The 230,686-nt window shown below is 66.6% G+C and carries 190 protein-coding genes, 2 tRNA genes and 2 pseudogenes (2 of these 194 cut by a window edge); 92 read left to right on the forward strand and 102 right to left on the reverse strand.

Annotated elements, in window-relative coordinates:
- The 3 genes from ACCQ12_RS10740 to ACCQ12_RS10750 form a co-directional block, all read left to right on the forward strand.
- Positions 1–384, forward strand: partial view of a response regulator gene (locus ACCQ12_RS10740; RefSeq protein ID WP_104579669.1) — the 3' portion only. The gene continues 258 nt to the left of window position 1, outside the view; 384 of the gene's 642 nt are visible here — the last part of the coding sequence; its start codon lies beyond the left edge, outside the window; it ends in the stop codon at positions 382–384.
- Between the two features lie 393 nt (positions 385–777).
- Positions 778–1,905: a Cache 3/Cache 2 fusion domain-containing protein gene (locus ACCQ12_RS10745; protein WP_372360657.1), complete on the forward strand. Its 1,128-nt coding sequence runs from the start codon at positions 778–780 to the stop codon at positions 1,903–1,905.
- A 43-nt stretch (positions 1,906–1,948) separates the two neighbouring features.
- On the forward strand, positions 1,949–2,590 hold the full coding sequence (locus ACCQ12_RS10750; RefSeq protein WP_372381690.1) for a DUF8082 domain-containing protein: 642 nt from the start codon (positions 1,949–1,951) through the stop codon (positions 2,588–2,590).
- 371 nt (positions 2,591–2,961) lie between these two features.
- Here ACCQ12_RS10750 and ACCQ12_RS10755 read toward each other — a convergent pair whose 3' ends face one another.
- Positions 2,962–3,720, reverse strand: coding sequence for an SDR family NAD(P)-dependent oxidoreductase (locus tag ACCQ12_RS10755; RefSeq protein ID WP_166744387.1), 759 nt, complete (start codon positions 3,718–3,720; stop codon positions 2,962–2,964).
- A gap of 155 nt (positions 3,721–3,875) precedes the next feature.
- On the opposite strand from ACCQ12_RS10755, the gene ACCQ12_RS10760 reads away from it, so the two are divergent.
- The gene (locus tag ACCQ12_RS10760) at positions 3,876–4,787 is read left to right on the forward strand and encodes an AraC family transcriptional regulator (RefSeq protein ID WP_372381691.1); all 912 of its coding nucleotides are present in this window, start codon (positions 3,876–3,878) and stop codon (positions 4,785–4,787) included.
- 147 nt (positions 4,788–4,934) lie between these two features.
- Here ACCQ12_RS10760 and guaA read toward each other — a convergent pair whose 3' ends face one another.
- The 3 genes from guaA to folD form a co-directional block, all read right to left on the reverse strand.
- A complete protein-coding gene (guaA, locus tag ACCQ12_RS10765) occupies positions 4,935–6,500 on the reverse strand; it encodes a glutamine-hydrolyzing GMP synthase (RefSeq protein WP_372381692.1) in 1,566 nt (521 codons plus the stop codon).
- 121 nt (positions 6,501–6,621) lie between these two features.
- The gene (gene guaB / locus ACCQ12_RS10770; RefSeq protein WP_039409741.1) at positions 6,622–8,079 is read right to left on the reverse strand and encodes an IMP dehydrogenase; all 1,458 of its coding nucleotides are present in this window, start codon (positions 8,077–8,079) and stop codon (positions 6,622–6,624) included.
- A gap of 181 nt (positions 8,080–8,260) precedes the next feature.
- A complete protein-coding gene (folD, locus tag ACCQ12_RS10775; RefSeq protein ID WP_104579685.1) occupies positions 8,261–9,172 on the reverse strand; it encodes a bifunctional methylenetetrahydrofolate dehydrogenase/methenyltetrahydrofolate cyclohydrolase FolD in 912 nt (303 codons plus the stop codon).
- A 49-nt stretch (positions 9,173–9,221) separates the two neighbouring features.
- Between folD and ACCQ12_RS10780 the strand changes: the two genes are divergently transcribed.
- Positions 9,222–9,557, forward strand: a complete 336-nt coding sequence (locus ACCQ12_RS10780; RefSeq protein WP_372381693.1) for a DUF1244 domain-containing protein — start codon at positions 9,222–9,224, stop codon at positions 9,555–9,557.
- A 269-nt stretch (positions 9,558–9,826) separates the two neighbouring features.
- Here ACCQ12_RS10780 and galU read toward each other — a convergent pair whose 3' ends face one another.
- The 8 genes from galU to cmk form a co-directional block, all read right to left on the reverse strand.
- Positions 9,827–10,720, reverse strand: a complete 894-nt coding sequence (galU, locus tag ACCQ12_RS10785; protein WP_047694937.1) for a UTP--glucose-1-phosphate uridylyltransferase GalU — start codon at positions 10,718–10,720, stop codon at positions 9,827–9,829.
- On the reverse strand, positions 10,720–12,627 hold the full coding sequence (locus ACCQ12_RS10790; protein ID WP_039564076.1) for a polysaccharide biosynthesis protein: 1,908 nt from the start codon (positions 12,625–12,627) through the stop codon (positions 10,720–10,722). The genes galU and ACCQ12_RS10790 overlap by 1 nt, the downstream gene beginning before the upstream one ends.
- Positions 12,628–12,640: 13 nt before the next feature.
- Complete coding sequence (locus ACCQ12_RS10795; RefSeq protein ID WP_372381694.1) at positions 12,641–13,615, reverse strand: MraY family glycosyltransferase; 975 nt, start codon at positions 13,613–13,615, stop codon at positions 12,641–12,643.
- Positions 13,616–13,884: 269 nt separating this feature from the next.
- Entirely contained in the window at positions 13,885–15,063 is a 1,179-nt protein-coding gene (lapB, locus tag ACCQ12_RS10800) for a lipopolysaccharide assembly protein LapB (RefSeq protein WP_039409755.1), read from the reverse strand.
- 6 nt (positions 15,064–15,069) lie between these two features.
- Entirely contained in the window at positions 15,070–15,375 is a 306-nt protein-coding gene (locus ACCQ12_RS10805) for a lipopolysaccharide assembly protein LapA domain-containing protein (RefSeq protein WP_039409757.1), read from the reverse strand.
- A gap of 67 nt (positions 15,376–15,442) precedes the next feature.
- Complete coding sequence (locus tag ACCQ12_RS10810) at positions 15,443–15,754, reverse strand: integration host factor subunit beta (RefSeq protein WP_002805779.1); 312 nt, start codon at positions 15,752–15,754, stop codon at positions 15,443–15,445.
- An 88-nt stretch (positions 15,755–15,842) separates the two neighbouring features.
- A complete protein-coding gene (gene rpsA / locus ACCQ12_RS10815) occupies positions 15,843–17,528 on the reverse strand; it encodes a 30S ribosomal protein S1 (protein WP_016903550.1) in 1,686 nt (561 codons plus the stop codon).
- 182 nt (positions 17,529–17,710) lie between these two features.
- Positions 17,711–18,394 (reverse strand): (d)CMP kinase, encoded by a 684-nt coding sequence (cmk, locus tag ACCQ12_RS10820; RefSeq protein WP_372381695.1) that lies wholly within the window; start codon positions 18,392–18,394, stop codon positions 17,711–17,713.
- Positions 18,395–18,568: 174 nt separating this feature from the next.
- On the opposite strand from cmk, the gene ykgO reads away from it, so the two are divergent.
- The 6 genes from ykgO (at position 18,569) to ACCQ12_RS10850 (ending at position 23,306) form a co-directional block, all read left to right on the forward strand.
- A complete protein-coding gene (gene ykgO / locus ACCQ12_RS10825; protein WP_005913193.1) occupies positions 18,569–18,694 on the forward strand; it encodes a type B 50S ribosomal protein L36 in 126 nt (41 codons plus the stop codon).
- Between the two features lie 251 nt (positions 18,695–18,945).
- Positions 18,946–19,287 (forward strand): hypothetical protein, encoded by a 342-nt coding sequence (locus tag ACCQ12_RS10830; RefSeq protein ID WP_349777324.1) that lies wholly within the window; start codon positions 18,946–18,948, stop codon positions 19,285–19,287.
- A gap of 227 nt (positions 19,288–19,514) precedes the next feature.
- Complete coding sequence (locus tag ACCQ12_RS10835) at positions 19,515–20,549, forward strand: agmatine deiminase family protein (protein WP_372381696.1); 1,035 nt, start codon at positions 19,515–19,517, stop codon at positions 20,547–20,549.
- A 115-nt stretch (positions 20,550–20,664) separates the two neighbouring features.
- Positions 20,665–21,549, forward strand: coding sequence for a carbon-nitrogen hydrolase (locus tag ACCQ12_RS10840; RefSeq protein WP_166748695.1), 885 nt, complete (start codon positions 20,665–20,667; stop codon positions 21,547–21,549).
- Between the two features lie 4 nt (positions 21,550–21,553).
- Complete coding sequence (locus ACCQ12_RS10845) at positions 21,554–22,093, forward strand: GNAT family N-acetyltransferase (protein WP_047694941.1); 540 nt, start codon at positions 21,554–21,556, stop codon at positions 22,091–22,093.
- The gene (locus ACCQ12_RS10850) at positions 22,074–23,306 is read left to right on the forward strand and encodes a TraB/GumN family protein (protein ID WP_068838546.1); all 1,233 of its coding nucleotides are present in this window, start codon (positions 22,074–22,076) and stop codon (positions 23,304–23,306) included. Before ACCQ12_RS10845 ends, ACCQ12_RS10850 begins: the two co-directional genes overlap by 20 nt.
- Before the next feature lie 92 nt (positions 23,307–23,398).
- Here the strand turns inward: ACCQ12_RS10850 and ACCQ12_RS10855 are convergent, their stop codons facing one another.
- The 10 genes from ACCQ12_RS10855 to ACCQ12_RS10900 form a co-directional block, all read right to left on the reverse strand.
- Positions 23,399–24,334 carry an endonuclease/exonuclease/phosphatase family protein gene (locus ACCQ12_RS10855; RefSeq protein ID WP_372383599.1) on the reverse strand — a complete coding sequence of 312 codons (936 nt, stop codon included), beginning with the start codon at positions 24,332–24,334 and terminating at the stop codon, positions 23,399–23,401.
- 50 nt (positions 24,335–24,384) lie between these two features.
- Positions 24,385–27,522 (reverse strand): discoidin domain-containing protein, encoded by a 3,138-nt coding sequence (locus tag ACCQ12_RS10860; RefSeq protein WP_372383600.1) that lies wholly within the window; start codon positions 27,520–27,522, stop codon positions 24,385–24,387.
- A gap of 26 nt (positions 27,523–27,548) precedes the next feature.
- Complete coding sequence (locus ACCQ12_RS10865) at positions 27,549–28,385, reverse strand: carbohydrate ABC transporter permease (protein ID WP_039412596.1); 837 nt, start codon at positions 28,383–28,385, stop codon at positions 27,549–27,551.
- The gene (locus tag ACCQ12_RS10870) at positions 28,382–29,266 is read right to left on the reverse strand and encodes a carbohydrate ABC transporter permease (protein ID WP_074052444.1); all 885 of its coding nucleotides are present in this window, start codon (positions 29,264–29,266) and stop codon (positions 28,382–28,384) included. Before ACCQ12_RS10870 ends, ACCQ12_RS10865 begins: the two co-directional genes overlap by 4 nt.
- A complete protein-coding gene (locus tag ACCQ12_RS10875) occupies positions 29,263–30,630 on the reverse strand; it encodes a sugar ABC transporter substrate-binding protein (RefSeq protein ID WP_372381697.1) in 1,368 nt (455 codons plus the stop codon). The genes ACCQ12_RS10870 and ACCQ12_RS10875 overlap by 4 nt, the downstream gene beginning before the upstream one ends.
- 3 nt (positions 30,631–30,633) lie before the next feature.
- Entirely contained in the window at positions 30,634–32,253 is a 1,620-nt protein-coding gene (locus ACCQ12_RS10880) for a glucoamylase family protein (protein WP_047694946.1), read from the reverse strand.
- A 103-nt stretch (positions 32,254–32,356) separates the two neighbouring features.
- Positions 32,357–35,335, reverse strand: a complete 2,979-nt coding sequence (locus ACCQ12_RS10885) for a TonB-dependent receptor (RefSeq protein ID WP_349777319.1) — start codon at positions 35,333–35,335, stop codon at positions 32,357–32,359.
- 103 nt (positions 35,336–35,438) lie between these two features.
- Positions 35,439–36,461: a LacI family DNA-binding transcriptional regulator gene (locus ACCQ12_RS10890; protein WP_372381698.1), complete on the reverse strand. Its 1,023-nt coding sequence runs from the start codon at positions 36,459–36,461 to the stop codon at positions 35,439–35,441.
- Positions 36,462–37,035: 574 nt separating this feature from the next.
- The gene (locus ACCQ12_RS10895) at positions 37,036–37,305 is read right to left on the reverse strand and encodes a BolA family protein (RefSeq protein WP_047694949.1); all 270 of its coding nucleotides are present in this window, start codon (positions 37,303–37,305) and stop codon (positions 37,036–37,038) included.
- The gene (locus tag ACCQ12_RS10900; protein ID WP_039412619.1) at positions 37,302–37,601 is read right to left on the reverse strand and encodes a YciI family protein; all 300 of its coding nucleotides are present in this window, start codon (positions 37,599–37,601) and stop codon (positions 37,302–37,304) included. The genes ACCQ12_RS10895 and ACCQ12_RS10900 overlap by 4 nt, the downstream gene beginning before the upstream one ends.
- A gap of 350 nt (positions 37,602–37,951) precedes the next feature.
- Between ACCQ12_RS10900 and ACCQ12_RS10905 the strand changes: the two genes are divergently transcribed.
- The 3 genes from ACCQ12_RS10905 to ACCQ12_RS10915 are packed head-to-tail and all read left to right on the forward strand — an operon-like array spanning position 37,952 to position 41,760.
- Complete coding sequence (locus tag ACCQ12_RS10905) at positions 37,952–38,857, forward strand: segregation and condensation protein A (protein WP_039412622.1); 906 nt, start codon at positions 37,952–37,954, stop codon at positions 38,855–38,857.
- A gap of 13 nt (positions 38,858–38,870) precedes the next feature.
- Complete coding sequence (scpB, locus tag ACCQ12_RS10910) at positions 38,871–40,115, forward strand: SMC-Scp complex subunit ScpB (RefSeq protein WP_372381699.1); 1,245 nt, start codon at positions 38,871–38,873, stop codon at positions 40,113–40,115.
- The gene (locus ACCQ12_RS10915) at positions 40,108–41,760 is read left to right on the forward strand and encodes a pseudouridine synthase (RefSeq protein ID WP_372381700.1); all 1,653 of its coding nucleotides are present in this window, start codon (positions 40,108–40,110) and stop codon (positions 41,758–41,760) included. Before scpB ends, ACCQ12_RS10915 begins: the two co-directional genes overlap by 8 nt.
- Before the next feature lie 202 nt (positions 41,761–41,962).
- Here ACCQ12_RS10915 and ACCQ12_RS10920 read toward each other — a convergent pair whose 3' ends face one another.
- Positions 41,963–42,400: a hypothetical protein gene (locus ACCQ12_RS10920; RefSeq protein WP_047696531.1), complete on the reverse strand. Its 438-nt coding sequence runs from the start codon at positions 42,398–42,400 to the stop codon at positions 41,963–41,965.
- 163 nt (positions 42,401–42,563) lie between these two features.
- Between ACCQ12_RS10920 and ACCQ12_RS10925 the strand changes: the two genes are divergently transcribed.
- On the forward strand, positions 42,564–43,334 hold the full coding sequence (locus tag ACCQ12_RS10925) for a glutaminyl-peptide cyclotransferase (RefSeq protein WP_047696532.1): 771 nt from the start codon (positions 42,564–42,566) through the stop codon (positions 43,332–43,334).
- 83 nt (positions 43,335–43,417) lie between these two features.
- On the opposite strand, the gene ACCQ12_RS10930 is transcribed toward ACCQ12_RS10925, so the two are convergent.
- A complete protein-coding gene (locus tag ACCQ12_RS10930) occupies positions 43,418–44,221 on the reverse strand; it encodes an amidohydrolase (protein ID WP_184374993.1) in 804 nt (267 codons plus the stop codon).
- A 148-nt stretch (positions 44,222–44,369) separates the two neighbouring features.
- The gene (locus ACCQ12_RS10935; protein WP_372381701.1) at positions 44,370–45,518 is read right to left on the reverse strand and encodes a pyridoxal phosphate-dependent aminotransferase; all 1,149 of its coding nucleotides are present in this window, start codon (positions 45,516–45,518) and stop codon (positions 44,370–44,372) included.
- Positions 45,519–45,744: 226 nt separating this feature from the next.
- On the opposite strand from ACCQ12_RS10935, the gene ccmA reads away from it, so the two are divergent.
- From ccmA to ACCQ12_RS10990, 11 genes are all read left to right on the forward strand, one after another.
- The gene (gene ccmA / locus ACCQ12_RS10940) at positions 45,745–46,389 is read left to right on the forward strand and encodes a heme ABC exporter ATP-binding protein CcmA (RefSeq protein ID WP_372381702.1); all 645 of its coding nucleotides are present in this window, start codon (positions 45,745–45,747) and stop codon (positions 46,387–46,389) included.
- A complete protein-coding gene (ccmB, locus tag ACCQ12_RS10945) occupies positions 46,386–47,081 on the forward strand; it encodes a heme exporter protein CcmB (RefSeq protein ID WP_039414310.1) in 696 nt (231 codons plus the stop codon). Before ccmA ends, ccmB begins: the two co-directional genes overlap by 4 nt.
- Before the next feature lie 112 nt (positions 47,082–47,193).
- Entirely contained in the window at positions 47,194–47,943 is a 750-nt protein-coding gene (locus ACCQ12_RS10950; protein ID WP_047696538.1) for a heme ABC transporter permease, read from the forward strand.
- Entirely contained in the window at positions 47,940–48,110 is a 171-nt protein-coding gene (locus tag ACCQ12_RS10955) for a heme exporter protein CcmD (protein ID WP_166751088.1), read from the forward strand. Before ACCQ12_RS10950 ends, ACCQ12_RS10955 begins: the two co-directional genes overlap by 4 nt.
- A complete protein-coding gene (gene ccmE, locus ACCQ12_RS10960; protein ID WP_039565925.1) occupies positions 48,107–48,556 on the forward strand; it encodes a cytochrome c maturation protein CcmE in 450 nt (149 codons plus the stop codon). Before ACCQ12_RS10955 ends, ccmE begins: the two co-directional genes overlap by 4 nt.
- A gap of 369 nt (positions 48,557–48,925) precedes the next feature.
- Positions 48,926–50,863, forward strand: coding sequence for a heme lyase CcmF/NrfE family subunit (locus ACCQ12_RS10965; RefSeq protein WP_372381703.1), 1,938 nt, complete (start codon positions 48,926–48,928; stop codon positions 50,861–50,863).
- Entirely contained in the window at positions 50,856–51,458 is a 603-nt protein-coding gene (locus ACCQ12_RS10970; protein WP_039565919.1) for a DsbE family thiol:disulfide interchange protein, read from the forward strand. The genes ACCQ12_RS10965 and ACCQ12_RS10970 overlap by 8 nt, the downstream gene beginning before the upstream one ends.
- A complete protein-coding gene (locus ACCQ12_RS10975) occupies positions 51,455–51,892 on the forward strand; it encodes a cytochrome c-type biogenesis protein (RefSeq protein ID WP_372381704.1) in 438 nt (145 codons plus the stop codon). Before ACCQ12_RS10970 ends, ACCQ12_RS10975 begins: the two co-directional genes overlap by 4 nt.
- Positions 51,892–52,905: a tetratricopeptide repeat protein gene (locus tag ACCQ12_RS10980; RefSeq protein WP_372381705.1), complete on the forward strand. Its 1,014-nt coding sequence runs from the start codon at positions 51,892–51,894 to the stop codon at positions 52,903–52,905. Before ACCQ12_RS10975 ends, ACCQ12_RS10980 begins: the two co-directional genes overlap by 1 nt.
- 1,132 nt (positions 52,906–54,037) lie before the next feature.
- Positions 54,038–55,222 carry a homoserine O-acetyltransferase MetX gene (metX, locus tag ACCQ12_RS10985; RefSeq protein ID WP_166751090.1) on the forward strand — a complete coding sequence of 395 codons (1,185 nt, stop codon included), beginning with the start codon at positions 54,038–54,040 and terminating at the stop codon, positions 55,220–55,222.
- A 101-nt stretch (positions 55,223–55,323) separates the two neighbouring features.
- Positions 55,324–55,623: a DUF1294 domain-containing protein gene (locus ACCQ12_RS10990; protein WP_372381706.1), complete on the forward strand. Its 300-nt coding sequence runs from the start codon at positions 55,324–55,326 to the stop codon at positions 55,621–55,623.
- A 54-nt stretch (positions 55,624–55,677) separates the two neighbouring features.
- On the opposite strand, the gene cydC is transcribed toward ACCQ12_RS10990, so the two are convergent.
- Positions 55,678–57,354, reverse strand: a complete 1,677-nt coding sequence (gene cydC / locus ACCQ12_RS10995) for a thiol reductant ABC exporter subunit CydC (RefSeq protein ID WP_372381707.1) — start codon at positions 57,352–57,354, stop codon at positions 55,678–55,680.
- Complete coding sequence (gene cydD / locus ACCQ12_RS11000; RefSeq protein WP_372381708.1) at positions 57,351–59,060, reverse strand: thiol reductant ABC exporter subunit CydD; 1,710 nt, start codon at positions 59,058–59,060, stop codon at positions 57,351–57,353. Before cydD ends, cydC begins: the two co-directional genes overlap by 4 nt.
- 177 nt (positions 59,061–59,237) lie before the next feature.
- On the opposite strand from cydD, the gene ACCQ12_RS11005 reads away from it, so the two are divergent.
- From ACCQ12_RS11005 to ACCQ12_RS11025, 5 genes are all read left to right on the forward strand, one after another.
- Positions 59,238–60,860, forward strand: coding sequence for a cytochrome ubiquinol oxidase subunit I (locus ACCQ12_RS11005; RefSeq protein ID WP_166744406.1), 1,623 nt, complete (start codon positions 59,238–59,240; stop codon positions 60,858–60,860).
- A gap of 15 nt (positions 60,861–60,875) precedes the next feature.
- Positions 60,876–62,027, forward strand: coding sequence for a cytochrome d ubiquinol oxidase subunit II (gene cydB, locus ACCQ12_RS11010; RefSeq protein WP_372381709.1), 1,152 nt, complete (start codon positions 60,876–60,878; stop codon positions 62,025–62,027).
- A 218-nt stretch (positions 62,028–62,245) separates the two neighbouring features.
- Positions 62,246–62,356: a cytochrome bd-I oxidase subunit CydX gene (gene cydX / locus ACCQ12_RS11015; protein WP_047696850.1), complete on the forward strand. Its 111-nt coding sequence runs from the start codon at positions 62,246–62,248 to the stop codon at positions 62,354–62,356.
- A 60-nt stretch (positions 62,357–62,416) separates the two neighbouring features.
- A tRNA-Pro gene (locus ACCQ12_RS11020) sits at positions 62,417–62,493 on the forward strand.
- Positions 62,494–62,616: 123 nt separating this feature from the next.
- A complete protein-coding gene (locus ACCQ12_RS11025) occupies positions 62,617–63,843 on the forward strand; it encodes a CynX/NimT family MFS transporter (protein WP_372383601.1) in 1,227 nt (408 codons plus the stop codon).
- Here the strand turns inward: ACCQ12_RS11025 and ACCQ12_RS11030 are convergent.
- The 14 genes from ACCQ12_RS11030 to ACCQ12_RS11095 all read right to left on the reverse strand — a co-directional run bounded on the left by ACCQ12_RS11030 (position 63,824) and on the right by ACCQ12_RS11095 (position 78,542).
- Positions 63,824–65,737 carry a CocE/NonD family hydrolase gene (locus ACCQ12_RS11030; protein ID WP_166748712.1) on the reverse strand — a complete coding sequence of 638 codons (1,914 nt, stop codon included), beginning with the start codon at positions 65,735–65,737 and terminating at the stop codon, positions 63,824–63,826. The two genes, ACCQ12_RS11025 and ACCQ12_RS11030, sit on opposite strands and share 20 nt — an antisense overlap.
- A 414-nt stretch (positions 65,738–66,151) precedes the next feature.
- Complete coding sequence (locus tag ACCQ12_RS11035) at positions 66,152–67,396, reverse strand: glutamate-5-semialdehyde dehydrogenase (protein WP_372381710.1); 1,245 nt, start codon at positions 67,394–67,396, stop codon at positions 66,152–66,154.
- A 130-nt stretch (positions 67,397–67,526) separates the two neighbouring features.
- Complete coding sequence (gene proB, locus ACCQ12_RS11040) at positions 67,527–68,678, reverse strand: glutamate 5-kinase (RefSeq protein WP_372381711.1); 1,152 nt, start codon at positions 68,676–68,678, stop codon at positions 67,527–67,529.
- A gap of 12 nt (positions 68,679–68,690) precedes the next feature.
- Entirely contained in the window at positions 68,691–68,951 is a 261-nt protein-coding gene (locus tag ACCQ12_RS11045; protein ID WP_184375006.1) for a YciI family protein, read from the reverse strand.
- Positions 68,951–69,310 (reverse strand): cupin domain-containing protein, encoded by a 360-nt coding sequence (locus ACCQ12_RS11050; RefSeq protein WP_372381712.1) that lies wholly within the window; start codon positions 69,308–69,310, stop codon positions 68,951–68,953. The genes ACCQ12_RS11045 and ACCQ12_RS11050 overlap by 1 nt, the downstream gene beginning before the upstream one ends.
- On the reverse strand, positions 69,310–70,605 hold the full coding sequence (locus ACCQ12_RS11055; RefSeq protein WP_372381713.1) for an argininosuccinate lyase: 1,296 nt from the start codon (positions 70,603–70,605) through the stop codon (positions 69,310–69,312). The genes ACCQ12_RS11050 and ACCQ12_RS11055 overlap by 1 nt, the downstream gene beginning before the upstream one ends.
- 108 nt (positions 70,606–70,713) lie before the next feature.
- The gene (gene argC / locus ACCQ12_RS11060) at positions 70,714–71,670 is read right to left on the reverse strand and encodes an N-acetyl-gamma-glutamyl-phosphate reductase (RefSeq protein ID WP_372381714.1); all 957 of its coding nucleotides are present in this window, start codon (positions 71,668–71,670) and stop codon (positions 70,714–70,716) included.
- Positions 71,667–72,278 carry a GNAT family N-acetyltransferase gene (locus tag ACCQ12_RS11065; protein ID WP_184440325.1) on the reverse strand — a complete coding sequence of 204 codons (612 nt, stop codon included), beginning with the start codon at positions 72,276–72,278 and terminating at the stop codon, positions 71,667–71,669. Before ACCQ12_RS11065 ends, argC begins: the two co-directional genes overlap by 4 nt.
- Positions 72,279–72,283: 5 nt before the next feature.
- A complete protein-coding gene (locus tag ACCQ12_RS11070; RefSeq protein ID WP_039414245.1) occupies positions 72,284–73,627 on the reverse strand; it encodes an acetylglutamate kinase in 1,344 nt (447 codons plus the stop codon).
- A gap of 45 nt (positions 73,628–73,672) precedes the next feature.
- A complete protein-coding gene (locus ACCQ12_RS11075; RefSeq protein WP_372381715.1) occupies positions 73,673–74,800 on the reverse strand; it encodes an acetylornithine deacetylase in 1,128 nt (375 codons plus the stop codon).
- Between the two features lie 223 nt (positions 74,801–75,023).
- Positions 75,024–76,217: an argininosuccinate synthase gene (locus ACCQ12_RS11080; protein WP_166751099.1), complete on the reverse strand. Its 1,194-nt coding sequence runs from the start codon at positions 76,215–76,217 to the stop codon at positions 75,024–75,026.
- A 33-nt stretch (positions 76,218–76,250) separates the two neighbouring features.
- A complete protein-coding gene (locus ACCQ12_RS11085) occupies positions 76,251–76,721 on the reverse strand; it encodes an OsmC family protein (RefSeq protein WP_372381716.1) in 471 nt (156 codons plus the stop codon).
- Entirely contained in the window at positions 76,718–77,737 is a 1,020-nt protein-coding gene (locus tag ACCQ12_RS11090) for an N-acetylornithine carbamoyltransferase (protein ID WP_372381717.1), read from the reverse strand. The genes ACCQ12_RS11085 and ACCQ12_RS11090 overlap by 4 nt, the downstream gene beginning before the upstream one ends.
- Positions 77,738–78,047: 310 nt before the next feature.
- On the reverse strand, positions 78,048–78,542 hold the full coding sequence (locus tag ACCQ12_RS11095) for a hypothetical protein (RefSeq protein WP_047694959.1): 495 nt from the start codon (positions 78,540–78,542) through the stop codon (positions 78,048–78,050).
- A gap of 177 nt (positions 78,543–78,719) precedes the next feature.
- On the opposite strand from ACCQ12_RS11095, the gene cysS reads away from it, so the two are divergent.
- The 3 genes from cysS (at position 78,720) to ACCQ12_RS11110 (ending at position 82,277) form a co-directional block, all read left to right on the forward strand.
- Positions 78,720–80,135 carry a cysteine--tRNA ligase gene (cysS, locus tag ACCQ12_RS11100; protein WP_372381718.1) on the forward strand — a complete coding sequence of 472 codons (1,416 nt, stop codon included), beginning with the start codon at positions 78,720–78,722 and terminating at the stop codon, positions 80,133–80,135.
- Between the two features lie 457 nt (positions 80,136–80,592).
- Complete coding sequence (locus tag ACCQ12_RS11105) at positions 80,593–81,030, forward strand: SufE family protein (RefSeq protein ID WP_039407583.1); 438 nt, start codon at positions 80,593–80,595, stop codon at positions 81,028–81,030.
- Positions 81,027–82,277, forward strand: a complete 1,251-nt coding sequence (locus ACCQ12_RS11110) for an MFS transporter (RefSeq protein ID WP_372381719.1) — start codon at positions 81,027–81,029, stop codon at positions 82,275–82,277. Before ACCQ12_RS11105 ends, ACCQ12_RS11110 begins: the two co-directional genes overlap by 4 nt.
- Before the next feature lie 221 nt (positions 82,278–82,498).
- On the opposite strand, the gene ACCQ12_RS11115 is transcribed toward ACCQ12_RS11110, so the two are convergent.
- Positions 82,499–82,627, reverse strand: a complete 129-nt coding sequence (locus ACCQ12_RS11115; protein ID WP_372381720.1) for a hypothetical protein — start codon at positions 82,625–82,627, stop codon at positions 82,499–82,501.
- A 234-nt stretch (positions 82,628–82,861) separates the two neighbouring features.
- On the reverse strand, positions 82,862–83,887 hold the full coding sequence (gene dksA / locus ACCQ12_RS11120; RefSeq protein ID WP_104579702.1) for an RNA polymerase-binding protein DksA: 1,026 nt from the start codon (positions 83,885–83,887) through the stop codon (positions 82,862–82,864).
- Positions 83,888–83,971: 84 nt separating this feature from the next.
- Between dksA and yidD the strand changes: the two genes are divergently transcribed.
- The 6 genes from yidD (at position 83,972) to eutC (ending at position 90,613) form a co-directional block, all read left to right on the forward strand.
- A complete protein-coding gene (gene yidD, locus ACCQ12_RS11125; RefSeq protein ID WP_068838601.1) occupies positions 83,972–84,268 on the forward strand; it encodes a membrane protein insertion efficiency factor YidD in 297 nt (98 codons plus the stop codon).
- Complete coding sequence (locus ACCQ12_RS11130; RefSeq protein WP_166748722.1) at positions 84,265–85,614, forward strand: dihydroorotase; 1,350 nt, start codon at positions 84,265–84,267, stop codon at positions 85,612–85,614. The genes yidD and ACCQ12_RS11130 overlap by 4 nt, the downstream gene beginning before the upstream one ends.
- A complete protein-coding gene (locus ACCQ12_RS11135) occupies positions 85,614–86,456 on the forward strand; it encodes a peptidoglycan DD-metalloendopeptidase family protein (protein ID WP_372381721.1) in 843 nt (280 codons plus the stop codon). Before ACCQ12_RS11130 ends, ACCQ12_RS11135 begins: the two co-directional genes overlap by 1 nt.
- Positions 86,457–87,024: 568 nt before the next feature.
- Positions 87,025–88,389 carry an ethanolamine permease gene (gene eat, locus ACCQ12_RS11140; protein ID WP_372381722.1) on the forward strand — a complete coding sequence of 455 codons (1,365 nt, stop codon included), beginning with the start codon at positions 87,025–87,027 and terminating at the stop codon, positions 88,387–88,389.
- The gene (locus ACCQ12_RS11145) at positions 88,386–89,798 is read left to right on the forward strand and encodes an ethanolamine ammonia-lyase subunit EutB (RefSeq protein ID WP_372381723.1); all 1,413 of its coding nucleotides are present in this window, start codon (positions 88,386–88,388) and stop codon (positions 89,796–89,798) included. Before eat ends, ACCQ12_RS11145 begins: the two co-directional genes overlap by 4 nt.
- Entirely contained in the window at positions 89,795–90,613 is an 819-nt protein-coding gene (gene eutC / locus ACCQ12_RS11150) for an ethanolamine ammonia-lyase subunit EutC (RefSeq protein ID WP_372381724.1), read from the forward strand. Before ACCQ12_RS11145 ends, eutC begins: the two co-directional genes overlap by 4 nt.
- Positions 90,614–90,662: 49 nt before the next feature.
- Here eutC and ACCQ12_RS11155 read toward each other — a convergent pair whose 3' ends face one another.
- The 3 genes from ACCQ12_RS11155 to ACCQ12_RS11165 form a co-directional block, all read right to left on the reverse strand.
- The gene (locus ACCQ12_RS11155; protein ID WP_039407608.1) at positions 90,663–90,953 is read right to left on the reverse strand and encodes a hypothetical protein; all 291 of its coding nucleotides are present in this window, start codon (positions 90,951–90,953) and stop codon (positions 90,663–90,665) included.
- 94 nt (positions 90,954–91,047) lie between these two features.
- On the reverse strand, positions 91,048–91,929 hold the full coding sequence (locus tag ACCQ12_RS11160; RefSeq protein ID WP_372381725.1) for an MBL fold metallo-hydrolase: 882 nt from the start codon (positions 91,927–91,929) through the stop codon (positions 91,048–91,050).
- 116 nt (positions 91,930–92,045) lie between these two features.
- Positions 92,046–92,534 carry a pyridoxamine 5'-phosphate oxidase family protein gene (locus ACCQ12_RS11165; RefSeq protein WP_039407610.1) on the reverse strand — a complete coding sequence of 163 codons (489 nt, stop codon included), beginning with the start codon at positions 92,532–92,534 and terminating at the stop codon, positions 92,046–92,048.
- 409 nt (positions 92,535–92,943) lie between these two features.
- Here ACCQ12_RS11165 and ACCQ12_RS11170 point away from each other — a divergent pair, with 409 nt between their 5' ends.
- The gene (locus ACCQ12_RS11170; RefSeq protein ID WP_372383602.1) at positions 92,944–94,083 is read left to right on the forward strand and encodes a putative acyl-CoA thioester hydrolase; all 1,140 of its coding nucleotides are present in this window, start codon (positions 92,944–92,946) and stop codon (positions 94,081–94,083) included.
- A 384-nt stretch (positions 94,084–94,467) separates the two neighbouring features.
- Positions 94,468–96,135 carry a glycoside hydrolase family 28 protein gene (locus ACCQ12_RS11175; RefSeq protein ID WP_372381726.1) on the forward strand — a complete coding sequence of 556 codons (1,668 nt, stop codon included), beginning with the start codon at positions 94,468–94,470 and terminating at the stop codon, positions 96,133–96,135.
- Between the two features lie 66 nt (positions 96,136–96,201).
- Here the strand turns inward: ACCQ12_RS11175 and ACCQ12_RS11180 are convergent, their stop codons facing one another.
- The 6 genes from ACCQ12_RS11180 to efp form a co-directional block, all read right to left on the reverse strand.
- On the reverse strand, positions 96,202–96,891 hold the full coding sequence (locus ACCQ12_RS11180) for an isoprenoid biosynthesis enzyme family protein (protein WP_372381727.1): 690 nt from the start codon (positions 96,889–96,891) through the stop codon (positions 96,202–96,204).
- Positions 96,892–96,919: 28 nt separating this feature from the next.
- Positions 96,920–97,585: a phosphoglycolate phosphatase gene (locus ACCQ12_RS11185; protein ID WP_372381728.1), complete on the reverse strand. Its 666-nt coding sequence runs from the start codon at positions 97,583–97,585 to the stop codon at positions 96,920–96,922.
- 112 nt (positions 97,586–97,697) lie between these two features.
- Positions 97,698–98,417 carry a bifunctional 2-polyprenyl-6-hydroxyphenol methylase/3-demethylubiquinol 3-O-methyltransferase UbiG gene (gene ubiG / locus ACCQ12_RS11190; protein WP_039407691.1) on the reverse strand — a complete coding sequence of 240 codons (720 nt, stop codon included), beginning with the start codon at positions 98,415–98,417 and terminating at the stop codon, positions 97,698–97,700.
- A gap of 29 nt (positions 98,418–98,446) precedes the next feature.
- Positions 98,447–99,784, reverse strand: coding sequence for a TRZ/ATZ family hydrolase (locus ACCQ12_RS11195; protein WP_047697848.1), 1,338 nt, complete (start codon positions 99,782–99,784; stop codon positions 98,447–98,449).
- An 18-nt stretch (positions 99,785–99,802) separates the two neighbouring features.
- The gene (locus ACCQ12_RS11200; protein ID WP_372381729.1) at positions 99,803–100,651 is read right to left on the reverse strand and encodes a PA3715 family protein; all 849 of its coding nucleotides are present in this window, start codon (positions 100,649–100,651) and stop codon (positions 99,803–99,805) included.
- Positions 100,652–100,655: 4 nt separating this feature from the next.
- Positions 100,656–101,222, reverse strand: a complete 567-nt coding sequence (efp, locus tag ACCQ12_RS11205; RefSeq protein ID WP_039407624.1) for an elongation factor P — start codon at positions 101,220–101,222, stop codon at positions 100,656–100,658.
- 101 nt (positions 101,223–101,323) lie between these two features.
- Between efp and epmB the strand changes: the two genes are divergently transcribed.
- Entirely contained in the window at positions 101,324–102,352 is a 1,029-nt protein-coding gene (gene epmB, locus ACCQ12_RS11210) for an EF-P beta-lysylation protein EpmB (RefSeq protein WP_372381730.1), read from the forward strand.
- Positions 102,353–102,470: 118 nt separating this feature from the next.
- On the opposite strand, the gene ACCQ12_RS11215 is transcribed toward epmB, so the two are convergent.
- From ACCQ12_RS11215 to ACCQ12_RS11225, 3 genes are read right to left on the reverse strand one after another with little or no spacing between them, the layout of a single operon-like run.
- Positions 102,471–104,588 (reverse strand): putative bifunctional diguanylate cyclase/phosphodiesterase, encoded by a 2,118-nt coding sequence (locus tag ACCQ12_RS11215; protein WP_228334251.1) that lies wholly within the window; start codon positions 104,586–104,588, stop codon positions 102,471–102,473.
- Positions 104,585–105,514, reverse strand: a complete 930-nt coding sequence (locus ACCQ12_RS11220; RefSeq protein ID WP_047697830.1) for a phosphate/phosphite/phosphonate ABC transporter substrate-binding protein — start codon at positions 105,512–105,514, stop codon at positions 104,585–104,587. The genes ACCQ12_RS11215 and ACCQ12_RS11220 overlap by 4 nt, the downstream gene beginning before the upstream one ends.
- Before the next feature lie 51 nt (positions 105,515–105,565).
- On the reverse strand, positions 105,566–106,330 hold the full coding sequence (locus tag ACCQ12_RS11225; RefSeq protein ID WP_179455994.1) for an RNA methyltransferase: 765 nt from the start codon (positions 106,328–106,330) through the stop codon (positions 105,566–105,568).
- Between the two features lie 116 nt (positions 106,331–106,446).
- On the opposite strand from ACCQ12_RS11225, the gene ACCQ12_RS11230 reads away from it, so the two are divergent.
- The gene (locus ACCQ12_RS11230; RefSeq protein WP_005913068.1) at positions 106,447–107,280 is read left to right on the forward strand and encodes an inositol monophosphatase family protein; all 834 of its coding nucleotides are present in this window, start codon (positions 106,447–106,449) and stop codon (positions 107,278–107,280) included.
- Between the two features lie 159 nt (positions 107,281–107,439).
- Here ACCQ12_RS11230 and ACCQ12_RS11235 read toward each other — a convergent pair whose 3' ends face one another.
- The gene (locus tag ACCQ12_RS11235) at positions 107,440–108,051 is read right to left on the reverse strand and encodes a superoxide dismutase (protein WP_039407641.1); all 612 of its coding nucleotides are present in this window, start codon (positions 108,049–108,051) and stop codon (positions 107,440–107,442) included.
- A 260-nt stretch (positions 108,052–108,311) separates the two neighbouring features.
- Here ACCQ12_RS11235 and ACCQ12_RS11240 point away from each other — a divergent pair, with 260 nt between their 5' ends.
- Together ACCQ12_RS11240 and ACCQ12_RS11245 are read left to right on the forward strand one after the other, a co-directional pair.
- Positions 108,312–108,752, forward strand: a complete 441-nt coding sequence (locus tag ACCQ12_RS11240) for a ribonuclease (protein ID WP_104579640.1) — start codon at positions 108,312–108,314, stop codon at positions 108,750–108,752.
- Positions 108,749–109,174: a barstar family protein gene (locus ACCQ12_RS11245; RefSeq protein ID WP_039407647.1), complete on the forward strand. Its 426-nt coding sequence runs from the start codon at positions 108,749–108,751 to the stop codon at positions 109,172–109,174. The genes ACCQ12_RS11240 and ACCQ12_RS11245 overlap by 4 nt, the downstream gene beginning before the upstream one ends.
- Before the next feature lie 164 nt (positions 109,175–109,338).
- Here the strand turns inward: ACCQ12_RS11245 and ACCQ12_RS11250 are convergent, their stop codons facing one another.
- A complete protein-coding gene (locus tag ACCQ12_RS11250; RefSeq protein ID WP_372381731.1) occupies positions 109,339–111,228 on the reverse strand; it encodes an ATP-binding cassette domain-containing protein in 1,890 nt (629 codons plus the stop codon).
- A gap of 109 nt (positions 111,229–111,337) precedes the next feature.
- Between ACCQ12_RS11250 and dbpA the strand changes: the two genes are divergently transcribed.
- Positions 111,338–112,714, forward strand: a complete 1,377-nt coding sequence (gene dbpA / locus ACCQ12_RS11255; RefSeq protein ID WP_372381732.1) for an ATP-dependent RNA helicase DbpA — start codon at positions 111,338–111,340, stop codon at positions 112,712–112,714.
- Positions 112,715–113,013: 299 nt separating this feature from the next.
- Here the strand turns inward: dbpA and ACCQ12_RS11260 are convergent, their stop codons facing one another.
- Both ACCQ12_RS11260 and ACCQ12_RS11265 read right to left on the reverse strand, forming a co-directional pair.
- The gene (locus ACCQ12_RS11260; RefSeq protein WP_047697819.1) at positions 113,014–113,574 is read right to left on the reverse strand and encodes an adenine phosphoribosyltransferase; all 561 of its coding nucleotides are present in this window, start codon (positions 113,572–113,574) and stop codon (positions 113,014–113,016) included.
- 94 nt (positions 113,575–113,668) lie between these two features.
- Positions 113,669–115,225 (reverse strand): protein adenylyltransferase SelO, encoded by a 1,557-nt coding sequence (locus ACCQ12_RS11265; protein WP_372381733.1) that lies wholly within the window; start codon positions 115,223–115,225, stop codon positions 113,669–113,671.
- 263 nt (positions 115,226–115,488) lie between these two features.
- Here ACCQ12_RS11265 and ACCQ12_RS11270 point away from each other — a divergent pair, with 263 nt between their 5' ends.
- Positions 115,489–116,364 carry an alpha/beta hydrolase gene (locus ACCQ12_RS11270; protein WP_372381734.1) on the forward strand — a complete coding sequence of 292 codons (876 nt, stop codon included), beginning with the start codon at positions 115,489–115,491 and terminating at the stop codon, positions 116,362–116,364.
- Positions 116,365–116,464: 100 nt separating this feature from the next.
- Here ACCQ12_RS11270 and ACCQ12_RS11275 read toward each other — a convergent pair whose 3' ends face one another.
- Together ACCQ12_RS11275 and ACCQ12_RS11280 are read right to left on the reverse strand one after the other, a co-directional pair.
- Positions 116,465–117,163, reverse strand: a complete 699-nt coding sequence (locus tag ACCQ12_RS11275; protein ID WP_047697813.1) for a glutathione S-transferase — start codon at positions 117,161–117,163, stop codon at positions 116,465–116,467.
- A gap of 372 nt (positions 117,164–117,535) precedes the next feature.
- Positions 117,536–117,745 carry a cold-shock protein gene (locus ACCQ12_RS11280; protein ID WP_006451993.1) on the reverse strand — a complete coding sequence of 70 codons (210 nt, stop codon included), beginning with the start codon at positions 117,743–117,745 and terminating at the stop codon, positions 117,536–117,538.
- Positions 117,746–118,012: 267 nt separating this feature from the next.
- On the opposite strand from ACCQ12_RS11280, the gene ACCQ12_RS11285 reads away from it, so the two are divergent.
- The 4 genes from ACCQ12_RS11285 to ACCQ12_RS11300 all read left to right on the forward strand — a co-directional run bounded on the left by ACCQ12_RS11285 (position 118,013) and on the right by ACCQ12_RS11300 (position 122,578).
- Positions 118,013–118,498 carry a YaiI/YqxD family protein gene (locus ACCQ12_RS11285; RefSeq protein WP_047697810.1) on the forward strand — a complete coding sequence of 162 codons (486 nt, stop codon included), beginning with the start codon at positions 118,013–118,015 and terminating at the stop codon, positions 118,496–118,498.
- Between the two features lie 56 nt (positions 118,499–118,554).
- Positions 118,555–119,103 carry a YaeQ family protein gene (locus ACCQ12_RS11290; RefSeq protein ID WP_039407675.1) on the forward strand — a complete coding sequence of 183 codons (549 nt, stop codon included), beginning with the start codon at positions 118,555–118,557 and terminating at the stop codon, positions 119,101–119,103.
- Positions 119,100–120,281: a BaiN/RdsA family NAD(P)/FAD-dependent oxidoreductase gene (locus tag ACCQ12_RS11295; protein ID WP_372381735.1), complete on the forward strand. Its 1,182-nt coding sequence runs from the start codon at positions 119,100–119,102 to the stop codon at positions 120,279–120,281. Before ACCQ12_RS11290 ends, ACCQ12_RS11295 begins: the two co-directional genes overlap by 4 nt.
- Positions 120,282–120,508: 227 nt before the next feature.
- A complete protein-coding gene (locus ACCQ12_RS11300) occupies positions 120,509–122,578 on the forward strand; it encodes a GGDEF/EAL domain-containing response regulator (RefSeq protein WP_372381736.1) in 2,070 nt (689 codons plus the stop codon).
- A 219-nt stretch (positions 122,579–122,797) separates the two neighbouring features.
- Here ACCQ12_RS11300 and htpX read toward each other — a convergent pair whose 3' ends face one another.
- Positions 122,798–123,676 carry a protease HtpX gene (htpX, locus tag ACCQ12_RS11305; RefSeq protein ID WP_179456010.1) on the reverse strand — a complete coding sequence of 293 codons (879 nt, stop codon included), beginning with the start codon at positions 123,674–123,676 and terminating at the stop codon, positions 122,798–122,800.
- A 97-nt stretch (positions 123,677–123,773) separates the two neighbouring features.
- Here htpX and gluQRS point away from each other — a divergent pair, with 97 nt between their 5' ends.
- From gluQRS to phaR, 3 genes are all read left to right on the forward strand, one after another.
- Positions 123,774–124,673, forward strand: a complete 900-nt coding sequence (gluQRS, locus tag ACCQ12_RS11310; protein ID WP_372381737.1) for a tRNA glutamyl-Q(34) synthetase GluQRS — start codon at positions 123,774–123,776, stop codon at positions 124,671–124,673.
- Positions 124,674–124,746: 73 nt separating this feature from the next.
- Complete coding sequence (locus tag ACCQ12_RS11315) at positions 124,747–125,487, forward strand: beta-ketoacyl-ACP reductase (protein WP_372381738.1); 741 nt, start codon at positions 124,747–124,749, stop codon at positions 125,485–125,487.
- A gap of 159 nt (positions 125,488–125,646) precedes the next feature.
- Entirely contained in the window at positions 125,647–126,222 is a 576-nt protein-coding gene (gene phaR / locus ACCQ12_RS11320) for a polyhydroxyalkanoate synthesis repressor PhaR (RefSeq protein WP_039410688.1), read from the forward strand.
- A gap of 184 nt (positions 126,223–126,406) precedes the next feature.
- On the opposite strand, the gene ACCQ12_RS11325 is transcribed toward phaR, so the two are convergent.
- The 6 genes from ACCQ12_RS11325 to ACCQ12_RS11350 all read right to left on the reverse strand — a co-directional run bounded on the left by ACCQ12_RS11325 (position 126,407) and on the right by ACCQ12_RS11350 (position 134,049).
- Positions 126,407–127,369, reverse strand: a complete 963-nt coding sequence (locus ACCQ12_RS11325) for a TraB/GumN family protein (RefSeq protein ID WP_372383603.1) — start codon at positions 127,367–127,369, stop codon at positions 126,407–126,409.
- A gap of 21 nt (positions 127,370–127,390) precedes the next feature.
- A complete protein-coding gene (locus ACCQ12_RS11330) occupies positions 127,391–128,326 on the reverse strand; it encodes a DUF1684 domain-containing protein (RefSeq protein WP_372381739.1) in 936 nt (311 codons plus the stop codon).
- The gene (mutL, locus tag ACCQ12_RS11335) at positions 128,326–130,194 is read right to left on the reverse strand and encodes a DNA mismatch repair endonuclease MutL (RefSeq protein WP_372381740.1); all 1,869 of its coding nucleotides are present in this window, start codon (positions 130,192–130,194) and stop codon (positions 128,326–128,328) included. The genes ACCQ12_RS11330 and mutL overlap by 1 nt, the downstream gene beginning before the upstream one ends.
- 138 nt (positions 130,195–130,332) lie before the next feature.
- The gene (locus ACCQ12_RS11340; protein WP_166748741.1) at positions 130,333–131,994 is read right to left on the reverse strand and encodes an N-acetylmuramoyl-L-alanine amidase; all 1,662 of its coding nucleotides are present in this window, start codon (positions 131,992–131,994) and stop codon (positions 130,333–130,335) included.
- Between the two features lie 70 nt (positions 131,995–132,064).
- Positions 132,065–132,565 carry a tRNA (adenosine(37)-N6)-threonylcarbamoyltransferase complex ATPase subunit type 1 TsaE gene (tsaE, locus tag ACCQ12_RS11345; protein ID WP_047697789.1) on the reverse strand — a complete coding sequence of 167 codons (501 nt, stop codon included), beginning with the start codon at positions 132,563–132,565 and terminating at the stop codon, positions 132,065–132,067.
- On the reverse strand, positions 132,562–134,049 hold the full coding sequence (locus tag ACCQ12_RS11350; protein ID WP_372381741.1) for an NAD(P)H-hydrate dehydratase: 1,488 nt from the start codon (positions 134,047–134,049) through the stop codon (positions 132,562–132,564). Before ACCQ12_RS11350 ends, tsaE begins: the two co-directional genes overlap by 4 nt.
- Before the next feature lie 24 nt (positions 134,050–134,073).
- On the opposite strand from ACCQ12_RS11350, the gene queG reads away from it, so the two are divergent.
- Both queG and xseA read left to right on the forward strand, forming a co-directional pair.
- Positions 134,074–135,141, forward strand: coding sequence for a tRNA epoxyqueuosine(34) reductase QueG (gene queG / locus ACCQ12_RS11355; protein WP_047697785.1), 1,068 nt, complete (start codon positions 134,074–134,076; stop codon positions 135,139–135,141).
- A 137-nt stretch (positions 135,142–135,278) separates the two neighbouring features.
- Entirely contained in the window at positions 135,279–136,616 is a 1,338-nt protein-coding gene (gene xseA / locus ACCQ12_RS11360; protein ID WP_372381742.1) for an exodeoxyribonuclease VII large subunit, read from the forward strand.
- Positions 136,617–136,907: 291 nt separating this feature from the next.
- On the opposite strand, the gene ACCQ12_RS11365 is transcribed toward xseA, so the two are convergent.
- Both ACCQ12_RS11365 and ACCQ12_RS11370 read right to left on the reverse strand, forming a co-directional pair.
- A complete protein-coding gene (locus ACCQ12_RS11365) occupies positions 136,908–138,155 on the reverse strand; it encodes a virulence factor family protein (RefSeq protein WP_372381743.1) in 1,248 nt (415 codons plus the stop codon).
- A 305-nt stretch (positions 138,156–138,460) separates the two neighbouring features.
- Positions 138,461–140,305, reverse strand: a complete 1,845-nt coding sequence (locus tag ACCQ12_RS11370) for a formylglycine-generating enzyme family protein (RefSeq protein WP_184387409.1) — start codon at positions 140,303–140,305, stop codon at positions 138,461–138,463.
- Positions 140,306–140,423: 118 nt separating this feature from the next.
- Between ACCQ12_RS11370 and rnd the strand changes: the two genes are divergently transcribed.
- Entirely contained in the window at positions 140,424–141,518 is a 1,095-nt protein-coding gene (gene rnd / locus ACCQ12_RS11375) for a ribonuclease D (RefSeq protein WP_372381744.1), read from the forward strand.
- An 81-nt stretch (positions 141,519–141,599) separates the two neighbouring features.
- Here the strand turns inward: rnd and ligD are convergent, their stop codons facing one another.
- On the reverse strand, positions 141,600–144,182 hold the full coding sequence (gene ligD, locus ACCQ12_RS11380) for a DNA ligase D (RefSeq protein WP_372381745.1): 2,583 nt from the start codon (positions 144,180–144,182) through the stop codon (positions 141,600–141,602).
- A gap of 14 nt (positions 144,183–144,196) precedes the next feature.
- On the reverse strand, positions 144,197–144,373 hold the full coding sequence (locus tag ACCQ12_RS11385) for a DUF3606 domain-containing protein (RefSeq protein ID WP_068835655.1): 177 nt from the start codon (positions 144,371–144,373) through the stop codon (positions 144,197–144,199).
- Between the two features lie 220 nt (positions 144,374–144,593).
- On the opposite strand from ACCQ12_RS11385, the gene ACCQ12_RS11390 reads away from it, so the two are divergent.
- The 4 genes from ACCQ12_RS11390 (at position 144,594) to ACCQ12_RS11405 (ending at position 146,766) form a co-directional block, all read left to right on the forward strand.
- On the forward strand, positions 144,594–144,995 hold the full coding sequence (locus ACCQ12_RS11390; RefSeq protein ID WP_003485983.1) for an H-NS histone family protein: 402 nt from the start codon (positions 144,594–144,596) through the stop codon (positions 144,993–144,995).
- A gap of 86 nt (positions 144,996–145,081) precedes the next feature.
- A tRNA-Ala gene (locus ACCQ12_RS11395) sits at positions 145,082–145,157 on the forward strand.
- 148 nt (positions 145,158–145,305) lie between these two features.
- Entirely contained in the window at positions 145,306–145,482 is a 177-nt protein-coding gene (locus ACCQ12_RS11400) for a hypothetical protein (protein WP_355603607.1), read from the forward strand.
- A 195-nt stretch (positions 145,483–145,677) separates the two neighbouring features.
- On the forward strand, positions 145,678–146,766 hold the full coding sequence (locus ACCQ12_RS11405) for a diguanylate cyclase domain-containing protein (RefSeq protein ID WP_372381746.1): 1,089 nt from the start codon (positions 145,678–145,680) through the stop codon (positions 146,764–146,766).
- A gap of 36 nt (positions 146,767–146,802) precedes the next feature.
- Here the strand turns inward: ACCQ12_RS11405 and ACCQ12_RS11410 are convergent, their stop codons facing one another.
- Both ACCQ12_RS11410 and ACCQ12_RS11415 read right to left on the reverse strand, forming a co-directional pair.
- On the reverse strand, positions 146,803–147,312 hold the full coding sequence (locus tag ACCQ12_RS11410; protein WP_047697768.1) for a chemotaxis protein CheW: 510 nt from the start codon (positions 147,310–147,312) through the stop codon (positions 146,803–146,805).
- An 11-nt stretch (positions 147,313–147,323) separates the two neighbouring features.
- A complete protein-coding gene (locus ACCQ12_RS11415) occupies positions 147,324–148,982 on the reverse strand; it encodes a methyl-accepting chemotaxis protein (protein WP_047697767.1) in 1,659 nt (552 codons plus the stop codon).
- A gap of 298 nt (positions 148,983–149,280) precedes the next feature.
- Between ACCQ12_RS11415 and ACCQ12_RS11420 the strand changes: the two genes are divergently transcribed.
- Positions 149,281–149,904 (forward strand): DNA-3-methyladenine glycosylase, encoded by a 624-nt coding sequence (locus tag ACCQ12_RS11420; RefSeq protein WP_372381747.1) that lies wholly within the window; start codon positions 149,281–149,283, stop codon positions 149,902–149,904.
- Here the strand turns inward: ACCQ12_RS11420 and ACCQ12_RS11425 are convergent.
- Positions 149,844–154,238 carry a DEAD/DEAH box helicase gene (locus tag ACCQ12_RS11425; protein ID WP_372381748.1) on the reverse strand — a complete coding sequence of 1,465 codons (4,395 nt, stop codon included), beginning with the start codon at positions 154,236–154,238 and terminating at the stop codon, positions 149,844–149,846. The genes ACCQ12_RS11420 and ACCQ12_RS11425 overlap by 61 nt on opposite strands.
- Positions 154,239–154,496: 258 nt before the next feature.
- Here ACCQ12_RS11425 and ACCQ12_RS11430 point away from each other — a divergent pair.
- Positions 154,497–154,878, forward strand: a pseudogene (locus ACCQ12_RS11430) (DUF3301 domain-containing protein).
- A 488-nt stretch (positions 154,879–155,366) separates the two neighbouring features.
- Here ACCQ12_RS11430 and ACCQ12_RS11435 read toward each other — a convergent pair.
- The 7 genes from ACCQ12_RS11435 to ACCQ12_RS11465 all read right to left on the reverse strand — a co-directional run bounded on the left by ACCQ12_RS11435 (position 155,367) and on the right by ACCQ12_RS11465 (position 162,248).
- Positions 155,367–155,807 carry a ClpXP protease specificity-enhancing factor gene (locus ACCQ12_RS11435; RefSeq protein WP_039407814.1) on the reverse strand — a complete coding sequence of 147 codons (441 nt, stop codon included), beginning with the start codon at positions 155,805–155,807 and terminating at the stop codon, positions 155,367–155,369.
- Positions 155,808–155,885: 78 nt separating this feature from the next.
- The gene (locus ACCQ12_RS11440; protein WP_039407816.1) at positions 155,886–156,521 is read right to left on the reverse strand and encodes a glutathione S-transferase N-terminal domain-containing protein; all 636 of its coding nucleotides are present in this window, start codon (positions 156,519–156,521) and stop codon (positions 155,886–155,888) included.
- Positions 156,522–157,223: 702 nt separating this feature from the next.
- Positions 157,224–157,982: a cytochrome c1 gene (locus tag ACCQ12_RS11445; protein ID WP_372381749.1), complete on the reverse strand. Its 759-nt coding sequence runs from the start codon at positions 157,980–157,982 to the stop codon at positions 157,224–157,226.
- Positions 157,975–159,234: a cytochrome b gene (locus ACCQ12_RS11450; protein ID WP_104579611.1), complete on the reverse strand. Its 1,260-nt coding sequence runs from the start codon at positions 159,232–159,234 to the stop codon at positions 157,975–157,977. Before ACCQ12_RS11450 ends, ACCQ12_RS11445 begins: the two co-directional genes overlap by 8 nt.
- The gene (petA, locus tag ACCQ12_RS11455; protein WP_039407822.1) at positions 159,234–159,878 is read right to left on the reverse strand and encodes a ubiquinol-cytochrome c reductase iron-sulfur subunit; all 645 of its coding nucleotides are present in this window, start codon (positions 159,876–159,878) and stop codon (positions 159,234–159,236) included. The genes ACCQ12_RS11450 and petA overlap by 1 nt, the downstream gene beginning before the upstream one ends.
- 366 nt (positions 159,879–160,244) lie before the next feature.
- A complete protein-coding gene (locus tag ACCQ12_RS11460; protein ID WP_372381750.1) occupies positions 160,245–161,234 on the reverse strand; it encodes a lytic transglycosylase domain-containing protein in 990 nt (329 codons plus the stop codon).
- A 48-nt stretch (positions 161,235–161,282) separates the two neighbouring features.
- On the reverse strand, positions 161,283–162,248 hold the full coding sequence (locus tag ACCQ12_RS11465; RefSeq protein ID WP_372381751.1) for a helix-turn-helix transcriptional regulator: 966 nt from the start codon (positions 162,246–162,248) through the stop codon (positions 161,283–161,285).
- A 94-nt stretch (positions 162,249–162,342) separates the two neighbouring features.
- Here ACCQ12_RS11465 and ACCQ12_RS11470 point away from each other — a divergent pair, with 94 nt between their 5' ends.
- From ACCQ12_RS11470 to ACCQ12_RS11510, 9 genes are all read left to right on the forward strand, one after another.
- Complete coding sequence (locus ACCQ12_RS11470; protein WP_372381752.1) at positions 162,343–162,984, forward strand: glutathione S-transferase family protein; 642 nt, start codon at positions 162,343–162,345, stop codon at positions 162,982–162,984.
- 37 nt (positions 162,985–163,021) lie between these two features.
- Complete coding sequence (gene miaB, locus ACCQ12_RS11475) at positions 163,022–164,491, forward strand: tRNA (N6-isopentenyl adenosine(37)-C2)-methylthiotransferase MiaB (protein ID WP_047697749.1); 1,470 nt, start codon at positions 163,022–163,024, stop codon at positions 164,489–164,491.
- 645 nt (positions 164,492–165,136) lie between these two features.
- Positions 165,137–166,126, forward strand: coding sequence for a PhoH family protein (locus ACCQ12_RS11480; RefSeq protein ID WP_123137337.1), 990 nt, complete (start codon positions 165,137–165,139; stop codon positions 166,124–166,126).
- Entirely contained in the window at positions 166,123–166,614 is a 492-nt protein-coding gene (locus ACCQ12_RS11485) for a hypothetical protein (protein ID WP_166751139.1), read from the forward strand. Before ACCQ12_RS11480 ends, ACCQ12_RS11485 begins: the two co-directional genes overlap by 4 nt.
- Positions 166,615–166,639: 25 nt before the next feature.
- The gene (gene ybeY / locus ACCQ12_RS11490) at positions 166,640–167,125 is read left to right on the forward strand and encodes an rRNA maturation RNase YbeY (protein WP_047697745.1); all 486 of its coding nucleotides are present in this window, start codon (positions 166,640–166,642) and stop codon (positions 167,123–167,125) included.
- On the forward strand, positions 167,125–167,643 hold the full coding sequence (locus ACCQ12_RS11495) for a hypothetical protein (protein ID WP_179453895.1): 519 nt from the start codon (positions 167,125–167,127) through the stop codon (positions 167,641–167,643). The genes ybeY and ACCQ12_RS11495 overlap by 1 nt, the downstream gene beginning before the upstream one ends.
- 95 nt (positions 167,644–167,738) lie before the next feature.
- Positions 167,739–168,617: a CorC family transporter gene (locus ACCQ12_RS11500; protein ID WP_005989773.1), complete on the forward strand. Its 879-nt coding sequence runs from the start codon at positions 167,739–167,741 to the stop codon at positions 168,615–168,617.
- Positions 168,614–169,864, forward strand: coding sequence for a lipoprotein N-acyltransferase Lnb domain-containing protein (locus tag ACCQ12_RS11505; RefSeq protein WP_179453897.1), 1,251 nt, complete (start codon positions 168,614–168,616; stop codon positions 169,862–169,864). Before ACCQ12_RS11500 ends, ACCQ12_RS11505 begins: the two co-directional genes overlap by 4 nt.
- A gap of 14 nt (positions 169,865–169,878) precedes the next feature.
- Positions 169,879–170,880 (forward strand): magnesium and cobalt transport protein CorA, encoded by a 1,002-nt coding sequence (locus ACCQ12_RS11510; protein ID WP_039407843.1) that lies wholly within the window; start codon positions 169,879–169,881, stop codon positions 170,878–170,880.
- A gap of 235 nt (positions 170,881–171,115) precedes the next feature.
- On the opposite strand, the gene ACCQ12_RS11515 is transcribed toward ACCQ12_RS11510, so the two are convergent.
- The 11 genes and pseudogenes from ACCQ12_RS11515 to ACCQ12_RS11565 form a co-directional block, all read right to left on the reverse strand.
- Positions 171,116–172,480, reverse strand: coding sequence for an NAD-dependent succinate-semialdehyde dehydrogenase (locus tag ACCQ12_RS11515; protein ID WP_372381753.1), 1,365 nt, complete (start codon positions 172,478–172,480; stop codon positions 171,116–171,118).
- Between the two features lie 145 nt (positions 172,481–172,625).
- On the reverse strand, positions 172,626–173,474 hold the full coding sequence (locus ACCQ12_RS11520) for an ABC transporter permease subunit (RefSeq protein ID WP_166751142.1): 849 nt from the start codon (positions 173,472–173,474) through the stop codon (positions 172,626–172,628).
- Positions 173,471–174,385, reverse strand: a complete 915-nt coding sequence (locus ACCQ12_RS11525) for an ABC transporter permease subunit (RefSeq protein ID WP_372381754.1) — start codon at positions 174,383–174,385, stop codon at positions 173,471–173,473. The genes ACCQ12_RS11520 and ACCQ12_RS11525 overlap by 4 nt, the downstream gene beginning before the upstream one ends.
- Positions 174,382–175,511 (reverse strand): annotated as a pseudogene (locus ACCQ12_RS11530) (ABC transporter ATP-binding protein). Before ACCQ12_RS11530 ends, ACCQ12_RS11525 begins: the two are co-directional and overlap by 4 nt.
- 334 nt (positions 175,512–175,845) lie before the next feature.
- Positions 175,846–177,333: an efflux transporter outer membrane subunit gene (locus ACCQ12_RS11535; protein WP_372383604.1), complete on the reverse strand. Its 1,488-nt coding sequence runs from the start codon at positions 177,331–177,333 to the stop codon at positions 175,846–175,848.
- Positions 177,334–177,337: 4 nt separating this feature from the next.
- Complete coding sequence (locus tag ACCQ12_RS11540; RefSeq protein WP_039407852.1) at positions 177,338–178,924, reverse strand: MDR family MFS transporter; 1,587 nt, start codon at positions 178,922–178,924, stop codon at positions 177,338–177,340.
- Positions 178,921–180,123: an HlyD family secretion protein gene (locus ACCQ12_RS11545; RefSeq protein WP_372381755.1), complete on the reverse strand. Its 1,203-nt coding sequence runs from the start codon at positions 180,121–180,123 to the stop codon at positions 178,921–178,923. Before ACCQ12_RS11545 ends, ACCQ12_RS11540 begins: the two co-directional genes overlap by 4 nt.
- Before the next feature lie 318 nt (positions 180,124–180,441).
- Positions 180,442–181,557, reverse strand: coding sequence for a polyamine ABC transporter substrate-binding protein (locus tag ACCQ12_RS11550; protein WP_039407856.1), 1,116 nt, complete (start codon positions 181,555–181,557; stop codon positions 180,442–180,444).
- A 256-nt stretch (positions 181,558–181,813) separates the two neighbouring features.
- Positions 181,814–183,178 carry an aspartate aminotransferase family protein gene (locus tag ACCQ12_RS11555; protein ID WP_372381756.1) on the reverse strand — a complete coding sequence of 455 codons (1,365 nt, stop codon included), beginning with the start codon at positions 183,176–183,178 and terminating at the stop codon, positions 181,814–181,816.
- A 240-nt stretch (positions 183,179–183,418) separates the two neighbouring features.
- Positions 183,419–184,804, reverse strand: coding sequence for a glutamine synthetase family protein (locus tag ACCQ12_RS11560; RefSeq protein ID WP_047693463.1), 1,386 nt, complete (start codon positions 184,802–184,804; stop codon positions 183,419–183,421).
- A 6-nt stretch (positions 184,805–184,810) separates the two neighbouring features.
- Positions 184,811–185,566 carry a gamma-glutamyl-gamma-aminobutyrate hydrolase family protein gene (locus ACCQ12_RS11565; protein ID WP_372381757.1) on the reverse strand — a complete coding sequence of 252 codons (756 nt, stop codon included), beginning with the start codon at positions 185,564–185,566 and terminating at the stop codon, positions 184,811–184,813.
- Between the two features lie 147 nt (positions 185,567–185,713).
- On the opposite strand from ACCQ12_RS11565, the gene ACCQ12_RS11570 reads away from it, so the two are divergent.
- From ACCQ12_RS11570 to ACCQ12_RS11585, 4 genes are all read left to right on the forward strand, one after another.
- Positions 185,714–187,093, forward strand: coding sequence for a glutamine synthetase family protein (locus tag ACCQ12_RS11570; protein ID WP_372381758.1), 1,380 nt, complete (start codon positions 185,714–185,716; stop codon positions 187,091–187,093).
- Positions 187,090–188,406 carry an NAD(P)/FAD-dependent oxidoreductase gene (locus tag ACCQ12_RS11575; protein WP_372381759.1) on the forward strand — a complete coding sequence of 439 codons (1,317 nt, stop codon included), beginning with the start codon at positions 187,090–187,092 and terminating at the stop codon, positions 188,404–188,406. The genes ACCQ12_RS11570 and ACCQ12_RS11575 overlap by 4 nt, the downstream gene beginning before the upstream one ends.
- A gap of 100 nt (positions 188,407–188,506) precedes the next feature.
- Positions 188,507–189,805 (forward strand): diguanylate cyclase, encoded by a 1,299-nt coding sequence (locus ACCQ12_RS11580; RefSeq protein WP_039407869.1) that lies wholly within the window; start codon positions 188,507–188,509, stop codon positions 189,803–189,805.
- A gap of 128 nt (positions 189,806–189,933) precedes the next feature.
- Positions 189,934–190,395, forward strand: coding sequence for a bacteriohemerythrin (locus ACCQ12_RS11585; RefSeq protein ID WP_104579590.1), 462 nt, complete (start codon positions 189,934–189,936; stop codon positions 190,393–190,395).
- Positions 190,396–190,467: 72 nt separating this feature from the next.
- On the opposite strand, the gene ACCQ12_RS11590 is transcribed toward ACCQ12_RS11585, so the two are convergent.
- The 5 genes from ACCQ12_RS11590 to ACCQ12_RS11610 all read right to left on the reverse strand — a co-directional run bounded on the left by ACCQ12_RS11590 (position 190,468) and on the right by ACCQ12_RS11610 (position 197,298).
- Entirely contained in the window at positions 190,468–191,775 is a 1,308-nt protein-coding gene (locus ACCQ12_RS11590; protein ID WP_372381760.1) for an MFS transporter, read from the reverse strand.
- A 378-nt stretch (positions 191,776–192,153) separates the two neighbouring features.
- A complete protein-coding gene (locus ACCQ12_RS11595) occupies positions 192,154–192,432 on the reverse strand; it encodes a hypothetical protein (protein ID WP_047693457.1) in 279 nt (92 codons plus the stop codon).
- The gene (locus ACCQ12_RS11600; protein WP_166744465.1) at positions 192,422–194,770 is read right to left on the reverse strand and encodes an FdhF/YdeP family oxidoreductase; all 2,349 of its coding nucleotides are present in this window, start codon (positions 194,768–194,770) and stop codon (positions 192,422–192,424) included. The genes ACCQ12_RS11595 and ACCQ12_RS11600 overlap by 11 nt, the downstream gene beginning before the upstream one ends.
- Positions 194,767–195,612 carry a formate dehydrogenase accessory sulfurtransferase FdhD gene (gene fdhD / locus ACCQ12_RS11605; protein ID WP_104579587.1) on the reverse strand — a complete coding sequence of 282 codons (846 nt, stop codon included), beginning with the start codon at positions 195,610–195,612 and terminating at the stop codon, positions 194,767–194,769. The genes ACCQ12_RS11600 and fdhD overlap by 4 nt, the downstream gene beginning before the upstream one ends.
- A 6-nt stretch (positions 195,613–195,618) precedes the next feature.
- Positions 195,619–197,298 carry an OFA family MFS transporter gene (locus ACCQ12_RS11610; protein WP_039407881.1) on the reverse strand — a complete coding sequence of 560 codons (1,680 nt, stop codon included), beginning with the start codon at positions 197,296–197,298 and terminating at the stop codon, positions 195,619–195,621.
- Positions 197,299–197,678: 380 nt separating this feature from the next.
- Between ACCQ12_RS11610 and aptA the strand changes: the two genes are divergently transcribed.
- From aptA to ACCQ12_RS11640, 6 genes are all read left to right on the forward strand, one after another.
- Positions 197,679–199,031 carry an omega-aminotransferase AptA gene (aptA, locus tag ACCQ12_RS11615; protein ID WP_372381761.1) on the forward strand — a complete coding sequence of 451 codons (1,353 nt, stop codon included), beginning with the start codon at positions 197,679–197,681 and terminating at the stop codon, positions 199,029–199,031.
- Positions 199,032–199,380: 349 nt separating this feature from the next.
- Positions 199,381–200,253, forward strand: coding sequence for a plasmid replication/partition related protein (locus ACCQ12_RS11620; RefSeq protein WP_372381762.1), 873 nt, complete (start codon positions 199,381–199,383; stop codon positions 200,251–200,253).
- A gap of 390 nt (positions 200,254–200,643) precedes the next feature.
- Positions 200,644–201,948, forward strand: coding sequence for a DUF445 domain-containing protein (locus ACCQ12_RS11625; RefSeq protein WP_047693451.1), 1,305 nt, complete (start codon positions 200,644–200,646; stop codon positions 201,946–201,948).
- Between the two features lie 151 nt (positions 201,949–202,099).
- Positions 202,100–206,194: a CHASE domain-containing hybrid sensor histidine kinase/response regulator gene (locus ACCQ12_RS11630; RefSeq protein ID WP_372381763.1), complete on the forward strand. Its 4,095-nt coding sequence runs from the start codon at positions 202,100–202,102 to the stop codon at positions 206,192–206,194.
- A 33-nt stretch (positions 206,195–206,227) separates the two neighbouring features.
- Positions 206,228–207,214, forward strand: a complete 987-nt coding sequence (locus ACCQ12_RS11635) for an HD-GYP domain-containing protein (RefSeq protein WP_104579582.1) — start codon at positions 206,228–206,230, stop codon at positions 207,212–207,214.
- Positions 207,215–207,761: 547 nt separating this feature from the next.
- Positions 207,762–209,195 (forward strand): DHA2 family efflux MFS transporter permease subunit, encoded by a 1,434-nt coding sequence (locus ACCQ12_RS11640; RefSeq protein WP_372381764.1) that lies wholly within the window; start codon positions 207,762–207,764, stop codon positions 209,193–209,195.
- A gap of 173 nt (positions 209,196–209,368) precedes the next feature.
- On the opposite strand, the gene ACCQ12_RS11645 is transcribed toward ACCQ12_RS11640, so the two are convergent.
- Complete coding sequence (locus ACCQ12_RS11645) at positions 209,369–209,947, reverse strand: TetR/AcrR family transcriptional regulator (RefSeq protein ID WP_372381765.1); 579 nt, start codon at positions 209,945–209,947, stop codon at positions 209,369–209,371.
- 177 nt (positions 209,948–210,124) lie between these two features.
- On the opposite strand from ACCQ12_RS11645, the gene ACCQ12_RS11650 reads away from it, so the two are divergent.
- Both ACCQ12_RS11650 and ACCQ12_RS11655 read left to right on the forward strand, forming a co-directional pair.
- Positions 210,125–210,913, forward strand: a complete 789-nt coding sequence (locus tag ACCQ12_RS11650) for an SDR family NAD(P)-dependent oxidoreductase (RefSeq protein WP_372381766.1) — start codon at positions 210,125–210,127, stop codon at positions 210,911–210,913.
- Positions 210,914–211,124: 211 nt separating this feature from the next.
- The gene (locus ACCQ12_RS11655; RefSeq protein WP_372381767.1) at positions 211,125–212,126 is read left to right on the forward strand and encodes an NADP-dependent oxidoreductase; all 1,002 of its coding nucleotides are present in this window, start codon (positions 211,125–211,127) and stop codon (positions 212,124–212,126) included.
- Between the two features lie 268 nt (positions 212,127–212,394).
- On the opposite strand, the gene ACCQ12_RS11660 is transcribed toward ACCQ12_RS11655, so the two are convergent.
- Together ACCQ12_RS11660 and ACCQ12_RS11665 are read right to left on the reverse strand one after the other, a co-directional pair.
- Positions 212,395–212,691, reverse strand: coding sequence for a hypothetical protein (locus ACCQ12_RS11660; RefSeq protein WP_104582236.1), 297 nt, complete (start codon positions 212,689–212,691; stop codon positions 212,395–212,397).
- Between the two features lie 502 nt (positions 212,692–213,193).
- Positions 213,194–218,203 (reverse strand): NAD-glutamate dehydrogenase, encoded by a 5,010-nt coding sequence (locus ACCQ12_RS11665; RefSeq protein ID WP_372381768.1) that lies wholly within the window; start codon positions 218,201–218,203, stop codon positions 213,194–213,196.
- 277 nt (positions 218,204–218,480) lie between these two features.
- Here ACCQ12_RS11665 and ACCQ12_RS11670 point away from each other — a divergent pair, with 277 nt between their 5' ends.
- Genes ACCQ12_RS11670 through ACCQ12_RS11680 form a run of 3 tightly spaced genes read left to right on the forward strand, consistent with a single transcriptional unit; the run spans position 218,481 to position 223,654 of the window.
- Positions 218,481–219,140 (forward strand): TetR/AcrR family transcriptional regulator, encoded by a 660-nt coding sequence (locus ACCQ12_RS11670; protein ID WP_372381769.1) that lies wholly within the window; start codon positions 218,481–218,483, stop codon positions 219,138–219,140.
- Between the two features lie 14 nt (positions 219,141–219,154).
- Positions 219,155–220,471, forward strand: a complete 1,317-nt coding sequence (locus ACCQ12_RS11675; RefSeq protein ID WP_372381770.1) for an efflux RND transporter periplasmic adaptor subunit — start codon at positions 219,155–219,157, stop codon at positions 220,469–220,471.
- A gap of 12 nt (positions 220,472–220,483) precedes the next feature.
- Complete coding sequence (locus tag ACCQ12_RS11680; RefSeq protein WP_039407364.1) at positions 220,484–223,654, forward strand: multidrug efflux RND transporter permease subunit; 3,171 nt, start codon at positions 220,484–220,486, stop codon at positions 223,652–223,654.
- A 290-nt stretch (positions 223,655–223,944) separates the two neighbouring features.
- On the opposite strand, the gene ACCQ12_RS11685 is transcribed toward ACCQ12_RS11680, so the two are convergent.
- Positions 223,945–224,937, reverse strand: coding sequence for a LacI family DNA-binding transcriptional regulator (locus ACCQ12_RS11685; RefSeq protein ID WP_372381771.1), 993 nt, complete (start codon positions 224,935–224,937; stop codon positions 223,945–223,947).
- 159 nt (positions 224,938–225,096) lie between these two features.
- Here ACCQ12_RS11685 and ptsP point away from each other — a divergent pair, with 159 nt between their 5' ends.
- The 4 genes from ptsP to ACCQ12_RS11705 form a co-directional block, all read left to right on the forward strand.
- A complete protein-coding gene (gene ptsP / locus ACCQ12_RS11690) occupies positions 225,097–227,613 on the forward strand; it encodes a phosphoenolpyruvate--protein phosphotransferase (protein ID WP_372381772.1) in 2,517 nt (838 codons plus the stop codon).
- Positions 227,610–228,566, forward strand: a complete 957-nt coding sequence (gene pfkB / locus ACCQ12_RS11695; RefSeq protein WP_372381773.1) for a 1-phosphofructokinase — start codon at positions 227,610–227,612, stop codon at positions 228,564–228,566. Before ptsP ends, pfkB begins: the two co-directional genes overlap by 4 nt.
- 153 nt (positions 228,567–228,719) lie before the next feature.
- Entirely contained in the window at positions 228,720–230,453 is a 1,734-nt protein-coding gene (locus tag ACCQ12_RS11700; RefSeq protein WP_372381774.1) for a PTS fructose transporter subunit IIC, read from the forward strand.
- A gap of 175 nt (positions 230,454–230,628) precedes the next feature.
- Positions 230,629–230,686, forward strand: partial view of a carbohydrate porin gene (locus ACCQ12_RS11705; RefSeq protein WP_372381775.1) — the start only. The gene runs 1,220 nt beyond the window's last position; only the first 58 of its 1,278 coding nucleotides appear in the window; it begins with the start codon at positions 230,629–230,631; the stop codon falls past the right edge of the window.

The following is a 230,686-nucleotide window of genomic DNA, read 5'->3' on the forward strand; positions in this document are numbered from 1 at the left end:
CTGACCACCTACACCGGCGATGTGCGTGCGGTGCGCGCCCTGCAGGCCGGCGCCTGCGGCTACCTGCTCAAGAGCGCGTTGCGGCGCGAACTGGTCGACACCATCCGCGACGTGCGCCGTGGCCAGCGCCGGCATGTGCCGGCGTCGGTGGCCGAAAACATCGCCGCCCACGTGCTCGACGACGCACTGTCCGCCCGTGAGACCGAGGTGCTCAACCTGGTTGCCACCGGCTGCTCCAACAAGCAGATCGGCAATGCGCTGACCATCGCCGAAGAGACGGTCAAGGCGCACATGAAGAACATCCTCGCCAAGCTGGGCGTGCGTGATCGCACCCATGCGGTCACCGTCGCGCTGCGCCGCGGAATCCTGTCGCTGGAAACCTGAGCGCCCCTGGTGCCCGGCTTGTATCGATCGAACAGCGGGGATCGAACTTCACCCACGACGTTTTGCCTGCAGCCATGCCGATCTGCAGCGCAGCAGCGTGACTGGCGAAAGTACGGACCTGGACTGGTCCGGCAAGCGCGCGCCTCGGGCTGCAGTCGCCCCCAGTCCACCCCGCCAACTTTGCAACACGGTCGCGCATTCTTGAACGCAAGGCGCACGCCACGATCGGTGCACCCTGTCAAATGGATCGGCTTGAGCTATCGTATGCACCGCCAGCGGCATGGGGGCCGCTTCAGCATCATGGGTGACAGCCGATAACGGCTACGTCCGACCGCCGCACGACGCCGCGGCGGCCATCGTTTCAATCATTTAAACGCGTTCAGGGGAATTGCGATGCTTCGTCACTCTTTGCGGGTGCGCCTGCTGTTGCCGGTGCTGGCCTTGGTGCTGGTCGTGGTGGTGGCACTGACGGTCATTCTGGCCATTACCGAAGCGAACCGGGTCAAGTTCGAAGCCGGCGACTCGATCGAGCGCCAGTCGGTGTCCTTGCAGACCTTGTTCGCGGTCACCCGCTCGATGATGCTCGACCGTGTCAATTCCTCCATGCGCCAGCTGCGCAAGGAAGCCAATGCGCAGGGTGCACCGAGCGTGGGCAGCGAGATCCGCGTCGCCGATCGCAATGCCAACGACCTGTTGCTGGGCCAGCGCCCGCAGGCCAACGTCTTCACCATGCTGGACGACGTCACCGCCATTCACGAAGGCACCGCCACGCTGTTCTCGCGCACCGGCGACGACTTCGTGCGCATCTCCACCAACGTCAAGAAGGACGACGGCAGCCGCGCCATCGGCACCGTGCTCGATCCCAACGGCCAGGCCGCCGCCAAGCTGCGCAATGGCGAAAGCTTCTACGGCGTGGTCGACATCCTCGGCAACCCGTACGTCACCGGCTACGAGCCGATCTTCGCCGGCAGCGACAAGCGCGTCATCGGCGCCTGGTACGTCGGTTACAAGGCCGACACGCAGGCCCTGGAAAACGTGGTCAGCAGCCGCCGCGTGCTCGACTCCGGCTTCATCGCCGTATTCGACAGCAAGAACAAGCTGCGCTTCCAGTCCACCACCGGCGCCACCACCGACACCGCCACCATCGAGCGCATCGTCAAGGACAGCCCGGACGACTGGGTCGTGACCAAGCAGGAAGTGCCCGATTGGGGCTTCACCCTGGTGTCGGCGTATCCCAAGAGCGACGTCAATGGCGTGATCGTGCGTCAGTCGCTGTGGATTGCCGGCATCGGCCTGCTGGTGTGCGCGCTGTTGCTCGGCCTGCAATGGGCGCTGATCTGGAGCCGCGTGTTGCGCCCCATCCAGCATCTGACCACCGTGGCCGAAGAACTGAGCCTGGGCAAGTGGAACCACACCATCGACGAGGTCAACCTCAAGGATGAAATTGGTACCCTGGCGCGCGCCATTTCCCGCCTGTCCAACAGTGTCCGGCTGGCCATGGAGCGCCTCAGCAAACGCTGAGCCGCTTCACCTGACCCGTACCAAATGATGCAAGGAAGACGCCATGTCCACTGAATTCCGTCCGCTGATCGATGTCCTGCGCGAGCTCAGGGCGTTGGCATTGAAGAAGGCGTCCGGCTTTCTGTTTGTCGTCACCGAAGAAAATCATTCCTGCATCGTTCGCATCAATGCCGGGCAGATCGAAGAAGTGGTCTTCCGCATGCTGCGCAATGACGAGGCCGTGCAACGCCTCACCATGGTCGGTGCGGCGAAGGCCCGCTTTCAGGTCGACCCCGGCGCCGGCATGGGCAAGCCGTCGCTGCTGAGCGAAGACTCCCGCCAGTGGTTGATGGGCGGTTTCGAGCAGGACCTGGGCGGTGCACCGGCACCAGCCCGTGCACCGGTCGCGCCCGCAGCGGCGCCGGTTGCGCCGGCACCGATCGCAGCGCAGGCCCCTGCCCCGTCAACCCTTGCACCCTCGGCCACTGACGGCGCGGGCGCACCGGACGACCAGGTACGCGATGCGCTGGAAAAGGTCGCATTGAATTATCTCGGCCCGATCGCCGGCATGCTCTGCGACGAAGCCTGGGAAGCCTCCAGCGATATCGAACAGGTCCTCAGCCAGCTCGGCGCCAACCTGGCTACGCCGCAAGAAGCGCAAAAGTTCATGGCCGATGCCCGCGTGGCACTGGCCAAGGTGCGCTGAGGCAAGCGCCGTCGCGTCCGGCAATCTGGTCCGGGCATCGCTCACGGTGGCTGCGCCAGCAGCGACAAAGCCCGCGGCAGCACTTGATCAGCGGGACGCTTCAGCCACCGATGCAGCCAGATCGGTCTCCACAGCCCAGAACAGACGAACGCAGCGCGCATCTCGGTACGCCACGCCATCGCATCGAAGTGACAACGGCAAGGTCATGCAGAACGGAGGGCGAGCCGCTGCCGTTCTGCATCACTTGTTTGTCCAACGACACGCGGCCACGTGCAGCACCGTGGCCGCGACGGCGGCTTACCAACCTGTGCCCTGCTGGCGCGGGCATGCGGTCCCAACGTTAGACTGGCAGGGACGAGTGGCATTTCCGCTCAGAGCAGCTGGCCGCCGGAAATGTCGAAGGTGGTGCCGTTGGCCCAGTGCATGTCATTGGACAGGATCGCCGCCACTGCGCCGCCGATATCGTCCGGCAAGCCCACACGTCCCAGCGCGATACCCTGTGCCACATAGGCGTTCACATCCTGGTTGTCGCGCACCGCGCCACCGCCAAAATCGGTCGCGATGGCGCCGGGCGCAATGGCGTTGACGCGGATCTGCCGCGCACCAAGCTCCACCGCCATGTAACGGGTCAGCACTTCGATGGCTGCCTTCACCGCTGCGTAGATGCCGTAGCCCGGCAGGGTGAAGCGCACGAAGCCGGACGAGACATTCAGGATGCGGCCACCGTCTTCCAGCAACGGCAGCAGCGCCTGGGTCAGAAAGATCGGGCCACGCAGATGGGTTTCCACCAGCGACGCAAACTGCGCCTGGGTGGCGTCCACGAAGTTCGAGAACAGACCATTGCCGGCGTTGTTGACCAGGAAATCGAAGCGCTCACGGCCGAACTCGGCCTTCAGCGTCTCGGCCACTGCAGTGGTGAAGGTCGGATAGCTGAAAATGTCGGTGATATCGAGCGGCAGCATCGCCGCCTTGCCGCCGAGCGCCTGGATTTCGTGCGTCAGCGTGTCCGCTTCGGCGGCGCCGCTGCGATAGGTACCGATGATGTGGACACCGCGCCTGGCGAGGTGCAGCGCCATGTTGCGTCCAAGGCCGCGGCTGGCGCCGGTGATGAGTGCGATCTGAGGGGTCATGCGTGGTCTCTGCTGGATGGGTGCGCCTGTCGGCGCTTTTCGACCCGTCCACGATAGGCAACGAGCGCCGACCAACCCACGCCTGATGCGCTCAATTCATTGCCCGATTGTCTCAGGCATCTTGTACGGCGGTCGGCCCCCGGCATAATCGCTGCATGCAGCACGCCCTGGTACCCCACCTTCAGATCGCCCTGCGCCATGCCCCGCCGGGCCTGACCTCCACCCCTATTCCGCGGGTGGACCTGTGCGTGGGGCAAGGCTCCACGGACCAGGCGCCATGCCTGTATCGCTCGATGATCTGTTTCATCCTGCAGGGCTCCAAGCGCGTCGCGCTCAACGACGCCTTGCTGAGCTACGACAACGAACATTATCTGATCAGTGCCCTGGATCTGCCGTTGATCGGCCAGATTCTGGATGCCCCGGACGGGCAGCCCTACGTTGCGGTGTCGCTGGTGCTGGATCCGGCCGTGCTGGCGGAGCTGGCCGCGACCATGCCGCCGGTACGCGAGAGCGAACAGAAGGGCATCGGCATCGCCGTCAATCCCATGACGCCCACCCTCCGCGACACCTTGCTGCGGCTGTTGTCCCTGCTGGACACACCCGCCGACATCCCGGTGCTGGCTCCGATGCTCGAGCGCGAATTGCTCTATCGTCTCCTGCAAGGCCCGCAAGGCCGCCTGCTACGGCAGATCGCCCAGCCCGAAGGCGCACTCGGCAGTATCCGGCGCGCGGTGGCCTGGATCAGGGACAATTTCGATGCACGGCTGCGCATCGATGCACTGTGCGCGGCAAGCGGCATGAGCCGGGCGAGTCTGCATCGCCACTTTCTGTTGCTGACCGGCCTGAGCCCGATCCAGTATCAGAAACATCTCCGACTGCAGGAAGCGCGCCAGCTTCTGCTCGCTGGCGAGCATCGCGCGTCCGATGTCGCCTTCGCCGTCGGCTATGAGAGCGCCTCCCAATTCAGCCGCGAATATCTCCGCCAGTTCGGCGCGCCTCCCGCACGCGATGTCCGCGCCGTGCGTCAGGCGATCGGCTCCTCCACCCGGCCCCACTCCGCACCGTGAGTGCCTGCCGCGCGACGTAGCCTGATTGCAGGCAGATCGTTACGCATCAATCCCTGCCCGGAACGCTGTGCTGAAAGCCGAAAGCCCGCATAAAGCGGGCTTTCAGTGTGCTGGGGCTAGCGAACGCTGGTCAGGGCCAGACGGCCCTCACTCCCACTCGATCGTCGCCGGCGGCTTGCCGGAGATGTCGTAGACCACGCGCGAGACGCCGCGCAGTTCGTTGATGATGCGGTTGCTCACCGTGCCGAGGAAGTCGTACGGCAGGTGCGCCCAATGCGCGGTCATGAAGTCGATGGTCTCCACCGCGCGCAGCGCGACCACCCATTCGTAGGCGCGTGCGTCGCCTACCACGCCGACCGATTTCACCGGCAGGAACACCGCGAATGCCTGACTGGTCTTGTCGTAAAGATCGGCCTTGCGCAATTCGTCGATGAAGATCGCATCGGCCTTGGCCAGCAACTCGGCGTATTCGCGCTTCACCTCGCCAAGGATGCGCACACCCAGGCCGGGACCGGGGAACGGGTGGCGATACACCATCGTGCGCGGCAACCCGAGTTCGACGCCGAGGCGGCGCACTTCGTCCTTGAACAACTCGCGCAGCGGTTCGACCAGGCCCAGCTTCATGTGCTCGGGCAGGCCACCGACATTGTGATGGCTCTTGATCACATGCGCCTTGCCGGTCTTGCTGCCGGCCGACTCGATCACGTCCGGGTAGATCGTGCCCTGCGCCAGCCACTTGGCATTGGCCAGCTTGTTGGATTCTTCGTCGAAGATCTCCACGAACAGGTTGCCGATGATCTTGCGCTTGGCTTCCGGATCGCTCACGCCCTGCAGCGCACTGAAATAGCGGTCGGCGGCATTGACGCGGATCACCTTGACGCCCATGTGCTCGGCGAACATCGCCATCACCTGGTCGCCTTCCTGCCAGCGCAGCAGGCCGGTGTCGACGAACACGCAGGTCAGCTTGTCGCCGATCGCCTTGTGCAACAGTGCCGCAACCACCGACGAATCCACACCGCCCGACAGGCCCAGGATCACTTCGTCATCGCCCACCTGTTCGCGCACGCGGGCGATCTGGTCGTCGATGATGTTGGCCGCGGTCCACAGCGTCTGGCAGCCGCACACATCCACCACGAAGCGGCGCAGCAGGGTCTGGCCCTGCAAGGTATGCGTCACTTCCGGATGGAACTGCACGCCATACCAGCGCTTGTCTTCGTTGGACATCGCGGCCACCGGGATGCGGTCGGTCACGGCGGTAATAGTGAAACCCGGCGGCACCTGCGAGACGTGGTCGCCGTGGCTCATCCACACATTCAGGCGCGCCGCGCCGGCGTGGTCGGTCAGGCCGGAGAACAGCGCATCGGCCGCCACCACGTCCACCTCGGCATGCCCGAATTCGCGTTGATCAGCGGCTTCGGTCGCACCGCCCAACTGCGCGGCCAACGTCTGCATGCCATAGCAGATGCCGAACACCGGCAAACCGCTGTCGAACACTTGCTGCGGCGCGACCGGCGCGCCCGGCAGCGTGGTCGATTCCGGCCCACCGGACAGGATGATGCCCTTGGCGCCAAAGCCGGCGATCTCGGACGGATCGTGATCCCATGCCCAGATCTCGCAATAGACCCCCAGCTCGCGAATGCGCCGCGCAATCAGCTGCGTGTACTGCGCGCCGAAATCGAGGATGAGGATCTTGTCGCTATGGATGTTGGTCATTGAGAGCCGGGAATCGGGAATCGGGATTGGGGAATCGCAACAGCAAACGTGGCGCCAGCCACCATCGGACGAGGAAGCGGCGGGCTCTTACGATTCCCGAGTTCCGATTCCCCATTCCCAATTATCCAGCGCGATAGTTCGGCGGCTCTTTGGTGATCTGCACGTCGTGGACGTGGCTCTCGCGCTGGCCGGCGCCGGTGATCTTGACGAACTTGGGCTTGGTGCGCATCTCTTCGATGGTGGCGCAGCCCACATAGCCCATGGTCGCGCGCAGTCCACCGATGAGCTGATGGATGATGCCGCCGACCGGGCCGCGATACGGCACACGTCCTTCGATGCCTTCGGGAACCAGCTTGTCGGCGTCGGAAGCGTCCTGGAAATAGCGGTCCTTGGAGCCCTTCTCCATCGCACCCAGGCTGCCCATGCCGCGATAGCTCTTGTAGCTGCGGCCCTGGAACAATTCGACCTCGCCCGGCGCCTCTTCGGTGCCTGCCAGCAGGCCACCGACCATCACCGTGGACGCGCCAGCCACCAGCGCCTTGCCGATGTCGCCGGAATAGCGGATGCCGCCATCGGCGATCAGCGGAATCCGGTCCTGCAGCGCTTCGGCCACCATGTCCACCGCGGTGATCTGCGGCACGCCCACACCTGCGACCACACGCGTGGTGCAGATCGAGCCGGGGCCCACGCCGACCTTGACCGCATCGGCGCCAGCGTCCATCAGCGCCAGCGCGGCATCGCCGGTGACGATGTTGCCGCCAATCACCTGCAACTGCGGGTAGGTCTTCTTGACCCAGGCCACGCGATCGATCACGCCCTGCGAATGGCCGTGCGCGGTGTCGACGATGACCACGTCCACGCCGGCGGCGGCCAGCAGCTCGATGCGCTGTTCGGTATCACCGCCCACGCCCACGGCCGCACCCACCAGCAGTCGCGTGGCGCTGTCCTTGGCCGCGTTGGGGTTGTCGGTCTTCTTCTGGATGTCCTTGACCGTGATCAGCCCACGCAGCTCGAAGCTGTCGTTGACCACCAGGATCTTTTCGATGCGGTTGCGATGCAGCAGCTCCAGCACTTCCTCGTCGCTGGCGCCCTCGCGCACGGTGATCAGGCGATCCTTCTTGGTCATGATGTGGCGGACGGGATCGTCCAGCTTCTTCTCGAAGCGCATGTCGCGGCTGGTGACGATGCCGACCAGTTCGCTGCCATCGACCACCGGCACGCCGGAGATGTTGCGCGCACGCGTCAGCGCGATCACCTCGCCGATGGTGGTGTCCGGGCTCACCGTGAACGGCTCGGTGATGACGCCGGACTCGAACTTCTTGACCTTGGCCACTTCGGCCGCCTGCTGCGCAGGGGTCAGGTTCTTGTGGATGATGCCGATGCCGCCCAGCTGGGCCATGGCCACCGCCAGGCGGTGCTCGGTCACCGTGTCCATCGCGGCCGAAAGGATCGGCAGCTTCAGACGCAGATCGCGGGTCAGCCGGGTTTCCAGGCTGACATCCTTGGGCAGGACGATCGAATGGGCGGGGACGAGCGAGACGTCGTCGTAGGTAAGAGCTTCAGCCTGGATGCGTAGCATCGGCGGACCCGAGTTTGGGGAAGCGCGGCATTTTAACGCATTGGGGCCGGGAGTGGGTAATCGGGATCCGGGATTGGCAAAGGCGCCGTCCCGCACCGCCCCGCCGCTCGTCTAGGATGCCGATGCCCGCCGATCCTTGACGCAATCCGGATTGGCCGACGCATGCGCTTTGCCGTTGCCTTTAACGAATCCCCAATCCCGAATCCCCACTCCCGGCCGCATCAGCGGCCTCGATGGTGTTCTGCATCAGCGTGGCCACCGTCATCGGCCCGACCCCGCCCGGCACCGGAGTGATCCACGCGGCCCGCTGCACGGCGGCGTCGAAGCCGACATCACCCACCAGGCGTCCATCCTCGAGCCGGTTGATGCCGACATCGATCACCACCGCGCCCGGCTTGACCCATTCGCCGGGGATCAGCCCGGGCCGGCCCACCGCCACCACCAGGATGTCGGCATTGCGCACGCTGGCTTCCAGCACGTCGGCCGGAGTGAACTTGTGGCAGCTGGTCACCGTGCAACCGGCAATCAACAACTCCAGCCCCATCGGGCGGCCTACGTGGTTGCTCACGCCAACGATGGTGGCATTGCGCCCGCGCACGGGCTGGTCGGTATGCCCGAGCAGGGTCACGATGCCGCGCGGCGTGCACGGGCGCAGGCCGAATTCGCGCAATGCCAGATGACCGACGTTCTGCGGATGGAAGCCATCCACATCCTTGCGTGGGTCGATCCGCTGGATCAGCCGGTTGGCATCTGGAATGCCCGGCAACGGTAGCTGGATCAGAATGCCGTGGATCTTGGGATCGGCGTTGAGCTCGTCGATCAGTGCCGCCAGCTCTGCTTCGCTGGTGCCCTGCGGCAGGTCGTAGTCGAAGGCCTCGATGCCCACCTTTTCCGCCGCACGCCGCTTGTTGCGCACATACACCGACGAGGCCGGATCGCCGCCCACCAGCACCACCGCCAGGCCCGGCCGTGTCTTGCCGGCGGCCACGCGCGCATCCACCCGCAGCTTCAGGCCGTCGAGCAACTCCTCGGCAATGCGCCGGCCATCGAGAAGGCGGGCCGGAGCGGAAGCAGCTGGCGCGGAAGCGGTCATGGGGCGTCAGGTGTAGAGTCGAAGGCCGTCCATTGTCCCCGATTCCGTCATGAGCGACATCACTCCCATCAGCACCTCGAGCAACGACCCGACCACCACGGCTATCGAGGCGGCCGCATTTCGCCGGTTGCTGCAGCATCTCAACCAGGATCGCACCGATGTGCAGAACATCGACCTGATGATTCTTGCCGGCTTCTGCCGCAACTGCCTGGGCGACTGGTACCGCGAAGCGGCCGAAGCGCAGGGGCAGCCGATGAGCAAGGACCAGGCACGCGAGGCGGTCTATGGCATGCCGTTTGCGCAGTGGAAGCAGCAGCATCAAAAAGATGCCACGCCCGAGCAGCTGGAGGCCTTCGCCGCTGCGCTACGCAAGCACGCGCCCTGACATCGCCGCGGCACGGGCACAGGCACACCGGTCGCGCTGCAGGTATGCCGCCGCCGGCAGCACTGAGCTGCCGCCAAAACCCTGCTAACGGTTCCTGCGACGCTGCGCAGATCGTGGCGTTCCATGACGTCGCAACCGCTGCCCTGCCCCGTCAAGCCAGGACAACTCACCTCGATGGTTGCCAGCCTGCGTTTGGCACGGCGCGACACGCTGGCCCAAAAAAAACGGCGCCCAAGGGCGCCGTTTCTCAAAGCACTTGCTGCAAGACCTCAGCCGCGTGCATCCGCCTGAGCCAGCGCAGTGCGCAGGATTTCCTTCGCCGGGCCACCATGCTTTTCGTGCTCGAGGGCAAAGTGCACAGTCGCCTCGATCAGGCCGATGTGGGCACCACAGTCGAAACGACGGCCCTCGAAACGGAATGCGTCGACCTGCTCTTTCTTCAACAGTTCGGCGATTGCGTCGGTCAACTGGATCTCGCCGCCCGCACCCGCACCGGTGGACTCGAGCAGATCGAAGATCTTCGGGCTGAGCACATAACGGCCGACCACGGCCAGGTTGCTCGGTGCCACTTCCGGCTTGGGCTTTTCCACGATCGCGTTGATGCGGCCCTTGCGGCCGTCGAACGCGTCGGTGGACACGATGCCGTAGCTGGCCGTCTTGTCATGCGGAACATCTTCCACCGCAATGACGCTGCCGCCCGACGCTTCTGCCACGTCGGCCATCTGGGTCAGCGCGGCGTCGCCGCGGTTCCACATCAGATCGTCCGGCAGCAGTACGGCGAACGGCTCGTCGCCGACCACCGCCTTGGCGCACAACACGGCGTGGCCCAGACCCAATGCCTCGGCCTGCGTCACGAAAATGGCGCGAACGCCCTCCGGCAACGCGTGGCGCACCAGCTCCAGCTGCTCGAGCTTGCCTGCACGCTCGAGCTTCTGCTCCAGCTCGTAGGCCTTGTCGAAATAGTCGGCAATCGAGTGCTTGTAGCGGTTGGTGACGAAGATCAGCGTATCGCACCCGGCCTGGATGGCCTCGTCGACGGCGTACTGGATCAATGGTTTGTCGATGATTGGCAGCATTTCCTTCGGCACCGTCTTGGTGGCCGGAAGAAAGCGGGTCCCAAGACCTGCGACGGGGAATACGGCCTTGCGAATACGCTGGCTCATTACAGTCTTCTGACCTCACGTGCGGGGAATGGAACGACCGTATCAGATCGCGCGTCGACTTTCCGTCGAGCAGCCGCAAAATCCGGCATCAGGCTGCCCAACACAGTCTCCATTGCCTTGATGTCATAGCGATTAACCGCCTCACGCAAACGCGTCACCAGCTGCAGTACCTGCTCGTGCGAGAACTCGCGCACGCCGGCCTCCAGGATCTTCGGGTGCGCGGTGGGACGGTAGTCTTCGTCGGAATAGAACAGCGTCTCATGCAGCTTTTCGCCCGGGCGCAAGCCGGTATAGAGAATCGCCACATCCTTGCCCGGCTGCTTGCCGGCCAGACGGATCATCTGTTCGGCAAGCAAACGGATCGGCACCGGCTCGCCCATGTCCAGCGTATAGATCGCGCCATGCGAGGCGGAAGCCGCCGCCTGGATCACCAGCTGGCAGGCTTCGGGGATGGTCATGAAGTAGCGGGTCACATCCGGATGCGTCACCGTAACCGGGCCACCCTGGCGAATCTGCTCGCGGAACAATGGCACGACGCTGCCGGCGGAATCGAGCACGTTGCCGAAGCGCACCGTGATGAAGCGCGTCGGTGCATCACGCGCGTCAAGACTCTGGCAGATCATCTCCGCATAGCGCTTGCTCGCACCGAGCACATTGACCGGTTCGACCGCCTTGTCGGTGGAAATGAAGACAAAGGTTTCGATGCGGGCACGCTGACAGGCGCGCGCGACGTTTTCCGTCGCCAGCACGTTGTTGCGCACCGCCTCGCGCAGTTGTTCTTCGAGCAACGGCACCTGCTTGTAGGCGGCGGCATGGAACACCGCGTCGGGCGCCGCAGTGCTCAAGGCATGCGCCACCACCGCCGGGTCGCCGCAATCGCCAAGCACGCGCACCACCTCAATGTCCGGGAACAGCCGGCGCAGATCCGAGTCGATGGTCAGCAGGGCCAGCTCGTCGATCTCCAGCAACACGATGCGACGGGCACCGTGGCGCGCACATTGCCGACAGACTTCCGAGCCGATGGAACCACCGGCGCCGGTCACCATCACCGTCTTGTTGGTCAGCCAGTCGCGGATCAGGCGCCAGTCGGGCGTGACCGGCTTGCGATTGAGCAGGTCCTCGATCGCCACTTCCTTCAGCTCGCCCGGCAGCGAGCGCCCTTCCAGCACATTGATCAGCTTGGGCACCATACGGAAAGGCAGCCCAGTGCTTTCGCAGATCGCCACCACGCGCTGCATGCCGGAGGCGTCCAGCGACGGGATCGCGATCACCAGCAGCTTGGCAGCGGTTTCCTTGGCGATCGAGGCAGCTTCATCCAAATTGCCCAGCACGTTGAGGCCCTGGATCTTGGCGCCGTGCAGGTTGGCCGCATCGTCCAGAAAGCCGACCGGCACGAAGGTGCCGGTGCGGCGCAGATCGCGCACCAGGCCTTCGGCGGCGCGCCCGGCACCCAGAATCAACACGCGCTGCGCGGCATCGCCGGAATGCGCAATCTGGTAGTCCTTCCAGGCGCGATACAGCAGGCGCGGCGTTCCCAGCAGCGCCGACAGGGCGAAGGGGTACACCACCAGCACCGACAACGGCACCCCATCCAGGCGGTCGTACGACAGCGCCAGCACGATGGCCACCAGCCCGAGAAAGCTCGATTTGAAGATGTTCCAGAGGTCGGGCACCGACGCGAAGCGCCACAGTCCGCGGTACAGCCCCATCTTCCAGAACACCAGTCCCTGCGCCACCAGCACCACGCCGGTGCGCCAGTCCCACAAGGGAAGATCGGGGGCCTCGCGCAGCATCGAATAACGGCCCGCGTGCAGCAGCTGCCAGCACACCCAGACCATCAGTAGGTCGTGTACCACCACTGCCACTTGCGGCAGCGCCTTGGTCAAACGGTCACGCCAGGAAATCATAGGAATCCGTTACTCAGGAATTGCGCAGTCCATCGCGCAGAAAGAACCAGATGGCAGTCACGCCAACGCCCCAGACGAGCGCGGCGACAACCTGCTGCCAGAAAGCATCATGACGAATTAACACAAACAAGCAGACGGCAGTGACGCTGAAAGCGAAGTAAACACCAGTAACCGGAACGTGTGTCGCAAGACGGCGCGCCAGGCGCTGATAGACATGCTGCGCATGTGGCTCCCACCACCGCTGACCGCCGAGCATGCGAGTCAGCAGTGTGAAGCCGGCGTCTACAAGGAAGACGGTCAACGGTAGCCAGCCGATCCACCAGCTGAGTTGCCCGCCCGCCACGCTCAGGGCAAGCAGCGCGGCCAGTACATACCCCAATGCACCGCTACCGCCATCGCCGAGAAAGATCCGCGCGCGCGGGAAGTTGAACGGCAGGAAGCCCAGACACGCCGCTGCCACTGCCAGGCCGGCCAAGGACCACCCATTCGGGACCACGGCAGCGAAGGCCAGCGCGGCCAGTGCCGCCTGACTGGCGGCCAGGCCGTTGATGCCATCCATGAAGTTCCAGACATTGATCAGCACGACCGATGCGGCCGCGCTGAGGATGCCGTCCAGAACGTCGCCGGTGGAATGAAAGACCAGCAGCCCGAGCGATGCGGAGGCGATCAGGTGGATGGCAAAACGTACCCGGGCCGACAACGGGCGATGGTCGTCCCACCAACCCACTCCCGCCACCAGGATCAACCCGACCGCAAACCAGCCGACCACCGTGCGTACGCCAGGCCATGCCACCCCCGCCGCCACGCAGCCCAGCAAAATGGCCACGACGATCGCCATGCCACCGCCGCGCGGCGTGGCCACGACGTGGCTACGCCGCTCGCCGGGATGGTCGAGCAGACGGCGGTGCAGCGCGTAACGCCGCAGCAGCCACGTGCCAACCGCGGCGACCACCAGGTGCAGCGCGCACCAGAGCCAATCGTGCAGCATCAGCGGGGCTCACCACAGTGCGCGCCACGGGCACGTGGCGGCTGCATCAAAACGGTGCCGCTGGCCCTGGCATAGCAGCCGGGCCACATGCTCGCTGTTTCAGTGCGGAGCGAGCCAGACTGCAGGCTGCCATTGATGGTGGAGGGCCGCACGCGCAAGCCCTGAGCCGCGCGGATCACCGCAGGGCCCCGCCCACGCATGGCGCGAACGCCCGCCCACGAGGACTGGGCAAGGCCGGAGGTCGGTTGCCTGGATCGCGCCAACACGCCTTACACCACCGCGTAGTTCAGCAGCGGCTTGACCGTGCCCCATTCCTTGCAGCTCGGGCACTGCCAGTGGTGGGTCTTTGCGCCGAACCCGCAACGCGTGCAGCGGTAGCTGGGATTGCGCACCAGCAACTGGTCGGTGATGTGCTTGAGATCGTTCAAGGTGCCCACCGGATCGCTGCCTTCGGCAAGCGTCAGGTCGATCAAGGCCGATTCGCCACGGACCGAGGGCCGATCCTTGAGCTGGCGGCCGAGATACGCCAGCGCAGGCGCCACGCCATCCTGCGCTTCCATCAACTGCGTCAGAGCCAGCACCGGGGCGATGCCGCGATAGTGCTCGGTCATCTCCGACAGGAAATTACGCGCGCCGGCGATATCGCCGACGCGGCGATACGCGGCCATCAGCGCCGGGATGATCTCCGGCAGGTACTCCGGATCATGCCGGGCCGCGCGCTCGAACGCGCGCACGGCGGCTTCGTCGTGGCCGCGTTCGGCTTCGATGCGCCCTTCCAGAATGCCGGCGCGCACCGACGTACCGTCTGCCTGATAGGCCCGCGCAATCGCCTGCAGGGCCTCATCGGCCTTGCCCAATCCGCGGTAGCGGTCGGCCAGCTCGCACTCGAACTGCGAGATCAGCTTGCCCATCGGCTCGCCAGTGACTTCTTCATAGCGGGTGGCGTTGTCAATCGCCTTTTCCCAGTCACGCTCGGCCTGGTAGATGCCGATCAGATGACGCAGCGCCTGCGGAGCACGCTGATCGAGCTGCGCCAGCTCGGTGAAGACCGTTTCGGCGCGATCCAGCAGACCGGACTTCATGTAGTCCTCGCCCAACGCAAGCAAGGCCTGCACCCGCTGCTGGTCGGTCAGGTCGGCGCGCTGCACCAGCCCCTGGTGCAGGCGGATGGCGCGATCCACCTCGCCACGACGGCGGAACAGGTGGCCCAGTGCCACCTGCGTCTCGAAGGTTTCCTTGTCCAATTCGGCGATGTGCAGAAACAGCTCGATCGCCTTGTCCGGCTGCTCGTTGAGCAGATAGTTCAGACCGCGGAAATACGTGCTGGACAGACGACTGACCTGGGTATCGCCGTGGCGCTGACCACCGCGTCGACCGACGATCCAGCCGCTCAATGCCGCCAGCGGTAGAAACAGGAAAAACCAGAACCACTCGGTCAGGAAGTCCATACGTGCTTAGAGTCCATCGAGGGGGCGCGGCTCGACGGCGGCGGGCGTGATCGGCCCGGCGTCGGCGCGGCTGACCGCAACAGCCTTGTTGGCCTGGCGCAGCTTGGAATAGAGGGGAATGACCACACTGACCAGCACCATGCCGGCACCGATCAACACACCCACCAGCAGCGCGGCAATGATCGCGACTCCGGAGGTGGTATGCACACTGGAGAAAAGGAAATCGAGAGTGATGTCCTGCGAATTGACGGCACCGATGACCAGACCGACCAACAGGAAAGCCAACATCACCAACAAGCGAAACACCTTCATCGCGAGACTCCGTCGGGAAGGGGCTTAGCTTAACCGAGCCGACATAAACGCAGCGGAAGAGCCGTCGTCAGTCCGCCGCATCGGCCAGATCGACCGGGACCACGGAGCTGACGCGCTCACGCAATTCCTTGCCTGGCTTGAAGTGGGGAACATGCTTGCCCGGCAACGCAACCGATTCACCGGTCTTGGGATTGCGTCCCAGACGAGGCGGACGGTAATGCAGCGAAAAACTGCCGAAGCCACGAATTTCGATCCGATCGCCATCGGACAGCGCCTGCCCCATCATCTCCAGAAGCGATTTCACTGCCAGATCCACGTCGTCCGACTTCAGATGCGCTTGGCGTCGCGCCAGGATTTCAATCAATTCGGACTTGGTCATGGGAAGACTTGCTTTTTTCGACTGACACATCGGAATCGGCCCGGGCAAGCCCGGGCCGATCCATCACGCTCGCGAGAGCGCTACGCGCTTACTCGGACTTGTTGCTGTTCAACTGTGCACGCAGCAGCGCGCCCAGCTGCGTCATGCCGCCCGACGCGGCGGAGGACTGATATTCCTCCAGCGTCTCGCGCATTTCGGCATCGTCCTTGGCCTTGATCGACAGCTGCAGGGTGCGGCCCTTGCGGTCCATGCCCACGAACTTGGCTTCGATCTTGTCGCCGACCTTCAGGTGCTGGGTCGCATCGTCGACGCGCTCGTTGGCGATGTCGCGTGCAGCGACGTAGCCTTCGATGCCATCGGCCAGGTCGATCGTGGCGCCCTTGGCATCCACTTCACGTACCACGCCTTCGACCTTCGAACCCTTCGGGTTGGACGCCATGTACTGACCGAACGGGTCCTGCTCCAGCTGCTTGACGCCCAGGCTGATGCGCTCGCGTTCCGGGTCAACTGCCAGCACGACGGCTTCCAGCGTGTCGCCCTTCTTGTAGTTGCGCACGACATCTTCGCCGGTGGTGTTCCAGCTGATGTCGGACAGGTGCACCAGGCCGTCGATGCCGCCGTCCAGACCGATGAAGATGCCGAAGTCGGTGATCGACTTGATCTGACCGGACACCTTGTCGTTCTTCTTGTGGGTGGCAGCGAAGGTTTCCCACGGATTGGCGGCAACCTGCTTCATGCCCAGCGAGATGCGGCGACGCTCCTCGTCGACATCCAGCACCATCACTTCGACTTCGTCACCAACCTGCACAACCTTGGACGGGTTGACGTTCTTGTTGGTCCAATCCATCTCGGAGACGTGCACCAGACCTTCGACGCCCGGCTCGATCTCGACGAATGCGCCGTAATCGGTGACGTTGGAGACCTTGCCGAACACGCGGCTGTTGGCCGGGTAACGACGTGCGATGTTGTCCCACGGATCTTCGCCCAGCTGCTTCAGGCCGAGGCTGACGCGGTTACGCTCGCGATCGAACTTCAGCACGCGCACGTCCAGCTCGTCGCCGACATTGACGACTTCGGACGGATGGCGCACGCGCTTCCAGGCCATGTCGGTGATGTGCAGCAGGCCGTCGATACCGCCCAGGTCCACGAATGCGCCGTAATCGGTCAGGTTCTTGACGACACCCTTCAGGATCGCGCCTTCCTGCAACTTGTCCATCAGCTGCTCGCGCTCTTCCGAGTGCTCGCTCTCGACCACTGCACGACGCGAGACCACCACGTTGTTGCGCTTGCGGTCCAGCTTGATCAGCTTGAACTCGAGTTCCTTGCCTTCCAGATAGGCCGGGTCGCGCACCGGGCGCACATCCACCAGCGAACCGGGCAGGAACGCGCGGACATCCTTGATGTCCACGGTGAAACCACCCTTGACCTTGCCGCTGATGCGGCCGGTGATGGTTTCGTTCTTTTCCAACGCTTCTTCCAGCTCGTCCCACACCATCGCGCGCTTGGCTTTCTCGCGCGACAACACGGTTTCGCCGAAGCCGTTTTCGATGGAGTCCAGCGCAACCTTGACCTGGTCGCCCACGCCCACATCGATCTCGCCAGCGTCGTTACGGAACTGCTCGATCGGCACGATGCCTTCGGACTTCAGGCCAGCGTTGATCACCACCACGTCGCCGCGCACTTCCACGACGGTACCGGTGACGATCGAGCCCGGCTTCAGCTTCGCCAGATTGGCTTGACTGGCTTCGAACAGTTCAGCAAAAGATTCTGTCATTTGGATTTACTCAGTTGAACACACGGGCGCCGGTCGTCGGGTTGCGACAGAGACGGACCGCCCAGCCTGTTGGTCGACCCCAACAACGAGTCGGTTTGGAAGTAGTAGAACCGCCACGCAGGATGCGCGACGGAGCCTTGGAACGCCTTACGGTCGGCGGGACAGGCCCGCTTGCGGAACGCTTACGACGGCGTGCGGGCAGCGATCACCGCAACCACACGCTGGACGACATCCTCGATCCCGATTCCGCTGGTATCGATCAGCACGGCGTCTTCGGCCGGCCGCAATGGCGCCACCACCCGCTGCGCATCTCTGGCATCTCGAGCCATGATCTCGCGCAGCAGGTCGTCAAAGATAACCGAAACACCCTTTTCCATCAACTGTTTATGGCGACGGCCCGCACGTTCTTCGGCACTGGCGGTCAGGAAGACCTTGAAGGCGGCGTCCGGGAAGATCACCGTGCCCATGTCGCGCCCGTCGGCGACCAGCCCGGGCGCCCGCCTGAATGCGCGCTGGCGCTCCTTGAGCGCGCTACGCACCTCCGGGATCGCGGCGATCGCCGAGGCCAGCGCCCCGGTAGTTTCCAGGCGCAATTCGCCGGTAGCGTCCACCCCGTTGACCAGTACCCGCAAGCCCGCCTCACCCGCGTCGTGAAACTCCACCTTCGTGTCAAAGGTGCAGCGCACCAGGGCGGCCGGGTCGGAGACATCCAGATCGGCCCAGCTCGCCGCCACCCCTACCGCACGATAGAGTGCACCCGAATCGAGATAGTGCCAGCCCAGCCGGGCGGCAACGATCCGGCTGACCGTGCCCTTGCCGGCGCCGGAGGGACCATCGATGGTGAGGACGGGTGAAAGGTCGGTCATTCAGGCTTCCGGGAGCGGCATCAGACGGTAGTGTAGCGCCGCGCGCCACGATTGCGCTGCAACCACTTGAAAGCACGACGAAAAGCCGGTTAGAATTGCCGGCTTAATTGCGAGTGCACCCTTCGAACGCGGGCACTCTTCCATCGAACCCAACCGTTTACACCGAGGTGTGCCATGAAAGTCCTGTCCTCCCTGAAGTCTGCGAAGACCCGTCACCGCGACTGCAAGGTGGTCCGCCGCCGCGGCAAGGTCTTCGTGATCTGCAAGTCGAACCCGCGTTTCAAGGCGCGTCAGCGCTAAGCCTTTACGGCGCGTGCAAGACCCGAGAAAGCCGCCTCCGGGCGGTTTTTTCTTGGCCGCTGCTTCACGTCGGCTGGTGCTACATGCAGCCGCTGCGGGCCTCGGCCAGTCAAGCCATCGCCGACGTTGAATGGGCGCGCGGCCTGCCCCGTTGCGCTGCCGCTCGGACCAACCCCGCCTCGCAGCAACGGCCGTCCTGGTTTTTTGCTGTAATCACCATCTGAAATCTTGTCCACTGGGGAGTAGATGACATGCGCAACCGTTTGTTTGTGATGCCGCCGATCGTGCTGACAATCGCGCTGATGGGGATCAGTGCCGTCGCGTCGGCCGATACGCTGCTGGTCGATCGTGCACAGCAGAAGCCTGCCGCTGCCCTGCCCTTGCGTGGTGACAGCATGAGCCAGGTCGAAGGCCGCTACGGCGCGCCAACGGAAAAGCTCGACCCGCGCGGCGGGCAGAAGCGCCAGTGGCCGACCATCCATCGCTGGGTGTATCCGGCGTTCACCGTGTACTTCGAAAAGAGCAAGGTGATCGACGTGGTGGCCAACAAGGCCGATGCCGACGAGATCGGGCCGAAGCCGCCGATCCGTTGACGACGACGCAGCCGCAGTTGCTGGCGCCTGCGCGCCGCACCTGCGGCCATCACGGTATGCGGCGTGACGTGCATTGCGCCCGTCAGCAGCCGGACATGCGCTGCTGCGAATCTGTATCAAGCCCGGGCGTCCATGCACGCCTGGGCTGCAAGAGCCCGCACTTACCTGCGGGAGACCGATGAACGTGCGGGCGGCTGCCCGCACACCAAGAAGAGTAATTGCCAGGCATGACCGACCGTCTTCGTTTTCCCGCCGAGTGGGAACCTCAATCCGCCGTGCTGCTCGCGTGGCCGCATGCCGGTACCGATTGGGCCGAGCGCCTGGCCGATGTGGAAGAGACCTACATCGCGCTGGTGACGGCGATTTCCCGATTCGAGCCGGTGGTCATCTGCGTGGCCGATGACGATCTGCAGATCTACGCCGAAGCACGGCTGCGTTCGGCGCGGGTGGACATGGCACGCGTGCGTTTCGTGGTCGCTGCCTACAACGACACCTGGCTGCGCGATTCGGGGCCGATCACGCTGCGCCAGGATGGCGGCTTCCGGCTGATGGATTTCCGCTTCACCGGCTGGGGCGGCAAATTCGAGGCCAGCCTGGACGATCAATTGGTGAGCTCGCTGGAGGCCGCGCAGGTGTTTGTGCCGGCGCCGGTGCAGACGGTGGACTTTGCCCTGGAGGGCGGCGCGATCGAAACCGACGGCGCCGGCACCCTGCTGACGACCTGGAAGTGCCTGCACGAACGCCACCCGCAGCGCACCCGCGAATCGCTGAGCAGCGATCTGGCCACATGGCTGGCGCAGGACCGCGTGCTATGGCTGGATCACGGTTACCTGGAAGGCGACGATACCGACGCGCATATCGATACGCTGGCGCGCTTTGCCGGCCCGGATGCGATCGTCTACCAGGGCTGCGATGTGCCGGGCGATTCGCATTACGCCGAACTGCAGGCGATGGGCAATGAACTGGCGGCCCTGCGCAAGGCCGACGGCCAGCCCTATCGGCTGTTCGTGCTGCCCTGGGCCGAGCCGATCCTGCACCAGGGCCGGCGGCTTGCGGCGTCGTACGCCAACTTCCTGATCGTCAACGGCGCGGTGCTGATGCCGGCCTACGGCGATCCGGCCGATACGGTGGCGCAGGCGGTGCTGGCGCAGGCGTTCCCGCAGCACGAGATCGTGGCAGTGCCGTGCCGCGCGCTGATCTGGCAGAACGGCAGCCTGCATTGCCTGACCATGCAGGTGCCGGCCGGCCTGCTCGCCGCCTGACCGTTGTCGACCCGACGGCTGCTCCAGGCAGCGCGTCGTTTCTTGTTCCGGCCGGCAGGCCGGTGTTATGCCATGGCGCGCTACCGTAGTGCGCTACCTTGCAGGATGAGATGCCATGTCCCGTCACCCTCTTTCCGTCGCGCTGATCCAGGAGCGCAACCACGGCGACGCCGAGGCCAATCTGGCCGTCATCGAGTCGCGCGTGGCCGAAGCCGCCGCGCAGGGCGCCAAGCTGGTGCTGCTGCAGGAGCTGCATAACGGTGCGTATTTCTGCCAGCACGAGTCGGTGGACGAATTCGACCTGGCCGAGCCGATTCCCGGCCCCAGCACCGACCGTCTGGGAGCGCTGGCCAAGCAGCACGGCGTGGTGCTCGTGGCCTCGTTGTTCGAGCGCCGCGCCGCCGGTCTGTATCACAACACCGCGGTGGTGTTCGAAACCGACGGCCGCCTGCTCGGCAAGTACCGCAAGATGCACATCCCCGACGACCCGGGCTTCTACGAGAAGTTCTACTTCACTCCAGGCGATCTGGGGTTTACGCCGATCGACACCTCGGTCGGCCGCCTGGGCGTGCTGGTGTGCTGGGACCAGTGGTATCCGGAAGCGGCGCGGTTAATGGCGCTGGCCGGTGCGGAACTGCTGCTCTACCCCACTGCGATCGGCTGGGACCCGGACGACCAGCAAGCCGAGCAGGAGCGCCAGCGCGATGCGTGGATCCTGAGCCATCGCGGCCATGCGGTGGCCAACGGGGTGCCGGTGCTGTCGTGCAACCGCGTCGGGCATGAGCCCTCGCCGCTGGGTGCCTCGGGCATCCAGTTCTGGGGCAACAGCCATGTGCTGGGGCCGCAGGGCGAATTCATTGCCGAAGCCGGCCAGGACCCGACCGTGCTGATCTGCGATGTCGATCTGCAGCGCAGCGAACATGTGCGGCGTATCTGGCCGTTCCTGCGTGATCGCCGCATCGATGCGTACGGCGACCTGCTCAAGCGCTACATCGACTGACCGCATGCCCGTCGAGCTGCGTGCAGTCCGCGATGCGGACATCCCGGCGATCACAGCGATCTATGCGGAGCAGATCGCCGGGTTCAACACCTACGAATACAGCGCGCCCTCCAGCGAAGAGATGCGGGCCCGCGTGCAGGCGATCGTGGACGCGGGCTACCCGTACCTGGTCGCCGAGTACGACGGGACCGTGGTCGGTTATGCCTATGTCAGCGCGTTTCGTGCGCGCACCGGGTATCGCTTCACGGTCGAGAACTCGATCTATCTCGCTGCCGACATGCAGGGCCGCGGCATCGGCAAGGCCTTGCTGGGCGAGCTGATCTCGATCTGCGAACAGCGCGGCTACCGGCAGATGATTGCGGTGATCGGCGATGCCGCCAACCAGGCATCGCGACGGCTGCATGAACGTTTTGGATTTCGCACGGTCGGAGTGTTCACCGGTATCGGCCGCAAGCAGGGCCGCTGGTTGGACGGCGTGCAGATGCAGCGCCCGCTCGGCTCCGGTGACACCGCCCCTCCTTCTGATGAATACCCCAATGACTGAGCAGACCACCCCCGTTCTGGACGATGCGCTGTCCGGCCAGCCGCACCGCATCGTCGAACGCGATGGCGTGCGTTACACCTTGCTGGGCACCGCGCACGTGTCGCTGGCCAGCGTGGCGGCGGTGCAACGTGCGATCGGCAGCGGCCGCTACGATGCGGTGGCCGTGGAGCTGGATGCGCAGCGGTTGCAGGCGCTCAGCGACCCGGATGCTCTTGCCCGACTGGATCTGGTGCAGGTGATCCGCAAGGGCCGCGTGGCCCTGTTCGCCGCGAACCTGGCGCTGGCCGCCTACCAGCGCCGCCTGGCCAAGCAGCTCGGCATCGAGCCGGGTGCCGAATTGAAAGAGGCGGTCAACCTGGCGCGAGCGCAGGGGCTGCCGGTGCATCTGATCGATCGCGAAGTCGGGCTGACCTTCAAGCGTGCATCCGGGCGGCTGGGCTTCTTCGGCAAGATGAAGTTGGCTGGCGGCCTGCTTGGCGGGCTGTTCGCCGCTGACGAAGTCGGCGAAGAGGAAATCGAGAAGCTCAAGCAGGGCGACATGCTGGAGGCGAGCTTCGGCGACTTTGCCAGCGAAAGTCCGGAGCTGTACGAGACGGTGATTGCCGAGCGCGATCGCTACATGGCCACGCGTCTGCGCGAAGAAGCCGGTGCCGGGCAGCACGAGGTGCTGGCAGTGGTCGGTGCAGGCCATCTGGCGGGCCTTGCGCGGCATCTGGAGCAGGACACCGATGCACCTGGTCCGCTGCGCGAGTCGCTGGAGTACGTACAGCAGCGCAAGCGCATCCCCTGGATTACGCTGGGCATCCTGGCGGTGATCATCGCCGGCATCGGGATCGGCTTCTGGCGCGGTGGCCTGAGCATGGGCGCCGACCTGCTGCTGCAGTGGGCGATGTATACCGGCGGCCTGGCGGCATTGGGCTGCCTGCTGGCGGGCAGCCATCCGTTGAGCATTCTCACTGCCGCGGTGGTGGCACCGTTCAAGCCGTTCCGTCTGAGCGTGCCGACCGGTGCGTTCGCGGCACTGGTCGAAGTGCATATGCGCAAGCCGGCCTACGGCGATTTCTTGTCCTTGCGCGATGATGCGCAGACGCTGCGCGGCTGGTATCGCAATCGCGTTTCGCGCGTGGTGTTGACGTTCCTGCTGACCAATTTCGGCAGCATGGCCGGGGTGTGGCTGGCGGGTGTGCAGATCTTCAATCGGCTGCATGGATGAGCGTGAGGGCGCTGCCGTGCGCTGTCTCGTAGGAGCACACCCGGGCGCGACGGGGCGTTATCGGTAACGCTCCGTCGCGCCCGGGTGCGCTCCTACGGCATTCGGTCGCTCGGTGCGGGCTGCGCCTGTGGCGCGAGCTGCAGGCGCACCCACACGCCGTAGTGATCCGATGCCCAGCGACCTTCGGCGTAGGGCGTGTCGAACAGGATGCGGGCTTCGCGGGCGAGCAGGCGGTTCTGCTGGAAGAACACGTGATCGATGCGCGCCGGCTTGTCGAAGATGTGCATGTTCAAGGTGCTGACCGTGACATCGCTAGTGCGATGCACGCTGCCGTAGCTGTCGCCATAGCCCTTGCGTAGTGCTTGCAGATCCAGTGCATCGGCGGCGGTATTGAAGTCGCCGGCAATCACCACCGGCGCCTGCGCACTGGTGGAGGAAATGAACTCCAGCAGATCGCCGACCTGGCGCGTGCGCGTAGCGGTGCCGCGCGCATCGGCACGTTCGTTGAGATGGGTGACATAGACGTTGACCGGCTGGCCGTCGACATCGATCTGCAGATGCGCGGCAACCCGATAGTCGTCCAGCGGCTGCAGCAGGCGCTCGTGGCGCGCCAGCACCTTGCGCCGGCTCAGCAGCGCATTGCCGTAGCGCTTGGGCGCACCGACAGGATCGACCGAGACGAAGATGACCGCGTACCCAAGCTTCCGCGCCAGCCAGACGGCCTGGTTTTCCACGCTGCCGCGCCGCTCGATGACCTCCTGCAGTGCGATCACGTCCGGCGCCAGCTGCCTGAGTTCCTTGGCGATATGCGCGCGACGGCCTGGCCAGTCCTCGCGGTCGTGATGCAGGTTGAGCGTGACCAGGGTCATCTCGCGCGCCTGCGCGGTGGAGGCAGTTGCCGGCCCTGATCCGGCAACCACCGCGGCCGCGCCACGCGGCTTCGCTTGATCGGTCTCGAGCCGCACTTCCGCCGGCCCTGCCTGGGCAGCCGCAGAGCACGCCCCCAACAAAGCCGCCGAGGCCAGCATCAGGCCGCGGTGGCGCCACTGCCCTGCCCGTCGCGGACAAGGCACGAGCATCATTGCGCGGCCTTCTCGGCCCGCCGCACCGCGCTGGGCACATCGATCTGCACCGTGGCCGGCAGCTGCTGGATGCGCAGCTCGCCATTCTGCCAGTCGACCGATTCGCCGTTGACGCTGGCCTTGCCCGGTTCGCCCTGGTACGGCCACGCAAACACCACACCGCCCGGCGGCATCAGCAAGCCGGGTTGCAGCTGCAATTGCAGCTGTTTTTCGCTGCGCTGCAAGCTGTAGTTGAGGCGGCCGTAAGGTGTACGCAATTCGGCGATGCCGATGCCCTTGCCCTCGAACCAGCGCGTCGGCGTGCCGGCGGCAATCACGAGGCTCTGGTCGGATTCGCGGGTGTAGGCAAACATGTCCAGCACCGAGCGGACGAAGTCCGAGGCCACCCAGGCATGCGGCAGGTCGCCGACGAAGAACGGCGTGCGCGGGGTGCGCGAAACCACTTCGGCCCACTGGTTCCAGGGCTGCGGCGCGCGGTCCTTGAAGAAGAACGCGGTGGCATCCCAGGCACGCTCGCGCCAGCCCAGCCTTACGAATGCGGCCACGTTGCGCCACTCGTACGGCGTGTAGTCCTTCCATTCGCGCTTGCTGTCGCGGCGGTCGGAGAACTCCTTCCAGTAGCGCTCGAAGGTGTTGTTCAACAATTCCTGCGGCAGGCGCTGCTGTTCGCCACCCGGAGTGAGCGCGATGGTGGTGGAGGTGGCGTCGAAATCACCGAGTTCGGCTGAGCCGGGCAGAAAATCGAGGTTGTGCTGGCGCACCGCTGCACCGAGCGAGGCGATCAGGTCGCCACTGAATTCATCGCGTGCGGCGCCAAACCGGGCGGCGTCATCCGGCTTGTCGAGCGCGCCGGCCAGCATGGCGGCGTCCTTGTAACCGCGCAGCGCCCAGAAGTTGTCCCAGTACGAATGTACCGGCTTGGCCGAATAGCCTTCGTGGCTGATCGACACCGGCATCATTCCGTAGAACGCCGGGTTGCGCATGAAGTTGTCTTCGGTGCGTTCGCTGGCGCGCAGTTTTTCCATGTAGTCGTAGGCGCCGGTGACGTGCGGCCACATCTTTTCCAGGAACGCCTTGTCGCCGGTGTAGCGGTAGTACTCGGCGATGTTGTAGATCAGCTCGCCATGGCTATCGTTTTCCGGCACCGGGTCGCTGCCGCGGTCGTCCACGCAGCACGGCACCATGCCGTCGGCGAACTGGAACGGCGCAAACCAGTCGACATAGTCGCGCACCACGTCTTCGCGGCCCAGCCGCAGCAGCCCTTCGGAAATCATCGCGCCGTCGCGGATCCAGCTGCGCGAGTACGAGCGCGTGCCCGGCTGCAGACGCGGGCCGATGCGCGAGATCAACATGTGCGCCAGTGCGGTACGCAGCGTATCGACCACCGGCTTGCCTTCGGCCGGCACGCTGATGCGCACGCGATCGAGCTTGCCGCGCCATTGCTGCGCCACCTGTTGTTGCGCAGTGTCGGCATCGAAGCCGGCCGGCAGCTGCGCTGCGCCGGTCTGCGGGATCACCAGCGCCACTTCACGCCGTTGGCCCGGTTCCAGCTTCCAGCGGTACAACAACACGCCCGAGGCCAGGCCGGTTTCGTCCTTGACCTGGGTGATGGTCGGCGGCGTGGCCGCGGTGAGGTGGCTGACATCCATGCCGCTGTCGAAGGCGCTGGCAAAACCGGCATCCGGCCGCTGCACGGCGAATACGCGCGGCTTGCCATTGACGCTGACCTGACCACCGTCCACCGCCAGTTGGTCGATGCGGCTGACGCCGCCCAGGGTGTTGAGGAACTGCGCCGGCGGGTTGACCTGGAACGGGCGCACCGCGAGCGCCAGGGTGAACTCGCGCGCGTCCTTGCCGGTGTTGTGCAGTTGGTAACGCGCGACCAGTTGCGCCTGATCGGGAGTGCCCTGCACGAAGGCAGTGACGCGTAGATTCATCAGATCGTGGTGCCAATCGACACTGGGAATCGGCAGGTAATCGTCCTGCAGGCTCTGCTCGCTACTGACGTCGGACCAGTGCAGCACCTTGCCGCCGGTGACCACGAACGGTTCGATACTGAAACCGCCCTTGCCCACTTCCACCGCACCGTCTTCGCCGATCAGGCCCTGTTCGGTACCGCCGTCCAGACCGATGATGGTCCAGTACGGCTGCTCGCCGGAGAATCCACGCGGGTAACTACCGCGCGGTAGCTGCGCGGCCAGCGACTTGATGAAGTCATTGGGCGTTGCGGCGAATGCCAGCGGCTGCAGCTGCACTTCCTTGATGCCGTAGCGCCAGTTGGGGCCGTCCTTGAGGTCGAAGCGCAGGTAGCGCGCCTCGGTATCGGGCAGCGCCAGCCAGTCGGTGCCACCCGCACCGGCGGTGACGGTGCGCAGGTCGCGCCAGCTGCGCCCATCGGCGGAGGCACGCACCACGTATTGCGAAGCCTGCAGGCCGGGCACCCACTGCACCACCGCGCCGCCGAATTCGCGCACCTTGCCCAGGTCCAGCGTGACCGTCTGCTGCTTGACCGCGCCGGAGAGCCAGAAGGTATCCGGCTTGCCGTCGGCCAGGCGCTGTTCCAGCGCGGGCGCGGTGTCGGTGATGGCCTCGGCCTTGAGCGGCGAGGTGTCTTCCGGCGGCAACGGGGTGAGGGTCAGCCGATCGAAGCACACCGTGCCCTTGCCGCCCACCTTGTTGTAGATGGTGAATTCCACATCCGCGCTGCTGCGCAGTTGCTTGTCCACACCCGGGCCCCAGGCTTTTTCGATGTTGCGCTTGCGGTAGTTGAACGTGGTCCAGTTTTTCGGGAACGTGAAGCCCGGCCGGTTGACCCACCATACGTTGTCGCCGCTGGCATCGATCAGCTTGACCTGCAGATCGTTGGACGGCGAGTCGCCGCGCAGCGAGAACCCGAGGCGGTAGTTCTCTGGATAGTCGATCGGCAGGTTGCGACGGATGCCGACATAACCGGACACGCCATTGAAGTTGTAGTCCAGGCACAACGCATGCCCGCCGGATGTCGTGGCCACCGGCCGCAGCGAACCGCTGACCTGGTTGGAAACCACCAGGCGCCACGCGCCGATGTCGTTGAAACCGTCGAGCACGCGCTCCTGCGCCTGCGCCACGCCCGCACCACTGGCAACGGCGGCCATGGCAAGCACTGCCCGAACGATCGGTTTCACCCCTTCACACTCCCCAGCAGAAGACCTTGGATGTAGTAACGCTGCAATGCCAGGAACAATAGCAGTACCGGAATCACCGTCACCACTGCACCGGCCATCATCAGTTCCACGTCCATGATGTGCTCGCGCGACAGCGCCGCCAGCGCCACCGGCAAGGTGTATTGCTCCTGGTCGGTCAGCACGATCAGCGGCCACATGAAGTCGTTCCACGAGCCCATGAAGGTGAAGATGGTCAGGGTGACCAGCACCGGCTTGAGCATCGGCAGCACGATCTGGAAGAAGATCCGCATCTCGCTGGCGCCATCGATGCGCGCGGCTTCGATCAATTCATCGGGAATGCTGCGCGCGTATTGGCGCACCAGGAAGATGCCGAACACCGTGGCCAGCGCCGGCACCACCACCCCGCCGATGTTGTTGACCAGGTGCAGCTGCTTCATCAGCAGGAACAGCGGCAGCATCGCCACCTGCGCCGGGATCACCAGCGCGGCCATCAGGATCTTGAAGATGCGCTCGCGGCCGACGAACTGCAGCTTGGCGAACGCATAGCCGGCCATGGTGTTGATCAGCAGCGAGCCCAGCGTGATCAGCCCGGAGACCAGCAGGCTGTTGGCGAAGTTGCGCGCCATGCCGGTGCGCGCAAACAGCTCATGGTAGTTGGCGGTGGTGAACGCCGAGGGCAGCATTGGCGGCGGAAACCGGCTGGCCTCGCCGGTGGGCATGAACGACACCGACAGCATCCATAGCAGCGGCGCCAGGCTGATCAGGGCCAGCACCAGCAGGCCGCCGTTGATCAGCACGGCATTCCAGCGCGACTCGCCGACATCACGGCTCATATCAGGTCCTTCTTGCGGCCAAAGCGCAACATCACGGTGGTCACCGCCAGGATGATCAGGAACAACAGGAACGCCACAGCCGATGCACGGCCGAGGTTCCACCACTTGAAGCCTTCTTCGAACATGAAATACAGCACGCTGACGGTGCTCTGCAGCGGGTCGCCGCGGGTCATCACGTAGGGTTCGGCAAACAGCTGGAAATACCCGGAAATGGTGATCACACCGACCACCATCAGCACCGGGCCGAGCATCGGCAAGGTGATGTGCAGGAACTGCTTCCAGCGCGAGGCGCCGTCGATGCGCGCGGCCTCGTACAGGTCTTGCGGGATCGCCTGCAGCCCGGCCAGGAAGATCACCATGTTGTAGCCGAAGTTCTTCCACACCGCGAACAGCATGATGGTGGGCATGGCCCAGCGCGGGTCGCCCAGCCAGTCGATCGGGGCGATGCCCAGATGGCTGAGGCCGAAGTTCACCAGGCCATATTTGATGTGGAACAGGTAACGCCAGATCACCGCCACCGCCACCAGCGTGGTCACCACCGGCGCGAACAGGGCGGTGCGGAACAGCGCCTTGAAGCGCGAGGCCTTGGCATTGAGCAGGAGCGCGGCGCCGAGCGAGACGCCGATCGACATCGGCACGCCCAGCAGCACGAAATACGTGGTGTTCCACAGCGACTTCCAGAACAGCGGCGTCTGCAGCAGTTCGATGTAGTTGCCCAGGCCGACGAAGCGCAGGTGGCTGCTGTCGGCCAGTGCGTACAGGTCGAAGTCGGTGACGCTGAGCACCAGCGCGGCGAACACCGGCACGCCGAAGAACATGCCCAGCACCATGATCGACGGCGCGGCGAACACCCAGCCGGCGACGGAATTGCGTTTCATCATGGTGCGGCTCCCTGGCCCGCGGCGGCGGCTGGCGTGACGATTTCTGCAGACGGCGCTACCGCGGGTGTGGCCCCCTCACCGGCCGGACCGACATGCCCGCCCTCCTGCTCGAAGATCCAGCGGCGCTTGGCCAGAATCTCGTCCACGCGTTGATCCAGTTCCTGCACGGCGGCGTCGTGCGATTGACCGCCGCGCACCACGCGCTCGGTCACCAGACGCATTTCCTGCACGATGCGCTCCCACTCCAGCACCTTGGGGGTGGCCTTGACCCGCTCCAGCTGGTCGCCGAAGGCATGCGCCAGTTCGTCGTTGGCCAGCGACGGCAACTTCCAGGTGCTGCGGCGCGGCGGCAGGTCGCCGATGATGGCGTGGAAACGCGCCTGCACCGTGGGCTGGGAGAGGTATTCGATCAGCTTCCAGCTGGCGTCCTTGTGCTGGGACGACTTGAAGATCACCAGGCTGGAGCCGCCGGCAATGCCCGCACCCAGGCCGTTCGGCCCAGGCAATGCAGCGGTGCCCCACTTGCCTTCCATGCCCGGCGGCTGGCGCAGCTTGAACTCGCGCACGTTCCAGGGCCCGGACAGGTAGAACGCGTAGTAGCCATTGAAGAATTCGTACCAGACGTTGGACACCTGGGTCTCGGAGACCTTCGGCGCCCAGCCCTTCTGGTACATGCCGTCGTAGAAGCCCAGCGCCTTGCGGAAACCTGCGCCGCGGAAGTTGCCGTAGTTGTCGTGGTCGCGCAGCAGGCGGTCGTCCTGCTGCAGCGCGAACGACAGTTGCTGTTCGAACTCGTTGAGCGGCATCAGGATGGCGTAGCGGTCGGGGCCGACCTTGCGCTTGATCGCCGCCATCACCTGTTCCATCTCCGCCCAGGTCTTGGGCATTTCGCTATAGCCGGCCTCGCGCAGCAGATCCTTGCGATAGAACAGCAGGCGCGTGTCCACATACCACGGCACCCCGTACAGCGTGCCATCGACCACGTTGGTGTCCCACACGCCAGGAAAGTAGTCGGCCGGGTCGACGATCGTCGAGCGCGCCACATACGGCTGCATCGGCTCCAGGGTGTCGAGCAGCGCAAATTCCGGCAGCCAGGTGTTGCCGAGCTGGCACACGTCCGGCAAGCCGTCGGCGGCAAAGGCGGTGAGCAGCTTTTCGTGCGCCGCGGTCATCGGGATGTTCTGCACATCGACGTGGATGTCCGGGTTCTGCTTTTCGAAGTCGGCCACCAGCTCGGCGACCACTTCGGCTTCCTTGCCCATGGCCCAGAAGCGCACGGTGGTCTTGGCAGGGTCGGAGCGATTACATCCCGCCGCACCTGCACACAAGGCGGCGGCCAGCATCAACAGTTTCAAAAGGCGCACGGATTACTCGGGTTTTTGGCGTTGCGAGGGGTCTTGCTGGGCCTGGGCGGCGGCGGCACGCGATTCGGCCATGCCCAGCGAGCGGGCAGCTGCCTTTTGCTCGTCCTTCTGCGGCAACGGCTGCGGCTCACCCTCGGGCGTGAGCCAGCCACCGGTGAAGCCGGCGCGTTCCAGACCAGCGCGGATGTAGGGGTTCTTTTTCATCACCGTCCAGACGAATTCGTTCTGGTAGTTGGCAATCATCGCCAGGATCGGGCCCTGGTCGATAGCGATGTAATCGCTGGCCACCCAGCCGCGGTCCGGCACCATGCGCCCGGTCTTGAGCGGTATGTCGTAATTGAAGCTGGGGTTGAACGAGTCCAGGAACCCGTAACTGGAATACAGGAAGTTGCCGTAACGCTTGTGCATTTCCTCGGTGGCCGGGATCACCACTTCCGGGGCGAACACGATCGAGGAGATCGCCGCCGACGGCACGATGGTGCCGTCGTCGAAGTTCTCGCGCAGGCCGGCGCCGCGCGAGGAGTAATGGCGGAACTGGCGCTGCTCGCCGCGGTATTCCTGGCTGGTGTTCTGCGGGCCGTCGCCGGCGGTCAGGCCCCAGACGTTCTCGCCGTAGTCCTTCCACTTCATCGGGTTGTCGATGGCGTAGTCGCGCTGGGCCAGGGTGGCGCGGCGGCTGTTGAGGAAGTAGTCGATGCCGCGTTCGCGCATGTACTGGTCCTGGATATCGCGGAAATCGATCCAGACATGGCTGTACTGGTGGCCGAACAGCGGGCCGAAGGACAGGTATTCCTGGCCCTGGTACACGCCCCAGTCGTTGTTGTAGGTGCGGGTCCAGCTGGTCCACGCTTCCGGGTCGACGCCGTGCGTGGGCGAGCCCAGCGCGAGGATGTACAGCATCATCGCCTCGTTGTAGCCCATCCAGTCGTGGTCGATGAAGCCGCTCTCGGGGAACCAGCCCATCGAGATCAGCGGCGCACGCTGCTGCAGCCAGCGCCAGTCCACGCGCTTGTAGAGCGTATCGGCGATCTGGCGGATTTCTTTTTCGCGCGGGTCCTCGCCGTCGTAATACGACTGGGTGAACAACACGCCCATCATCAGCAGTGCGGTGTCCACGCTCGACAGTTCGACCCAGCTGTCGTAGCGGTTGCCCTGCTGCATGTCGAGAAAGTGGTAGTAGAAGCCCTTGTACCCGGCCCGACCGGTCCGCTGCGGCCCCATCGGCGCGTCGCGGAAGAATTTCAGGGTGGTCAGGGTGCGGTCGATCGCCTGATTGCGGCTGACCCAGCCGTTCTCGATGCCGATCGGATACGCGGTCAGCGCGAACCCGACCGAGGCAATGCTGGCAAACGGACGCGACGGAAACCGGTCCGGGGACAGTCCGTTGAGTTCATTGGTGGTGTCCCAGAAGAACTGGAAGGTGCGGCGTTCGATGTCCGAGAACAGCGGCGGCAGCGGCGGCTTGACCGGTTTGGGCGGCAACTGCGCCTCGATCAGGATGACTTTCACCGGCGCCTTCTTTTCGGCCACCTTGGGTTCCTCGGCCTGTTTACAGGACGCCAGCAGCAGCGCGCCCAGCAATAGTGGAATCGTCAACCAACGCGACGTGTTGCCCCTGTCCATCCGCCCCCCGCTTGTGTAATCGATTACATCTCGCACGCCAACCTACCCTATCCAAGCGCCGAGTTCGACCGCCCCGGCCGTGTTGCCGGGGCGGTCGAGGACCTTACCAGTCCAGACCGAAGGCCAGACGGAAGGTACGCATCGGCGACGCCAGCACACCGGTCGGTGTGCCGTAAGCCGTGTTCAAGTCAGCCAGTGTCCCGGTATCGCCGTTAAAGTTGGCGTAGTTCACCCAATTGAACACGTTGAGGATATCCGCACGCACGTTGAATTTGACACCTGCGCCGGTATCCCACTGCTTGTTGGCCGCAATGCTGAACTCCTTGTAGCCCAGCGTGCCGTCAGGCTTGAACTGGATGATGTCGCATTGATCGTTGCCGGCAAGGCAATTCTGGCCGTAGCGCGCGGTCTGGCTGGCCAGCGACAGCTTGCCGGACAGCTTGATCTCGTACGGCAGCTCATAGATGCCGGTGACCACCAGGCGGTTCTTGGGAATGCCGCCGGCTTCACGCCAGCCGTAATCCTGGATGCGTTCGCGGTCCAGCGCGTAGTGCTCGCCGAACTGGCGGTTCTCCTTGGCATCGGAATAGGTATAGGCCACGGTCAGGCCCCAACCGGAGTCTTCGTCGAACGGCTTTTCGATCTGCAGCGCGAGCTGGTTGTTGCGGGTCTCCACGCCATTGGTGCCCAGCACGATGGCGCTGTAGCCATCCGGGCCGTCAGTCGGCACGCCCGAGGTGGTGCCCGGCTGGAAGAACGAACCGTCGGGCAGACGGTTGCCGCGCAGGAACGCAAAGCCGTCGTGGCTTTCGATGCGGCTCAGGGTCACGTCGGTGAACCAGTCCTGGCCCCACAGCGGCACCATGTTGCGCATGCCGATGCTGAATTGGTCGGAGTACGGGGTCTTGATGTTGTTGTCGATCAGGTAGATCTCGCGCCCGCCGCCGCCGGCGCTGGTGGCCGCCAGCGCGTCGAGCCCTTGCTGGGTGCTGTAGGCCGGATTCCACGCCGTGCACGGGTCGCCCAGGCAGGCACCGTTGTTGGCGCTGGTGAAGTAGTAGCTATACGACTTGAACGAGTTGTTGAGCTGCTCAAGGGCCAGGTAGTCGAAGATGTTGCGGTCGTACGCACGGCCGGCACCGCCATAGATCACGTGGGCCTGGTCGCCGAACAGGTCGTAGGACGCGCCCAGGCGCGGCTGCCAGGCATCCTTGAAGGCCTTGCGGTTGTTGCCGGTGCTGATGAAGTTGTTGATGTTGTAGTTGGCGTTTTGCAGGTTGGGCCAGTTCTGCAACGCACCGGCCACATCCGTCGGGGTGACGAAGTCCAGGAAGGCCGGGGTTTCTTCGTAGTCGTAGCGCACGCCCAGGTTCAGGGTCCAGTGCTCGTTGACCTCCCAGTCGTCCTGCAGGTAGATGCCGTACTGCTTGTTCTTGGACACCACCGACCCGCCGCCTTCCACCAGCGGCGCGCCGAAGCGCACGCGGTACGGCGTCTGCACGTCGGTGAGGATGTTGTAGTAGTACTGAGGGTTGGCCGGATTGAACTGGGTCGAGTCCAGATCGATGCTCTTGAACTTCACGCCCATCTTGACGGTGTGGGCGCCATGCCATTCCAGGCTGTTCAAGGTCAGGTCGTCCTGGAAGGTCCAGCCCTTCTGGCCCTTGCGCTGGAAGCTGCTGCCGGCGCCGGCAGACAGGACTTCGTCCTCGATCCCGCGCACCGGCACGTAGCTCAGCACGTAGCCGGTGCCGTCGTTGAGCGGCGCCTGGTTCCAGAACGCGCTTTCGTAGCTCAGGTTGGCTTCGTTGAGGAAATTGGCGCCGCTGTACTGCCAGCGCAGGTTGGCGCGCTTTTCTTCCTGGCCGTTGACGCTGCCGTGCTCGTAGGTCGAGGTGCGGCCGACGTCGTTGAGCTCGTCTTCCTTGCGGTACTTGCCGGTCAGCTCGAACAGGTTGTTCTCGCCGATGGTCCAGTCGATCTTGCCGAAGTACAGGTCTTCCTTGAACGGCGTGCTGTAGGTGGCCACCAGCGGCTGCAGCTGCGCCGGCAGCTGGTCGATACGGTCGGAATAGATCGAGCCGGGGATCACCACGTTGGGCGTGGTGTATTCCTTGGCTTCATAGGCGATGAAGAAATGCGCCTTGTCCTGGAGGATCGGGCCGCTGAAGGTGGCGCCGTACTGGGTTTCCTCGAAGTCGTCGCGCACGCCGGCCTTCTTCTCCAGCGGGCTCTCCTCGCGCCAGCCGTCGTTGCTGGTATCCCAGAAGAAGCTGCCATGGAAATCGTTGGTACCCGACTTGGACGAGGCCACGATGGCCGCGCCGCTGACCTGATCGAACTCGGCCTTGTAGTTGGAGGTGATGACCTTGTATTCGCCGATCGCCGACTGCGGGAACGGGTTGCCGCGGCTGGAATCCTGGCCACTGACGCCGCCGGTCAGCACGTAGTTCTTCTGGCTGACGCCGTCGATGTAGACGTTGGTGCCCTCGGCCGAGGTGGCGCCCGAGCGCACCTTGGTGGTGCCGTTGGCGTCGCGGGTGAACTGCACGTTCGGCACGGTGTCGGCCAGTTCCAGGAAGTTGCGCGTGGCACGCGGCAGGTTCTGGATCTGCACGTTGGAGATGTAGGTGGCGTTCTCGGAGGTACGGGTTTCCACCAGTACCGGTGGCGCCTTGACCTGCACCGCATCCAGCGTGGTGGCGTTACCACCGGCCGCCGTGGCCGGCTCGCCGCCGACGCCCAGGTTCAGGGTCGCGGTCTGGCCGACCTGCACCGTCACGTTCTGCGAGCTGGTCTGGCCGTTGGCGGTGACGTCGATGCGATAGGAGCCCGGCGGCAGGCCACCGACCGAGTAACCGCCGTTGCTGACCTGCACGGTCCGGGTCAGTCCGGTGGCGAGATTGGTCGCGGTGACCTGGGCCTGCGCCGCAGGTGCAGCGTCGACGGTGACCTGGCCGCGGATGGTCGCCGCGGTGCTCTGCGCAAATGCAGGCGCGGCGCCCAGCAGCAGGCAGCTGGCCAGGGCGCAGCTGAGCAGCTTGCGCGCCGGGCGCGCGGTATGGGAGTGGTGGTGGCGCATTGGTCCCTCCAGGGATCGGTACAGATTGTTGTTGTGGCGTTGCGGTCTTGCAGGAACGACCGCTGCGGGGGCAGCGGGAGCGGACAGGACGTCCGCGAAAAGGTCAGCCGCCGGCGTCGCCGGCACCGCAGGACGCACGGATCACCAGCTCGGGCCGCAGCAGTTGGCGCAGGCCGTCGTCACCGCCGGGGGTCTCGACCAGCCGCATCAGGCGGGTCATTGCCTGCTCACCCAGGCGCGCGATGCTGACCCGCATCGTGGTCAGCGCCGGGTGCACGAAACGCGCCAGCGGGATGTCGTCGAAACCGGCCAGCGCAACATCGTCCGGAACCCGGATATCGGCCTGCGCAAACGCGTAGAGGCAGCCCAGCGCGGTCATGTCGTTGGCCGCGAACACCGCATCGGGCAGGGGGCCGGCGGCCAGCATGGCCAGCCCGGCCCGGTGGCCGGAGGCTTCGTCGAAGTCGCCGGCATATTCGATGCCCTGCGCCTGCTCACCGTGTGCGGCCATCGCGTCACGAAACCCGCGCAGGCGCTCACGCGCATCGAAATTGAGCGCCGGCCCGCCGATGAAGGCGATGCGCCGGTGTCCGGCCCGTAACAGGTGCTCGGTCATCGCCATGGCACCGGCGTGGTCGTCGATGCTCAGCACCGGATAGCCGGCTCCGGGCAGGTGGGCATTGATCAGCACCGTGGGCAGCGACTGCGGCAGGTTGTCGGTCAGGAAACCGGGCTGCTCGGCATACGGCGAGAGCACCAGCAAGCCATCCACCCGGCCCCGCATCGAGCGCAGCGCCCTGCCCTGGGCCTCCGGATCTCCGTGATAGCTGGACACCAGCAGGTGCTGGCCGGCGGCGCGGGCGGCGCCATCGATGCCACGGATCAACTCGGAAAAGAATTCGCCATACAGGTCCGGCAGCACCACGCCCAGGGTCTGGGAGCGCCGGCTGCTCAGGCTGCGCGCAGCAGCGTGCGGGCTGTAGCGCAGCCGTTCGGCGACCTCCATGACGTGCTGGCGCACCGGCCCGGCCACGTTGTCGTGCCCGTTGAGCGCGCGCGACACCGTCGCCACGGACACCTGTGCTTCCCGTGCAACATCTTTGATGGTGACCGCACCCTTGGCCATGCGTGTCGCCCTCCGCGACCGGCTTCCCAAAACTGGCGCGGACTGTAAGCGTTTTCATAAGCGTGCGTAAACCCCTGTCTTCACGGGTGTGAAACCGCTTACAGATCAAGCATCTGCAAGTGATGAATACGTGAAGCAATGTGCTGCGGCGCAACAAATACGTGCCCATGTGTCCACAAACGAAGCACAACGCGGATCACGGTTGGCAGTTCTCTCCGCGGTGTGAGCGGCGCGGGCATGACCACTCGGCAAGGCGTGTCGGGCTGTCGACAGCGCGCGGGCGAAGTTCATGACACCGACGCACCAGCGTTGCTACCAAGCACTGAATCTTCATCATGTCGCGCCTCGCAAGTAGCTCGCAGAAGAGTGCGTGATGGGCCATCGCCGACAATGCAGCAGCGCTCAGGTGTACTACGGCTATGTCATGGAGGTGCTGCTGCCAGGCGCCATGGCTGGGTCGTCCTCCCGGGCACTGCCGCGCCCGTAGGAGCGCACCCGGGCGCGACGGGGCTTTATCGGTAACGCTCTGTCGCGCCCAGGTGCGCTCCTGCACGACGCGGTCTGGTCGCTTCGGCTAGCCGGCTTCCCCCGGCGCCAATGCCTCGATCGACAAGGCATGGATATCGGTCTGCATCATCTCGCCGACGGCCGCGTACACCGCGCGGTGGCGCGCGAGCGGCGGCTTGCCGGCGAAGGCGGCACTGACCACGCGGACATTGAAATGCCCGCGCCCGTCGCGTGCGCCGGCATGGCCTGCGTGGCGATGACTGTCATCCACCACCTCCAGCTCGGTCGGCGCCAGCGCCGCCTGCACCGCAGCGCGGATTCGCTCGACCCGGCTCATGGCAACACCCGCCGGAACGGGCGGACCTCCGTGCGCACGTACACGCCGGCCTCCACGTACGGGTCGGCGTCGGCCCATGCGCGCGCATCCTCCAGCGCGTCGAACTCGGCGATCACCACACTGCCGCTGAAGCCGGCCGGACCGGGATCCTCGGCGTCGATGGCCGGGCATGGGCCCGCTACCAGCAAGCGGCCCGCTGCCGCCAAGGCCTGCAGGCGCGCCAGATGCGCCGGTCGCGCCTGCTGCCGCGCCGCCAGGGCGTCGGCCCGGTCATACCCTTCGATTACGTACCACACACGCCACCTCGCCAGAACTTGAAGATCACCGCCCGATTCTAGCCGCGTCAGTGCTGGACACCGCCCCCGCGCACGCATTACCCTTGGCACCACTGCACACGCAACCGGACGCAGCGGCCCGTCGGCCCAGGCCCCACGCCACACTCGACGAGCGATTCGCTGCCCACCGCCGGCTCGCGTAGACGACCTCCTCGCTGTTCCGTCGCCGCATGCCACGCGGCGCACGTTATATGTGGATTTGTGGGATCGTGCCGGCCCAGGCACGACATTGATCGTAATAACTCAAGGCAAAGCCCTGCAGGCACGGCTTAAGACCGTGGCCGGCGACCGTAAGACCCGATGTCGACCTGATGAATTCCGAACTCGCGCACGTCGCGACTCCGCCAGCCACGAGCGCGCCGCCACAGCAGCAGGAAATGCCGCTGGCGGTGGTGCATGGGCAGCCGGTGCTGCAGATCCCGCAGGATCTGTATATCCCGCCGGACGCGCTGGAAGTCATCCTGGATGCCTTCGAAGGCCCGCTGGACCTGCTGCTGTACCTGATCCGGCGCCAGAACCTGGATATTCTGGATATACCCGTCGCCGAGATCACCCGGCAGTACGTGGACTACATCAATGTGATGCAGGAGCTGCGCTTCGAACTGGCCGCCGAATATCTGGTGATGGCCGCGATCCTGGCCGAGATCAAGTCGCGCATGTTGTTGCCGCGCCCGCCGAGCCAGGATGGGGAAGAAGAAGATCCGCGCGCCGAGCTGGTACGCCGCCTGCAGGAATACGAGCGCTTCAAGCAGGCCGCCGAGGATCTGGACACCCTGCCCCGCATGGGCCGCGACAGCGCGCCGGTGCAGGCGCATCTGCCCGAGCGCGCGGCGGTCAAGCTGCCGCCGCCGGTGGAACTGAAAGAAATGCTGATGGCGCTGTACGACGTGCTCAAGCGCGCCGAGCTGTTTACCGGCCATGCGATCAAGCGCGAGGCGCTGAGCGTGCGCCAGCGCATGGGCGATGTGCTGAGCCGCCTGGACGATGGCAGGTTCTATCGCTTCGAATCGCTGTTCACTGCCGAGGAAGGCAAGCTCGGCGTGCTGGTCACCTTCCTGGCGCTGCTCGAATTGGCCAAGGAGCAGTTGCTGGACATCGTGCAGGAAGCGCCACTGGCGCCGATCTACGTGAAGTCGCTGGCGTTGGGAAACACCAATGCGCCGCTGCAATTCTCCAGCGAATTCGATGACAGCGATGCTGCCAACGAACCTATCTGAAGCCGATCACCGAATGGATCAAGCGCTGATCACCCGCATCATCGAGGCCGCCCTGCTGGCGAGCAGCCAGCCGCTGACGCTGGCGCAATTGCAGGGTTTGTTTCCGGAAGAAGAACCCGCGCCGCCCGGCAGCGTGGAGCGCGCGCTGGAACTGCTGCGCGAGGGCTGCGCCGAGCGCGGCGTGGAACTGGTCGAGGTGGCCTCGGGCTTCCGCTTCCAGGTCAAGGCCGAGGTGCATGGCTGGGTGGCACGGCTGTGGACCGAGCGCCGCACCAAGTACACCCGCGCCACGCTGGAAACGTTGGCCTTGATTGCCTACCGCCAGCCGATCACCCGCGGCGAGATCGAGCAGGTGCGCGGTGTGGCAGTCAGCAGCAACATCATCCAGGCGCTGGAAGAACGCGAGTGGATCCGCGTGGTCGGCCACCGCGATGTCCCCGGCAAGCCCGCCCTGTTCGGTACCACCAAGGGCTTTCTGGATTACTTCGGGCTCAAGCGATTGGACGAGCTGCCGCCATTGTCTGAGTTGAAGGACATCGCCGAGCTGGAACCGCAGCTGCCGCTGGACCGGGACGGGCAGCTGGATGGTGCCGTGCCGGCGTCGGCGGCGATGCAGACCGCGCAGGATCAGGCAGATGCCGATGCGGCTGGCGCTGAAGGCGCCGATGCGGACGCAACTGCTGATGGCACAGACATTGATGGCACAGACATTGATGGCGCTGACATTGATGGTGCCGACGTTGATGGCGCTGATGCAGACGCCACCACCGCCGACGCCGCGGCCGATGACAGCGACATCAGCGCGACGCAGGAGGCTCTGGAAGCGCCCGGGACCGCCGCGGTGGCAAGCCAGGACGGCAGTTCCCAGGCAGCGACCGATCATCAGGCCAATGCCGGGCGCGATCCCGGAACAGACATCGACACCGTTGCCGACCAGCACGCGCCGGCAACGGCCAGCGATGCCGGGGTCGACCAGCAACACCACGCTCTCCACGACGCCGTCGACATGGACGATGCCGACGCGACGGGCGCGAAGACATCGCAACACCCGGGGCATGCCCCGGCGCAGGACCAGGATACGCACCACCCAGATGACGCCCGCGAGGGCGACCCCGACACCGCGCCGGGAACGCGCGCGGATGCAGTGAACGAAGACGAAGACAACGCCGTCGCGACGACGACCGTGGCTGTTGACGAAGCCGATTCCGACCCAGAGGCCGACCCGCAACGCGGCGGCCGGAGCCAGACACATGAGTGACACCCCCCGCAAGCTGTCGTTGAACAAGCTTTCCCTAAAGCGCGACAGCGCGCCCGAAGCGCCCAAGCTGGAAGAGCGCCTGCACAAGGTGCTGGCCCAGGCCGGCCTGGGCTCGCGCCGCGCGCTGGAGCAGCGCATCGCCGATGGCCTGATCAAGGTCAATGGCGTCGTCGCGCAGACCGGCATGTCGGTGCGCAGCGGCGACAAGATCGAACTGGACGGCCGCAGCTTCGTGGCCAGCGCGCTGACCGAACCGTCGCGCGTGCTGATCTACAACAAGCCCGAAGGCGAAGTGACCACGCGCGAAGATCCCGAAGGCCGCCCGACCGTGTTCGAGTCGCTGCCGGCACTGAAGGGCTCGCGCTGGATCGCCATCGGCCGCCTGGACATCAACACCACCGGCCTGTTGCTGCTGACCACCGACGGTGAGCTGGCCAACGCGATGATGCACCCCTCCTACGAGGTCGAGCGCGAGTACGTGGTGCGCGTGCGTGCCCCGGAAGGCGAAGAAACCGTGTCCGACGCCATCATCGAGCGGCTGTCGCGCGGTGTGCTGCTGGAAGACGGCGGCGCCAAGTTCGACGAGATCGAGCGCATCGGCGGCACCGACTCGCACGACTGGTTCCGCGTTGTCGTCAAGGAAGGCCGCAACCGCGAAGTGCGCCGCCTGTGGGAATCGCAGGGCTGCCAGGTCAGCCGCCTCAAGCGCAGCCGCTACGGCAAGATCTCGCTGCCGCGCGAACTGCTGCGTGGTCAGTCGGTGGAAGTGGCGCAGGACAAGGTCGACGCCTTGCGCGCCGAACTCAAGCTGGAAGAAGGCGCGCCGTCGGCGCTGACCCTGCAGCCGGTGATCGGCCAGCGCCGCGCCGCCAAGTCCACGGTGCACGTCTCGCGCGATGGTCGCAGCAATGCCTACGTCAACGGCCAGACCTCGGGTGCCGATGAAGGCCGTGAGCTGCGTCGCTTCGACAACCTGCGCGAAGAGCGCGGCCGCGGCGGCCGTGGCAAGCCTGGCGGCTTCAAGGGTGGCCTGACCGTCAGCGGCGAAGCGGCGGCCAAGCAGGCGCAGCAACGCCCGTTCAAGCAGCGCGGCCCGGCCAAGGGCGATCGCTCGCTGCCCGATGGCAACCCGGCGGCATTCCGCAGCTGGTACGTACCCGATGGCGTGAGCACCGGTCCGAGCGGCCACCGCAACGCCGGCCCGGGGGGCAACAGCACCGGCCAGGCACGTCCGTATGCCAAGAAGGGTCCTGGCGGCGCGCGTCCTGGCGGCGCGCGTCCGGGTGCCGGCGGCCAGGGCCGCGGCGGCGCAGGTGGTCAGGGTCAATCGCAGGGGCAAGGCCAGGGACAGCGCAAGCATCCCTATGGTCACCCGGGCAACGCGCCGATCTTTCCGTCCGATCATGCCAACCCCGGGTTCAGCCCGTATGGCGCTGCGCGTCCTGCCGGACGCCCGAGCGGCGGCCGTCCGGCGGGACCGGGCGGTCATCGCGGCCCTGCAGCCGGCAATCGCGGCCCCGGTGGTCCGGGCGGCGGCGCGCGTGGACCGGGTGGTCCCGGTGGCGCACCGCGTGGTGGCCCGGGCGGCCGTCCGCCGGGTGGCGGCAACCGTCGTCCGCCGGGCGGCGGCAATCGCGGTCGCTGAGCATCAGTTGATCCGCGCAACAAAAAACGGCCCCTCGCGGGGCCGTTTTCTTGTTGTAGCCGACACGATGGACCTTCGACTGGAGCAGAGGATTCCGCCGGGTCCACTCAGGCAGTCGCGCCAGCAGCCGCTGCCTGGCGCAAGTTTGCCGCGAGGCAGGAGCCGCACGCATCGGTCGATGCGCGCGACGCGATGCTGCCGCTTACTTGCGGCGCTCGATCACGAAGTTGCCTACATTGACACCCAGATCCACACCCTCGCCGGTACCTGCAAGCGCCAGCGAAATATCGCCCTTGGTGACCACCTGTGCGGTGCTCGACTTCACGATGCCCGCATGCGCTTCGGCAGCGGCATAGGTGCCGAACAGGTCGTTGAGGCTATAGGCACCGGAGAACGACCCACGGCCGCCGGTGATCTTGGACTTGCCGACCGTCAGGCCGCCGCCCTTGCTGGAAATCTTGACCGGGATGACCGCGCCGTTGTCGCAGGTGATGGTGCCGGTGCCGCTGGCGGTCTTGTAGAAGACCGACCAGCCGGAGAGATTGAACTTCAGCTGGCAATCGATATTGCCGGCGGCCTGCGCCTGCGGGGCCAGCGTTGCCGCGCCAAGCAGGGCAAAAAGAGACAGTGACTTGATCATGTGTGCGTTGCCGGTGATGGACGTGGCGCGAGACTAGCAGCGCCGATGTGGCAGCCGCGACAAGGTGGTGGCAGCGTTCCAACTCGCGTTCAGCCAATCATTACCTGCACCCCGTCCCTGCGTGAGTGCTGCGGGCACCGGCGCGGCGTGGGATGATCGGCGCATGTCACGCACTGCCCACTCGCTGCTCTTCGTCGCCTTGTTGCTGCCCTCGCTCGCGCATTGCGGCGAGGCGATTCCGACCACTGGTTACACGGTCGTCAACCGCTATCCGCACGACACCGCCGCCTATACCGAGGGCCTGTTCTATCTGGATGGCCACCTGTACGAGAGCACCGGCGAGCTGGGCCATTCCAGCGTGCGCAAGGTTGAGCTGAAAAGCGGCCGGGTACTGCAGCAGGTGGATACGCCGGCGCCCTACTACGGCGAAGGCATCGTGGCCTGGCACGACAGGGTGATTCAGCTGACCTGGCGCAACCAGCAAGGCTTCGTCTACGACCTGGCCACGCTGGCGCCGCGTTCGCAGTTTTCCTACCAGGGCGAAGGCTGGGCGCTGACCAGTGACGCGCGCCAGCTGTACATGAGCGATGGCACCGCCAGCATCCGCCGGCTGGACCCGCAGACCCTGAAGCAGATCGGCAGCATCCAGGTCACCGCGCGCGGCCGCCCGCTGGACAATCTCAACGAGCTGGAATGGGTGAAGGGCGAGCTGTGGGCCAATGTCTGGCTGACCACCCGCATCGCACGGATCGACCCGGCCAGCGGCAAGGTCATCGGCTGGATCGACCTGAAAGCGTTGGTCCCAGATGCCGACACGTTGACCGACCCCAGCAACGACGTGCTCAACGGCATCGCCTATGACGCAGAACACGACCGCGTGTTCGTCACCGGCAAGCGTTGGCCGACGATCTATGAGATCAAATTGGCTGAGTAGCTAGGATTCGGGATTGGGGATTCGGGATTGGTGACAGCGGGCGTGCTCGCGCCTGGGCTGGATTGGCTTGCACCAATCCCCACTTACACATCCCGAATCTCGAATCGATCGGCATCGAGCATCGCCGGGAAGCGCGCGCGGTGCTCGGCCAGTGCGGCTGCACTGATGGTGGTGGTGATCACCTGTTCGCGCTCGCGGATTTCGACCTGCGGCTGGCCAAGAAAATCGATCACCGCGCTGTCGCCGGCGTAGTGCAACTGATTGCCGTCCACGCCGATGCGGTTGACCGCGGCAACGAAGCACAGGTTTTCGATCGCACGGGCGCGCAGCAAGGTCTTCCACGCGTAGGAGCGGGCGGACGGCCAGTTGGCGACGAACAGTTGCAGATCGAAATCTAGCTGTCCCGGGCGCTCCACATCGAAGCGGTTGCGGCAGAACACCGGAAAGCGCAGGTCGTAGCAGACCTGCGGATTGATCCGCCAGCCCTTCCACTCGACGCAGAGGCGATCGCGCCCGGCCGCATAACGCAAGTGCTCGTTGCCGAAGCGGAACAGGTGACGCTTGTCGTAGTACTGCAGCGCGCCATCGGGCGTGGCCCACAGCAGCCGATTGAACACCCCCGCAGCGGTGCGCAATTGCACGCTACCGGTGACCGCCGCATCCAACCGTGCCGCCTGTGCGCGCACCCAGGCCACGGTCGGCCCGTCCATGCCTTCGGCCTTGTCGATGGCGTCGTTGGAAAACCCGCTGGTAAAGGTCTCCGGCAGGATCACCAGATCGGTCTGCCCGGTCAGCGGCTCCAGCAACGCGCCGTAATAGTCGCGATTGCCAGCCGGGTCATGCCAGCGGGTGTCGCCTTGGATCAGGGAGATGCGCAGATCGTTCATAGAGAGACGGGGATTTGGGATTCGGGATTGGGGATTCGAAATAGCGGGGGTCGGGCGGGTTGGTGCTATCGGTGTCGTATAGATTCGAAGCGACAAACAGCGCGCCGCCGTTGCCAATCCCCAATCCCGACTCCCGAATCCCAGCTCGTCAGAGCTTCTGCAAACGCTCGATCGCAGCGTCCAATGTCGCATCGTTCTTGGCAAAACACAGGCGTGCCAAACGCTGCCCCGCCGGTGCGTCTTCGTAAAACGGCGACAGCGGGATCGCGGCCACGCCCTTCTCCACAGTCAGCCATTTCACGAACTCGATATCGGGCAGATCGCTGATGGCCGAATAGTCCACCAGTTGGAAGTAGCCGCCGGGCACCGGCAACGGCTTCAGGCGCGTGGTCAGCAGCTGTTCGCGGAAACGGTCGCGCTTGGCCTGATAGAAGGCGCCAAGCTGCTCGTCGTGCTCGGGCTCGTCGCGGATCATCGCGGCAAAGGCGTGCTGGGCCGGGCCGAAACTGGTGAAGGTGTTGTACTGGTGCACCTTGCGGAATTCGGCCGTCAGCGCCGGCGGTGCGATGGCGTAGCCGATCTTCCAGCCGGTGCAGTGATAGGTCTTGCCGAAGCTCGAAATCACGAATGCGCGCTCGCGCAATTGCGGCCAGCGCAGCACCGATTCGTGGCGGTGGCCGTCGAACACGATGTGCTCGTAGACCTCGTCCGACAGCAGGAAGATGTCGGTGTCGCGTAGCAGCTCGGTCAGCGCCCGCATGTCGTCGGCCGAGAGCATGGCGCCGGAGGGGTTGTGCGGCGAGTTGATCATCAACAGACGCGTCTTCGGCGTGATCGCGGCGCGCAAGGCGTCCCAGTCGACCGCGAAGGTCTGCGGGTGCAATGCCACGTGCACCGCACGCGCGCCGGCCAGATCGATCGCCGGCTCGTAGCAGTCGTAGGCCGGGTCCAGCACGATGACCTCTTCACCGGCGCGCACCACTGCGTGGATGGCGTTGAAGATGGCCTCGGTGGCGCCGCTGGTGACGGTGATCTCGGTGTCGGCATCGACCTGCGCGCCGTAGCAGCGCTGCGCCTTGCCGGCGATGGCCTGACGCAGCGCCGCCACGCCGGTCATCGGCGGGTACTGGTTGTGGCCGGCGCGCATGGCATGGTCCAGCTCATCGACCAGGCGCTGCGGCACCGCGAAATCCGGGAAGCCCTGACCCAGGTTGACCGCGCCGTGCTCGGCCGCCAGCTGCGACATGACGGTGAAGATGGTGGTGCCCACCTTGGGCAGCTTGGTCGTGAGGAGCATGGTGCCTGTCCGGACAAGAAACGGGGGACCGCGAGTGTACGCAAAGCCGCCGGGCGGATGCGCCCGGACGCTGCAAAACAGCGTTCCCCGACCCACCGCGGCGCCTCCGGCGCTGCCTCATACGTCCCCGGCATGCCACCATCGTCGCTACAATGCGCGCCCGGTCTGGTGCGCCCTCGCCCCGGTCCTTCCCCATGCCGTCCTGCGACGGGAGCCCGCTGCACCGATGATCGAACCGCTGCACACCGCACCACCGCTGCTGGCGGCGCACGCCCTGGCCTTCAGCCGCAACGAGGAGCCGGTGTTCGGCCCGCTGGATTTCCATGTCGATGCTGGCGAAGCCCTGTTGGTGCAAGGCGACAATGGCGCCGGCAAGACCACGCTGTTGCGCGTGCTGGCCGGGCTGCTGCATGTGGAGCGCGGACAGATCCAGATCGACGGCAAGACTGCGCGGCGCGGCGACCGCAGCCGCTTCATCGCCTACCTGGGTCACCTGCCCGGCCTGAAGGCCGACCTCAGCACCCTGGAGAACCTGCACTTCCTGTGCGGCCTGCATGGCCGGCGGGCCAAGCAGATGCCGGGCAGCGCGCTGGCCATCGTGGGGCTGGCCGGCTACGAAGATGCCCTGGTGCGGCAATTGTCGGCCGGGCAACGCAAGCGCCTGGCGCTGGCGCGGCTGTGGCTGTCGCCGGCGCCGCTGTGGCTGCTGGACGAGCCGTACGCGAATCTGGATCTGGACGGCATCACCCTGGTCAACCGGATGATCTCCGCGCACCTGCGCGGCGGCGGCGCGGCGCTGGTTACCACCCATGGCGCCTATGCGGCGCCGCCGGTGCGCACCCGCATGCTCACCCTGGAGGCGGCAGCATGAGCACGCCTTCGCCACAACCTTCGTTGCTGCAGGCCGGCCGCGCGCTGTTGCGTCGCGATCTGCAGCTGCTGTGGCGCCGTCGCAGCGACGCCTTGCAGCCGGCGCTGTTCGCGCTGCTGATCGTGGTGCTGTTCGCGCTGGGCCTGGGCGGACGCCCGGACCTGCTGGCGCAGGCGGCACCGGCGGTGCTATGGCTGTCGGTGCTGCTCGCCGGCCTGTTGTCGCTGGACGCGCTGTTCCGCAGCGATGTCGACGACGGCTCGATGGAGCAGTGGCTGCTGGCACCGGTGCCGCTGGCCTGGTTGATTGCGGTGCGCGTGCTGCTGCATTGGGCAACCAGTGCGTTACCGCTGATTGCTGTGACGCCGCTGCTCGGCGAATTGCTGCACCTGCCGCATGACCAATTGCCGGTGCTGCTGGCATCGTTGGCGCTGGGCACACCGCTTTTGAGCCTGCTCGGCGCGGTGGTCGCTGCACTGACTGTCACCATGAAACGCTCTGGTATTCTCGTGGCATTGCTGGCGCTGCCGTTGTATGTGCCGGTGCTGGTGTTCGGGGCCGGCAGCGTGGCGGCGAGCGGACAAGGGCAGGATGCGGTGGGTGCGTTGCTGCTGCTGGGTGCGGGCTTGGTGATCGGCATCGTGCTGGCACCGCTGGCAGCGGCGGCGGCGATCCGGATTTCGCTGAGCTGATCGACGTTACAGATGCGCCGTTGACGGGACACCGTAGGTCGTACGGCGGTGTCGTACCGAGAGCTGTCTCCATGCAAGAAGCCATCGCCATGCCAAGAGCCATCGCCACCGCATGAACGTCGTCGCCCGCTGGTTCCACCAACTCGCCTCGCCCCCGATCTTCGACCGATTCACTGCGCGCTGGGCACCGTGGTGCCATGCGCTGGCCGCGTTGCTGCTGGGCGCCGGCATCTGGCAGGCCTTGTTTGCGGTGCCGGCCGATTACCAGCAGGGCGACAGTTTCCGCATCCTGTATATCCATGTGCCGAGTGCGTGGATGAGCCTGTTCGTGTTCGGGGTGATGGCGGTGTACGCGGCGATCGCGCTGATCTGGCGCATCAAGGTGTGCGAGATCCTGGCGATGGCCTGCGCGCCCATCGGCGCGGCGTTCACCGTGATCACGCTGTTGACCGGCAGCATCTGGGGCAAGCCGATGTGGGGCGCCTGGTGGGACTGGGACCCGCGCCTGACCACCGAACTGATCCTGTTGTTCCTGTATCTGGGAGTGATCGGGCTGTACCACGCCATCGACGACCGTCGCCAGGCCGCACGCGCGGCAGGCTTGCTGGCGATCGTCGGCGTGGTGCTGCTGCCGGTGATCCGCTACTCGGTGGTGTGGTGGAATTCGCTGCACCAGGGCCAGAGCATTCGCCTGTTCGGGCCATCGACCATCGATGCCAGCATGTTGCTGCCGTTGTGGCTGATGGTGATCGGCACCAAGTTCTGGTTCGCCGGCTCCCTGCTCACCCGCGCGCGCGCCGACAACCTGCGCCGCGAGGCCGGCAAGGCCTGGATCGTGCGCGATGCGGAGGGCACGGCATGAGCTACCTGCCCTATGTCGTCGCTGCCTATGCGGTGTTCGTGCTGGTGCTGCTGTGGGACTTGATCGCCGGCCGCTGGCAGGTGCGCCGTGCATTGAGGGTTGCGCAGGCGCGCCGCCTGCGTGAGCGCAAGCGCGTGCTGCCCAGTGATGCAGAGCTGAGCCGATGAACCCGCAACGTCGCCGCCGTCTATGGCTGGTGATCGCGCTGGTGCTGGCCGGGGGGCTGGCGACCACGCTGGTGGCCATGGCCCTGCAGCGCAACGTGGCCTACCTCTACACGCCTTCGGAAGTGCTGCGTGGCGATGCCGGCGCGCACTCCCGTTTTCGGCTTGGCGGTATGGTCGAGAAAGGCTCGTTCAAAAGAGCCTCCGGTTCGCTGGAAGCACAGTTCCGCGTCACCGATGGCGACGCGCAGCTGCCGGTACGCTACGACCGCATCCTGCCGGACCTGTTCCGCGAAGGTCAGGCGGTGGTGGCCACCGGTCGCATGCAGCAGGGCGTGTTCGTGGCCGAAGATGTGCTGGCCAAGCACGACGAAACCTATATGCCCAAGGAAGTGGCCGACAAGATGGGCAGTGCGCACCGCAAGCATCGCGTGGAGGGACCGCAGTGAGGGAGTGGCATGTCGGGACCCGGGGCCCGGGACCGGGGACCCGGGAAGGGCGCGTTGCGGCCAGTGCAGATGTGTTCTTGCGCATACGTCGCGGAAATCCGAGCTTGGGGAATGTCGGGACCCGGGACCCGGGACCAGGGACCCGGGAAGGGCGCGTTGCGGCCAGTGCAGACGTGCTCTTGCGCATGCGTCGCGGTAATCCGGGCTTGGGGAATGTCGGGACCCGGGACCCGGGACCGGGGACCCGGACGAGGCGCTTTGGCGCCGAAGGAGACCGGTCGGCGATAGCTCCTCGCATGCGTCTCGGCTGCGCCCCAAGCCCTGCTCCTCCCGGGTCGCGGGTCCCGGGTCCCGGGTCCCGGCTCTCCCATGCTTCCTGAGCTCGGTACCTTTCTGCTGGTGCTGGCCCTGCTGGTGGCGCTGGTGCAGGCCGCCGTGCCGTTGGCCGGCGCCCAGCGTGGCCGCAGCAGCTGGATGGCAGTGGCGCGGCCGGCGGCGCTGGTGCAGCTGGGCCTGATCGCCACCGCCTTTGCGGTGCTGACGCACGCGTTTCTGGTACAGGACTTTTCGGTGCGCTATGTCGCCGAAAATTCCAACAGCCTGCTGCCGGTCATGTACCGCTACTCGGCGGTCTGGGGCGCGCACGAAGGCTCGCTGCTGCTGTGGACCCTGGTACTGGCGCTGTGGACCGGCGCGGTGGCGCTGTGGTCGCGGCAATTACCGGCACAGGTCGTGGCGCGCGTGCTGGGGGTGATGGCGCTGATCAGCGTCGGCTTTCTGGCCTTCCTGTTGTTCACCTCCAACCCGTTTGCGCGCCTGGTGCCGGTACCGCTGGAAGGCACCGACCTCAATCCACTGCTGCAGGATCCGGGCCTGATCATCCATCCGCCGATGCTGTATTGCGGCTATGTCGGCTTTGCGGTGCCGTTCGCCTTCGCCATTGCGGCATTGCTGGAAGGCCGCATGGACGCACGCTGGCTACGCTGGACGCGGCCGTGGACCAATGTGGCGTGGTCGATGCTCACCGTAGGCATCGCGCTGGGCAGCTGGTGGGCGTATTACGAACTGGGCTGGGGCGGCTGGTGGTTCTGGGACCCGGTGGAAAACGCCAGTTTCATGCCGTGGCTGGTCGGCACCGCCCTGCTGCATTCGCAGGCGGTCACCGAAAAACGCGGCAGCTTTGCCAGCTGGACCCTGCTGCTGGCCATTGCCGCCTTTGCGCTGTCGCTGCTGGGCACCTTCCTGGTGCGCTCGGGCGTGTTGACCAGCGTGCATTCGTTTGCCGCCGACCCGTCACGCGGACTGTTCATCCTGGTGTTCCTGCTGGCGGTGGTCGGTGGCTCGCTGCTGCTGTACGCGTTGCGCGCGCCAAGGATGTCGCCCGACGCTGATCCGCGCCGCGCATTTGCCGGCAGCTCGCGCGAAACCTTGTTGCTGTTGAACAACCTGCTGCTCGCCTGCGCCTGCGCGATGGTGCTGTTGGGCACGCTGTATCCGCTGCTGGCCGATGCGCTGGGCCTGGGCAAGCTGTCGGTCGGCCCGCCCTACTTCGGCACCTTGTTCGTGGTGTTGATGGCGCCACTGGTGGCGCTGTTGCCGTTTGGCCCGCTCACCCGCTGGCAGCGCGAACAGGCCTCGCGGCCGCTGGCGCTGCTGGCGCCGTGGGCGGCCCTGGCGCTGGCGGCCGGAGCGCTGGCCTGGTTCATGGCGCCGCAAGGCCAGTTCAAGGCCGCGATCGGTGTGGCCGGCGCGGCCTGGGTGATGCTGGGCACCGCACGCTTCCTGTGGACGCGGCGGGCGGCCAAGGGCCGTCGCTACACCGCCGAAATGCTGGGCATGGTGCTGGCGCATCTGGGCGTGGCGGTGTTCCTGGCCGGTGCCTTGCTGGTTGAATCGCTGAGCCTGCAACGCGAAGTGGCGCTGGCGCCCGGCCAGCAGGTGCAGCTCGGCCACTATGCGCTGCACTTCGACAGCCTGGAAGAACGGCGGGGGCCCAATTACGTGTCCGACCGCGCCAACCTGCAGGTGTTCAAGGACGACGCACCGGTCGGCATGCTGCATGCAGAAAAGCGTCGCTACGCCAGCGGCGGACAAACCCTCACCGAGGCGGCGATCCGCCCCGGCCCGTTCGGCGACCTGTATGTCGCCCTTGGCGAACCGCTGGGCAATCAGGCCTGGGCGGTGCGCGTCCACCTCAAACCGTTCGTGCGCTGGATTTGGCTGGGGGCGCTGCTGATGGCGCTCGGCGGCCTGGTCACGGCCGCCGACCGGCGTTTTCGTCGTTCTCCGGAGATCCAAGATGGTTGAGTCACGTTCGCCCCGCCTGCCCACGGCCGTCCTCGTGGGCGCCATCGTGCTGCTGCTCGCACTTGCAGCACTGCTGGTCTATGCGGTGGTGCGCTCAGGTCATGACGATCGCGATGCCCTGCCCTCCGCGCTGATCGGCAAACCGGCACCGGAGTTCGCGCTGCCGCTGCTGCACGACCCCAGCATCGTGGTGCATGCGCGCGAGCTGCGCGGTGCGCCGTACATCATCAACGTGTGGGGCAGCTGGTGCCCGGCCTGCCGTGAGGAACATCCGGTGCTGAGCCGCTTTGCGCTGACCAAGCGCGTGCGCGTGATCGGCTACAACTGGAAGGACGAGCGCGCCGATGCGTTGCGCTGGCTGGAGCAACTGGGCAACCCGTATCTGCTGGTGGTCGCCGATCAAGATGGCCGCACCGCCATCGACTTCGGCATCGCTGCCGCACCGGAGACGTTTCTGGTCGACGGGCGCGGCGTGGTGCGCTGGAAATACAGCGGCATGCTGACCCAATCCATCATCGACACCCAGCTGATTCCGGCGCTGAGCAAGATCGAACGCTCGCCCACTGCCGCTCCGGACCTGCACGCCAACCAATGACGCGCGCCTGGCTGCTGACGTTGCTGCTGTTGCTGCCTTGGCTGGCCCTGGCCCAGCCGGTCGGCGACCCATCGCCGCTGCAGTACCGCTCGGCGGCGGAAGAAGCGCGTTTCCACGCGCTGACCGCCGAGCTGCGCTGCGTGCAGTGCCAGAACCAGTCGCTGGCCGATTCCAACGCGCAGATTGCGCAGGACCTGCGTCGCGAGGTGCTGGCGCTGATGCACGACGGCCGCAGCGATGCGCAGATCCGCCAGTTTCTGGTCGCCCGGTATGGCGAGTTCGTGTTGTACCGCCCGCAGGTGGAATCGCGCACCTCGCTGTTGTGGTTCGGCCCGTTGCTGGTGCTGCTGCTGGGCGGGGTGGCAGTGATGATGGTGGTGCGTCGGCGCAGTGCGGCCGCACCCGCGTTACCCGCCGACGAGCAGGAGTGGTGATGGCCGGCTTCGTCATTGCGGTGATCGTGATCGCGTTGCTCGCGTTCGGCGTGGCGCTGCGGCCGCTCTGGCGTGAAACGCGCGGCCTGGCGGCCGGCATTGCGGTGCTGTTGCTGGCCGCCAGTGCGGCGTTGTACTGGCTGGTCGGCACGCCCTCGGCGATCGAGCAGGCCGCCAACCGGCCGGCCGCCCCGCGCACCCTGGACGAAGCCATTGCGCAGCTGCGCACGGCGCTGGCGCGCAATCCCGATCAGGCCGAAGGCTGGGTGCTGCTGGGGCGCTCGCTGTCCAGCCAGCAGAAGTTTGCCGAGGCCCGCGATGCCTTCGCGCGCGCGGTCACCTTGCGCCCGGACGAGCCGGACGTGCTGGTGGCCGCCGCGCAATCGCGCATGCTGGCCGACGACAGCGGCCGCCCGGACCCGCAGGCCATGCGCCTGCTCGAACACGCGTTGGTGGTAGCGCCTGACCATCAACGCGCACGCTGGTTCCTGGGCGTGGCGCAACGTCAGGCCGGCCAACCCGCCCAAGCCAGCGCCACCTGGGAACCGCTGCTGCGGGTGGTCGACGCCAGCACCCGCCCCGGCCTGCTAGAACAGATCAGCGCCGCGCGGCAGGAAGCCAAGCTTGAGCCGATCCAGACACCGGCGGCGCCCGCCACCGATGCAGCCGGTGGCAAACGCATCCAGGTGCGTGTAACGCTGGATGCGGAGTTCGCAAAACGGGCGGGCCTGCCCAACGACACCAGCGTGTTCGTGATCGCGCGTGCGGCCGACACACCGATGCCGGTAGCAGTGGAAAAACATGCACTGCGCGAGTTGCCGTTGACCCTCACCCTCGACGACGGCGACAGCCCGATGCCGACGCGTCCGCTGTCGTCGCTGGACAAGGTGCAGGTGCTGGCCCGGCTATCGCGCAGCGGCAATGCCATGCGCCAGGCAGATGACGTCGAGAGCGTGCCGGTGACGGTGGAACTGCCGGCAGGCGCCCCAGTGGAACTGGTGATCGGCCGCTGAGTGCTCGCCGTGTGTCATTGCACGCCTTGGGGCCAATGGACAAGGAGCGACCAACAAGACGCAGGCTGCAACCGCATGCAGGTTGCGCGCCACCATCGTGACTGCTTGAAAGCTCTGCGCACCGACCACCATGACTGGCCCTGCGCCTTTGCTGCCCGGATCAAGCAATCAGGTAGCGACGCCTGCATTGTGCGTGTCGCGATCGCTTGGCGATCTTCAAGTCTGGTCGAGGGCGCGGCGCCCTCACCGCTCGCGGGACACGCCGCAAACCCGTCCATGGGGACCGTGTGGCGGCATCCAAGCCGCCACACGGTCCCGCAATCGGTGAGGACACCACGTCAGACAGTTGGCTGGTGGTTTTGTTGAAAAGCCTGGCGGTTTTGTTGAAAAGCAAAGACACCGCGTCACAGTTTGCTAGTCGCTGTTGAAATCCATGCAGACCAACCATCTCGACTGGTCCTTGCCCGCCCACCGTCGCGGGACCCTTGGCGGCATGGATGCCGCCAAGGAGCTACATGGACGTACTTGCGGCGTGTCCTGCGATGGTGGGCGGGCAAGGGCCCTGCAGCAAAGGCGCAGATGATCCGCTCTCTGCCTGATCTACCAGTATTGAGCAATCAGGCAGCGACGACTCCATCGTGCGTCTCGCGATCGCTTGGCTATCTTCAAGTCTGTCGAGGGCGCGGCGCCCTCACCGCTCGCGGGACACGCCGTGAATCCGTCCGTGGAGGCTCGATGGCGGCATCCATGCCGCCAACGGTCCCGCAATCGGCGAGGACACCACGCTAGACAGTTGGCTGGTGGTTTTACTGAAGAACGAAGACACCGCGTCGCACGGTTTGCTGGTTGCTCTGCTGAAAGCTCTGCAGACCGACCATCTCGACTGGTCCTTGCCCGCCCACCATCGCGGGACCCTTGGCGGCATGGATGCCGCCAAGGAGCTACATGGATGTACTTGCGGCGTGTCCTGCGATGGTGGGCGGGCAAGGGCCCTGCAACCAAGTTGCAGCTCACGCGCTTTAAAGAGCGGCATCACACCACGCAACGGCTCAAACCAATTCCCCGTTCCCCGTTCCCAATTCCCGATTCCCACCCTGCACCCAGCGCATCCCATGGCAGATAGAATTGCGACATGACTGAATTCATTCCTCCCGGCACGCTCTACCACGCACTGCCTTCGCCGTTTCCGATGAAACGCGGTGGCGTGTTGCATCAGGCACGCGTGGCGTATGAGACCTGGGGCACGCTGGCCGCAGACCGCAGCAACGCCATCCTGATCGTCACCGGCCTGTCGCCGAACGCGCACGCTGCAGCCAACCAGGCCAATCCCGAGCCGGGTTGGTGGGACGCGATGGTCGGGCCGGGCAAGCCGATCGATACCGCCCGCTGGTTCGTGGTGTGCGTCAATTCGCTGGGCAGCTGCAAGGGCTCCACCGGGCCGGCGTCGATCGATCCGGCGACCGGGCAGCCGTATCGGCTGACATTTCCGGACCTGTCGATCGAAGACGTGGCCGATGCAGCCGCCGACGTCGTGCGCGCACTGGGCATCACCCAGCTGGCCTGCCTGATCGGCAACTCGATGGGCGGCATGACGGCGCTGGCATTGTTGCTGCGCCATCCGGGCATTGCACGTAATCACATCAACATCTCCGGCAGCGCGCAGGCGTTGCCGTTTTCCATCGCCATCCGCTCGCTGCAACGCGAAGCGATCCGGCTGGACCCGCACTGGAATGGCGGCAATTACGACGACATGCACTACCCGGAATCGGGCATGCGCATGGCGCGCAAGCTTGGCGTGATCACGTATCGCTCGGCACTGGAGTGGGATGGTCGCTTCGGCCGGGTGCGGCTGGATTCCGAACAGGCCGCTGATGACCCGTTTGGCCTGGAATTCCAGGTGGAAAGTTATCTGGAAGGCCATGCGCGCCGTTTCGTGCGCTTCTTCGACCCCAACTGCTATCTGTATCTGAGCCGCTCGATGGACTGGTTCGACCTGGCCGAGTCCATTGACACGGCCCCGGTCGATGCGACGCGGACCGTCGACACGCACAGCAGCATCGCGTCCGCAGACGTCTCCACCGAGGCCGAAGTGTTGGCCGGCCTGGCCAACATCCGCATTGCGCGTGCGCTGTCGATCGGCGCCAACACCGACATCCTGTTTCCGGTGCAGCAGCAGGAGCAGATTGCCACAGGCCTGCGCGCAGGCGGCGCCGATGCCCGCTTCCTCGGCCTGGATTCACCGCAGGGCCACGATGCCTTCCTGGTGGATTTCGCCCGTTTCGGCCCGGCAGTCCGCGACTTTCTGGACGCCTGCTGATTGCCAGGTCCAGAGCCACTTCCAGAGCCAGAGCACGGCCCACGCAAACCACCAGCAGCGTCCTGCCGCGCCGGCTGCTGGCCGGCCTGTTCGCGGTCGGCATGCTCGGCCTGGTGCTCGCAGACCGGCTACCGGCCGCGATTGCGCTCTGGTACGCGGTAACGAGCATTGCCGCGCTGATCGCCTATCGGCTGGACAAGACCGCCGCCACGCGCGGCCAGCGCCGCACCCCGGAAGCCACCCTGCATGCCATCGCCTTGCTCGGCGGCTGGCCCGGCGCGCTGCTGGCGCAGACGCTGTTCCGGCACAAGACCGTAAAGACCTCGTTCCAGATCGCGTTCTGGGTCAGCGCGCTGGCGAACGCCGCGGCCCTGGCCTGGGCGGTGTATCTGACGAGGTGAGGCGTGTCGTCGACCTGGTCTTGTCGGCGCACGACGCACCGCTCGTCCGACGGCTCACTCCAGCGGTTGCAGCACTCCGCCCCGCATGCGGTAGTGCCGATGCACCACGCCCGCAGGCACGCTGTCGTGGGTGATCATCACCAGGCTGCGCTCACCCAGTACGGCGGCAAGATCGAGCAGCAAGGCATGCGCGGTGTCCACGTCCAGGCCGTCGGTGGGTTCGTCCAGCAGCAGGATCGGGGCATTGCGCAATAGCGCGCGGGCCAGTGCGAGGCGGCGCGCCTGGCCTGCGGAGAGCGTGGCGCCGTTTTCGCCAACCCAGGTGTCCAGGCCATCCTGGGCGGTGACCCAGTCACGCAGACGCACCTGGTCCAGCGCTGCCCACAGTGCGGCATCGTCGGCATCGGCATCGCCGATGGCCAGGTTGTCTCGCACGGTGCCGGCGAACACCGGCGCGTTCTGCGGCAGCCAGGCGATGCGCCGATGCCACTGCGCCTGCGCAAAGGCTTTTAGATCGATGCCGGCATAGCGCACCTGCCCGGCGTGCGGGTCCCACAGGCGCAGCAGCAGGGCCGACAAGGTGCTCTTGCCGCTGCCGCTGTCGCCACTGATGGCGATACGCTCGCCGGGCGCCAGGGTCAGGTCCAGTGCCTGCAGCACCGGACGCACGCCGCCCGGCCACGCGAAGGACACCTGCTGCAGTTGCAGCGTGCCGCTCACCGGCACATCGACGGGCTGTGCAGGGTCGCTGACCGAGGGTGCCTGATCGACGATGGCCTGCAGGCGCCTGGCGGCCACGCGCGCACTCTGCAACGCCTGCAGCGCCAGCCCGGCACCAGCCCAGACTTCCAGCAGCGCCATGGTCAGGAACACCAGCCCTGCCGCCAGTTCGGCCGTGATCAAGCCGCGCTCGGCAGCGTGCAGCGCCAGCCACAGCATGCCGGCCAGCCCGATACCGCCGCACGCCGCATGCAACGCTGTGCCGGCAATCAGGTGCCGGCGCTGCAGGCGGTCGCCCTGCACCACGTCGGCTGCAGCGGCATCGGCCTGCTGCAGCCAGGCGCCCTGCGCATCGATGGCGGCCAGATCGGCCGCGCCCTCGAGCCCTTCGAACGCCTGCGTGCGCAGCACCGTGCGCTGCTGCGCACGCAGCAGCTCGCGTCGTGCGCCGCCACGTGCAACCTGCCACGGCACCAGCCCGCCGATCAGCACGCCGAGCACCAGCAACAGCAGCGCGGCAGGCAGGTAGATCAACGCAGCGGCAACCAGCCCGGCCAGCCAGATGCCGAGCAGTGCGCTCAGCGGGGCAAGCGCACGCACGCTCAGACCGTCCACCTCGCCGATGTCGGACATCAGCCGCGCCAGCAGATCGCCGGTGCGCGTGGCCGACAACCGGCCCGGCGCAAGCGGCAGCGCGCGCCGGAAGAACCACACGCGCAGATCGCGCGCAATGCGCAGCGTCGCATCGTGCCCGATCACCTTTTCGCCGTAGCGCGACACGATGCGGGCAAAGGTCAGCGCGCGGATGCCCGCCGAGGGCGAGAAGAAATTGAAGCCCGCGCCCATGCCGGCCACGCCGGCCAGGGCCGCGGCAGTCAGGAAGCTGCCGGACAGGCCCAGCAGGCCCACCCCCGCAAGCGCGGTGACCAGTACCAGCAGTGCCGACAGCAGCAGGCGCCATGCATGCCGGTGAAACACATCGCGCAGACGATCGTGGCGTGGGTCGCTCATGGCTGCTCCACCGTGACGCTGGCGCCGTGCAGATCGATCACCGTGTCGGCCCAGCGCATCACGGCCGGACTATGCGTGGCCAGCACCACTGCGCGGCCGCGCGCAAACACGCCCAACGTGCGTAGCAGCTCCGCTTCGGTGCCGGGATCGAGAAAGGCGGTGGGCTCGTCCAGCAGCAGCAGGTCCGGCTCGCGCAACAGCAGCCGCGCCAAGGCCACGCGCCGCGCCTCGCCGCCGGACAGGCCGAAGCCGCGTTCGCCGATCACCGTGTCCAGGCCGGCCGGCAGCTGCGCGGCAAACCGCATCACCTGCGCCGCATCGGCCACCGCCAGCAGCCGCGCGTCGCTGGCCTGCGGGTCGGCAAGGCGTAGGTTGTCGGCAATGCTGCCGTGAAACAGGTAGGGCCGCTGGGTGGCGTAGCCCACCCGCGTCCCGGGGCGCAGTACCACGCTGCCCGCCTCCGGCGTCAACCAACCGGCCAGGCCCTCCAGCAAGGTGCTCTTGCCGCTGCCGCTGGCACCGATCAACGCCACGCGCTGGCCGGGCTGCAACGCCAGCGAACACTGCGTCACCACCGCATGCGGCGCGCCCGGCGGGCGCAACGCCAGATCACGCACCTGCAGCAGCGGCGCATGCGCCTGCGCCGGCTCCAGTGGACGTGGCGGCGGCGCGCCGGCAGGCGCCGGCTCGGCGTCAACGCCTTCCAGCAGTCGCTCGGCTTCGGCCACCGCTGCCAGCGCATTGGCGCGGTCGTGGTAATGCGCAGCAAGACGTCGCAGCGGCGCGAAGAATTCCGGTGCCAGCAGCAAGCAGAACATGCCCGCGCCCAGGGACGGCAGCCCATGCAGGTCGAGCATGCCCAGATAGCTCAGGCCGAAGTACAAGGCCACGATCGCCACGCTCACCGACGCGAAGAACTCCAGCACGGTGGACGACAGGAACGCGATACGCAGCACTTTCAGCGAGCGCTCGCGCACGCCCTCGGCGGCGGCGGCAATCCCGCGCAATTCCGCCTGGCCGCGGCCGTACACGCGCAGCAGGCCCAGGCCCTTCAGACGATCGGCGAAATGCCCGCCCATGCGTGCCAGCTCGCCCAGCTGCTCGCGGCCGGCGGCCTCGGCGCCCCAGCCCACCAGCATCATGAACAACGGGATCAACGGCGCGGTCAGCAACAGCACCAGGCCCACCACCCAATCGACTGAAAACACCGCAATCAGGATCAGCGGTGGCACCAGGAGCATCTCGGTCCGCGCCAGCTGATAGCCGACGAAATACCCTTCCAGCGCATCGGTATGTGCCAGGCTCAGTTCGCCGAGCTCGCCGCTACGTTGCCGGCGCAGCCACACCGGCCCGTGCTGCACCAGACGACGCGCGATGTGTGCACGTAGCGCGCGTTTGGCCACATCGGCCACCTCGCCGGTCAGCGCTTGCGCCCAGGCGGTGAGCAGCGCACGGCCGAGCACGGCCACCAGCAGGCCGATGCCCACGTCGCGCAGCTGCGCCACGGCCACGTGCCGCACCAGCACTGCCTGCAGTAACCAGGCAATCGCGGCCGCCTGCGCGAGCAGCAGCACCCCGGACAGCGCCACGGCCACACCGGCCAGCCGCCGCGCACGTGCGGCGGGTGCGGCCAATGCATCCAGCCATTGGCCGCGCTGGCGGCGCTGGGCGGGTGTTTCGCTGGCTCGCACGCTGGGCTGGCTCACATCAGTTCGGTCGAAGACTGCTCACTGCAAGCGATTGTAAGTCGCCACCCGCCACTGCGGGATGGGCATTGTGCCGCAGCTCATCGGGGCCGCATTGATTTGGATCAACGCGCCGGGCGCGGCAGGAGCAGATGATCCGCCGCATCCACTACCGATTCTCAACCAGGCCACCCCGCCATGATCGACTCGACAGTTGTCGAACTGTCGCGGCTGCAGTTCGCAGTCACCGCGATGTACCACTTCATCTTTCCGCCGCTGACCATGGGGCTGTCGTTCCTGCTCGGCATCATGGAAAGCGTCTACGTCATGACCGGCAAGCAGATCTGGCGACGCATGACCATGTTCTGGGGCGTGCTGTTCGGCATCAACTTCGCCATGGGGGTCGGCACCGGCATCGTGATGGAGTTCGAGTTCGGCATGAACTGGTCGTACTACAGCCATTACGTCGGCGACATCTTCGGTGCACCGCTGGCGATCGAAGGGCTGATGGCCTTCTTCCTGGAGGCGACCTTCCTGGGCCTGTTCTTCCTGGGCTGGAACCGCCTGAGCAAGGTGCAGCACCTGATCACCACCTGGCTGGTGGCGCTGGGCAGCAACTTCTCCGCGCTGTGGATCCTGATCGCCAATGGCTGGATGCAGAACCCGGCCGGTGCGGTGTTCAACCCGGACACCATGCGCATGGAAGTGGTCGACTTTGTCGCCGTGCTGTTCAACCCGGTGGCGCAGGCCAAGTTCGTGCACACCGTCAGTGCGGGCTACGTGCTGGGTGCGGTGTTCGTGATGTCGATCAGCGCGTTCTATCTGCTACGCGGCAAGCATGTGGAGATGGCGCGGCGTTCGTTCGCGGTGGCCGCCGCGTTTGGCCTGCTGTCGTCGCTGTCGGTGGTGGTGCTGGGCGATGAAAGCGGTTACGCCGCCAACGAGCACCAGAAGATGAAGCTGGCCGCGATCGAGGCGATGTGGGAAACCGAAGCTGCGCCGGCCGACTTCACTGCGTTCGGCATTCCGAACCAGACCACCCATCGCAACGATTACGCGATCAAGATCCCGTACCTGATGGGCCTGATCGCCACGCGCTCGCTGGATGAGCCGATTCCAGGGATTCTTGAATTGGTGGGCCGTGCCGAGCACCGCATCCGCGGTGGTCAGATCGCCTACGGCGCACTGCAACGCATTCGCGCCGACAAGAACGATGCCGAAGCACGCAAGGTCTTCGATGCGCATTGGCAGGACCTGGGCCACGGCCTGCTGCTCAAGCGCTACCGCGACGACATCGGCAACGCCACGCCCGAGCAGATCGCCCAGGCCGCGATGGACACGGTGCCACGCGTGCTGCCGCTGTTCTGGACCTTCCGCATCATGGCGGCCATCGGCATCTACCTGATCGCCTTCTTCGCCGTGGCGTTCTGGTTTGCATGCAAGCACAACTTCCAGGAAAAACGCTGGTTCCTGACCCTGGCACTGTGGACGTTGCCGCTGCCGTGGATCGCGATCGAATGCGGCTGGTTCGTGGCCGAGTACGGCCGCCAGCCGTGGGCGGTGGAAGGCGTGCTGCCCACGTTCTACGCCGCATCGGGGCTGGATCTGTACGAGATCGTGATGACGCTGGTCGGGTTCACCGCGCTGTACACCACGCTGCTGGTCATCGCGATCAAGCTGTCGTTGAAGACCATCCGCAAGGGACCGGATGCGATGTTCCCGCCGACCCAAGGCACCCCATCGCCGCACAGCGATTCGCCCCACGCGTCCTCACCCAACGCCCCATTGAGCACCGGCGCGCTGGCCGGCGGCGCACCGTAAGCCAGGAGAGACACCATGGATTTCATCTTGCTCGACTACACCACATTGCGCGTGATCTGGTGGCTGTTGCTTGGCGTATTGCTGTCCGGTTACGCGGTGATGGGCGGCTTCGATCTGGGCGTCAGCAGCTTGCTGCCGCTGGTTGCCCGCAACGATGCCGAACGCCGGCTGGTGATCAATACCATCGGCCCGGTCTGGGAGGGCAACCAGGTGTGGCTGATCCTGGGCGGCGGTGCCATCTTCGCCGCGTTCCCGCCCTTGTACGCAGTGAGTTTTTCCGGGTTCTACCTGGCGATGTTCGTGATCCTGTTTGCGCTGATCCTGCGCCCGGTGGGCTTCAAGTTCCGCGGCAAGCTGGTCGGCCAGCGCTGGCGCAACAACTGGGACTGGGCGCTGTTTGTCGGCGGTTTCATCCCGGCGCTGATCATGGGCGTGGCCGTCGGCAATGTGCTGCTGGGGGTGCCGTTCCATTTCGACGACAGCATGCGCACGTACTACACCGGCAACCTGTTCGGCCTGCTGACGCCGTTCGCGTTGCTGGCCGGTGTGCTCAGCGTGGCGATGCTGGTTGCGCATGGCGCGGCCATGTTGGTGCTCAAGACCGATGGCCCGGTGGCCGAGCGTGCGGCGCGTTTTGGCAGCATCGCGGCCCTGATTGCAGTGGGCGTGTTTGCCGCGGCCGGTGCCTGGGTCGCGCTTGGCCTGCCCGGCTATGCGGTGACCTCGGTGCTGGCGACCGACGCGCAGACCAATCCACTGGCCAAGACCGCTGCACTCACCGCCGCCGGCGGCTGGCTGCACAACTACAGCAGCATGCCGGCCACCTTGCTGGCCCCCTTGATCGGGCTGCTCGGGCTCGCCATGAGCGCCGTGCTGTTGCGCGTGCGGCGCGGCGGCCTGGCCTTCATCGCCTCGGGCAGCGCCATCGTGGGCATCGTCTTCACCGTGGGCCTTGCGCTGTTCCCGTTCCTGTTGCCCTCCTCCACTGCACCAAGCGCCAGCCTGACGCTGTGGGATGCCTCCAGCAGCCGGCTCACGTTGTGGATCATGCTGCTGGCCACCACCGTGTTCATGCCGATCATCCTGGCCTACACGACGTGGGTGTATCGCGTGCTCAGGGGCAAGGTCACCGACGACGAACTGTCCGCCAATCCCAATGCGTATTGAGGGCGGCCACCTACCCGACCGACGTCGCCCACCGCGGTGCGGCGTGATTCGGTAGCGGCCCGTTGCGCTTGCACGCGGCGGCTTCGCGCTACGCAGCCGGGCAATGACTAGCCGGTTCGCGGCGCTGGCGCTTCATCTCACTTTCTTGCGGCGACACCAGCGCAATGGCGCCGCCGCGTTCGCCATCCCACTTTCGCAACGATTCGAGGAGCAACATCATGTGGTACTTCGCCTGGATTCTCGGTACCGGCCTGGCGGCACTGGCCGCAGTGCTCAACGGCATGTGGTTCGAAGCACGCGAGCCCGAGCGCATCCAACCGCCGCAGTAAAAATAATTGCGCAAGATGCTTGCCGATTCCGCATTCCCTATGTAACATACGCGGCTCCTTCGGGGTGTAGCTCAGTCTGGTAGAGCGCTACGTTCGGGACGTAGAGGTCGCAGGTTCGAATCCTGTCTCCCCGACCAGTTTCAAAACACAAAACCGGCCTCGTGCCGGTTTTGTGTTTTCAGGCGCCGTCGCACGCATGTGCACGGTGCGGATGGTCTGTCATGTCTGTTGTCACCGCCGCCGCTTCCTCGTCCGCCCAATTGCGTGGTCGCGGCCTGGTGCTGGCTGCCATTTTGTTGTCGGCCTTCAACCTGCGCACTGCGGTGACCTCGCTGACGCCGCTACTCGAGCGCATTGCCGACGAATACGGCTTCGGTGCACCGACGATGGGCGCGCTGGGCATGTTGCCCACCGCTGCCTTTGCATTGACCGGTGTGGCGACCCCCGCGGTGTTGCGTCGCATCGGCTTGCTGCGTACTGCCTTGTTGTCGATGGCGCTGGCAACGCTTGGCATGGTCTTGCGGCCGCTGTTGCCGGGCACCACCGGGCTGCTGCTCGGCTCGCTGGTGGCGCTGGCCGGCATGGGCATGGGCAACGTGGTGCTGCCGCCGTTGGTGAAACGCTATTTCGGCGACCGCGTGGGCCGCGTCAGCACGCTGTACATCACCGTGCTGCAGGTGGGCACCTTGCTGCCGGCGTTGCTGGCGGTGCCGGTGGCCGATGCGCTGGGTTGGCGCAGCTCGATGGTGGTGTGGGTGATGCCGGCCCTGCTGGCATTGGCGGCGTGGGCGCTGGTGCATGCCAGCCAGGGTCGCCTGCGCGCCACCGGCCCGGCGCCGGTCACCCCGACCCCGGAGGCCGAGGGCCGGGTCGCACGCACCGCGCTGGGCTGGAGCATGGCGGTCACCTTCGGCATGACGTCGCTGGTCACCTATTCCATGTTCACCTGGTTGCCCACGCTGCTGCGCGAAGCCGGCGCGTCGCCTGCCTTCGGCGGCACCATGGTGGCGTTGTTCGCGGCGCTGGGCATGGTGGGTGCGCTGACCATGCCGGCGCTGGCGGTGCGCATGCGCAACCCCTTCCCGATCGTGCTGGCGTGCGCGGCCTGCCATCTGGTCGCGTTCGCCGGGCTGTGGTGGGCACCGCTGGCCGCGCCGATCCTGTGGGTGACCCTGCTCGGCCTGGGCCCGAGCACCTTTCCGCTGGCGCTGGTGCTGGTCAACCAGCGCAGCCGCACCGCGGCCGGCTCGGCCGCACTGTCCGGGTTCTCGCAAGGCATGGGCTATGCGATGAGCTGCCTGGGACCGTTTCTGTTCGGCTGGCTGCACGCCCACCGCGGCGGCTGGACCTCCCCGTTCGTGTTCCTGGTGATCTGCATCCTGGTGCAGCTGGCCGCCGCCTGGGTGGCCTGCCGTCCGCAACTGCTGGAAGACAGCTGGGCGCAGCCGGCGCGCGGCGCCCGTGCGGTCAACGCACCGGCAGACTGATGTAGCTGGGCTGCTCGGGGCTCACGTACACCCGTTGCGTGGCCTTCTGATACTCGCCCGGCTTGGCGAAGAAGATATTGGGCACGTAGGTCTGCGGGTTGCGGTCGTAGAGCGGGAACAGGCTGGACTGCACCTGCACCATCACCCGATGGCCCGGCTGGAAGGTGTGGTTGGCAGTCGGCAAACCGAACTGGTACGCCAGCGGCTGGTTGGCCGCCAGTGGCTTGGGCGTGCTGAAGCTCTCGCGGTAGCGGCCGCGGAAGATCGCCAGCGATACCGGCAACTCGTAGCCGCCCATCTTCGGGTCCGATGCCATCTCGTCCGGATACACGTCGATCAGCTTGACCACCCAGTCGCTGTCGCTGCCGCTGGTGGACGCCTGCAGATGCACCTCCGGTGCGCCGGCGATCTGCAGCGGCTCGGTCAAGGGCTCGGTGACGAAGGTCAACACGTCCGGGCGGCCGTCGACAAAGCGCTGGTCGTGCACCAGCCAGGTGGTCCACATGCTGCGGTCGCCAAAATCCACCGGGCGTGGCACGAACGGCACCGGCTTGGCCGGGTCGGAGACGTACTCTTCGAAGCCGGGCTGCCCGGCTGCGGGCGCCTTGAACGACAACTTGCCACCGGCCTGCAGATACAGCGGCCTGCTCGCCGCCGCGCAGCCCTTGGCGCAGCTGCGCGGCCAGGCTTGCAGGCGGTCCCAGTGGTTCTCGCCGGTGTTGTAGATGAACACCGGCGGTGTGCTGGCCTTGGGCGCGCCGTCGACCAGGTACTGGTCGAAGAACGGGCGCAGCACCTCGGAGCGGAACTGCCGCGCGGTATCGCCGTTGAAGTTCAGCGCGCCCAGCGAACCGCCATCGTAGTTCACCTGGCTGTGCCGCCACGGGCCCATCACCAGGTAGTTGAGCGTGTTGCCCTTGTCGCGCGGCTCCATCGCCGCGTAGCTATGAACCGCGCCCCACATGTCTTCCTGATCCCACAGGCCTTGCAGCCACATCGTGGGCACCTTCAGGGGCGTGCGCGCCATCACCTTGTCCAGCGCCTGCTCCTGCCAGAACGCATCGTAGGCGGCGTGTTCGGTGAGCTTGTGCCACCACGGCAACTGCTCGAGGCCGGCAGCCCTGGCGAAGTCGCCGGCCGAGCCGGCACGCAGGAAGTTGCTGTAGTCGTCGTGCCCCTGCCGCGCAATGCCGGTGCCCTTGCCGCGCTGGGTGAGCTGGCCGGTGAAGTAATCGAAGTTCACCTGGCGGAACGCGCCGTAGTTGAACCAGTCGTCGCCCATCCAGCCGTCGATCATCGGGCTTTCCGGCACCGCCACCTTGAGCGCCGGATGCGGGTTGGTCAGCGCCATCACCACGGTGAAACCTTCATAGGACGAGCCAATCATGCCGACCTTGCCGTTGGACTCCTTCACGTTTTTCACCAGCCAGTCGATGGTGTCCCAGGCATCGGTGGCATGGTCCACCTCGCTGGGATTGAGCGCACCGCGCAGCGGCCGGGTCATCACGTAATCGCCTTCGGAGCCGTACTTGCCGCGCACGTCCTGGATCACGCGGATGTAGCCGCCTTCCACGAACACGTCGTCGCCCTGCGCCAGCAGGTCCTTCATATGCGGCGATGCCATGCGCTCGGTGCGCCCGCTGGCGTTGTACGGGGTGCGCGTGAGCACCATCGGCGCGTTGCGCGCGCCCTTGGGCAGCACGATCACCGTATGCAGCTTGACCCCATCGCGCATCGGGATCATCACCTCGCGCTTGATGTAGTCGTTGGCGGCATCGCTGGCCACGAACGGCTTGCCGGTGATGTCCGGCGTCATTGCCGCGGTCTGGGCGAAGACGCTGCCGGTGCTGGCGGCAATGGCGGTGGCGAGCAGGCAGGCGGCAAGGCGGCGCATCGACAACTCCGGAGTGTGCGGGGGGCAATCGTCGACTGTAGGCAGACGCCGGGCTGCCGGGGGAGTGTCAAAGGTCGTGGTTGCGGCGTGCACTGGCCCCGAGTCTCTGTGGCGCCGACTGACTGACGGCCGGGCTGCGCGACCGTCGACTGCCCGCCTGTCCCGAAGTGGTGACGAGCTCCGGACCCTGAACATGCGGCGTGCACGCCAACCGCCGCAAGGCCGGCGCGTTGCAGCGCTCGCACTGCCGGCATCTGCGGTGGCTCTCCGCAGCTCCGCTGCGGCACCGTGTCGCGGGACGTGCGGCCAGCCACCTCCGCGGAGGACTAACCCGCAGTGCGTAACCCCTCGCTGCGCGCAGGGACATACCAACCGGCGCAGACGCGCGCCACGCCAACGGCGCCGCTGAGGGCGTCAGTGCCGCACCTGCCCCTCGCCGCGCACCACGAACCGCTCCACGGTGAGTGCCTCCAAACCCATCGGCCCATACGAATGCAGCCGCGTGGTGGAAATGCCGATCTCCGCGCCCAGGCCGAGTTCGCCGCCATCTGAAAACCGCGAAGAGGCATTGACCATCACCACCGCCGAGCGCAGCGACTGTACGAACTTGTCGGCGTTGGCTGCGTCCTGGGTGGCGATCACCTCGGTATGGTCCGAGCCGTACCGGCGGATATGGGCCAGCGCCGTGTCCAGGTCCGGCACCACGCGGATGGCCAGGATCAGCTCGAGATATTCGGCGGCATAGTCGTCATCGGTGGCCAGCGCGATCTCCGGCAGCAGCGCACGTGTTGCCGCGTCGCCACGCAGTTCGACGTGACGCGCGCGCAGTGCGGCGGCGGCGGCGGGCAGAAAGCGCTCTGCCACCTCCGCGTGCACCAGCAGGGTTTCCAGGGCGTTGCAGGCCGAGGGGCGGCTTGCCTTGCCATCGATCAGCAGGCGCACCGCAAGCTCCACGTTGGCCGACGCATCCACGAACAGATGGCACACGCCCTTGTAATGCTTGATCACCGGCACCCGCGCATGTTCGGCAACAAAACGGATCAGGCCTTCGCCGCCGCGCGGGATCGCCAGGTCGATGATGTCGCTGAGCTGCAGCAACTCCAGCATGGTCTCGCGGCGCAGATCCTGCACCAGCGTCAATGCCGCTTCAGGGATATCGGCCGCGCGCAAGGCACGCTGCAAGGCATGCGCGATGGCGGTGTTGGAGTGGATCGCTTCGGAGCCACCGCGCAGGATCACGCCATTGCCGGCCTTGATGCACAGCGCTGCCGCATCGGCAGTCACATTCGGGCGCGCTTCGTAGATCATCGCGATCACCCCCAGCGGCACGCGCACCTTCTGCACGCGGATGCCGTTGGGGCGCGTGTCATCACGCGTGACCTGGCCGACCGGATCGGGCAATTGCGCGACCTCGCGCAAGGCTGCGGCGATGCCGGCCAGGCGCTTGTCGTCCAGTGCCAGCCGGTCGAGCATGGCCGTACCGGTTCCCTTGGCGCGGGCGGCTTCAAGATCGAGCGCGTTGGCGGCAAGGATCGATGCGGCATCGGCTTCCAGCGCGACAGCCATCGCCTCGAGCAGGTCCTGCTTGGCTTGCGCAGAAAGTTGCGAGAGCACCTGCGCCGCATCACGGCATTGCAGGGCGAGGGATTTGATGGTCATTGTGGAATCGGGAGTAGGGAATCGGGAATGGTAAAAGCACGCGCCATCACTTTACTGCGACAGAATCGGCAGCGGGAAAGTTGGCTGGAAACGCTCTTGCGATTCCCGATTCCCGATTCTCAATTCCCCGCTACAAAAGCACCAAATCATCGCGATGCACCACGTTCTCGCCATAGCTATACCCAAGCACGCTGTCGATCTCGCGCGAATGGCGGCGTGCGATGCGGCGGATATCCACCGCCGAATACTGGCTGACGCCGCGCGCCAGGCAACGCTCGCCATCATGATCGCGCAGACGGATCTCCACCATGTCGCCGCGCCGGAAATCGCCCTCCGCGCCGGCCACCCCGCCCGGCAGCAGCGAGGCGCCCTTGTCGGTCAGCGCGGCGGCGGCACCGGCATCGATCAGGATCGCGCCCGCTTCCACCGGCGCGTGCCGCAGCCAGTACTTGCGCGCGGCGATGCGCGTGCGCGCGGCATGGATACGCGTGCCGCGCAGGCGGTCCTGCGCCAGGCCGCGCACCACCTCGCCACTGCGGCCATTGAACAGATAGGTCTCGATGCCGGCCGCGCCGGCCTTGGCGGCGGCCTCCAGCTTGGTGCGCATGCCGCCGGTACCCACGCTGCTGCCGCTGCCGCCGGCCATGGCCAGCACCTGCGGCGTCAGTTCGGGCACATCGTCCAGGGGCCGCGCCAGCGGATTGCTGCGTGGGTCGGCGCTGTACAGGCCATCGATGTCGGTGGCAATGAACAAGGCATCGGCATCGACCAGCGCGGCCACGATTGCGGCCAGGTTGTCGTTGTCGCCCAGCTTGAGCTCATCCACCGACACGGTGTCGTTTTCGTTGATCACCGGCAACGCGCCCAGCCGCAATAACTCGCCCAGGGTGGCGCGTGCGTTGAGATAGCGGCGGCGGTTACGCAGGTCGTCGTGGGTGAGCAACACCTGCGCTACCGGGCGCTCGAAAAAGCGCTGCCACAGTGCGATCAACTGCGCCTGGCCCAATGCCGCCAGCGCCTGCCGCGCGGCGATCGGCGCGCCGATCTCGGCGGCCTTCGGCAGGATCGCGCGGCCGGCAGCCACGGCGCCCGACGACACGATCACCAGTTCGCGCCCGGCGATCAGATTGGCCGACACGAATTGCGCCAGCCCCAGCGCAAAGCGCGGCGACACCCCCCCGCCATCGGCAGCGAGCAGGCTGCTGCCGACCTTGAGCACCGCGCGCCGCCACGGCGGCAGGGGCTGCTCGATGAAAGGCGAAGGGCGTGCAGGCGTGGTCATGTCGGCGGCGGCTCAGTGCGTGTTCCACTCGTGGACGGTCAGCGTCGATGCGCCGCGCAGCACCAACGGGTCGCTCGCCACGATCTGCTGCGCCTGCGCCAGGCCCTGCACGTTGACCAGCACATACGCACCGCCGCTGCCGTCGCTGAAGCCACCGGTCAGTTCAAGCTGCCCGGCCGCGCGCAGCGCGTCGAGAAATGCGCGATGCGGCGCCACCACATCGGCAGGAAACTGCGGATTGCGCATCGCCAGCACCAGATAACGTGTGGACATCAGCCTGCCTCGCTATCGGCGGCGGGCGTGGGCTCGTTGCGGCCGAACGGCGTGGAAATCACCAGGAACCGCGCTTCCACATCCGCAAGATTGTGCATCTGATGGCTGGAACCCGGTGGCACGTGCAGGCTTTGCCCGGCGCGCAGGACATGCCGCTCGCCGTCCAGCTGCAGCATCACCTCGCCGGACAACACATAGAAAAAATGCCGCGCGCGGCTGTGCCGGTGGCGCAACTCCGCAGCACCCGGCGGCATGTGCTCTTCAAGCACGCTCAGGTTGGGGTCGCGCAACAGGTGCCAGCCGTCGCAGGCCTCGCCCCAGGGGTAATGCTCTGCGCTGTCGGTGCTGATCATGATCATCAGCGCAGCGCCTCCCAACGGGCACGCAGCACATCCAGTTGCAGGTCCGCAGCGGCGCCCGGCGAGACGCGTGCGGCCAGGCTGCCTTCCGGCGTGCGCCCCTGCCCTGCAGTGTCGGACGATTCGGCCGCGGCCTTGTAGGCCTCGCGGAACGGCACACCGGCCACGGCCGCTTCCACCGCCACATCGGTGGCATACATGCCCGAATCGATGGCCGCATGCAGCTTGTCCGGCCGCCATTCCAGATTGGCCAGCAATGCCGGCAGCAGCTCCAGCGCGGCCAGCCCACGGCCGAAGCCATGCACGATGGCGCCCTTGCTGCTCTGCAGGTCGCGGTGATAGCCCGAGGGCAGCGACAGCAGCTGTTCGATCTCCGTGCGCGCGGCCGCCACGCTGGCGTGGGTGGCACGCATCAGTTCGATCACGTCCGGGTTGCGCTTGTTCGGCATGATCGAACTGCCGGTGGTGTACTGCGCCGGCAATGCAACGAAGGCGAACTCGCCGCTGGTGAACAGCGACAGATCCCAGGCAATCCGGCGCAGATCCAGCGTGGCGCTGCCCAAGGCTTCGAGCGCCGCCAGCTCGTATTTGCCGCGCGAGAGCTGGGCGTAGATGGGCGAGACCTGCAGCCGCGCAAACCCCAGCTCGGCGGTGGTATGCGCACGATCCAGCGGCAGGTTCACGCCATAGCCGGCGGCGGTACCGAGTGGATTGCTGTCCACCAGCTGCAAGGTGTCGGTGGCGCGCACTGCGTTGTCGATAAAGGCTTCCGCCCAGCCTGCCCACCACATGCCGGCCGACGACACCACCGCACGCTGGATGTGCGTGTAACCGGGCACCGGCAAGTCGGCCTCGGCTTGGGCACGGTCCAGCGCCACCTTGGCGATCTCCGCGCTAAGCGTCGCCACACGCTGCAGCTTGTCCTTCAACCACAGCCGCGTGGCGACCAGGATCTGATCGTTGCGGCTGCGCCCGGTATGGATCTTGCGGCCGGCATCGCCCAGACGCTCGGTCAGGCGCGCTTCGATGGCCGAATGGCAGTCCTCGTACTGTTCATCGAGCACGAACGCACCGCTGCGGAAGTCGTCGGCCAGCAGATCGAGCTGCTCGCTCAGACCGCCCAGCTCGTGCAGCGACAGGATGCCGATGTGCTGCAGCCCCTGCGCATGCGCCTTGCTGGCAGCGATGTCGTGCAGGAAGAACTCGCGGTCCAGGATGACGTCGTCGCCGGCCAGGAAGCTCTGGATCTTGGCGTCCACCGCCACGCCGGGTTTTTGCCACAACAGATTGGTCATTGGGGGTCCTTTTGCGGGACCGGGGACCCGGAACCCGGAACCCGGAAAGGCAGGAGCATTTGCCCTTGCTTCTCCGGGTCCCGGGTCCCCGGCCCCGGGTCCCGACGATTACAGTGGAATTGCCATCAGCTCGTCCCAGCCCAGCGCCAGGTTGAGGTTCTGCATGGCCTGGGTAGCGGCGCCCTTGAGCAGGTTGTCCAGCGTTGCCACCACCACCACGCGCTTGTTGCCGGGCGCCAACGTGACACCACCGATCTGCACACCGTGCCTGCCGGCGATGCGGCTCACCCACGGCGCCTCATCGACCATCTCGATCAGTGGCTCGTCGGCGTACCGCTGCGCATAGCGCGCCTGGATCTGCTCGCGCTTCAGCGGCTGCTGCAACCACAGATTGACGGTCATGGTGATGCCACGGAAATGCGGCGCCACGTGCGGCATGAACTCCACCGGCACGCCGAGCTGCGCAGACACTTCGCGCTCGTGCATATGGTTGGTCAGCGCATACGGCATCAGGTTGTCCGCCAGCAACGCGGGGTTGTTCTTGTCCGAGGGCGTGGTGCCCGCACCGGAATAGCCGGACACGCCGAAGCACTGCGGTGGACCGGCCAGTTGATCGAGCAACGGCGCGATGGTCAGCTGCATGGCGGTGGCATAGCAGCCCGGGTTGCTGATGCGCTTCTGCCCGGCGTACCTGGCGCGCGTCAGCTCCGGCAGCCCGTAGTACCAGGCCGGATCGAAACGATAATCGGCGGACAGATCGATCAGCAGCGTCTGCGGCCTGGTGGCCTCGATCGCAGCGACGAATGGCTCGGCCTTGCCGTTGGGCAACGCCAGGATCACCACGTCGGCGGCCTTGGCAGCCACCGCATCGGCATCCAGGCTTTCGTAATGCAACTCGCCCTCATAGGACTGGTTATGCTCGGCCACGCGCTGGCCGGCCAGTTCACGCGAGGACACGAACGCAAGTTGCAGATGCGGATGCGCCGCTACCAGCTTGATCAGTTCCGAACCGGTATGCCCGCGGGCGCCGACAATCCCGATCGTTGTCGTTGTTTGAGCAGTCATGCGTTTGCTTCCAGGCGGAACTGCAGGTGGCGTTTCACCCCGGCCCATTCCGTATCGATGATGGAGAACACCACGGTATCGCGCGGCGTGCCGTCGGCGTGGCGGGTGTGATTGCGCAGCACCCCGTCCTGCTTTGCGCCCAGCCGCGCGATCGCGGCGCGCGAGGTGTGATTGAACCAGCTGGTCTCGAACACCACGCTCAGGCAGCCCAGCGTCTCGAACGCATGCTGCAGCAACATCAGCTTGGCTTCGGTGTTGACGCCGCTGCGCTGTACGCGTGGCGCGTACCAGGTGTAGCCGATCGACAGCCGCGGCACGCTGGCATCCAGGGCGTAGTAGCGCGTGCAGCCCACGATCTCGCCGGCGGCATCGCGCACCACGTACGGCAGCGCCGTGCCATCGGCGCGCGCCGCCAGGGCAGCCGCGATGTAGGCGTCCACCTGGGCCGGTGCCGGCACGCCGGTGTACCACAGCTGCGACAACGACCCGTCGCCCAGCGCAGCGCGCATGCCGTCGGCATGGGCTGTCTGCAAGGGCTCAAGCGTGGCGTGCTGCCCACGCAGGACAGGCAGTTGGCTCCACGACGATGGCAACGCAATGGATGTCATCGCACTCAGCCCAGCAAGGTCGGCTGACGCGTCGCGCAATGCGCCACGCAGTGCTGGATCTGCTCGAAATTTTCCAGCCCGTACCAGAACACTTTCCACTTTTCCTGCTTGATGCAGCCGTCGGATTCGGCGTAGTAGAAGATGTTGACCTGGTTGTTGTGACGCGAGCGCCAGAACAGCTGCGGCGTTTCTTCGCGCATCACGTTCCACACCGCGCGGCCCAGGCCCTCGCCTTGCGCATCGTCGAGCACGGCGAACTTGTCCAGGTAGGTCAGCCGGCCGGCACCGAACTGGCCTTCGTCGGTCAGGATCACCGCAGCGCGATAGTTTTCGCTCACATAGGCACGCAGCAGCTTGGTCGTGCTGAAATAGTCCGGTACCAGCGTGCGGCCAAAGCTTGATTCAATCAGCGAGGTCAGCCGCGGCAGATCCAGTTCGTCCCACGAGCTGGCGCGCAGCACGCGCTCGCCACGGCGCACCAGCGTGCCCGAGCCCTTGTGCGTGAACAGCTCCTTGGCCAGGTCCGCCGGCCGGGTGATCGACACCGACGATTCCAGCGGCAGGCGGTCGAGCAAGTCCTTGATCTGCTCGATCTTCACCCGCATGCCGCCATTGATCCACGGCTGCTGCATCAGATGATCGAACTCGGTGGACAGGTTGATCGAATCGATCAGCTTGCCATCGGCATCCAGCAGGCCACCGGTGCCGGTGAGGAAGATGATCTTGTACGGCTGCAGCTCCTGCACCAGTTCGTTGGCAGCGAAATCCGCATTGACGTTGAGGATCTGCCCGCTGGGCGTTTCGCCCAGGCTGGTGATCACCGGGATGGAGCCAGCCTGCAGGCTGGCCTCGATCGGCGCCAGATTGACCGCCTTGACCTCGCCGACCAGGCCATACGTATCGCGATCCAGATACTGCGCCTCGAACACACCACCGGTGATCGACGTCGCACGCGCGCCGTTCTGCTGCAGCGCCTCCACCAGCTTGAGATTGGACGCCTGGAACACCTTGCGCACGATCGCCAGCGCTTCCGGCGAGGTCACCCGCAGGCCGTTGACGGTCTGTTTTTCGATGCCTGCCGCCGACAGCTCGGCATCCAGCTGCGGGCCCGCACCGTGCAGGACGATCGGCGTCAGCCCTACCTCCTGCAGGAACGACAGCGACGAGGTCAGTGCGTCCAGGTCGTCGCGCAGCACGGCGCCGCCCACCTTGACCACTGCAAAGCGCTTGGCATCCAGCTGCGAAAAACGCTTGAGGTACTGGCTGATTTCCTTGGCGCTGGCCATGCTCGAAAGCAGGCGCACGATGGTCTGGCGGGTCTGTTTGTGGGGCTGTGCGGAGAGGGACATTGCCGTGATCGAAAGAGGAAGGGATGCGCCAGGCGCGGAAGGCGGTTACAGGGAACCGTTGATGATGCGGTGCACCGACTCGGCGTAACGCTGCAGTTGCTCCAGGGTGACGAACTCATCGGCGGTGTGCGCCTGTGCGATATCGCCCGGGCCGTAGACCAGCGCGGTGTAGCCGCCTGCCGAAAACAGCGAGGCCTCGGTCCAGAAGTCCACCGCATTGCCGATCGGCAGGTCCAGCGCATCGGCCACGTCGCGCGCGGCCAGGCGACGTTCTTCTGCACGCGCGATGTCGCCTGAGGGCAGGCTCGGGCCGCGAAAGGTTTCTTCGAAATGCGCTGCTGCCGGATCGGCAAACCCGGCGAAGGTCGCCAGCAGGCCATCCACGTCCATCGATGGCAACGGGCGGAAACCAAACCGCAGCTCAGCCGCCGGCGCAATCATGTTGGCCTTGATGCCGCCATCGACACGGCCGATGTTGAAGCGCAATCCGGTCAATCCGCCGAAGCGTGCATGCGCCAGCGACTCGACATGATCCAGCGCCTTGCCGCCCCAGCGCATCGCCTGGTGCAAGGCGCTTGCAGAAGGGTCCTGCTTGCCCGATGCATGCCCGGCGCGGCCGGCAAACCGCATCAGCACCGAGCTGATGCCGCGGTGTGCCAGCACCGCTTCGCTCATGGTGGGCTCGGCCACCAGCACCGCTTCGAAGACCGGGACCCGGGACCCGGGACCCGGGACCACGGGGTGGGCGGCCAGAAACGCCGCGATACAGCGCGGGTCGTTGGCTTCTTCGTCGGACGAGAACAGAAACGCCGCGTCGCCATTGCCGGCATTGGCCGCCGCCACCAAGGCCGCTGCCGCGCCCTTGATGTCGCACACGCCCAGCCCGATCACGCGGTCGTCGGTGCGCCGCATCACGTGCGGGTCGGCAGTCCAGTGCGGCGAATCCGGCACGGTGTCCAGATGCACATTGAACAGGTACTTCGGCGTGCCGCGTACCGCATACAGGCTCACGGCCCCGTCGCCGTGGTCGATCACCTCGACCTCGAACCCCGGCAACTGCGCGCGCAGGTACTCGAAGACGCCACCGGTGGTGATCGCACGCGGCGGGTTGCGGGTGTCGAAGGACACCAGCTGTTGCAGATGCGTCAGTGTGTTGTCGAGCAGTGTGGTCATTGATCGCGTCTTGATTGCGTCGGGTCGCGTGTGATTGGTCTTTTTTGAGTGCGTCGGGCAGCGTGGGTCGATCGTTCCAACGCCCATCCAGCCCTTCCCCCGCCTGCGGGGGAAGGTGCCCGGCAGGGCGGATGGGGGCATGCGGCAGGCCGCCCTCATCCGGCGCTATGCGCCACCTTCTCCCGCATGCGGGAGAAGCAACGTCGTCTGCGGAGCGATTGCCTCAGCGGTTCACCTGCGCATACAACGTGGAGCTCATCCCGAACAACTTGATGAAGCCTTCGGCTTCTTCCACACCCCAGTCGGCCGATTGCGCATACGTCGCGCCCTTGGTGTTGAGCAGGTGCGGCGAACGCACCGCCACCGCATCGACGCGGCCACCGCGGGTTTCCAGCGTGACTTCGCCGTTGACCTTGGCCTGCGAGGACTTCAGGAATGCCTCGATGTCGGTCTTGAGCGGGTCGTGGTAGAAACCTTCGTACACCAGCTCCACCCACTTGCGCGCCACGTCCGGCTTGAAGCGGTTCTGCTGCTTGGTCAGCACTGCATCTTCCAGCGCACGGTGCGCGGTGAGCAGCGAAATCAGACCCGGCGCCTCGAACACGATGCGGCCCTTCAGGCCGATCACGGTGTCGCCGGTGTAGACGCCGCGGCCCACGCCGTATTGCGCGAACAAGGTGTTGAGCTTGGCCAGGATCTTCGCACCCGGCAGCGGCTTGCCATCGAGCTCGACGGCCTCGCCCTCGACGAACTTCAGCGTCACCGTCAGTGCCTCGGTCGGCCACGCGCTGCGCGGCGCGCACCAGCCACGTGCACCCTCGCCCGGCGCTTCCCAACGGTCGATCTCGCCGCCGGACATGGTCAGGCCCAGCAGGTTCTCGTTGATGGTGTAGGCCTGCTGCTTGGCACGCACGCCGAAGCCGCGCGCTTCCAGGTACTTCTGCTCGTAGGCACGCGTCTGCGTGTGTTCCTTCTGGATTTCACGGATCGGCGCGACGATCTGGTAATCGCCCAGTGCCTTCACCGCCAGGTCGAAACGCACCTGATCGTTGCCCATGCCGGTGCAGCCGTGCGCAATGATGCGCGTACCCAGTTCTTCGGCGCGCTTGAGCGCGGCATCCACGATCAGGTAACGGTCCGACACCAGCAACGGATACTGGCCCTGGTAGCCCTCACCCGCCCACACGAACGGCTTGACGAAGCCTTCCCAGATCGCCGGACCGCCATCGACGGTGACATGGCTGGCGGCGCCCAGTTCGGCGGCACGCTTCTCGATGAACTCACGCTCTTCGGCATCCACCCCACCGGTGTCGGCGAACACGGTATGCACCGCATAGCCGCGTTCCTGCAGATACGGAATGCAGAAGCTGGTGTCGAGACCACCGGAGAAAGCGAGGACGATATCTTTGCTGCTCATGACGAAGATCCTGGGGGAAAAAATTGGAAGAAGTTAGGCGGCAACCACGATGCTGGGTTCGCAGCGCACCGGGAAGTTGACCGAACGGGCGATGAAACAGGCTGCGTGCGCACCATGGTGTAGCGCCTCTGCGGCCACCGGATCACCGGCAGAAATCGTCACGACCGGACGCAGCACCACCTCGCTGAACTGGCCGCGGCCCGCGTCGGTCAGCATCGTGCCGCTGGCCTCATCGATGTAACCGCGTACCACCACGCCGGCTTCGGCAGCCAGATGCAGGTACCACAGCATGTGGCAGGCCGACAGCGAGGCCACCAGCAGATCCTCAGGGTTGTGCCGCGAGGCGTCGCCACGGAACGCTGGGTCGGACGAACCGGCCAGCGTCGGCTTGCCGGCGATGGCAATCTCGTGCTCGCGGCCGTAACCGCGGTAGCTGCCGGTGCCCTCGCCGCGATCGCCGGTCCAGGTGATCTGCGCGGTGTAGTGATGGGCTTGGCCGCTCATGCCCCGCCCTGGCCCACCAGGGCAGCCATGATCGCCTTCTGCACATGCAGGCGATTTTCGGCTTCATCGATGGCGATGCAGTTGGGCGAATCCATCACCGCGTCGGTGGCCTTGACGTTGCGACGCAGCGGCAGGCAATGCGAGAACACGCCGTTGTTGGTCAGCGCCATCTTGCGTTCGTCGACGATGAAGTGCTGGTACTGGTCGCGGATCGGCTTTTCCGGCTCCCAGTTGCCGAAGAACGGCAGCGCGCCCCAGCTCTTGGCATACACCACATCGGCGCCGGCATAGGCGCTGTCGATGTCATGGCTCACCTGCAGCGAACCGCCGCTTTCGGCCACGTTCTGCGCCGCCCAGTCCATGTAGCGCTGGTCCAGGATGTAGTCCGGCGTCGGGCACAGCAGGGTCACGTCCATGCCCATGCGGGTGGCGATCGTCAGCGCGGAATTGGCTACCGCGGTGTTGAGCGGCTTGGGGTGGTAGGTCCAGGTCAGCACGTACTTCTTGCCGCGCAGATCCTGCGTGCCGAAATGCTCCTGCAGCGCCAGCGCATGCGCCAGCTCCTGGCATGGGTGGGTGATGGTCTCCATGTTGATCACCGGCACCGGCGAATACTTGGCAAAGCTCTTGAGCACCTGGTCCTCGCGGTCCTTGGACCAGTCGACGAACTTCGGAAACGCGCGCACGCCGATCAGGTCGACATAGCGTCCCAGCACGCGCGCCACTTCGGCGATGTGCTCCTCCGTATCCCCGTCCATCACCGTGCCCAGGTTGAATTCGATCGGCCACGCATCCTTGCCCGGCTGCAGCACCACCGCATGCCCACCCAGCTGGAACGCGCCCAGCTCGAAACTGGTGCGGGTGCGCATCGACGGGTTGAAGAACACCAGCGCGATCGACTTGCCCTTCAGCTCGCTTCCCAGCTTGTTGCGTTTGAACAGCGCGGCCTGGGTCAACAGCGCGTCCAGGTCGGCGCGGCTCCAGTCCTGGGTGTTCAAGAAGTGCTTCAGTGACATCGATCGATCCTTTGCTGCGTGCTGCTGCTGCGTGGTCCGCCAGGAGCGACGGGGTGCGCGACATGCGCGTTTCTTGCGGTTGAAACTTTCGTGACGCCAAAACGAAAAAACCCAGCCTGCGGGCTGGGTTCTCAACGACGGACAGCAAAACGCCCCGGTTACCCAGCGAAAATGTGGGATTCCGGTCGGCGGGCACGCGAGGTCATGCCGGAGGCCATCCGGGCGGCGCTGGTGTCGTGCTGAAAGGGGTTTGCTTGCATAGGGCGCGAATCCTCGCATGCATGCGGGCACGGCGCAACCGCTATGCGTCTCATCGCGGCGGCGCGACGATGGCATCGGGAATGTACGGGGTCACCGAGACCCGGATGCGCAGCCGGTTGCCCGGATCTTCCGGTAACCGCGAGCGGTATTTGGTGCCCTTGTAGACGTAATCCACGTCGAAGGCGATCGGGCGCCGGAACTCGCGCGGCACTTCCACCACCTTGCAATTACGGCGCGTGCTGGTCGGCGGCACCGCCGCTGGCGCCGCCGGCTCGGGACGCCGCGAGAACATTTCCTTGACCGAGTCGACCATGCGGTTGATGCGCCCCTCGTCCTCGGCCGGCGTGGCCGCCACCTGGGCCGCCTGCTCGGACTCGCACTGTTCTTCGATGCGGGTGGCGCGCAAGGTCTGGTAGACCGGCTCCACATTGAGCACCTGCGCGTAGTCCAGCTTCACGTTCTCGATCACCACGACCCGGTTCTTGGGGTCCGGCTCTGCCGCGTGCACCGAGGTTGCCTGCCAGGCCAGGACACACAGCAGCATGAAGAACGGAGAAGGTCGCATCAGTACCAGGAAGGCGCAGCCGGGCAATACGTAAGTGTATGGAGCTTGCGATCTCCGGGGCTGAACGCAGCCCATCCGGTTACCGGTGTCACGGTGCCGGTTCGCCATCCTGCCGCAACGGGCTAGAATCGCGCGGTTACCCTTTTTCGGATGCCGATGAGCCTGCGCCTGCATAACAACCTGACGCGGCGGGTCGAGCCGTTCGCGCCGCTCGATCCGTCCAGCCCCACCCTGTATGTGTGCGGCCCCACCGTCTACAACTACGCGCACATCGGCAACGCCCGCGGCCCGGTGGTGTTCGACGTCCTGGCCGCGCTGCTGCGGCGCCGCTATGGCGCGCTGCGCTACGCACGCAACATCACCGACGTGGACGACAAGATCAACGCCGCCGCGCAGGCGCAGGGCGTGCCGATCTCGACCATCACCGACCGCTTCGCCGCGATCTACCGGCAGGACATGGCCGCGCTCGGCGTGGTGCCACCGGACATCGAACCGGAGGCCACCGCACACATCCCGCAGATCGTGGCGATGATCGAGCAGTTGATCGCCAGTGAGCATGCCTACGCCGCCGAAGGCCACGTCCTGTTTGCGGTCGCCAGCTTCGAAGGCTACGGCAAGCTGTCGCGCCGCGCCCCGGACGAGATGCTGGCCGGCGCGCGCGTGGACGTGGCGCCCTACAAGCGCGACCCCGGCGACTTCGTGCTATGGAAGCCGTCCAGCGACGACCTGCCCGGCTGGGACTCGCCCTGGGGCCGCGGCCGCCCGGGCTGGCATATCGAATGCTCGGCGATGGCCGCCGCGCATCTGGGCCCGACCATCGACATCCACGCCGGCGGCGTGGACCTGCAGTTCCCGCACCACGAAAACGAGATTGCGCAGAGCGAGTGCGCGCACGGCGGCGCCACCTTCGCACGCTTCTGGCTGCACAACGGCATGCTCAATTTCAGCGGCGCCAAGATGAGCAAGTCGCTGGGCAATATCGAAACCGTGCACGACCTGATCGCCAGGCATCCGCCGGAGGCATTGCGCCTTGCCCTGCTGAGTGCGCATTACCGGCAGCCGCTGGATTGGTCGGAGGCGTTGATCGAGGACCAGGTCAAACGGCTAGATGGCTTGTACGGCACCTTGCGAGGCCTGCAGGCGGTTGAAGCGGAGCCAACGATTCCCGAGCCGATCGAAGACGCGCTCAACGACGATCTCAACACGCCGCTGGCGCTTGCGGTGCTGGCAAAGCTGGCGAAGGAAGCCAACCGGGCGCTGCTCGATGTCGCTTCGGCCGGCAACCCGACGAACGCCCCGAGCCCGGACACGCTTGCAGCATTGCAACGCGCCAAGGCCGAGCTGCTGGGCGCCGGACTGGCACTGGGCCTGTTGCAGCAGGACCCGGACGCCTGGTTCTCGCGCGGCACCGACGCTGGCGACGATGCACGCATCACCGCGCTGGTGGAAGAACGCAGCGCCGCGAAGAAAGCCAGGGATTTCGCCCGTGCCGACGCCATCCGCACGCAACTGGCAGACGAAGGCATCGTGCTCGAAGACACCCCGCAGGGCGTACGCTGGAAGCGCGCATGACCCTCCCTTCTCCCGCCGGGAGAAGGTGGCGCGCAGCGCCGGATGAGGGTGCGGGCGAAGCCTCATGAGAGACCTTGATGCATGTGACTGCGCACGTACCCTCACCCCAACCCCTCTCCCGGCGGGAGAGGGGCTAATTCATGGCAAAGCCCTATTCCACGACACATTCCTTTGACGTACTTATTTTGAAACCGCACGTGCATACCCATCTCTCCGACGCACACGCCTGTCCCTTCTCCCACCGGGAGAAGGTGGCGCGCAGCGCCGGATGAGGGTGCGGGCGAAGCCACATGCATCAACACGCCATGCTTGGCGCGCACCTCACTCCGGCCCTGCTCTGCGACCCGGCCCGCGCTGGCAGCGCGGTTGCTCCAAGGCCCGCGCGCCGGTGGCACGCAAACCACGCCTTCTCGCCCCAGCGCGAAAGGGGCTTTGACCAACGCTTCTGGATGTCCTGATGACCAACTCCCCCTTTCCGCTCGAACCCACTGCCGTCGAGGCACAGACGGCCATTGCCGATGAGTTTTCCTTCTTCGGCGACTGGTCCGAGCGCTACCAGTACCTGATCGACCTGGGCCGCAAACTGCCCACCTTCCCCGAACAGTGGAAGACCGAAGAACACCGCCTGCACGGCTGCCAGTCGATGGTGTGGATCGTGCCCGAAGGCAATGCCGAGCGGCTGGACTTCCATGCCGTCAGCGATTCGGCCATCGTTTCGGGGCTGATCTATCTGGCATTGCGCGTGTATTCCGGGCGTAGCGCGCAAGAGATTCTGGCTACCGAGCCGGACTACATCGCCGGCATTGGTTTGGCCAAGCACCTGTCGCCGACCCGCAGTAACGGCGTGGCCGCCATGCTGGCCTTCATCCGCGACACCGCGCGCGCGCAGCAGTGAGCACGCCCGCGCCCTCGCCTGCCGATTCGTTGCGCACGCTGTTTGCCCATCCAGGGTTTGGCCTGGTGCTGCTGTACCGGGTGGCGGCGATGCTGTCGTACCAGATCGTGGCGGTCACGGTCGGCTGGCACATCTACGAGATCACCCGCAATCCGCTCTCGCTGGGCCTGATCGGCCTGGCGGAGATCCTGCCGTTCTTCTGCATTGCCCCGTTTGCCGGCTATCTGGTCGATCACCTGCCGCGTCGCCGGCTGGGCATGGTGGCGGTGCTGGGCCTGGTCGCCACTGCACTCCTGCTGCTGGCGATCACGCAAGGCTGGTTGCCGGTGCAAGGCGTGTGGCCGATCTATGCCGCCATTGCGCTGACCGGCGCGGCGCGCTCGTTCCTGTCGCCGGTCTACAACGCCCTGTTCGCCCGTGCACTGCCGCGCGAAGCGTTCGCGCGCGGCGCCAGCGTCGGCAGCGTCACCTTCCAGGCCGGCATGGTGATCGGCCCGGCGCTGGGCGGCGTGCTGGTCGGCTGGGGCGGCAAGGGGCTGGCCTATGGCGTGGCTGCCAGCGTGGCGATGGTGGCGATCCTGGCGCTGGCGCTGTTGCGCGTGAGCGAGCCGGTCAACGAGGGCCCGCGCGCGCCGATCTTCCGCAGCATCGCCGAAGGCGCGCAGTTCGTGCTGTCCAACCAGATCATGCTGGGCGCGATGGCGCTGGACATGTTCTCGGTCCTGCTGGGCGGCGCGGTGTCGATGCTGCCGGCCTTCATCCACGACATCCTGCACTACGGCCCGGAAGGCCTGGGCATCCTGCGCGGTGCGCCGGCACTGGGCTCGATCGTGGTGGGCGTCTGGCTGGCGCGCCACCCGTTGCAGCGCAACGCCGGGCGTGTGCTGATGCTGTCGGTGGCCGGGTTCGGGTTGTGCACCATCGCCTTCGGGCTGTCGCGTCATTTCTGGCTGTCGGCGGCGATCCTGCTGGTGTACGGGATGTGCGACGGGGTGTCGGTGGTGGTGCGGCAGACCATCCTGCAGCTGGCCACGCCCGATGCCATGCGCGGCCGGGTGTCGTCGATCAACGGCATCTTCATCGGCTCGTCCAACGAGCTGGGCGCGTTCTACGACGGCGTGATGGCACGCCTGGTCGGGCTGGTGCCGGCGGTGGTGATCGGCGGCTGCGTCACCCTGAGCGTGGTGGCGACCACGGCCTGGAAGGCGCCGCGCCTGCGCAAGCTGGATTTGCGCGAGCTGCAATAGCGGGATGCACAGGCAGCAGCGGCCGCGGATGCGGTCGCTGCTGCCTGTCGCGTTGGAGCATCCTTGCGCCGCACGCCGGCACACGCGCCGGCTGCATGCCCTGCCATGGGTGGCTACATCACGCGGCGCGCGATGCGACGGCGCGATACCACGATGACTGCGTCCGGCCAACCTAAGACGTGTGCCGGGCGCATTACGCCGCAAGCGTTCCGCCCGGTCCGCTACTTCGCGCGTGGCTCCAGCAAGGCGCGCAGTCCGGCCGCCTGTTCGGACGTCGGGCTGGCGGCAATCAACTGCTCGATGCTCAGGCGATATGCGCGGCCTTGCGCCTGCGCGCCGAGTACCGCCACGTCTCGGCCTGCTCGGCCGCTGCTGGCGCTGCCCGCGTCGCGGCGCAGGCCAGCGCGCAGGCGATGCCCAACAAGATTGCTGCTCGCTGCATGTCTGCCTCCTGCGCGCCGCGCACCGGGTGGCAGCCATGTCGGCCCTGCCGCTGCGGCTCACCGTACGCCTGCACACCGCGCGCGGCGACCATAAAAAAACCCCGCGCTGGCGGGGTCTTTCGTGAGCGTCGAGGCGCCGAATCAGTCGCCCTGCTGCTTCTGCAGATGCTCCCAACGCTCCTGGGCGTCGATGGTGCGCTCGGCGGTGAGACGCGCTTCCAGGCGATCCAGACCGATTTCTTCGCCAGTATCGACGCAGTACCCGTAGTCGCCGTCTTCCAGACGCTTGAGGGTGCTGTCGATCTTGGAGATCAGCTTGCGTGCGCGGTCACGCGCGCGCAGTTCCAGCGAGTTCTCGGTCTCGCGCGTGGCACGCTCGGCTTCGTCGCCGATGTCGCGCACTTCTTCGCGCAGGTTTTCGATGGTCTGCTTGGATTCCTCGACCATCTCGTTGCGCCAGCTCTGCAGGCGCTGACGGAAGTATTCCTGCTGCAGCTTGCTCATGTACTCCTCGTCCGCAGACGGCTTGTAGCCCTGCGGGAGGATCGGGCGCCCGGTGGCGTCGTCGGTCTTGTAGTCGACCACCTTGTACTTGGTCTTGGGCGTCTGACTGGACGGCTTGGCGGTCACGGCCACAGCCACCTTGCCGACCGGACGGGTCGCGGCGGGCTTGGCGGGGGCTTCGGTTTTGGTTGGCGTTTTAGCGGAAGATTTCGAAACGGGCACGGGATTCTTAGGTGACGGGGTCGCAGGCTTTGCCGGCTTCGCAGGGACGGCCTTGGGGGCCGGTGCGGGCGCGGGCTTTTCAGCCTTGACCGGGACTGACTTGGCCGCAGCCGGCTTGGTGGCCGGCTTCGGTACGGACTTGGACGCCGCCGGCTTTGCGGCCGGCTTGGCGGCAGCCGGAGCTGCCTTGCTGGCCGCCGGCTTGGCAGCAGTCTTGGCGACAGGTTTCGCGGGCTTGGTCGCTGCGGGCTTGGAGACCGGCGCCTGCTTGGCAGCGGTCTTGGTCGCAGCTGCCTTCTTGGCAACCGGTTGCTTGGGGGCCGGCGCCGCCTTCTTGGCGGCCGGTTTTGCAGCGGCGGGCGCCGCTGCCTTCTTCGCAACGGGTTTGGCGGACTTCTTGGCGGCCTCTACGGCCTTTTTTGCAGGTTTTTTAGCAGCCACGAAACGCTCTTCCTTGGTTCCCCCGGGGCCCGGGAAAGCGGGTCTTTATAGCGTACCCCGCAGACCCCCGGCAACCACCTATTAATGCAACTCGCATATGATTGGCAAGTGATCTCACGCCTGCTCATCGCGCTGTTGCGCTTCTACAAGCTGTTCATCAGCCCCCTGCTCGGGCCGCGCTGCCGGTTTGCGCCCAGCTGCTCGGAGTATGCGATGACTGCCATCGGCCGCTTCGGCCCGCTGCGCGGTTGCTGGCTGGCCGCACGCCGGCTGGGCCGCTGCCACCCTTTCCATCCGGGCGGGTTCGATCCGGTGCCCGATGCGCCCGGCGCCGCCACGCCATCTTCTTCTTCCTGCCGCTGCAAAGGACCTCATCCATGAGCCGAACCCTCATCATCAATGCCCGCCTGGTCAACGAAGGCAAGGAGTTCGATGCCGACCTGCTGATCGAGGGTGGTCGCATCGCCAGGATCGACAGCAGCATCACACCCGCCGACCGCGATACCGTGGTGGACGCGGCCGGGCGCTGGGTGCTGCCGGGCATGATCGACGACCAGGTGCATTTCCGTGAGCCGGGCCTGACCCACAAGGGCGACATCGCCACCGAATCCGGTGCGGCCGTGGCCGGCGGCCTGACCAGCTTCATGGACATGCCCAATACCAACCCGCCGACCCTGGATGCGGCCGCGCTGCAGGCCAAGTACGACGCCGCAGCCGGGCGCGCCTGGGCCAACTACGGTTTCTACATGGGCGCCAGCAACGACAACCTGGCCCACATCCAGTCGCTGGACCCCAAGACGGCGCCGGGCATCAAGGTGTTCATGGGCGCCTCCACCGGCAACATGCTGGTCGATAACCCCGAAACCCTGGACGCCATCTTCCGGGATGCGCCAACCCCCATCATCACCCACTGCGAAGACACGCCGACCATCGATGCGACGATGGCGCAGTACAAGGAGAAGTACGGCGACGCGCTGACGCCGGACATGCACCCGGACATCCGCTCGCGCGAAGCCTGCCTGAAGTCCTCGCAGCTGGCGGTGGCGTTGGCGCGCAGGCACAACACACGCCTGCACGTGCTGCACATCTCCACCGCCGATGAGCTGTCGCTGTTCGAAGCCGGCCCGCTGGTGGACGCCGACGGCAAGCTGCGCAAGCGCATCACCGCCGAGACCTGCATCCACTTCCTGCGTTTCGACCGCAGCGACTACGCGCGCTTGGGCAACCTGATCAAGTGCAACCCGGCGATCAAGGACCCCGAGGACCGTCTGGCCTTGATCCAGGCGCTGGCCGAAGACGTGATCGACGTGCTTGCCACCGACCACGCCCCGCACACCTGGGAAGAGAAGCAGAAGCCGTACGCACAGGCGCCCTCGGGCCTGCCGCTGGTGCAGTACGCACTGGTCGCCGCACTGGAGCTGGTGCACGAAGGCAAGCTGCCGATCACCCGCATCGTGCAGAAGTTCGCGCATGCACCGGCACAGCTGTTCGATGTGGAACAGCGCGGCTTCCTGCGCGAAGGCTATTTCGCCGACCTGGTGATGATCGACAACACCCCGTTCACCGTGAAGCGCGAGCAGGTGTTGTCCAAGTGCGGCTGGTCGCCGTTCGAAGGCACCACCTTCCGCTCGCGCATCGCCGCGACCTGGGTCAACGGCCAGCAGGTGTGGGACGGCGAGCAGCTGGTCGGCAGCGCCGCCGGCCAGCGCCTGACCTTCGACCGCTGATGCGCGCAAGCCTGTTGGGCGCCTGGTTGATCCTGGCGCCGGTCGCGCTGGTGGCAGGTACTGCCGATGCGCAGAGCGCGACCGCCGCGACTGATGTCGTGTTTCCGCAAAGCGCCTCGCAAGGTGCGCTGGTGATCGGCAAGGTGCCGGCGGGCAGCAAGGTGCAGTACGCCGGCCGGACCCTGCGTGTAAGCGGCTACGGAAGCGTGGTGTTCGGTATCGGCCGCGATGCCACCGGGCCATTGCAGGTGCAGATCACCCCGCCCGGAGGCAGCACGCAGACCGTGAGCATCGCAGTGACGCCGCGCGACTGGCCGATCGAGCGCGTCAACGGCGTGCCGCCCAAGACAGTCAATCCACCGCCAGCGATCGCCGAACGGATCAAGCACGAGCAGGCGCAGGTCACGGCGGCGCGCGATCGCGACGATGCGCGTACGGATTTTGCGCAGCCCTTCATTTGGCCGGTGCAGGGGCGCATCAGCGGCCGATTTGGCAACGCACGCGTCTACAACGGGCAACCCGGCGCCGGCCATTCGGGCATGGACATTGCCGTGCCCACCGGCACCCCGGTGAAGGCGCCGGCGGCCGGCGTGGTGACGTTCGCCGCGCCGGATCTGTATCTCACCGGCGGTACGGTGCTGCTGGATCACGGCTTTGGCGTGAGCTCGAATTTCCTGCATTTGTCGCGTATCGACGTGAAGGTGGGCGATCGCGTGGAGCAGGGCCAGGTGATTGCGGCTGTGGGCGCGACCGGGCGCGCGACTGGACCGCATCTGCATTGGGGAATGAATTGGTTCGACGTGCGGATCGATCCATTGCTGGTGCTCGAACGCGGTAAATAACGTGCGGGCTATCTAGGGGCGTCACGCTTTCCGGCGCGCGGCGGCGCGGTTGCTCTCGCGCGGCGTCGACATCACTGCGGCGCGGTTCGACGTGCGGATCGATCCGTTGCTGGTGCTCGAACGCGGCAAATAACGTGCGGGCTATCCGAGGCGCCACGCTCTCCGGCGCGCGGCGGCGCGGTTGCTGTCGCGCGGCGTCAAGATCACTGCGGCGCGGTTCGACGTGCGGATCGATCCATTGCTGGTGCGCATGCGGCGTGCCACCACTCAGGCGTCGCAGGCAATGTCCGGCGTGAGGCCGCACTTGCCTTCTCCCCCCGGGAGAAGGTGGCGCGCAGCGCCGGATGAGGGTGCGGCAGCGACATGTCATCCACGCGCACGCGCGTCTCGCCGCTGCCCGCCACCTTGGCTTGGCAGACCTACCCGCTGCGCATGTGTCCGCCAGCAGGCTTTGCGGTATAACCGGGAGGCCGCCGAGCGTCGGCTGATTGCAGCGCCAGCTCAGCCCGCGACGGTCCATCCGCGCCACTGGCGGACGTGCCTGGTCTCCCCTCCCCGACTGCAGGAGATGTGCGACATGCGCAACGAGCAACTCAAGCCCACCCTGGGCACCTGGCAGTTATGGGGTATTGCGGTGGGCCTGGTGATCTCCGGCGAGTATTTCGGCTGGAGTTATGGCTGGGGGACTGCAGGGACATTGGGGTTCCTGGTCACCACGTTGCTGGTCGCGGTGATGTACACCTGCTTCATCTTCAGCTTCACCGAACTGACCACTGCCATCCCAAACGCGGGCGGCCCGTTCGCCTACAGCCTGCGTGCATTCGGCACCTATGGCGGCATGCTCGCAGGCCTGGCCACCCTGATCGAATTCGTGTTTGCGCCGCCCGCCATTGCAATGGCCATCGGGGCGTACCTGAACGTGCAGTTCCCCACGCTCGACCCGCGCATCGCGGCGATCGGCGCGTACGGGATCTTCATGAGCTTGAACATCGTCGGCGTGGCGATTGCGGCCACCTTCGAGTTGATCGTGACCTTGCTGGCGGTGATCGAGCTGCTGGTCTTCATGGGCGTGGTGGCGCCGGGTTTCAGCATGGCGCGCTTTGCGGCCAATGGCTGGGCCGGCAACGACGTGTTCGGGCCGGCGGCGATCTCCGGCATCTTTGCGGCGATTCCGTTTGCGATCTGGTTCTTCCTGGCGATCGAAGGCGCCGCCATGGCGGCCGAGGAAGCCAAGGACCCCAGGCGCACCATTCCGCGCGCCTACATCGCCGGCATCCTCACCCTGGTGGCGCTGGCGCTGGGGGTGATGGTGTTTGCCGGCGGCGTCGGCGACTGGCGTCAGCTGTCCAACATCAACGACCCACTGCCGCAGGCGATGAAGGCAGTGGTGGGCAACAGTTCCACCTGGCTGCACATGCTGGTGTGGATCGGCCTGTTCGGCCTGGTGGCCAGCTTCCACGGCATCATCCTGGGCTATTCGCGACAATTCTTCGCCCTGGCACGCGCCGGCTTCCTGCCGCACGGGCTGGCGAAACTGTCGCGCTTCCGCACGCCACATCGCGCGATCCTGGCCGGCGGCGTCATCGGCATTGCGGCCATCTGCAGCGACGGCGTCGTCAAGATCCAGGGCATGTCGCTGACCGCGGCCATGATCACCATGTCGGTGTTCGGTGCAATCGTGATGTATGTCATGAGCATGCTCAGCCTTTTCACACTGCGCCGTCGCGAACCGGGGCTGGAGCGCAGCTTCCGGGCTCCGGGCTATCCGGTGGTACCGGCGGTCGCGCTGGCGCTGGCGGTGGTGTGCCTGGTGGCGATGGTGTGGTTCAACCCGATCGTGGCGGTGATCTTCGTCGGCCTGCTGCTGCTCGGCGCAGCCTGTTGCGTGCTGAGTCTGCGTCGCCAGGGCGCCACTGCGGCCGGCAGCACATGAGCGGCTTCGCCTTCACTGCCGGTGGCGAGCGTTTCCGGTTTGCCGATCTCAAGCAGTTGCTGGCCAAGGCCACGCCGGCCCGCTCGGGCGATCAGCTGGCCGGGCTGGCGGCCGACTCCGGGCTGCAACGGGCGGCAGCGCAGATGGCGCTGGCAGATCTGCCGCTGCGCCATTTCCTGCAGGAAGCGGTGGTGCCCTATGACAGCGACGAAGTCACCCGGCTGATCGTCGACCAGCACGATGCGACGGCGTTTGCCGCGGTGGCGCATCTCACCGTCGGCGGCTTTCGCGACTGGTTGCTGGGCCCGCAGGCCGACGAAGCCACATTGGCGGCGCTGGCACCGGGGCTGACGCCGGAAATGGTGGCGGCGGTGTCCAAGCTGATGCGGGTGCAGGACCTGATCCTGGTGGCGCAGAAGACACGTGTGGTCACGCGCTTTCGCAACACCCTGGGCCTGCGTGGCCGGCTGTCGACGCGGCTGCAGCCCAACCACCCCACCGACGATGCCACCGGCATTGCCGCCAGCGTGCTCGACGGCCTGTTGTACGGCAACGGCGATGCAGTGATCGGCATCAACCCGGCCAGCGACAGTCTGGCGGCAACCACCGCATTGCTGCGCATGCTCGATGCGGTGATCACCGGCTATCAGATTCCCACCCAATCGTGCGTGCTGGCCCATGTCACCACCACCATCGAGGCCATCGACCGCGGCGTGCCTGTGGATCTGGTGTTCCAGTCCATCGCAGGCACCGAAGCGGCCAACGCCAGCTTCGGCATCAATCTGGCGCTCTTGCAGGAAGGCTACGAGGCCGGCCTGTCGCTGCGCCGGGGCAGCGTCGGCGACAACGTGATGTATTTCGAGACCGGCCAGGGCAGCGCCTTGTCGGCCAACGCGCACCACGGCGTAGACCAGCAGACCTGCGAGGTGCGCGCGTATGCGGTGGCGCGGCAGTTCAAGCCGCTGCTGGTCAACACCGTGGTCGGCTTCATCGGCCCGGAGTATCTGTATGACGGCAAGCAGATCATCCGAGCCGGGCTGGAGGATCATTTCTGCGGCAAATTGCTCGGCGTGCCGATGGGCTGCGACATCTGCTACACCAATCACGCCGAAGCCGATCAGGACGACATGGACATGTTGCTCACCCTGCTCGGCACGGCCGGCATCAACTTCATCATGGGCATCCCCGGCTCGGACGATGTGATGCTCAACTACCAGACCACCTCGTTCCACGATGCGCTGTATGCGCGCCAGGCGCTTGGCCTGCGCGCCGCGCCCGAGTTCGAGCAGTGGCTGGAGCAACACGGCATCCTGCGGCTGCACGACGACGGGCGGTTTGAACTGGGCAGCGAGGTCCCGGCACCGTTTCGTCGTGCGCTCTCGCAGCTGCATTCCGGTACCCCATCGTGAGCAACCCGGCCACACCACCGCGCGATGCATGGGCACGGCTACGCCAATTGACCCCGGCGCGCATCGCGCTGGGGCGGGTCGGCACCAGCCTGCCAACTGCTGCCCACCTGGAGTTCCAACTGGCGCATGCCCAGGCACGGGATGCGGTGCACCTGGCATTCGACCCGGCTGCGTTGCAGGCAGCACTGTGGCAACGAGGGCGCGACAGCATCCTGTTGCAGAGCGCGGCAGCAGACCGCCATACCTATCTGCAGCGCCCGGACCTGGGCCGCTGCCTGGCCGACACTGCGGCAACCCAGCTACGTGGACAGACCGCCGTGCACGGCGGCGGCCGCGATGTGGCGGTGGTGGTCGCCGACGGCCTGTCTGCGCTCGCGGTACACCGGCATGCCGTGCCGATGGTGGAACACATCGACGCATTGGCAGTGCAGCAAGGCTGGACAGTGGCGCCGGTGGCGCTGGTCGCACAGGGGCGCGTGGCGGTGGGCGATGAAGTGGGCGAACTGCTCAAGGCGCGCGCAGTCATCGTGTTGATCGGCGAACGTCCCGGGCTCAGCTCGCCCGACAGCCTGGGGCTCTATCTCACCTACGCGCCGCGCGTCGGCCTGACCGATGCCGCGCGCAACTGCATTTCCAATATCCGTGCAGAAGGCCTGAGCTATGCCGACGCGACGCACAAGCTGGCGTACCTGCTGCGCGAGGCCTTCCGGCGCAGGCTCTCCGGCGTGCAGCTCAAGGATGAAGCCGAGCAGCCGGCCCTGCTCTCCAACGGACCCGCCGACGCGTCGCCACGCAACTTCCTGCTGCCTGACTGACCTGCACCGGCCGCCGACGCACGCCTGCCCGCACGCACCACCGAGGAGCCTACTTCAGCGCGCCATCCTGCGGATTGCTGGCTGCATAGGTGCTGGTCTGCAATTCGTTGTCGTGCGGGTGGCGCAGCGCCTGACGTACATCGTCCGGAAGTTGCTCCACATCCAGCATCACCTTGCCCGAGTGCACATCGCGCACCACCGATGCCGGCAGCACGAAGTCGCCACCGTTTTCGATATTGATCACCAGTTCCGCGCCGTCGTTGCGGATATCGCGCACCGCGCCAACGCCGACTTCACCGTCGCGCAGGAACACCATCTGGCCGATTTCGATCTGCTGCATTGTCCGTCTCCGTCTGAGGCATCGCGACACCCTGCGCAACGCCATGAGCGACGATCATGGCGCCGCGCGGTGTCTGGGGGCGGTGAAGCGCAGATCAGTGCGGCGTCGGCGCGTGCAGCAAGGCGCCTGCCGGCAGGCGTGCCGGCTGCCCGGCGACGCGCTCGAACTCGGTGATGTCGTGCGAACAGAACAGCTCGACCTCCCCGCCGTGGTGCTGACGCAGGTGACGCAAACGTTGCTGATTGCCCAGCCGCGCGGCGCGATCCTTTTCCAGCATCCACTGATATAGGCGCAACCCCGGCGTGCAGTACGGTTGCTGCGCATCCATCTCGCGATGGAAGAAATACGCATCGCCTGCCAGCAGCAACCAGCGTTCGGCGCTGCGCACGGCAATGGCCGCATGCCCCAGCGTGTGGCCCGGCAGCGGCAGCATCAGGATCTCCGGCGGCAGGCCGTGCAGGTCGCGCACGCAGTCCAGGCCCATCCAACGCTCGCCGGTAAGCGCGTCATAGCCACGCCATTGGCCACGTGTGGACCACTGCTGCGGCCGGAAGCGTTGCCGATCCATCCAGGTGCGCTGCGCAAATGCCGCGTCACGCTCGCTCGCCATCAGATGCACACGCGCATGCGGGAAGTCATCCAGCCCGCCGGCATGATCGAAATCCAGATGGGTCAGGATGATGTGCCGCACATCGCGCGGGTCCAGGCCCAGGCGTTGAATCTGCCGAATGGCCGTCATTTCCTCGCGTAGCTCCGGCCTGACCAGGGCCAGGAAGAAACCGCTCAGACGTGCGCGTGGCTCGGCCACATCGCGCAACCCGAAGCCGGTGTCGATCAGCACCAGCCCGGCGCTGGTTTCCACCAGCAGACAGTGGCAACACAGGTGACCGCGATTCAATACACCAGGCGTGCGAGCGTCCATCAGATGTCCGCCCAGCGGACATGTGGAAATGCAGTTCAGGTGATGCACGCGCATCGGCGCGCTCCGCTTGGCGGGCCAGCGTTGCAGTACTGGCGTCGCACCCCGGTGACCATTCATGCCACCGGAGTGCGCATGCACACGCGACCTTGACGGCCGCGTGCGCGAGGAGCTCAGCGCAGCGGAACGTCCGCGACCTTGTCCTGGTAATCCTTCTTCGGGTCGACGCCAAACAAGACCTTGATCCCGGCAAGCAGGCTGGAGCCGTTGAGCCAGATCTGTGCGTGGTCCGCGTCCAGGCGCAGCAGCGCCAATTTCGGGTCGTCCTTTCCGCCTTCGTACCATGCGGCCACGTGCGGGTTCCACAAGCGCTCGACCACGGCAGGATCGGTGTCCTCGCGCAGCGAACCGCTGATGCTGGCGAACAGGTCATGCCCCTTGCTGCTGAAAGCGCCGATGACGCGACGGCCCTGCCCCAGCATCGCGATCAATGCATTGTCCTTGGAGGTGAAGAACCAGATCGGGCCGCCGCTGTCGCCTTCGATCTGCGCGGTCATCGGACGCGCATGGCCGTCTTCGACGCCATCCAGGCCCAGCATCACGGTGCGGTCGGACTTCAAGGCCTTCCAGAATTTGTCCTGCAGTTCTTTGGGATCTGCCATTTCGATTCCTGACGTACGCGTTTGCACGCGGGCCGCTGAGTCTGGAAGGGCGCATGCCCACGGCATGTGAGGACGCGGCGCTGCACCATGCATCCGGCAATGCCGGCCCACGCAGCATCGCCTGGTGAGCGCGCCGGGACCTGGTCCCGTTGCAAACCGTGATCACCCCGCACATCTCGTACATTGCTTCGCACCGTCGGTCATCCACAAGCGAGCCCGGCAGTACCATCGCCCTGCCCCGCGTGCGGCGACTGACGTGAGTTCGAGTGGATGGCCGCTGCGACGTGGCGGCCATCCACTAGAACTGCCGGCATCTGCCGGCAGTTCACAGGTATGCACGCATCCCTTCCCAAGCGAGCACCTCACCATGTCCGTCCCGTCCTTGCGCACGACCTGCATCGCCGCTGCATTGCTGACGCTTGTCAGCGCCGATGCATTAGCACTCACCGGCACCGCCACGCGGCCGCAGCTCACCCGCAGCGAAGCCAGCACCTATACGATCACCCAGGCACTGGCCAAGGCCGGGCCAATCACCGCACCGGTCACAGATAACTGGAATCCCACCGCCGGCGTGGCGCTGCTCACTGCCGACTACGCCGTGGCCGCGGACGGCTCCACCAATTACCGCAGCGTGCAATCGGCGATCGATGCAGCGGTGACCGCCGGTGGCACCACGCGCCGCTACATCAGCATCAAGGCGGGCACCTACACCGAGCTGGTCTGCGTGCCGGCCAACGCGCCGCCGTTGACGCTGTTCGGGCTGGGCGCGTCCGCAGGCGACACCGTCATTCGCTTCAACAACGCCAACCCCACGCCCAAGCCGGCGGGCACCGCCAGCCACACCTGCGCCAGCAATGCGGCGGCGACCACGGTCGGCACGTCCAACAGCGCCACGGTGACGGTGCGCGCCGCAGACTTCCAGGCGCGCCATCTGCGCATTGAAAACAGCTACATCGAAGGTACCTTCGCAGACGTAAACCAGTCGGCGGTCGCACTGGCCGTGCGCGGCGACAAGGCAAGTTTCGAAGATGTAGTTGTACAGGGCAACCAGGACACCTTGCTGATCAGCGCGACCAACGCAGCCAACGTGAATCGCGCGTATTTCAAGAACAGTACGATCGATGGAGATGTCGACTTCATCTTCGGCTCGGGCATCGGCGTGTTCGACAGCTCGAACATCCGCTCCGTAGGTTCGCGTCTGGGCGCCACCCGAGGCGGTTACATCTTCGCACCCAGTACGCGGCCAGGTAGCACATACGGCTTCCTGGTGATCAACAGCAAGTTCGTTGCATTGTCCGGCTCGCCCGACAACCAGACCTACCTGGGCCGTGCCTGGGACGAAGGTGTCAGCGGCCTGAGCGCGTATGTCAACGGCACCTCGCCCAACGGCCAGGTCACGGTGCGCGATTCCACCCTGGGCAGCCACATCCGCAAGGCGGCGCCGTGGAATGCATCCACGGCCAACCGTCCGTTCTGCAGCAGCGGCTGTGCCAACTCGGCAAACCGTTTCTATGAGTACGGCAACAGCGGTGCAGGCGCCGCCGACTGAGCTGTCTGCAACAGCGTCCTGGACGACGCGCGTGGCTTTCAAGGGCGCGATGACGCCCGGCACTGCAACCAGCGCCTGTTGGCCTGGCGCGCGACGCGCCAGGCCAACAGGCCCTCTGGTCTTGTTGCTGCCGTGCCGTTGAGTGCGGTGCGCCACGGAATTGCAGCAATGCATTGCTGGCTTCGGCAAGAAGGTGCTGAGTTCGCCCCGCCGACGCCGGGCAGCGGGGCAAGGCGCCACGCTGGCGCCGCACCTGACCGATCGGCACCGCGGCATCGAACCGCCGCCCGTGCAACTGCATGCAACCACGCCACCGTCATGACCGCAGGTGGCTGCCGTGCACAGATCGGGCAGGCGCGTCCTGTCCTCCCCGGAGCACTTCCAATGCCCAGCCCCACCTCTCTCACCCGCGCGCCACTGACCGTGGCATTGATTGGCCTGATCAGCCTCCAGGCCGGCGCCGCACCGCCGCATGCGCAGGCGGATGCCGATAGCGCGCACAGCATCTCCACCAGCTGGGGCGTGATCCGGCAGCCGACGCTACCGACACAGATCTGCAGCACGCTCAAGGCGGCCCTGGTGCCGGTTGCCGGTTCACTGGATGCGCTCGATCAGGATCCGGCGCGCTCCAAGCGCGATACCGCGCGCCTGCAGGCCGCCATCGACGATTGCCCGGCGGGCAGCGCAGTGCATCTGGTCCCCGGCGATGCCGGCGAGTCGGGCCTGTTGACCGGCCCGCTCACCATCAAGAGCGGCGTCACGTTGTGGATCGACCGCAACGTCACCGTGTTCGCCTCGCGTAATCCGCAGGACTACGACAATGGCCTGGGCACCTGCGGTACCGCCACTACCGACAAGGCCAAGTCGTGCAATCCGCTGATCCATTTTTCCGACACCGCCAACAGCGCCATCGTCGGCGCCGGCAAGATCGACGGCCGCGGCGGGAGCACGCTCACCGCCGGGCCCAACGCTGGCAAGGCCAGCTGGTGGGATCTTGCCTATCTCAACGTCACCAAGGGCTTGAGCCAGCACGTGCCGCGCCTGATGCAGATCGACAACAGCACCGACGTGACGCTGTACGACATCACCCTGGAAAACTCGCCCAACTTCCACGTCATCAGCGACAACGTGGTGGGGCTGACTGCATGGGGCATCAAGATCCTGGCGCCCAGCCTGGTGTATTCGCGCCCCGGGTATCGCTGCCCGGCCGGCAGCACGCCGGACGTCAATCCGCATGCGACCTGTTTTACCCCGGAAACCGCCAAGAACACCGACGGATTCGACCCCGGCCAGTCGAAGAACGTGCTGCTGGCCTATTCGTACATCGGCACCGGCGATGATGGCGTGGCCATCAAGGCAGGGGCCAAGGCCACGCGCGTCATCGCCTCGGAGAACATGCTGTTCGCCTACAACCAGTTCTATTTCACGCATGGCTTTTCGCTGGGCAGCGAAACCTACGCCGGCATGCGCCACATCGCCGTGCGTGGCTTGAGCATCGATGGCTTCAACGCCAACGACGTCGCACGCGACCCGTATTCGGCCAATGGCCTGCGCATCAAGTCAGACGCCTCGCGTGGCGGGCAGGTCTCCGACATCAGTTTCGACACCATCTGCATGCGTGGCGTCGCGCGTCCGCTGGTGTTCGATGCCAACTACGCCAACGCGGCCGTGCACGGCAAGATCCCGCAGTTCAGCGGCATCTCGCTGCGCAATGTGCATTCGCTGGGTTCAACGACCCTCGGCGCCGGCGAACTGAGTTTTTACGGGTATCGCGATGCCACCACCACGCGGCCGATCACCCTGTCGCTGGACAATGTCGTGCTCGATGGCGGCAAGGTCAGCTTTGCGCAGCCCCACTTCGGCGGACCGGCCAGCAATCCAGGTGCGGTGCATTTCAGCTTCAACGGCGGCCCGGTGAGCTTCTATGACCAGCTCACGGCCTCGATGCCGGACGATGTGCAGCTGCAGGGCACGCCCGGTCCGGGCAAGCCGCTGGACTGCAGCAATGCCTTCATTGCGTACCACACCGTGCTGCCCGATTCGCCGATCTGATCGCGGCCACGCGTGCGCCCTGAAGCCCGCTGGCTGCATTCCAGCAGGATGCAGCCAGCGGGCGTTTCACGCCGAGCCGCTGGCAGCCCGCCAGCTATGCCACAGCTGCTGGACCGGCGGCGGATAGGCCGCCTTGCCGGCCAGCTCGCGCTGCAGGCGCAGCCGTGCCAGCCGCGACCACACCCGGTGCGGTCGCGCCAGGGCCGGCTTGCGCGGCCACGCACGCAGCAACTGCGTGCGCCATGCCACCGTGGTCACGCCGCCAGGCGCTGCGCTATCGCCGGCCACGCGCTCGCGTGCGTCCAGCCATTGCACTGCCACCGCCGTGGCATCGCCCGGCTGTGCACGCGCAAACAGCACCGCTTCCACCGCAACCACTGCTTGGGCGAAGTCACGCAGCTGCTCCAGTGCCTGCTGCAACGATGCAGGCTGCACACGCGCGGCCTGCATCGCCGGCAAGGTGTCGGCCAGTTGCGCCCATGGCGCACGCACCGGCTCCAGCACGCGCCCCAACGGGTGACGCGAGCGCTGGCTGGACCAGTCGCGCAGCTCCTGCTGCCACCAGGCCAGCTTGGCATCGGCCGGCAACGGGTCGCCGGCGATGTTCATGATGTCCTCCCATTCCTGCAGCAACGCAAACCAGGCAGCGCTCAGGCGCCGCTGCGGTTCGGGAACGAAAGGCTCGGCAACCGACCACTCCGGCCAGCGGGTGCGCCACTTGTCGAGAAAACTGTCGAGAGCACTGGATTGGCTCATGGCTGGTCCGAAAAAAAGCGAAAGAAGATCAGGTCTGCGGCCATGTCGCCGGGTCCCACAACTGCTGCGGATGCTCCACCAGCACATCGGCCTGCCAGCGCGATGGTGCATCGTCATGTAAACGATAGCCCCACAGCACCGCCACCGACGGCATGCCGGCCGCGCGCGCTGCAACAATGTCGCGTTCGTCATCGCCAACATAGACGCACTGCGCAGGCGCCACAGCGATGCGTTCGGCGGCGGTCAGCAGCGGCAACGGATGCGGCTTGCGCTCGGGCAGGCTGTCGCCACCGATCAACACGGCGCAGCGCTGCTGCCACCCAAGTTGCGGCAGGATCAGACGCGCAAGGTATTCGGGCTTGTTGGTCACCACGCCCCAGCTGCAGCCGGCATCGTCCAGCTGCGACAGCAGCGCCTCGATACCATCGAACAGCTGCGACTGCGTGCCGATCAAGCCTTCATAACGCTGCAGGAATTCCGGCACCAGGGCCGTGCGCGCACCGGCATCGAGCTCGGCAAACGCAACGCCCAGCATGGCACGCGCCCCTTTCGACACCACCGGACGCAACTGCTCCAACGCCAGCGGCGCACGCTCACGCGCCGCCAGCATCGCGTTGACGGTCGCCAGCATGTCCGGCGCGCTGTCCAGCAAGGTGCCATCCAGATCGAACAACACCGCGCGCGGAAGGCTCACAGGACCACCGCCATCACGCGGCGATCCGCAACCGGACCTGCGCCGGGATCCATCAAGATCCCTGCCGACCGCCGTTGCGACTCCCGGCTCCCAACTCGCGACTGCCTGCCCGTCACGGCTTTACCGCATACGCCAGGTAATTGACCTCGGTGCGCGAAGACAGCCGCGCGCGGTTGCGCCACGGTTCGTAGAGCATGCCGCTGACGTCGTCCAGTTGCAGCTCGGCATTGCGCAACCAGGCCGCCAGCTCTGCCGGCTTGATGAAATCCTTGTAGTGATGGGTGCCCTTGGGCAGCAGCCGCGCGATGTATTCGGCGCCCACCACCGCCAGCGCGAACGCGGCCGGGGTGCGGTTGAGCGTGGACAGGAACAGCTTGCCGCCCGGCTTGAGCAGGCTGGCGCAGGCGCGGATGATCGCGGTCGGGTCCGGCACGTGTTCGAGCATTTCCATGCAGGTCACCGCATCGAAGCTGCCCGGCTGTTCGGCCGCCAGGTCTTCCACCGACTGCACGCGATAGTCCACCTGCACGCCCGATTCCAGGCTGTGCAGGCGCGCCACCTTGACCAGCTCCGGCGCCAGATCGATCGCGGTGACCTGCGCGCCCAGGCGTGCCATCGACTCGCTGAGCAGGCCGCCGCCGCACCCCACATCGAGCACGCGCGCGCCGGCCAGCTGCTGGCGTGCGGACACGTACTGCAGACGCACCGGGTTGAGCGCATGCAGCGGCTTCTGCGGGCCGTCGGCGTCCCACCAGCGGTTGGCCAGTGCGGCAAACTTGTCCAGTTCGGCCTGGTGGAAGTTGGTGGAACTGGAGTGGGTCGTGGGATTCATGCGGAACTCCGGGATGCGATGACGCGCGCTCAGGCGCGGACGGTGCGGATGCGGTCGCGCCATTGCCGCGCGTTGGCGACGAGGGCCGCGGTATCCATGTCGATCAGCTCGCGCTGCACCAGCTTGGGCTTGCCGGCGATCCACACATCGGTGACCTGATGCCGGCCGGCTGCGTAGATCAGCTGCGACAACACATGATGCAGCGGCTGGGTTTCCAGTGCGGCAAGATCCACGCAGACCAGGTCGGCCTGCTTGCCGACTTCGATCGAGCCGATCCTGTCGCCGAAGCCCAACGCACGCGCACCGCCCAGCGTGGCCGCGCGTAGCGTGGTTGCCGCGTCCAGGGCGGTGGCATCGTTGGCCACCGCCTTGGCCAGGATGGCGGCGGTTCGATTCTCGCTGAACATGTCCAGGTCGTTGTTGCTGGCGCAGCCGTCGGTGCCGATGGCCAGGTTCACGCCTGCACGCTGCAGCGCGCAAGCCGGACAAAACCCCGAAGCCAGCTTGAGGTTGGATTCCGGGCAATGCACCACGCTGACGCCACGCTCGGCGCACAGGTGGATTTCGGCATCGGTGAGCTGGGTCATGTGCACGGCGATCAGGCGGTCGTTGACCAGGCCAAGCCGGTCCAGGCGCGCCAGCGGGCGCTGCCCGTACTGCGTGATCGAGTCGGCCACTTCCTGCGCGGTTTCATGCGTATGCAGGTGCACCGGCATGTCCAGCTGGTCGGCCAGCATGCGCACGCGTTCGAAATTGGCATCGTTCACCGTGTACGGCGCATGCGGCGCGAACGCGGTGCTGATCAACGGATCGTCGCGCCACTGGTCGTGCAACTCGCCGGCACGCGCGAAATACTCATCGTCCGACGACGCCCACGCGGTGGGGAAATCGATGATCACCGCACCGACCAGTGCGCGGAACCCGTGCTGCTTGTAGACCGCTGCCTGCACATCGGCAAAGAAGTAGTTTTCGTTGACGCAGGTGGTGCCGCCGCGCAGCATCTCGGCGATCGCCAGCGTGGTGCCGTCGGCGACGAACTCCGGCCCGATCACCGCCGCCTCCACCGGCCAGATGTGCTGCTGCAGCCACACCATCAACGGCAGGTCGTCGGCGACGCCGCGCAGCAGCGTCATCGGGTTGTGCGTATGCGCGTTGACCAGGCCCGGCATCAGCGCCGCGTCCGGGCGCGACACGGTCTGGGCCGGCGCAAAGCGCGCGCGTGCCTGCGCAGTCGGCAGGATCGCCACGATCACGCCGCCGCGCACGGCCACGGCATGATCTTCGAGGACCACCGCATGCGGTTCGATCGGCACCACGTAGCCGGCTTCGATCAGCAGGTCGCACGGTTCTGGGGGAGCATTGGTCATGAGCGGATCCATAGAAGGTTAGTTGCCGAACGGCCAGCTGGCATCGCCGCCGGAGGTCGCCACATAGCGTGTTCCGTCGTAGCGCAGCAGCTGCCGTGCGCGACGCGTGCGTTCGGCATCGGGGCCGCCGCCGGTCACGCTCTCGAGGGTGCGGATGTTTGCGGTCAGGACGATGTCCGCATAGCCGGCATGTGACTGCGGTGCCATCGCCAGGGCCAGCTCGGCACTTTCGGTGATCACCCCGCCCTGCCCCGGACTGCAGGGTTCGCCCTTGACGCGCTGCCAGAGCGACAGATCGCGTTGCAGCACCGGGCGCAGCGTGCGTCCGTCGCGGACCAGCAGGGTCAGTGCATCCTCGCTGCGGAAATCCGGGCAACTGGGTCCACGCGCGACGCTGTGTACGACCACGCCGATCGCGCGCGTCCCGGGCGCCACGTCGTAGCGCGCGGTATCCAGACGCAGGCTGTCGGCATCGAGCTCGAAGGCGGCGTCTTCGCCCAGGGCCTGCGTATAGCCGGCCAGCACCTTGCCGCTGGCGGCGTCCAGCAGGGCAACGCGCAATTGCAGTTCACGCTCGCCTGGCGCGGCGGCATCGGCGGCAAACGCGATGGCCGCCAGCCGGATCGTCGCATCGTAGGGCCAGAGCTTGCAGGTCTGCGCCACCACGCGATCGTCCGGCGCCGTAGTGACGGCGCCGTCGAATACGTCGGCCTGCGCCACCGCTGTAATGCTGCGTGCATCGCAGGTTGCGGCGGCCGCGTGGGCAAGCGCCGGGCAGGCGGCCAGCGCGGCGCACAACACGCCGCCCACGAGCCACGGGACACTGGCACCGCGTCGCGCTCGCTCCAGCCAGTGTCCGGCGCGCATGCGGTTACTTGACGCGCGCGGAGTATTCGCCCGAGCGGGTGTCGACCTTGATCACTTCGTCCTGGTTGACGAACAGCGGCACGCGCACCACGGCACCGGTTTCCAGCGTGGCCGGCTTGCCGCCGCCGCCGGAGGTATCGCCACGCACGCCCGGGTCGGTCTCGGTGATCTTGAGCTCGACGAAGTTCGGCGGCTGGACCCAGATCGGCGCGCCGTTCCACAGCGTCACGATGCAGTCTTCCTCGCCCTTGAGCCACTTCTCGGCGCCGCCCATGCCGGCCTTGTCCGCCTGCACCTGCTCGAAGGATTCCGGGTCCATGAAGTGCCAGTACTCGCCATCGCTGTACAGGTAGCGCATGTCGGTGTCGACCACGTCGGCCACTTCCACGTCGTCGGTCGCCTTCATGGTCATTTCGACCACGCGCCCGGACTTGATGAAGCGGTACTTCATTCGGGTGAAGGCCTGGCCCTTGCCCGGCTTGACGTACTCGGTCTCGGTGATGACCGCCGGTTCGTTATTGACCAGGATCTTCATGCCGTTCTTGACATCGTTCATGCCAACAGTGGCCATGGTGCAGCTCCTCGATAAGACCACGACCCGCCACTCTGGGGCGGGTCGGATTAGAATGGGGCGCCCGCCATCACCGGCGGGCATTGGTTTTGTGACCGCACATGATAACCGCAGCCCCCCTCGCCTTGCAGCCGTCTCCGCTCCCCGTCCTGCAGCCGCCGCGCTGGCAACAGCAGTGGCGCGACGCCGTGCGCGACCCGCGCGCCCTGCTGGCGCTGCTGGGCCTGGAGGCGCAGGCCACCGGCATCAGCGATGAAGCGGCGGCGCAGTTCCCGCTGCGGGTGCCGCACGCGTTCGTGGCCCGGATGCGGCCTGGCGACCTCAACGACCCGCTGCTGCGCCAGGTGCTGCCGCTGGATGCGGAGATGCAGCCTGTTCCCGGCTTCGGCCTGGATGCGGTCGGCGATGCGGCTGCAAAAACCGCCGCCGGGGTGATCCAGAAATACCGCGGACGTGCCTTGCTGATCGCCACCGGCAGTTGCGCGGTGCACTGCCGCTACTGCTTCCGTCGCCACTTCCCGTATGCAGACGAAACCGCCGCCCGCGACGGCTGGCGCGCGGCCGTTGCCGCGATCGCGTCCGACCCGGGCATCGACGAAGTGCTGCTCTCCGGTGGCGACCCGCTGTCGCTGGCCACGCCCAAGCTGGTCGAACTGACCGACGCCCTGGCCGCGATCCCGCACCTCAAGCGCCTGCGTATCCACAGCCGCCTGCCGGTGGTGCTGCCCGAACGCGTGGATGCAGCGCTGCTGGCCTGGCTGCGCAGCCTGCCGTGGCCGGTGGCGTTCGTGATCCATGCCAACCACGCCAACGAATTCGACGCCGCGGTGGACGCTGCCGTGCATGCCCTGCGCGGCGCCGGCGCGCAGGTGCTCAATCAGGCCGTGCTGCTGCGCGGCGTCAACGACAGCGTGGACGCGCTGGCCGCCCTGAGCGAGCGCAGCTTTGCGGCCGGTGTGCTGCCGTACTACCTGCACCAGCTCGACCGCGTGGCCGGCGTGGCGCATTTCGAAGTCGACGACACCCGCGCACGCGCCCTGCATGCATCACTGGCCACGCGCCTGTCCGGCTACCTGGTCCCGCGCCTGGTGCGAGAAATCCCCGGCGACACCGGCAAGCGCCCGCTGTAACCAATGTCGCCGCCACACAGGACCCGTAGGAGCGCACCCGGGCGCGACGAAGCCTTCCCTGATAACGCCTCGATTGCCTGGTAAAGCCCCGTCGCGCCCGGGTGCGCTCCTACGCTGATCACCCCGCCGCGATCAGCTTGACCATGTCCGCCGGGCTCAGCGGGCGGCTGAACCAGTAGCCCTGCCCCAGGTCGCAGCCGCGCTCGCGCAGCAGGTTGAACTGCGCTTCCTGCTCGATGCCTTCGGCGACCACGGTGATCCCCAGCGAATGGGCCATGTTGATGATCGCGGTGGTCAGCGCCAGATCGTCCGGGTCGCGCTGCAGGTCGGCGATGAAACTCTTGTCGATCTTGACCCCGTCCACCGGTACCTGGCGCAGGTGGCTCAGGCCGGAGAAACCGGTACCGAAGTCGTCCAGCCACACTTTCACGCCGGTGCGGTGCAGCTGGTCGAGCAGGCTGGCCGCCATCATCTCGTCGCCGATCACCGCGGTCTCGGTGAGCTCCAGATGCAATCGGGCAGCCGGCAACCCGGACTCGGCCAGGCACTCGGCCACGGTGTCGATCAGCGCACCGCTGCGCAACTGCCGCGGCGAGACGTTGACCGAAATGAACAGCCCATCGCCCACCATCGGCCACTGCGCCGCCTCCAGGCAGGCCGCGCGCAGGACCTTGGGGCCGATCACCTCGATCAACCCGCTCTGCTCGGCGATGTCGATGAAGGTGGACGGCGCGATCGTGCCCAGCGCCGGATGCTGCCAGCGCAGCAGCACCTCCACGCCCACCAGCACGCGGTCGCTGGTGCGGTAGATCGGCTGGTACACCAGCCGTAGTTCGTCGCGCTCCCACGCACCGCGCAGCTCGTGCTCCATATGCACGCGGCGTTCGACCGCATGGTCGGCGGCACGGCTGTAGAACCGGTGGCAATTCTTGCCGGCGACCTTGGCCTGGTACATCGCGATGTCGCCGTTCTTGAGCAGCGCGGTGGCATCGTTGGCATCGTCGGGGAACAGCGTGATGCCGATCGAGGTGCCCAGGAACACTTCGCGCCCCTGCACGTTCAACGGGCGGCTCAATTCGTGCACCAGGCGGTCCGCCAGCTGCGCGGCCAGCAAGCTGACATCGCCGCTCTGCAGCAGGATCACGAACTCGTCGCCGCCAAAGCGCGCCAGAATCGCGTCGTCGCCCCCCAGCGCGCAGACCGCGCGACTGATGCGGCTGGCGAACTGCAGCAAGGCTTCGTCGCCGGCCTCGTGGCCCAGGGTGTCGTTGACGCGCTTGAAGTCATCGATATCGGCAAACAGCAAGGCCAGCTTGCTGTCGGTGCTGCGCGCGGTATTGAGCAGATGGTCCAGCCCCTCGCGGAAACCCAGCCGGTTGGTCAGCCCGGTCAGCGCGTCGGTGTAGGCCATGTGGCGCACCTCGCGATCGTGCCGGGCAATGCTCTCGCTCATGCGGCCGAACGCAGAGATCAGCTCGCCGATCTCGTCGTTGCGCGGGTGCGGCGGCAGCTGCACGGCATAGTCGCCGCGCTCGATCTGCCGCGCCGCCGCCGCCAGCAGCCGCACCGGCGCCACCAGCGTGCGCTGCACGTAGATCGCCAGCAGCACGCCCAACCCCACCAGCGCAGCCAGCAGCACCAGCAGCCAACCTAGATCGCGCTTGCCGATCGCATTGAGGTTTTCGACCAGGGTCAGGTTGGCGCCGGACTCGATCCTGCGCACACGCTCGCGCGACATGCCCACGCGCACCCCGCCGATGCGCTGATCGCCGATCTTGATCGGTACCGTGACCTCCAGCACCTCGGGCGAGGACTGCAGCAGCATCGCCCGTGCGTTGACCGCCTTGGCCGCCAGCGGGTCGGTCATGGCCTGGCCATAGCGCTGCAGGGTGGGCGTGCCGTCATGCACCAGCCGGCCGCGGCGGTCGAACACCAGCACGTAGCTGACCACCTGCTGGCGCGCGGCATTGCGCACCAGCGCGCCCACGGCACCCAGGTCGGAGTAGTACAGCGGGTTGGCCAGGCCGGAGGCCAGCTCGGTGGCCAGCGTCTCGCCACGGGTGCGCAGGCTGCGGTCGAACAGCTCATGCAGGATCTGCGCGCTCAAGCCCCGCACCTCGCGCTGCATGGCGCTCTGGCGTTGCAGCAGCGAGGCCAGGATCGCGCCGACCAGCAGCAGGGTCAGCGCCATGACCAACAGGAAACGTGCCTGCAACCCGAAGCGCACCTGACTCATTCCATCTCATCCCTGACGTGTTGCAGGCCCGCGCTCAATGCGTCCAGACGCCGGCGGCTCTGCCCATCCACAGGATGAAATGCGCTGGTGCCGAAGAACCGCTTGAGCGCCGGCCCGGCCTTCGGGTCGGAGGCGGCCTGTAATAGCACGATGCGCAGGCGGCGCTCCACCGCCGGGTCCATGCCGGTGCGCACCATCTCCACCGCGCGCGGCACCGGCGCACTGCGGTAGACGATGCGGAAGTCGCGCCGGAATACCGGGGGCAGATGCCGCTCGTCGTCCCAATCGAGATTGCTGAACGCCCCGGCATCGACCAGCCGCTTGTGCACGAACGCGGCGATGTTCAATTTCGAGCCGACCATCAGATAGCCGACCGAGCCCAGCACCTGGGTGTCGTCCGGCGACAGCAGCACATCGCAGGCAAGACCGTTGCGCATCAGCTCCAGCATCGGCACCAGATATCCACTGGTGGACGAGGCGTTCTGCAAGGCCAGGGTGTGCCCACGCAGTTGCCCGAGCGACTGGATCGGGCTGTCGCGGCGCACGAAGAACACCGTGTGGAACTCGCGCACGCCGCCGCGCTCGGTCATCAGCAGCGGATGCGCGCTGCCGCGCCGCTCCAGCAACATTGCCGCACCGGTGGTCTCGCTGACCCAGTCGACCCGGCCGCGCCGCAGATAGCTGGACATCTGCCGCGCATCCGGTGCCATCAGGATCTCGCCGCGGCGGATGCCGACCTCGCGCATGCGCGGCACCACATAGTCCAGCAGCGGCTTGAGTTGATCGTAATGCGTAGCCGGATCATCGCTGATCCGCCCTAGCACCAGGACCGGGGAAGGCGCTGCCGCAGCGGTTACGGCCAAGCCTGCGCCGGCGATCAGCCAGCAGGCACTCAGACACCATCGTAGACCGCGCAAAACCGACACTCCCCTAGAGCCGCGGACAGCCTAGCCGAATCTTCAAAGATGTGACAGACGTCAGTTTCCGGCGCGCCTTGCCAACATGGCCATGCGCTGCGCGTCCGACAGGATGCCGCGGATCAGACGCACCTCCTGCTCGGTCATCTCCGCACGCAGCAGCAGCCGTCGCAGCTTGCGCATCGCCGACTCCGGCGCACGCCCCTTGTGGAAGTCGATCTCGTCCAGCGTGTCGCCCAGCTGGCCGAACATGCCTTCCAGCTGCGCATGACTGGCCGGGCCGTCGCGCAGCCCGGCAGCGGCCGCAGCGACCGGTTCGGCCTCACCGGAGGCCAGCTGCGCCAACCGCACTTCGTAGGCCAGCACCTGCACCGCCGCGGCCAGATTGAGCGAACTGAACTGCGGGTCGGACGGGATATGCACGGCGGCATGGCAGAGCTGCAATTCGTCGTTGGTCAGGCCGGTACGCTCGCGGCCGAACACGAACGCCACTTCGGCCGGCTCGCCGGCCTTGGCCAGGGCGCGCTGCGCGCCTTCGTCGGGCAGCAGTTCTTCCAGCGCCACCCGGCGCGCACGCGCAGTGCAGCCGATGACCAGGGTGCAATCGGCCACTGCCTCGCCCAGGGTCGCGAAAATCGGCGCATCACCCAGCACGTCTTCAGCACCGGCCGAGCGCCGGTAGGCGTCTTCGTCGAGCGCACGTTCCGGCGCCACCAGCACCAGGCGCGTCACACCCATCGTTTTCATCGCACGTGCGGCGGCGCCGATGTTGCCTGGATGCTGGGTACCGACAAGAACAAAACGGATGCGCTGAGTGACGGACATGAACGGAGATTGGGGAGCGATTCGGTCGTAGATGGTAAACTGCGCGGCCGGCTTTGGCGCCGGACCGCTCTTTTACCTTCGTCATCGTCCATTCTGCCTTCACGGGAGCTTTAACCATGCAGAAACCCGCCGTCACCGTCATGGTCAAAGCCGCCCGCCTCGCCGGCAATGTGCTGTTGCGCGGTATCAACAAGCTCGATGCACTCAACGTGGTGCAGAAAGGCCGCATGGACTACGCCAGCGAAGTCGATGCCGATGCCGAGAAGGTCATCATCAAGGAACTCAAGCGCGGCTACCCCGAGTACGCCGTGTTCGGCGAGGAAGGCGGCGTGCAGGGCGGCAAGAGTGGCCGCTACACCTGGGTGATCGACCCGCTCGACGGCACCAGCAATTACCTGCGCGGCTTTCCGCATTACTGCGTGTCGATCGCGCTGGTGGAAAATGGCGAACCCACCGATGCGGTGATCTTCGACCCGCTGCGCAATGAGCTGTTCACTGCCAGCCGTGGCGCCGGCGCGGTGCTCAACGACCGCCGCATCCGCATCGCCGAGCGCAAGGATCTGGAAGGTGCCATGGTCCACACCGGCTTCCCGCCGCGCGAGCGTGCACGCGCCAGCGCGCAGCTCAAGTGCGTGGATGCGTTGCTGGTGCAGGCCGAAGATGTGCGCCGCACCGGCTCGGCCGCGCTGGACCTGGCCTATGTGGCCTGCGGCCGTGCCGATGCCTACTTCGAAGCCGGCGTCAAAGCCTGGGACATCGCGGCCGGCGTGTTGCTGGTGCGCGAAGCCGGTGGCCGGGTCTGCGACTACAAGGGCGCCACCCCGCCGCGCATGGACAACATGGGCCCGGAAACCCAGCAGATCGTGGCCGGCAACATCAAGATCAGCGACGCGCTGCAGAAGGTCATCGTCAACACCGGCTACGCCCGCGAGTTCGACGCCAAGTTCTGATCGCTGCCGCTTCGGTTGCGGTAGGAGCGCGCTTGCGCGCGATGGAGCTTTCCACGGGAATGCCCATCGCGACCGAGGTCGCTCCTACGACATAGACCGCACAACGAAGAAGGCCGGGATCGCTCCCGGCCTTCTTGCGTTACAGCGTCAGCTCAAGACTCAGGCGATCGCGGCGTGGTAGCGGCGCTCGACTTCGTCCCAGTTGACCGCGTTGTAGAACGCGCCGATGTATTCCGGGCGACGGTTCTGGTACTTCAGGTAGTACGCGTGTTCCCACACGTCCAGGCCCAGGATCGGGGTGTTGCCCTCGAACAGCGGGCTGTCCTGGTTGGCGGTGCTTTCCACCACCAGCTTCTTGTCCGGGGTCACGCTCAACCATGCCCAACCCGAGCCAAAGCGGCTGACGGCGGCCTTGGTGAAGGCTTCCTTGAACTTCTCGAAGCCACCGATGTCCTTGTCGATCGCCTTGGCGACCTCGCCCTTGGGCTCGCCGCCACCGTTGGGCGACAGCACGGTCCAGAACAGCGAGTGGTTGGCGTGGCCGCCACCGTTGTTGCGCACCGGGCCCTGCAGGTTTTCCGGCAGGCTCTTCAGCTTGGACACCAGTTCGTCGATCGGCAGGTCCGCATACTCGGTCCCTTCCAGCGCCGCATTGACGTTGTTGATGTAGGTCTGGTGATGCTTGGTGTGATGGATTTCCATCGTCTGCGCATCGATGTTCGGTTCCAGCGCGTCGTAGGCATAAGGCAACTGCGGAAGGGTGTAAGCCATGCGTGTCTCCTGGACTTGCCGCCCGGCGAAGGCCGGGCGTTGCGGGGTAGATGGTAAGGACGGCGGCGGCGCTTACCAAGGGTGCTGGCAGGGAAACTTCATCCCATCGCATGCCGCGCGGTGTTCGCTGCACACCTTGCACCATGCCCCGGTTACTTGCGCGTGAACCGTATAGGTGCCCGGCCGCGTTCAAAGTCGACACAGTCGCGCGGCGGCATACTTGCTCTGCCGCACACATTCCCGCTTTACGGATCATCTTCATGCGCAAACCCGCTTTGCTGATCGTCGCCATCGTGCTGCTCGTTGCCGGCTTGTGGGGCATGCGCACGCTGCAGACGCCCAAGCCGCAGTTTGCCCCGCAACTCAGCGCACCCATCGCCACCGCAGCGGTTGCACGCCAGGTGCCGCGCTTGCCCGCCTTCCTGCCCACCGAAGCGATGGGCACCATCGTGCTGATCCAGCGCGGCGGTCCATTTCCGTATCCACAGGATGGCGCGGTGTTCGGCAACCGCGAACATCGCCTGCCGGAGCGCCCGCGCGGCTATTACCGCGAGTACACCGTCGACACGCCCGGCAGCGCCGACCGTGGTGCGCGCCGCATCGTCACCGGGGGCACGCCACCGCAGGCCTGGTACTACAGCGACGACCATTACCAGAGTTTCAAGGCGTTCCAGGGCCCGACACCGGAGCAGGCACCATGAGCGCAGGCGATTTCGCGCTGAACCTGTCCGACCCGCAGCAGTCGGGCGTGTATCAGGCCGACACCGACGACCTGGACACCATGGCCGCACTGGCCCGTGACGCGGGCCTGCGCATCCTGCGCGTGGACCTGGCCACCTGCAGCGACAAACGCATGCTGCTGATGCGTCTGGCAACCCAGCTGGATTTTCCCGCCAGCTTCGGCCGCAACTGGGATGCGCTGAGCGATGCCCTGCAGGACCTGGCATGGCTGCCGTCGCCACGCGGGTATGCGCTGTTGATCGACGGTGCGGACGCGCTGGCAAACGCCGCACCGAACGACCGCGATACGTTGCTGGATATCCTCGATGAAGCCGCCACGCGCTGGGCGGCGCGTGCACTGACCTTTACGGCGTTCGTCGCTCCGGCCAGCGCCTGCGGGTAGGCGTCTCACCCGGGCACGCGCGCTGATGACACCTAAGAATCACGGGACATCACTACGGCCGATCAGCCGCATCTCAGGCCGATCGCGCTCGTCGCCCATCACGCAGCGCGCCGGTCACCGAGTACGTGGGTCAGTACCGGCACGTCAGCGCGCCGGCACGCCGGTCAACTATCCAGCTCGCTCCAGCGCGCATAGGCCGCGTCCAGCTGCGCCTGCGCCTGGCTCAGTGCGTCGGTGTGCGCGGTCATTGCCGCACTGTCGCGCTGATAGAACCCCGGGTCGTTCATCGCCTCGGTCAGCGCGGCAACCTGCTGCTCCAGCGTCTCGATCAGGGCCGGCAACTGTTCCAGCTCGCGCGTTTCCTTGTAGCCCAGCTTGCGCCTGGGTGCGGCATCCACCGGCGCCGCCGCAACCGGCGTGGTTGGCGCCGCGGTAGCAGACGCCTTGGCGACCGCCATCGCACTGGTCGCCGGCGTGCGCCGCTGCCGCAGCGAATCGCTGTAGCCACCGATGTAATCGCCGATCAGGCCATCGCCTTCCATCACCAGCGTGGAGGTCACCACGTTGTCGAGGAAGTCGCGGTCATGGCTGACCAGCAGCAAGGTGCCGCTATAGTCGCCGAGCAATTCTTCCAGCAATTCGAGCGTTTCCACGTCCAGATCGTTGGTCGGTTCGTCCATCACCAGCAGGTTGGACGGCTGTGCGAACAGCCGTGCCAGCAGCAGGCGATTGCGCTCGCCGCCGGACAGCCGCGTGATCGGCGCGCGTGCGCGCTCGGGCGTGAACAAAAAATCCTGCAGATAGGCATGCACATGCTTGCGCTTGCCGTTGATCTCCAGGAAATCGCGGCCTTCGGCCACGTTCTCGATCGCGCTCCAGTCTTCGCGCAGCGTCGAGCGGTATTGATCGAAATAGGCGATCTGCAGGTTGGTGCCGATGCGGATCTCGCCTTCCTGCGCCTGCAGATCGCCCAGCAACAGCTTGAGCAAGGTGGTCTTGCCGCTGCCGTTGGGGCCGATCAGGCCGATGCGGTCGCCGCGCTGGATGATGGTGGAAAAATCCTTGACCATGGTGCGCGCACCGAAGGCGAAGCCGACCTCCTTGGCCTCGATCACCTTCTTGCCGGACGACTCGCCCTGCGAGACTTCCATGCGCACATTGCCGGTGAGATCGCGGCGCTGCACGCGCTCGTTGCGCATCGATTCCAGGCGTCGCACACGGCCTTCGTCGCGGGTGCGACGCGCCTTGATGCCCTGGCGGATCCAGATCTCTTCCTGCGCCAGCAACTTGTCGAAGCGCGCATTTTCCTGCGCCTGTGCGTTGAGCCGCTCTTCGCGGCGCCGCTCGTAATTGGCCCAGTCGCCCGGCCAGCTGGTGACCTGGCCGCGATCGATTTCGACGATGCGGGTGGCCAGCGCTCGCAGGAAGCGGCGGTCGTGGGTGACGAACAGCACGCTGCCGCTCCAGCCCTTCAGGAAGGTTTCCAGCCAATCGATGGCTTCGATATCCAGATGGTTGGTCGGCTCGTCCAGCAGCAGCACATCCGGCGAGGACACCAGCGAGCGCGCCAGCAGCACGCGCCGCTTCATGCCGCCGGACAGCCGCGCGAACTCCGCATCGCCATCCAGTTCCAGCTTGGTCAGCGTCTCGGTGACGCGCTGGTCCAGCGCCCAGCCGTCGGCTGCATCGATCTTGGCCTGCACCTTGCCGAAGGCGTCGGCGTCGAACACCTCGGCATGGCTGAGTTGATGGAACTCGGCCAGCCAATGGCCCAGCTCGCCCAGGCCGTCGGCCACCACATCGAACACGCTGCCGCCGGTGCCCTGCGGCACCTCCTGCTCCAGCCGCGCGATGCGCACACCCTGCTGCACGCGCACTTCGCCGTCGTCGGGCTTGAGCTCGCCGGCAATGAGTTTCATCAAGGTCGATTTGCCGGCGCCGTTGCGGCCGATCAGGGCGATACGCTCGCCCGGCTCGATCGTGAGGTCGGTTTTTTCCAGCAACAAGGGGCCGCCGACGCTGTAGTCGACGCTTTGCAGAGTGATTAAAGGCATGCCGCGATTGTACGGGAATCGGGAATGGTGAATCGGGAATGGAAAGCGCCCTCGCTTTTGCGATTCCCGATTCCCGATTCACCATTCCCGATTACCGCTAAAATGCGCCATGAACGAATTTTCCGCGCTGCCGCTGTCGCCGGCCCTGGCCCCCGGCATCGACGCCCTTGGCTACACCGTGCTTACTCCCATCCAGGCGCAGAGCCTGCCGCCGATCCTGCAGGGGCTGGACGTCATTGCCCAGGCGCCGACCGGCAGCGGCAAGACCGCCGCCTTCGGGCTGGGCCTGCTGCAGAAGCTCGACCCGTCGCTGACCCGCGCGCAGGCGCTGGTGCTCTGCCCCACCCGCGAACTGGCCGACCAGGTCGGCAAGCAACTGCGCAGGCTCGCCACCGGCATCCCCAACATGAAGCTGGTGGTGCTCACCGGCGGCATGCCGCTCGGCCCGCAGCTGGCCTCGCTGGAAGCGCACGACCCGCAGGTGGTGGTCGGTACGCCCGGACGCATCCAGGAACTGGCCCGCAAGCGCGCCCTGCACCTGGGCGGCGTGCGCACGCTGGTGCTGGACGAAGCCGACCGCATGCTCGACATGGGCTTTGAAGAACCCATCCGCGAGATCGCCAGCCGCTGCGACAAGCATCGCCAGAGCCTGCTGTTTTCGGCCACCTTCCCGGACAGCATCCGCACGCTGGCACGCGAGATCCTGAAAGAGCCGGTGGAGATCACGGTGGAGGGCGCCGACAACGCGCCGGAGATCGACCAGCAGTTCTTCGAAGTCGACCCGACCTACCGGCAGAAGGCCGTCGCCGGCCTGCTGCTGCGCTTCAATCCCGAATCCAGCGTGGTGTTCTGCAATACCCGCAAGGAAGTGGACGAGGTGGCCGGCTCGCTGCAGGAGTTCGGCTTCTCCGCGCTCGCGCTGCATGGCGACATGGAACAGCGCGACCGCGACGAAGTGCTGGTGCGCTTCGTCAACCGCAGCTGCAATGTACTGGTGGCCAGCGACGTGGCCGCGCGCGGGCTGGACGTGGAAGACCTGTCGGCGGTGGTCAACTACGAGCTGCCCACCGACACCGAAACCTATCGCCATCGCATCGGCCGTACCGCGCGTGCCGGCAAGCACGGCCTGGCGCTGAGCCTGGTGGCGCCGCGTGAAGCGGCGCGTGCGCAGGCACTGGAAGCCGAACAAGGCCAGCCGTTGAAATGGTCGCGCGCGCCGTTGGCCACTGCGCGCCCGGCACAGTTGCCGCAGGCGGCAATGACCACGTTGCGCATCGATGGCGGCAAGACCGACAAACTGCGCGCCGGCGATATCCTGGGCGCACTCACCGGCGAAGCCGGGCTGTCGGGCGCGGCGATCGGCAAGATTGCGATCTACCCCACCCGCTCCTATGTCGCGATCGGGCGCGCGCAGGTCGCCAAGGCGCTGGCGCACCTGCATGCGGGCAAGATCAAGGGACGCCGTTTCCGGGTCAGCAAGCTCTGAGCAGACAGCGGCCGGTGCGATACCGGCCGCGGGCATGGCAGTGATGGCGTCGCGCGAATGCACACACGCGTGCACCCGCCGGCCATTGCCTCATGCATTCAGGACGAGCGTGGCGCGCCCATGCCCGCATCGCAGCGGACCAACCGGGCACGCAGAGGCCGACCATGAGCCGCGTATTCCGGCTCTTCCACCCGCAGGCCAACCACATGTTCAGCCTGCGTGGCCACCGCAGCGGTCTGCACGTGGTTCAAGCGGCAGCTGCGCGCGTCCAGGGACGGCACGCAGCGGACGAACGGCGCTCAATACGACAAGGTCGCCAGCAGCGGCACGTCATCGGCCCACTTCGCGCGGCCCTGCAGCGCGGTCAGCTCGACCAACACCGCAGCGCCAACGATTTCCAGCTCCAGCTGTGCGGCCAGGCCGAGCGCCGCACGCAACGTCCCGCCGGTGGCCAGCACGTCGTCGACGATCAGCACGCGCGCGCCGCGCGGCAGCGCATCCTCATGCATCTCGATACGGTCGGTGCCGTACTCCAGCGCGTATTCCTGGATCAGGGTACGTCCAGGTAGCTTGCCCGGCTTGCGCACCGGTACGAAGCCGGTCCGCAGTTCGCGCGCCAGCGCCGCACCCAGGATGAAGCCGCGCGCCTCGATGCCCAGCACCGCATCCAGCGGCGTGGTCCGCCAGGGCTGCGCCATTTCATCCAGCGCCGACGCAAAATCGGGGCCATCGGACAGCAGCGGCGTGATGTCCTTGAAGACGATGCCCGGCTTGGGGAAATCGGCGATATCGCGGATCCGCTCCGACCAGTGGTTGGGGCCGGATGGATGGGTGCCGGCGCAGCGGCTGCAATCTGTCATGGTGGGGGCGGCAATGTGGCCAGTGGGGTGCGGCCTATTCTAGGCTGCGCGCGACCTTGACGCTGCGTTTACGGCATACGTGCGTCTGAGCCGGTCAGGAACTGCACGACAGCATCGAACATCCGGCACGGTCGCGCGCCCAGTTCGGGCGTCGCGCGGCAAACGCCTCGCGGCCCGGCTGGTCGTCATACGGCCGCCGCATCACGTCCAGCAGTGCCTGCACACCGGACGCATCGCCCTGCTCGGCCTTGTCGATCGCCTGCTGTGCCAGGTAGTTGCGCAGCACATAGCGCGGGTTGGCCAAGCGCATGCGGGTGCGCCGTTGCTCGGGCGGCAACGTGTCCTGCTTCAGGCGCGCGGCATAGCGCTGCAACCACTCGTGTAGCTGCGGCGCATCGGCCAGGCGCTTGTCTTCGTCGTAGAACGCGTCACGCAGCAGGCCCGGATCCGGTTGCTCGGCGGAAAAGTCGATCAGCGCGCGGAAGGTCAGTGTCATGTCCATTTCCGACTCGCGCATCAGCGCGCGCAGTGCATCGATCAACTGCAGGTCTTCGTCGCGGCACTCCGCCAAACCCAGCTTGGCGGCGGTATCGGTGCGATCGCAGGCCAGATAGGTGTCGCGGAACCGGTCCAGCCCCTGCTGCAGCGGCGCGGCGTCGGCGAACAGTGGCGCCAGCGCCTGCGCCAGGCGGCCAAGATTCCAGTAGGCCACCTGCGGCTGGGTACCGAAGCGGTAACGCCTGCCCTGCGCGTCGGTGGTGTTGGGCGTCCAGTCCGGGTCGTAGTCGTCCACCCAGCCATACGGGCCGTAATCGATGGTCAACCCCAGGATCGACATGTTGTCGGTATTCATCACCCCATGCACGAACCCCACCCGCATCCAGTGCGCCACCATCACCGCAGTGCGTTCGCAGACCTGTGCAAACCAGTCGGCGTACAGGGCCTCGCCGGTACCGGAAAGCTGCGCAAAATCGCGGGCGATGGTGAACTCCACCCACTGCCGCAACAGCGCGATGTCGCCCCGCGCACTCGGCAATTCGAAATTGCCGAAGCGGACGAACGACGGCGCCACGCGGCAGACAATCGCGCCCGGCTCGCGCTGCGGCCGGCCGTCGTAGAACATGTCGCGCACCACCGCATCGCCCGTGGTCACCAGGCTCAGTGCGCGCGTGGTCGGCACACCCAGGTGGTGCATGGCCTCGCTGCACAGGAATTCGCGGATCGACGAGCGCAGCACGGCGCGGCCGTCGGCACCGCGCGAATACGGGGTCGGGCCGGCACCCTTGAGTTGCAGTTCATAGCGGCCCCCATCGACGCCGATCGCCTCGCCCAGCGAAATCGCCCGGCCGTCGCCCAGCTGCCCGGCCCAGTGTCCGAACTGGTGCCCGCCGTAGTTGACCGCCCAGGGCTGCATGCCCGGATACAGCGCATTGCCACCAAAGACCTCGGCAAAGCGCGCGCTGGCGAGCTCGGCCCCGTCCATTCCCAGCAGCTGCGCCACGTCCGGCGAGTAGGCAACCAGGCGCGGGGCGGCGACCGGGGTGGGCAGGACCGACGACCAGGCCGCGCTCACCTCGCGGCGGCGCACGCCCTGTTCCGGGTCACCGGGCAACTGCTGGCGCAGGCGGTTATCAAAGTGCAATCGTGTCATGGCGCCAAGCCTAGGCCACCGACGGTGAACTCGGCATGGGCCGCGCCGCATCCGGCGCCGCGCGCGCACCGTATCTTCACTTCGCATTCCAATACCAAGCGAGCTCTTCGTGCACATGCCAGCGACGCCTGATCGCCGCTAATACGCCTCCACCGTTGCCTGCCCGGGCGATATGCGGCGCCGCCCCCACCGTCGTGGCACAGCATTAACGCATGCCGCGACACCCGCTGGCCCCCTCTCCTGACTGATCATCGACATCGCCCATGCCTGTTCGCCCCTCCCGTTGGATCCGCCCCGCCCTGTTACTGCTCGGCTCGCTGACGATGACCGCCTGCAGCAGCGTGTTCTTCGGCGGCATCAACGCCGCCTCCAACCGTGACGGCGTCATCGAGCATCACGATCAGGTCTTCGATCCGGCACACGGCCTGGCGCTGGACGTCTATCAGCCGCGCGGCGTGGTCGACGCACCGGTGGTGGTGTTCTTCTACGGCGGCACATGGAAGCGCGGCAAGCGCGCGAACTACCGCTGGATGGGCCGCGCCCTGGCACGTCAGGGCGTGGTGGCCATGGTCGCCGACTACCGCAAGTACCCGCAGGTGGGCCTGCAAGGCTTCATGACGGATGCGGCCAGCGCCACCGCGTGGGGCCTGCAGCATGCGCATGACTATGGCGGCGACCCCAAGCGGCTGGCGGTCATGGGGCATTCGGCCGGTGCGCATATCGCGGGCCTGCTGGCCACCGATCGCAGCTGGCTGCAGGCGCAAGGCCTGCAGCCGCAGCAGCTGTGCGGCTTCGTCGGTTTGGCGGGCCCCTACGATTTCCTCCCCATGACCGACCCCGAGCTGGTCGAGATCTTCGGTACATCGGCCACTGACCAAGCCAGGTCGCAGCCGGTCCTGTTCGTCGACGGCGATGAGCCGCCCATGCTGCTGCTGCATGGTGACGCCGACCACGTGGTCGAGCCACAGAACAGCCTCTCGTTGGCGTCGGCCATGCGCCGCAAGGGCGAAGACGTGCAGGTCAAGCAGTATCCGCACGTCGGTCATATGGGCCTGGTACTGGCTTTCCGCAAACCGCTGACCCGCTCGCCGGAGCTGCGCGACACCCTGCAGTTCCTGCGGCAGTGCAAGGCGCCCTGAGCCGGACGCAGCCTGCCGGAGAAGGACGGCCGGGCACCTCGACGGTCACAATGGACGAGACCGCCGGCGTGGCGTCATCGCCCACGCCGGCACACCACGATCAGGTGTTGCGGCTGCGGCCCATCAGCTCGTAAGGGCCTCCCTTCTTGAGCGCTGCCTGATACGCGGGGCGCGCTTCGATCCGCTGCAGGAACGCGGCCAGGCGCGGGTAATGCTCCAGCCCGCCACCACGCGCCGCCGCGGCCTGCACCGGGAAACTCATCTGGATGTCGGCAGCGGTGAAGCGCTCCCCCGCGAACCAGGCGTTGGCCTGCAGCGACTGCTCCATCCAGTCCATGTGCAGTTTGACCTGCGGGCCGACAAAGCCCGACATCGCCTTGTCCACGATCGCGCGGGCGACCGGTTTGGCGAAGAACGGCATCGGCGCGCTGCGAATCCGGCCGAAGATCAGCGTCATGAGCAGCGGCGGCATGGCCGAGCCTTCGGCGTAGTGCATCCAGTAACGGAACTGCTGCCGCTCGGGTGAGTCGATCGGCCGCGGCGGCGGCGACAAGGCGCATTCGGTGTCGTAGCGCTCGGTGAGATAGTCCAGGATCGCACCGGATTCAGCGATGGTCAGCTCGCCATCCACGATCACTGGCGATTTGCCCAGCGGGTGGATCGCCCGCAGCGCCGCCGGTGCCAGCATGGTCTTGGGGTCGCGCTCGTGCCGCACGATCTGGTACGGCAGCGCCAGTTCTTCCAGCAACCACAGCACACGCTGCGACCGGGAGTTGTTGAGATGGTGAACGGTGATCATGAAGGCATCCGCAGGCGGAAAGCCCCATCGTAACCAGCGCCGCGTCGTTGCCGCGCGCAAAGCCCGTGGTTCTGTTCACTGCCAGCGGTTGGCGCGCGTATCGTCCAGCTGGATGGATGCAACGCGACAGGGAGCAGACAGCGATGCACGCCGTCGGCCGATTTGTCGACAGGGGATAACGAGGTCGACCAAGGACAGCCTGCCACCCATCGCCTGGTGCTGGTCGCCCATAGGACACCGGCAGCTGCCAAGGACAAGGGAAGGCCGCCACTTGATGCACGGACCTGTTCGGCCTGGCCGACGCACGGCCAATAAAAAACGCCGGCCGCTTGCGCGACCGGCGTTTTTGGCAACCTTACGGTTGCAGACGGATTAGACCGCCTGCACCTGGTCAGCCTGCATGCCCTTCTGGCCCTGCACGGCGACGAAGGTGACCTTCTGGCCTTCCTGCAGCGACTTGAAGCCGGTGCCCTGGATGGCACGGAAGTGCACGAACAGGTCCGGGCCGCTTTCCGGGGTGATGAAGCCGAAGCCCTTGGCATCGTTGAACCACTTCACGGTACCGCTCTGACGATCTGACATTTACAAACTCCTGAACTATAGATGGATAAATCGCAGCGTCCGAAAAGCCGGAGCTGAGACTGAGTTGCAGGCGTTGGTAAAGCGGAACGATGAAGCGAGATCTGTAACGATCCGGCTGCACCAGGCCACGATTCACGGTGACCCTTGCAAACACAGTGCGTGCACAGTACTCGTGTTTTCGGCAAAAAGCGACACCTGGCGTCAAATCTTTTGCAGTCAGGCCAAATCCCACCGTCTGTCAGGCACTTCCCCATCCACACTCTACCGATGAAGACACCCCAAGCCCCCCTCCGCGCGCAGATCTGGGTCGACGCCGACGCCTGCCCGGCGGTGATCCGCGACATCCTGTTCCGCGCTGCCGCACGCACCGGCGTCGCGGTCACCCTGGTCGCCAACCATTACCTGAGCACGCCCACCCTGCCCCACGTCCGGGCCCTGCAGGTTCCGGGCGGGCCGGATGCGGCCGACGATGCCATCGCCGAGCGCGTCGCTGCCGGCGACCTGGTGGTCACCCAGGACATCCCGTTGGCGGCACGCGCACTGGAAGCCGGCGCTACGGCAGTGGGCCTGCGCGGCGAGGCGTTCACCAGCAACACCATCAAGGAGCGCCTGTCGGTGCGTGGCTTCATGGAGGAGCTGCGTGGTGCCGGCATTGCGACCGGCGGGCCGCCGGCGTTGCATGCGCGCGATCGGCAGGCGTTTGCCGCGCAGCTGGATCGCTGGCTGGCCGCGCAACCGCGCAGCCCGGCGTAACGCGCCACGTCCGGGGTGGGCGCGTATCATGGGCGCCCTTTGCAATCGGCATCCTGATGGCCCTCACCGCCACCGTCCGCAGGGCGGAACTTCAGATCAGCGACATGGACCGCGGCTACTACGCCAACCATTCGCTGACCCTGGCCCAGCATCCTTCCGAAACCGACGAGCGCCTGATGGTGCGTTTGCTGGCATTTGCCCTGTTTGCCGACGACCGGCTGGAATTCGGCCGCGGCCTCAGCAACGACGACGAACCGGACCTGTGGCGACGCGACTACACCGGCGACCCCGACCTGTGGATCGACCTCGGCCAGCCCGATGAGAGCCGCGTGCGCAAGGCCTGCAACCGCTCGCGCGAGGTGGTGGTGATCGGCTACGGCGGCCAGGCCACCGAAACCTGGTGGAAGAAACACGCCAACGCCATGGGCCGGCATCGCAACCTGCGCGTGATCGAGCTCGACGCGCAGTCCACCGAGGCCCTGGGCGCGCTGATCCAGCGCGGCATGCGCTTTGACGTGATCATCCAGGACGGCGAGGTGCAGATGCTGGCCGACCACGGCAGCGTCACCCTGACCCCGATGGTGCGGCAAGCCCCGGCCGAATGAGCATGCGGTGCGACGTGCTGGTCATCGGTGCCGGCGCTGCCGGGCTGATGAGCGCTTTCACTGCCGGCCGGCGCGGCCGCCAGGTGCTGGTGATCGACCATGCCAACAAGGTCGGCAAGAAGATCCTGATGTCCGGCGGCGGGCGCTGCAATTTCACCAATACCGGTACGGCGCCCGGCAATTTCATTTCGGCCAATCGGCACTTCTGCAAATCTGCGTTGGCGCGCTATCGCCCGGCAGATTTCGTGGACATGGTCGAACGCCATGGCATTGCCTATCACGAGAAAGAGCTGGGCCAGTTGTTCTGCGACATCTCCTCCAAGCAGATCGTGCGCATGCTGCTGGACGAGTGCGAGGCGGCCGGCGTGCAGATCCGCACCCAGTGCGAGGTGCTGTCGGTCCAGCGCGGCAGCGACGGCTTCGAGGTGCAGACCAGCCAGGGACGCGTGCAGGCGCAATCGTTGATCGTGGCCACCGGCGGGCTGTCGATTCCGAGCATGGGCGCCAGCGGATTCGGCTATGCGCTGGCCCAGCAGTTCGGCCACACGCTGCTGCCGACACGGGCCGGGCTGGTGCCGCTGACCCTGAGCGGCAAGCACCAGGAACGCCTGCACGACCTGTCCGGGCTGGCGTTGCCGGTGGAGGCGCATTGCAACGGGGCCAGCTTCCGCAACTTCATGCTGCTGACCCATCGCGGCGTGAGCGGGCCGGCGATCCTGCAGATCTCGTCCTATTGGCAGCCGGGCGACGAGCTGCGCCTGGACCTGCTGCCAGGCCATGACGCCGGCGCCTGGCTGCGCGAGCAGAAGCAACAGCGCGGCGCCACCGAATTGCGCAACGTGCTGGCAGAAGTGTTGCCGAAACGGTTCGCGCAGCGCCTGTGCGAGGTGTGGTTGCCGGACAGGCCGGTCCGTCAGCTGGATCCGCCGCAGCTGCAGGGCGCTGCCGACCTGCTCGGCGCCTTCCCGCTGATCGCCAGCGGAACAGAAGGCTACCGGACCGCTGAAGTAACGCTCGGCGGGGTCGATACCCACCAGGTCTCCAGCAGCACGCTGGAGTCGCGACTGGTGCCCGGCCTGTACTTCGTTGGCGAAGTCCTGGACGTCACCGGCTGGCTGGGCGGCTACAACTTCCAGTGGGCATGGGCGTCCGGCCATGCCGCCGGCAGCGTCGCATAGGGCGACCGGCACGTCGTGCCGGTGGTGACCGATCGGGTGGTCGGTGACACGCAGGCCGTTGTGGAGCAATGCAGCGATCAGCAACCGAGTGCGGTGCGCCGGCCCTCCGGAAGGACACTGGCACGCGCAATCAGTGCGCTACGTCTCACACTAGATGCGGCATGCTCCACATACATGGACGTGCCAGACCCCTTCGTGTATTAAAGCCCGTCTCCAGGGAGCCGCGCATGCAAAAAGGCAAAGATCTCACCCTCCGCCTGATGATCGTCGATGACAGCGTGGAGAGCGCCGAGACCATCGTCACCGCGTTGCGTAATGGCGGCATTGCAGTGCGCCCGTCGCGACCGCAAACCCAGGAGGAACTGGCCAGCATGCTGTCGGGCCAGATCGATCTGGCCCTGCAGGGGCAGGCGCAACAGGTGCCGATGAGCGCGCTGCAGGCGCAGATCGCCGGCAGCGGCAAGGACATTCCGATCATCCTGCTGACCGATCGGATCGAAGAGAACGCCCTGGTCGAGGCCGCTTCGCACGGCGTGCGCGCGATTGCGCTGCGCCAGCGTCCCGAACACCTGCTGGCGTTGGTGCGCGCGGAGTGGGATGACCTGCAGGCACGCCGCGGGCTGCGCCGCATCGAGGCGCAGATGCGCGAAACCGAGCGCCGTTGCGATGCGTTGATCGCCTCCTCGCGCGACCCCATCGCCTACGTGCACGAAGGCATGCATATCCGCGCCAACGAGGCGTATCTGGAAATGTTCGGCTTCGAGTCGTTCGAGGATGTCGAAGGCGTCTCGCTGCTGGACATGATCGCCGCGCAGTACGTGGACGACTTCAAGCAGTTGCTCAAGGCGATGGCCAAGGGCGAACCGCCGCCGGCGCAGTACAAGGTGGACGCACGCCGGCTGGAAGGCGACACCTTCCCGGCGACGATGGAGTTCGCCACCGCCACCTATGAAGGCGAGCCGTGCATCCAGGTGGTGTTCCGGCGCCGCGAGGAATTCGATCCTGAACTGGCACGCGAGGTCGAGGACCTGCGCCAGCGCGACCAGGTCACCGGCCTGCTCAACCGCCCCACCTTCATGGTGGCGCTGGAACAGGCCGTGGCACAGGCCGGTCGTAGCGAAGGCCAGTCCGGCTTCCTGTTGATCGAGCCGGATCATTACGCGCGCATCCTGCCGGAAATCGGCCTGGATTCGGCCGATGCCTTGATCGCCGCCATGGCCGCGCACGTGGCCGGCGTGGTGGACGACAGCGTGGTGGCCGCACGTTTCGGCGAGCACAGTTTTGCCCTGCTGATGGACGGCAACTACGCCCGCACCCATGCGGTTGCCGAAGCCGTGCGCGATGCGTTTGCGCAGCATGTCTTCAGCGTGGGCTCGCGCTCGGCCACGGTCACGGTCAGCATCGGCGGCGTGCAGATCGGCGAAAAGATCGCCAGCATCGGCCAGGTGCTCAATCGCGGTACCGAAGCCGTGCGCACCACGGCCGAGCTCGGTGGAAATGCGGCAAGCATCTACGACCCCGCCGCCTCCGACCGCGCCGAGGAAGAACGCATCGAACGCTGGGTCGAGCAGCTGCGCGAGGCGCTGGTGGGCGATGGCTTCCTGCTGCATTACCAGCCGGTGCTCAATCTGCAGGGCGAGCCGCTGGAGCTGTACCAGGCCTTCCTGCGGCTGGAGCGCAATGGCGAGATGATGTCGCCGAACGCCTTCATGGCGATCGCCGAAGAGCACGACCTGATCACCGAAATCGATCGCTGGGTGGTCGCGCGTGCGATCCGGCAACTGGGCGAACGGCAACGCGCCGGGCACAAGACGCATCTGCTGGTCCGGATCGGGCCGAACTCGTTCTCGGACCCGCAGATGGTCGACATCATCCGCGAACAGCTGGCGGTCTATGGCGTGCCCGGCGAACGGCTGTGGCTGCAGACGCCAGAATCGAAGGTATTCACCCATCTGCGCAATGCCCAACAGTTTCTGGCGGCGGTGTCGGCCATGGGCTGCAAGGTCGGGCTGGAGCAGTTCGGCTCGGGCCTGGATTCGTTCCAGCTGCTGGCGCACTTCCAGCCGGCCTTCCTCAAGCTGGATCGCGGCATCACCAGCGACGTCGCCTCGGCGCGCGACAGCCAGGAAAAGATTCGCGAGATCACCTCGCGCGCGCAGCCGGCCGGCATCCTGACCGTGGCCGAGTTCGTGGCCGATGCGCAATCGATGAGCAGCTTCTTCAGTGCCGGCGTGGACTACGTGCAGGGCGACTTCGTGGCACCGACCGGGCCGCTGATGAACTACGAGTTCGGCTGAGCCAACCGAAAGCCGGCAACGCAGCACACCGAGGCCCGCAATGCGCGGGCCTTTTGTTGTCTTTGGCAATGATCCCGAGCGGGTCGCTGGCTGGCCGGGCCATGCAGCGGACCGCTTCGGTGAGCATGGAGATTGGCGCTACCGCTCCAGCATCGGAGCCAATCCCGGCTGCAGCGCCTTCCACATAGCTCAGCGCCCGCCGCGATCCCGGTACCGCTCTTACATCGCCGTGCCATTGGCCACCCGCAGCGCGGCGATACGCTCGCTCAGCGGCGGGTGGCTCAGGAACAGACGACGCAACCCATCGCCCACGCCTCCGGAAATCCCGAAGGCCTGCACCTGCGAGGGCAAGGTGTTCTGGCCGTGGTTGAGCGACAGGCGCTCCAGTGCGGCAATCATCTTGCTGCGCCCGGCCAGATGCGCACCACCGGCGTCGGCGCGGAATTCGCGGCGCCGCGAGAACCACATCGCGATCATGGTCGCGAACAGGCCGAAAACCATCTCCAGCGCGAACACGATGATGTAGTACGCAAAGCCTCGACCACCCTCGCGGTTGCCCGACATCGCGCTGTCGATGATGCCGCCGACGACGCGTGCCAGCACGATCACGAAAGTATTCAACACGCCCTGCAGTAGCGCCATGGTCACCATGTCGCCGTTGGCGACGTGCGCGATCTCATGGCCCAGCACCGCTTCGGCCTCGTCCTGGCTCATGTTCTGCAGCAGGCCCGTGGACACGGCCACCAGGGCATTGTTGCGGTTGGCGCCGGTGGCGAAGGCATTGATTTCCGGTCCGTCGTAGACCGCCACTTCCGGCATGCCGATGCCGGCGGCCTGCGCCTGACGCCGCACCGTCTCCAGCAACCAGCGCTCGGTCGGCGTGCGCGCTTCGGTGATCACCTGCGCACCGGTGCTGCGCTTGGCCATGAACTTGGACAGCAGCAACGAAATGAACGAGCCACCGAAACCGAAGACGGCAGCCATCACCAACAATCCACTCATTTGCGCGGGATTGACGCCCAGCACCGACATGACGATGCCGGCGAGCATCAGCACCGCAAAGTTGGTCAGCAGGAACAGGAAAATGCGGTTGAACATGGCGCGGTGGCTCCACTCATGCGGGGTGAACTGCTGCGGATCTGCGGACGCTGCGGCTTGAAATCAAGCAAGCTCCTGACCGACGATTCAGCCTCCCATGCCCCCACTTCCCTATCGCGGCCGTTTTGCGCCCTCCCCGACCGGCCCGCTGCATTTCGGCTCCCTGCTGGCGGCCTTCGGCAGCTGGCTGCTTGCCCGCCATGCCGGCGGCCAGTGGTGCGTGCGCATCGAGGACATCGACCCGCCGCGCGCCGAGCCGGGCGCGTCAGAGCGGCAATTGCGCACGTTGAGCGCCTTCGGCCTGGTGTCGGACCTGCCGGTGATCCGGCAGTCCGCGCGCGATGCACACTACGCCGCTGCACTGAGCGCGCTGATGCAGGCCGGGCTGGCCTTCGAGTGCAGCTGCAGCCGCGCCGATTTGGCCGCCATGGGCGGTCTCCACCACGCATGCGTCGCCCCGCTGGGCGCGCGCCGCGCGGTGCGTCTGCGGGTGCCGGCGCAGCCGCCGGTCGGCTTCGACGACGGACTGCAGGGCCGCGTGGTGCAGGACGTCTATGCCGAAGTCGGCGATGTGGTGCTGCGCCGCGCCGATGGCTATTGGGCCTACCAGTTGGCCGTAGTGGTGGACGACGCCGCGCAGGCCGTGACCGACGTCGTGCGCGGCGCCGACCTGCTCGATTCCACTCCACGCCAGATCCTGCTGCAGCGCGCCCTGGGCCTGCCGCAACCGCGCTACCTGCATCTGCCGCTGATCCTGGACGCCGACGGCCACAAGCTGTCCAAATCGCACGCCGCGCCCGCACTGGACGACACCGACCCGCTGCCGGCACTGCATGCGGCCTGGCGCGCGCTGGGCCAGCTGCCGGCCGCGCTGCCGCAGCACGGCAGCGTCGCCACGGTGCTGCAGCATGCCGTGCAGCATTTTTCGCCGGGACGACTGCCGCAGAGCGCAACCCTGGGCACCGATGGGCGCGCATCGCAGCCCGCGCGTGACTAGAATTGCGACCCAGCACCGGCACCGGGCACCTGCGCCCTGATCGCCTCGGCCTCACCTGCTCATTGGAGTCGTCATGACATCTCGCGTCGCATTGGTCACCGGCGGCACCGGCGGTATCGGTACCGCCATCTGCAAGCGCCTGGCCGACCAGGGTCACCGGGTCGCCAGCAACTTCCGTAACGAGGACAAGGCGCGCGACTGGCACCAACGCATGCAGGCGCAGGGCTACGAGGTGGCCTTGTTCCGCGGCGACGTCGCCTCGTCCGAACATGCACGCGCGCTGGTCGAAGACGTCGAAGCGTCACTGGGCCCCATAGAGGTGCTGGTCAACAACGCCGGCATCACCCGCGATACCACCTTCCACCGCATGACCGCCGAACAGTGGCACGACGTCATCAACACCAACCTCAATTCGGTGTTCAACGTCACCCGCCCGGTGATCGAAGGCATGCGCAAGCGGGGCTGGGGCCGGGTGATCCAGATCAGCTCCATCAATGGTCTCAAGGGCCAGTACGGCCAGGCCAACTACGCCGCGGCCAAGGCTGGCATGCATGGCTTCACCATTTCGCTGGCGCGCGAGAACGCCGCTTTCGGGGTGACCGTCAACACGGTCTCGCCCGGCTATGTGGCCACCGACATGGTGATGGCGGTTCCGGAGGAAGTGCGCGCCAAGATCGTGGCCGATATCCCCACCGGCCGGCTGGGGCGCCCGGAAGAGATTGCCTACGCAGTGGCGTTCCTGGTGGCCGAAGAGGCTGCCTGGATCACCGGGTCCAATCTGGACATCAACGGCGGCCACCACATGGGCTGGTAACGTTTGCTGCAACTTTGCGGTGCAGCATGGATTTACCTCAAAAACCATGCTGCGCAACATTTTTAATGTGTCCGCTTAAGCAAATAAGGCTGTTTGGCTGTTGCAACCGCTGCTGCGCTGCGCCATCCTGCGCGCACTATCAGTGTGAGTGAACGTTCCATGGCCGGACTTCGCATCATCAAGAAGTATCCCAATCGCCGTCTCTACGATACGGAAATTTCCAGCTACATCACCATCGAAGATGTGCGCCAGTTGATCATCGACGGCGAGGAGTTCGAAGTCCGCGATGCCAAGAGCGGCGAAGATTTGAGTCGTGCCGTCCTGCTGCAGATCATTGCCGACCAGGAACAGGACGGCGAGCCGATGCTTTCCACCCAGTTGCTGAGCCAGATCATCCGCTTCTACGGGGATTCGCTGCAGGGCTTCATGGGCAACTACCTGGAGCGCAGCATGCAGGTGTTCCTGGACCAGCAGCAGCAGTTCCGCCAGCAGATGGGCAACCTGCTCGGGCAGACCCCCTGGGCGATGATGAACCAGCTGACCGAGCGCAACCTGGAGTTGTGGCAGGAGTTCCAGCGCAACTTCGGCGCCGGCTTTGGCCGCCCGGGTGGCCCGGGCACCCCGCCGACCCCGCCCGGCGCCGGCAGCATGGGCAGCGGCCCGATGGGCACCGGCACGCACGGCACCTCCGGCAGCCATACCGGCACCACCGGCAAGGCCCGCAACCGCGGTTGACGCGCACGGTGGCATCCCGGAGCAGCAGCGAATCCACCTGCTGCTCCGTTCTCAGGCAGACATGGCCGCCAGTCCGAGCTTTCTGCACCCTGGACGCAGCGAGTGTTCCAGCAGTGTTCGCCACTGACTGACGCTTGGTGTCGCACCCATCGGGCCCGGGCGCGTCTGCGCCGGAGACGATCCGTCAGCGGCCCGGCGGTTGCGCACAGGCCGAACAGATCCGCTCCACGTGGTAGCCGCGCGCGCGCAGGCGCTCCACAACCCCGTCGTTACCGAGCAGGTGCAACGCACCGACCACCACCAGCGTGGTGCCGCTGCCCTTGCCCAGCTGCTTTTCCAGCCGCGGCACCCAGCGCGCATTGCGCTCGACATTGATGTCCTGATACAGCGCCGGATACTGGCGGTGCAGGTCTTCGGCCATCTGCGTGGACAGCGTCTGCACATCCCCCCTGCGCCAGGCCGCGTGCAGCTGGCGCAGCTGATCGGTGGTCGCGGCTTCGTCCAGCGACTCTTCCAGCAACTGATGCTGCTCGGTTGGCGACATCGCGTCGAGCAACGCGATCTGCTCTTCGGCGCGCTCCAGCCCTTCGGCCGGCTTGCCCCTGGCTTGCGCCTGCTGCATCAGGTAATGGTCCAGGCCGGCATTCGGGTCCATGCCCTGGCGGGCCATCTCGGCCATGCTGATCGAGAGCGCGACAAACCAGGGCTTGAGCCGCTGCAATGCGTCGACCGACATGCCGTGCGTGCGTGCGTAGCTGCCGAGCGCCTGCCAGGTCCTGGCATCCAGCACGTCCTGCAGGGTCCGGCCGTCGCTGCGGCGCGCCACCTGCAACATGCGGCTGGCCAGCTGCGGCGATTGCGCGTCCGATGGCGGCAACTCGAAGACCAGCCGGTCGGCCTTGGCAAATGCCTGCATCACGTCCGGCGACAGCGGGTAATCGCTGGGCTTGAGCACATGGAACGAGCCGAGCAGGTAGAGCGTGCCGCCCTTGCCATCGACCTTCCATAGCAGCGGCACCGGCGGGTTGGCGGGCACCTCGTTGGCCGCACGTGCGCAGACCGGCGCAACCGCCCCGCTCCACAGTGCCAGGCCGAGCATCGCGCTGCGGCCCCAGGCAGCCAGCCGCACTTTCATTGCGTTGACCATCACCGATTCCCCCTCATCACGTCAGTGCGGCACCTTGTAGGCCTTTTCGCCGGCCGACACCGCCAGGTCGATCCGGTTTTCCGGTGGCGGCAAGGGACAGGTGGCGAACGGGGTAAACGCACACGGCGGGTTGTAGGCGCGATTGAAGTCGACCACTACGTGTCCGGAGGCGTCGGGCACGTCCAGGTCCAGAAAACGCCCGGCCGGATAGCTGCCGTGGCCGCTGGTGCGGTCGGCGAACACCACGAACATGGGTCGCCCCGGCTCGCCGATCGTCTCCAGCCGATAGGTCTTGCCGTCGCGCTCGAACTCGATCGCCCCTGCATTGGGCTGTTCGCTGCTGATGCCGACGATGTCCACGATGGGGATGGTCTTGCCGACATCGTTGGGTACGTAGCGCGCGGCGATGCGCCATGCCGGATCCACCGGCCAGTAGTCCAGCCCGGCGAAGTGGGTGCGCGAGGGCGCGTCGGCATGCTTGACGCGCAATGCATAGCGGTCGCCGCGATGGATCAGGCCGAGCACGCCCTTGCCCTCGTCGAACTGGATCAGCGTCGGCCGCGCATCGCGATCGGACTGGAAGCGGATCCTGCCGGTCAGCGGCTTGCCGTCCACGCTGAGGGCCGCGCCGCGCTCGGGCACGAACCACACCGCACCGCCCTCGCTAGACACCATGCCCATCTTCGGCGGGCCGACCGCGAGTTTGATCCCACTGTCTGCGCTGCTGCCGATGTAGTGCGCCTTCAGCGAGAGCCAGTGCAGGCCGACCAGGCTGGTCCAGCCATCGGGTGCGCGCAGCTCTTTCAGCCGCGCTTCGCGCCAGGCGGCGGTATCGGCCAGAAACGTCTTGTCCAGCGCCACCGGCGCCTGCGGCGGCGCGCTGTCGCGCCCACAGCCGGCCAGCGTTGCAACCACCAGCATGCAGAGCAGCCAGCCCCTCCCCCCGTGCACTGCCATCAACGTCCCCTGAGAAACCAACGATCGATATCGCTCAGCGTAAACCGAGCCCAGGTGGGTCGGCCATGGTTGCATTGACCCGAGCGCTCGGTGGCTTCCATATCCCGAAGCAATGCGTTCATTTCTGGCACGGTGAGGCGACGGTTGGCGCGCACGGCGCCGTGGCAGGCCATGGTGGAGAGCAGTTCATCGCGCGCACTGGCGATGCGCCGGCTTTGCCCATGTTCGCGCAGATCGCCGAGCACATCGCGCAGCAGCGCCTCCGGCTCGGCGTTGGCGAGCAACGCGGGAATGCTGCGTACGTGCAGCGATTGCGGGCCGGCACGGGTGATCTCAAAGCCCAGGCTGGCCAGGGTATCGGCTTCGCGCTCGGCGGTATCGGCCTCGCGCTCGCCCACCGCCAGCGTGATGGGCACCAGCAGTGGCTGCGCATGCAGGCCGATGCTGTCGTGCGCGTTCTTGAGCCGTTCGTAGCCGATGCGCTCGTGCGCGGCGTGCATATCCACCACGATCAGGCCTTCGGCGTTTTCGGACAGGATGTAGATGCCGTGCAACTGCGCCACCGCGTAGCCAAGCGGCGGCACCCCGCTGTCTTCGGCGGTGGCCGGCAGGCCGGTGCCGGAGAGCTGTGGCAGCTGTGCAGCATGCTGCGCACTGCCGGGTGGCGGCGCATACAGCGCACTGTAGGCCGCGCGCGCTTCGTCCACACGCAAGCCCAACGGCGTCTGCGAGGGCGTCCAGTTGGCGTAGCTTCCTGAGCCGCCACCACCACTGGCGGTGCTGCCGTAGCTGGCGCCGCCACTGAGGCCCGCTCCCATCACACCCGCGGCGTCCGCCGCAGGAGCGTCGCTGCCGATGCTGTTGGGCGTGGTACCGGCACGCGTCTGCGCCAACGCATCCTGCAAGGTGCGGTAGACGAAGTCGTGGATCAGCCGCGCTTCGCGGAAGCGCACCTCGTGCTTGGCCGGATGCACGTTGACGTCCACCCGCGCCGGGTCCAGTTCCAGGAACAGCACGTAGGCGGGCTGGCGGCCATGGAACAGCACATCGCCATAGGCCATCTTGACCGCGTGCGCCACGCTGCGATCGCGCACCGAGCGGCCATTGACGTAGAGATATTGCTGGTCGGTGCTGGCACGCGAGTAATGCGGTTGCGCCACCCAACCATGCAGGCGCAGGCCGGCGCCGCTGTGATCCACGCGCAGCGCCTGGCGCGCAAAATCCTCGCCCAGCGTTTCGCCAAGGCGCGCGTCCGAATACAGGTCACCCGGCTTGTAGCGACGCGACGGCTTGCCGTTGTGCGACACGCGCAATTCCACATCCGGGCGCGCCAGCGCCAACGAGCGCAGCCACTCTTCTATGTGCCCGAGCTCGGTACGTTCGGCACGCAGGAACTTGCGGCGTGCCGGCACGTTGAAGAACAGCTCGCGCACCTCGACCGTGGTGCCGGGCGCGTGTGCGTGCGGGGTCACCTCGCCCAGCCGGCCGCCGTCGATCTGCAGCGCCGAGCCGTGCTCGGCATCGGCGCGGCGCGAGATCAGGGTGAAGCGGCTGACCGAGGCGATCGACGGCAAGGCTTCGCCGCGAAAACCGAGCGTGGCGACGGTTTCCAGATCGTCGAGCGAGGCGATCTTGCTGGTGGCATGCCGCGAGACTGCAAGCGGCAGCTCGTCGGGCGTGATGCCGCCGCCGTTGTCGCGGATGCGGATCAGGCGCACGCCGCCTTCTTCCAGCTCGATGTCCACCCGGGTGGCGCCGGCGTCGAGCGCGTTCTCGACCAGTTCCTTGACCACGGAAGCGGGCCGCTCGACGACCTCGCCGGCGGCGATCTGGTTGATCAGGATCTCGGGCAGCTGGCGGATCGCCATCAGCGCGCACTCCCGCGCAGGATGCGCGGCATGCAGTACAGCGGGGATGACACGGACAAGACAGACCTCGGCACGGCGACCCGGCGACGCACAGGCGCCGACATCTCGGGATTCAGGGCCGAATGATAGCCGAGCGGGTCAGCGGCTGCCGCCGGCCACGGTGCCGACGGCATCGGCTTCGGCCTGCGCGCGCGCGGCGAACAAGGTGCCCGGCGGCGGCTGGCGCGTAAAGAACGTATCGATACCGTCCAGCACCGCAGCGGCGATCTTGCGCTGGTAGGCCGGATCGATCAGGCGACGCTCTTCGTCCGGATTGGAGATGAACGCGGTTTCCACCAGCATGGCCGGCATATCAGAGGTGCGCAGCACCGCGAAATTGGCCCGCTCCAGCTGCGGCTTGTGGTTGTTGCCGATGCGCTTGAGCCCACCGAGCACGTGCCCGGCGGCGTCTTCGGAGGCTTTCATGTGCCCGCTCTGGGCCAGGTCCAGCAATACGTTGGCCAGCGTGCTTTCGGTCTGCTGCAGACGCACGCCACCGACCAGGTCGGCGGCATTTTCCTTGTCGGCCAGCCAGCGCGCGCGCTGTGAGGAAGCGCCCTTGGTGGACAACACGTACACCGACGATCCGGTGGCGCTGCGGTTTTCGGCCGCATCGGCGTGGATCGAAATGAAGATGTCGGCCTTGGCGGCGCGTGCCTTCTGCGCGCGCATCGGCAGCGGGATGAACACATCGGTGTCGCGGGTCAGGTACGCCTTCATGCCGGGCGTGGCGTTGATCTGGCGGGCCAGCTCGCGGCCGACCGCCAGGGTCACGTCCTTCTCGCGCTTGCCGGTGGGGCCCATGGCCCCGGGATCCTGGCCGCCATGACCCGGGTCGATGGCGACGATCAACGGCCGCATGCCGGGCGCCATCTTGACCCGCGATGCCTCACTGGGCAGCACCGGACGCGGCGGCAGGTCGTCGTCGGTGGCAGCGCCCGGCACTGCCGCAGCTGGACCCACGCCCGCAGCGGCCATCGGCGCGCCGCCCCCATTGAGGATGGCGGCGGCGGAGGCGCCGGCCGTCGTGGGCGCACCTGGCATCGGCGTGCCCTGGCCCGCAACGACGCGATTGGGTTGGGCGCTACCGGCCGTCGTCGGTGCGGCCGCCGCAGCGGTTCCGGGACGCGGCGTCGGCACCCCGGTGGCGACCGTGGTCGGCACTGCTGCCTGCGTGACGGTCGGCATCGCCGAAGCAGGCACCACGACCGGGACCGGCGGCGGAGGTGGCGCCGCAGATGCACGTTGCGCGGATGCGGCTAGCGCTGCGGTGGCACGCGCCGCTTCGGCCTGTGCATCGACGAGGCGTGGCGGCGGTGCCGCGGCAGGTACCGGTGCGCTGGCAACGGCGGAGGGGGGTGCTGGATCGCCGGGCCATTCGATCACCAGGGTCGAGGCGCTGCCGAGCGTCTGCATTTGCGGTTTCAGCGCAGTGACCGCGCTGGACAGCTCGAACACCACCCGGAACGTGCCCGGCACCGGTTGCCCGGTGCGCACGGAGGTCACCAGGCCGGCGGCCGGCGGCAGCTTGAGCCCACGCGCCGCGGCCGAATCCGGGAAGTCCACCACCAACCGATTGGGGTTGGCCAGCGACAAGGTCTTGAAGCCGCCGCTGCCGGCCAACTGGATCTCTGCACGGGTGCCAGTGGCGCCGGTGCTGACGCCGACGCCCTTGATTTCGCCGGCCCACGCAGCAAAAACCGCCAGGCTGAGGCTGGCGGTCAAGGCGGCACGACTGAACTGGCGGATCCCCGGTGTCATGGCGCTGGATTCAATCACCCAAACGGGTGAATTGCAAGGTGATTTCCCTTAATAATCCGTAACCTGGCGTTCATTCTTCCTGTGGGCTGACAAAAAGCGCCTGCAACTCGGCCTGATCGGCGAGGCGCGTCAGCCAGTCGCGCCCGGTCTGGCTGCGGCCCAGCAGACGAACACGTCGGCCATCGCCATCGACAGCCAGTTCCACATCCAGGTCCACCGCCGGCAGGGCACCTGCGCCCCGCTCCGGCCATTCCACCAGCCACAGGCTGGCGCTGCCTTCGTCCAGGCCAAGGAAATCCAGCTCGCCGGCCTGCCCGATGCGATACAGGTCCAGGTGCCAGGCTTCGTCGCCGGGGCCCAGCGGATAGCGTTCGATCAGGGTATAGGTCGGGCTGCGGATCGGCCCGCTGACACCGAGCGCCCGCAGCAGCGCGCGCGCCAGCGTGGACTTGCCCGCGCCCAGGTCGCCATGCAGCTGGACCATCGCGTTGGCGGGCCGGACTGCCGCCATTGCGCGGCCCAGCGTCTCGGTGGCCTCGGCATCGATCAGGTAGGCAGCAAGAGGCGTCATGCAGTGGCTCCGGCATTGGCAAGGCGACGCAGCTGCGGCAGCAGGTCGGTGGGCAACAGGCCGCGTTCGCCGTCGCGCGCCGCCGCGTCGCCGGCGCAGGCATGCAGCAAGGCGCCCAGGCTGGCGGCCTCCAGGGCCGCCCAGCCCTGGCCCAGCAAGGCGGCGATCACGCCGGTCAACAGGTCGCCCATGCCACCGACGGCCATGCCCGGGTTGCCGGCGTCGATGATGCGCGGGACCGCGCGCGGGGCCGCCACCACGCTGCCGGCGCCCTTGAGCACCACCACCGCGTCGAAGCGCTGGGCCAACGCGGCAGCGGCGGTCAGGCGGTCGCGCTGCACCTGCGCGGTGGACAGCCCCAGCAATCGCCCGGCTTCGCCGGGATGCGGGGTCAGCACCCGCGGGCCACGCGTGGGCACCGGATTCGACGCCAACAGGTTCAGGCCATCGGCGTCGATGACGACGGCGCTGTCCGAGCCCAGGACCGCATGCCACAACGTCTGGGCCCACGGGTCCTGGCCCAGGCCGGGCCCGAGCGCGACCACATCGGCGGCATCGGCCAGGGCGGCGATGTCGTCGCCCGCCTGCACCGCGCGCACCATCGCTTCGGGGCAACGCGCCAGCAACGTGGTCACGTGCTCGGCACGGGTGGCCACCTGCACCAGCCCGGCGCCGCTGCGCAGCGCGGCTTCGGCGGTCAGCATGATTGCCCCGCCGCTGCCCAGATTGCCGCCCACGCACAGCACCCGGCCCGATTCGCCCTTGTGCGTGTTGCGCCGCCGGGGCCGCAACTGCGCCGCCAGCGCGTCGATGTCCCAGCGATGTGCGGCAGGCGTAAGCCCGTCGAATGCAGAGCCCGGCACGTCCAGCGTTGCGATGCCGCGGTCGCCTGCGTATTCCAGGGCGTCGCCGGTGTACAGGCCGACATGCGGCACGATGAATTGCAAGGTCGCCTGCGCACGCACGGCCGTCTCGAACGCCACGCCATGGTCGGCGTCGATGCCGCTGGGCACGTCCAGCGCCAGCACCGGAACGCCGCAACTATTGACCGCCTCGATCAGCGCTGCGGTTGGCGCATCGGGCGCGCGGTTCAGGCCGATGCCGAACAGCGCATCCACGATCACATCGGCCTGCGCCAGCGGATACGGGAACAGCTCGATCGCGCCGCCCACCGCCAGGTAGTCGGTGCAGGCGCGCTGGGCCAGCTCCGATGCCGGGCCCCGCTCGGGCAGATGCACCACCCGCACCTGGCGCCCGGCGCGCTGCGCCAACCGCGCCAGCACATAGCCATCGCCGCCGTTGTTGCCGGTCCCGCAGACCACCACGATGCGGCGCGCCTGCGGCCAGCGCTCCAGCAACCATTGCCAGGCGGCCTGCCCGGCACGTTGCATCAGGATGTAGCCATCGCCACCGAGCAGCGCGGTGGCCTGCGCATCGAGCGTGCGCGCGGCAGCGGAATCGTAAAGAGCGAGCGGTGCGTACATGCCGGGAATTCTATACTTGTCGTCATGTCTGCCGTCCTCGCCCGCCCCGACCCCACCGATGCCGCCGCGCGCATCCGTGCGCTTGCACGCGAAGCGGGCTTTCAACGCTGCGGTATCGCCGGCATCGAATTGGGCGAAGACGAAGTGCATCTGCGCAGCTGGCTGGAAGAAGGCCTGTACGGCACGATGCACTGGATGGCCCAGCACGGCGACAAACGCTCGCGCCCGCAGGAGCTGGTGCCGGGCACCTTGCGGGTGTTGTCGGTTGGCATGGATTACGGTCGCAAGGACGACACCGAGGCCTGGAACACCTTGCACGACGGCAACCGTGCGTACGTGGCGCGCTATGCGCTGGGGCGCGATTACCACAAGCTGATGCGCAACCGGCTGCAGAAGCTGGCCGAGCGCATCCAGGGCGAGATCGGCGCCTTCGGCTTCCGCGTGTTCGTCGATTCGGCGCCGGTGCTGGAGCGCGCACTGGCGCGTAACGCGGGGCTGGGCTGGATCGGCAAACACACCTGCCTGATCGATCGCAACGGCGGCTCGTGGTTCTTCCTGGGCGAGATCTATCTGGATCTGCCGCTGCCGATCGACACGCCGGCCACCGCGCATTGCGGCACCTGCACGCGCTGCATCGACATCTGCCCGACCCAGGCCATCATCGCGCCGTACCGGCTGGATGCGCGCCGCTGCATTGCCTACCTCACCATCGAACACGACGGTCCAATTCCGGAACAGATGCGCAAGCCGATCGGCAACCGCATCTTCGGCTGCGACGATTGCCAGCTGATCTGCCCCTGGAACAAGTTCGCCAAGCGCACCGATGAGCCGGACTTCCGCGCCCGCAATGCGCTGGATGTGGCAACGCTGCCGCAGCTGTTTGCCTGGGACGAGGACGAATTCCTGCGCCGCACCGAAGGGAGCCCGATCCGCCGCAGCGGCCACGAACGCTGGCTGCGCAATATCGCTGTGGGCCTGGGCAATGCACCGGGCACGCCGGAAGTCTTGGCCGCCCTGGAAGCGCGTCGCCACCACGACTCGGAACTGGTACGCGAACACGCCGGCTGGGCGCTGGCGCAGCACGGCATCTGACCCCCCGGCATTCGCTGCGTGCGCCGCTGCAGCCTGCGGCATGCGCCCAGCAGGCGACGGCCAGGCTCTGCCACCGGCCGCCGGGGCGTTCGGAAGGCGATCACCCACACGCTTCCCCGCTACGGGATAATGCGGCGATGGCCGACCGCAACCAACAGATCCTCACTCCCAGCCAGCTCAATACACTGGCGCGCGACCTGCTGGAAGGCAGCTTCCCGCTGGTGTGGGTGGAAGCCGAGCTGAGCAGCGTCACCCGCCCGGCCTCGGGCCATCTGTACTTCACGCTCAAGGACGCGCGCGCGCAGATCCGTTGCGCGATGTTCAAGCCCAAGAGCACCTGGCTGAAGTTCCAGCCGCGCGAGGGCTTGCGCGTGCTCGCACGCGGCCGCCTCACTCTGTACGAAGCGCGCGGCGACTACCAGCTGGTGCTCGACCACATGGAAGAAGCCGGCGAAGGCGCGCTGCGACGTGCCTTCGACGAACTGCGTACGCGCCTGGCAGCCGAAGGCCTGTTCGATGCCGAGCGCAAGCAAGCGCTGCCGGCGCATGTACGCCGTCTGGCGGTGATCACCTCGCCCAGCGGTGCGGCGGTGCGCGATGTGCTCAGTGTGCTGGCGCGACGCTTCCCGCTGCTGGAGGTGGACCTGTTGCCGTCGCTGGTGCAGGGCGACAGCGCCGCGGCACAGGTCACCTCGCTGCTGCAGCGCGCCGATGCCTCCGGGCGTTACGACGTCATCCTGATCACCCGCGGTGGCGGCTCGCTGGAAGACCTGTGGGCCTTCAACGACGAACGTCTGGCGCGCGCGATCGCCGCTGCGCAGACCCCGGTGGTCTCGGCGGTCGGTCACGAGACCGACTTCAGCCTGAGCGATTTCGTGGCCGACGTGCGTGCGCCCACGCCGTCGGTGGCGGCCGAGCTGCTGGTGCCCGATCAGCGTGAACTGGCGGCGCGGGTGAGGCGCGCGCAGGCACGCATGGCCCAGCTGCAGCAGCATGCCCTGGGGAACGCAATGCAACGCGCCGACCGGCTTGCGCTGCGCCTGCGTGCGCACAGCCCGCAGGCGCGGCTGCAGCTGCTGCACCGGCGCCAGGAAGAGGCCGGCCGTCAGCTGCGCGCGCGCATGGCCCAGGTGCTGGAACGCCTGCAGACACGCGTGCAACGCGGGCAGGCGCACCTGCAGGTGCATAACCCGCAGCGCAACCTCGCCAGCTTGCAACAGCGGCTGCGCGCCCTGCATCCGCAAGCGGCCATGCAACGGCGCTTGCAGCACGATCAGTTGCGGCTGCGCGGCCTGGCGCGCTCGCTGGAAGCGGTGAGCCCGCTTGCCACCGTGTCACGCGGCTATGCCATCGTGACCCGCCCTGCCGATGGCAGCGTGGTGCGCAGCGCCGCCGACGTGGTGGCCGGCGAGGGCCTGCGTGCGCAACTGGCCGATGGCAGCATCGCTGTGCGGGTGGAATCTGGCGAAGGCTGAAAACAAGCAGCCCACGACGACGCGGTGTCTGCAGCACTGCTGCCGCTCGGCGCCTGCTTGACCAGGCGAAGAGTGCCGCGCCAGGTCGCGCCGCCATCGGTCGGCGCTGACAGCAAACCTTGAATAAGCCGTGGGGTGACGGGCAGACCCGGCATTGCGCTCGGGCACTACGGCCACCGCCGCCAGGAATCAGGCACCGGTGCCCGGCAGAGCGTGCTCGACTGCGATCGCCGGTTGTCGATCAAGCGCTCCGGAAAACGTCGTCTAGTGCTTCTTCAACGCTGAGCGGCGTCAGGAGCGGCCAGGCATCTGCGCGGCGTGCTGCCAGCCCTGCATCAGCAGCGTGGTCAACACCACCGGGTCGTGATCGAAATGGTGGCCGCCGGGCCGCACCGCCACCTCGACGCCCCGCGCGCGCAGCTCCGGGCACAGCGTGTCCTTTTCCTCACTGCCATAGATGCACTGCAGCCGATGCGCGTCCAGCGACTGGATGGCGGGCTCCACATCGCGCTCGGCATCGTTGTGCCAGCCCAGCCAGCCGCCGACACGCACCTTGAAATCAGCCTGGTGGCCAAGCCCGAGCAGGCTGACGAACTGCACGGAGGCGCGCTGCTGCGGCGACAGTTCCGGGTAGGCGAACGGCAGGATGTCGGCACCGAACGAATACCCCACCAACGCGACATGCTGGATGTGCCAACGCTGGCGATAGGCCGCGATCACCCGGTCCAGGTCCGCGCCCACCTGCTGCGGGGTACGGCTGGCCCAGAAGTACCGCAGGCTGTTCCAGCCCACCACCGACACGCCCTGCTGCTGCAGCTGCGCGGCGATGCCCTTGTCCAGCTCGCGCCAGCCGCCATCGCCGGAGAGCATCACCACCAGGCGGTCGCTGCCGGGTGCGTGCAGCTCGACCAGCGGCAGGTCGCCCAGGCCCTGCGCCTGGGCTGCCTGGAAGTGGCCGCGCGTGGCCGCAGCGATCTGCATCGGGCTGGCGCCGTCGACCAGATCGTCGAGAAAGCCCTGATTGGCATCGGGCACGTCGCGCGAACAGGCCAGGCCGGTGTCGGTGGTGCCGGCATCGGCAACCACCGCACCGCCCAGCACGTCCGGCGCCGACGACGCCAGCGCCTGGCGTGCCAGCACGGCGCCATCGCCCTGCCCCACCAGCACCGGCGGCAGGAAGGCATCCACATGTTCGGCGCGCAACAATTTCTTGCCGAGCCGCTCGGCGTCGTCGGCCAGCGAGCTACAGGCCGCGTGGTGCGAGCGCAAGCGCTCGCGGTAGCTGGCGGTATCAACCACCGCAACCAGCGCACCGTCATCGCTCAGCATGTCGGCCAGGCGCTGGCCGTCCTGCGGATGGGCGCTGTCGGGCAGCAACACCACCATGGCCTTGGGCGTGCCTTCCGGGCGCACGACCTCCACTGCGTGATAGTGTCCGGCGGTGTTGCCTTCCTGCATGTGCCGCGCCACGGCATAGCCGCTGCCGCCGATCAGCAAGGTCGCCATGACCCAACGAAACATCGTGATCCCCATGCTCATCGCGGCAGTCCTTCAGAAGCGCTGGCGCTTCGACCGCCGCACGCATCACCGGTTCCATCCGCGCGCGGGAAGTGTTCGCTGCGGTTAAGCCAAGGGATCCAGACATGTCATGCATGGTGGCTGGGCCGGCGCTATGCAGTCTGCATCCGGCCTCCGCAATGCGCATCAAAAGGCCGAAAAATCTCTGCATCGAGAATTCCAGTCTGTAGTCGCTCGTCTCAGGAAACGCTGTTTGGTGGAGGTGAGCGGATTAGTGGAGGTGGGCGGAATCGAACCGCCGTCCCGAAGCATCCATCTCCTCAACTCTAGATCCCGCGCGCCAGCCGGAACCCGATCCGCGCACTGGTGGTATCGGAGTCCTGCGATTGCCGCCACGCCGCGCGTGTCTGCTGCGGCGAGTTGGCCCAGCTGCCGCCGCGGATCATGCGCTGCCGGCAGCCCGGGTTGAACCATGCCGCGCCATCGGCCGGTGCCCGGCGATAGCTGGCGTGCCAGCAGTCGGCCACCCATTCGCTCAGGTTGCCGCCCATGTCGTGCAGGCCCCAGGCGTTGGCGCGGAAACTGCCTACCGGTGCCGGGCCCCAGAAGCCGTCGCCGTAGCCGACGAAGCCGTTGTTCCAGTGCCGGCCGCTGCGCGATACGTCGTTGCCGCCGGTGAAATTGCCCGTGTCGCGCGGTGGCGAGCCGGCATTCCCCCACGGATAGCGCCCGGTGGTGCCGGCGCGCACCGCGTACTCGAACTCGGCCTCGCTGGGCACGTGGTAATGGCGGCCGGTCTGCTCCGACAGCCAGGACGCATACGCCTCCGCATCACGGATGCTGACGTGCATCACTGGGCTGTTGGGTGCGGCCCGTGCACCGTTGTAGTCGGACTGCCAGTCCACGCCGCTGCGGCGGATGAAGTTGCCGCTGCGCTCGTCGTACACCACCGAATGCCCGCGCCGGGTGGCCCGCGGCCGCGCACCGGTGGCCTCGACGAACTGGCGGAACTCGGCCACCGTCACCTCGGTGATCGACAACGCAAAGCCGCGTGCGAAGCGCACGTAATGCGCCGGGCGCTCGTTGTCGGAGGCACCCGGCTCGGCATCGCCGGCACCCATCTGGAAGGCACCATGCGGCACCACGATCATCTGCGGTCCGCGCCCGCCGAGCTTGAGCCCGTCGGTGAAGACCTGCCCGGGGCGGAAGCTGCCGTAATGGGTGGCCAATTCCAGCCGACGGCGCAGATCGCCCGCCATCGGGTCGCCGGGGTCGGCGATGCGCAGCACCTCGGCCAGTTTCTCACCGGCGGCCTTGAGACCGCGCGGCGACGTCAGGTCGTGCAGGCCGGCATCGTGCAGCGCCGCGATCTGCGCGCGCCGCGTGCGCTCGATGCGCGCGCGCGCATCGGCAATGGTGGGCGCGCGGTCGCGCACCTGCCCGGCCATCTGCAGCCAGTACCGCGCACCGACGAAATCGCCGGCGTCGGCGGCCTGTTCGGCGCGTTCGAGCAGGCCGCTCTCCACTGCGGCCAGGCCCTGGCGCGTGCGTGGGTTGTCCGGGTCCAGTTGCGCGGCATCGCGAAAGTTCACCAGCGCGCCGTTGCCGTCTTCGCCCAACCGGCCACCGCGCAGATCGTCTTCACCGGCCCGGTTGAACCCGAGCACGCGCTGGGCGGTTTCCACTTCGCGTTGCAGCGCACGCACCTTCGGGTCCTGCGGTGCGAGCGCCAGCGCCACGATGGCCAGCTCGCGCGCCTGTTCCAGCGCATCGTCCTGACGCTCGGTCTGGGCAATCAAGGCCTGCCCGCGCTCGAGCAAGCGCGCGCGGGCCTGCTCCAGCCCGCGCCGGCTGGCCGCGTCCTTGCCGCCGGCGCGTTGCTGGATGGCCAGATACAACGGGATCGCATCGTCGGCGTCGCGGTACAGGCGATCGTCCTGCAAGGCCGCGTCGGCGCGCTTGCGCGCCTGCGCCAGGGGCTCATCGCCCAGATCCACGGCCGGCGGTTGCCACTGTGCAACGGTCTCGGCGGATTCTTCGCCGCCGATGGAGACATTGGGTGTGCCTGGCTGCCGCGTCGCCGCCGGCGCTTGTGCAGCCGGCGCCGGAGTCGGTGCCGGGGCACGCGAACAGGCACACATGCTGAGCGCCACCAGTGCCCACGCTGCCATCCGGTTACCGCACTTGCCCACCACCTGCTCCTTCCAGTGCTCTGCCGCACGACAGGCGATCGCGACGTTAGGCTATTCTGCGCGTTCTGCGCAAACCCTTGCTGTCGACGGAAATCACGTGCCCCATTGGATCACCCACCCCTCCGAGCTGACCGAGCGCCTGCAGGCAGCGCGCCCGTCGCGCATCGGCCTGGATACCGAATTCATTCGCGAACGCACCTACTGGCCGCAGTTGGCGCTGGTGCAGATGGCCATTGGCGAGGAGATCCTGCTGATCGATCCGCTGATCCCGGGCATGAACGCGGCGCTCAAGGAGTGGTTGACCGCCACCGACATCGTCAAGGTGATGCATAGCGCCAGCGAAGACCTGGTCACCTTCAAGTGCGCATGCGGCGTGCTGCCGCGGCCGCTGTTCGACACCCAGATCGCTGCCGCCCTGGCCGGTGTCGGCGGCGGCATGGGCTATCAGAAACTGGTGCAGGAAGTGACCGGCACCTTGCTGACCAAGGGCGAGACGCGCTCGGACTGGATGCGCCGCCCGCTCTCTCCGTCGCAGCTGGAATACGCCGCCGACGACGTGCGTTATCTGTTTGCGCTGCACGATGAGCTGACCCGTCGCCTGACCGAGCAGCACCGCCTGGGCTGGCTGGCTGAAGATGCCGAGCGGCTGCTGGCCACCGTCGAGCACGACGATGGCGAGCGTTGGCCGCATGTGAGCCTGCGCACCGCGCAGTTCCTGGAGCCGGCCGCGCAACGTCGGCTGCTGCGGCTTTTGCGTTGGCGCGATCTGCAGGCGCGCCAGAGCGACCGTCCGCGCAGCTGGATCCTGGACAACGAATTGGCCAGCCAGCTGGCGCGGTTTCCGCCCGCGGACCTGGACGCGCTGCTGCGCCAGTTCGACAAGTTCCCCAAGGCCCCGCGCAAACTCGCCGCTGCGGTCTGGGAGGCGCTGGACACGCCGCTGCCGGACGAAGACAGCGCCCCGCTGGCGCAGGCGGCCACCGATGGAAACAAGGCAGTGCTCAAGCGCCTGCAGGACGCCGTGGCACAGCGCAGTCGCGAACTGGGCCTGCCGGACGGCCTGCTTGCTTCGCGGCGACATCTGGAAACGCTGATCGAGCAACACGCTTGGCCCGCGGCCCTGGGCCAATGGCGCCGGCAGCTGCTGGAAGCACACCTGCTGCCGTTGCTGGCCGATCCTGCCGCGCAGTGAGATCGGCTTCACGCAAAGAGCCCGCAGCAATGCGGGCTTTTCATTGCGTGCATCGGCCCACCTGCGATCCCCTGGCAGGCGTCAGTCCTGCGCCGCCCAACGTGCCAGGTTCTGCTGGATATGATCCATGTCTGCCCATGGGTCCTTGCGCCGGCGGCGCAGTTTCTCCGGCACATCGCGTAGCGTGAATGCATCGGCACGGTGCAGCTTGGGCAGATCCGACCACTGTAGCGGCAAGGCCACCGGTGCGCCGGGCCGGCCCCGCAGCGAATACGATGCCACCGCCGTGGCGCCGCGCCCGTTGCGCAGATAATCGACAAAGATGCGCTTGTTGCGAAACCGCTTGGTCGCGGTGGCGACAAAGCGCTCCGGTTCCGACTGCGCCAGCGCATCGGCAAAGCCCTTGGCGAAGCGTTTGGTCAGGTCCCAGTCGCAGCCCGGGTTCAGGGGCACCACCACGTGCACCCCCTTGCCGCCGGACACGCGCAGGAACGATTCCAGTTCCAGCTGCGCCAGCAGCTTGCGGATATCGGTCGCCGCGCGCTTGACCTCGGCAAACGGTACGTCCGGGCCCGGGTCCAGGTCGAACACCACCCGGTCGGCCACATCGGGGCGGGCAGCATGCGAGCCCCAGGGATGAAACTCCAGCGCGTTGAATTGCACCAGCTCAAGCAGCCCGGGCGCATCGTCCACGACCAGGTAATAGGCATTGTTGCCGGTGTCTTCCTTCAACCTGACCGAACTGACGCGCTCCAGCCCGGCGGTGTGGTGTTTCTGGAAGAAGCACGGCTTCTCTGCCCCGTTCGGACAGCGGATGATCGAGAGCGGGCGGCCGACGATTTCCGGCAGCAGATGGTCCATCACGGCCTGGTAGTAGTCCCAGACGTCGCCTTTGGTCGCGCGGATATCCGGGTAGATGAGCTTGCTCGGACTGGACAGCGCCGGCACCGCCGAAGTGGACGTCGCGCTTTTCGCGCTGGGCGGCGGCGACGATGCAGGCGACGACGCAGGCGTCCCCTTGGACCGGCGCGATGGCGTCCTGCGCAAGCCTGCAGCCGCACCGCCAGCCGCATCGCTGTCGGCCAGGTCGGCAATGCGCTTGTCCGGGCGCAGCGCCTTGAATGAGGCCTGCCGCAATAGCTGCTGACCACCGATGCCGCGGTAGAACACCTCCACCACGAACCGCGGCGCAAACCAGGTTGCGCCGCGCAGGTCGGTGTCCTCGGTCGGCACATGGGCGGTGGGTGTCCGCGTGCCGCCCTCCAGCTGCGGCGTCACCTCGCGCATCAGCGCATCGGAAAAGCCCGATCCCACCCGGCCGACGTACAGCCAGCCGTGCACCGGGTCGGGTGTGGCCAACAGCAGCGAACCGAACCCCGTGCGGCTGCCCTTGGGCGCGGTATAGCCCACCACCGCGTATTCCTGGCTGGCCAATTGTTTGGTCTTGCGCCAGTCGTCACTGCGGCCACCGTGATAGGGCCGGTCCGCACGCTTGGAGATGATGCCTTCGAAATGCTGCTCGCCCGCGACGCGGAACGCCTGCTGTCCATCGCCTTCCACATGCGAGCTATACGCCAGGTGCGACGTCAGCGCGGCGGCCATCACCTCCTGCAACAGTTGCTTGCGCTGGATCAGGGGCGCCTGGCTGATATCCACGCCGTCCACGTGCAGCAGATCGAAGACTGCCAGCGCGAGCGGCATCTGGCGCTCACCGGACAAGGTCGCCTGCAGCAGATTGAAGTCCTGCTTGGTGCCGCGCCCGGCGATCAACTCGCCATCCAGCTGCGCCGAGCGCAAGCCCAGCGACTGGATCGCATCGCGGATCTCGGGCGTCTTGTCGGTCCACTCCAGCGCATTGCGCGACCACAACCGCACCCGCCCGTCGCTCACGGTCGCCAGGATGCGGTAACCATCCCACTTGATTTCGTGTAGCCACTGCGCGCCATCGGGGGGCGCCTGGCCCAGCTTGGCAAGCTGCGGCTCGAACGGCGCATCGGCCAGCTCGGCGCGGCGCGCGTTGCTGAGGGCGAGCGCCTGTTTCGCCCAGTCCCGGCGCTTGCCGGCGACCGGCGCAGGCACGTGCGTAAGTGCCTTGCGCCCGGCCTTGCCGGCGCCGGCGCGACGCACATCGGCGGCTGGCGCGGCAGCGACGTCTGCCAACAGGTCGTCGGCCTCCAGCGTGCCGGCGTAGGCGTCGTCTTCCTTGAACAGCAACCACTGCGGCTGCCGCGCCGGCTTGCCGGACCGTACCAGGTGCCAGCCGCCCTTCAACTTGCTGCCGAACAGCTCAAACCGTAGATGCCCCTTGGCCAATTGCGCCTCGGGGTCGCCAGCAGTGGCCCATACCCCGTGGTCGAACTGGGCCACGTGGCCGCCGCCATACTCGCCCTTGGGAATCTCTCCTTCGAACTCTGCATAGTCGACCGGGTGATCCTCCACCTCCACGGCCATGCGCTTGACCTTGGGGTCATAGCTCGGCCCTTTCGGGACCGCCCAGCTCTTGAGCGCATCGCCCACCTGCAGGCGGAAGTCGTAATGACGCCGACTGGCGTGGTGCAGCTGCACCACGAAGATCGCGCGCTGCCCGGCGGGCACGGTCTTGCCGGGCTCGGGCTCGCGGGTCTTGTCGAAGCTGCGCTTGCGGCGATACTCGCTCAGGCTCATCGGGGTTGCCGGGCCTACTTCCGCAGATGCTCACGCACGCTGGCAGCGACCGGACCGACCTGTTTTACGGCAGCGCGCAGTTCGTCGGCGCTGACGCCCAGCGCCTTGGTCCAGTACTGCAGCTCATAGGCTTCGTTGACATTGATGCGGTCGCGGTCGGGCGAGCCGGTGTTGTGTTTGTCGTCGCTCATCGCTGGCTCCTGTATCGTCGTGGTCGGGTTTGCTGGCGTGCGTGTAAGCTGAACAACGCCTGCAACGACGATGCGAAAGCGGCCGAACAGATCTCGTGAAAGGCCTGTTCACGCCATGTGCAAGCAACCGCACCCGCAGCGGCCGCCCCCGGGCCGCATGCCATAATGGCGCGCGCCCCTAGGGCGGCGTCTCCACTCTTTATTCCGAGGCCATACCTCTGTGAGCAATACCTCTTCGAAACTGGATTCCATCGCGCAAGCCAAAGCCAAGTTGCTGGACGAGCTGCAGAAGCTGGAAGAACAGGAGAAAACCGAGCGCGCGAGCGAGGCATCCTCTGCGCATGCCACCATCGTCTCGCTGCTCGAGCAGTTCGCCGGCCACTTCAACACCAAGCAACGCAACGACATCGCCGCCTACCTGGGCACCACCGCTGCGCGCAAGGAAGTGGTCAAGAGCGGCCGCAGCGAAGTGAAGCCGAAGTACGAACTGCCGCACACCGGAGAGACCTGGTCCGGCCGTGGCCGTACCCCGAAGGCCTTTGCCGCGTGGGAAGGCTCGGTGTCGTACAAGGAATGGAAGGCCAAGAACCCGGACCTCAAGTTCCCGCTGGTACGCGAGTAAGCGTTGCAGGATCGCGCCCTTGCGGCGCGGTCGATCGCCAGTTGTCTTGGCGAACCGCCTGGCATGTGGTTAGAATCGAGACACGTGGGGCGGTAGCTCAGCTGGGAGAGCGTCGCGTTCGCATCGCGAAGGTCGAGGGTTCGATCCCCTTCCGCTCCACCACTGCATCAAACCAGGAGCCTCGGACGTCCGCGTCCGGGGCTCTTGCGTATGGGGCACCCCACGCGCGTGGCGGGCGGCCGCCGCCATGGCACCGGGATCACACCCGCTGCGCTAACGTGCACCGCACCAACATACCGGAGCCGACGCCATGAGCAACCAACAGCGCCCACCTGATACCGACGCCGACGACGCCAGTGGCGTCTCCGAGAGCCAGGAGTCGCGCAAGCAGGACGAAGCGGCCAAGCAACGCCCAGGCCAGGAAGACCTCAAGGTGCATGACGAGCACAGCCGTCGCCCCAAGGGCAACGTTGGCCAGGGCGGGTAATCGTCCAGCTTAATTGCCCGCGGCACGGCCGGACTGGGATCGAGGCCGCCTGCTGCGGCCCCGGGATATGGCAACATCCGGACACGTTGGCCGCCAGGCGGTCGGCGACCGCCGGATGGCCGGCTCGCACCACGGCAGCGATCATTGCCGCCGACATTTCCACGCCTAGATGGCGTCTTGTTGCAAAGGCCTTGCATGCAGCTTCCAGACGCGCCCGCGTTGCATTTGATCCAAGCGACCCTGTTGCCGGGCGAGGTCGGCGCGGTGCTGGGTGCGCGCGCACCGGCCAACGAGGACGAGCGTGTGGCGGCGCTGCACGCCTATCAGCTGTTGGATACCCCTGCCGAGCAGCCCTATGACGCGCTCACCGCCGACGCAGCAGCCGTGTGCCGCACGCCGATGGCGCTGATTTCCTTGGTCGATACGCAGCGGCAATGGTTCAAGTCACGGATCGGCATGCAGCCGACCGAAACGCCGCGCACGCTGTCGTTCTGTGCGCACGCCATTCTCGAACCCGATCAGCTGATGGAAGTGTCCGACACCCATCTGGATGCGCGCTTCGTCGACAACGCGCTGGTCACTGGCGAGCCGCAGATCCGCTTCTATGCCGGCGCTCCGCTGCTGACGTCCGACGGCATTGCGTTGGGCACCCTGTGCGTGCTCGACCGAACGCCGCGGCGTCTGTCCGGTGCCGAGCGCGACGCGCTGCGCGCACTGGCCCGGCAGGTAGTGGACACCATCGAACTGCGGCGTGCGGCCAGGCTGGTGGAGCTGGACGCATTGCGCGACGAACGCACCGGGCTCTGGAACCGCGCCGGGCTGGAGCGCGGCTTGCAGGAGCTTGCGACCATGCGCGCAGACGAGACCGGGCAGCACGCGCTGGGGTTATTGCTGATCGATCTGGACGGCTTCAAGCGCCGGAAGCTGCAGGCGGGTGCGGCCGCGGCCGACGCGACCCTGGCCCAGGTCGCGCAGCTGATCGAGACCCGGTTGCCGCCCTCCGCGCTCGTGGCGCGGCTGGACGGCGACCGCTTCTGCGTGGCACTTGCCAGTCCCTCGCCATCGGCCGCCTCACAGGCCGCCGACGACATCCGGAAGGCCATCGAAGCGGCGACCTGGCCCATCGGCGCGTTGACCATCAGCGTCGGGCTGGTCGATGTGGCGGCGGGCGAGGCCCTGGACAGCAGCATCCTGCTGGCGCGCGCCCGGCATGCCTTGCAGCGTGCGGTCCGCGACGGACGCAACCGTGTGCAGCGATTCAGCGGATGGCAGTTGCACGACTGAGCGTTGCGCACGCCCTTGCATCGGTGACCTCGCCGCTCAGGCGGCCAGCGCGTCGGTAGTGCCGGCGATCTCGTCCACCTGCAACACCTGCTCCATGTCCAGCAGCACCACGAAGCGCTCGCCCACCTTGCCCATGCCGCGCAGCAGATCGCGCCGGATGTGCGTGCCGAAGGCCGGCGCCGCTTCGATGTCCTGGTCGGCCAGCTCGATCACGGCATTGACCGCATCCACCAGCACACCGATCGCCTGCGTGCCCTGCGCCTGCCCGGTGGACAGGATCACGATGCAACTGCGTTTGTTGATGGCGCCGCCGGCACGCCCCAGCCGCGCCTGCAGATCGACCACCGGCACCACCGCGCCACGCAGGTTGATCACCCCGCGCACGCAGGACGGCATCGATGGCACCGGCGTGGGCGCGCGGTACTGGATGATTTCGCGGATGCCGAGAATGCTGGTGGCGAAGGTTTCGCCGTCCAGCTGAAAGGTGAGGTACTGGGCAGCCGCATCGGCGTCGCCCGGCATGCCATCGGAAGTCTGTGCGGTCATCGATCGGTCTCTCAGAAGCGGGCGAACTGGCCTTCGTCCGGGCCCTCGGACATCGCATAGGCTGGCGCGGCGCTGCTGCGCCAGCCACGGGTACCGGCCGCGCGGACCGGGCGTGCGGCCACCTGCTTGCCGCGCTTGGGCGGCGTGCTTGCGGTGCCCTGCCCGCCCAACCGGAAGAAGGCCATGCTCTGTTGCAGCTGTTCGGCCTGCGCACTCATCTCTTCGGCCGTGGCGGCCAGTTCTTCGGACGCGCTGGCGTTTTGCTGGGTGGTCTGGCTCAACTGCACCACGGCCGAGTTGATCTGGCTGACGCCGGAGGACTGCTCTTCGGAAGCGGCGGAGATCTCCTGCACCAGGTCGGAGGTGCGCTTGATGCTGGGCACGATGGTATCGAGCAGGCGCCCGGCACGGTCGGCCAGTTCCACGCTGGAGCCGGCCACCTCGCCGATCTCCTGCGCAGCCACCTGGCTGCGTTCGGCCAGCTTGCGCACTTCGGCGGCGACCACCGCAAAGCCCTTGCCATGCTCGCCGGCACGTGCGGCTTCGATCGCGGCATTGAGCGCGAGCAGATTGGTCTGGTAGGCGATGTCGTCGATGATGCCGATCTTCTGCGCGATCTGCTTCATCGCCTGGGTGGTGGCAACCACCGCCTCGCCACCTTCGATGGTTTCCTTGGCGGCCTGGGTGGCCATGCCGTCGGTGATGCGGGCGTTCTCGGTGTTCTGGCTGATCGAGGCGGTCATCTGCTCCAGCGACGCGCTGGTTTCCTCGACGCCGGCGGCCTGTTCGCTGGCAGCCTGCGATAGCGACTGCGCGGTGGCGCTGACTTCTTCGGAGGCGCTGGCCAGGGTTTCGGCGCTGGTATTCACCTCGCCCACCACCTGCGACAACTTCTGCACCATGGTGCGCATCGCTTCGAGCAATTGCGCGGTTTCGTCGCGGCCGTGCACATCGATCTGCATGGTCAGGTCGCCTTCGGACAGGCCGTTGGCCACGGTGACCGCGCGCCGGATCGGGCCGGTGACGCTGCGGCTGATCACCACGCCCAGCACGGCGCCCAGCAATACGCCGCTGCAGATGATGGCGATCAACAGCTTGGAACTGCGTGCATGGATGGCGCCGGTCTCCGCATTGGCCGAGGCCGCGCTGCGTTCGCGCAGGCCGCTCAGGTCGGTCATCAAGGTGTCCACTTCGTCCGAGCTGGCGCGTACCGCACGCGACAGTGCGGCGAGTTCCGGGTTGGCCTCGCGCAATGCTTCGCGATTGGCGGCTTCGATAAAGCGGCCGCGCTCATCCAGATAGGTCTGCCACGCGCGGTCGAACTGCGCCAGCTTGGCCTTGCCCTCTTCGGTCTGGAAGCTACCGCGTGCACGGGTCATGTAATCGACCACCTTGGCGGTGTACTTGTCGATGTTCTGCACGTGCGACTGGCGCTCTTCTGCGCTGCTGGCCAGCAGCAGGTTGGCGCGTGCGCGGCCGGCATAGATCAGGTTGATGTTGGCTTCCTTGACGTTGGACAAGCCAAGCAACTCGCGTTCGTACAGCGAGGTCGACAGGTCGCTGATGCGCCCGGAATTGGAATAGCCCACCCACCCGATGCATGCGCCGATCGCCGAGACGATCAGAAACGCCACGATCAGCCGGGTTCCGATTTTGAAGTTGCCTAACATTGGGGAGTTCTCGTGAGTGATGCGTGGGCGACATGCAGTGCATGGCAATCGACAGTGCTGGGCGTGCCGATCACAGGGATGCGGACTCGTCTAACCAATCGTTGATAGCTATCGGCGATGGCGAAACCCGCTTGAGATGCGAGCGCCGCCGCCGCGCCTATTCAGCCGATTGGATATGCGCTTTTGTGACAGGTCAGACGCTCCTGCGCGTTTCCATTCGGAAAACCCCTACCCCCGCTCGCCCAACTGTCCGGGACAGTCCGCAGGGACATCACGGCGCGGCCGCTAGGCTTGCCGCATGTCGTCCACATCATTACCCCGCACGTTCTACGCCCACGATTCGCGCCAGGTCGCCCCTCGCCTGCTCAACAAGGTGCTGGTCAGTGCAGACGGCCGGCGCGGCCGCATCACCGAGGTCGAGGCCTATTGCGGCAGCGAAGACCCGGCCGCGCACTCGTTCCGCGGCATGACCCCGCGCACGCAGGTGATGTTCGGCGCCCCCGGGCACCTGTATGTGTATTTCATCTACGGCATGCATTGGGCGATCAACGCCGTGTGCGGCGGTGCCCCCGGGCATGCGGTGCTGATCCGCGCACTGCAGCCACTGGCCGGGCTGGAGGCCATGCAGGCCGCGCGTGGTGGCACCGCGGCGGCCAGGCTGTTGACCACCGGCCCCGGCCGCCTGGCGCAGGCCTTCGGCGTAACCGCGGCGGACAACGGGCTGGACCTGACTGCTGCCACGGCACGCCTGTGGGTGGAGGATGACGGCATGCCGCCCCCGTCGGTGCCGTTGGCGACGCCGCGCATCGGCATCCGCAAGGCGGTCGACCTGCCCTGGCGCTGGGTGGTCCCGGACAGTGCCTATCTGTCGCGCCCGCTGCCACGCGTCACCGGCACCCGTGCGCCGATGGCGGGCGACTGAGCCAGCCACTGCTCCATCGGCGTCGGCTCGGCGGCACCAGGCCCGCGTTGCAGCAGGCGCAAGGCCTGCCCGGACTGTTCCGGCGTGAGTTCCTGCAGTGGCTGGAAACGGTCTGCCGCCCACACCGCCATCGGCAGGCCATCGAGCGAGGCCACGCGGTTGCCGGGTACCCGCGCGACGCGTTCGCCGGGCAGCAGGCTGCCCAGCAGATTGGCCGGGTCGCTGGCGCTCACGCAGACCCACTGCTGCTGCGGCGCCTGCGCCCGCACGCGGCGCAGCGCCGCAATCGCCTCCGGCAACGCGAACTGTTCGCCGGACAGGCCGGCAATGAAGCGGCCACCACGGATCTCGCCACGCGCTTCCAGGCGCTGGTACATGCGTAGCAATTCGCGCCACGGCGGCAACCACGCCGCCTCGCGCTCGAGCAGCCGCCAGCAGACCACGCCGTAGCGGCGCAGCAGCGTGCGCGCCACGTGTTCGAGCATCTCCTGATGCCGCTCGCCGGCCTCGGCCAGCGGCAACTCCGCAGGCGCGCGGACCGGCGCCCAACGGCCGGCATCGCGGATGCCCAGCGCACTGGCGCGACGCCGCTGGCGCGACAGTGCCGACGGCCGCTTGGAGGCCGGCACCAGGAGCGCGCGCAGCCCGGCATAACTGTCGCAATGCACGCGGCCGCGCATCACCAGTTCGCTCAAGGCATCTTCCAGCTCGGTGCTCATCAGATGCGCGGCATCGGCAATTTCGTCGAAGAACAGCGCGCCCTGCTGCTGCAGGACATCCACCACCCGCTGCGCGCGCGAACCCAACGGCTCGTCGTCGGCCGCTCGTGCCAACCCGCTCCAGCGTTGCGCCTCACGGCGCGGCAGCAGCACGATGGGCGTGGCCCGCAGCGCGGCGCCGCTGCGCCCGCCGCCGGGCCGCAAGCGCGCCCACACGGTGCGCCCGGCGGTGCACAGCTCGTCCAGCCAGGCCGGCTGGTAGTCGCGCACGCGCGCCGGCAGCAATTCGCCTTCCCACAGCACGGCCGGCGCTTCGAACCCTTCCAGTTGCCCTACAACGCCCGCCAGCGCGTCCGGGCCCGCGACCCGGCTGGCGCTGTCCAGATGCTGCCATTCGAACAGGAAGCGGGCGTAGTCGCGCTGCGAGACCGGCTCGATCTCGCGTCGCAACCGCCCCAGCGTGTAGCGATGGATGCGCGCCAGCAGGTGCCGCTCGCACCACTCCTCCGATGCCGCCTGCGCACTGAACTGCCCGGCCATGACATAGCCTTCGCGCTGCAAGGCCAGCAGCGCCAGGGCGATTTCCTCCTCGGGCAGGCGCAGGGCGCCGGCGAGCCCGCCCACCTGCGCAGGGCCCACAGCCGACAGCCGCCCGCGCAACAGCTCGCGTACTGCACGGTCGCGTTCCCAGTCGGGCACCCGGCAATCGGCGGGCACCTGCAATGGCGGTTGCGCCACGGCGCCTGCATACAGCGGCATGAACCACTCGATGCGCTCGGCGCTGATCCACAGCGCGGGCGCAGCGTCGATGATCAGGCAGCTGGCGCGGCCGGCGGCGGCCAGCGCGGTCAACCAGGCCTGCCACTGCGCATCGGTCGCCTCGTCCACCGGCAGCACGCCCAGCCCGACCAGCGCCTCGTGCATCTCTTCGGCATCGCGCGGTTGCGGCCATGCTTCTTCGCGGACCGATGCGATGGCCTGCGGGTCCAGGCGCCCCAGATCGTCGCTGCTCTGCGGCGTGTAGCGCCGGCCCTGTACCGCCTGGGTGCGCCGCTCTTCCAGCGGCGCATCGTCCAGAAACGCGTACGGACGCGCGTTCAACGCTTCCGCCGCCAGTGGCGACGGTGCGGCCAGATCACGCGCCACCAAGCGGATGGCTCCCGATTCCAGCCCGCGCAGTAGCTGCAACCACCCCTCGCTATCCATCGCCTGATGCAGGCAGTCCTCCAGCGTCTGCGTCACCAGCGGGTGGTCCGGCACCTCGCGCTCGCCTGCCAGGTTTTCCGCGCAGGCGACCTGATCCGGAAATACGGTAGCCAGCAGGTCTTCGGACTTCATGCGTTGCAACTGCGGGGCCACCTTGTTGCCGCCGGTGAACCGCGGCAGCGCCATCGCATTGGTGGCGTTCCAGCGCCAGCGCACGCCGAACAACGGCGCATCCAGCAGTGCCTGGATCAAGACATGCTCGGCCGACGACGAATGCAGGTAACGCGCAACCTCTTCCAGGGCAAAACTATGACTGGTGGACAGCGACAGCACGATGGCGTCTTCGGTCGCTGCGGCCTGCAGCTCGAAGTTGAAGGTGCGGCAAAAGCGCTTGCGCAGTGCCAGGCCCCAGGCGCGGTTGATGCGGCTGCCGTACGGCGAATGGATCACCAACTGGGTGCCGCCGCTGGCATCGAAGAATCGCTCCATCACCAGGCACTGCTGGGTGGGCATGGCGCCCAGCGCGGTGCACGCCTGGGCAAGGTAGTCCACCAGTTGCTGCGCCGCCTCGGCAGACAGCGCCAACGTCTCGCACAGCCAGTCACGCGCGCGCTGATGCGGGGCAGTGTCCAGCCGCGCCGCGATCTCGCCACGCAGGCGCGACACCGCCGCCGACAACTCATCGCTGCGGCCGGGCGCCTCGCCCAACCAGAACGGAATATTGGGTGGCGCCCCCCGGGCATCCTCCACCCGCACGCGGCCTGCATCCACACGCAGGATGCGGTAGCTGGCATTGCCGAGCTGGAACACATCGCCGGTGAGGCTTTCCACTGCGAAATCTTCGTTCACCGTGCCGATCTTCTCGGCCTGAGGCTCCAGCACCACGCTGTAATCGCCGGTTTCCGGAATGGTGCCGCCGGAGGTCAGCGCCGTCATGCGCGCGCCGCGACGTGCGTGCAGCCGACGATGCACCGCGTCGCGATGCAGATAGCCGGCGCGCGGGCCCAGCCGGGTGCTGAAACCCTCGCACAGCATCCGCACCACGCTGTCGAAGGTGGCGCGGCTCAGCCGAGCGAACGGCCAGGCGCGGCGCATCAGCGCAAACAGCGCATCCTCGTCCCAGTCCTCGCATGCCGCTTCGGCCACGATCTGCTGCGCAAGCACATCGACCGGTGCCAGCGGAATGCGCAAGGCATCCAGTTCGCCGCGGCGCACGCTGTCCAGCAAGGCAGCGCATTCGACCAGCTCGTCGCGGGTCTGCGGAAACAGCCGCGCCTTCGGGGTGCCGCCGACCTTGTGCCCGGAGCGGCCCGCACGCTGCAGGAACGTGGCGATCGAGCGTGGCGAGCCGAGCTGACACACCAGATCGACATCGCCGATATCCAGCCCCAGCTCCAGCGAGGCGGTCGCCACCAGCACGGTGAGATCGCCGGCCTTGAGGCGCTGCTCGGCCAGCAGGCGCGTCTCGCGCGACAGACTGCCGTGATGCGCGGCGACCCGCTGCTTGCCCAGCAGATCGCCCAGGTGCCGCGCCGCACGCTCGGCCATGCGCCGCGTGTTGACGAACACCAGCGTGGTGCGATGCCGCTGCGCCAGCGCAGCCACTTCGGCATAGACCTGCAGCCATTGGTCGTTGGACATCACCACGCTCAGCGGGGTCGGCGGCAACCCCAGCGCCAGATCGCGCGCGCGCGTGTAGCCGATGTCCACGATCTCGCAGGGCGGCGGCGCGCCGTCTTCGCCAACGCCAACCAGGAACTGCGCCACCGTCTCGATCGGCTTCTGGGTGGCCGACAGCCCAACCCGCGTGATCGGCCGCTCGGCCAACCGCTGCAGCCGCTCCAGTGTCACGCTCAGGTGACTGCCGCGCTTGTCCGCGGCAACCGCATGAATTTCATCGACGATGACGGTCCGCACATGCCGCAGCGCGTTGCGGCCGGAGGCCGACCCCAACAGTACGTACAGCGACTCCGGCGTGGTCACCAGGATATGCGGCGGCACGCGCCGCGCCTGCGCCCGCTCGCGTTGCGGTGTATCACCGGTACGCACCGCCGTGCGTACCGGCACATCCGGCAGGCCACTGGCGGCCAGCGCCGCGCGGATGCCCTGCAACGGCGCCTCCAGATTGAGATGGATATCGTTGGACAACGCCTTCAGCGGCGACACATAGACCACGCGGGTCTCATCGGGCAGCATTCCGCCATGCTCGAGTCCGTCGCGGATCAATGCATTGATGGCCGCGAAGAAGGCAGTGAGCGTCTTGCCCGAGCCGGTCGGCGCGGCCACCAGCGTATGCCGCCCGGCCTGGATTGCCGGCCATGCGGCGATCTGCGCAGGCGTGGGCGCAGCGAAGGTCTGCGCAAACCACGCAGCGACAACGGGATGGAATTGCTGCAGAACAGGATGCATGGGCAGTGCCCGACGCCACCACGGCAACCGGCCGCGCGGCGATCGGATTCAACTCGGCGGGACTGCACTGGATGGGGGTGCGATGCCGTGCATGCAAGCCTGACCCACGCAAGGGTGTGAACGGTTTAGTGCGGTTGTGTCCTGCACCGACAGTCGATCGCTTGCGCAAGGCTTTCAGGACCTCATGCCGAACGCGCGGACAAGCGCGCCGTCCAAGTCGTCGCGTCCTCGCACCTGCAACGCGGCGGCACCACTGGATTGTCGTCCAGCCGCCCGCCATGGCACATTGGCTGCCATGCCCAGTCTCATTCTCTTCATGATTGCCGGCGCCGCGCTGTTCGCGTTCTGGAACTCCTCGCGCGCCGCTGCCGAACGTGCCGATATCCTCGGCCGCAATGCCTGCCGCGCCGCCGATGTGCAGTGGCTGGATCAGAGCGTGCACTCCACCAACATCCGCATCTGCAGAATGCCCAACGGATGGCTCGGCTTCGAGCGCACCTTCCGCTTCGAATATTCCTACGATGGAGCGGACCGCCACAGCGGCAAGCTGGTGCTGCGCGGCGACCAGCTGATCGCCTTTACCGGTCCGCAGGTCGCCACCGTGCGGGCGCTGCATCCGGAGCAGGAGCGGCTGGAATGATGCGCCGTGACCGCTGCGCGCATCCTTCCACGTAGCGACACCTGACACCGCGACGACACGTCGGAAACCCGCGCCGCTGCAGTTGCCCGGTCGGTCTCATTGCGCCAGCCAGCACGGCGTACGGAACGGTTCGACCAATTGGCCGCGAGCTCACCGGCAGTGGATGGTATCCGTCTCCCCCCCTCAATCAGGGCAGCTCTACCCCGTCTCCCGGCGCAGATGCGGTCGATGCGTCCGCGCGCATGCGTACCGCGAATCGTACGCCCGGCACGCGTCAACCGGCGCGATATGCCGTCGCTCTCGATGCCGAAGAGGCACGCGGCAGCGGGCGTATCGGTGTGACTGCGCGCACCAGACACGCCGCGCCTTCGATGACGCGCTAGATGACGTAATGATCACGGCAACCGCACGTGCCGGAGGCATCCGCTGCATCGTGCGCGATGTGACGGACGCGCTCCACCGGGACTGGAACGTGACCGTCGGCAAGCCTACTTGACCACGCGCAGATGCGGGCGCTTGCCGCCGCTGGGCGGCTCGTCCGGCGCCGGTGCGCTCGGCGGCGGTGTACCGGGATCCGGCGGCTCGCTGCTGGTGCCGGGGATGTCGTCCGGCAACGCCATGCCCTGCCCGGTTTCGCGTGCATACACTGCCAATACCGCAGCCATCGGCACCATCACCGGATAGCTGACGCCGCCGAAGCGCGCAGTGAAGCTAACACTGTCGTTGTCGACCTGCAGGCCGACGACGGCACGCTCGGCGATGTTCAACACGACCCGGCCGTCCTTGACGGCACTTGCCGGCACCTGCACGCCAGGCAGTCCTGCGTCCACCAGAACGTGCGGCGTCATGCCGTTGTCGTTGATCCATTCGACCAAGGCCCGCAACAGGTACGGGCGATGGCTGGTCATGCGGGGGAAATCTTCGCTCATGGCGTCATTTTACCCGGACACGACCCGCAACGGCGGCGAGCGGATCGCAAGTCGGTCTGTTGGCATACAGCCGTCGCATCAGCCCGGCAGGTCGCGCAGCTTCTTTTCCTGCTCGGTGAGGCTGCGAATGAAACCGGGATTGCGGAAGATCCGGTTGCCATAGTCCTCGATGGCCTTGCCATCCTTGGGCAGGCCGATCTCCAACGCATCCAGTCGCCAGATGATCGGCGCCATCGCGCAATCGGCCAGACTCATTTCCGGATTGAGGAAGAACTTGCTGGCCTTGAACAGCGGCACCGACGCTGTCAGCAACTCCTTCAGACGCTTGCGGCCGGCTTCGGCCTGGGTCTTGTTGCCGAGCTGGATCGCCTGCACCTGTGGCACCCAATCGTGTTCGATGCGCAGCATCGCCAGGCGCAGGCGCGCGCGCGACAACGGATCGACCGGCATCAGTGGCGGATGCGGATAACGCTCATCCAGGTACTCGCTGACCACCGAGGCCGCGTACAGCACCAGATCACGCTCGACCAGGGTTGGCACCGAATGATAGGGATTGAGATCGATCAGATCCTCGGGAGGATTTTGCGGGTCGACCGGCACCAGGTCGTAGGTCACCCCTTTCGCCGCCAGGACCAGACGGACCCGGTGGCACAACACGTCGTCGTTGGACGAAAACAAAGTCAAGGTATTCCGCATACGCACACTCGTCGCCATTCAAGGCTCTCCGACGACCGGAATCCGCCGGCCGCATCGGCGCGGCCGGCCCAACGCCGACCGTCACCACGGTCTATCGAGTGTGCAATCACGTCACGCAAAAGCCAAGAGTGCTAGGGCGCATTGACACCTGGGCAGCAGGTGATGTTGCGGGTCAGTCAGGGATGGAGAGCGTGGCCTGACGGCTCGACCCAGCGTCGGCGACGTGCGCCTCGTCCAGCGTCCACGGAGGCTGGCAGCTGGATGGGCATCGACGTCGGTGTGCCGTGTATCGATGCTGTTTGACCGTTGCATGACGCGATCAGGACGCACGGTGTGCCAGCTGGCGTGTTGATGCGGGGCCGGGTCGGCCAATGCGATGGCCAGTCGACGGTTCGGGCTGCAACGACTGCAACAACAGCAACAACTGCGCCCACGAGGAGTGCGGCCCCAGGTCTGGTGAAGGGGCTGCGTGCGCTGTCAAGCGCGACTTGGCGCGTTGGGCCTGCGCAATCGTGTGCCTGTGTTCAATGGCGTGTGCCACGCAGCATCTCGAAGGATGCTGGTGACCGATAGGCTGAGTGCGCTTGTTCGCGAGCGCCATGCTCCACTTGCGCGCCGTACCCTCACCCCAACCCCTCTCCCGCCGGGAGAGGGGGCGCCTGGCTTTGCTGCCTGGCTTTGCTGCCTGCTTACTGTCGGATCAATACGCGTGCGGTCCGTTCAATGCACGTCCTTCCAATATTCCTTCTTCAGCAGGTAGGCGATGAAGGTCAGCAGGGCCAGGAACAGGATCACCCACACGCCCATGCTCTGCCGCTTCAACGCGGCAGGTTCGCCCGCGTATTCGAGGAAGTTGGCGATATCGCGCACGGTCTGGTCGAATTCCACCGGCGTCTGCCGCCCTGGCTGCCCGAGCTTGAGCGCTTCGACCGGTTTGTCGCCGGTGGCCTTGTCGGCCGGGCCGAACTGCGCCTGTTGCAGACCTTGCAGCTCCCACAGCGGATTGGGCATCGAGGCGTTGGGGAACAACTGGTTGTTCCAGCCCAGCGGGCGGGTCTGATCCAGATAGAACGACTTCAGATAGGTGTAGACCCAGTCGGTACCGCGCACGCGGGCAATCAAGGTCAGGTCCGGTGGCGCCTTGCCGAACCACTTGGTGGCCGCATCGTGCGGCATGGTGCCCTCGATGTGCTCGCCGATCTTGGCACCGGTGAAGTTGAGGTTGCTCATGACCTCCGCTTCGCTCAAACCAAGATCGCTGGCCATGCGCGAATAACGCAGGTACTTCAACGAGTGGCAGCCGGAGCAGTAATTCATGAACAGCTGCGCACCGCGCTGCAGCGACGCGCGGTCGCCCAGGTCGTTGCCGGCCTGCTGCACCTTGCCACCCTCGGCGGCGACCGCACCCGCCGCCAGCGTCAGACCGCACAGCATCGCGACCACGCGCGACGTCCATGACCTCACGTTGGAATTAGTCATGGGTGGTCACCCGCTCCGGAACCGGCTTGGTCTTGTCCAGCCGCGTCCACACCGGCATGGTGATGAAAAAGGCGAAATACAGGAAGGTCAGCACCCGCCCGACATAGGTCTCATGCGCGTCGGTGCCGGGACCGGAGCCGATCACGCCCAGCCACACGAAGCACACCACCAGCACGCCCAACGCCACCTTGGAAATCCAGCCGCGATAGCGCACCGAGCGCACCTTGGCGCGGTCCAGCCACGGCACCAGGAACAGGATGGCGATCGCCGAGAACATCACCAGCACACCGCCCAGTTTGTTGGGCACCACGCGCAACATGGCGTAGTACGGCGTGTAGTACCACACCGGCTTGATGTGCTCCGGCGTCACCAGCCGGTTGGCCTCGGTGAAGTTGTCGTGTTCCAGGAACAGGCCGCCGAAGGCCGGCGCGAAGAAGATGATGAAGGCGGCGATGAGCAGCAGGAACCCGACCCCGACCAGATCCTTGACCGTGTAGTACGGATGGAACGGAATGCCGTCGGCGGGCTTGTGCGCATCCCAGCGATTGCCCTTCGGTCCTTTCTTGATGTCCACGCCATCGGGGTTGTTGGAACCCACTTCATGCAGCGCGCCGATATGCAGCACGATCAGCAGCAACAGCACCAGCGGCAACGCGATCACGTGCAGCGCAAAGAAGCGGTTGAGCGTGGCATCGCCGGGCAGGTAGTCGCCCATGATCCATTCGGTCAGCCCATTGCCGATGACCGGAATGGCGCCGAACAGCGAGATGATGACCTTCGCGCCCCAGAACGACATCTGCCCCCATGGCAACACGTAGCCCATGAAGGCTTCGGCCATCAGCACCAGGTAGATCAGCATGCCCAGGATCCACACCAGCTCGCGCGGCTTCTGGTAGCTGCCGTACATCAGGCCGCGGAACATGTGCAGATACACCACGATGAAGAACAGCGAAGCGCCGGTGCTGTGCATGTAGCGGATCAGCCAGCCCCACTCCACGTCGCGCATGATGTATTCGATCGAGGCGAATGCATCGGCGGCGCTGGTCTTGTAGTGCATCGTCAGGAAGATGCCGGTGACGATCTGGTTGACCAGCACCACGATGGCCAGCGAGCCGAAGTAGTACCAGAGGTTGAAGTTCTTCGGCGCGTAGTACTCGCTGATGTGCTTGCGGTACATGGGCATGAGCCCGGGCGCGCGTTCGTTGACCCAATCGAACACGCCGTTGGCAGTACGGACCAGGATATTGCTCATCAGGCAGCCCCCGTGCTTTTCGCCGACGAGCCGGCACCGTCCGGATCGACGCCAATCACCAGGGTGTTGTCGTCCACGTAATGGTGTGGGGGCACCAGCAGATTGATCGGTGCGGGCACGCCGTCGAAGACGCGGCCCGACATGTCGAAGCGCGACTTGTGGCAGGGACAGAAGTAACCGCCCTTCCACTGTGGGTCGTAGGGCTCGGGGCGGATCTCGGCCACCATTTCCGGCGAGCAACCCAGATGCGTGCACAGCCCCACCAGCACCGAGATGTCGGATTTGATCGAGCGGTATTCCGGGTTTTTCAGCACGTATTCCGGCTGCTGGTCCTTGTTCTCGGACTTGGGGTCCTTGAGCCGGCCGTCCAGCGATGGCAATGCGTCGAGCATCGCCTTGGAGCGTTTGACGATCCAGATGGGCTGACCGCGCCATTCCAGGACCAGCCGTTGCCCTTCCTGCAAGGCGCTGATGTCGGCGGTCACCGGTGCGCCGGCCAACTTGGCGCGTGCACTGGGGTTCCACGACTTCACGAACGGAACTGCGACAAATCCTGCTCCGACCGCACCGACCACGGCTGTTGTCGCGGTCAAAAACCGACGACGCCCGGTATCGGCAGGTGCGTTAACCCCATCGTTGGCCATCCGGCTCTCCGATCTTGATTAGGTAGCGTGAGGCTGCCAACGGCTGGCGGGGGGTCCAGCCGTGATGAATCGACCGCAGTGTAGCGGAACGCTTAATGCACAGACAATGCAATGTACGCAGTCGGACCTGCGCGATGCAATGGCCGCTGCAGACGGCCGCGCTGCGCCCTGCGCACCCCTTGCACGACCAAGGTGCATCGCAGCGTTGTCACATATGCAAGCGGCCCACCGCGAAGCCAGTGCGCCGCACTGCCACTACATCACGACACGGGTGCGGTGCCGACCACACTGCGGACTGCGTCGCAGCATCGGCAGGCACGCGACAGCGTGCCATGCTGCATCGCAGGGTGAGCGTGCGACGTGCGCTCAGTTGGCGCTTGCGTTCTGCCCGCGATAACGGCCGGCCAGCAGGCCGACGCGTTGGACATAACGCTGGGTCTCGCTATAGGGCGGCACACCGCCGTAGCGATCCACCGCGCCTTCGCCAGCGTTGTAGCCGGCCGCCGCCAGGGTCAGATCGCCGTTGAAGCGCTTGAGCAACCACGACAGATATTGCACACCGCCGCGAATATTTTGCGATGCATCATAGGCATCGCTGACACCGAAGCGACGCGCGGTGCCGGGCATCAGCTGCATCAGCCCCTGCGCTCCGGCGCGACTGAGTGCCAACGGGTTGTAGGCCGACTCGGCATGGATGATGGCGCGCACAATCGCTTCTTCGACCCCGAATTCGCGCGCTGCCGAGGCGATCTCCTGCTGGTAGGCCGCCGTGTTGAGCCGGATCGCGCCGAAGTTGACGCCCGGCTTGGCGCCACAGGCGTAGCAGGTCTCGATGAAGCTGTAGTGGATGGTGCGCAGCCCTTCGATGCTGGCCACCTGGCGTGGGCGTGCGCTGGTGTAGTGGCGCACGCCGTCTTTCATATAGGAATAGACCTGCCCGCTGACCACCCGGCGCGGATTCACCGCTGCGGCCGGCGCGGCGGCCGGCATGAGCGATGTCGCACGCTCTGCCGGCGGACGCGGCACCGCCACCGCAGCGGTCTCGGCAGTGCGCCGTGGCGGCGGACTGATGATCGTGGCAGGCGCGCCGCTGTCGATGCTGTTGATGCTGGCAATCGGCCGCGCGGACCCGGCGGACACTTCCGGTGCCGCCAGCGATGACACTGGCGGCACGCGCCGCGCTGAACGGTCCGGCGTGTAGCTGCTGATGACGCTGCACGTCGCCCCGCTCTGGCGCTTGCTCAGGTAGCTGGTGATGCCGTCGCCGCTGACGCACTTGTACAGCGTGCCGGCGCTGACCGGCGCGGCCGACAACGTGACAAGCAACAGCCCCAGCGTTCTTGACATCCCCTTCATGCGGCGGAGTGTCCCAGCTTGCCCCAGGCTTGCCAAGGGCGTCCGCGTTCAGGCCGATAACCGGTCCAGTCGCGTCCGCAATGTCTCCAGGGCAATGCATAACGATGCGCCCACCTCGGCCGGCGCGATCGCCTCGATCGGCAAGTCGAGCAGCAGCAGGTTGGCTGCCAACGCAGGCAGGCTCGGCGCTCCCAGGCCGAGCCAGCAATGGCCTGCCCCGTCCGCTTCCAGCGCGCCCAGCCATGGCGGGATCTGCGCGGCCAGCGTTTCCAGCGATCCGGCCAAGCGGACTCGGACACGGCACGGAAATGGCGCCTCGCCGATGGCCTTGCGCAGGAGCTGCAGCGGCTCCTCCGGCAGCGCACGCGTGGCGAACCGGGCGCCGGTGGCGATGGCCTGGTCGATCCGGTCGGCGCGCAGGGTGCGCCAGTCCTGGCGCTCGCAGTCCCACGCCAGCAGGTACCAGCGCCGGCCGTAGTTGACCAGCAGCGCCGGCTCGACGCAGCGCACGATGGCCGCACCGGAGTGGCGCCGATAGTGCAGCCGCAGCGTGGCACGGTCGCGGCACGCGCCGGCCAGCAGCGCCAGCATCGCCGCGTCCACCAGGGTGCCGGCCTCGGCCAGCGGCATGCTGGCCATGGCCGCGTGCGCGGCACTGGCACGCTGGCGGCTGCGCCGCGGCAGCAACGGGTCCAGTTTGGCCAATACCCGTGCGGCGGCCGTGTCCATCCCGGCGATGGCCGGCGCTGCCGCGCGCAGTGCGATCGCCACGGTCAGCGCTTCTTCTTCCTCGAACAGGAGCGGCAAGGCGGCCGCTCCCTGCCCCAACGAATAGCCGCCGCCGCTGCCGGAGGTGGCATGCACCGGGTAACCCAGCTCGCGCAACCGCTCGATGTCGCGGCGCAGGCTGCGCGGGTGGACTTCCAGCCGTTCGGCCAGGGCCGTGCCCGGCCAGTGCCGGCCACCTTGCAGCAGGGAGAGCAGTCGCAACAGACGGGCAGCGGTCGAGGCCATGACAGCACCGTATTGCGGACGGAAACTGTCCGCAACAGCCCCCTAAGATCGGCATACCAGCCATTACTACCCAGCCGCATTCCAGGAGCCCGCAATGTCCAACGCCCGCCATATCACCCTGTTCCACAACCCCCGTTCGCGCTCGCGCGGTGTGCTGGTGCTGCTGGAAGAGCTGGGCGCCAGCTACGATGTTCGCTTCGTCGATCTGGAACACGCGCAGCAGCGCTCGCCGGAGTTCCTGGCGATCAACCCGATGGGCAAGATCCCGACCATCGTCCATGGCAGCAGCGTGGTCACCGAACAGGGCGCCATCTACCAGTACCTGGCAGAGATGTATCCGGAAGCCGGGCTGTCGCCGGCGCCAGGCGATGCCGACCGTGGCGCCTACCTGCGCTGGCTGGCGTTCTACGGCTCGGCCTTCGAGCCGGCGATCATGGATCTTGCGCTCAAGCGCGAGGCGCCACCGCGCTCGCTCTCGCCCTATGCCGACGCCGATACCGTGCTGGCGGTGGTCCATGCACAGCTGGCGCAGGGCGATTACCTGCTGGGTGCGCGCTGCAGCGCGGCCGATGTGTTGTGGGGTGGCGCACTGGGCTGGATGGTGGAATTCGGCCTGATCGACCCGCCGGCACCGACCCGTGCCTACATCGCCCGGATGGCCGCACGGCCGGCGGTGGCCCGCGCCGCAGCAGTCGACGGCCGGCCCGGTGCGGACGCTGCCTGCCCAAGCGGGTAAACTGCGCGGCTCACTCAACCCGCCTGGATTAAGCGCCATGCCCGGGACATCCGTTTCCGATCTGCCCGCGGCCACCGCCGTGGACGCCCCTGCCCTGCTGCCGTTGCCGGTCGCCCGCCCAGCGGCGCCTGCCGTGGTGCGCGGCAAGCTGTACATCAAGACCCACGGTTGCCAGATGAACGAGTACGACTCGGCCAAGATGGCCGACGTGCTCGCCGCCGCCGAAGGCCTGGAGTTGACCGACAACCCCGAAGAAGCCGACGTGGTGCTGGTCAACACCTGCTCCATCCGCGAGAAGGCACAGGAGAAGGTGTTCAGCCAGTTGGGGCGCTGGCGGCTGCTCAAGGAAAGCCGCGCCAAGGCCGGCGGTACGCCGGTGATCATCGGCGTTGGCGGGTGCGTGGCGTCGCAGGAAGGCGATGGCATCGTCAAGCGTGCGCCGTACGTGGACCTGGTGTTCGGGCCGCAGACGCTGCACCGGCTGCCGGAGCTGATCCGTGCACGGCGCGCGTCCGGCAAGTCGCAGGTGGATATCAGCTTCCCGGAGATCGAAAAGTTCGACCGCCTGCCCGAACCGCGCGCCGAGGGCCCGTCGGCGTTCGTGTCGATCATGGAAGGCTGCTCCAAGTATTGCTCGTTCTGCGTGGTGCCTTACACACGTGGCGAGGAAGTCAGCCGGCCGTTCGAGGACGTGCTGGTGGAAGTGGCGCAGCTGGCCGCGCAAGGCGTGCGCGAGATCAACCTGCTTGGCCAGAACGTCAACGCCTATCGCGGTGCCTACGGCGCCGACGCCGGCGACGCGGCGCAGTACGCCGATCTGGGTCTGTTGATTCGCACCATCGCGCAGATCGAGGGCATCGGCCGCATCCGTTTCACCACCTCGCATCCGCTGGAATTTTCCGATTCGCTGGTGGATGCCTATCGCGACGTGCCGCAGTTGGCCAACTACCTGCATCTGCCGGTGCAGGCAGGCAGCGACCGCATCCTGTCGGCGATGAAGCGCGGTTACACCGCGCTGGAATTCAAATCCAAGATCCGCAAACTGCGCGCGGTGCGTCCGGATATCTCGATCAGCTCGGACTTCATCGTCGGCTTCCCCGGCGAGACCGAAGCGGATTTCGAAAAGACCATGAAGTTGATCGAAGACGTGGGCTTCGATCAAAGCTTTTCGTTCGTGTATTCGCGTCGGCCTGGCACGCCGGCCTCGGACCTGCAGGACGACACGCCCGAAGCGGTCAAGCAGGCGCGCCTGGCCCGCTTGCAGGCGCACATCAACACGCATGCGGCGAGCATTTCGCAGTCCATGGTCGGCAGCGTGCAACGCGTGCTGGTGGAAGGCCCGTCGCGTCGCGACCCGAACGAGCTGACCGGCAAGAGCGAAAACATGCGCCCGGTGAATTTCCCCGGCCATCCGCGGCTGATCGGGCAGTTTGTCGATGTCCTGATCACCGAGGCGATGAGCAATTCGTTGCGCGGCCGCCTTCATCTGAAGGACGACGAGGCGTGATCCGATTCCGGCAGCGCAGTCGTCGCTGCCGGTCGCAGCATCGCCTGCAGCAGTGCCTCCGTCGAGCGAGCTGACCCACTTTTCTGCGCGCGCAGAAACCTGCATCCGACATTGATCGCGAGCCTGGTGATCGGCAGCGGCGCACCACATTTGCATGCGCGTACACAGTCCGGCGTGTGCCGGGCTGCGCGTGCCCCGGCACAGCGCTCCTCAGCGGGATCACGCATTGCGTACACGCCATCTTGCCTGCCCGGCGCCATGCACGCGTGGCTGGCTGCTCCGCGTGGCGTGACTACAGCCTTCGGCCGCTGGTCAAAATTTCGCCACACATCTGAGGCGCCTTGCTGCACAAGGTGCCGCCGCACTTACCCACAGGCTTTGCCGAATTCGATCCACATCGTTTGTGGACAACCGCCCGCGCACTGGCGATTTTTTCACCACCCACCTGCCAGGCCTTGTGCCAGTAGGGCTGCCGCACTCTATCCACAGGTTAGTGATGCGTGACTCCACAGCGGTTGTGGAGAACATCCCAGGCCCGCAGGCCGCCACGCTGCGCCGTCCGGTTTGTTGGTGGGATCACATGCCGCGCGCTACCCTCGTCTGCCGCCCTACCGACGCCGCCTGCGCGCGCTGTCCGATCCGACCATGAACTCACCTGCCTATCGCGACTTCACCCTGGAACCCGACGACACCGAGCGCCTGGCCAATCTTGCCGGCCCATTCGACGCGCACCTGCGCCAGATCGAACTCAAGCTGGGCGTGGAGATCGCCAACCGCGGCAATATCTTCCGCATCACCGGCCCGGAGCCGGCAATCGCCGCCGCGCAGTCGCTGCTGACCGCGCTGTATGACGAAGCGGCCTCGGTCACCTTCGACAACCACGCCATCCACCTGCGCTTGAACGATGCCAATGTCGAGCAGGTGGCCGAACGCGCGTACCAGCCGCAAGATGTGGCCATCAAGGTCAAGCGCGGCACCGTGCGTGGCCGCGGCGCCAACCAGGCCAAATACCTGCATGCGATCGCCACCCACGACATCAACTTCGGCATCGGCCCGGCCGGTACCGGCAAGACCTTTCTGGCCGTGGCCAGCGCGGTGGAAGCCCTGAACGAGTCGCGCGTGCAGCGCCTGATCCTGGTGCGCCCGGCGGTGGAAGCCGGCGAGAAGCTGGGCTTCCTGCCCGGCGACCTCAGCCAGAAGGTGGACCCGTACCTGCGGCCGCTGTACGACGCGCTCTACGAAATGCTTGGCGTGGAAAAAGTGGTCAAGCTGCTGGAGAAGAACGTCATCGAGATCGCACCGCTGGCCTACATGCGCGGCCGCACGCTCAACGATGCCTACGTGATCCTGGACGAGGCACAGAACACCACCATCGAGCAGATGAAGATGTTCCTGACCCGCCTGGGTTTTGGCTCTACTGCCGTGGTCACCGGCGACCTGACCCAGATCGACCTGCCCAAGCACGTCAAGTCCGGCCTGCGCGATGCCATCGAGGTGCTGCGTGACGTGGAAGGCGCCAGCTTCACCTTCTTCGAAGCGCGTGATGTGGTGCGCCACCCGTTGGTGCAACGCATCGTCACTGCCTACGACAAGCGCGATCAGCAGGAAAGCGCTGCCAAGGGCAATCCCGAGTGAGCAGGACAATTGCCGGCCTGATGCTGGCAATTGCAATGGCGACGCCGGCATCAGTCAACGCCAGCCAGACGCCGCTACCGCCAGAGGTCGTCGACCGCGATGTCATTCCGGCCGGCCAGGTGACGCCTCCTTGTATTTCCCTGGCTACCGAAGCTGTCAGCATCAGTGTTCCCACCGCAACGCTGCAGGCGATGGTGCCCGGGTATCCTTCGGCACGCTGGTTGCTCGATCTGCCGGGCACCGTCACCGATGCACGCGGTTGCGAAAGTTCACCGGTCGCGCATGCGCACCGCGCCAGCCAGTTGCTGATCGGCAAGTTGCTCGAAGACGGCATTGCGGCGGTCTGGTTGCACGATCAGCCCGGGTTCGTTTCAAGCGTGCGGGCGCGCGATTACAATCACGGTTGCGGGCGCGGCCCGCTTGGCAGCTCGAGTTACCGCGTGCCCAATGGGCCCACGGTGCTCCTGCTGATCACCTGCACTCGTTGATCTCTTTGCCCAGGAAGCGCTCGCCATGACCCGTGGACCCGTCCGCCTCGACGTCGCCGTCAGTTATGCGTTGCCACGCGCCGGACTGCCCTCGGCGGTGAGTTTTCGCAAGTGGGTGGCTGCCGCGCTGAAGGGCCGCATCCGCGAGGCCGATCTGGCGGTGCGCGTGGTCGACGAGAAGGAAGGCTGCTCGCTCAATCATCACTACCGCGGCAAGGACTACGCCACCAATGTATTGAGCTTTCCGGCCGAGCTGCCGGAGGGCCTGCCCAAGGGCATCAAGATGCCGCTGTTGGGCGATCTGGTGATCTGCGCGCCGGTGGTGGCGCGCGAGGCCGCCGAACAGGGCAAGTCGCTGGCTGCACACTATGCGCACCTGACCGTGCACGGCACCCTGCACCTGCTGGGCTGGGATCACGAAGACGAGAAGGAGGCCGATGCGATGGAACAGCTGGAGCGCGAAATCCTTGCCGATCTAGGCATCGACGACCCCTACGCGGGGGAGCGTTGATGCGCGCGGCCATTGCCATCGCGGGGCTGTTGCTGAGTCCGGCGACGGGCTGGGCGCAGGCCGCCCCGGTGCGTCCCGACCTGCCGGCATTGATCGAGTGCCGCCAGCGCATCGGCGATTTCAACGCGCTGGCGCCGGTGCTGGCCGACCCGCTCAAGGCGGTGGCGCTGGGCTGGACGCCGCTGGATCAGTCCAACCTGTTCATGACCGAGTACACCCTCAACACGCCGATCCGCGTGTTCGGCCACAGCACGAACCACATCGCCTTTTCCGGCGCCAGCATCATGGCGATCCTGGACCTGCCCGATCCGCGCCCGCTGGCCAGGCAGCTGCAGCTGGAACTGGGCGTGGATAACGCCGAGAAGGTCATGTACGGCCGCGAGCTGGTCAGCGAGGACACCACCAACCCCAAGACCGGCGAGGCGATGATCGAATCGGTGGTGCTGAGCGTGACCAACGTCAAATCGCACCCCGGCAAGACCGTGGTCGGCTGCGGATACAGCCTGGACCTGCCCTGAGACCTGGCCCCTGCCCGCGCATCCACAGCGTGTTAGCGGCTTCCTGCTAGACTGATCGCTAATGCCTGGTTTGCCGGGTGCCCTTCCCCGTCACGATGTCCGAAGACGACAGTAGCCACACCTCAGAACCCTCCGAAAAACGCCGCAGCTGGCTCGAACGCCTGAGCGCGGCCTTCTCCGGTGAGCCCCACACCCGCGACGAACTGGTCGCGCTGCTGCGCACCGCCGAGCAGGACGGTCTCATCGCCGCAGACACCTTGCGCATGATGGAAGGCGCGATCTCCGTGTCCGAGCTCACCGTGGGCGATGTGATGATCTCGCGCTCGCAGATGGTTTCGCTGCCGGTGGAAGCGCGCTTCATCGACCTGATGAAGCAGGTGGTCGAATCCGGCCATTCGCGCTTCCCGGTGCACGGCGAGAACAAGGACGAAGTACTCGGCATCCTGCTGGCCAAGGACCTGCTGCGCGGCGTGGTTGCCGACAACGGGCCCGGCAACGTGCGCGAACTGCTGCGCCCGGCGGTGCTGATCCCCGAGTCCAAGAAGCTCAACGTGCTGCTCAAGGAATTCCGCCTCTCGCGCAACCACATGGCGATCGTGGTGGACGAGTACGGCGGCGTTGCCGGCCTGGTCACCATCGAAGACGTGCTGGAGCAGATCGTCGGCCAGATCGACGACGAGCACGACGACGCCGAGGAAGAAAATTCGCTGATCGCGATCCAGGCCGATGGCCGCTACGTGGTCGATGCGTTGACGCCGATCGAGGACTTCAACGAACGCTTCGGCGCCGAGTTCCCCGACGACGAATACGATACCGTCGGCGGGCTGGTCACCGATGCGATCGGCCATCTGCCGGAAACCGGCGAGGAACTGACGCTGGGACGCTTCGCATTCCGCGTGGCAAAGGCCGATGCGCGCCGCGTGCATGCCTTCCACGTCACCATCCTGCCGCCCGACCCGCAGGACGACGCTTGAACCCGACCACCTGCAGCACCGCCACTGCGCCGCCGCGCCGTGGCGCCCGGCAATGGCTGGCTGCCTGCGCGCTGCTGCTGTTGATGTCGCTGCTAGCGCCATTTGCTTTCGCCCAGAACGCACAGCCACCGGCGCCGCGGGTGGGCGTGGTCACCATGCAGCCCGGCGAAGTGTTCTTCGAACGGTTCGGGCATGACGCCATCGTGGTGGTGGACCCGCTCACCCAGCAGGCGACCTCCTACAACTTCGGCTTCTTCGACCCCAGCGAGCCGGACTTCGTACCGCGCTTTGCGCGTGGCGAAATGATGTACTACCTGGTGGCGCTGCCGCTGGAAGAAGACCTGTCGCAGTACCGCAGCGTCGGCCGTGGCGTCAGCATCCAGTGGCTGGATCTGCCGCCCGAGCAGGCACGCGCGCTTGCCGATGGCCTGGCTGTCCGCAGCCGGCCGGAAAACGCGCGGTATCACTACGATTACTTCGAAGCCAATTGCGCCACCATGGTGCGCGATGCGCTGGATCGTGCCATGGGCGGCACGCTCAAGTCGCAACTGGCCGGCCGCTCGCGCGGCAATACCTACCGCAGCGAAGCGGTACGCCTGGCCTCCCCTGCGCCGTGGATGTGGCTGGGCTTCGACCTCGGCCTTGGGCCATATGCCGATCGTCCGCTGTCGCGTTGGGAAGAAGCGTTCGTGCCGATGCGTCTGGCCGACAGCCTGACCCAGGTGCACAACAGCGCCGGCCGGCCGCTGGTGCAATCCACCCAGGTGCTGCTGCCGCACCGCGTGGCGCCCGAGCCTGCCGAACAGCAGCGGCACTGGTGGCCGTGGCTGCTGGCCGGCGTGCTGGTGGCCGCCGGCGTGCTGGCGCTGCGCCGCCGGCAACGTCTGCTGGCCGGGCTGGCACTGCCGTTCTGGTTGCTGTGCGCCATCGGCGGCGGCCTGCTGGTGTATCTGTGGGGCTTCACCGCGCATCAGTCCGCGTGGGCCAACCGCAACCTGCTGCTGGTCAATCCGCTGTGCGTGTTGCTGTGGTTCGGCGGCATCCGGCTGCAGCTGGGCCATCGGCCGGGCCGCTGGTTCAACGTGCTGGCATGGCTGGTGGCCGCCGGCGCATTGCTGGCGTTGGTGATCCACTGGCTCTCCTTCCAGGCCCAGGACAACCTGCAGTGGGTGATGCTGCTGTTGCCCGTCCATGCTGCGCTCGCGGTCGCCCTGCGCCGGCGTGATGTGCCCGTCCACACGCGCTGATCCAGGATGCGCCCATGAACACCCACGGCCGTCATCCAGACAATCCGTCCTGCGTCATCACCTGTGCCTATTACGACGGTGACGGCACACGCCACGACATCAGCCTGGAGCAGATCAGCGATGTGCTGCAGCGCCCCGACGGCTGTGTGTGGGTCGGGCTGTACGAACCGCAGGAATCGGTGCTGCACAAGTTGCAGGACGAGTTCGGCCTGCACGATCTGGCGATCGAGGACGCGCTCAAGGCGCATCAGCGCCCCAAGGCGGAGAGCTACGGCAACTCGTTGTTCGTGGTGGTCAACACCGCACAGCTGGTCAACGAACGCATCCGTTACGGCGAAACGCATGCGTTTCTGGGCGCGCGCTTTCTGTTGACGGTGCGCCACGGCGCGTCGCTGTCGTATGCACCGGTGCGGCACCGGGTCGAACGCGAACCGGCAATGCTGCGCATGGGCGCTTCGTTCTGCCTGTACGGTGTGCTGGATTTCGTGGTCGACAACTACCTGCCGATCATGGACGAGTTCCGCGACACGCTGGAAGGCCTGGAAAAGGACATCTTCGCCGACAACTACAAGCGCGAAACCGTGGTGCGCCTGTATGAGCTCAAGCGCGAGCTCAACAAGATGCGCCTGGTGGTGGCGCCGCTGCAGGATGTGCTCTCGCACCTCAAGCGCAACCCCGGCGGGCTGATTCACGACGAGGTCGGCATCTATCTACGCGATGTGCTCGATCATGCGGTGCGCATCAACGATGCCATCGACACCTTGCGCGAAATGCTGGGCACCGCGCTGAGCGTCAATCTGTCGATGGTGACGTTGGCGCAAGGCGAGACCGTCAAACGCCTGGGTGCCTGGGCTGCCCTGCTGGCCGCCCCCACCCTGATCACCAGCTGGTACGGCATGAACTTCACCCACATGCCCGAGCTCGACAAACCCTACGCCTACCCGCTACTGGTGGGCGGCGTGGTCGCCTCGTGCCTGGTGTTGTATCGCCTGTTCAAGCGCGCTCGGTGGCTTTAGGGCCGCGTAGCGGCTTGGGGAGTCGGGATTGGGGATTCGCTAGAGCGGGTTTGCTGCTTGCTGATCCAGCTTGAGCGATGGTTGTGTTTCGATTGCTGTTGCGTTGATCGTTTCACCCAGACTGCTCAAGCTCTACCGGTGCCCCTCATCCGCCCTTCGGGCACCTTCTCCCAGCGGGAGAAGGAAGCACCCTGGCCTTTGCGAATCTCGAATCCCGAATCACCAATCCCGGCTTTCAAGCCACATAAATCGTCTTGATGTTCATGAACTCATGGATGCCGTGATCGGCGAGTTCGCGGCCGAAGCCTGAGCGCTTGATGCCGCCGAACGGCAGGCGCACGTCGCTCTTGACCACCGAGTTGACGAATGCCGCGCCGCACTGCAGCTGCTGGGCGACGCGTTCGCCGCGCTTGGCGTCTGCCGTCCACACACTGCCGCCTAGCCCGAAGGTGGTGTCGTTGGCCACGCGCACCGCTTCTGCCTCGTCGGCCACGCGAATGATCGACGCGACCGGGCCGAAGAATTCTTCGTCGTAAGCGGGCATGCCGGGCGCGACATTGTCGAGGATGGTTGCCGGGTAGCCCGCATGCGAGCCGGACACCGGTTCGCCGCCCAGCAAGACGGTGGCGCCCTTGGCGACGCTGGCCTGCACCTGCTTGTGCAGTTCGTCGCGCAGATCGGCACGTGCCATCGGCGCCAATGTGGTGCTTTCCTGTTGCGGGTCGCCAACCACGCGCTTGGACGCCGCAGCGACGAAGCGCTCGATGAATCGATCGGCAATTGCGTCCACCACGATGAAGCGCTTGGCGGCGATGCAGGTCTGCCCGCTGTTGTCGAAGCGCGACTGCACTGCCGATTGCACGGTGTGCTCCAACTCGGCGTCTTCCAGCACCACGAAGGCATCGCTGCCGCCCAGCTCCATCACGCATTTCTTCAGCTGGTCGCCCGCATTCGCGGCCAGGGAACGCCCGGCGCGTTCGCTACCGGTGAGCGTCACTGCGGCGATGCGGTCGTCGCGCAGCACGTCGGCGGCCTGGTCGTTGTCGATATGCAGCACATCGAACACGCCCGGCGGGATGCCCGCGGCGTCCAGCACCTCCTTCATGGCATCGGCGCAGCGCGGCACATTGCTCGCGTGCTTGAGCAGTGCCACGTTGCCGGCCATCAGGCCCGGCGCCAGAAACCGAAACGCCTGCCACAGCGGGAAATTCCACGGCATCACCGCAAAGACGCAGCCCAACGGTTCGTAGCGCACATAGCTCGATTGCGCTTCGGTAGGAATGTTGCGCGGTGCCAGATACTCGGCTGCGTGTTCGGCGTAATAGGCGCAGCCCTGCGCGCACTTGTCGATCTCGGTCAGCGCCTCGACGCGCAGCTTGCCCATTTCGGCGGTCATGATGCGTTGCAGGTCCTCGCGTCGCCTGCTCAGCTCTTCGCCGACGCGGCGCAGCAAGGCACCCCGCTCCGCCAGCGGCAACGCGGCCCACGCCGGAAACGCCTTGGCGGAAGCGGCCAGACGCGCTTCAATGCCGGCGGCATCCAGGGTCTGCTGGGTATGCTCGACCTGGCCGGTGGCCGGGTTCACGGTGTCGTAGGACATGACGGTCTCCAGTAGCAAGACGTCCAATGCTAGTGGCCGATGGGTTCGGGCCGCGTCACAACGGCCTGAAAATAGCGCAACGCTGTGTTCGCCCGCCTGCGACCACGGGCCGCACTGCGATGGCGCATACCTGTGTACGGTGCCGTCAGCTCTCGTGTTGCAACGCCAATTGCTGATCGCGCAGGCGGCGTTTTTCGCTGCGTGCCAGCAGCCACCAACCGATCACTGCGGCGACCGACACCGCCAGCACCATCAGTGTGGCCAGCGCGTTGATCTTCGGGCTGATGCCCAACCGCACCGACGCAAACACCTTGATCGGCAGCGTGGTGGAACTGGGCCCGGCCAGAAAACTGGCGATCACCACATCGTCCAGCGACAGCGTAAAGGCCAGCAGCCAGCCCGATGCCAAGGCCGGGGCGATGAGCGGCAGGGTGATCAGGAAGAACACCTTCAGCGGCGTGGCTCCGAGATCCATCGCCGCTTCTTCCAGTGACCGATCCAGCTCCTGCAGGCGCGACGAAATCACCACCGTCACGAACGAGACGGTGAAGGTGACGTGCGCCACCCAGATGGCCACTGCGCCACGCGGTGCGATGCCGAGCACGCCGCCCATCGAGACCAACAGCAGCAGGATCGACAAACCGATGATCACCTCGGGCATCACCAGTGGCGCAGTGATCAGTGCGCCGAACACGGTCTTGCCGGGAAAGCGACGCATGCGCACCATCGCCATCGCCGCCATCGTGCCAAGCACCATGGCGGCACCGGCGGTCCAGAACGCCACCTCCAGGCTCACCCAGGCCGCTTCCAGCAGCTGCCGGTCGCGCAGCAACTCGCCATACCACCGCGTCGAGAACCCGCCCCACACCGTGGCAAGGCGCGAGGCGTTGAACGAGTACACCATCAGCAACAGGATCGGCAGATACAAGAAGCCAAACCCCAGCGCGAGGACGGCGCCACCGAGCAGGCGCCCGCTGCGGGAGGCGCGCATCACGCCAGCCGTCCTTCCAGCTCGCGCTGCTGGTAGCGGTGGAAGATCACGATCGGCACCAGCAGCAACACCAGCATGACGGTGGCCACGGCGGCGGCCACCGGCCAGTCGCGGTTGTTGAAGAACTCGCCCCACAGCACGCGGCCGATCATCAAGGTGTTCGGCCCGCCGAGCATTTCCGGGATCACGAACTCGCCCACCGCTGGAATCATCACCAGCATGCAACCGGCCACGATGCCGTTGCGCGAGAGCGGCAAGGTGATGCGCACAAACGCGTGCCACGGGCGCGCGCCAAGATCGTAGGCCGCTTCCAGCAGGCGGTTGTCGTGCTTGACCAGGTTGGCATACAGCGGCAACACCATGAACGGCAGATAGCAGTACACGATGCCGATGTAGGCGGCGAGCGGCGTGTACAGCAGTTGCAGTGGCTGCTCGATCACGCCCAGCGCCAGCAGTGCCCGATTGAGCAGGCCGTTGCCATCGAGGATGCCGATCCAGGCGTACACGCGGATCAGGAACGAGGTCCACGACGGCAGCACCACCAGCATCATTGCCACGTTGCGCGTAGCCAACGGCAGGCGCGCGATGACATACGCCATCGGGTAACCGATCAACAGCGCCAGCGCGGTGGAAATGGCCGCAATCCTGATCGAGCTCAGGTACGCGGCCACATACTGGCTGTCGCGCACCAATGCAAGATAGTTGCCCAGATGCAGCCTGACGCTCACCGCCCCATCGGCCGCGTAGGCGAACAGCGGCGTATACGGCGGCATGGCGGTGGCACGCTCGGCGAAGGAAATCTTCAGCACGATCAGGAACGGGATCGCGAAGAACACCAGCAGCCACAGATACGGCGCGGCAATCACGCCCCAGCGCGCGCCTGGCAAGCCGCGACGGAACAGGCGCGACCTCATGCGGTGAGCACCACGCCGTCGTCCTCGCCCCAGCCCACCCACACCGCATCGCCCCAGGTCAATGCTTCGCTGGCCCAGCGCTGGCGATTGGCGAAGTTGGCCATCAGCTTGACCCCGCTGGGCAGGCGCACGTGGTAGACCGAATGGCTGCCGAAATAGGCGATGTCCTCGATCACCCCTGCGCCTTGTTGCAGGCCTGCGCCGGCTCGTCCTTGCCGATGGCCAGCTTTTCCGGGCGCAGCGCAAATGCCACCGCTTGGCCTTCGAAGCCGGTGATGCCGTGGCCGATGCGGATGCAGTCGGGGAAGGCGGGCGTCCGCAAGCTGACGTACTGCGGCTGGTCTTCGACGATGACTGCGTCGAGCAGATTGACCGAACCGATGAACTCGGCGGCAAAGCGATTGGCTGGTTGTTCGTAGATTTCATCGGGCGTGCCGACCTGCTGGATCCAGCCCTGGTCCATCAGCGCAATGCGCGTGGCCATGGTCATCGCTTCCTCCTGGTCGTGGGTCACCATGACGCAGGTGACGCCGGAGGTTTCGATGATGTTGACCAGTTCCAGCTGCATCTGCGAGCGCAGCTTTTTGTCCAGCGCGCCCATCGGTTCGTCCAGCAATAGCAGCTTGGGCCGTTTGGCCAGCGAGCGTGCCAGTGCCACCCGCTGCTGCTGACCACCGGAGAGCTGATGCGGCTTGCGCCTGGCCAGCGCGCCCAGTTGCACCAGCTCCAGCATCTCGCCGACGCGGGCGGCGATGGCCGCCTTCGACAGCCCTTCCTGCTTCAGCCCGAAGGCGATGTTCTGCTCCACGCTCATGTGCGGAAACAACGCATACGACTGGAACATCATGTTGATCGGCCGCTCGTACGGTGGCAGCGCATCGATGGGCTGGCCATCGAGCGTGATGTACCCCTTGGTCGGCCGCTCGAAGCCGGCCAGGCAACGCAGCAAGGTGGACTTGCCGCTGCCCGACCCGCCCAGCAGCGCGAAGATTTCGCCCTTGCGGATCTGCAGGCTGACATCGTCCACCGCCACGAATCCATCGAACTCCTTGCGGACCTGGCTGATGGACAGGTAGCCGGCATCTGCGGTGCTGGTAATGGGCGGCAAGGCTTCGGTCAGTGACATGGTTCCTCTCGCTGGGGATACGCGCAGGCGCCGAGTGCGGAGCCTGCGCGCCATGATGGCAAAAGCATGTGTCCACCGCCGTGCGCGCGGTCCGGGATGCGGCGTGCAGCATCAGCAGTGGGCCGGGATTGCGATTGCGGTAACGCCGGCACCGCAGTGGTTTGCGCGGCCCGCCGACCCTGCAGCCTACAACCACGAAGGCGGCCGACACGGACTCATGCATTCGCCGCCGCGCCTGGGACGAGCGTAGCCAGGGGCAATGCCGGCACTGCTGCGGCCCGCGGCAGCCAATGCCGCCCTGGCTGCGGCGGCCGCGGGGCGACCGCCCTGCCCGTCAGCGCGTTTCCGGCGGTGCCTCGCTCCAGCCCAGGCCCAGGCTCTTCTGCAACGCGACGTAGTTGACCAGCAACTGCACCTGCGCCTGCGCGGCGGCGTCCTGCGCCGACAGCTGCTGGCGCTGCACGTCCAGCAGATCGATCGACGAGGTGGCCCCGGCATCGCGACGTTGCTGCATCAGCCCGGCCGAGCGCGTGGCCGAGGCCTCGGCCTGGCGCGCGACCACCAGCTGCTTGCGTGCCGAGCCGAAGCGCGCCAATGCCGAATTTGCATCCTGCAACGCAGCCAGCACCGCACCTTCATACGCCGCCTCGCGCCCGGCATTGCCCGCGCGGGCCTGCTCCACCTGTGCGCGGGTCTTGCCGAAATCGAAGATGGACCAGCGCAGCATCGGCACCGCCAGGGTGGTCAACGCGTCGGAATTGAAATCGCTCGGCGAGCCGGCCACCCAGCTCAGGCCACCCAGCAAGGTCACCTGCGGGAAGTAGCCGTTCAAGGCTTCGCCGATCTGTGCACTGGACGCGGCCAGCTCGCGCTCGGCCTTGCGTACGTCCGGGCGGCGGCGGATCAATGCCCCCGCATCGTCCACGCGCACTTCGCTGGGCAGCATCGGCAGCGGCTGCGGCGTGCGCAGCTGCGCATCCAGTGCGCCGGATTCGCGCCCGACCATCAGCGCCAGCTGGTCCAGCGCCTCCTGCAATTGCATCTCCAGCGGCAGGCGCTGCGCCTGCTGTTGCTGCACCTGGGTGGCGATCTGCTCGACCTGCAGGTCGGAGGCGGCACCCTGGTCACGGCGCTGCTGCACCAGTTGCAGCGACTGCCGGATCTTGTCCAGATTGGCATCGGCAATGGCCAGCCGCGCCTGCAAGCCGCGGTAGTTGAGATAGACCTGCCCCACTTCGGCAGCCAGCTGCACCTGCGCATCGGCCAGCTCGGCTTCGGAGGCCTGCGCCTGGGCCAGTGCGCCTTCGGCGGCGCGGCGGCGGCGGCCGAAGAGATCCAGCTCCCAGCTGGCATCGAAACCGGCGCTGTAGATCTGGGTCTTTTCCAGATCCAGCGCCTGATCGCCCTGTCCCGGCTGCCCGGGCTGGCCTTGCTGCAGCCCGCCCAGCGTATCGACGATGGTCTGCGGCGGCTCGGCATACGCATACACGGCGCTGGCGTTGAGCTTGGGCAGACGCTCGGCGCGGCGCTGGCGCGCCAGCGCGCGGTTGGCGCGCAACCTGGCCTGCGCCGCGCGCAGGTTGGGGCTGTCGGCCAGCGCCTGGGTCACCAACCGGGTCAGCTGCGGGTCGTTCAATTGCTCCCACCAGTGGTTCAGCGGCGCGGCGGCAACCACCTGCGCGCCACTGGCGCGATGCAGCGCGGGCGCCTGCATGGCCGCATCGGCCACGACCGGTGCCTTGGTGTAGTTGGGGCCGAGCATGCAGCCGCCGAGCAGCACGGCACTCAGCGCCGCAGCCAGTGGGAGGCGCATCGCGCGCAGGGAATCAGTGCATTGCAAGGTGCGTCCCCTTGGGTAACGGCTTGAGCAAAAAGGCCAGCGGAATCGTGCAGACCACGATCACGCCGAAGATCCAGAACAGATCGCTGTAGGTCATCACCAACGCCTGCTGTTGCACCACGCGTGCGAATTGGGCGATGGAGCGAATCGCCGCTTCGCCACCGGCGCTGCCCTGCATCTGCGCAGTCACGCCGGCCAGAAATTCCTGCGCACGCGGCGCGTTGGCGGTGATCGCGCTGCCGATGGTTTCGGTATGGAAGGTCATGCGGCGCTCCTGGAAGGTGGAGATCAGCGCCAGGCCGACCGAGCCGCCCAGGTTGCGGCCGGCATTGAACAGGCCAGACGCATCGCCGGCCAGCTCCGGCGGCACCGAGGAGATGGCCGCCTGGTTGAGCGACATCATCGCCAGCGCCAGTCCGCAGCCCTGCAGCAACTGTCCGGCCACGAAATGCATGCCCACCGTGTCGGCAGTCAGCCCCAGATTGACGAAGCAGGCGGCGGCAAAACAGATCAGCCCGGCGATCACCAGGATGCGCACGTCCACCACCTCCAGCAGCTTGGGCATCATCGGCATCAGCAGCACGGTGGGCAGGCCGGACAGCAGCAGCACGTAGCCGGCCTGCTCGGTGTTGTAGCCGGAGATCACCGCCAGAAACTGCGGAATCATGTACATCACGCCGAACAGGATCATGCCCACTGCCATGATCATGATGAACACCGCACCGAAACTGCGATGCAGCAGCAGCGACAGCCGGATCACCGGCGCGCGCCTGCGGAACTGGCCGATCACCAGCGCGATGAACCCGCTCAACGAGATCAGGCTCAGCATGTTGATCTCGCTGGATTCGAACCAGCGCTCGCGCTGGCCTTCTTCCAGCACCACGGTGAGCCCGCCCAGCCCGGCAGTCAGCCCGTAAATGCCCAGCCAATCGGCGTTGAGCAGGCCCGCCCAGTCGGCCTTTTCGTGCTTCAGGCCAAGCAGCAATAGCGCCACCAGGCCCGCGCAGATCGGCACGTTGATGAAGAACGCGTAGTGCCAGCTGACGTTTTCGGTGAGCCAGCCTCCCAGCAGCGGGCCGATCACCGGGCCCATGATCACGGTCATGCCGAACAGGGCGGTGCCCATGGTCTGCTGGCTGGGCGGCAGGCGGGTGGCAACGATGGTCAGCGCGGTGGGAATCAACGCGCCGCCGGCCAGCCCCTGCCCCACGCGGCCGATGATCATCATCGTCAACGAGGTCGACAACCCGCAGACCACCGAGAACGCCGTGAACATCAACGCGCAGATCAGCAGGAAATTGCGCAGGCCCAGCGTGCGCACGAACCAGCCGGTCAGCGGGATCATGATGATCTCGGCGACCAGATACGCGGTGGAGATCCAGGTGCCCTCGGTGCCGCTGGCGCCGACCTCGCCCTGGATGGTGGGCAGCGCGGCATTGACGATGGAGATGTCCAGCGTGGCCATGAACGAGCCGATGGTGCCGGCCAGCACCGCCAACCAGGCGCCGGGCTCGGCCTTCTCGCGGCTGGCACCGCCGCCGGCACCCTGGCCGGTGGCGGCCGCTGTACTCACTGCGCGCGCTCCTGCTCCTGCACGCGGTCGGATTCTTCTTCAGCGCGTTCCTTGGCGTCCTTGGCCGAGCGCGTATCGACGGTGACCTCCACCGACATGCCCGGCACCAGCACCTTGCGTGCCTCCTCGCCGGCCAGCACGCGGATGCGCACCGGCACGCGCTGCACTACCTTGGTGAAGTTGCCGGTGGCGTTTTCGGGCGGCAGCAAGGCGAACTGCGAGCCGGTGCCCGGGGACAGGCTTTCGACCTTGCCGTGCAGCTTCACCCCGGACAGGGCATCGACCTCGATCTCGGCCGGCTGACCCGGGCGCATCAGGCCGACCTGGGTTTCCTTGAAGTTGGCGACCAGGTACAGCGATTCCTGCGGCACGATGGTCATGGTGCGGGTACCGGCGGCCAGGAACTGGCCCTCCTGCACGGTCTTGTCGCCGACGCGGCCATGGATGCGGCTGGTCAGGCGGGTGTCTTCCACGGCAACGCGTGCCTGGTCGGCATCCGCGGTCGCCTGCTTCAAGCCGGCCTGGGCCTGCTCCAGCTGCGCGCGGCTGGCCTGGATCTGGCTCTGCGCACCGGTAGCCTGCGCCTGGGCCGCATCGTACTGGGCGCGTGCGCGCGCCAGTTCGTGCTGCAGGCTTTCCTGGTGCTCATGGGTATCGGCGCCGGAGGCGGCCAGCGGTGCAAAGCGCTTCACCTCGGCCTGGGCGAACTTGAGACTGGCCGCGGCCGAGGTCACCTGGGTCCGCGCCTGCAGCAGCGCCGCTTCCTGGCCGGCGACATTGGCGGTGGCGGCCACGATGTCGGCCTGGCGTGCGGCGATCGCCGCTTCGGCCTGCTGCAGGGTGGCCTGGTAGGTGCGGTCGTCGATCTGCAGCAACGGCTGGCCGGCGTCCACGATCTGGTTGTCGCCCACCAGCACCTTGGTCACATAGCCGCTGACACGCGGCGCAACGGCCACCGAATCGGCCTGCAGGTAGGCGTTGTTGGTGTCCTGCATGTAGCGGCCCTTGATCAGGTAGTAGGCCAGCCACACCACCAGCAGGACCAGCACCAGCACGCCCACCAGGATCAGCGTCCACTTGACCTTGGGGTTCTTCAGCGGCGACGGCTTGGCCGGCTCCTGGTCCTGGTGCGTCTCGGCGCCTTGCGCATCGCCCGCCTGGGCGCGGCCGTCAGTGGGCTGGTGGTCTTGGTTGCTCAAAGGAGGCGTCCTGTGTGTCGTGGGCGAGGCGCGCGACGGCATGCCGCGGCAGCGGCGCCGGCGAAAGCGGCGAAACCATACAATTATTTGAACCCGCCGGTACAGATTGCGTGACGAGCCTAGTCAGCCTGCGCTTGGTCTGGACCGCCTGCGCGGCAATGAGCCCACCGAGTGCATGGGCCACCCGGTTGCAGCGGCCAGGCATGCCGGCCTGCGGCGGAGGTGCGTGCCCGCGACCAGGTCTGCAGTGTTGCAGGCAACCATTGGACCTTCATGAGGCGCGGCGGCGTACGCCGCGTCAGCGCCTGCGCGCCGGCCTCACCGGCCGGTCTTGATCTCGGTCCACAGCCGTGTGTACAGGCGGTCCACCTCCGGCGGGTTGATCGCGTAGGTGAACATCCTGGCGGTCACCTCCGGCGGCGGATAGATGGTGGGGTCGTTGCGGATCGCCGCATCCACCAGCGGCGTGGCGCTGCGCACCGGGTTGGCGTAGTGGATGAAGTTGCTGTTGGCCGCGGCCACCTCGGGCGTGAGCAGGTAATTGATGAAGGCGTACGCATTTTCAGGATGCTTGGCGTCCTTGGGGATGGCCAGCATGTCGAACCACTGCGGCGCGCCTTCCTTCGGAATGGCGTAGGCCACGTTGACGTTGTTGCCCGCTTCCCTGGCGCGATCGCGCGCCTGGATGATGTCGCCCGACCAGCCCACCGCCAGGCAGGTATTGCCGTTGGCCAGCGAGGTGACGTACTGGCTGGAGTGGAAGTTCTGCACGTACGGGCGGATGGTCTTGATCAGCGCGGCGGCCTTCTCGATCTCGGCCGGCACCGTGCTGTGCGGATCGAGCCCGAGGTAATTGAGCGCAATCGGAATCATGTCCGAGGGCGTGTCCAGGATGGTCACCCCGCAGTCCTTGAGCCTGGACAGATTCTCCGGCTTGAACACCAGATCCCAGCTGTTGGCGACATCGGTGCTGCCGAAGATCGCCTTGAGCTTGTCGACGTTGTAGCCGATGCCGGTGGTGCCGATCATGTACGGCACGCCATAGGCATTGCCCGGATCCTGCGCGGCGATGCGGCGCATGATGTCCGGGTCGAGATTGGCCAGGTTGGGGATCTTGCTTTTGTCCAGCGGCAGGAACACACCCGCCTGGATCTGCCGGCCAAAGAAATTGAGCGTGGGCACCACCACGTCGTAATCGCTGCCGCCGGCGAGCAACTTGGTTTCCACCATCTCGTCGCTGTCGAACACGTCGTAGGTGACCTTGATGCCGGTGCTCTTTTCGAACGCGGGAATGGTGTCTTCGGCGATGTAGTCGGAGTAGTTGTAGACGTTGAGCACCTTGGCCTGCGCCTCGGCCTTGCCCGCGGCGCCATCGCCGCCGCAGCCGGACAGCAGGGTGAGGGACAGCGTCAGGGCGAGCAGTCGCAGCGTCATGGGAGGTCTCCGGCACGGTGGGGCGGTCCGGCGCGGGGCCGGTCTGGCGCCAGACTACCCACCGTGCCCGAGTTTGCACAGCGGCTGCGGCAGGCATTCGTGCCGGGCAGACACCGCGCAGCGGGAATCATGCTCGCCGTCCGCAGGCGAGCCCTACGCCGGCGATGCCATACGGCGGATCGACATACCGGTCTCCACATTGCCGTGGCAACGCGCGTCAGGGCGCACCGATGCGTTGGCGGCAGGTCGCCATCGCTTACCTGCCCAACGCATGCGCGGTGTCATCCAGCGCCGCCCAGGCCTTGTCGAACAGCTCGTCCACCTGCTCGCAGGTGATGATCAGCGGCGGTGACAGCAGCATGTCGTAGGTGGCACGCAGGATCAGGCCGCGGCGCAATGCAAAGTCACGGCAGAGCGCGCCGACGCGCCCACGCTCTTCGAAATACACCCCACGCTGCCGCTTGTCCGGCACCAGCTCCAGCGCCCCGATCAACCCGGCGATGCGCGCCTCGCCCACCAGACGGTGCTCGCCGAGCTCGGCCCAACGCTGCGCAAGATACGGCGCAATCTGCGTGCGCGCGGTGTCCACGATGCCGTCGCCCTGCAGCAGGCGCAGGTTCTCCAGCGCCACGGCCGCGCACACCGGATGCCCGGCATACGTGCCACCGTGCGCCAGCTCGCCGCCTTGTGCCTTGAGCACGCCGGCCACGCGATCGTTGAACATCGCCGCCGCCAGCGGGATGTAGCCGGAGGTAATGCCTTTGGCCAGCGTCATCACATCGGGCTGAAAACCGAAGTAGTCCGCACCGAACCAGGCGCCGGTGCGCCCAAACCCGCAGATCACTTCATCGGCCACCAGCAGCACGTCGTAGCGCCGACAGATCCGCTCGATGTCCGGCCAGTAACTGCGCGGCGGGATATACACGCCAATCGCGCCCATGATCGGCTCGCCGATAAAGGCGGCGACGTTATCCGGCCCGAGCTGCAGGATCGTGCCTTCCAGACGACGCGCAGCGACTAACCCGTAGTCTTCCGGGTCCATCTCCCCGCCATCGCCGAAGTGATACGGCGGCGTAATGTGGTGGATATCAGGAATCGGCAAGCCGCCCTGCTTGTGCATGCCCTGCATGCCGCCCAGGCTGGCCCCGGCCATGGTGGTGCCATGATAGCCATCATGGCGACCGATGAAGATGCGTTTTTGCGGCTGCCCCTGCACCGCCCAGAAATGCCGGACCAGGCGCAGGATGGTGTCGTTGGCCTCCGACCCGGAGTTGGCGAAGAACGCATGATTCAGATCGCCCGGTGCCAGCTCCGCCAGCTTGGCCGCCAGCTGGATGGTGGGTTCGGTCGTGCACTGAAAGAAGCTGTTGTAGTACGCCAGCTGCTCCATCTGCCGTGCCGCCGCCTGCGCCAGCTCCTTGCGTCCATAGCCGACATTGACGCACCACAACCCGCCGAATGCATCCAGCAACTTGTTGCCGTCGGCATCCCAGACATACACGCCCTCACCGCGCGTCAGGATGCGCGTGCCCTTTTGCGCCAATGCCGCGTTGTCGTTGAACGGATGCAGATGATGGGCGGCATCGAGCTGTTGCAAGGTCTTCAGTGCTTGCGGATCCATGGCCACTCCGGCTGCGGGGTCCATGCAGTCTATGGCCGATCGGCCGGGCACAAAGGTGCTTTCGGTTGCACGCGCCGAACCGGGTGCGGAAACACGCGGACGGGGCGGTGCGCAATGTCCAACGCGCGAGGCGTCAGGCATCGTCATACGCCGTACCCTCATCCGCCCTTCGGGCACCTTCTCCCCCCTAAAGGGGCACAATGTCCCGGCGGGAGAAGGGAACAGCGCAGGCGAAGCGCCTCACACATTCAACAACAGGAACTCTCGCTCCCACGAGCTGATCACCCGAAAGAACGTTTCGTATTCCTTGCGCTTCACCGAGATATAGGCGCGCACGAAGCGTCGCCCCAATATCTCCTGCAACGCATCGCAGCCTTCCAGCTCATCCAGCGCCTCACCCAGCGAGCGCGGCAGATCGTAGCCCTGCTCCTTGCCGTTGCTGCTGATCGGCGCGGTCGGTTCGAGCTGCTCGGCAATCCCCAACAACCCGCAGGCCAGGGTCGCGGCCATCGCCAGATACGGGTTGGCATCGGAACCGGCGAAGCGGCTTTCCACCCGCATGTTCTGCGGTGCATCGATCGGCACCCGCAGCCCGCAGGTGCGGTTGTCGAAGCCCCACAGCACATTGCTCGGCGACACCTCGCCGAACATCAGCCGACGGTACGAATTGACGTTGGGCGCCAGCAGCCCCATCGCCATCGGGATGTATTTCTGCAAGCCGCCCAGATAATGCGCAAAGGTGTCGCTGAAGCCGCCCTCGCGCTTGCCGCTGAACACGTTCTTGCCGGTGCCGGCGTGCAGCAGGCTCTGGTGGATATGCATCGCACTGCCCGGCTCGGTCTCCATGGGCTTGGCCAGGAACGTCGCATACACGCCATGCCGCAGCGCCGCTTCGCGCATGGTGCGCTTGAACAGGAACACCTGATCGGCGCGCGACAGGGCATCGGCATGGGTGAAATTGACTTCCAGCTGCGCAGCCCCGGACTCGTGGATCAGGGTGTCTACGTCCAGCTCCATCGCATCGCAGTAGTCGTACATCAGGTCCAGGATCGGGTCGAACTCGTTGACCGCGTCGATCGAATACGACTGCCGCGCGGTTTCCGGGCGGCCGGAGCGCCCGGCCGGCGGCAGCAGCGGGAAGTCCGGGTCGGTGTTCTTCTGCACCAGGAAGAATTCCAGCTCCGGCGCCACCACCGGTTGCAGCTTGCGCTGCGCATAGGCATCGAGCACGCGGCGCAGCACGTTGCGCGGGGCCAGTTCGTGCGGCTGCCCGTCCTTGGTGTAGCAATCGTGGATCACCTGCGCGGTGGGGTCGGCGGCCCACGGCACCATGCGCACGGTGGAGGCATCCGGGCGCAGGTGCATGTCCGAATCCGACGGCGAGGTCAGCGCGTAGTAATCCTCCGGAAAATCGCCGGTGACGGTGGTGGCGAAGATCCCCTCCGGCAGCCGCGTGCCGTAGTCGTGCGAGAACTTGTCGGCGGGAATGATCTTGCCGCGCGCATTGCCGGTGATGTCCGGCACCAGGCATTCCACCTCGGTGATGTGACGTTCCTTGAGCCAGCGCCGCAGCGCGCTCTCCGGCTGCTTGGGCGTGGCGGTGCGCGAACGGGTGCGGATGGACATGCGACCTCACTGACCGCGTTGAGCGGCGTAACGGCGACAGGCCTCGCCGAAGGCCTGAAAGATGGCACGGTAGAACGGATGCTGTGTGACACGCCATTCCGGGTGCCACTGCACGGCCAGCAGGAACCCCGGCCCGGCACCGCGAAAGGCTTCGACCAGGCCATCCGGCGCGGTCGCTTCCACCACCAGTCCGTCGGCGAGCGTGGCAATGCCCTGCCCATGCAGCGAATTGACCAGCACCTCCGACCCGGAATGCATGCCGGCCAGCCAGCCGCCCGGCTGCAACTGCACCGGATGGGCCGGGCCGTATTGCGCCTCCAGTGCGGCGCTGCGGTCTTCACGGTGATCGGTCAGCCCGGGCACGGCATGCACGCGTTGATGCAGGCGCCCGCCGAGTGCGACGTTGACTTCCTGCAGGCCGCGGCAGATCGCCAGCAGCGGCAGGCCGCGTGCCAGCGCCTGCGGAATCAGCGCCAGGCTGGTGGCATCGCGCGCCGGATCGTGCGGATTGCCCTCCCAGCTCGCCTCATCGCTGTAGTGATGCGGCTCGACGTTGCTGACCGCCCCGGTGAGCAGCAGGCCATCCAGCCGGTCCAGCCAGGCGCTGGCGTCCAGGCTCGGCTGCAGGCTGGGCAGCAACACCGGCATGGCACCGGCCGCATCCACCACGGCGCGGATGTATTTTTCGCCTGCGGCCAGAAACGGATGCGGCCCGTGCAGGACGCGATCGGTCGGCAACCCGACCAGGGGAACGACAGCCATGCAGACATCCCGATGCGGTGTGTTGAACGGCAGATGCGCCCGAACTTACCGCGCCACCGCCGCCATTGCCAGGGCCGCTGCTTCGCCGGCCGGCGACCGCTCACGCCTGCTTTGCTAGGCTGGTCGGCGACCTCGCAGGTAGTGCCCATGGCTTCCGAGAACTCCGTCGCGTCCCTGCCCGCTGCCGACGCCGCCACCCTGGCGCGCATCCCCGGCTGTACCTCGGTGGACCTGTTGTTGCCCGACACCAACGGCGTGCTGCGTGGCAAGCGGGTCACCGCCGATGCACTGGGCAAGGTCTATCGCGATGGCGTGTGCCTGCCGATGTCGCTGATCGCCACCGACATCACCGGCAACACCGTGGAGGAGACCGGGCTTGGCTACGCGATCGGCGACGCGGACCGCATCTGCCGGCCGATTGCCGGCTCGCTGCGTCCGGTGCCCTGGGCGCCGCAGCCGATGGCGCAATTGCTGCTGGCCATGCATACCCCCGATGGCGGCCTGTTCGAGGTGGCTCCGCGCGCGGTGCTGCAGCGTGTACTGGCCGGCTTTGCCGCACGTGGCCTCACGCCGGTGGTGGCGGTGGAGCTGGAGTTCTATCTGTTCGATGCGGTGCCCGATGCCCAGGGGCGTCCGCAGACCCCGCGCGACCCGGTCACCGGCGCGCGCAGCGACAGCACCCAGGTGTATTCGCTGCAGGATCTGGACGAGCAGCGTGGCTTCACCGATGCGGTGACCGCCGCCTGCCGGCAGCAAGGCATCCCGGCCGACACCGCGGTGGCCGAATATGCGCCGGGCCAGTTCGAGATCAACCTGCAGCACCGCGCCGATGCGGTGGCGGCCTGCGACGAGGCCGTGTTGCTCAAGCGCACCATCAAGGCCATCGCGCAGCAGCAGGGCAAGCTCGCCAGCTTCATGGCCAAGCCCTTCCCCGGCCAGGCCGGCAGCGGCCTGCACCTGCATGTGAGCCTGCTCGATGCGGACGGCAACAACCTGCTCGCCAGCCCCGCCGACATGCCTGCCGGGCCGCTGCGCCACGCCATCGCCGGGTTGCAACGGCATGCGCAGGCGTCGTTGCTGCTGTTCGCCCCGCATGCCAACAGTTACCGGCGCTTCGTCAGCAATGCGTTCGTGCCGCTGGATGCCAGCTGGGGCTTCAACAACCGCACCGTGGCGCTGCGCATCCCGCACAGCGACGCGCGCAACACCCGCATCGAACATCGCATCGCCGGCGCCGATGCCAACCCGTATCTGGCCGCAGCCGCGGTGCTGGCCGGCATCCTGGACGGCGTGCAGCGCCCGGCCGAACCTACCCCGCCGGTCATCGGCAACGCTTATGCGCAGGGCGTGTTCCAGCCGCGCACCTGGCAGGGCGCGGTCGATGCGTTCCTGGCCAGCGAGTTCATCCAGGCGCAGTTGGGCAGCCAGTTCCGGCACGTGTACGGCCAGCAGAAGCAACGTGAGCTGCTCGACTATCAGGCGCTGGTGCCGGACATCGATTACGCCCGGTACCTGCGCGTCGTGTGATGACCAGGCCGGACGCCGCCGTGCCGCAGACCAGGACGCCGGACGGGTATCCGGACAGCTGGTACGCGCGCAGTGCGCCGGCGCTGCCCGCGCAACCGCGCCTGCACGGCGCCCAACGCGCGGACGTGTGCATCCTGGGCGCAGGCTATACCGGCCTGACCGCGGCGCTGGCGCTGGCCGAGGCCGGTTACCAGGTAAGCGTGCTGGAAGCCCGGCGCATCGGCTGGGGCGCCTCAGGGCGTAACGGCGGCCAGGCCATCGTCGGCTACGGCTGCGAGCAGGAAACCCTGGAAGCGCTGGTCGGCGACGCCGATGCACGCCTGCTGTTCGATTTCTCACGCGATGGCATGCGCCTGTTGCGCCAGCGCATTGAGCGCCACGCCATCGCCTGCGACTGGCGTGACGGCCATGCCCACGTCCCGCTCAAGCCGCGTCAGGCGCGCGCGTTGCAGCACGGCATCGTGCGCATGGCCGAGCGCTACGACTACTCGCTGCAGTGGTGGGACCGCGCACGCACGCGCGCGGTACTGGACAGCCCGCTGTACCTGGGTGCGATGTTCGACCCCGCCAGCGGCCACCTGCACCCGCTGGCCTATGCGTTCGGGCTGGCGCGTGCAGCGCTCGCCGCCGGGGTGCGGATCTACGAGGACTCGGCGGTGACCCACCTGGATCAGGGCGCCCGGGTCACCCTGCACAGCGCCGAAGGCAGCGTGAGCGCCGCATTCGGCGTGATTGCCGGCAATGCCCTGCTGCAGGGCCTGGCGCCGGCCCTGGAGCAGCGCATCATGCCGGTGGGTACCTACGTCGGGGCCACACCGCCGTTGGGCCAGGCACGCGCGCGCAGCCTGATCGCCAACGACATGGCGGTGGCCGACACCAATTGGGCGCTGGACTACTACCGGCTCAGTGCCGACCACCGCCTGCTGTTCGGTGGGCGCGCCAGCTACTCCGCGCGCCCGCCGCGCGGCCTGCAGCGCCTGATGACCCAGCGCATGCACACCGTGTTCCCGCAGCTGCGCGACGTGCCGCTGGAGACGGTATGGGGCGGCTATGTGGACATCTCACGGAACCGGGCGCCGCACTGGGGCCGGCTCGCGCCCAATCTGTACTTCGCGCAAGGCTTCTCCGGCCACGGGGTGGCCGCCACCGGCCTGGCCGGCCAGGTCATCGCCGAGGCGATCGCCGGCCACAGCCAGCGGCTGGATGTCTTTGCGCGCATCCCGCACCGCCGCTTCCCCGGCGGGCAGCGGCTGCGCACACCGCTGCTGGTCGCGGCGATGAGCTGGTACCGGCTGCGCGACGCGCTGTGGTGAGCGCGCCTGCAACGCCGCCGCACGGGCAGCGACACAGTGCTCAAGTTTTGGCGAGCAGAGCCGTTAGCTGATCTGACGGTTCGATCCATACGGCCAGCCGATGTCCCCAGGTACCCTCCATCGCAACAGTGAAAGTGCAGTCCTGCCGCAGCGCGTGTTGCTGGTGGAGAACTCGCGCACGTTCACCAGCATGCTGCGCGAAGCCATCGAGCAACGCGTGGAACTGCCGGTCACGGTCGTTTCGACCCTGGCCGAAGCCGCACGCGTGCTCGACGAAGAGGATGGCTGGTTTCTGGTCCTGACCGGCCTGGTGCTGGTCGACGGCGACCGCGACAAGGTCGTGGAATTCTTTCTCTCGCGCAACCTGCCGACCGTGGTGGTCAGCGGCGTCTACGACGAAGATTTGCGCCAGCGCGTGCTGCAGCAGCAGATCATCGATTACGTGCTCAAGAACGCGCCCGGCAGCATCGAATACCTGGCCTGGCTGGTGCAGCGCCTGGAGCGCAATCGCCGCATCGGTGCGTTGGTGGTGGACGATTCGTTGTCCGCACGCACCTACGCCGCCGCGCTGCTGTCGATGTACGGCTATCGGGTGGTGCTGGCGGCCGACGGTGCGGCCGGGCTGGAAGCGATCGAACGCGATCCCGGCATCCGCCTGACCATCGTCGACCAGGAAATGCCGGGCATGGAAGGCGTGGAATTCACCCGCCGGCTGCGTGCGATCCGCTCGCGCGACAAGGTGGCGGTGATCGGCATCTCCGGCAACAGCGACTCGTCGCTGATTCCGCGCTTTTTGAAGAACGGCGCCAACGACTTCTTGCGCAAGCCCTTTTCGCGCGAGGAATTCTTCTGCCGCGTCTCGCAGAACGTGGACCAGCTGGAACTGATCGGCACGCTGCAGGATCTGGCCACGCGCGACTTCCTCACCGGCCTGCCGAACCGGCGCTACTTCCTGGAACAGAGCCAGCGGGTGATTCCCAAGCTGCTGTCGCAGGACCAGTCGGTGACCGCGGCGATGCTCGACATCGATCACTTCAAGCACATCAACGACACCTGGGGCCACGAAGCCGGTGACCAGGCGCTGCGTGCGGTGGCGGCCTCGGTATCCGGGCATGCGCGCCCGCAGGACCTGGTGGCGCGCTTCGGCGGCGAAGAATTCTGCCTGCTGGTGCCGGGGCTGGATGCAGCCAATGCCACCAGCTACTTCGAAACCCTGCGCGAACGCATCAGCGCGCTGCGCGTGCGGATCGGCGAGGACACCCTGAGCATGACGGTGAGCATCGGCGTGTGCATTGCGACCGAAGGCGAGCAGTCACTGCATCACCTGTTGAACGAAGCCGACAAGCATCTGTATCTGGCCAAGGCCGGCGGCCGCAACCAGGTGCGCCTGGCGAGCTGATCCCGCCTTGACCGCAGGCCCGAGCGGCGCCTGCAGATGACGCGCTTCACCAGCGCCTTGATCCAGATCAACGCGCTGTCAGCGCGTGCGGCCTAGCCTGTGCCCATCGCATTGGGCAAGGTACTTCGATGGCACTGCTGGTCTGGCAGGACGACCTCAACACCGGGATCGAGGTCATCGATCACCAACACCGGCGCATCGTGGACATGATCAATCAGTTGCATGTGGCGCACACCAGCCTGCAGCGCCTGGCCGTGGCCGAGGTCATCGACGAGCTGATCGACTACACCCTGTCGCATTTCGCGTTCGAAGAAGAATTGATGCAGGAAGCCGGCTACCCCTTCAGCCTGGCGCACGCGCGCGTGCACCAGGTCTTCGGCAAGCGCGTTGGCGACTATCGGCTGCGCTTTCAGGCAGGCGAGGACGTCAGCGAAGACCTCCGCAACATGCTCTCGCGCTGGTTGTTCAACCACATCCGCGGCGACGACCAGGCGTACGCGCCGCAGGTCATCGCCCATCTGAACCAGTTCGCGCGCACCCATCAGCACGGCAGCTGGCTGGGACGCACCCTGAAGCGGATCTTCCGCTAGCGATCCTTCCGTCGGAAACGCGTCCGCGCGCGACAAGACGGTCTCGCTGAAGGCCAGCGCGCGCCACCACGCCTATGCGAACGGCGTGCGCTGCATCGTGCGGCGACGCGATCGCCGCGCGACCATCAACGCCAGCAGGCTCAGCACCGCGGCAGCGCCCAGATAATGACCTACCGCCTGCACGCCGTAGCGTGCGGCCAGCTGCGTGGCGACATACGGTGCCGGCGCCGCGCCCAGGATGCTGGCCAGATTGAACGACAACGATGCGCCGGTGTAGCGCACCTCGGTGGGGTACAACTCCGCCAGCAAGGTGCCGCATGGGCCGTAGGTCAAGCCCATGAAGAAGAAGCCCAGCGCAAGAAAGGCCAGCACCTGCAACGGGTGACCGGCCTGAAACAACGGCGCGAACGCCAGGCCGAAGGCGATGATGGCGACGCTGGCCAGCATCATCGCTAGCGGCGCGCCATGGCGGTCGCCGAACCTGGCCGACACTGGAATGCCGGCGGCAAAGAACACGATGCCGGCCATCTGCAGCAACAGGAACTGTTCCTTGTCGTAGCCCAGCGTCTTGGTGCCGTAGCCCAGCGCGAACACGGTCATCAGATAGAACAGCACGAAGGTGGCAAACGCACCCAGCGTGCCGATGATCAACGCCGGCCAGTGCCGCGAGAGCACCGCACCCAGCGGCAGGCGCACGCGCGTCTTGCGATCCAGCGCCTGCTGGAAGTCAGGGGTTTCGGTAATGCTCAGGCGCACCCACAAGCCGGTCAGCACCAACAACGCGCTGGCCAGGAACGGGACGCGCCAGCCCCATGCCATGAAGGCGGCATCGTCCAGCACCGCGCCCATGCCCAGAAAGGTACCGGTGGACAACAAGAACCCCAGCGGCGCACCCAGCTGCGGAAACATGCCGTACCACACGCGCTTGCCCGGTGGCGCGTTTTCGGTGGCCAGCAGCACCGCCCCGCCCCACTCGCCGCCCAGGCCCAGGCCCTGACCGAAGCGACATACCGCCAGCAGCGCAGGCGCGAGCACGCCGATCTGCGCGTAGCCGGGCAGCAGCCCGATCACCACCGTGGACAGGCCCATCGTCAGCAAGGCCGCCACCAGGGTGGCCTTGCGCCCGACCCGATCGCCGAAGTGACCGAACACCGCCGAGCCCACCGGCCGCGCGATGAAGGCCACCGCAAAGGTCGCCAACGACTGCAGCATCGCCGCACTGCCATCGCCGGCCGGAAAGAACAACGTCGGGAACACCAGCACCGCAGCGGTGGCGTAGATGTAGAAATCGAAGAACTCGATGGTGGTGCCGATCAGGCTGGCAAACAGCACGCGCGCGGGCGAATTGGTGGGCGTGGCGAGCGGCGCGGCGGCAGTCATCGTGGGTCGGCATCCATGGAACGAGACGGCCGATTCTGGCAGATCGGGGCAACGCTTTGCGCAGGCAAACCGGTCGGTAAAAAGTTACAGGCGTGACCGACGGGGCTGTGGATCGCGTCCTGCTCGTCTTGAATCAGATGTGTTCGACCAGGTGTCCGGCAACGCGTCACCGGACCGTCAACTGCTTGACCTGCACGGTGTGAGGTCTTCGCGTCTGCTGCAGGGCCCTTGCCCGCCCACCATCGCAGGACACGCCGCAAGTACGTTCTTTTAGGCTCCGTAGCGGCATCCATGCCGCCAAGGGTCCCGCGACGATGGGCGGACAAGGACCGGTTAAGTTGCTCGGTCTGTACAGCTTTCAAAGCGGCAGGAACTCGCTCAACCGCTCTGTGGCGACTGCCCTGCTGATCGCTGCATCTGTTCCGCCAAGCCGACCGGCGTCAGTACCGCGAACTGCCGCTCGCCGCGATCTTCCACGCGCACCCAATCCGGACCCGGTTGACCGTCCAGGTTTGCCGTCCCCAACCAGGCAAGCGTGCGCAGCAGCACGCTCATGCGCACGCCCAGCTGCTTGCAGAGCTTCGGCAACGACACGCCCTCGGGCGCGTCGGCCAGGGTGTGCAACAGCTGGGCGGTGAGCTGCGGATCAGCGGACAAGCACCGCTCCGATGTCGCGTGGCGCTGCATCAGCGGTTTCGGCGCGATGCGGCAACACGATCACCGGAATCGACTTGGAGGTTGGCGTACGTGCTTCGTCGGCAAAGCTCGACAGCGGCACCAATGCGTTGGTTTCCGGGTAGTACGCCGCCAGGCAGCCGCGCGGGATGTTGTAGTCCACCAGCAGGAAGCGACGTGCCTCGCGCCGCACGCCGTCATCGCAGAGGCTTTCCAGGTCCACCCAGTCGCCGGCTTTCATGTTCAACGCCGCGATGTCGGCGCCGTTGATGAACAGCACGCGACGTTCGCCGAACACACCGCGGTAGCGATCGTCCAGCCCGTAGATGGTGGTGTTGTACTGATCATGCGAGCGCGTGGTGGCCAGCGTGAACACCATCTGGTCGGTCCGGGTACGGCGCGCGCGATGGATGGGGTTGTCGGTCGGCACCGCATGCGGCTTGAACACCGCGCGCTGTTCCGGGGTCACCCACTGGCGATCGCGCGCGGTGTTGGACAAGCGGAACCCACCGGGTGTGCGCACGCGCTCGTTGAAGCCGGCAAAGTCCGGGAACACCTGCGCAATCAGGTCGCGCACGCGGTCGTAGTCGCCCACCAGCCAGCGCCAGCGGATCGCGCTGCGCGCGCCCAGCGTGGCTTCGGCCATGCGCGCCACGATCGCCGGCTCGGACAGCAAATCAGGCGAAGCCGGCGGATTGATGCCGGCCGACAGGTGCACCATGCTCATCGAATCCTCCACCGTCACACCCTGCGAGCCGGCGTCCTGGATATCGATTTCGGTACGGCCCAGGCACGGCAGGATCAGCGCATCGCGCCCGTGCACCAGATGGCTGCGATTGAGCTTGGTGGTGACGTGCACGGTGAGTTCGCAGTTGCGCAGCGCGCGGTGCGTGGCATCGGTATCCGGCGTGGCCGCGGCAAAGTTGCCGCCCATCGCAAAGAACACCTTGCCGCGCCCGTCCAGCATCGCCTCGATCGCGCCCACGGTGTCGAAGCCATCTGCGCGCGGTGGCGCAAAGCCGAACACCGACTGCAGCTTGTCCAGGAATGCGGCCGGCGGCTTTTCGTAGATCATCATCGTGCGGTCGCCCTGCACGTTGCTGTGCCCGCGCACCGGGCACACGCCCGCGCCCGGACGGCCCAGGTGGCCGCGCAGCAACAGCAGGTTGGTGATCATGTGGATGGTGGCCACCGAATGCTTGTGCTGGGTGATGCCCATGCCCCAGCAGGCGATCACGCGCTCGGCATTGAGATAGATCTCGCCGGCCTTGCGCAGCGCCGCCTCGTCCAGACCGGATTCCTCGACGATGGTGTCCCAGCGCTCGGCCTGCACATCGGCCGCGAACGCGTCGAAGTTGGCGGTGTGCTCGGCGATGAAATCCAGGTCCAGCAACCGCGGCGTGCCTTCGCGCTGGGCTTGCGCGTCGCGCTCCAGCACATGCTTGATGATGCCCTTGATCGCGGCCAGGTCGCCGCCGATCTTGAGCTGGAAATAATCCGAGGCGATACGCGTGGAGCCGTTGTGCAGCATCTCCAGCTTGTCCTGCGGGTCGGCGAATTTTTCCAGCCCGCGCTCGCGCAGCGGATTGAAGGCCGCAATCGCCGCGCCACGCTTGGAGGCCTCACGCAACTCGCCCAGCATGCGCGGATGATTGGTGCCCGGATTCTGGCCGAAGATGAAGATGGCATCGGCCAGTTCGAAATCGTGCAAGGACACCGTGCCCTTGCCCACGCCGATCTGCGAACGCAGCGCGGTACCGGACGGCTCGTGGCACATGTTGGAGCAGTCGGGGAAGTTGTTGGTGCCGAACTCGCGCACGAACAACTGATACAGGAACGCTGCCTCGTTGCTGGTGCGCCCGGAGGTGTAGAAGATCGCCTCGTCCGGGCTTGCCAGCCCGTTGAGATGGCTGGCGATCTGCGCAAACGCAGCGTCCCAGCTCACCGGCACGTAATGGTCGGTGGCCGCGTCATAGCGCATTGGGTGGGTTAGCCGGCCCTGGCCTTCCAGCCAGTAATCGCTGTACTGCGACAGCAGGCTGACGCTGTGCGAGGCAAACAGCTCCGGCCCGGCGCGGCGCGCGGTGGACTCGGCCGCCACGGCCTTGGCGCCGTTTTCGCAGAATTCGAAGGTGGAGGTGTGATCGCGGTCCGGCCAGGCACAGCCCGGGCAGTCGAAGCCGTCCGGCTGGTTGGCATGCAGCAGCGTCTTGGCGCCCTGCACCGCGATGTCCTGTTCCATCAGGTGCTTGGCGACCGAGCGCAAGGCGCCCCAGCCACCGGCGGGATTGTCGTACTGCTTGATGGTCTTCTTGCTCATGCGGGCTCTCCCACGGCAACGCCCAGGTCCAGGCGTTGTGGATGGCTGTAAACAACACAATCGTGATTGCGGGCAAACCCGATCAGGGTCAGTCCCGCGCTGTCGGCCAGGCTGATCGCCAGGGCGGTCGGTGCCGAAATCGCTGCCAGCAGCGGAATCCGGGCCTGCGCGGCTTTCATGGCCATCTCGTAACTGGCGCGGCTGGTCACCACCGCAAACCCTTGCGATGCATCGATGCGCGCGCGCGCCAATGCACCGATCAACTTGTCCAGGGCGTTATGCCGGCCCACGTCTTCGCGGACCAGTTGCACCACGCCGTTTGCATCGGCCCAACCGGCCGCGTGCACCGCACCGGTCTGCGCGGCAATCGGCTGCTGCGCATGCAAGGCCTCCAGCGCACGTGCCAATGCATCCGCATCGATCCGCAGCGTGGACTGCACCACCGGCGGCACACGCAGCACCGCCTCGATCGATTCATTGCCGCACACGCCGCAACCGCTGCGCCCGTCCAGATTGCGCCGCCGCTGGTCCAACGCCGCCGCGCGCTCGGGCGGTACCTCGATCTGCAGCGAGGCGCCTTCCAGAAACGTCTCCACCGCCACCACGCGCAGGTCCTGCGCGTGATCGACGATGCCTTCGCTCAAGGAAAACCCGAGGGCGAAATCCTCCAGGTCCTCCGGCGTGGCCATCATCACCGCGAACGGCACCTGGTTGTAGATCAGGGCAACCGGCATTTCGGCCGCCACCATGTCCTGCACCGTGGCACCGCGGCCGCCGCGATGGCGGATCACGGTGCGCACCACACTGCCCGGGCGCACCGTGCGGGAAGACGGACTGGTCATCTCACCTCAATGGAACAGCACGAAGGCTTTCTGCAGCGTCACCCAGATGCCGAACGCCATGGGGATGCCGACAGCCAGCCAGGCAAACGCCACCAGCGCGGGGTTGCCGCCATGACCGATGCGCGCCATCTGCTCCGGCGGCAGCACCGCATGCCCGCTGCGATCGACCTTCTCGTGCGCCAGCTGCTTTTCGCGTGCCAGCTCGTCGGGCGTCATGAAGTGACGCGCGGCCACCGGACGCACCAACAGATTGCAGATCAGGCCGAGCACGAGCATGCCGGCCAGGATGTACATGGTGGTGTTGTAGACCTGTGACGGCGGGCTGCCGTGCGCCAGCTGGTACTCGCGCATATACCCCACCACCACCGGGCCAAGGATGCCGGCGGTGGCCCACGCCGTCAGCAGACGGCCGTGGATGGCGCCGACCATCTGGGTGCCGAACAGATCGGCCAGATAGGCGGGAATGGTGGCAAAACCGCCGCCGTACATCGACAGGATGATGCAGAAGATGCCCACGAACAGCGCGATGCCGCCCACGCCACCGGCCGACGGCGCCGCGGCGTACAGGCAGATGCCCAGCACGAAGAACAGCGTGTAGGTGTTCTTGCGACCGAGCTTGTCGGACATGCTGGCCCAGAAGAAGCGGCCACCGATGTTGAACAGGCTCAGCAGGCCGGTGAAGCCGGCCGCGATGGCCGCGATGCTGGCCAGCTGGGTCGGATCCAGGCTGCCGAAGCCGACGTCCACCCCGATCAGACGGCCGCCGAACACTTCCTGCAGCATCGGCGAGGACATGCCGATCACGCCGATACCGGCCGAGACGTTCAGGCACAGCACGCCCCACAGCAACCAGAACTGCGGGATGCCCCAGACCTTTTTCACGTGCACATGGTTGGCGGTGATCATGGCGTTGTTGCTGGCCACCGGCGCGGTCCAGCCGGCCGGGGTCCAGCCGCTCGGCGGCACGCGATAGCCGAACGCGCCGGCCATCATGAAGACGAAGTACAGCGCGGCCATGACCAGGAAGGTTTCCATCACGCCCACCGAGGTCGGCGTGGCGAAGTGGCGCATCAGCGCGTCGGCCAGCGGGCTGCCGATCATCGCACCGCCACCGAAGCCCATGATCGCCATGCCGGTCGCCATGCCGCGACGGTCCGGGAACCATTTGATCAGCGTGGACACCGGCGAGATATAGCCCAGACCCAGGCCGATGCCGCCGATCACGCCCGAACCCAGCCACAGCATCCAGATCTGATGGAAGTGGATACCGGCCGCCGAAATTACCAGGCCGCCGCACCAGCACAGCGCCGACACCACACCGGCCTTGCGTGGGCCGGCACGTTCCAGCCAGCCGCCCCAGATCGCCGCCGAACAGCCCAGCAGCACGAAGAACAGCGTGTACATCCACTGCAGCTCGCTGATCTTCCAGTCGCAGGTGGTGGCCACCATGCGCGCGAACAGGCCCATGTCGGCCGGGCAGGCAATCGCTTCGGTGATGCCCAGCGCCTTGGACAGCGGCAACCAGAACACGCTGAAGCCATAGGCCATGCCGATGCACAGATGGATCGCCAGTGCAGCCGGCGGAACCAGCCAACGATTGAACCCCGGACGCGCAACGATGCGCTCCTTGGACAGCAGACCGGCGTCAGCGCCGCTGGCTGTCGCCACGGTGGACCCTTGCGTCATTCCCATTTCCCCAAAAATAAAGTGCGATGAACTGCGATAAAGACGATTGACGGCTGCGATCGATTGGCGTGTTGCGATAAGGGCAGCGACGACAACCAGGCCCAACTGGCGGTTGTCTGGCGCATCATCGGCAATCCTTGCCGCTTTGCAATGCTTGGCGACGCCCCCGTAGCGTTCCATCGCATGGCCATCCCCACGCCACGCAGGCGTTCTGTGAGATTAGCGGCCGGGGCTGCGACTAATTGACTAGTTCTTATGGACTAACTCCACAGGCGCCGGCCGGGCGCCCCGCGCCATGTGCCGCATTCCCGCCATCGCCCGGGTGACGGCCGACACGATGCCTGCGTACAGTCGGGCGACACCCCGCAACGGAGCCGGCCATGCACGACCCACTTGCGCACGACGACGCGCCTGCGCTGCCTGCACCCGGGCCGCTGGAGGCGTTCTGGATGCCGTTCACGGCCAACCGCCAATTCAAGGCCCGCCCTCGCCTGCTCGCCTCCGCCGCCGGCATGTATTACCGCGACGTCGATGGCCGGCAGATCCTGGACGGCACCGCTGGCCTGTGGTGCTGCAACGCCGGCCACGCGCGCGAACGGATCGTGGCGGCAATCCGCGACCAGGCCGGCACGTTGGACTTTGCTCCCACCTTCCAGATGGGCTCACCGCTGCCATTCGTGCTGGCGCAACGCCTGGCCGCCCTCGCCCCGCCCGGTCTGGGCCATGTGTTCTTCACCAACTCCGGCTCGGAGGCAGTGGATAGCGCGATGAAGATCGTGCTGGCCTATCACCGCCTGCGCGGCGAGGGCCAGCGCACCCGCTTCATCGGCCGCGAGAAGGCGTACCACGGGGTGGGCTTCGGCGGCATGTCGATCGGCGGGCTGCCCAACAACCGCAAATGGTTCGGCCCGTTGCTGGCCGGCACCGACCACCTGCGCCACACCCTGGATCTGCAGCGCAACGCCTATTCGCGCGGGCTGCCGGTGCACGGTGCCGAGCTGGCCGACGATCTGGAGCGGCTGATCACCCTGCACGATGCCTCCACGATCGCCGCGGTGTTCGTCGAACCGGTGTCCGGCTCGGCTGGCGTGATCCTGCCGCCGGAGGGCTACCTGCAGCGGTTGCGCGCCATCTGCGACCGCCACGGCATCGTGCTGGTGTTCGACGAGGTGATCACCGGCTTTGGCCGGGTCGGCGAAGCGTTCGCGGCGCAGCGCTTCGGTGTCACCCCGGACATCATCACCGCCGCCAAGGGGCTGACCAGCGGCACCGTGCCGATGGGTGCGGTGCTGGTGGCCGATGCCATCTTCGATGCCTTCATGCACGGCCCGCAGCAGGCGATCGAGCTGTTCCATGGCTATACCTACTCCGGCCATCCGCTGGCCTGCGCGGCGGCGATCGCCACCCTGGATACCTACGCCGAAGAAGACCTGTTCACGCGTGCGATCACGCTTGGCACGCAGTGGGAAGAGGCGTTGCACGGTTTGCGCGGCCTGCCGCACGTGATCGACATCCGCAACATCGGCTTGATCGGTGCGATCGAGCTGGCGCCGCGCGACGGTGCCCCCGGTGCGCGCGGCTACGAGGTGTTCGAGCGCTGCTTCCACGACGGCGGCCTGCTGGTGCGGGTGACCGGGGATGTCATTGCGCTGTCACCCCCACTGATCGTCAGCCCCGAACAGATCGGGCAGATGGTCCAGACGCTGGCGGGGATCCTGCGTCAGCTGGAGTGAGTGTGGCCAAGGCGGCAGCCCGGTGCGTAACGGGCGCGGCCGCAACGGCACTGCTCTGTTCGACGCGCCGCGCGATGGGGCGCTTGGCGGGAGGCGGCCTTTCCAGCACATGCTCGACAACGCCGCGGCATCCACCCGGGTCGCGGCAGTGGCCGGCGGCACCGCGCACGGATGGTGCCGCCTGCATGCAGCAGGCAGGCAGTCCGTTTGCGGCCGGGCACCGCCCGGTCCGCTGCCGCGTTCGCCATCCAAACGTGCTCGCGTGTCACGCCGCAGGCAGCACGTCAAGCGCGCAAAGCCGGGGCAGGCTCACTACAATGCCGGCCCCGCACTCCCCCGCCGTTGCCGCATGAACATCGTTGTTAAAGAAGAACTCAAGGCCTATATCGATCCGCTGACCCCCGACGAGCACGAGGCGCTGGAGCGCAGCCTGCTGGCTGAAGGCTGCCGCGACGCCTTGGTGCTGTGGGGCGATGTGCTGGTGGATGGCCACAACCGCTATGGCATCTGCCAGAAGCACGGGCTGCCATTCCAGACCGTGCAGAACCCACGCTTCCAGTCGATGCAGGACGTGCATCTGTGGATGATCGAGCAGCACCTGGGCCGGCGCAGCGTCTCCGACTTCCAGCGTGGCGTGCTGGCGTTGCGCAAGCGCGAGATCCTGGCGCTGCGCCAGCGCACCCAGCGCGATGCCGATGCCGCCGCCGAAGCGCCCCTGCAGGCCGACGCGCACGCGGAAAGCGGCGGCGATGACAGCGCCATGCGTGACAGCAGCGCCGCCCAGGCGACCGAAGACACCGACAGCCCGCCGTGGGAAGAGACCTCCACCCCGGTCAGCCGCGCCGAGCTGGCACGCGAGGCGCGCCTGAGCAGCAACCAGGTGGTGATGATCGAGCGCATCCATAAACAGGCCGCCCCGGAAGTGGTGCAGGCGGTGAAGTCCGGCGAGATTTCCATCAGCGCTGCTGCTGCCGTGGCGACCTTGTCCGAAGACGAACAGCGCGCCGCCGCACAGGCGGGCAAGGCCGAACTGAAGCAGGCCGCCAAGCGCGTGCGCGACGCCAAGCGCAAGCCCAAGTCGGACGAGGCCGAAGGCGGCGAAGCCGAACGCCGCGACCTCAAGGCCTTGCAACGCCGCGTCACCGAGCTGGAAAACGAAAACGCCGCCCTGCAGTCCAAGGTCGCCGCACTGCAATCGCAGCTGGAACGTCTGCGCGGCTAAGTGCGCACCTGCCGGTCCGGCAAGCCTGCCCGTGGTAGGAGCGCACCCGGGCGCGACGAAGCATTACCGGTAACGCCTCGCGCCCAGGTGCGCTCCTACACGGGCGACTGGTCGCATCGCGACCGGACCGACCGCCTGCGCAATACGCCGCTAGTGGCAAGTCATTCCAGCCAGAGCACGCCATTGTAGGAGCGCACCTGGGCGCGACAGGCATTCCCGATAAAGCCCGTCGCGCCCAGGTGCGCTCCTACGACGGCAACAGCCGCTGGGTCGCCCCAACCCAAGCGCGGCTGCAGCAAAAGCACGCAAGACGCGGCCACCAACCTGCGCGCGTGGTGGCGCCACCTGCCGTGGACATGCCCTGGTCAAACGACTGGGTACACTTCACTGATGGAACCCAGTCTCAGCACTCCCCGTCCGATCGATCCGCGTCGCGCGCAGCTGCAGCGCATGAAGCTACTGGCAGTAGCGTTGCTGCTGGCCATGTTCGCCGGCTTTGTCGTCAGCCACCTGATGGGCGAGCAAGGCATCTGGGCCTGGGTGTCGGCGTTTTGCGAAGCGGCCACCGTCGGCGCACTGGCCGACTGGTTTGCGGTGGTGGCGCTGTTCCGCCGCCCGATGGGCCTGCCGATCCCGCACACCGCCATCTTGCCGCGCGGCAAGGAGCGCCTGGCCGATGGGCTGGCGGTGTTCGTGCGCGATCAGTTCCTGGCGCCCGAGGCGTTGATGGACAAGCTGCGCGTGTTCGACCCGGCCAGCCGCCTAGGCGAGTGGCTGGCCAAGCCCGAGCAGGCACGCATGCTGGCGCAGATGGCGCGCGGCTGGATGTTGCAGGCGCTGGAACTGCTGGACGAAGCGGCGGTGCGCCGTGCCATCCAGCGCTTTGTCGTGGACCGCCTGCGCAAATGGAATGCCGCCGCCACGGTCGGCGATGTCATGGCCCTGCTCACCACCGACGGCCGCCATCAGAAGTTGCTGGACGAAGTGCTGCTGCGGCTGGGGCAATGGCTGGACCAGGAACAGGTCAAGACGCGCGCCTCCGCGCTGATCGTGCGCTATGCGCGCCGCGAGTGGCCCAAGCTGGTCGGCACGGTGAACTGGGTCAAGCCGATCGAGGAGATCGGCGACAGCCTGGCCGACCGCATGGCGCGGGCCGCGCTCGAAGAATTGCAGGACATCCTCACCACGCCCGACCATCCCATCAGGCTCGACTACGAGGCCTGGCTGCAGGGCTACATCGCGCGCCTGCGCGACGAGCCGGAGATGGCCGCGCGCGTGGAAGACCTCAAACAGCGCGCGATCGAACATCCGGCATTGCAGGAGTATGTGCAGGGGCTATGGGGCGAAATCCGCGATGCCCTGCGCAACGACCTGGCGCGTGAAGAGTCGTCGATGGCCGCGCACATGGAGCGCTCCATGCAATCGCTAGGCCAGGCCCTGTCGCAGGATCCTTCGCTGCGCGAGGCGCTCAACCAGCATATGTTGCAGGCCGCCGACAAACTCACCACGCGGCTGCGCGCATCGGTCACCGAGCACATCGCGTCGACCATGAAAAGTTGGGACGAACGTCACCTCGTCGAACAATTGGAATTGGGTGTCGGACGCGATCTGCAATACATTCGCTTCAACGGAACGTTGGTCGGTGGACTGATCGGCCTTGCCCTTCACGCACTGTCGATCTGGCTATCGTTCTGATGCACTGACACGACGATGATCGCCCAGACGGTGCGGCCGATGCCGCGGGGGACACTGCACGCAGCCGGATGATCGTCAGGCGGTACCACGAAGCCGACAGTGTTGTCGGCCAGCACACTGGGCACGCAACAGGCAAGGCAAAGGAACGAAGATGCCGAACGGCCGCTGGGATCTGCGCAGGAAATACGGGCGCCGCGCGTTTGCCAGCGTCTTGCTGATTCTCACCGCAGGCCTGATTGCGGCCATCGCCACCGGAGTCTGGCTCCACCGGCACAACGAGCTCGAGCGCGAGCAGCGTTTTCAGTATGTGGTGCGCACCTTGGCGCGCAACATCAGCGAGCGCATGTATACCTTCGAGCACGGCCTGCGCGGTGCGCGTGGCGCGGTGATCGGCGCCGGCAGCGATGTGATCAGTCGAGAGCGCTTCACCCTCTACAGCCGCTCGCGGGATTATTCGCGCGAGTTCCCCGGCGTGCTGGGGTACGGCTATATCCACCGGGTCGCACCGTCCGAGGAGGCCGCGTTCCTGCAGGCCGCACGCGCCGACGGCGCACCGGACATCCACCGGCGCCTGCTCGCGCCGTGGGAAGGCGAGCGCTACCTCGTGCTGTATTTCGAACCCGAATCCTCGGGCAACCGCCCGATCGGTCTGGACATCGCCTCCGAACCACGGCGCCGCGCCGCCGCCTTGCAGGCCGCGCGCAGCGGCTCCCCGATCATGACCTCGCCGATCTCGTTGTCGGGCTACCGCGTGCCCACCGAAAGCGGCTTTCTGGTGCTGCTGGCGGTGTATCGCGAAGGCATGCCGCTGCAGACCCCGCAGCAACGCATGGCGGCCACCAGCGGCTGGGTGTATGCGCCCTTCAGTGTCGAGCAGATGGTGCAAAGCGCGCTGGGCGAGCGCAACGATGTGGCGCTGGACCTGTCCGACCGCAACGAGCCGACCCACAATTTCTATCGCAGCGGTACGCCGATCAGCGACAGTGCGCGGCGCCCGCCGGTGGTGCAGTTGTTGCCCATCTATGGCCGCACCTGGGTCATCACCGCCCAGCCGACCGCCAGTTTCGTGGCCTCGCTCAACCAGACCTCGCCCTGGCTGGTCGGCGGCCTGGTCATGGCGACCTCGGTGTTGTTTGCCGCCGTGCTTGCGCTGTATTTCAGCAACGGGCTGCGTCGCGAAGAAGTGCTGCGCAAGCAGATGGAACTGGCCGCGCTGGTCAGCCATTCCAGCGAGGCCATCGTCGCCGAAACACCGGACGGCCGCATCACCCACTGGAATCCGGCGGCCGAGGCCATGTTCGGATACACCGCCGACGAGGCGATCGGCCAGGACCTGACAGGACTGCTGTCACCGCAGCCCTATGCGATGCCGCAGGTCGACCACGCCGACGATGCGCGTCTGGGCAACGCCTCTGCAGCGCAGCGCATGCGCCACCGCGATGGCCAGCACGTGCACGTGCTGGCCAGCAAGGCACCGATCATCGATGCCGATGGCACGCTCAGCGGGCATTCGCACTTCTTCCGCGACATCTCCGACCGGGTGCGCTCGCATCAGCGCATCGTCGATCTCAATGCCTCGCTCGAACATCAGGTGGCCGAGCGCACCAGCGAACTGGTGAAGTTCTCGGTGTTGCAGCGCGCGATCCTGGCGCACGCCGGCTACGCCATCATCGCCGCCGACTCCAGCGGCTTTGTCACGCTGTTCAACCCTGCTGCGGAAAAACTGCTGGGTTACACCGCCGAGGATGTGATCGGCCGTCGCAAGGTCAGCCAGTTCGTCGAAGCCGAAGAATTGCAGGAACGCGCGCACCGGCTGTCCGAACAGACCGGCGTCCCGGTGGCGCCCACCCTGGAGGCGGTTGCCGCGCTGACCAGCCTGGGGCGCAGCGACACCAGCGAATGGACCTACGTCGGTCACGACGGCCGCCGCCTGCCGGTGCTGCTGACCTTGAGCACCTTGCGCGACGACAACGACCAGGTGATCGGTTACCTCGGCGTCGCGGTGGATCTGACCGAGCAGAAACTGCACGAAAAACAGCTGCGCCTGGCGATGGATGCCGCCAAGAGCGCCAACCAGTCCAAGTCCGATTTCCTGGCCAACATGAGCCACGAAATCCGCACGCCCATGAATGCCATCCTGGGCATGTTGTACCTGCTTCAGCGCAGCGAACTTCCCGGCGCGGCGCAGGACATGGTCACCAAGATCGATCGCTCCGCGCGCACCCTGCTGGAAATCATCAACGACATCCTGGACTTCTCCAAGATCGAAGCCGGGCGAATCGATCTGGAACGTGCGCCGTTCGACCTCAACCAGTTGTTCGACAACATCGCCGACCTGATGCGCTCTTCGCTCAGTGCAAAACCGGTGGAGATGATCGTCGAGCCACTGCCGCGCGAGGGCCGCTGGCTGCTGGGCGATGCACTGCGCATCAACCAGGTGCTGGTCAACCTGGTCGGCAACGCCATCAAGTTCACCGAGGAAGGCGAAGTGGTGCTGTCGGTGCGGCGCTTCCCCAGCGGCGACCCCAACAAGGTCAAGCTGCTGTTCTCGGTACGCGACACCGGCATCGGCATTTCCAAGGAAAAGCAGAGCCTGATCTTCTCCCCGTTCCTGCAGGCCGACACCTCCACCAGCCGTCGCTATGGCGGCAGCGGGCTGGGCCTGACCATCAGCCGACGCCTGATCGAGCTGATGGGCGGCGAGCTTGAAGTGGAGAGCGTGCCCGGCCGCGGCAGCGAGTTTTACTTCGTGGTGACGCTGGAAAAGGCCGCGCCCCCCACTGCGCATCAGGAGCTCCCGGCGCTGCCGCCGGAGGCGATGCCGCGGGTGTTGATCGCCGACGACCACGATGCGGCGCTCAACAACCTGGTGCGTATCACCACCGAGCTCGGCTGGCGCGTGGACGCAGTGGCAAACGGCCAGGCCGCGCTGGCCGCCATCGAACAGGCCAGCGAGCCGTACGACATCTTCCTGCTCGACTGGCGCATGCCCGACATCGACGGCGTGGCGATCGCCCGCCAGATCCGCGCGCGCGCAGCGCCCGGCCCGCACCCGGTGATCGTGATGGTCACTGCCTACGAACGGCGCCTGCTGGAGCAACACCCCGAACAACAGGACCTGGACGCGGTGATGACCAAGCCGGTGACCACGGCCGCGTTGCATCGGCTGGTGGAGCAGCTGGTGGAGCAGCGTCCGGGCGCCCGCCCGGTGACGCCGACCTTCGTCGCACGGCGGCTGGAAGGCGCGCATCTTCTGCTGGTGGACGACAGCGACATCAACTGCGAGGTGGCGCAACGCATCCTCGAAGGCGAAGGTGCCATGGTCACTGTCGCCCATGACGGCGAGCAGGCGGTCAATACGCTCAAACGCGCGCCCGATCTGTTCCACCTGGTGCTGATGGATGTGCAGATGCCGGTGGTGGACGGCTACGAAGCCACCCGCCGGCTGCGGCAGATCCCCGCCCTGGCCAGCCTGCCGGTGATTGCGTTGACCGCCGGCGCGTTCCGCCCGCAGCAGGAAAAAGCGCTGGAGGCCGGCATGAACGGCTTCATCGCCAAACCGTTCAATGTCGAGGAACTGGTCACCGCGATCCGCCATTTCATGCGTCCCGGGGCCAAGCGCATTCCGTCGCTGCCGCACGAAACCGCCGTGGCGGCCGGTCCGGCGTGGATGCACGACACGCCGGAGCTGCTGGACGCGGCGCGTGCGCACAGCCTCTGGCGCGACCGCGAGCCCTACGTGCGTTATCTGATCAAGCTGCTGCGCGACAACCCGGACCCGGCCGAGGTGGCGGCCGAGCATCTGCGCCGCAACGAGCTGCCCGCCATCGGCGCGCTGGCGCACAAGCTGCGTGGCGCTGCCGGCTCGCTGGCGCTGCCGGCCCTGGCCGGCGCGGCGGGCGATCTGGAAACCCGCATCGAAGACGGCCACGACATCACCGCCTCGTTGCTCGCGCTCAAGGACGTGATGCAGCGCACCGCCGACGCGATTCGCGCCTTCGTGCAGGACGACGCGCAGGAGGCCGACAGCGACGATGCCGGCGTTGCGCTGGATGCCGACAGCCTGCAGATCCTGCAGGCCGCCTTCGCCAGCGACGACGCCGACAAGATCGACCACGCACTGCTGATCTGCGCACCGCGCCTGCCGCGCAGCCTGCAGGAGGAACTGCAGCGCGCGGTGGAGGACTTCGACTTCCGCCGCGCCGAAGCCACCCTGCGCGACTGGCACGCCACCCACCCACGCTGACCTCGATCTCCTGCCCGACTGCAAGGATCCTCCATGCCGTCCCGTCCCCTGCTCTGTGTCGACGACGAATCCAGCAACCTGGCCACCTTGCGCCAGCTGCTGCGCGACGATTTTCCGCTGGTCTTCGCCAAGACCGGCGGCGAGGCGCTGGATGCGGTGACGCGCCATCAACCGGCATTGATCCTGCTAGATGTGGAATTGCCCGACATGGACGGCTACGCGGTGGCTCGCACGCTCAAGCAGCAGCCGGCCAGCCAGACCATCCCGATCCTGTTCGTGACCGCTCGCAGCAGCGAACAGGACGAACGCGCCGGGCTGGACGCCGGCGCGGCCGACTACGTCAGCAAGCCCTACTCGCCGGCCCTGCTCAAGGCGCGCATCGGCACGCAACTCAAACTGGCCGAATGCACACGCCTGGCGCAGCAATACCGCGACGCGATCCACCTGCTGGGAACGGCCGGCCAGGGCCAGGACGTGGACACCGGCGCGCATATCTGGCGCATGGCGGTATACGCACGTGTGCTGGCCGAAGCCGCCGGCTGGTCGCCGCAGCAGGCCCAGGTACTGCAGGATGCCGCACCGCTGCACGACGCCGGCAAGATCGCCGTGCCCGGCAGCATCCTGCACAAGCCTGACGCGCTGGACGAGCACGAGCGCTCGGTGGTACGGCAACACCCGCAGGCCGGGCACGACCTGCTGCGCCACGGGCGCGGGCCGGTGTTCCAGCTGGCCGCCGACATCGCCCTGCATCACCACGAGTGCTGGGACGGCAGCGGCTACCCGCAAGGGCTGGCCGGCGAAGCCATCCCGGAGGCGGCGCGCATCGTGGCGGTGGCCGATGTGTTCGACGCGCTGTGCGGCCGGCGCGCGTACAAGGCGCCGTGGACGGTGGAAGACGCCATGCGCAAGATCGAGAGCATGGCGGGCAAGCAGCTGGAACCGCGCCTGGTACAGCACTTTCGCGAGGCATTGCCGCAAATCCTGCAGATCAAGGACGCCTGGGACAGCCCTGCCGCATAGCGCTGATTCGGGTAGCCAAGACAACCGCCCATTCGCGATGTCGGGTTGGCTGTCTTCCGCCGTACCCTCACCCCAACCCCTCTCCCGCAGGGAGAGGAACTTTGCCCAGGTGCCATCATTATCAGCGTACTGCGGCTTGATCCTTCTCCCTCCGGGAGAAGGTGGCGCGCAGCGCCGGATGAGGGTTCCGCGTGCTGCGTCTTGATCCTTCTCCCTTCGGGAGAAGGTGGCGCGCAGCGCCGGATGAGGGTGCGGGCCACTCAGGGACGACCAGGCGACGACGCATCACGTCGCGCGCCCTCTATCGCCATCGCACGCTGCTACCTCACCACTAGCCGCTCAGCCGCAAGCCTCTGCGTCAACGCCACCGCCCAACATCCAACCCACCGCGTCTGCATCGACAAGCACGCACTGTTGCCCAAGTGCGCTTGAACCCCGCCCCACACCAGCGGACAATACCCATGTTGCGCCGCACAACACCGTGCGACGCGGGCCGAACCGGACGCTCCACTGGCGCCGTCGATGCAGCCCCGCAACCGAGAGTCCGATGTCTTCCAGCGTGTCCGACGCCGGCACCGCCCCGCCGCGTTATCCCGACTACCGCATTATTTCGCTGATCCTGGCCTGCGCCATTTTCATGGAGCAGATGGATGCCACGGTGCTGGCGACCGCGCTGCCTACGCTGGCGCGCGACTTCGGCGTGGCCGCGCCGGCCATGAGCATCGCCATGACCAGCTACCTGCTGGCACTGGCGGTGCTGATCCCGGCCAGCGGCGCCATCGCCGACCGCTTCGGCCTGCGCCGCGTGTTCGGCGCTTCGATCTGGGTGTTCGTCGCCGGCTCGATCCTGTGTTCGCTGGCCGACAGCCTGCCCACCATGGTGGCCGCACGCGTGCTGCAGGGCACTGGCGGCGCGATGATGGCCCCGCTCGGCCGGCTGATCCTGCTGCGCACGGTAGAGCGCCGCCATCTGGTCTCCGCGATGGCCTGGACCCTGGTGCCCGCCTTCATCGGCCCGATGCTGGGGCCGCCGCTGGGCGGGTTCTTCGTTTCGTATCTGGACTGGCGCTGGATCTTCTACATCAATGTGCCGATCGGCATCGCCGGCTTCCTGCTGGTGCGCCGGTTCATCCCGGAGATTCCCACCGAGACTGCGCCAACACGTTTCGATCTGCGCGGGTTCGTGCTGTGCGGCGTGGCGCTGGGCTGCCTGTTGTTCGGCCTGGAAATGGTCAGCCAGGACGACGGCATCGGCGTGGCCAGCTGGTTGCTGGCCACCGGCGCGGCCGCTGCGCTGGGCTATCTCTGGCATGCGCGCAACCACCCCGCCCCATTGCTGGACCTGAGCTTGCTGCGCATCGATTCGTTCCGGCTGTCGGTGATCGGCGGCGCACTGATGCGCATCACCCAGGGCGCGCATCCCTTCCTGCTGCCCTTGCTGTTCCAGATCGGCTTCGGCATGAGCGCCGCGCACAGCGGCCGCCTGATCCTGGCCACCGCACTGGGCGCGCTGCTGATGCGCAGCATCACCCCGCAGCTGCTGCGCCGCTTCGGCTACCGCAACAGCCTGATCGGCAATGGCGTGCTGGCCAGCCTGGGCTACATGGTGTGCGCGCTGTTCCGCCCCGACTGGCCAGCGGCGCTGATGTTCGGCCTGCTGCTGTGCTGCGGCGCCTTCATGTCGTTCCAGTTCGCCGCCTACAACACCATCGCCTACGAAAACGTACCCAGCGCGCGCATGAGCCGCGCCAGCAGCCTGTACACCACCTTGCAGCAGCTGATGCTCTCGGTGGGCGTGTGTGCCGGCGCGATGATCCTCAAACTGGCCATGCTGGCCGGCGACCACACCCAACCGGCGCAGCGCGATTTCTCGCTGGCGTTCTGCGTGGTCAGCCTGATCTCGCTCAGCGCCACCTGGTGGCATGTGCGTTTCGACAAGGATGCTGGGCAGGAAATGAGCGGGCACCGCGCCAAGTGCTGAACGATTCCGGCGCCTTGCACGCGCATTACGTGCATGTGGGGCACATGACGTGCCGCGGCACCCGTTGAATCGCGGGAACACGAACGTCTGTCGCACGTGACCGCATCAGGGCGGGCAGGATGCGCCGCTCCGCCACAGCTTCGGGACGGCGCAGCATCCAGCCAGCGCCCCGCCTATGCGCCAGAGGGCGGCAGGGCGGCCAGGATCGCGTGTCGGCAGGCAGCAAGAATGTCGTCGGCAAGCGGAGAGTCGTCAGGGCACGCCCTGGACAGCACGATGGCACCGACGGCGTGCGCCATCAGGTCCAGCTGCCTGGCACGCGTTGCCGCCGCCTCATCGTCGCCTGCCTGAGTGTCGTGTGCGGCAAGCCCGGCCACGATGCGCTCGATGCCGTCTGCAAAGGCGGCTCGCACTTCTTCCGATTGACGTGCGGCATCGGCGCCCAACGCGGCCATCGTGCACCCGGTTGCCGGGTTGTCGCGATGTGAGCGCGAAACATACAGGTTGACGAATTCGGACGCGTCGACCTGGGCGCTCTGCTCCACCGTCTGTGCGATGCCGCAGGCAGCCGACTCGGCCATCAGCGCCGCCTTGGACCGGAACTGCTTGTAGAAGCCGCCATGGGTAAAGCCGGCCGCGCCCATCAGGTCCGCCACCCCGACGCCGTCGTAGCCCCGCTCGCGAAACAGCCTGGACGCGATGGCGACCACATGGGCTCGGTTGGCCTGTGCCTGCGCCTTGCTGACCTTCATGTCCAACCTCTAACGAGGACCCTCCTCGAAAGGCCCAGCATACATTGATGCCGTTCGTCATCAAAACCTTGACCTTATAGATGATGAAGGCAATCATTGGCACTCACCCGGTTGCGCCCGGCGCGTCCGGTCGACACGCACATTCCGTTTCGGCTCCCCCTGCTGCCAAGGCTTCCCATGTCCCCACGTTCTGCTGTCCTCATCACTGGCGCCTCCGCCGGGATCGGCGCCGTCTACGCCGAACGCTTCGCCCAACGCGGCCACGACCTCGTACTGGTCGCACGCGACCAGGCACGCCTCAATGCCCTTGCCACGCGTCTGCAGGGCGCACACGGCATCAGCGTCGACGTGCTGCAGGCCGACCTCACCCAGCCGGCCGATGTCGGCAAGGTCGAGGCGCGCCTGCGCGACGATGCGCAGATCGGCGTGTTGATCAACAACGCCGGCATCGCCCAGTCCGACGGCATCCTGGAGCAGAACGCCGAGACGATCGAACGCCTGATCGCGCTCAATATCACTGCCCTGACGCGTCTTTCCGCTGCGGTCGCCCCGCGCTTTGCGCAGTCCGGCAGCGGCGCGATCGTCAACCTCGGCTCGGTGGTGGGCTTCGCTCCCGAATTCGGCATGAGCGTGTATGGCGCCACCAAGGCCTTCGTGCTGTTCCTGTCGCAAGGCCTGCACCTGGAGCTGGGTGCCAAGGGCGTGTACGTGCAGGCAGTACTGCCGGCCGGCACGCGCACCGAGATCTGGGAGCGCGCAGGGATCGACATCAACACGCTCAGCGACCTGATGGATGTTGGCGAACTGGTCGATGCCGCGCTGGTCGGCTTCGACCGTCGCGAGCTGGTGACCATTCCGCCGCTGCACGTGGCCGAGCGTTGGGACGCACTGGAGGGCGCACGCCAGGGAGTGTTGTCCGATCTGAAGCAGGCGGCTGCAGCCGAGCGCTACCAGCTACGCCCCTGATGATTCAACGCCGTGCACTGCCAGTAGCCGTTGCCGCCGCGGCAGGCAGGCGAAGCGCATGCCGATGCGGCTTGTGCCGCCAGCAGTCATCCCATCAAACGCTCCCGTGGCACTCAAGCTGCACCCAATGAGTTGCGAGCACGGCAGGTGACGGCAGCCGCGGTTCGGGCGCCCGTCACTCATTCCAACGACAGGATTGGATTCCAACCACATGAAAGCACTCACCTTCCAGCGCTATGGCAAATCGCCCGGAGTCGGTTTTTCCGAGCTGCCACGCCCGACTCCCAAGCCCAACGAATTGCTGGTCGAGGTGCACGCGGCATCGGTCAACCCGGTCGACAACATGATCATGGCCGGCACCTTCAAACCCGTTCTCACCTTCGACCTGCCCGCCACCCTGGGCAGCGATCTGGCAGGCGTCGTCACCGAGGTTGGCAGCCGCGTCACCCGCTTCAAGAAGGGCGATGCGGTCTTCGCCAGCGTGTTCGATCTGGGCACCGGCACGCTCGCAGAATTTGTGGTGGTACCCGAAAGCGCTGCCGCGCTGAAACCGGCGAATCTGGACTTCGTGCAGGCCGCCTCCATTCCCATGGTCGGGCTCACCTCCTGGCAGGCGCTCACGGAGCGCGCCAGACTGCAGCACGGCCAGAAGGTCTTCATTCCCGCCGGCTCCGGTGGCATCGGCACCTTCGCCATCCAGCTCGCAAAGCAGATCGGCGCGCACGTGGGCACCACCACCAGTACCGGCAATGTGCCGCTGGTGCGCAGCCTTGGCGCCGACGAGGTGATCGATTACAAGACCCAGAAATTCGAGAACGTGCTGAGCGGCTACGATGTGGTACTCGGCACCACCAAGGGCGATACGCTGGAAAAATCGCTCGGCATCTTGAGGACGGGCGGCAAGATCATCTCGCTCGTCGGCCCACTGGATGCGGCCTTCGCCCGCGCCCGGCGCTTGAACGGTCTGCTGACGCTGGTGTTCGGGCTGATGAGCCGCAAGATCAAACACCTGGCCAAAAAGCGCGACGTGTCCTACGCATTCCTGTTCGTTCGCCCGGACGGCGCGCAACTGGCCAAACTCGGCGAACTGCTCGAAGCCGAGCGTATCCGCCCGGTCATCGACAAGGTGTTTGCGTTCGACCAGGCAAAGCAGGCGCTGGAGTATCTGGCCAAGGGGCGTGCCAAAGGCAAGGCAGTCGTCAAGATCAGATAAGGCAGTGAACTGGTCACGGCAATCGGTGCAGACCCACGCATGCGAAAGGTCGCCCCGACGGCGAATGCCATTCAGTCACTGATGACCACACTATCGCGGCATTCGTGCGCAGGTCGCCATTGATGAGCGCCACCTGCGCTGTATCACTCAATCGCTAAACCTTGAGAGCAATTCGGTCCAGCGCATCCGGGTCTCTCGCCAACAACGCTGCTCGCAGCCAGAATGGAGGAAGTCCGACGCCGTTGATGACCGACGTTCGCACTGCACCTTACGATGCAGCTGCAAGACGTTCCTGCAACGCATACAGCGATTCTTTTCCCGATACAGCCAGCGCACGCGACGCGTAGAGCAGGCGATCGGTGAGCTCGCCACCCAGGCCAGGTTGACCCGCCTCGCGGGCCGCCTCACCGGCGTGCAGCATCTCCAACACGCCCTGCAGCCCGAGCAAGCAGTGATCGATATGCGCGCATTTGAGAGCCAGGCCAAATTGCATCGGCAGATCGGACCAATGCAGGCCGTTGGTGGCTTCCGCACCACGTGACTCGGACAGGCGACGGAAGAACACGTCCTCACGCGCATCACCATGATCGGCCACGGTATGAGCGGTCGGCTGCGAGGCGGTTGCGGTAGTGGCCGAATGGGCAGGATTGGTGCGCGGCATGAGGATCTCCTTGGATGAGGGAGTCCGTCACCCCGCTTCCAAACAGGGTGGCGGACGGTGCGCGGTTGGAAGACCGGTCCAAGGGCCGGCGGGCCTTTCGGCCCCCACGCACCGCCCGCCATAAAGCTGACGAGCACGCCCCCGCCATCAATCAGCAAGCACAAAAAAAGCGCCTGCATCGACAGCGTGGGCGCTTGTGCGCCTTGGATTTCGGGCTTCCACACCCGGCTGCGAGATTTATCGCAGCTAAGAGAGTCTTCATTGCGGCAACCACGAGTGTCAAGTGCCGCAGTTGCATACAAAAAAAGCCGCGCTGAGGCGGCTTTTTTTGTAGAAGCAGTGGCAACACGGCGTGCTGCGATCGGCGTGGTGGCGAAACAGCGTCTCGCCACCACGGACACTGACGTTACACCCCGTGCGCGGCCAACTGACCCAACCGCTGCACTGCCACCGACACAGTCGGGTAGTCCAGGGTCTTCTGCTCGGCCACATCGGCGAGCATGGCCAGGGTAAAGCGCAGGCTGGAATCGTCGCGCGCCAGCCAGTTGGCCACCTTGTCCTCGGCACTGCTGCCGGGCAGGGTCAGCACCTGGCCCACCAGTGCACGCTGATGCGCGGCCAGTTCGTCGCGCAGCACGCCACGCGCCACCGCATGCCAGCGGCCGTTGACCTCCAGCGCGTCGATCTGCTCGAACAACCACGGCAGCCGCAGTGCGTCGCCCAGGCGGAAATGCACCTTGGACACTTCCACCGGCTTGAGCTTGCGGGTGCGCGCGGTTTCGATGATGTCGAACGCCGGTTCCAGGTAGCGCAATTCGCACAGCTGCTGCGCCAGTTGCGGCGGCAGTCCCTTGTCCTGCCATTCCTGCACGCTGGCTTCGTACAGCGGTCGCTGCGTATCGGACAATACGCCCGAGGCGACACGGATGTCGTTGAACGGGCCGTGGTAACGCTCCACCGCCGCCGTGATGCCCGGCATCTGGCCCGGACGCAGCAGCAGCCAACGCACGAACGAGCGTTGCAGGCGCCAGATCACTTCCAGTGCATCGATCTGCACCGACTCGGGCACCTTGCCGTCCAGCGCATCGATCTGCGTCCACAGCGCGCGCGCATCCAGCGTTTCGCGGCTGATGGTGTAGGCCTTGGCGACCTCGGCGATGCTGCGGCCGGTGTCTTCCTGCATGCGCATCAGGAAGGTGGCGCCCATGCGGTTGATGGTGGTGTTGGTCACCGCAGTGGCGATGATTTCGCGCTTGAGGCGGTGACGCTCCATCGCATCGGCGTACTTCTTTTGCAGCGGCTGCGGGAAGTAACGCTGCAATTCCTTGGACAGGTACGGGTCTTCCGGGATGTCCGATTCCAGCAGCTGCTGGAACGCCACCAGTTTGGAGTACGACAGCAGCACCGACAGTTCCGGACGCGACAGGCCCTGCCCGCGTGCCTTGCGTGCCGACAGCTCGGCATCGGAAGGCAGGAATTCGATCTGGCGATCGAGCAGGCCCTGCAGTTCCAGCGTGCGGATGAAGTGCTGCTTGGAGCCCAGCCGCTTGACGCTCATGCGCTCCATCAAGCTGATCGCCTGGTTCTGCCGGTAGTTGTCCCACAGCACCAGGTCGGCCACTTCGTCGGTCATCGACGCCAGCAGCGTGTTGCGCGCGTCATAGGTGAGCTTGTTGGCCTGCACCATGTCGTTGAGCAGGATCTTGATGTTGACCTCGTGGTCGGAGGTGTCCACGCCGGCCGAGTTGTCGATGAAGTCGGTGTTGAGCAGCACGCCGGTCTGCGCGGCTTCGATGCGACCGAGCTGGGTCAGGCCCAGGTTGCCGCCCTCGCCCACCACCTTGCAGCGCAGCTCACCGCCATTGACGCGCAAGCCGTTGTTGGCGCGGTCGCCTACATCGGCGTGCGATTCGCTGGACGCCTTGACGTAGGTGCCGATGCCGCCATTCCAGAACAGGTCCACCGGCGCCTTGAGGATGGCGTTCATCAGCTCGTTGGGCGAGAGCTGCTTGACGTTGGACTCCAGGCCCAATGCCTCGCGCACCGGCGCGCTGATGTCGATGGACTTCAGGGTGCGCGCATAGATGCCGCCACCGGCGCTGATCAGCTTGGCGTCGTAGTCCGCCCAGCTGGAACGCGGCAGCTTGAACAGGCGCTCGCGCTCGGCGAAGGACGCAGCGGCATCCGGCGACGGGTCGAGGAAGATATGCCGGTGGTCGAACGCGGCCAGCAGGCGGATATGCCGTGAGAGCAGCATGCCGTTGCCGAACACGTCGCCGGACATGTCGCCGATGCCGACCACGCTGAAATCCTGGCTCTGGCAATCGCGCCCCATCGCGCGGAAGTGGCGCTTGACCGACTCCCACGCACCGCGCGCGGTGATACCCATGCCCTTGTGGTCGTAACCGACCGAGCCACCGGAGGCGAACGCATCGCCGAGCCAGAAACCATGATCCAGCGCCAGCCCATTGGCGATGTCGGAGAAGGTCGCGGTGCCCTTGTCGGCGGCGACCACCAGGTACGGGTCGTCCTGGTCGTGACGCACCACCTGCGGCGGCGGCACGATCTTGCCGCCGACGATGTTGTCGGTGATATCGAGCAGGCTCTGGATGAACAGCTTGTAGCAGGCGATACCTTCGGCCTGGATCGCGTCACGGTCGCCGCCCACCGGCGAGCGCTTGACGTAGAAACCGCCCTTGGCGCCCACCGGCACGATGACCGTGTTCTTGACCATCTGCGCCTTGACCAGGCCCAGCACCTCGGTGCGGAAATCCTCGCGGCGGTCCGACCAGCGCAGGCCGCCACGCGCCACCGCGCCAAAGCGCAGATGCACGCCTTCCACACGCGGGCCATAGACGAAGATCTCGCGATACGGACGCGGCTTGGGCAGGTCCGGCACCCGCGCCGAATCCAGCTTGAAGCTGATGCAATGGGCGTGCTTGCCGTGCTTGTCGGTCTGGTAATAGTTGGTGCGCAGCGTCGCATCGATCACATCGATGAAGCTGCGCAGGATGCGGTCTTCGTCCAGGCTGGAGACGCGGTCCATCAGCTTCAGCAGCGTGGCGCGGGTGGCTTCCTGCTGCGCGGCGCGGTCGCCGCCGCGGGCCTCCAGCACCGGCTCCAGCGCCTTGAGCGTGGCCTCGTCGCCGGCGGCCAGCGCAGACAACTCTTCGCGCAGGCGCTCCTGGCCGGCAAAGATCTGCGCCTTGGTCTCGCTGCCGGTGGACGGGTCGAAGCGCGCTTCGAACAGTTCCACCAACAGGCGCGCCAGCAACGGGTAACGGGTGAAGGTGGCTTCCACGTAGGCCTGCGAGAACGGCACCGCCGTCTGCAGCAGGTACTTGCAGTAGCCACGCAGCAACGCGACCTGACGCCAGTGCAGGCCGGCGGCCAGGATCAGGCGATTGAAGCCGTCGTTTTCCGCATCGCCGTTCCAGATGCGCTCGAAGGCTTCACCGAAGCTGGCATCGGCGTTGGCCGCGTTGATCTTGCCGGCGGTGGATTCGACCTCGAAATCCTGGATGTAGACCGGCGTTTCGCCGACCTGCAGCCGATACGGCCGCTCGGAGATCACGCGCAGGCCCATGTTTTCCATCATCGGCATCGCGTCGGACAACGGAATGTCGTCGAGCTGGCGGTATAGCTTCAGGCGCAGGCCTTCGCCGGCATCCAGGCGCATGCCGTCGTCGCGACGGATTTCCTGCAGGCTCAGATGCAGATCGTCCGGGCCATCCAGCGTGGCCAGGTGCTCGACATCGGACACCGCCGACTCGATCGACGAATCTTCGATGTAACCGGCCGGCAACGCGCGGCCGAAATTGGCCGCCATGCGCAGCCCGTTGGCTTCGCCGTGGCGCGCCACCAGCGCCTCGCGCAGGGCGTCGCGCCAGTTGCGCAGCAGGTGCGCCAGGCGCGATTCGAGTTCGGTGGTGTTGAACTCCAGCGCCTCGCCGCTCTTGGGGCGCACGATCAGATGCAGCTGCGCCAATGGCGATTCGCCCAGCACCACGCTCGAATCGATGTACTCGCCATGCAGCGCGTCCTTCAACAGGCCTTCGATGCGCAGGCGCACGTCGGTGTTGAAGCGCTCGCGCGGGATGTACACCAAGGCGGAAATGAAGCGGCTGTATTTGTCGCGGCGCAGGAACATGCGGCTGCGCACACGCTCCTGCAGCCCCAGGATGCCGATCGCCGTGCGGTACAGCTCTTCTTCGTTGGACTGGAACAGCTCCTCGCGCGGCAGCGTTTCCAGGATGTGGCGCAACGCCTTGCCGCTGTGGCTGCTCGGGGTCAGCCCCGACTTGCTCATCACGTATTCGTGGCGCTGGCGCACCAGCGGGATTTCCCACGGGCGACGGTTGTAGGCGCTGGAGGTGAACAAGCCCAGGAAGCGCTGCTCGCCGACGATGCGGCCCTTGGCATCGAATTCCAGAATGCCGATGTAATCCATGTAGCCAACACGGTGCACGCGCGAGCGTGCGTTGGTCTTGGTCAGGATCAAGGCGTCCTTGAGCTTGGACGAGGCATTCAGGCCATGCGCGGCCAGGGTGGTCACCGGGCGCGCCGGCGAGGTGTCGTGGCCGCGCATCAGGCCCAGGCCGGTCTCTTCCACCGGGGCCAGCACATCCTGGCCGTCCTGCTTCTCCACGCGGTATTCGCGGTAGCCGAAGAAGGTGAAGTGGTCGGCGGCGGCCCAGCGCAGGAACTCCTGCGCCTCGTGGCGGCTGATGTCGTCGATGGGCAGGCGGCGGGTGGCCAGGTCGTCGGCCAGCATCACCATCTTTTCGCGCATCGCGGCCCAGTCCTGCACGATGGCGCGCACCTCGGCCAGCACCTTGCGTACCGCCGCTTCCACCTTGGGCATCTCATCGGCCGGCTGGCGGTCGATCTCCAGCACCATCAGCGATTCGCTCTTGCCCTCGCCCACCGCGGTCAGCTTGCCGGCCTTGTCGCGCGCGATGCGCAGCACCGGGTGGCCCAGCACGTGCACGCCGATGCCCAGGTCCGACAGGGTCATGCTGACCGAGTCCACCAGGAACGGCATGTCGTCGTTGACGATCTGCAGCAGCGTATGCGGCGACTCGTAGCCGTGGCTCTTCAGGGTGGGGTTGAACACCCGCACGTTGACCGTGCCGGCCTTGCGCACGCGGGCAAACTCCAGCATGTCCGACGCCAGCGCCGCCCATTGCTCGGGCGGGTGATTGGGGAACTCGTCTTCTTCCATGCGCCGGTAGAAGTCGGCGGCGAACGCCTGGACCTCGCCCTGGCGGGCCGCCGGGTAGCGCTTGCGCAGTGCGGCAAACACCGGCTCGAGGGTGACCGCCTGCGGTTCGGTGGCAAGCACGGGGACGGCACGTTCGGCGACCGGTTTGACCGACGTCGTGGACGATTTCGGAGCGGCTTTCTTGGCTGTCATGAGAGCGCTGGGATGCTCGGTAGGAAAGCTGAATTGTACCGATGGACCGTGACGACGCCTTGCTGCATAGCGCAAATGCTCAGCGCCCGGCAGGCATCGCGGGGGTGCAAAAGCCGTATGGGTCTGAAGTTTCCCGCCGCTGCCCGGCTGGGCGCCGCCGCCGATCGCCAGATCCGGCAAAGTCCGGCGCGACGCTTGGCACACAAGGCGTTGTGCAGACCGGACGGCCTACGTCAAGGCTGTTTAAAAACTAAACTGGACGGTATAGTCTACCGCCATGACCCCTCGTCCCCCCCGTGCTGCCCGGCGTTCGGACTGCGATCGCCGCATCCATGCTGCCGTGCATACCTTGCTTGCCGAACGCGGAATGCGGCTGAGCATGGACGCGGTGGCCGAGCGCGCCGGCTGTTCCAAGCAGACGCTCTACAGTCACTACGGCTGCAAGGAGAACCTGCTGCGCGATGTGCTGCAGGACCACGTGCACCTGGCCACGGTGCCGCTGGACGCGGTCTCCGGCGATCTGCGCGAGGACCTGCTGGCCTTTGCGCTGGCCCATCTTGACCGTCTGAACAGCCCGGATGTGCTACAGACCTGTCGTCTGGTTGAAGCCGAGTCGCATCGGTTCCCGGATCAGTCCCGGCAAATTTTCCACGAAGGCGTGGTCGGCATGCAGCGACGTCTGGCGCATCGCTTCGAACAGGCGATGGCGGCCGGCCAGCTGCGCCATGACGATCCGCACTTCATGGCCGAGCTGCTGCTGAGCATGATCGTGGGGCTGGATTTCGATCGCCAACGGTTTCAGGTTCCCCATCGCGCCGGCCTGCCCGCCAGGCAGCAATGGGCGCAGTTCGCCGTCGACACCTTTTTGCGGGCGTTTACCGCTGCACATGCCGCGCCTGCGCCGGCCCCGCTTTCTTTTCTCACTTCAAGACCCTAACGGAGTTCCTCCTGATGATTGCCCCGCTCCGCACCTTCGGCCTGGCCTTGGCCATCACCGCGGCGCTCGCTGCCTGCAGCAAGCCCGAACAGCAGCAGGCGCCGCCGCCGCCGGAAGTGTCGGTGCTGGAAATGAAGCCGCAGACGCTGCCGCTGGAACGCGACCTGGTGGGCCGCCTGTCGGCGTTCCGCTCGGCCGACGTGCGCGCCCGAGTGGATGGGGTGTTGCTCAAGCGCCTGTACACCGAAGGCACCGACGTCAAGGAAGGCCAGCCGCTGTTTGAGATCGACCCGATGCCGCTGCGGGCCACCCTGCTGCAGGCCCAGGGCCAGCTGGCCGCGGCCGAAGCGACCTATGCCAATGCCCAGATCGCCGCCAAGCGCGCGCGCAGCCTGGCGCCGCAGCAGTACGTCTCGCGCGCGGACATCGATAACGCCGAAGCCACCGAGCGCTCCTCCGGCGCCAACGTGCAGCAGGCGCGCGGCGCGGTCGAGGCCGCCCGGATCCAGCTGGGCTTCGCCAGCGTCACCTCGCCGATCACCGGCCGCGCCGGCATCCAGCGGGTGACCGAAGGCGCCCTGGTCGGCGCAGGCGAAGCCACCTTGCTGACCACGGTCGACCAGATCGACCCGCTGTACGTGAACTTCGCAATGAGCAGCGAAGAACTGGCTTCGCTGCGCCAGGCCCAGAGCAGCGGCAACGTGCAGCTCAGCGGCGACGGCAAGTCCACCATCAACGTGGAACTGGGCAACGGCACCCAATACCAGCACCCCGGCACGCTGGACGTGTCGGCGGTGACGGTGGACCCGAGCACCGGTGCGGTGTCGCTGCGTGCCACCCTGCCCAACCCGGAACTGTCGCTGCTGCCGGGTGCCTTCGTCACCTTCAAGGCCAGCCTTGGCCAGCGCAACAACGCCTATCTGGTGCCGCAACAGGCGCTGCAGCGCGATGCGACCGGCGCGTATGCGCTGGTGCTGGGCAAGGACGGCAAGGTGGTGCGCAAGAACCTTACCGTGGACGGCCAGCAGCAGGGCCAGTGGATCGTGACCGGCGGCGTGGCACCGGGCGACCAGGTCATCGTCGATGGCGTGCAGAAGGCCAAGGAAGGGCAGCCGGCCAAGGGCGTGCGGTGGGACCCGAACAAGCCGGCCGCAGGCGGCCAGCCCGGTCAGCCGGGCGCTCCCGGCGCGGCACCCGCCGCAGGCCAGGCCGGCAATACGCAGGCCGCACCGGCCGCCGACGCGGCCGATGCCGCGGCACCGGCGGCGCAGGAGCAGCCCAAGCAGGACGCGGCCGCGCAGCCGGCCGACTCCCAGTCCAAGCAGCAGTGACGGAACCCGGACATGCCTAAGTTTTTTATCGAACACCCGATCTTTGCCTGGGTGGTGGCGATCCTGATCTCGCTTGCCGGCGTGATCTCGATCCTCAATCTGGGTATCGAGTCGTACCCCACGATTGCCCCGCCGCAGGTCACCGTCACCGCCAACTTCCCCGGCGCCAGCGCCGACACCGCCGAAAAGGCGGTCACCCAGGTCATCGAGCAGCAGCTCACCGGTATCGACCACCTGCTCTATTTCAACTCGTCGTCGGCGTCCAACGGCCGCGTCACCATCACGCTGACCTTCGAAACCGGCACCGACGCGGATATCGCGCAGGTGCAGGTGCAGAACAAGGTGTCGCTGGCCACGCCGCGCCTGCCATCGGAAGTCACCCAGCAGGGTGTGGTGGTGGCCAAGGCCAACGCCGGCTTCCTGATGGTGGCGGCACTGCGCTCGGACAACCCGTCGATCGACCGCGACGCGCTCAACGACATCGTCGGTTCGCGCGTGCTCGAGCAGATCTCGCGTGTACCCGGCGTCGGCAGCACCAACCAGTTCGGCGCCGAGTACGCGATGAACATCTGGTTGAACCCGGAGAAGCTGCAGGGCTACAACCTGTCGGCCACCCAGGTGCTGACCGCGGTACGCAACCAGAACGTGCAGTTCGCCGCCGGTTCGGTCGGCGCCGACCCGACCCCGCAAGGCATCAGCTTCACGGCCACGGTGTCGGCGGAGGGGCGTTTCAGCTCGCCGGAAGAGTTCGAGAACATCATCCTGCGCACCGACAACAATGGCGCCACCGTGCGCCTGAAGGACGTCGCACGCGTCTCGGTCGGCCCCAGCAACTACGGCTTCGACACCCAGTACAACGGCAAGCCCACCGGTGCGTTCGGCATCCAGCTGTTGCCGGGCGCCAATGCGCTGAACGTGTCCGAGGCGGTCGGTGCCAAGCTCGACGAACTGCAGCCCACCTTCCCGCAGGGCGTGAGCTGGTTTGCGCCGTACGAGTCGACCACCTTCGTGCGCATCTCCATCGAGGAAGTGGTCCACACGCTGGCCGAAGCCATCGTGCTGGTGTTTCTGGTGATGCTGCTGTTCCTGCAGAACTTCCGCGCCACGGTCATCCCGACCCTGGTGATTCCGGTCGCGCTGCTGGGCACCTTCTTCGGCATGTACGCCATCGGCTTCACCATCAACCAGCTGACGCTGTTTGCGATGGTGCTGGCGATCGGCATCGTGGTCGATGACGCGATCGTGGTGATCGAGAACGTCGAACGCATCATGAGCGAGGAGCATCTGGAGCCTAAGGCAGCCACGCAGAAGGCGATGACCCAGATCACCGGCGCGGTGGTGGCCATCACCGTGGTGCTGGCGGCGGTGTTCATCCCCTCCTCGCTGCAGCCCGGTGCGTCCGGTGCGATCTACAAGCAGTTCGCGCTGACCATCGCCATGTCGATGGGCTTCTCCGCGTTCCTGGCGCTGACCTTTACCCCGGCGTTGTGCGCCAGCTTCCTCAAGGCCACCCATTCGGACAAGAAGAACTGGGTCTACCGCACCTTCGACAAGTACTACGACAAGCTGGCGCATCGCTATGTCGGCGTGGTCGGCCACACCTTGAAGCGCTCGCCGCCGTGGATGATCGTGTTCGTGGTGCTGGTGGTGCTGTGCGGCTTCCTGTTCACGCGCATGCCGAGCAGCTTCCTGCCCGAAGAAGACCAGGGCTTTGCGGTGGCGATCGTGCAGCTGCCGCCGGGCGCAACCAAGATCCGTACCAACGAAGCCTTCGCGCAGATGCGTGCGGTGCTGGAGAAGCAGCCGGCCGTGGAAGGCATGCTGCAGATCGCCGGTTTCAGCTTCCTGGGTTCGGGCGAAAACGTGGGCATGGGCTTCATCCGGCTCAAGCCGTGGGAAGAGCGTGACGTCACTGCCGAGCAGTTGATCCAGCAGCTCAACGGCGCCTTCTACGGCATCAAGGGCGCGCAGATCTTCGTGGTCAACCTGCCCACCGTGCAGGGCCTGGGCCAGTTCGGCGGCTTCGACATGTGGTTGCAGGACCGCGCCGGTGCCGGCCAGGAGGCCTTGACCCAGGCGCGCAACATCGTGCTGGGCAAGGCCGCCGAGAAGGCCGACACCATGGTGGGCGTGCGCCCGAACGGGCTGGAAAACGCGCCGCAGCTGCAGTTGCACGTGGACCGCGTGCAGGCGCAGTCGATGGGGCTGGATGTCAGCGACATCTACAACTCGATCCAGCTGATGCTGGCACCGGTGTATGTCAACGACTACTTCTCCGAAGGCCGCATCAAGCGCGTCAACATCCGCTCCGACGACCAGTTCCGCACCGGCCCCGAGTCGTTGCGCAACTTCTTCAGCCCGAGCACGACCGCGGTAGGCGCCGATGGCCAACCCGGGATGATTCCGCTGAGCAATGTGGTCAAGGCCGAATGGACCTACGCCTCGCCGGCATTGAACCGCTACAACGGGTATTCGGCGGTCAACATCGTCGGCAACCCGGCGCCCGGCGGCAGCTCCGGTCAGGCGATGACGGCGATGGAAGAGATCGTCAACAACGACCTGCCACCGGGCTTCGGTTTCGACTGGAGCGGCATGTCGTACCAGGAAATCATTGCCGGTAATGCGGCGACGCTGCTGCTGGCGTTGTCGGTGGTGGTGGTGTTTCTGTGCCTGGCCGCACTCTACGAGAGCTGGTCGATTCCGGTGGCGGTGCTGATGGTGGTGCCGATCGGCGTGCTGGGTGCGATCGTGTTCTCGATGCTGCGCGGTCTGCCGAACGACCTGTACTTCAAGATCGGCATGATCACGGTCATTGGTCTGGCCGCGAAGAACGCGATCCTGATCGTGGAATTTGCGGTGGAGCAGCGCGCGGCGGGCAAGACCCTGCGCGAGGCAACCCTGGAAGCGGCGCATCTGCGTTTCCGCCCGATCCTGATGACCTCGTTCGCGTTCATCCTGGGTGTGCTGCCGCTGGCCATTTCCACCGGTGCCGGCGCCAACTCGCGTCACTCCATCGGTACCGGCGTGATCGGCGGCATGGTGTTCGCCACCGTGCTCGGCGTGATCTTCATCCCGCTGTTCTTCGTGGTGGTACGCCGCATGCTGGGCGACAAGCTGGACGAGCAGTCCAAGGAATATCTGGTCGCACAGAACGACTCAGGCACGCATCGCCCGGATCGTTGATCCCGGACAGGGCGTAGAACGAAAAGCCCCGGCAATGCCGGGGCTTTTTTTGGCCTGCGCAACAGTGATGTCCCGTAGGAGCGCACCCGGGCGCGACGGGCATGCCCGGTAACGCCCGTCGCGCCCGGGTGCGCTTCTACGATGGGGGGATTGGTGACATGCCGTGCTCGGGCAAGGCCGCACTGCGCGATCCGCAATACCCGCCACGCCGTTGTAGGAGCGCACCCGGGCGCGATGGGCTGTACCGGTAACGCCGGTCGCGCCCGGGTGCGCTCCTACGACGACGGCGGCTAGGTGCGCGGGCGCACGCCGGTGGAGCCGCGCACCACGCAACGCCCGGTCATGACCATGCGGCGGATCGGCAATTGCGGGTTGCTCAGCCGCTCGAGCAGCAGCGACATCGCCGCGCGGCCCATGTCTTCGACCGGCTGTTCGACCACGGTGATGCCCGGTTCGACCAGGTCGGTCCAGCGCTCGTTGTCGAACCCGGCCAGGGCCAGATCGTGCGGCAGGCGCAGGCCGGCCGTGCGGGCGGCCTTCAGCGCACCCATCAACAGCAGGCTGTTACTGGTGACAATCGCTTCGGGGCGGTCATCGTTGGCCAGCCACCGCTCCAGCTCGGCAATGGCCGCCTCGGCGGTGGGCGCCACTTCGCGATAATCCGGGCTCAGGCCCTGCGCGCGCATCGCGGCCAGGTAACCGTCGCGGCGCTCGGCCGCCGTGGTACTGGTGCTGCCGAACAACCCGCCGATGCGCTGGTAGCCCTGCCCCTGCAGATGCGCCACCAGCTCGCCCATGGCCGCGGCGTTGTCCAGCACCACGCTGTCGTAGCGGCTGCCGGGGCCGGCACGGTCGACCAGCACGGTGGGGTAATCCAGGGCCAGTTCGTGCATGCGCCCCACGGTGACCCTGGTCGGGGCGAAGATCAGCCCGGTGATGCGCTCTTCCTGCATCAGCTCCAGATACAGCGCCTCGCGCTCGGGATCTTCATCGGTATTGCACAGGGTCACGCGCATACCGGCACGGTAAGCGACCTCTTCCACCGAGCGGATCAGCGCAGTGAAGTACGGGTTGCGGATGTCGGCCACGATCACGCCCAGGATGCCGGACTGCTGGGAGCGCAGCCGTCGCGCCATCAGGTTGGGGCGATAGCCGGTCTGGCGGACGGCGGCCTCGACCTTGGCCCGCACCTCCTCGCTCACCGGCCCGGTACCCAGGGCGCGCGAGACCGTGGACTTGGACACACCGGCCACGCGGGCCACGTCATTGATGCTGATACTCACTGGGACCGTTCCCGCTCCATTTGCGCACCTAACCCAGGTGCGGTGTCGCCTCTGATCCTAACCCGAAAGCACTACAAGGATTTTGTGCACCGCACATTGACCTGAAACGTGGGAACGTTCCCACTATACTTCCCAGCCTGATCCCAATCGGAGCCCGCCTTGTCCTCTCCGTCGCCTGCCCCCGTGACTCCCGAGCTCATCCGTCTGCATGCGCAGGCCCGCGACAAGGACGATGCCATTGCCCAGGCCGCGCAGTTGCTGGTGGCCGCCGGCTGCGTGGCGCCCGGCTACGACGCCAGCATGCGGCGCCGCGAAGGCCTGGCGAACACGTTCCTGGGCCACGGCCTGGCAATCCCGCATGGGGTGGGCGAAGACCGCCATCTGGTGCGCCGCGACGGCATCGCCGTCCTGCAGCTGCGCGACGGCGTGGAGTGGAACCCCGGCCAGACCACCCGCCTGGTGGTCGGCATTGCTGCCCAGTCCGACACCCACATCACCCTGCTGCGCCGCCTGACCCGGCTGATCCAGGACCCGGCCCAGCTGGAAGCGCTGTTCAGCACCGACGACCCCGCCGTCATCGTGGCCGCGCTCACCGGCGACCGCGCGCCGGACGCCAGCGCCGCGCCGGCCACCGACCTGGCCGAACGCTTCGAGTGGACGATTGCGTATCCCAGCGGCCTGCACGCCCGCCCGGCCACGCGCTGGGCCGAGACCGCCCGCGGCTTCTCCGCGCGGGCGCAGGTGCGTGCCGGCGAACAGGCCGCCGATGCCAAGAGCCTGGTCGGCCTGTTGCAGCTGGGCCTGCGTGCCGGCGACAGCATCACCGTTTCGGCCGAAGGCGCTGATGCACCCGCCCTGCTCAAGCGCCTGCGTGCCGTGATGGACAGCCTGACCGCGCAGGAAAAGGCCGATGCTGAGCGTGCCGCGCAGCGCCGCGCCGCCCCGGTGGTCGGCTGGACCCCGCCACAGGCGCAGCCGGCCATCGTCGGTATCGGCGCCAGCCCGGGCGTGGCGATCGGCATCGTGCACCGCCTGCGCGCCGCGCAGACCGAAGTGGCCGATCAACCGGTGGGCCTGGGGGATGGCGGCGCATTGCTGCACGACGCGCTGACCCGCACCCGCCAGCAACTGGCGGCCATCCAGGACGACACCCAGCGCCGCCTTGGCGCTTCGGACGCGGCCATCTTCAAGGCCCAAGCCGAACTGCTCAACGACACCGACCTGATCACCCGCACCTGCCAGCTGATGGTCGAAGGCCACGGCGTGGCGTGGTCGTGGCATCAGGCGGTCGAACAGATGGCCTCCGGCCTGGCCGCGCTGGGCAACCCGGTGCTGGCCGGCCGCGCGGCCGACCTGCGCGATGTCGGCCGCCGCGTGCTGGCCCAGCTCGACCCGGCCGCTGCCGGCGCCGGGCTGACCGACCTGCCCGAGCAGCCATGCATCCTGCTGGCCAGCGACCTGTCGCCCTCGGACACCGCCAATCTGGATACCGCCCGCGTGTTTGGCCTGGCCACCGCGCAGGGCGGGCCGACCTCGCATACCGCGATCCTGTCGCGCACCCTGGGCCTGCCGGCGCTGGTCGCTGCCGGCGGCCAGTTGCTGGATATCGAAGACGGCGTCACCGCCATCATCGACGGCAGCAGCGGGCGCCTGTACCTCAACCCCTCCGAGCTGGATCTGGACGCGGCGCGCACGCATATCGCCGAGCAGCAGGCCATCCGCGAGCGCGAAGCCGCGCAGCGCGCATTGCCGGCCGCAACCACCGATGGCCACCACATCGACATCGGCGCCAACGTCAACCTGCCCGACCAGGTGGCGATGGCACTGACCCAGGGCGCCGAAGGCGTGGGCCTGATGCGTACCGAATTCCTGTTCCTGGAAAGCGGCCGTACGCCCAGCGAAGACGAACAGCACGCCACCTACCTGGCGATGGCACAGGCATTGGACGGCCGCCCGTTGATCGTGCGTGCGCTGGATATCGGCGGCGACAAGCAGGTGGCACATCTGGAACTGCCGCACGAAGAAAACCCGTTCCTGGGCGTGCGTGGTGCGCGCCTGTTGCTGCGCCGCCCGGACCTGCTGGAACCGCAGCTGCGTGCGTTGTATCGCGCGTCCAAGGACGGGGCGCGGCTGTCGATCATGTTCCCGATGATCACCTCGGTGCCGGAGCTGATCGCCCTGCGCGACATCTGCGCACGCCTCCGCGCCGAGCTCGACGCGCCGGAGGTGCCGATCGGCATCATGATCGAAGTGCCGGCCGCCGCCGCCCAGGCCGACGTGCTGGCGCGCCATGCAGACTTCTTCTCGATCGGCACCAACGACCTCACCCAGTACGTGCTGGCGATCGACCGCCAGAACCCGGAACTGGCCGCCGAGGCCGACAGCCTGCACCCAGCAGTGCTGCGCATGATCCGCAGCACCATTGAAGGCGCACGCAAACACGGCCGCTGGGTCGGCGTATGCGGCGGCTTAGCCGGCGATGCGTTCGGCGCCAGCCTGCTGGCTGGCCTGGGCGTGCAGGAGTTGTCGATGACGCCCAACGATATCCCGGCGGTGAAGGCGCGCCTGCGTGGTGCCTCGATGCACCAGCTGCAGCAGCTGGCCGAGCAGGCGCTGGACTGCGAAACCGCCGAACAGGTGCGCGCATTGGAAGCCAAGCGCGAGGACGCGGCATGAGCCTGCAGGCCATCACGGTCACGCTGAACCCGGCGATCGACCAAACCATCCAGCTCGACAGCCTGCAACCCGGTGCCGTGCATCGCGCCAGCAGCGTGCGCAACGATGCCGGTGGCAAGGGCATCAATGTCGCTGCCTGCCTGGCCGACTGGGGGTGCCAGGTCGCCGCGCTCGGCGTGCTCGGCGGCGGCAATGCCGGCGTGTTCGAAGCGCTGTTCCGCGAGCGCGGCATCGTCGATCACTGCCAGCGCGTGTCCGGCGAAACGCGCACCAATCTCAAGCTGGTGGAAGCGCGCAGCAACGACACCACCGACATCAACCTGCCCGGCCTGCAGTTGAGCGGCGCGCACCTGCAAGGCGTGGCCGATCAGCTTGCACCGCTGCTGCGCCCCGGCCTGCCGGTGGTGCTGTCCGGCAGCCTGCCGGCCGGCCTGCCGGCCGACAGCTGGGCGCGATTGCAGGCCCAGGCCAGCGCGGCCGGCGCGCGGGTGTTGCTCGATACCAGCGGTGCGCCGCTGGTGGCCGCGCTGGATGCCACACGCGACGCACTGCCGTATGCGGTCAAGCCCAACCGGCACGAACTGGAAGCCTGGACCGGCCGGCCGTTGACCGACCGCGCCGCGCTTGGCGCCGCCGCGCACGAACTGCTCGCGCGTGGCATCCAGCTGGTGGTCATTTCGATGGGCACCGACGGCGCCCTGTTCGTGCAGCGCGACCAGCGCCTGATCGCGCGCCCCCCTCGCCTGGCGCAGGGCAGTAGCGTCGGTGCCGGCGATGCGATGGTGGCCGGGCTGGCGGCAGCGCTGCTGGATGCCGCCACCGACCTGGCGCAGTGCGCGCGGCTGGCCACGGCGTTTTCGATGTGCCGGCTGGAAAGCGGCGACGCACGCCGACTCACCGCCGACGGCGTGCGGCGTGCCGCCGCCGAGGTCGTGATCGAGACCGTGTCGTGAGCCGGTCCCTGCAGGTGCGGCCCGACCGCAGGTCGCCACGCGCACGGCGCACCGCGACCAATGGCACGCCCGGCACGCGTCGCACGCACGCCTAACCCCATCGAATTCCCCCGCCGGCCATACCGGCGACCGCAATACAGCAGGAGTCTTGCCATGTCCTCTTCCATCGTGGTCATCGCCGCCGGCGAACGCAGTACCGAAGCCGTCCTGGCGGCCGAAGCGCTGCGCCGTGCGGCCGCCGCCGCCGGGCGCAGCGTGACGATCGAGATCCGCAGCGACCAGGGTGTGCTCGGCGCCTTGCCGAGCGAGCTGGCCAGCGGGGCCACCCAGGTGCTGGTGGTCGGCGATGCCGATGCCGACACCGCGCGCTTCGGCGACGCACAGCTGCTGCAGCTGAGCCTGGGTGCCGTGCTGGACGACCCGGCCGCGGCGGTCGGTCAATTGGCCGCGCCCGCCTCGGCCACCGGGTTGGCAGCCGCCGGCACCGGCAGCAAGCGCATCGTGGCCATCACCTCCTGCCCCACCGGCATCGCGCACACCTTCATGGCCGCCGAAGGCCTGCAGCAGGCTGCCAAGAAGCTCGGCTACCAGATGCGCGTGGAAACCCAAGGCTCGGTCGGCGCGCAGGACGCGCTCACCGACGCCGAAATCCGCGCGGCCGATGTGGTCATCATCGCCGCCGACCGCGAAGTGGATCTGGCCCGCTTCGGCGGCAAGCGCTTGTTCAAGAGCGGCACCAAGCCGGCGATCAACGACGGCCCGGCGCTGATCAACAAAGCACTGGCCGAAGCCAGCGTGCACGGCGGCACGACACCTGCCATCGGCACCGCCACCAGCGCCACCGCGAGCAAGGGCAACGGCCGCACCGGCGCCTACAAGCACCTGATGACCGGCGTGTCATTCATGCTGCCATTCGTCACTGCCGGCGGCCTGTTGATCGCGCTGGCATTTGCACTCGGCGGCATCTACGCCGGCGACGACGCGCACCAGGGCACGTTGGCCTGGTCGCTGTTCCAGATCGGCGCCAAGGCCGGCTTCACCCTGATGGTGCCCGCGCTGGCCGGCTATATCGCCTACTCCATCGCCGACCGCCCCGGCATCGCGCCCGGCATGATCGGCGGCCTGGTGGCCGCCAACCTCAATGCCGGTTTCCTCGGCGGGATCATCGCCGGCTTCATCGCCGGCTACGGCGTGGCCGCGCTCAACCGCTACATCAAGCTGCCGCGCAATCTGGAAGGGCTCAAGCCGGTGCTGATCCTGCCGGTGCTGGGCACCCTGCTGGTCGGGCTGGCGATGATGTACGTGTTCGGCCAACCGGTGGCCGACCTGCTGGCCTGGCTCACTGCCTGGCTGCGCGGCATGCAGGGCAGCAGCGCGCTGCTGCTGGGCCTGTTGCTCGGCGGCATGATGGCCTTCGACATGGGCGGGCCGGTCAACAAGGCTGCTTACGCATTCTCCACTGGCCTGATCGCCAGCCAGGTCTACACCCCGATGGCCGCCGCCATGGTGGCCGGCATGACCCCGCCGCTGGGTATCGCGCTGGCCACCTGGGTGTTCCGCAACCGCTTCACCGTGGAAGAACGCGGCTCGGCCACCGCCGCCGGCGTGCTCGGCCTGGCCTTCGTCACCGAAGGCGCGATTCCGTATGCCGCGCGCGACCCGTTGCGCACCATCCCGGCGCTGGTGATCGGCTCGGCGGTGGCCGGCGCGATCTCGATGTCGGTCGGTGCCGAACTGAAGGCCCCGCACGGCGGCATCTTCGTGCTGCTGATCCCCAATGCCGTGACCCATCTGGCGATGTATGTGCTGGCCTTGCTGGCCGGCGTGGTGGTCACTGCCATCGCCCTTCGCGTGCTCAAGCAACCGGTGGACGACGTCGTCGCCTGAGCCAAACCCGCGGCAGCAGGCATCTGCCGCCGCATCCGACGCGCCGGACGCGCGTCACTCCTGCTTGCTGTTACCGCCGCGCCGCGTAGTGATCGCGCGCCGCCAACGGCTTGCCCATGCCCTTGCTGTCGCGTTCGCCACCTTTGGCCACGCCCTCTTTGTTCGGAGTCCTGCCATGTCCGCCCTGCTCTCCCACCGCGCTTCCCATCGTCTGCTGTGCCTGTCGCTTGCCA

It is taken from the genome of Xanthomonas sp. NCPPB 1068 (genome assembly GCF_041479385.2).
Taxonomy (GTDB): Bacteria; Pseudomonadota; Gammaproteobacteria; order Xanthomonadales; family Xanthomonadaceae; genus Xanthomonas; species Xanthomonas cannabis.

Bases quoted from the DNA above. Each gene is read 5' to 3' on its own strand.
- ACCQ12_RS11580 (WP_039407869.1), top strand. From the start codon at position 188,507: ATGTCCCCAGGTACCCTCCATCGCAACAGTGAAAGTGCAGTCCTGCCG.
- ACCQ12_RS10955 (WP_166751088.1), top strand. From the start codon at position 47,940: ATGAGCTACCTGCCCTATGTCGTCGCTGCCTATGCGGTGTTCGTGCTG.
- ACCQ12_RS11250 (WP_372381731.1), bottom strand. From the start codon at position 111,228: ATGCCTTTAATCACTCTGCAAAGCGTCGACTACAGCGTCGGCGGCCCC.
- ACCQ12_RS11610 (WP_039407881.1), bottom strand. From the start codon at position 197,298: ATGACGCAAGGGTCCACCGTGGCGACAGCCAGCGGCGCTGACGCCGGT.
- phaR (WP_039410688.1), top strand. From the start codon at position 125,647: ATGGCCGGACTTCGCATCATCAAGAAGTATCCCAATCGCCGTCTCTAC.
- lapB (WP_039409755.1), bottom strand. From the start codon at position 15,063: ATGGACTTCCTGACCGAGTGGTTCTGGTTTTTCCTGTTTCTACCGCTG.
- ACCQ12_RS11340 (WP_166748741.1), bottom strand. From the start codon at position 131,994: ATGACACCGGGGATCCGCCAGTTCAGTCGTGCCGCCTTGACCGCCAGC.
- ACCQ12_RS11465 (WP_372381751.1), bottom strand. From the start codon at position 162,248: ATGGCCTCGACCGCTGCCCGTCTGTTGCGACTGCTCTCCCTGCTGCAA.
- mutL (WP_372381740.1), bottom strand. From the start codon at position 130,194: ATGGCGATCCGCCAGCTGCCCGAGATCCTGATCAACCAGATCGCCGCC.
- ACCQ12_RS11680 (WP_039407364.1), top strand. From the start codon at position 220,484: ATGCCTAAGTTTTTTATCGAACACCCGATCTTTGCCTGGGTGGTGGCG.
- ACCQ12_RS11420 (WP_372381747.1), top strand. From the start codon at position 149,281: ATGTCGTCCACATCATTACCCCGCACGTTCTACGCCCACGATTCGCGC.
- ACCQ12_RS10890 (WP_372381698.1), bottom strand. From the start codon at position 36,461: ATGGCCAAGGGTGCGGTCACCATCAAAGATGTTGCACGGGAAGCACAG.
- ACCQ12_RS11425 (WP_372381748.1), bottom strand. From the start codon at position 154,238: ATGCATCCTGTTCTGCAGCAATTCCATCCCGTTGTCGCTGCGTGGTTT.
- miaB (WP_047697749.1), top strand. From the start codon at position 163,022: ATGCCCGGGACATCCGTTTCCGATCTGCCCGCGGCCACCGCCGTGGAC.
- ACCQ12_RS11665 (WP_372381768.1), bottom strand. From the start codon at position 218,203: ATGACAGCCAAGAAAGCCGCTCCGAAATCGTCCACGACGTCGGTCAAA.
- ACCQ12_RS11650 (WP_372381766.1), top strand. From the start codon at position 210,125: ATGTCCCCACGTTCTGCTGTCCTCATCACTGGCGCCTCCGCCGGGATC.
- ACCQ12_RS11630 (WP_372381763.1), top strand. From the start codon at position 202,100: ATGCCGAACGGCCGCTGGGATCTGCGCAGGAAATACGGGCGCCGCGCG.
- eat (WP_372381722.1), top strand. From the start codon at position 87,025: ATGTGCGACATGCGCAACGAGCAACTCAAGCCCACCCTGGGCACCTGG.
- ACCQ12_RS11645 (WP_372381765.1), bottom strand. From the start codon at position 209,947: ATGAAGGTCAGCAAGGCGCAGGCACAGGCCAACCGAGCCCATGTGGTC.
- ACCQ12_RS11510 (WP_039407843.1), top strand. From the start codon at position 169,879: ATGAACACCCACGGCCGTCATCCAGACAATCCGTCCTGCGTCATCACC.
- ACCQ12_RS11700 (WP_372381774.1), top strand. From the start codon at position 228,720: ATGTCCTCTTCCATCGTGGTCATCGCCGCCGGCGAACGCAGTACCGAA.
- ACCQ12_RS11285 (WP_047697810.1), top strand. From the start codon at position 118,013: ATGAAGACACCCCAAGCCCCCCTCCGCGCGCAGATCTGGGTCGACGCC.
- ACCQ12_RS11635 (WP_104579582.1), top strand. From the start codon at position 206,228: ATGCCGTCCCGTCCCCTGCTCTGTGTCGACGACGAATCCAGCAACCTG.
- ACCQ12_RS11435 (WP_039407814.1), bottom strand. From the start codon at position 155,807: ATGAGCGAAGATTTCCCCCGCATGACCAGCCATCGCCCGTACCTGTTG.
- ACCQ12_RS10980 (WP_372381705.1), top strand. From the start codon at position 51,892: ATGGCCGGCTTCGTCATTGCGGTGATCGTGATCGCGTTGCTCGCGTTC.
- yidD (WP_068838601.1), top strand. From the start codon at position 83,972: ATGCAACTCGCATATGATTGGCAAGTGATCTCACGCCTGCTCATCGCG.
- ACCQ12_RS10970 (WP_039565919.1), top strand. From the start codon at position 50,856: ATGGTTGAGTCACGTTCGCCCCGCCTGCCCACGGCCGTCCTCGTGGGC.
- ACCQ12_RS11415 (WP_047697767.1), bottom strand. From the start codon at position 148,982: ATGTTAGGCAACTTCAAAATCGGAACCCGGCTGATCGTGGCGTTTCTG.
- ACCQ12_RS10930 (WP_184374993.1), bottom strand. From the start codon at position 44,221: ATGAACGATCTGCGCATCTCCCTGATCCAAGGCGACACCCGCTGGCAT.
- ACCQ12_RS10855 (WP_372383599.1), bottom strand. From the start codon at position 24,334: ATGCTGGCCTCGGCGGCTTTGTTGGGGGCGTGCTCTGCGGCTGCCCAG.
- galU (WP_047694937.1), bottom strand. From the start codon at position 10,720: ATGAGCCAGCGTATTCGCAAGGCCGTATTCCCCGTCGCAGGTCTTGGG.
- ACCQ12_RS11155 (WP_039407608.1), bottom strand. From the start codon at position 90,953: ATGCAGCAGATCGAAATCGGCCAGATGGTGTTCCTGCGCGACGGTGAA.
- ACCQ12_RS10835 (WP_372381696.1), top strand. From the start codon at position 19,515: ATGACCGACCGTCTTCGTTTTCCCGCCGAGTGGGAACCTCAATCCGCC.
- ACCQ12_RS11555 (WP_372381756.1), bottom strand. From the start codon at position 183,178: ATGGATCCGCAAGCACTGAAGACCTTGCAACAGCTCGATGCCGCCCAT.
- cmk (WP_372381695.1), bottom strand. From the start codon at position 18,394: ATGACCGACCTTTCACCCGTCCTCACCATCGATGGTCCCTCCGGCGCC.
- ACCQ12_RS11550 (WP_039407856.1), bottom strand. From the start codon at position 181,557: ATGACGCTGCGACTGCTCGCCCTGACGCTGTCCCTCACCCTGCTGTCC.
- ACCQ12_RS10920 (WP_047696531.1), bottom strand. From the start codon at position 42,400: ATGATCAAGTCACTGTCTCTTTTTGCCCTGCTTGGCGCGGCAACGCTG.
- ACCQ12_RS11365 (WP_372381743.1), bottom strand. From the start codon at position 138,155: ATGAGCATGGGGATCACGATGTTTCGTTGGGTCATGGCGACCTTGCTG.
- tsaE (WP_047697789.1), bottom strand. From the start codon at position 132,565: ATGACGCCTCTTGCTGCCTACCTGATCGATGCCGAGGCCACCGAGACG.
- queG (WP_047697785.1), top strand. From the start codon at position 134,074: ATGTCTGCCGTCCTCGCCCGCCCCGACCCCACCGATGCCGCCGCGCGC.
- ACCQ12_RS10885 (WP_349777319.1), bottom strand. From the start codon at position 35,335: ATGCGCCACCACCACTCCCATACCGCGCGCCCGGCGCGCAAGCTGCTC.
- cydB (WP_372381709.1), top strand. From the start codon at position 60,876: ATGGATTTCATCTTGCTCGACTACACCACATTGCGCGTGATCTGGTGG.
- ACCQ12_RS11180 (WP_372381727.1), bottom strand. From the start codon at position 96,891: ATGAGCCAATCCAGTGCTCTCGACAGTTTTCTCGACAAGTGGCGCACC.
- cydX (WP_047696850.1), top strand. From the start codon at position 62,246: ATGTGGTACTTCGCCTGGATTCTCGGTACCGGCCTGGCGGCACTGGCC.
- ACCQ12_RS11195 (WP_047697848.1), bottom strand. From the start codon at position 99,784: ATGACCAATGCTCCCCCAGAACCGTGCGACCTGCTGATCGAAGCCGGC.
- ACCQ12_RS11105 (WP_039407583.1), top strand. From the start codon at position 80,593: ATGACCAACTCCCCCTTTCCGCTCGAACCCACTGCCGTCGAGGCACAG.
- ACCQ12_RS11005 (WP_166744406.1), top strand. From the start codon at position 59,238: ATGATCGACTCGACAGTTGTCGAACTGTCGCGGCTGCAGTTCGCAGTC.
- fdhD (WP_104579587.1), bottom strand. From the start codon at position 195,612: ATGACCAGTCCGTCTTCCCGCACGGTGCGCCCGGGCAGTGTGGTGCGC.
- ACCQ12_RS10780 (WP_372381693.1), top strand. From the start codon at position 9,222: ATGAGCGACATCACTCCCATCAGCACCTCGAGCAACGACCCGACCACC.
- efp (WP_039407624.1), bottom strand. From the start codon at position 101,222: ATGGCCACTGTTGGCATGAACGATGTCAAGAACGGCATGAAGATCCTG.
- ACCQ12_RS11330 (WP_372381739.1), bottom strand. From the start codon at position 128,326: ATGGCAGTGCACGGGGGGAGGGGCTGGCTGCTCTGCATGCTGGTGGTT.
- ACCQ12_RS11265 (WP_372381733.1), bottom strand. From the start codon at position 115,225: ATGACACGATTGCACTTTGATAACCGCCTGCGCCAGCAGTTGCCCGGT.
- ligD (WP_372381745.1), bottom strand. From the start codon at position 144,182: ATGAGCCTGAGCGAGTATCGCCGCAAGCGCAGCTTCGACAAGACCCGC.
- ACCQ12_RS11560 (WP_047693463.1), bottom strand. From the start codon at position 184,804: ATGTCCATCCGCACCCGTTCGCGCACCGCCACGCCCAAGCAGCCGGAG.
- ACCQ12_RS11165 (WP_039407610.1), bottom strand. From the start codon at position 92,534: ATGGCAGATCCCAAAGAACTGCAGGACAAATTCTGGAAGGCCTTGAAG.
- ACCQ12_RS11055 (WP_372381713.1), bottom strand. From the start codon at position 70,605: ATGACCAATCTGTTGTGGCAAAAACCCGGCGTGGCGGTGGACGCCAAG.
- ACCQ12_RS11215 (WP_228334251.1), bottom strand. From the start codon at position 104,588: ATGAGTCAGGTGCGCTTCGGGTTGCAGGCACGTTTCCTGTTGGTCATG.
- ACCQ12_RS11200 (WP_372381729.1), bottom strand. From the start codon at position 100,651: ATGCGCGCCGGACACTGGCTGGAGCGAGCGCGACGCGGTGCCAGTGTC.
- ACCQ12_RS10865 (WP_039412596.1), bottom strand. From the start codon at position 28,385: ATGAGCCGTGATGTCGGCGAGTCGCGCTGGAATGCCGTGCTGATCAAC.
- ACCQ12_RS11070 (WP_039414245.1), bottom strand. From the start codon at position 73,627: ATGTCCCTCTCCGCACAGCCCCACAAACAGACCCGCCAGACCATCGTG.
- ACCQ12_RS11525 (WP_372381754.1), bottom strand. From the start codon at position 174,385: ATGAGGTCGCGCCTGTTCCGTCGCGGCTTGCCAGGCGCGCGCTGGGGC.
- ACCQ12_RS11445 (WP_372381749.1), bottom strand. From the start codon at position 157,982: ATGACTAATTCCAACGTGAGGTCATGGACGTCGCGCGTGGTCGCGATG.
- ACCQ12_RS11655 (WP_372381767.1), top strand. From the start codon at position 211,125: ATGAAAGCACTCACCTTCCAGCGCTATGGCAAATCGCCCGGAGTCGGT.
- ACCQ12_RS10830 (WP_349777324.1), top strand. From the start codon at position 18,946: ATGCGCAACCGTTTGTTTGTGATGCCGCCGATCGTGCTGACAATCGCG.
- ACCQ12_RS11090 (WP_372381717.1), bottom strand. From the start codon at position 77,737: ATGTCACTGAAGCACTTCTTGAACACCCAGGACTGGAGCCGCGCCGAC.
- ACCQ12_RS10745 (WP_372360657.1), top strand. From the start codon at position 778: ATGCTTCGTCACTCTTTGCGGGTGCGCCTGCTGTTGCCGGTGCTGGCC.
- ACCQ12_RS10925 (WP_047696532.1), top strand. From the start codon at position 42,564: ATGTCACGCACTGCCCACTCGCTGCTCTTCGTCGCCTTGTTGCTGCCC.
- ACCQ12_RS10810 (WP_002805779.1), bottom strand. From the start codon at position 15,754: ATGACCAAGTCCGAATTGATTGAAATCCTGGCGCGACGCCAAGCGCAT.
- ACCQ12_RS11295 (WP_372381735.1), top strand. From the start codon at position 119,100: ATGAGCATGCGGTGCGACGTGCTGGTCATCGGTGCCGGCGCTGCCGGG.
- ACCQ12_RS11095 (WP_047694959.1), bottom strand. From the start codon at position 78,542: ATGCTGCTGTGTGTCCTGGCCTGGCAGGCAACCTCGGTGCACGCGGCA.
- ACCQ12_RS10845 (WP_047694941.1), top strand. From the start codon at position 21,554: ATGCCCGTCGAGCTGCGTGCAGTCCGCGATGCGGACATCCCGGCGATC.
- ACCQ12_RS11385 (WP_068835655.1), bottom strand. From the start codon at position 144,373: ATGAGCGACGACAAACACAACACCGGCTCGCCCGACCGCGACCGCATC.
- ybeY (WP_047697745.1), top strand. From the start codon at position 166,640: ATGACCCGTGGACCCGTCCGCCTCGACGTCGCCGTCAGTTATGCGTTG.
- ACCQ12_RS11300 (WP_372381736.1), top strand. From the start codon at position 120,509: ATGCAAAAAGGCAAAGATCTCACCCTCCGCCTGATGATCGTCGATGAC.
- ACCQ12_RS11260 (WP_047697819.1), bottom strand. From the start codon at position 113,574: ATGACAGATTGCAGCCGCTGCGCCGGCACCCATCCATCCGGCCCCAAC.
- ACCQ12_RS10790 (WP_039564076.1), bottom strand. From the start codon at position 12,627: ATGATTTCCTGGCGTGACCGTTTGACCAAGGCGCTGCCGCAAGTGGCA.
- ubiG (WP_039407691.1), bottom strand. From the start codon at position 98,417: ATGAATCCCACGACCCACTCCAGTTCCACCAACTTCCACCAGGCCGAA.
- ACCQ12_RS11590 (WP_372381760.1), bottom strand. From the start codon at position 191,775: ATGACTGCCGCCGCGCCGCTCGCCACGCCCACCAATTCGCCCGCGCGC.
- ACCQ12_RS10965 (WP_372381703.1), top strand. From the start codon at position 48,926: ATGCTTCCTGAGCTCGGTACCTTTCTGCTGGTGCTGGCCCTGCTGGTG.
- xseA (WP_372381742.1), top strand. From the start codon at position 135,279: ATGGCCGACCGCAACCAACAGATCCTCACTCCCAGCCAGCTCAATACA.
- ACCQ12_RS11065 (WP_184440325.1), bottom strand. From the start codon at position 72,278: ATGACATCCATTGCGTTGCCATCGTCGTGGAGCCAACTGCCTGTCCTG.
- htpX (WP_179456010.1), bottom strand. From the start codon at position 123,676: ATGTTCAACCGCATTTTCCTGTTCCTGCTGACCAACTTTGCGGTGCTG.
- ccmA (WP_372381702.1), top strand. From the start codon at position 45,745: ATGATCGAACCGCTGCACACCGCACCACCGCTGCTGGCGGCGCACGCC.
- ACCQ12_RS11670 (WP_372381769.1), top strand. From the start codon at position 218,481: ATGACCCCTCGTCCCCCCCGTGCTGCCCGGCGTTCGGACTGCGATCGC.
- ACCQ12_RS11290 (WP_039407675.1), top strand. From the start codon at position 118,555: ATGGCCCTCACCGCCACCGTCCGCAGGGCGGAACTTCAGATCAGCGAC.
- ACCQ12_RS10840 (WP_166748695.1), top strand. From the start codon at position 20,665: ATGTCCCGTCACCCTCTTTCCGTCGCGCTGATCCAGGAGCGCAACCAC.
- ACCQ12_RS11245 (WP_039407647.1), top strand. From the start codon at position 108,749: ATGAGCGCAGGCGATTTCGCGCTGAACCTGTCCGACCCGCAGCAGTCG.
- aptA (WP_372381761.1), top strand. From the start codon at position 197,679: ATGCACGACCCACTTGCGCACGACGACGCGCCTGCGCTGCCTGCACCC.
- ACCQ12_RS10850 (WP_068838546.1), top strand. From the start codon at position 22,074: ATGAATACCCCAATGACTGAGCAGACCACCCCCGTTCTGGACGATGCG.
- ACCQ12_RS11160 (WP_372381725.1), bottom strand. From the start codon at position 91,929: ATGCGCGTGCATCACCTGAACTGCATTTCCACATGTCCGCTGGGCGGA.
- ACCQ12_RS10915 (WP_372381700.1), top strand. From the start codon at position 40,108: ATGAGTGACACCCCCCGCAAGCTGTCGTTGAACAAGCTTTCCCTAAAG.
- ACCQ12_RS11625 (WP_047693451.1), top strand. From the start codon at position 200,644: ATGGAACCCAGTCTCAGCACTCCCCGTCCGATCGATCCGCGTCGCGCG.
- ACCQ12_RS11230 (WP_005913068.1), top strand. From the start codon at position 106,447: ATGCAGAAACCCGCCGTCACCGTCATGGTCAAAGCCGCCCGCCTCGCC.
- ACCQ12_RS10880 (WP_047694946.1), bottom strand. From the start codon at position 32,253: ATGGACAGGGGCAACACGTCGCGTTGGTTGACGATTCCACTATTGCTG.
- ACCQ12_RS11035 (WP_372381710.1), bottom strand. From the start codon at position 67,396: ATGACCATCAAATCCCTCGCCCTGCAATGCCGTGATGCGGCGCAGGTG.
- argC (WP_372381714.1), bottom strand. From the start codon at position 71,670: ATGACTGCTCAAACAACGACAACGATCGGGATTGTCGGCGCCCGCGGG.
- pfkB (WP_372381773.1), top strand. From the start codon at position 227,610: ATGAGCCTGCAGGCCATCACGGTCACGCTGAACCCGGCGATCGACCAA.
- ACCQ12_RS11325 (WP_372383603.1), bottom strand. From the start codon at position 127,369: ATGGTCAACGCAATGAAAGTGCGGCTGGCTGCCTGGGGCCGCAGCGCG.
- ACCQ12_RS11640 (WP_372381764.1), top strand. From the start codon at position 207,762: ATGTCTTCCAGCGTGTCCGACGCCGGCACCGCCCCGCCGCGTTATCCC.
- ACCQ12_RS11585 (WP_104579590.1), top strand. From the start codon at position 189,934: ATGGCACTGCTGGTCTGGCAGGACGACCTCAACACCGGGATCGAGGTC.
- ACCQ12_RS11275 (WP_047697813.1), bottom strand. From the start codon at position 117,163: ATGATCACCGTTCACCATCTCAACAACTCCCGGTCGCAGCGTGTGCTG.
- ccmE (WP_039565925.1), top strand. From the start codon at position 48,107: ATGAACCCGCAACGTCGCCGCCGTCTATGGCTGGTGATCGCGCTGGTG.
- ACCQ12_RS11235 (WP_039407641.1), bottom strand. From the start codon at position 108,051: ATGGCTTACACCCTTCCGCAGTTGCCTTATGCCTACGACGCGCTGGAA.
- scpB (WP_372381699.1), top strand. From the start codon at position 38,871: ATGGATCAAGCGCTGATCACCCGCATCATCGAGGCCGCCCTGCTGGCG.
- ACCQ12_RS11145 (WP_372381723.1), top strand. From the start codon at position 88,386: ATGAGCGGCTTCGCCTTCACTGCCGGTGGCGAGCGTTTCCGGTTTGCC.
- ACCQ12_RS11500 (WP_005989773.1), top strand. From the start codon at position 167,739: ATGTCCGAAGACGACAGTAGCCACACCTCAGAACCCTCCGAAAAACGC.
- ACCQ12_RS11460 (WP_372381750.1), bottom strand. From the start codon at position 161,234: ATGAAGGGGATGTCAAGAACGCTGGGGCTGTTGCTTGTCACGTTGTCG.
- ACCQ12_RS11570 (WP_372381758.1), top strand. From the start codon at position 185,714: ATGGCTTCCGAGAACTCCGTCGCGTCCCTGCCCGCTGCCGACGCCGCC.
- ACCQ12_RS10795 (WP_372381694.1), bottom strand. From the start codon at position 13,615: ATGCTGCACGATTGGCTCTGGTGCGCGCTGCACCTGGTGGTCGCCGCG.
- ACCQ12_RS10895 (WP_047694949.1), bottom strand. From the start codon at position 37,305: ATGAGCCGGGTCGAGCGAATCCGCGCTGCGGTGCAGGCGGCGCTGGCG.
- ACCQ12_RS11075 (WP_372381715.1), bottom strand. From the start codon at position 74,800: ATGACCACACTGCTCGACAACACACTGACGCATCTGCAACAGCTGGTG.
- ACCQ12_RS11280 (WP_006451993.1), bottom strand. From the start codon at position 117,745: ATGTCAGATCGTCAGAGCGGTACCGTGAAGTGGTTCAACGATGCCAAG.
- ACCQ12_RS11045 (WP_184375006.1), bottom strand. From the start codon at position 68,951: ATGTCCACACGTTATCTGGTGCTGGCGATGCGCAATCCGCAGTTTCCT.
- ACCQ12_RS11675 (WP_372381770.1), top strand. From the start codon at position 219,155: ATGATTGCCCCGCTCCGCACCTTCGGCCTGGCCTTGGCCATCACCGCG.
- ACCQ12_RS11440 (WP_039407816.1), bottom strand. From the start codon at position 156,521: ATGGCGACGAGTGTGCGTATGCGGAATACCTTGACTTTGTTTTCGTCC.
- ACCQ12_RS11225 (WP_179455994.1), bottom strand. From the start codon at position 106,330: ATGTCCGTCACTCAGCGCATCCGTTTTGTTCTTGTCGGTACCCAGCAT.
- ykgO (WP_005913193.1), top strand. From the start codon at position 18,569: ATGAAAGTCCTGTCCTCCCTGAAGTCTGCGAAGACCCGTCACCGCGAC.
- epmB (WP_372381730.1), top strand. From the start codon at position 101,324: ATGATAACCGCAGCCCCCCTCGCCTTGCAGCCGTCTCCGCTCCCCGTC.
- ACCQ12_RS10935 (WP_372381701.1), bottom strand. From the start codon at position 45,518: ATGCTCCTCACGACCAAGCTGCCCAAGGTGGGCACCACCATCTTCACC.
- ACCQ12_RS10975 (WP_372381704.1), top strand. From the start codon at position 51,455: ATGACGCGCGCCTGGCTGCTGACGTTGCTGCTGTTGCTGCCTTGGCTG.
- ACCQ12_RS10950 (WP_047696538.1), top strand. From the start codon at position 47,194: ATGAACGTCGTCGCCCGCTGGTTCCACCAACTCGCCTCGCCCCCGATC.
- cydC (WP_372381707.1), bottom strand. From the start codon at position 57,354: ATGAGCGACCCACGCCACGATCGTCTGCGCGATGTGTTTCACCGGCAT.
- ACCQ12_RS10870 (WP_074052444.1), bottom strand. From the start codon at position 29,266: ATGATGAAACGCAATTCCGTCGCCGGCTGGGTGTTCGCCGCGCCGTCG.
- dbpA (WP_372381732.1), top strand. From the start codon at position 111,338: ATGAACGAATTTTCCGCGCTGCCGCTGTCGCCGGCCCTGGCCCCCGGC.
- ACCQ12_RS11450 (WP_104579611.1), bottom strand. From the start codon at position 159,234: ATGAGCAATATCCTGGTCCGTACTGCCAACGGCGTGTTCGATTGGGTC.
- ACCQ12_RS11030 (WP_166748712.1), bottom strand. From the start codon at position 65,737: ATGCGCCGCCTTGCCGCCTGCCTGCTCGCCACCGCCATTGCCGCCAGC.
- ACCQ12_RS11410 (WP_047697768.1), bottom strand. From the start codon at position 147,312: ATGACCGCACAGACTTCCGATGGCATGCCGGGCGACGCCGATGCGGCT.
- ACCQ12_RS11240 (WP_104579640.1), top strand. From the start codon at position 108,312: ATGCGCAAACCCGCTTTGCTGATCGTCGCCATCGTGCTGCTCGTTGCC.
- ACCQ12_RS11370 (WP_184387409.1), bottom strand. From the start codon at position 140,305: ATGGCAGCGTGGGCACTGGTGGCGCTCAGCATGTGTGCCTGTTCGCGT.
- proB (WP_372381711.1), bottom strand. From the start codon at position 68,678: ATGACCACGCCTGCACGCCCTTCGCCTTTCATCGAGCAGCCCCTGCCG.
- metX (WP_166751090.1), top strand. From the start codon at position 54,038: ATGACTGAATTCATTCCTCCCGGCACGCTCTACCACGCACTGCCTTCG.
- ACCQ12_RS11085 (WP_372381716.1), bottom strand. From the start codon at position 76,721: ATGAGCGGCCAAGCCCATCACTACACCGCGCAGATCACCTGGACCGGC.
- ACCQ12_RS11600 (WP_166744465.1), bottom strand. From the start codon at position 194,770: ATGAGCAAGAAGACCATCAAGCAGTACGACAATCCCGCCGGTGGCTGG.
- folD (WP_104579685.1), bottom strand. From the start codon at position 9,172: ATGACCGCTTCCGCGCCAGCTGCTTCCGCTCCGGCCCGCCTTCTCGAT.
- ACCQ12_RS11515 (WP_372381753.1), bottom strand. From the start codon at position 172,480: ATGTCCTACGACACCGTGAACCCGGCCACCGGCCAGGTCGAGCATACC.
- ACCQ12_RS11565 (WP_372381757.1), bottom strand. From the start codon at position 185,566: ATGGCTGTCGTTCCCCTGGTCGGGTTGCCGACCGATCGCGTCCTGCAC.
- gluQRS (WP_372381737.1), top strand. From the start codon at position 123,774: ATGCCCCCACTTCCCTATCGCGGCCGTTTTGCGCCCTCCCCGACCGGC.
- ACCQ12_RS10760 (WP_372381691.1), top strand. From the start codon at position 3,876: ATGCAGCACGCCCTGGTACCCCACCTTCAGATCGCCCTGCGCCATGCC.
- ACCQ12_RS11480 (WP_123137337.1), top strand. From the start codon at position 165,137: ATGAACTCACCTGCCTATCGCGACTTCACCCTGGAACCCGACGACACC.
- ACCQ12_RS10805 (WP_039409757.1), bottom strand. From the start codon at position 15,375: ATGAAGGTGTTTCGCTTGTTGGTGATGTTGGCTTTCCTGTTGGTCGGT.
- ccmB (WP_039414310.1), top strand. From the start codon at position 46,386: ATGAGCACGCCTTCGCCACAACCTTCGTTGCTGCAGGCCGGCCGCGCG.
- ACCQ12_RS10750 (WP_372381690.1), top strand. From the start codon at position 1,949: ATGTCCACTGAATTCCGTCCGCTGATCGATGTCCTGCGCGAGCTCAGG.
- petA (WP_039407822.1), bottom strand. From the start codon at position 159,878: ATGGCCAACGATGGGGTTAACGCACCTGCCGATACCGGGCGTCGTCGG.
- ACCQ12_RS11050 (WP_372381712.1), bottom strand. From the start codon at position 69,310: ATGATCATGATCAGCACCGACAGCGCAGAGCATTACCCCTGGGGCGAG.
- guaB (WP_039409741.1), bottom strand. From the start codon at position 8,079: ATGCTACGCATCCAGGCTGAAGCTCTTACCTACGACGACGTCTCGCTC.
- guaA (WP_372381692.1), bottom strand. From the start codon at position 6,500: ATGACCAACATCCATAGCGACAAGATCCTCATCCTCGATTTCGGCGCG.
- ACCQ12_RS11135 (WP_372381721.1), top strand. From the start codon at position 85,614: ATGCGCGCAAGCCTGTTGGGCGCCTGGTTGATCCTGGCGCCGGTCGCG.
- ACCQ12_RS11080 (WP_166751099.1), bottom strand. From the start codon at position 76,217: ATGAGCAGCAAAGATATCGTCCTCGCTTTCTCCGGTGGTCTCGACACC.
- ACCQ12_RS11350 (WP_372381741.1), bottom strand. From the start codon at position 134,049: ATGTACGCACCGCTCGCTCTTTACGATTCCGCTGCCGCGCGCACGCTC.
- ACCQ12_RS11405 (WP_372381746.1), top strand. From the start codon at position 145,678: ATGCAGCTTCCAGACGCGCCCGCGTTGCATTTGATCCAAGCGACCCTG.
- ACCQ12_RS10755 (WP_166744387.1), bottom strand. From the start codon at position 3,720: ATGACCCCTCAGATCGCACTCATCACCGGCGCCAGCCGCGGCCTTGGA.
- ACCQ12_RS11400 (WP_355603607.1), top strand. From the start codon at position 145,306: ATGAGCAACCAACAGCGCCCACCTGATACCGACGCCGACGACGCCAGT.
- ACCQ12_RS11270 (WP_372381734.1), top strand. From the start codon at position 115,489: ATGCCTGTTCGCCCCTCCCGTTGGATCCGCCCCGCCCTGTTACTGCTC.
- ACCQ12_RS10860 (WP_372383600.1), bottom strand. From the start codon at position 27,522: ATGGCCGCCGTTGCCAGTGGTGCGGGCGTGGCGCAGGCGCAGGAGCGC.
- ACCQ12_RS11495 (WP_179453895.1), top strand. From the start codon at position 167,125: ATGCGCGCGGCCATTGCCATCGCGGGGCTGTTGCTGAGTCCGGCGACG.
- ACCQ12_RS10905 (WP_039412622.1), top strand. From the start codon at position 37,952: ATGAATTCCGAACTCGCGCACGTCGCGACTCCGCCAGCCACGAGCGCG.
- ACCQ12_RS11130 (WP_166748722.1), top strand. From the start codon at position 84,265: ATGAGCCGAACCCTCATCATCAATGCCCGCCTGGTCAACGAAGGCAAG.
- ACCQ12_RS11470 (WP_372381752.1), top strand. From the start codon at position 162,343: ATGTCCAACGCCCGCCATATCACCCTGTTCCACAACCCCCGTTCGCGC.
- cysS (WP_372381718.1), top strand. From the start codon at position 78,720: ATGAGCCTGCGCCTGCATAACAACCTGACGCGGCGGGTCGAGCCGTTC.
- ACCQ12_RS11620 (WP_372381762.1), top strand. From the start codon at position 199,381: ATGAACATCGTTGTTAAAGAAGAACTCAAGGCCTATATCGATCCGCTG.
- rpsA (WP_016903550.1), bottom strand. From the start codon at position 17,528: ATGACAGAATCTTTTGCTGAACTGTTCGAAGCCAGTCAAGCCAATCTG.
- ACCQ12_RS11315 (WP_372381738.1), top strand. From the start codon at position 124,747: ATGACATCTCGCGTCGCATTGGTCACCGGCGGCACCGGCGGTATCGGT.
- ACCQ12_RS10990 (WP_372381706.1), top strand. From the start codon at position 55,324: ATGCTCGGCCTGGTGCTCGCAGACCGGCTACCGGCCGCGATTGCGCTC.
- ACCQ12_RS11175 (WP_372381726.1), top strand. From the start codon at position 94,468: ATGCCCAGCCCCACCTCTCTCACCCGCGCGCCACTGACCGTGGCATTG.